Here is a 224274-nt window from a genome sequence, read left to right on the forward strand (position 1 = left end):
ATGACGAGACTATTCGCGATCAGGGCTGAGCTGGTAACTCGTGACAGTTTCGTGACTGTTCCTGAAACCCGTGGTGAGGGCTCGGCGTTGTAGGTGAACTATCGTTCGTCCTTGGCAAGTGCCATGATCCGCGCCATCGGGAAGAAGATCACACCGGCAATTTCGGTGCCCTTTCTCAAGCAAAGTTCCGCCACGGCCATCCACGTCGAGCCGACCAAGGCGGACCGCATCATTGCGGACGTAGCTGCACGAACCACGGAGCCGTGGCTGCAAAAGCTCGCACGCGGCCTCGCGTGGGGTGCGGACGAGAAGGTGTGGTTGGCCCTGACATCGGTGGCTTGGCTGGTGACGCGCGGCCAAAGCAGCCGCGTTCGCGCGACGACCACTCATGCATTGCTGGTCACGGTTGCGGCTTCGGCTCTGCCGCATGCCTTGAAGGCGATCTTCGATCAGACCCGGCCGGATCGCACCACCTTGCGCGGCCATCTCAACGGCGTGGCGCCGTCCGGCCATGCACAGGACGCCTTTCCCTCGGGACATGCGCTGCACATGGGTGCGCTCTACTCCGCCGCCGGTCCGCTGCCGGCACGCGCAAGGATTGCGGTGAGGAGTGCTGCCGTCGGGCTCAGTGTCACGCGCGTGATGCTGCTTGCGCATTGGGCCAGCGACGTCGTTGTCGGATTCATGCTCGGCGCTGCCCTCGAGCGCAGCTTGCGCGCATGGACCGGCTACGAACAACCGGGAGCAAGCCGGACATGACCGAATCCGTCATCCGCTTCCTGATCGGCGGCGTCATCGTTTCGACATTCGCGATAATTGGCGATGTGTTGCGTCCGAAGAGCTTTGCCGGCCTGTTCGGAGCAGCGCCCTCGGTCGCGCTGGCGACGTTGGGCGTTGCGGTTGTCACGCATGATGCCGCCTATGCGGCGGTCCAGAGCCGTTCGATGATGTTCGGCGCAGCCGCGCTCTGTCTCTATAGCATGACCGTGTGCCGGCTGCTGATGCGGCGGCATATGCGCGCATTGAGCGCGAGCCTGCTCGCAACGGCCGTGTGGCTGGTCGCAGCGCTGGGACTGCAGGCGGTCTTCTCCGGAGGGGCGTGATGCTGATCCGCATCTCGCCCTCGGCGCTGAAGGACGGCAGGTGGCATGAATACGTCATCCGCTTTGCGCTGGGCGGCGCCGCCACAGTCGCGACCGGGCTCATTGCCAAAGCCTTCGGTCCTGCGATCGGCGGCCTCTTCCTGGCATTGCCGGCGATCTTCTGTGCCAGCGTCACCCTGATCGAGGCGCACGAGATCAGGCGCAAGCGCCGTCAGGGATTGTCCGGCGAGCGGCGCGGACGCGAAGCAGCCGCACTCGACACCGCAGGTGCAGTGCTCGGCAGCCTCGGCATGCTGGCGTTCGCGGCCGTATTCTCGACGCTGGTTCAGTCAAGCGTCGCGACCGCCTTCGTCGCCGCAACGACGGCATGGCTCGTTGTCTCGGTGACAGCGTGGGCCATCCGGCGCAAGCTGCGCGTTGCGGCAACGACCCGCAAAGTTGCGGGCCGTTGCGATACGTCTCGGCCGCAGCCTCCGCTGGTCAGCTGGCGGCGGCGTTGATCTCCTGCGATTCGCCTTCTTCCGCAGACTGGGTGAATGCCTGCAGCGCCTCCGCCATCTGCATGCGGCCGCCGACGCCGGTGATGACGACGTCGACCATCGTGAACGACGAGTGGAAGTGGCCGTGGGCCTTGAGCTGCCCGACCGGCACGCCGTTGGCGGCGAGCGCCTCCGCATAGGCGACGCCCTCGTCGCGCAGCGGATCGAACTCGCAGGTGACGATGTAGGCCGGCGGCAGGCCCTGCAGCTTGCCCCGCAACGGCGACGCGCGCGGATCGGTGCGATCCGCCGGCGAGCAGTAGATGTCCCAGAACCAGTACATCAGGCCGCGCGTCAGGAAATAGCCGGCCGCGTTGTCGGTGTAGGACGGCCGATCGAAGCTGCAATCGGTCACCGGGCAGACCAGCAACTGTCCGCCGATGAGAGGCCCGCCGCGATCCCGCGCGAGTTGGCAAGTGACCGCAGCGATGTTTGCGCCGGCGCTCCAGCCGGCCACCAGCACCGGTCCGTCGCGTCCGCCGAGCTCGGCGGCGTGCTCGGCCACCCAGCGCGTCGCCGCATAGCCGTCCTCGGCCGCCGCCGGGAAGCGGTGCTCGGGCGCGTGGCGATAGCCGACGCTGACGAAGATCATGTTGGAGCGGCGGCACATGTCGCGGCAGAATGGATCGTCCGATTGCTCGTCGCCGAGCACCCAGCCGCCGCCATGGAAGTAGACGACGATCGGATGCGGCCCAGGCGTCGCCGGCCGATACAGCCGATAGGGCAGGGGACCGTCGGCGCCCTGCAATGTGCCATCCTTGACTTCGCCGACGGGACGTCCAGGCGGCCTCGTCGCGTTGAACTGCGCAACGAATTCGCGGGCGCCAGCGGCGCCCATCGATTCGATCGGCGGCAAGTTCATCTCGGCCAGCATGTTCAGCACCAGCCTGACATCCGGCTGCAGCCGCACGATCTCGCCGTCATTGCATTGGGACGCGCCGTTCGGACCTGACAGCTTGAAGCCGAGCATGCCGCGGCTGACGATTTCGTTGCAGATGCCGCGATAGGGGCCGACGCCGCCAGTATAGGGCATCAGGGTCTGCGGCTTGCCCGGCACGTTGGCACCGGTGTACCAGGTGTTGGCGAGCCGATGCAGCGTCACGGTCGCGCAGTCCGCCATGTGGCGTGCCCAGCCGGCCTGCGCAGTCTCCGTGGCCTCGATGGTCGTGAACCCGGCTTCGCGCAGGGCGACGAGACGATCGACGACCCAGTCGACATGCTGCTCGATCGAGACCGCCATGTTCGACAGCACCGATGGGCTGCCGGGACCCGTGATCAGGAACAGATTGGGAAAGTCTGCGACCGTGAGCCCGAGATAGGTTTGCGGTCCGTTGGCCCAGACATCCTCCAGCGATTTGCCGCCGCGCCCGGTGATCGGATGCACGGCGCGGATCGCACCGGTCATGGCATCGAAGCCGGTCGCGAACACGATGACGTCGATGTCGAAGCTGCGCCTGTCGGTCTTGATGCCATCAGCGGTGATGGATGTGATCGGCTCCTGGCGCAGATTGACCAGCGTGACATTGGGCCGGTTGAACGTCTGATAGTAGTTGGTGTCCAGGCACGGGCGCTTGGCGCCGAACGGATGGTCGTGAGGCGTGAGCGCGGCGGCGGTCTCGGGATCCTTGACGATCTCGTGGATCTTCTCGCGGATGAGGTCGGCGAGCAGCGCATTGCCGTCGGGGTCGACACCCTGGTCGGCCCAGAGCTGCGTCAGCATGCCGACGAGGTCGCCCGACGCCCACAGCTTCTCGAAACGTTCGCGGCGCTCGGCCTCGCTCAACGCCCAGCTGAAGTCGGTGGCCGGCGGGATCGGCACGCCAGCCATCGACCAGCGCGCCTGCTCGCGCAGCCCGTTGCGATCCTCTGCGAGCTGCGCGGCGCGATCGGCCGGGAGCGGGCCGTTATGCGCCGGCAGTGCGAAGTTCGGTGTGCGCTGGAAAACCGTGAGCTGAGCTGCCTGCTCGGCGATGATCGGAATCGACTGGATGCCGGATGAGCCGGTGCCGATCACCGCGACGCGCTTGCCGCGGAGGTCGACACCGTCATGCGGCCAGCGGCTGGTGAAGTAGATCTCGCCCTTGAAGTCGTGCACGCCGTCGATCTCCGGCGGCTTCGGCTGCGACAGGCAGCCGGTCGCCATGATGTAGTGGCGGCAGGAGACGGCGGGGCCCTTGTCGGTCGTCAGCAGCCAGCGCTCCTTGGCGTCATCCCAGGAGGCGCCGAGCACGCGGGTGCCGAAGCGGATGTCGCGGCGCAGATCGTAGCGATCGGCGACGAAGCCGAGATAGCGCAGGATCTCCGGCTGGGTGGCGTATTTCTCCGACCATTGCCACGCCTTCTCGAGCTCGGGATCGAACGTGTAGCTGTAGTCGACGGTCTGGATGTCGCAGCGCGCGCCGGGATAGCGGTTCCAGTACCAGGTGCCGCCGACATCGTTGGCCGTATCCAGAGCCACGGTCGAGAAGCCCGCCTTGCGCAGGCGGTGCAGCAGGTAAAGTCCCGCAAATCCGGCACCCACGACGGCGACATCGACCGTCTGCGTTTCACCGCCCGACACCTCCGACGCGCGTGTCTCGACAACCCCGTCTGACATGCTGACCTCCCGATGATTTTGTGATTGGAAGAAAGGCTAGCTCTGCTCGCAGGGTTTGTCAGCAGCCAAAGCAGCGATCTGCGGTTGTTGCAGTGCGGGCCGTGCGGTGCGGCCGGTATGCCAGGCGCTGATTTTGCATCGCCGGTCAAAAGGCCGCGACGGAGTGGACAAGACCCTGAGAAAGCGACAGAAAGCGACCCTGCCGCGTCGCATTCACCAAGTTTCAACGCATCGCGACTGTAACAACCGCTACACTACGCCACATCCACGACTGAATCAGGCCAGGCCCATGCCGTTATCGCTTCCCAAGCAAAAGATCCGCGTTCTGCTCCTCGAGGGCGTGAACGACTCGGCCGTCCGCATGTTCGAGGCCAACGGCTATTCGGAAATCGAGCGGCTGCCGAAGGCGCTCGGTTCGGCGGAGTTGAAGCGTATGCTGTCGGGCGTGCACATGCTTGGCATTCGCTCGCGCACGCATCTCACCGCCGACGTGCTGCAGGCGGCCGACCGGCTGATGGTGGTCGGCTGCTTCTCCGTCGGCACCAACCAGGTCGATCTCGATGCCGCGAAGCGGCTCGGCATCCCCGTGTTCAATGCGCCCTATTCGAACACCCGCAGCGTCGCCGAGCTGACGATCGCCGAGGTCGTGATGCTGATGCGCCGCATCTTCCCGCGCTCGGTGTCGGCGCATGCCGGCGGCTGGGACAAGTCGGCCAATGGCAGCCGAGAGGTGCGCGGCAAGACGCTCGGCATCATCGGCTATGGCAACATCGGCTCGCAGCTGTCGAACCTCGCCGAGGCCATGGGCATGCGGGTGATCTTCTTCGATCTCACCGACAAGCTCCGTCACGGCAACACCGAGCCGGTCGAGAGCCTCGACGAGCTCCTGGCGATGAGCGACGTCGTGTCGCTGCATGTCCCGGAGACGCCGGCAACCGCCAACATGATCGGCGAGCGCCAGATCCGTCACATGAAGGACGGGGCCTATCTGATCAACAATTCGCGCGGCACGGTGGTCGACATCGATGCGCTGGCCAGCGCATTGCGCGAGGGCAAGCTCTCAGGTGCTGCCGTCGACGTGTTTCCGGTCGAACCGGCATCGAACGCCGATCCGTTCGTCTCGCCGCTGCAGGGCCTGCCCAACGTGATCCTGACCCCGCATGTCGGCGGCTCCACCGAGGAGGCGCAGGACCGCATCGGTGGCGAGGTTGCGCGCAAGCTGATCGACTATTCCGATGTCGGCTCGACCTTCGGCGCCGTGAACTTCCCGCAGGTGCAACTGCCGGCGCGCCCGACGGGCACGCGCTTCATCCACGTTCATCGCAACGTGCCCGGCGTGCTGCGCCAGGTCAACGAAGCGGTGTCGCGGCACAACATCAACATCCTCGCGCAATATCTGCAGACCGATCCCGAGGTCGGCTATGTCGTGCTCGAGACCGACGTGGTCGGCGGTGAGGGCGAGGCGCTGCTGTCGGAGCTGCGCGCGGTGGAGGGCACGATCCGCGTTCGCGTCCTGTACGATCACGACCGGCCCTGAGGCTGTGGAGGCTGCCGCGCGATGACCGGCTCGTCTGCATCGTCCTCAGCCTCGACCGTCGTTCTCAGCACGACGGTGCCTGCGCGCGTGCTGCGCCATGATCAGCAATATGGCATGTCGACGTTGTTCTTCGCCGACGGCGAGTTGCGCGTTCCGATGGTCGACGCCGCGATCGACGCCGGCGTCTCCGTGACCATCGAGGCCCGCGACGTGTCGATCGCGCTGTCGCGGCCGATGGATGTTTCGATCACCAACCGGCTGCCCGGCCGGATCGAGGAGATCCTGCCGCTCGATCCGCCCTATGTGCGCGTGACGTTCGATCTCGGTGCGACGAAGCTGCACGCCTTGGTCACGCTGGAGTCCGTCGAGCGGCTGGCGTTGGAGCCGGATCTGTCGGCCTGGGCGATGATCAAGAGCGTCGCGATCGGGCCCGGCGCGGTTCGGCCTTCGGAGCTGCCTCGGCCGCGCCGCTGGCCCGCTTCTGATAGCGGGGATCGGTAGCCTTCTGCAGCTCAGCGAGCGCCGCGGCGGTGGCCGTGCGGGTGCGCCGCTCCATCGAGCGATACAGCGCGATCAGCCGCTCGCCGAACGGCGTGATCTCGGCGCCGCCGCCCCGTCGCCCCGGATGAGTCTCGAACACGGGCGTCTCGAAGGTGCGGTTGAGCGCATCGACCATCAGCCAGCATTTGCGGTAGGAGATGCCGCTCGCGCGCGCGGCGCCGAGGATCGAGCGCTCCCGGCGGATGAAGTCGATCAGCAGCAGATCTTCGGGCGACAGACTTCCGCCGTTGCCGAAAGTGATGGTCAATGCGATCTGAGCTTCGCGCTTCATCCTATTCCGATCCGCTCGCGTTGTGAGCCGATCATGTCACGCGGGCTTCGCGCTGTCACCATGCGGCCGGACCACGCCTCGATCCAGCCGGGACGGCGCGCGACATCGACCGGGACGCATTCGGCGAACACGCCGGCGAAGCGCGTCCACGCCTCCATCATCGCGGGCGATACCGCCGTGATGATCGGAAGCCCGGCTGACATCGCCGAGCCGAAGGCGTCGGCGAGGCCTCCTCCCGCCGCCTCCTGCTTGCCGAACTTGCTGAGGATCACGACATCCGTGCCGCGCGCGATCGACTGCTGCACGGCGGCGCAGGCCAGCACCAATCCTTCGGGATCGAGATTGCAGGCCTGCGATCCCGGGCCGAGATCCTGCGAGATCGAGAACACGCGGTCGTCGTCGAGGCTGCGCAGCATCATGGCCTTGCACGGCCTGGTCTTGTCGGCGCTGCTCTCGATCACGCCGGAGACGCGCAGCCCGATGCCTGCGAGCCGTGTGGCGAGCTCATCGAGCAGCTCCTGGATGACGGTGGACGCAGCGCCCTGCAGCGCCACGATCTGACACGTCCCGACCTCCGCGACACCCATGGCAGTCCTCCTCACACGTTGGCGGAGACGCGGCCCGCCTTCCGACCGGTTTGCATGATCGCGTGGACCGCCGAGACAACGCTCGCGGCGATCGATCGCCCGCGGTCGTCCATGCCGGTCCATGCGGCGTGGCGGCCGCGCGGATCGATCTCCAGCAGCTTGACGTTGGCCGGCACGCGCAATCCGTCGCGGGCGATGCCGCGCAGTGCGCCATCGAGTGGCGCCAGCACAGGTGTGCCGCCGAGCGAGCCGAGCTGCAGTCCCTTGTAGACGCGGGTGCCGATGTCGAGCGGCGTATGCCAGACGGCGTCCTGATTGGAATAGACGAAGCGCTCGCGGCCGGCGCCGCCGAGCGCACGCGCCTTGCCGTCCGCGTCGCGCGTGGTGCCGTGCGCCACGATCGCGCCGGTCTCGCAAGGATGCGTCTCGATCGCGATGTCGCAATTGTGCCCGACCGCAAAGCGCGGTCCGATGCCGACGGCGATGCCGGCAACGCCGCGCAGATCCGGCGTGGCCAGATGCTTCTGCATCCGTGCGTCGACGATGACCGCGGGATAGCGGAACGCGATGATGTCGGTGAGATGCATCCCGGTGACGGCGACCTGGCTGGGCTCGCGATGAATGCGCACGACGTCCGCGATGCCCTCGGCCCGGCAGCCGACCACGCCGTCGATGTCGCAGGCCTCGCCATACAGGACGTCGTGAAAGGCCATGCCGCGTCGGATCACCGGCGGAAAGGCGTCGTGACAGAGGACGAGCGCGAAGCGCTCATGGTTGAGCTTGGCCGCGATCGCGGAGGCGATCTCGTTGGTGCCCAGCACCAGCGCGAGCGGCTTGGGCGCGTTCGGATGCCAGGTGACGGCGGCGGCTTTCATGCTGATGACCTCGTGTTGCGAGATCGAATGAGCAAGCCGCGGGCCAGATCGTTGCGCGCCGATCAACTTGTTCATTGCATTGAGGAAAAGCAGGCATGCCTCGGTTTGTCTGATCCAGAGCTATATTGTCTAGGATATAACATCGGATGCTATATTGTCGCTTATACAACATGTTGTGATGGTGCGGGGGAGGTCGGCGCGTGCCGATCAGGCGATGGGCTCTTCGCGGCGCACCAGCGCGACGCCCTTGACCTGGGCGTAGACGGCAAGCCCTGCCTGCAGGCCGAGCTCGTTCCACGAGCGTTGGGTGACCCGCGACAGCAATCGTGCACCCTGGCCGTCCTCGCCGAGGCCGAGCAGGGCGGTGACGCGGTGGTCCGATTGGCTGCGGATTTCCAGGATCTTCGCGCGTAGCACGTTGACGATGGTGCTGCGGCTCGGCGTTTCCAAGGCGAGGCTGACATCATCGGCCAGCACGCGCAGGCGGCGGCGTGTTCCCGGCGCAAGCGGCTCGGCCGGCAGCACGAAATGCCCGCCCGGCACCGCAAGCGTCACCATGCCGTCGATGGCGTCGTGCTTCAGAACGGTGGCGTCGAGACTGACCGCTGCATCGCGGGAGAGCGCGAGCGGCAGTGTCAGGTCGGCTTGGAGCACGGACAGCGGACCTGAAGCCAGGACGCTGCCATTGCGCATCAGCACCAGCTGATCGGCGAGCCGCTCGACCTCCGCGATATCGTGGCTGATGTAGAGGATCGGCAGGTCGAGCGCGGCATGCAGCCGCTCCAGATAGGGCAGGATCTCGTCCTTGGTGATCTGGTCGAGCGCCGACAGCGGCTCGTCCATCAGCAGCAGCTTCGGCTGGCTGAGCAGAGCGCGGCCGATCGCCACGCGCTGCCGCTCGCCGCCGGACAGATGGCGCGGCGAGCGCTCCAGCAGCTTGGCAATGCCGAGCAGCGACACCACCTCATCGAAGCCGATGGCGGTGGGGCCGGACGGGCCGGGATGCCCGTACATCAGGTTGCGGCGGACGGAGAGGTGCGGAAACAGATTGGCTTCCTGAAAGACGTAGCCGATCGGGCGCTGGTGCACTGGGCGGAAGGTCTTCTCGTCCTGCCAGACGTCGCCGGCGACGGAGCATCGTCCGTCCAGGCGGTTGAGGCCGGCGATGCTGCGCATGACGGCAGTCTTGCCGCAGCCGGACGGGCCGAAGATCGCGGTGACGCCGCGCGCCGGCACCTCGAACCGCGCGTTCAGCTCGAAGCGCCCGAGCGTACCGCGGAAATCGACCTTGACGGTGCTCATGACGCGCGTCGCGTCATCTTCTTCTCGATCAGCATCATCGTCAGAATGACGCCGAACGAGAACACGACCATGCCGAGCGCCAGCACGGAGGCTTCGGTCCATTGCGAGGTCTCGACGTAGTCGTAGATCGCGACCGACAGCACCTTTGTCCTGCCGGGAATGTTGCCGCCGATCATCAGCACGACGCCGAACTCGCCGACGGTGTGGGCAAAGCCGAGGATCGCGCCGGTGAGGAAGCCGGGGCTCGCCAGCGGCACGGCGATCGTCCAGAACGCGCGCCAGGGCGTGGCCCGCAGCGTGGCGGCTGCTTCCAGGGGTTTCTCGCCCATGGCCTCGAAGGCGTTGCGGATCGGCTGCACCACGAACGGCATCGAGAACAGCACCGAGCCGATCACGAGGCCTGGGAAAGTGAAGGCGAGGGTGCGTGCGCCCCACAAGGAAGCCAGCGCTCCGCCCGGACCGCTCGGGCCGAGCGCGACCAGCAGATAGAAGCCGAGCACGGTCGGCGGCAGCACCAGCGGAATCGCCACCAGGGCTGCGACCGCCTCCTTCCACCACGCCTGCGACCGCGCCAGCCACCATGCGATCGGTGTTCCCACGATCATCAGAATGATGGTCGTGATCGCTGCCAATTCGAGGGTCAGACTGACCGGTTGCCAGATATCGGCCGAGACGTGCAAGTTCATCCTTGGAAGTTCATCGACGTGAGCGCTCAGCTGCCGGACTTCGGGTCCAGAGCATAGCCGAACTTCTCGATGACCGCACGGGCTTCCGGAGTCTTGAGGAAGGTCAGGAACGCGGTCGCCGCCTCGTTGCCGGCGGATGCCTTCAGCAGCACGGCATCCTGACGGATCTCGCTGTAGAGGTTCTGCGGCACCAGCCAGCGCGAGCCGCCCGCATTCGGCATCAGCTGCGACAGTGCGACGAAGCCGACCTCGGCATTGCCGGTATCGACGAACTGGAACGCCTGCGAGATCGTGTTGCCCTGCACGATCTTGGGCTTGATCGTCTCATAGAGATTGAGCGCCTTCAGCGTCTCCACTGCAGCCGCGCCATAGGGCGCGGCGGCGGGATTGGCGATCGACAGCTTGTTGAACGCGTTCGCCTTCAGCGTTTCCTCGCCTCTCACCGCGTTCGGGTCCTTGCTCCACAGAACGAGCTTGCCGATCGCGTAGGTGAAACGGCTCCCGGCGACGCCGAGGCCCTCGTCGACCAGCTTCTTCGGCCGTTCGTCGTCGGCGGAGAGCAGGATCGCGAACGGCGCGTTCTCCTTGATCTGGGTGTAGAACTGTCCGGACGCGCCGAAGCTCAGCACCAATTCGTGTCCCGTCTTGGCCTTGAACAGACCGGCGATCTCCTTGGCCGGCTCGGTGAAGTTGGCGGCCACGGCGATGTTGGCGCTCCCGGCGAACGCATTTGCGCCAGTCAGGAGAGCGGCAGCCGCGCACAGGGCAGCGGCGACGAAGCGCATCGATCTCATCACAATTGTCCTCGTTCATATCGCAGAGACGGGTTCGCTTCGGTGAATTGCAAGTCCCGTTCCGGCGCAGCGCCCGTACCGATGCCGTGCTATATTCATTCGTATACATCAAAATAGACAGGTCGGCGACGTCCCGTCAACCCGAGGGGCCCCTCGGGCAAACGCGATGGGCGTCAGTGTACGACTTTCGACAATCGAGGCTGAAGCGATGTTGGAAACATGACGGCCCGAGAGCCGGGGTTCTCGGGCCGGCGCGAGACTAAGCCATCCGCTCCCAGAGCTGCCGCACCAGCATGCCCGCACGCTTCTCGATCGCCGCGGCGGCATCGAGCGCGAGATCCTCGCGATAGCGGCCGGCGATCAGCTGCACGCCGATCGGCTGGCCATTGTGAACCGCCACCGGCACCACCGCGCCGGGCAGCCCGAGCACGTTGATGGCCGAGATGAAGCGGATATCGTTGAAGAAGATTTCGCGCACGCGCTCCGGGCTTACCGTGTCCTCGCGCGGGCCCGGCGTCGGCTTGACCGTCGTCGGCGCCAGCACCACCGGATAATCCTCGAAGAACAGCTGCCAGGCGCGGATATGGGTGGAGCGCTGCGCCGTCGCGTTCATCCAGCCCGCGAGGTCGAGGATCTCGGCCTTGGCCCGCATCCCGCCCCACGCCTTGTGGAAGTCTTCCGAGGTGACGGCCAGCATCTTGGCCTCCTGCATCACGACCACCTCGGTGGTGATGACGTCGCACCAGGTCTGCCAGACGCCGGAGATGTCGGGGACCTCGACCTCGCTGACCCGGTAGCCGGAGCGTTCCAGATGATCGGCGGCCTGCCGCAGCGCGGCCTGCACCGAAGGATCGACGTCCATGTCATCGGGGATCTTGGCGAGCGCGACCTTGATCGGCCGCTTGGGCTTCTCGCCCTCGAGCGGGGCCGGCACCCACCAGGGATCGCGCGGATCGCGCCGGCTCATCACCTCCAGCGCCAGCCTGACGTCGGCGACGCTACGCGCCAGCGGGCCCTGCGACGACATCAGATGCGCCAGCATCGGCCGCTCGGCCGCGGCGCTTTCGTTGTAGGCCGGGATGCGCCCCTGCGTCGGCTTGATCGTGACAACGCCGTTGCAATGCGCCGGCCACCGCAGCGAGCCGCCGATGTCGTTGCCATGCGCGATGGTGCCGATACCGGCGGCGACCGCAGCTCCAGCGCCGCCCGACGAGCCGCCGCAGGTGATCTCGGGATCCCACGGGTTCAAGGTCAGTCCGTGCAGCGGGTTGTCGGTGAAGCCGCGGAATGAGAATTCCGGCGTGTTGGTGAGGCCGAGCACGATCGCGCCCGCGTTCTTGAGGTTGCGCACGACGGGCGCGTCCGACGGCGCGATGATTCCCATCTGCGCCGGAACGCCGTTGGGGTTTGGCCGTCCCTGGTAGTCGACGTTCTCCTTGATGGTGACGGGCACGCCATGCAGCAGGCCGTCCTTGTTGCGCGCCTTGTCCGCGGTGCGCGCAGCTTTCAATGCTTCTTCGGACAGATCGACGACGACCGCATTCAGCTTCGGATTGACCTCATGCATGCGCGCGATGTGCGCCTCGGTCACCTCGACCGAGGAGACCGCGCCCGAGCGGATCGCAGCGGCGGTGTCGAGCGCCGACCACTGCCAAACCGGTCCTCTCGGCAGCCGCGGCTTCGGCGCGGTGGCCCTCGCCTGTGGTCTGGCCTGCGGCTTCGCCTTTGCGGGCTTCCTGTTGGCCGTGGCGCGCGTGGCCACGCGCTTCGGAGCCGGCTTGGCGGTCTTTGCCGCCGGCTTCTTCCTTGTCGCTGTTTTCGCCATTGTGTTTCCCCCCCCAGTGTATCTCTCAAACGACCGACATGGTCAGCGGCGGCTCGACCTCGGCGGGCAGCGGGCTGACATAGGGCGTGCGCAGCGTCCGCTTCTTCAGGTCGGCCTTGGCGGCTGCGATCAGCGCCGGCTCATTGAGCGCCTTGATGCCGAGACCGGCCATCGCCTTGGCGGCCTGCACCATCGCCTTGTGCGCGGCCGGCGTCTTACCTTGCGCAACGACCTGCCAGGTGTGGAACGGCGTGCCGATCGCCACCGTCGGCGCGTGCACCTGCACCGTCGGCACCACCCAGCTGACGTCGCCGACATCGGTCGAGCCGATCTGCGGATTGCGCTTGGCGTTCAGCGGCACCAGGAAGTCGGCCAGCGGCTTGTCGGTCGGATCCATGCCGATGCTGTAGTAGACGGATTCGATGTCCTTGTCGGTCAGGGTCGCCTGGATCTGACCGGCGAAATCCTTGTCGCTCGCGTCGAAATGCGGCGGCCCCAGCTCCTCCATGATCCCGTGCAGCGCCTCTTCGAGCGGCGTGTTGGGCAGGATGTTGGAGACCGCCGAGATGATCTTCATCTCGACCTTGGTCTCGGTCATCATCGCGGCACCTTGCGCGATCTTGTGTACGCGCCCGACCAGCTCGTTCATGCCGGGCAGGTCGCGCGCGCGGATCGAGTAGCGGACGCGCGCATGCGCCTGCACGACGTTGGGCGCAATGCCGCCGGTGTCGAGCAGCGCGTAATGCACGCGGGCGTCGCTCGGCATGTGCTCGCGCATGTAGTTGACGCCGACATTCATCAGCTCCACCGCGTCGAGCGCGCTGCGGCCGAGATGCGGCGAGGCGGCCGCATGCGAGGTGCGTCCGGTGAAGATGAAGTCGGCGCGCGTGTTGGCGAGAGAGGGCGTCATCACCACTTCCCAGAAGCTCGACGGATGCCAGGTGATTGCGATGTCGGCATCCTCGAACGCGCCTGAGCGCACCATGAAGGCCTTTGCGGCGCCGCCTTCCTCGGCAGGGCAGCCGTAGTAGCGCACGCGTCCCGGAACCTTGTTGGCGGCGAGCCAGTCCTTCACGGCGGTTGCCGCGAGCAGCGCCGCCGAGCCCAGGAGATTGTGGCCGCAGCCATGGCCATGGCCGCCGGTCTCGATCGGACGATGTTCGGCGACGCCGGCCTCCTGGCTGAGGCCGGGCAGGGCGTCGTATTCGCCCATGAACGCGATGACCGGACCACCTTCGCCCCATTCGCCCATCAGCGCGGTCGGGATGCCCGCGACCTTTTCGATGATCCGAAAACCCTGGTGCTTCAACTCGGCGAGGTGTTCGGCGGACGAGCGGGCCTCGGTGTAGCAGATCTCGGGCATGCTCCACACCCGGTCGCTGAGCTCGATGAAACGGGTCTTGATCGCGTCGACGCCGCGCCAGATCTCGCTGCGGTTGTCCATCTCCGGTCCTTGTCCTCTGCTGCCGATAGGGAGCCGGTATGGTTATCAGCTAAGTTCCCCGACGCCTAGCGATCCGCCGCGAGAGCAGCCATGCGGCGCGCGGCAAGGCGCGGTGGAGCGCGCGTCATCCTTTGAGCAGATGATGCTGCGATTGGATGCAGCGCGATGCTTTCGGCGGCGCAGCGAGAAGGGTGGGACGCCGTCCTCAAATTTCGGAACTGCCGCCGTGCGCCGTTACCGCACCCGTCCAGGAACGATCGTGGTCGCGTCCTGTTCTCGTGTCAGGAGTGCGACCGCCATGCGTGCAGGACCCATCACTATCATCGTCGCATTGCTGCTGATTCTCGCGGCCGCCGTCGTCTTCGCCTATCAGGGCATGACCTTGCCCGGCGATCCGATGCCGACCGAGGGCTGGATCGCGCTCACGCTCGGCGTGGTGTTTTCGCTCATCGTGGGGATCGGGCTGATGGTGCTGTTGTTCTACAGCAGCCGCAAGGGCTACGACGAGCCATCACAGTTCGGGGCTGATGATCATCGCGACTGAGACCGCTCAAGCCGGATGCGGCGGATGCTGTGTCCGCGGATGCCGGTCGTGAAGCAGCTTGGCGAGTTCGTGCCTCAGATCGTCGTGACCGCGCATCGCCGTCTCGAACAGCGCTTCCTGGATGTCGCGCGGCATGTCGCCCCAGACGCCGATGGCGGCGTTGCCGAGCAGCTCTGCGAACCGGTTGTCGTCCATGCGGCACCTCCGGACGATCTGACGCCCGAGGACGGCAAAGGTTCCAGGCCAGGTTATTGCGTGGTGAACAGGACAACCGCAATCGCAACGGAGAGCGCGATCGCGGACACGGTCCCCGTGGTCGACAGTACGCCCATGCGCCGCAGCGCCGCTGCAAACACGATGATGATCGGGGTGGCGGTGACGAGGCCGAGCCGCGCTTCGGTCATGGACATGCTCCTGATGTCGATCCGGTAGCGCATCCAGGCGCCGTGCTGTTTGTGCGCCGACAAAGAGCATGTCTGCCGCCCCGATTAGCTTTGCCGACATCTGATCGGAGGTGGCGGTGTCGGCACTCACATACGAACCGGAACCAACGGAGCGCTGGGGCGTGCTCGACGGGTTGCCGGGCGACCCCATGATGTGGGTCCTGATCCTCAGCGAGCTTGTCGCTTTCGGCCTGCTGCTCGGCGCCTTCGTCGTGGCGCGCGCAGTCAATCCAGTCGTGTTCGCAGCCGGGCAGGCCATGCTGGACGGACCTCTCGCCGCATTGAACACGATCGTGCTTGTGACGAGCGGGTGGGCTGCGGCGCGCGGGGCGGCGGCGGCGAGAGGCGGATCGCCGGCCACAGCACGGCGTTGGATCATGCTGGCGATCCTGCTCGGCACGGCCTTCATTGCCGTCAAGCTGACCGAGTATGGCAGGGAGATTGCCGCCGGCGCAGGCCTGGAGACGTCGCCGTTCTTCACGCTCTATTTTCTGCTCACGGGCTTCCATCTGCTTCACGTCGTACTCGGGATGGTCATCCTCGGAATCGTCGGTCGTCATGCCGCGCCCACCAGCGTCGAGACCGGGACGGCGTTCTGGCACATGGTCGATCTGGTCTGGATCGTGATGTTCCCGATCCTCTATCTGGTGGGATGAGTCATGGTCCGCGATCGCCTCACGCTCGCCTGGCTTCAATTGCTGAGCTTCGCCGTTGCCACGCTCGCGGCCTCGCTGCTGCTGCCGAATCGCTGGCTCGCCGATGCCCTCGTGCTCGCGCTCGCATTGGCAAAGGGCAGGGTGATCGTGCTGGATTTTCTCGGCCTGCGCCATGCGCCCGCGCTGTGGCGCGGCCTGCTCGCATCGTGGCTCCTAGGCCTGGTTGCGCTCGCCGGGCTGGCGGTGGCGCTCCGCGCGCTGGTCTGACGGGCCATCGCCGTGCTGCTTGCGCCGCGACAAAGAGACTCCCGGCAGTGCCGGTAGATTGCCTTCACCATCGACCTTCACCAAAACGGAAAGGACGTGTCATGGCGGAACGCCTGACCAAGTCGGCCGCACGGAACGTCTTCTACGGCGGTTCGGCCTTCTTCTTTGCGATCTTCCTCGGGCTCACAGCGCACAGCCACTACTACATGGTCACGACCTCGACCAATGCGTCGACGCTGTCCGACGGAGTCGCTCGCGGCAAGCACGTCTGGGAGAGAAACTCCTGCATCAACTGCCATACCCTGCTCGGCGAGGGCGCCTATTTCGCGCCAGAGGTCGGCAATGTCTGGGACCGTTGGGGCGGCAGGCAGGACCCGGCCGCCGCGCGCGAGATGCTGAAATCCTGGATGCAGTCGCAACCCTCCGGTGCGCCCGGCCGCAGGCAGATGCCGCAGTTCAATCTGTCCGACCAGGAGCTCAACGACCTCGCCGACTTCCTGCAATGGACCGACACGATCAAGCGCCAGGACTGGCCGCCGAACAAGGCCGGCTGAGCCGGCATCCCGTCCCCGTCATGAGAGAGATCCGCGATGAGATATGAGACCCAGAAGGTCGCGATGCTGTATTTCTACGGCGCGCTGACGCTCTTCCTCGCCCAGGTCATCTTCGGCCTGCTCGCCGGCACCATCTACGTGCTGCCGAACACGCTGTCGGTCCTGCTTCCCTTCAACATCGTCCGCATGATCCACACCAACGCGCTGATCGTGTGGTCGCTGATCGGCTTCATGGGCGCCACCTACTTCCTGCTGCCCGAGGAGACCGAGACCGAGCTCTACAGCCCGCTGCTCGCCAAGATCCAGTTCTGGATGTTCTTCGGCGCCGCGGGTGCGGCCGTCGTCGGCTATCTCTTCCACTACCATGAGGGCCGTGAGTTCCTCGAGCAGCCCTTCATCATCAAGGTCGGCATCGTCGTCGTCTGCCTGATGTTCCTGTTCAACGTCACGATGACCGCCCTGAAGGGTCGCAAGACGACGGTGACCAACATCCTGCTGTTCGGTCTGTGGGGCGTCGCGATCTTCTTCCTGTTCGCGTTCTACAATCCGGCAAATCTCGCCGTCGACAAGATGTACTGGTGGTACATCGTCCATCTCTGGGTGGAGGGCGTCTGGGAGTTGATCATGGCCTCGATCCTGGCCTTCCTGATGATCAAGCTCAACGGCATCGACCGCGAGGTGGTGGAGAAGTGGCTCTACGTCATCATTGGCCTGGCGCTGTTCTCTGGCATCCTCGGCACCGGCCATCATTTCTACTGGATCGGCGCGCCCGGCTATTGGCAGTGGATCGGCTCGCTGTTCTCAACGCTCGAGGTCGCGCCGTTCTTCACCATGGTGATCTTCACGGTGCAGATGACGCTCAAGGCGGGACGCAAGCATCCGAATCGCGCCGCGCTGCTGTGGTCGGTCGGCTGCTCCGTCATGGCGTTCCTCGGCGCCGGCGTGTGGGGCTTCCTGCACACGCTGTCCAGCGTGAACTACTACACCCACGGCACCCAGGTGACCGCCGCGCACGGCCATCTCGCCTTCTTCGGCGCCTATGTGATGCTCAACCTCGCGGTCATGGCCTATGCGGTGCCGCAGCTGCGCCAGCGTGCGCCGTATAATCAGTGGCTCTCGATGGCGAGCTTCTGGATCATGTGCACGGCGATGATGACGATGACCTTTGCGCTGACCTTCGCCGGCATCATCCAGGTGCATCTGCAGCGCGTGCTCGGCCAGAGCTACATGGACGTGCAGGACCAGCTCGCGATGTTCTACTGGGTTCGGCTCGGCTCCGGTGTGTTCGTGGCGATCGCGGCGCTGATGTTCGTCTGGGCCGTGCTGGTGCCCGGCCGCGCCAAGCAGGCGATCATCCCCGGCGCCCTGCAGCCGGCGGAGTAAAACCCCGCAGGCGGCGGCTTCGATGCCGCCGCCTGCATCCCCCGATTCGGAGAGTGATCATGAAGCCCGCGCTGCACGCGATCGATACCGTCCTGTCGTTCCCCTCGTACACGCCGACCGGCAATGAATGCGCGCTGTTCGAGCATGCGTTCCGACATCGCCTACCGGTGCTGCTGAAGGGGCCGACCGGCTGCGGCAAGACCCGCTTCGTCGCGCACATGGCGGCGCGACTGGGCCTGCCGCTGCACACGGTCGCCTGTCACGACGACCTCACCGCCGCCGACCTCACCGGGCGATATCTGCTCAAGGGCGGTGACACCGTGTGGACCGACGGCCCGCTGACCCGCGCGGTGCGCGAGGGCGGCATCTGCTATCTCGACGAGGTCGTCGAGGCGCGGAAGGATGTGACCGTCGTGCTGCATCCTCTCACCGACGACCGCCGCATTCTTCCGCTGGAGCGCACCGGCGAGGAGCTGCTCGCGCCCGACGGCTTCATGCTGGTGGTGTCCTACAATCCGGGTTATCAGTCGCTGCACAAGGCGCTGAAGCCATCGACACGGCAGCGCTTCATCGCCATCGAATTCGGCTTCCTGCCCGCCGAGCAGGAGATCGCGGTGGTTGCCGCCGAGAGCGGGCTGGCGCCGGAGCGCGTTCGGCCGCTGGTGGCGCTCGCGCATCGGCTGCGCGCGCTGCAAGGCCATGACTTGGAGGAGGGCGTCTCGACGCGGCTCCTGGTCTATTGCGCGACGCTCGTCGCTGCCGGAGCATCCATCGCGGACGCCGTGCTCGCCGCGATGATCGAGCCGCTCACCGACGACGCCGACGTCAAGGCCGCGTTGCGCGAGGTCGCGCATGCCGTGATCGGGTGAGCCATGCTCGACTTCCTCGAACTGGAGGAGACCGTCGGCCGCGCCTGGCATCGCCTGGTCGGCACGACCTCGAGCTATCCGGTCCATCCGGATCAGGCCGTCGCCCTGAACGAGATCAGCGGCCGCATCGCCGTGATGTTCCGCGCGCTGGGCGGCGAGAGCGGCGTGCAGGTCGCCGGAGCCAAGGCGCGCAAATCGGGCCATCGGCTCGGCTGGCGCCAGCGCATTGGCCTCGGGGACGAATGCCTCGATCAGGCCGGGCGCGATGGCGCCACCGTGTTCCTGCCGGAGACCATCGCGCTGCTGCCGGGGCGCGCGCTCAATGCGCAGCTCTATCACTGGCTCGCGGCGTGGTTCGCGACCATGGCGGTCGAGCCGATCACGGAGCGCGATCCGCTGCGGCATGATCTGCTGGCGCTGCGCCGGGCCTGTGAGACGACCTCGCTGGTGCTGGCGCGCTTCCCTGGACTGGCGTGTCCGCATGCGCAACTCGCCGAAGCGCTGGCTGCGGCGCGGCCGCGGCGGCCGCTGCCTCGGCTCGAGCAGCAGGTCGAGCACATCGTCATGGCCCTGCTCGGCGCCGGCGCGCCGCCCAAGGGCGCGCTGTGGAATGCGGTCATCGCTGGCGGCGCGTTGCCGGAGGCCGCCCCGCCCGGCTATCGGCCGATGCTGCCGTGTCCGCTGTGGGGCGATTGCTGGAGCCGCGATGCCGTTGCCGCGGCGCGCGAGGACGACGAGACGCAGACGCCCGCAGAGCAGGAGGGGGCACCCGACACCCGCAAGCGCTTCGCACGGCGCGAGCGCGACGACACGGCCAAGCGCGATCCATTCATCCTCAACCGCTTCGAGAAGATCCTGGCGATGGCGGAGATGGTCAATGTCGATCGTCCGTCCGACGATACCGACGATGACGACGCCCGCAAGGCTGCCGACGATCTTGATGAGCTCGCGATCGCCAGGCGCAAGGGGCGTCCGGCGAGCAAGCTGAAGTTCGATCTCGACCTGCCGCCCGAGGCGGTGGACACGGCCCGGCTCGACAGCGGCCGGCTGTATCCCGAGTGGAATTATCGCAGCGGCGCCTATCTGCCGGACCATTGTCGCGTCGTGACCGGCGATGCCGCCGAGGCGGGCGAGGCGTGGTCTCCGGACGATGCGATGCGCCGGCGCATCCGCAGCGTGCGGCGCAGGTTCGAGACCTTGCGGCCGCGTCATGAGGTGATGCGCGCGCAGGCCGACGGCCACGACCTCGACATCGACGCGCTGGTGCGCGCGCGCAGCGATCTCAATGCCGGCCATGGCGGACTTGATCGCGTGCATCTGGCGATGCGCCCGCTCGCGCATGATCTCGCGGTGACTCTCCTGGTCGACGTGTCCCTATCGACCGATGCGTGGATCGACGGCGTGCGCGTTCTCGACGTCGAGAAGGAGGCGCTGCTGGTGCTGGCGCATGGGCTGTCGGCCTGCGGCGACAGCCACAGCATTCTCACCTTCACCTCGCGGCGCAACTCATGGGTCCGCCTGGAGACCGTGAAGGCATTCGACGAGCCGATGAGCGGGCGGGTCGAGCGCCGCATCGGCGCGCTCAGGCCCGGCTACTATACGCGTATCGGCACGGCGGTGCGTCATGCCGCCAGCCAGCTCGCCGAGCGATCCGAGCGCAAGCGCCTGCTGCTGGTGCTGACCGACGGCAAGCCGAACGACGTCGATCACTATGAGGGACGGTTCGCGATCGAGGACACGCGCAAGGCGGTGCAGGAAGCGCGGCGCGGCGGCGTCGCGGTGTTCGGCGTGACCATCGATGCGTCGGCGCAGTCGTATTTTCCCACCCTGTTCGGCCGCGGCGGCTACGCCATCGTCGGCAACATCAGGCGACTGCCCGCCGCGCTGCCGGCGCTGTACCGGCAGCTCGCGCATTGAAGGCGAGAGGCGCACTGCCGCCGTACCGACGACCGATACCGGTCAGCTGATCGAAGGGGTCCGGCCCTCAGGTCGCCGGCTCGCGCAGATTGCGCAGCGGCACCGGCAGGTGGCCCATCAGCTTGTCGAACTCGCCGGGATCGAGCTTCTCCCAGAGAATTTCGAAGATGCCGCGCGCAGCCGTGAGCGGATCGACCGGGAATTGCGGCGGCAGTTGGCGGAAGATGTCATCGACGAAATATTCGAGATGGCGGTCCTTGGTCGGGGTTGCCGCGTGGTGCCAGCCCTCGTAGTAGATCCCGCGAATGAGCATCGGCAACTGGGCGCCGAAATTCACGGCGACGGCCATCGGCATACGGTCGCGCAGCACATGCAGCACGGCACGCAGTGCATTGTAGGCCTGCTGCCGGCTCGCCAGCGCGAGGCGTTGCTCGATGGCCTTCAGCCAGATGTTGGTTTCCTGGACGGTGTGATCCAGGGCGGTCACGCCGGTCTCGCTCATGTGGTTCTCCATGATGACAAGTGCACAGGACCGTTCGAGGGACGCCGAACAAGGTAACGGCAAGGCCTGATTCGCTTGAACGCCTTGTCAGTAGGTGGTGCGTTCGGGTCGGTCATGTTGACCTGCATCAAATCACGATGTCGTGGTTGGACCGTGAGGTAAATGGCGGGTCAACGTCCCGCGCAGTCGTTTACGATCCCTTGCTGCCGCAGCGGCACCAGCGGTCGGCAAGCCCATCCGTCATCTTACGGGGATCGTCGTGGTCCCGTGCGCGGCACGTGACAATGGTCAGCAGTTCACTCTGACAAACAGCCATCGACAAACAGAACGTCTACAAATCAGCACGTCGCGATCTCGCGGCGCCTATCGCGCCCGAGTCTTGCTTGACGGAGCCCTCTTCAAGTGAGAGGGCGCAGGGAAGGCCGGGAGCTCGCCGCCCCCATGGCCCCCGTGCGGAAAGAATGCACGGGGCAGGAACCACAGGTTCGGCTGAGACATCCCGGCCTTCCCTGCGCGATAGTGTTACGGCTTATACGCATTCTCCCCGGTGAACGGGCTGTCTTGCCACCGTCACCCGCGCGAGGCTGAAACCTCGTCACGAGCTTGACGCCAGCGTCGCGGCGCCAGGACCATGCGACTTCGCCGTCCGCGCCTTGCCGTTCGTCCGCAGGCATGACACCCGCTGCGACACGTCGCGTCCATCGCATCCCGCACTCCACGTCTCGTGACGTTCGCGACACGCCCCTCTTCATGAGGCGGGATGCGCGGAAATGTCGTCCTGATTTGCCCGACGGGGCAAGCTGTTTATCTGCGGCAGACTGGCACGACGGGCAATTCGCGCATGGCGGTCATGCTGATTCGTTCGTCCGATGGCCTCGGGATTTTGCGTCTACCCGTGCTCAGTCGCAGAGCGCATCCAAGTTGGGATCGGGCTGCTGCCTTGGGGGGCGGCGCGAGGTGGGCGCTGCGGGCGCTGAGAGACGCGCGACCACGGCGCTCCTCGTTCGCGGTGGCGCGCATGATGGCGAGCGACCGGAACGTTCGCGTTGCAAGTCCGGAACTTGCGCGACTCGTTCGCGCTGAACATCCCGAGATCATCGCGGGCCGGCGCTGCGCCGTCAGGTTGAACCCGTAATCGCCCTGCTTGTGAAGAACACGTCTTCGCTTGCTCGTCGCGACAGACTCACCTTACATCGGAGTCGTCCGAGGCGGAGAGATCGCGCGCTCGACACCCCTTTCAACTCACGAATCGACGTCGGCTCGCAATGCTCAAGTCTGCCCAAGAGAAGTCTGTTCACAACAAGCCTGCTCAAGACAAATCCGGCAACGACCTTCCGCTGACCGGCTATGCCGTCGTGGTCGATGGTCAGATCAAGACCGAATTCAAGACCAAGGATGGCGCACACAACGGCGCGCATGACCTCAAGCGCCGGTTTCCGATGTTGCAGATCAGGGTGTACGACGCGGAGACGAAGCAGACCCACGACATCGAACTGACGCGGGCGTGAGACCGGCCTGCCGCGCGGGGGCCGTGGTGCCGTGAGAACGCACGGCCGTTGCACCTCGTCGAGGCCGCAATCGCTGTCGATGTTTGAGTGCATGGAGAGCATGCTCCTGATGTAGCGGAGGGTGCGGTGTCGGTCGCCGCGTCCTCGCCCCTGTGGGAGAGGGCGCAGTATCGCGCAGGGGCGTGCGGTCTGAGGTGCACGCAGGCGACTGTCGGCCTGCGCGCCCGATACGCCGGGATGGGCTGTTGCGGTGGCTGCGTGATATGAGCCAATCTGCCTCATCTCCGACCATGCGAGCAGCCATCATGACCGAAACCGCCTGGAACAGACTTTCCGCCGCAGCGCTTCGCGCGCTCGCGGCCCGAGACGCGATCGTGCTGTTGCCGGTGGCCTCGACCGAGCAGCACGGCCCGCATCTGCCGACGGGAGTTGACGACTTCCTGTGCAGTGAGGTCTGCCGTCGCACCGCGCTGGAGCTGACTCCAGACCATCCCATCGTGGTCGCGCCGACCGTTTGGTGCGGGCTCGCCGACCATCACGTTCCGTTCGGTGGCACCTTCACCCTCGGTCTCTCCACCTACCACGCCGTGCTCAGAGACCTGTGCCGCTCGATTCTGAATGCCGGCTTCCGCCGCATCGTGATCGTCAACGGCCATGGCGGCAACATCCAGGCGCTGGCCACCCTCACCGGCGAACTGACGCGCGAGCTCAACGCGCCGATCGCGACGACGACCTATTTCATGGAAGGGCGGGAGACCATGGCCAAGGTCCTCGAGGATCAGGCGGGCGTGATGCATGCCTGCGAAGCCGAGACCTCGATGATGATGGCGGCTCATCCCGGCCTCGTCGACGCGGCGGGGCTCGACGCTGCCTTTGGGCCGAGCTTCGACATCATGGGCTCGCTGGTCCCGTCGCTGAAAATGTTCAGATCGTTCGCCGACATCACCACCTCCGGCGTCGCAGGCGATGCGCGCAAGGCATCTGCTGCAAAGGGCGAGAAGCTGCTCGCCGGCTGCGCGGCGGCGCTGGCGGCGCGATTGCGGGCGGGCGAGCCATGGTCCACTGCACCAATTCCGCCGCCAGCCGCAAGACGACAGTGACGCGGAGCATCATCCCGAGAAGCCCGTCGCAGGCGGGCGTTTCGGATGATGGGCCGCAAACGATACGTCCACGGGGTTGATGGACGCATGCCGATCGGCAAGCTCAGCCGCGCTGCGCGGAAGCGGCGAGGCTCGGAGCTCCGATCGCGTCGAGGCCGTCCGCAAGACTGCGGCTCGCGTTTCGCACCTCGCTGCGAAACGTCTTCGCCAGGTTCGACAGCGGCCGTGCCTCCGACCACAGCACATAGGCCGAGACTTTGGTGCTCGGCGTGAACGGCCGTACCACGAGATCATGCCCGCCCTGGCGCGGCGAGAATGGATCGACCACGGCGACGCCGACGCCGGTCGAAGCCAGCACGCAGGCCGTGTTGCAGTAACGCACTTCGACGGTCGGCTGGAAGTCGGCATCGGCTTGCCGGAAGCTCTCGCGCACCGCTTCGCCGAGGCGCGTGCCGCGTTCAAGGCCGATCAGCGGGAAGCCGGCGAGATCCCGCGCTGAAATCACGTCGCATTCGGCAAGCGGATGCCGGGCCGGCATCACGCACACCATCTCCCCGGTATGCACGACCTCATGGGCGATCCCGGGATGATCGGACAGTCCGAGCGCGAAGCCGAGCTCGGCGACGTTGCCGAGCACGCCCTCGATGATGCCTTCGTAGCGGCGCACGTCGAAGAACATCCGCGTCTGCGGCCGGCGCCGCAGGAAGCCTGGCAAGGTCGGCGGGATGATGCTGTAGGCGAGCGGCGGCGTGGCGACGATCGACAGATGACCCGTCTTCTGCTCGCGCAGGTCACGCACGCGGTTTTCCAGCCGGGCGTGCAGGGTGAAGATCGCCTCGCTCTCCTCATAGAGCGTCATCGCCTCGGGTGTCGGGAACAGCCGGTTGTTGACGCGCTCGAACAGCGTGAAGCCGGCCTGCGCCTCCATCGCCTTCAGCGCATTGCTGATCGCAGGCTGCGACAGCGCGAGCTCCTCGGCGGCAGCGACCGTGGTGTGGTGGCGGATGACCGCCCGCAGGATCTCCAACTGGCGCAGGTTCATGGCATGGTCGCCCTATTAGCCCGGGTGATGGTCTCGGCCAAAATATCATAGACCGAGGTCGTCCCGACTGGTTGCAATTCCTGCGCCGGTTTCGCTTCATTGATGCTTCTCTTGCGCGTCGCAGAGGGCGGTGATGCCGCCTGCTGGAAAGGCATGACGCACAGATCGGAGGCAGAGTTTTGAGCCGTATCTTCCGCGCGGCCGCCGCCCAGATGGGGCCGACCCAGCGCGCCGACAGCCGCGGGCACACGCTGTCGCGCATGATCGGGCTCCTGGAACAGGCGGCCGCCCAGGGCGCCAAGCTGGTGGTGTTTCCGGAACTCGCATTCACGACCTTCTTCCCGCGTTGGATCCTCGAAGGCGATGAGCTCGACAGCTATTTCGAGCGCGCGATGCCGAACCCGTCCGTTGCCGCGCTGTTCGACCGGGCGCGGGCGCTTCGCGTCGGCTTCTATGTCGGCTATGCCGAGCTGACACCGGACGGACGCCGCTTCAACAGCTCCATCCTTGTCGATCCCGACGGCGAGATCATCAGCAAATATCGCAAGGTGCATCTGCCCGGCTCCGTCGAGCCGCGCCCGAGTGCCAAGTATCAGCAGCTGGAGAAGCGCTATTTCGGCTATGGCGATCTCGGCTTTCCGGCCGTGCGCGCCGGCCGCGAGTGGGGCGGCGCCATCATGGGCATGATGATCTGCAACGACCGGCGCTGGCCGGAATCGTGGCGGGTGCTCGGGCTGCAGGGCGTCGAGCTGGTCTGCGTCGGCTACAATTCCGCAGCCTACGATCCGAATGGCGGCAACACCGAGGATGCCTCGCTGCGTACCTTCCATTCGACCCTGGTGGCGCAGGCCAACGCCTATATGAATGCGACGTGGGCGATCGCGGTCGCAAAGGCGGGCGACGAGGACGGCAGCGGGCTGATCGGCGGCTCCTGCATCGTCGATCCCAATGGCTGCATCGTGGCGCGGGCGAAGACGCTCGCTGACGAGGTCGTCGTCGCCGACATCGACCTCGATCTGTGCCGCCAGGGCAAGGACAAGATGTTCAACTTCGCGGCGCATCGCCGGCCGGATCAGTACAGGCTCATCACCGAGCGCGCCGGCGCCGTCGAGCCGGTCGTGGTCGATTAGCCGTTCACGTGGGGAGTTGCAGGATGCGCCGTTCGTTGTTCGCAGGTTTCGTCATCCTCGCCTCGCTTGCTCCGGCGGGGGCCGCGGAGCTGCCCGCTGAGATCAAGCAGGCTGGCGTGCTCAAGCTCACGGTCAACTCGACCTACGCGCCGATGGAATATCACGACCCCGCCACCAACGAGCTGAAGGGGCTCGACATCGATCTCGCCAACGAACTGGCGAAGCGGTTCGGCGTCAAGATCGTGTGGAGCGAGACGCCGTTCGCCGAACTCATTCCCTCGCTGCAGACCCGGCGCGCCGACTTCATCATCTCGGGCATCTCCGACCGTGCCTCGCGGCGCGAGACCGCCGACTTCGTCGACTATCTCGTCACCGGCCCGCAGTTCTTCGTGCTGGCGGAGAGCGATGCCAAGGTCGCGACCGATCTGTGCGGCCGGAAGATCGGCACCACGCGCTCGACGAGCTTCCCGCAGGAGATCGAGAAATGGAGCAAGGCCAATTGTGAGGCCGCAGGCAAGCCTGCCGCGCAATATGTGCCGGGGGAGAACTCGATCGATGTCCGCAATCAGCTCAAGCAGAGCCGCATCGATGCCGCCGTGCAGGGCAGCGAGACCTTGCCCTATGCGCAGTCGCAGGAGGCCGGCAAGTATCGCATCGTCGGTGAGCCCATCGTCTTCGGCTACCAGGGCATCATGTTCCGCAAGGACGATGCAGGCTTTCGCGAGGTCGTGACCGAACAGCTCAAGGCGATGATCGCCGACGGCAGCTACAAGGCCATTCTCGACAAATGGGGTCTCGGCGCCAATGCGGTGCGCGAGCCGATGCTCAACGCGGCGCCGCAATGAGCCGCGCCGACGTACTGGCCGATGGCTTTCCCGACCTGTCGGCGCACAGGATCGCGCGCAAGGCGCATTGGGGCCGCTGGCTTACGGCTGCCGTCATTGCCGTGATCCTGCTGGCGATCGGCCGCGCCTTCGCCAGAGGCCAGATCGAATGGTCTTACGTCGAACGCTTCCTGACCGCGCCGGTGATCCTGCGCGGCATCGTCAACACCATGGTCATGGCGGTCGCGGCGATGGCGCTGGGCATCGCGCTCGGCGTGGTCGTCGCGATCATGCGGCTGTCGCCCAATCCGGTGCTGCGGTCGGTCGCCGCCGGCTACACTTGGCTGTTTCGCGGTACGCCGCTGATCCTCCAGTTGTTGTTGTGGTTCAACCTCGCGCTGGTGTTTCCGACCATCGGCATTCCCGGCCTGTGGAGCGCGCGCGCCGTCGACGTGATGACGCCGTTCCTGGCCGCGCTGCTCGGGCTCGGCATCAACCAGGGCGCCTACACCTCGGAGGTGATGCGAGCCGGGCTGCTGTCGGTCGACATCGGGCAATACGAGGCGGCGCAGGCGATCGGCATGGGACGGCTGCAGGCGCTGCGCCGGATCATCCTGCCGCAGGCGATGCGGGTGGTGATCCCGCCGCTCGGCAACGAGTTCATTGGCCTGGTCAAGGCGACCTCGCTCGCCAGCGTGATCCAGTATCCGGAGGTGCTGCACTCGGCCGAGAACATCTACTACGCCAATTCGCGCGTCATCGAGCTCCTGATCGTCGCCGGCCTCTGGTATCTGCTCGTGGTCTCGGTGCTGACGCCGCTGCAGATGCTGCTCGAACACCGTTTTGCCCGTGGCATCGCGCGGGGTCGCTGATGACGCCGCTCGTCGCCATCCGTCAGGTCAGCAAGCGCTTCGGCGAATTCCAGGCGCTCAAGCAGGTCTCGCTCGATGTCTTCGAGGGCGAAGTGGTGTGCCTGATCGGGCAATCCGGCTCCGGCAAGACCACACTGCTCCGTTGCGTCAACCAGCTGGCCACGGCGGACAGCGGCGGCATCTGGCTCGACGGCGCACTGCTCGGCTTCCGCGAGACGGCCGGCCGGCTGCATCGGCTGTCGGAGCGCGAGATCGCGCGGCAACGCCTCGCCTGCGGCATGGTGTTTCAGCGCTTCAACCTGTTCCCGCACATGACGGCGCTGGAGAACGTGATCGAGGGGCCGGTGCAGGTGCAGAGGCGCAGGCTTGCCGAGGCGAAGGACGAGGCCTTGTCGCTGCTGCGCCGGGTCGGCCTCGCCGACAAGGCGCAGTCCTATCCGGCGCAACTGTCCGGCGGTCAGCAGCAGCGCGTGGCGATCGCACGCGCGCTCGCAATGAAGCCGCGGCTGGTGCTGTTCGACGAGCCGACCTCGGCGCTCGACCCGGAGCTGGTCGGCGAGGTGCTCGGTGTGATGAAGGAGCTGGCGAGGTCCGGCATGACCATGCTGGTCGTCACGCATGAGCTCGGCTTCGCGCGCGAGGTCGCCGACCGGGTTGTCTATATGGACCAGGGCGTGATCGTGGAGAGTGGTCCGGCCGGCGAGGTGCTGCGTGCGCCGCGCGAGGCGAGGACCAAGGCATTTCTGGCAGCTGAAGTGGGGTGAGGTGATGGAATTGAAGTCGATCGTGTTGGCTGGGCTCATGAGCGCGGCCGTGGCGGGCGCGGCTCTCGCCGCCGAGCTGCCGGCCGATATCAAGCAGAACGGCCTGCGCATCGCGGTGGTGCCGAACTATCCGCCGATGGAGTTCAAGGATCCGGCCACCGCGACCCTGACCGGCTTCGACGTCGAGCTCGGCGAGGCGCTGGCCAAGAAGCTCGGCGTCAACGCGGTGTGGCAGGAGACCAGCTTCGACCAGCTGATGCCGGGCCTCGCCACGCAGCGTTTCGACATCATCCTGACCGGCATGACCGACTACAAGAGCCGGCAGGATACCGCGACCTTCATCGACTACCTGCGCAGCGGTCCGCGATTCTTCGTGCAGGCTTCGCGCGCCAGCGAGTTCAAGGAGCCGACGGCGCTGTGCGGCAAGAAGGTCGGCGCCTCCAGGCGCACGATGTTCCCGAAGGACATCGCCGCCTGGAGCGAGAAGAACTGCGGCGCGAGCGGAATCGAGTTCGTCGGCACCGAGGGCTCGGCCGACGCCCGCACGCAGCTCAAGCAGGGCCGCATCGACGCCGCCGTGCAGGGCAACGAGACCTTGCCCTACATCATGGATCTCGAGCCGAACACTTACGTGCCGGTCGGCACGCCCATCGCGTACCAATATACGGGGCTGGCGACGCCGGTGAAGGCGGACGAACTGCGCGAGGCGCTGCGCGCCGCGCTGGAGGGCCTGATTGCCGACGGCAGCTACAAGGCGCTGCTGGCGAAGTGGAAGCTGAGCGACAATGGAATCGAGAAGGTGCTGATCAATGCTGGACAGTAGGGCGCTCGCGGGAATCCCGGTCGTTCCCGCCAACACCGCGCCGCCGGCGCCGGACTATCCATGGCCTGCGCCGCACAGAGCGGCGATGTTCCTGTCGTTCGACATCGACGCCGAGAGCGCCTGGACCTCGAAGGATCCCGCGCATGCGGCGCGTCTGGTCACGATGAGCTTCGGCGGTTTCGAGGCGCGCGTCGGCACGCCGAAGCTGCTCGAGCTGCTCGCCGAGCTCGATCTCAAGGCGACGTTCTTCATCACGGGATGGGCGGTCGATGCGCATCCGGCGATGGCGGAAGCGGTGCTGAAGGCGGGCCACGAGATCGGCCATCACGGCTATCACCATCTGCTGCCGGATCCCGGCGATCCCTTCATCGTCGAGGAGATCGAGCGCGGCTTCGAGGCGATCCAGCGCCGGCTCGGAATCCGGCCGATCGGCTACCGCGCGCCGTTCGGCGAGTTCTGCGAGGAGCTGCTGACAGCGCTGGTGCGCCAGGGGATCGTCTACACCTCCTCGTTCCGCGATGACGTCAGGCCCTATCGCCATCGCTTGGCCTCCGGCTCGCCGGGCACGATCGAAATCCCGGTGACCGCGAGCTATGACGACTGGATGCACGGCCTGTCGGCGCGGTTCTCGCCGCGCTCGATCTTTCCGAAAGAGCACGTGCTGTCGATGTGGAAGGATGAGCTGGACGAAGTCCGCGATTGGGGCGCGATGGTGACGACCGTGCTGCATCCGCAGGTCTCGGGCCGGCCGATGCGCTTCCGGCTGCTGCGCGAGTTCCTGACCTACGCCAAATCGTGCCGGGACGTGTGGATCACGACCGGAGCCGAGATCGCGGCGAACTACCAGCGCCATGAGGCGGCGGAAGCGAAGGACGCATGAGTACGACGGCGATCTTCGGCAGCTACGTGCTGACGCGCAAGGACGGCGCGCAGGACGTCCTGCGCGATCACTGGGTGCTGGTCGAGGGCAGGCGCATCGCGGCCGTGACGCGTGATCGGCCGGCGGCGGACGAGGTGTTCGATCGTCCGGGTCGCTTCGTGCTGCCGGGCCTGTTGAACCTGCACAACCACATCTTCAGCGAGGCGATCGCACGCACGCTCACCGAGGACGGCAACGGCCGGCGCAACAACAAGAGCATCGTCTACACCGTGCTTCTGCCGCTGTCCAAGCGCGGGGCCGAGATCCTTTCGGTGGAGGAGCGGCTGGCGATCGGCCGCATGGGGGTGTTGCAGCTCCTGAAGGGCGGCGCCACCACGGTGATGGAGCCGTTCCGCAACACGATCCCGGAGCTGTTCGATGCGGCTCTCGAGATGGGCCTGCGCTTCTATGGCGCGCCCTATCTGTTCTCGACATCAGATGCCAAGGCGGATGCCTCCGGCGTCGTGACTTACGCCGGCGATGACGGCGAGGCCGACATGGCGGTCTGGAATGCGCTCTATCAGCGCTGGCACGGCCAGGGCGACGGCCGCATTCGCCTCGCGATGAGCCCGCACGCGACCGATACCTGCGGACCGGATCTGCTGCGCGCGGCTGCCAGCCGGGCGCGCGAGCTCGGCGTTCCCATCACCACGCACATGGCGCAGAGCGCGGGCGAGGTCGCGACGATCGCGCAGCGCCATGGCGGCCGCACCCCGGCCGAATATCTCGACTGGCTCGGCCTGCTTGGCCCCGATCTGCTGGCGGCGCATTGCCACGCATCGACCGATGCGGACCTTGCGCTGATGGCGGCGCGTGGTGCCGGCGTGCTGAACTGCCCGCGCGTGTTCGCGCGCGCCGGGGTCACCGCCGCCTTCGGCCGCTTCGCCGCGCATGGCGTCCGCACCGCGGTCGGCACCGACGGCTACAACATGGATCTGCTCGGCGAGCTCAACGCGGCGTCGATGATCTCGAAGATCGCGCTGGGAAGCGCCGAGACGGCGAGCGCGCCGGAACTGATCGACGCCGTCACCACGACGGCCGCCGCCATGATCAAGCGCGACGATCTCGGCGTCATCGCGCCCGGCGCGACCGCCGACCTCACCGTCGTCGACATGACGCATCCACATCTTCAGCCGCTACACGACCCGCGCCGCGGCCTGATCGCGCTCGCGAACCGCGCCAACATCGACCAGGTGATGATCGACGGCCGGCTGCTGATCCACGACGGCCGCTATCTCCACGGTGACGAGGCTGCCATCACCGCCGCAGGGACTGCCGCGATCGAGAGGATCTGGGCGCTGCCGGAGGCAGAGGCCGCATTCGCCGGCTGAATGCTGCTACCGCGTGCCGTAGGCGCGGTCGCCGGCGTCGCCGAGGCCGGGAACGATGAAGGCGTCGTCGTCGAGGCCGTCGTCGATCGCGGCGGTCCACAGTGCGACATCGGGATGCAGGCCGCGGACGCGCTCGACGCCCTCGGGCGCCGCGATCATGCAGACCATGCGGATATCCTTGGCGCCGCGCTCCTTGAGCCGGTCGACCGCGGCGACTGCGCTGTTGCCGGTCGCGAGCACCGGCGTGACGACGACGGCCAGGCGCTCCTGCAGGTCGGACGGCGCCTTGAAGAAGTACTCGACCGCGGTGAAGGTCTGCGGCTCGCGGTACAGGCCGATATGGGCGACGCGCGCGGTCGGCACCAGATCGAGCATGCCGTCGACGAAGGTGACGCCGGCGCGTAGCACCGGCACGAACACCAGCTTCTTGCCGGCGATCTTGGCCGACTGCATTCGCGCCAGCGGCGTCTCGATCTCGACCTCCGTGAGCGGCAGGTCGCGCGTGACCTCGTAGCACAGGAGCATGCCGATCTCCTTGAGGAGCTCGCGGAACGACTTGGTCGAGATCGACTTGTCGCGGATCAAGGTCAGCTTGTGCTGCACCAGCGGATGATCGACGACCGTGACGCCTTCCATGGCTTTCATCTCCAAAGCGTAGGGTGGGCAAAGGCGCGAAGCGCCGTGTCCACCTGATACTAGCTCAGCTTGGAATGGTGGGCACGCTGCGCCTTGCCCACCCTACGCGCAACTTATGAATCGCATCATTGCGAGGCGCGAAGCGACGAAGCAATCCAGACTTTCTTCCGGGCCCTGGATTGCTTCCGCCGTCGCCCTTCGGGCTATGGCGGACAAGTCGCTTCGCTCGCAATGACGTCGGCTGTTATGAAGCAAGGCTACCAAACACCTCTTAAAACACCGTGCCGTCGCTGAGGATGGTCAGCGGCGGCGAGCCGTCGGGACGGCGTTCGAAGGCGAGCTTGCGGCCGGCGGCCCAGCTGCCGCCTTCGAGGATGCGCGCCAAGGGCAGCTGTTCCGCCGTCTGGCCGGTGCGCTGGCGGATCAGCGCGGCCAGGCGATCGAGCAGGGCGACGGTCAGCGCGCGCCATTCCACCACCAGCGGGGAATCAACGGCATGCGCCCGCGCGGCATCGGCGGGATCGCGCAGCACCAGCACGCCGCCGTCGACGAACAGGCCGCCATTGCGGTATTCGGCGAGTCCCGTAAGGCCGTCGATGTTCTCGACCACGAGGCCGGCGCGCTGCAGCGGTTCGATCAGCGAATAGCTCAGCCATTGCGACAGCTTGTGCAATGGGACGAGACCGCTGGTCGCGTCATCGGTGACCAGGGAAGCATGGCGCCAGCAGTCGCCGAGCGCGATGCCTTGCAGCGTCAGCCGCGACGGCCAGATCGGGCCGAGCTGCAGCAGCACTTGCTGCAGAATGTCAGCGGCCTGGAGGTGGCCGCCGGTCGCACCGGCGGCGAGCTGATCGAACAGACCGCCGGGACGTGGGGTATCTTTCCGACCGAAGATATCCGGCTTTGCAGCCGTGACCTCGCCTAGCCGGCGCAGCAGCGCAACGCGGCCTTCGAGTCCGACCAGCGGATTGTCGGCGCTCACCTGGAAGCCGCGTTCGAGATCGGCGACGATGATGTGCTGCAGCTTCGCGGCGTCGGCCCGCAGCGGATGGCTTGCATCGGCCGAAAACGCACCGCGTGCGAACATGTCGAGGCTCGCCAGTGCCAGCCCTTCGGAGCGGCCGATGCGCGCGCCGGTCACGGCATCCTGATAGCGCCACGCCGCGCCGGCGCCGGCGTCGAGCAGCACGCTGGTGATGGCGAGATCGAACTCGGCGCGCGCCCGTGAAGCCGCATCCGGCCAATTCACATTGTCGGCGATCGCGGCCCAGCGATCGACACCGCCGACCACGAAATGCCGCCAGCGCGAGTGGAACGGCACCTCGCCACCGGGATAGGCCCTGCGGGTCACGTCGAGCACGAGGTCGGCAATCGCATCGAGCTTTGCGAGGTCGATGCGGAAGTGCGGCAGCTTGTCGGCGAGACCGAGCGCAAGCAGCTGATGCGCCCGCTCGCGCACTGCGCGGGCGGACAGGAGATATGAAACGTCGGTCATGATCAGCCGCTGCGCTAGTACTTTTCGAGCGGTCGGCCGACGGTGTCGCCGAGCGCCTCGGGCTTCTGCGGCTCCAGCGAGAAATAGCCGGCGGCCTTCTTGGCCGCGATCTCGACATGGGCATCCGCCGGGATCAGCTCGTCGGGGATCGGCACGCGCTCGACGATGTCGACACCCTGGCCCACCAGCGCGTCATGCTTCATGTCGCTCATCGAGATGAAGCGGTCGATGCGTTTGACGCCGAGCCAGTGGATGACGTCGGGCATCAACTGCTGGAAGCGCGCATCCTGCACGCCGGCGACGCATTCGGTGCGCTCGAAATAGGCCGCCGCGGCGTCGCCGTCCTCCTGGCGCTTGCGCGCATTGTAGACCAGGAACTTCGTCACTTCGCCGAGCGCGCGGCCTTCCTTGCGGTTGTAGACGATGATGCCGAGGCCGCCGTTCTGCCCGGCCGCAACGCATTCTTCGATACCGTGGATCAGATACGGGCGACAGGTGCAGATGTCGGAGCCGAACACGTCGGAGCCGTTGCACTCGTCATGCACGCGACATGTGATCTTCGTCCGGCTGTCATTGAGCTTGTCGACGTCGCCGAACAGATAGACCGTGGTGCCGCCGATCGGCGGCAGGAATACCTGCAGGTCGGGCCGGGTCACCAGCTCCGGATACATGCCGCCGGTCTGCTCGAACAGGCCGCGGCGTAGACTGGTCTCGCTGGTGCCGAAGCGCGCGGCCACGCCGGGCAGGTACCACACCGGGTCGATCGCGATCTTCACCACGGAGACGCTGCCATTGGCATGCACGACGTCGCCGTCATGAACGAGGCGCTTGGCCGCGAGCGCCGCATGCAACTCAGGAAGCTCGATCCGCGCCTTGGTCACGGCGATCGTCGGCCGGATATCGATTCCTTCCGCGATCTCGCCGCCGAAATTCTCGGCCACCAGATGACCCCAGGGATCGAGTGCGACGATCTTCGCCGGCTCTCGCCACTGCGCGAACGGGCCGATCGTGGCGGCGGGATGGGTGTTGGTGAGATCGGGGCGGCGGATCGGGTCGAGCGCACCAGATGATACCGCGAGCGCGCGGTAGACCGTGTAGGAACCGCCATGGCTGCCGATCACGTTGCGGTCCTGCGGACGTGATACCGTGCCGATCACGGGTCCGCGCTCGCGTGCGCTTTCGGCGCCCCAGTGGAGCGGGAAATTATGCTTGGCGCCTGGCACCGGGTGCGAGGTCAGGCGGATGTGATCCGTACGGTTGGAGCGAGTCATCGGACAGCCACCCCCAAAACGGCAACGGCCCGCCTTGACGACGGGCCTGAGCAGAACGCGTTCACGTTTTCCATGCACCAATATAGCAGTTTTTCCCCGCCAAACAAGTGGTCCCGGGTGGCCGGTTATTTGTAAACGAATGGTTTCGGATCCCGGTCGGCGGTCCCGCGGCGTCAGGCCCTGGCATGGCGCTTGCCTTTTGCAGGCGGCGCCGCCAGCTTGGCGCGCATCTGGAATTCTCGACGGCAACGGCGGCATGGACCTGATCATTCGCAATGCGGTGCTGGCGCAGCACAGTGAGCTGCGCCGGGCCGATATCGGAATTTCCGACGGCACCATCGTGGCGATCGCGCCGTCATTGCAGGCCGACGGCGAACAGCGCGATGCCGAGAACTGCCTCGTCGTGCCCGGCTTCATCGAGACGCACATCCATCTCGACAAGACCTGCATCCTCGACCGCTGCACGATCAGGGAAGGGACCGTGGCAGAGGCGGTGCGCGAGACTGCGGCCGCCAAGCGCAACTTCACGGCCGACGATGTCTATGACAGGGCGAAGCGGACCGTTGAACGCTGCGTCAGCCACGGCACGATGCGGATGCGCACCCATGTCGAGCTCGATCCCGGCATCGGCTTCATCGGCTTCGAGGCGATCCAGCAGCTCGCGCGCGACTATGCCTGGGCGCTCGACCTCGAGATCTGCGTGTTTCCGCAGGAAGGGCTCACCAACTATCCGGGCACCGAGGAGCTCTTGATCGAGGGCCTGCGCCGCGGCGCACGCACCATCGGCGCCGCCCCGTATTTCGACACCGACCCGCCGGCGCAGATCGACCGCATCTTCGCGATCGCGCGTGACCGCGACGTCGACATCGACATGCATCTCGATCTTGCCGAGACGCTCGATCACATGCAGATCGAATATGTCTGCCGCAAGACGGAGGAATACGGCTGGGGCGGACGCGTCGCGGTCGGCCACGTCACGCAGCTGTCGCTGCTGCCGCCGGAGCGTTTCGACGCGATCGCAACGCAGCTCGCCAATGCCGGCGTCGCAGTCACCGTGCTGCCCTCGACCGACCTGCATCTGATGGGACGCCGCCACGATCATGCGATTCCGCGCGGCGTGGTCCCGCTGGAGCCGCTGCGCGCTGCGGGGGTGACCTGCTCGCTCTCGACCAACAACGTGCTGAACCCGTTCACGCCGTATGGCGACGGCTCGCTGATCCGGATGGCGAACCTCTACGCCAACGTCTGCCACGTCTCGCGGCCGGATCATCTTGCGGGGTGTCTCGACATGGTCACGCACGACGCGGCGCGGCTGATGCGGCTCGATGACTACGGCATCGAGGTCGGCGCGCCGGCCGATCTCGTCTGCATCGATGCGGCGACGCCGACCGAGGCCGTGGCGACCCTGGCGCAGCCGCTCTGGGGCCTCAAGCGCGGCCGGCCGTCGTTCTCGCGGACGCGGCCGGTGCTGTACCGGCCGGGGTGAAACGATGAGGGGTGTTGCATGACGCTGTCGCCACATTCGTCATTGCGAGGAGCGAAGCGACGAGGCAATCCAGAGTCCTCGTGTAGCCCTGGATTGCTTCGCTTCGCTCGCAATGACGTCGGAGTCCGGATAGGAGTTCTGCAATGCGCGTGATCAACGTCGCCGCCGCCCAGATGGGACCGATTCAGCGCGCTGACAGCCACGAGGCGGTCGTCGCGCGCATGATCGCACTGATGGACGAGGCCAAGCGCAAGGACGCCGACCTGATCGTCTACCCGGAGCTGGCGCTGACCACGTTTTTTCCACGCTGGTACATGGAGGATCAGGCCGAAGTCGACAGCTGGTTCGAGCGCGAGATGCCCAATGCGGCCGTGCAGCCGCTGTTCGATCGCGCCGCGCAGCATCAGATGGCCATGTATCTCGGCTATGCCGAGCTGACACCGGACGGGCACCACTACAACACGGCAGTTCTCACCGACCGCGCCGGCAACGTCGTCGGCAAGTATCGCAAGGTGCATCTGCCCGGCCACGAGGAGTTCGAGCCGGAGCGCAGCCACCAGCATCTGGAGAAGCGCTATTTTGAGCCGGGCGATCTCGGCTTTCCCGTCTGGCGCAGTCTCGATGGCATTATCGGCATGGCGATCTGCAACGATCGCCGTTGGCCGGAGACCTATCGCGTCATGGGGCTGCAGGACGTCGAGCTGGTGCTGATCGGCTATAACACGCCGTCGGTGAACTCATTGAAATCGGCCGAGGGACTGCAGCAGCGCCTGTTCCACAACCGGCTCTCCGCGCAGGCCGGCGCCTATCACAACTCGTGTTGGGTCGTCGCGGTCGCGAAGGCCGGCGTCGAGGACGGTCATCACCTGATCGGTGGCAGCCTGATCGTCAATCCCGACGGCGAGATCGTCGCGGAGGCGGTGACGGAAGGCGACGAGGTGCTGGTCGCACCCTGCGATCTCGATGCGACGCGGTTCGGCAAGCAGACGATCTTCGATTTCGCAAGGCATCGGCGGATCGAGCATTACGGGCTGATCACCAGCCGCACGGGCGCGGTGCCGCCGGAGTGAGGCAGGAGAGAGAGTGGGCCTGACCACGCTGATCAGCAGTTGCATTGTCAGGCACCAGCGCCGCTACACAAACAGTGTCGTCCCGGCGAACGCCGGGACCCATACCGCGGAAGCTATCGAGGAACGGAGCTGACAGTTGCCTGCCTCACGTCGGCCGGCGGCTATGGGTCCCGGCTCAAGGCCGGGACGACAGCGGAGTGTGAGATGGCCGGCCGGGCAGGTCCGTGCAGGGGCAAACGACGGATGTGCGAACCACTCACCCCGCAAACGCCACCGCGCCGAGCGCCATGGTCACTGCGGCCTGGGTCGGATCGATCACCGGAATTCCCAGCGCGTCCTCCAGGTTCTTGCGATGCCGTGCCATGCCGGCGCAGCCCATGACGATGGCACCGGCGCCGTCCTCCTCCTTCAGCGCGCGGCCGACAGCAATCATCTTCGCCAAAGTACCTTCGCCTGACGCCGTCTCCGCCACGGTCATGTCCAGCGGGCGCTCCGCGGCCAACCGATCCATCAAGCCCATCTGGCGGAGATAGCGGATGTGGCGGCGGATCGAGCGCTGCGCGATGGCGAGCACGCCGAACGTATCGGCGCGAGTCAGTGCAGTGAGCACGCCGCATTCGGCGATGCCGAGCACCGGCCGTGCCGTGGCCTCGCGGCAGACGTGCAGGCCAGGGTCGCTGTAGCAGGCGATCACGAACGCGCTGGATGCGTTGTCGCCCTCGACGAAACGCCGCAGCGGCAGGGTGACGCTGTCGGCATCCTTCTGGCTCTCGATGCCGTAGGGACCTTCCTTCAAGGTCTCGCAGACGATCTCCGGTCCGTCGGCGAACATCAGCGGCTTGAGCGCCGCCGCCAAGCCGTCGGTGACCACCTGGTTGGAGTTCGGATTGATCACGGTGATGCGCGGGCGGGACATGGGAGCTACCTGCTTCTTCAGTGTTGACGGCGCGTGACAGGCAACCACTATGCCACGGCTGACGCAATGGGGCCGATGCGGTCACCTCGCGTCCACGGCGTTCCATCTGGCAGAACTAGGAGATCGCGATGACCGAGCTGGCCTATGACCTGATCATCCGAGGCGGGCGCGTCGCCACCACCACCGATACGTTCGAGGCCGATGTCGCCATCACAGGCGAGACCATCGCGGCGATCGGCCGCGGCCTCGGCCCGGCGAAGCGCGAGATCTACGCGCGCGGCAAATATGTGCTGCCCGGCGGCGTCGACAGCCATTGCCATATCGAGCAGCTCTCGGCGGCAGGGATCGTCAACGCCGACACGTTCGAGAGCGCCACCAGGTCGGCCGCGTTCGGTGGCACCACGTCCGTGATCTCCTTCGCGGCCCAGCATGTCGGCATGCAGTTGCCGCAGGTGGTCGAGGACTATCACGCGCTGGCGCGCAAGGGTGCCGTGATCGACTACGCGTTCCACATGATCGTCGCCGATCCGACCAGGGAGACGCTGGAGCGCGACCTGCCGGCGCTGATCCGCCAGGGCCACGGCTCGATCAAGATCTTCATGACCTACGACCGGCTCAAGATCGACGACGAGCCGCTGCTCGACATTCTCGTCGCCGCGCGCGAGGGCGGCGCCATGCTGTGCGCGCACGCCGAGAACCATGGCATCATCTCCTGGATGGTGAAGCGGTTGCTGTCGCGCGGCTACACCGCGCCGAAATACCACGCCATCAGCCACGCGCGGTTCTCCGAGGCCGAGGCGTTCAACCGCCTGATCGGCATGGCCGCCCTCGTCGATCAGCCGATCATGATCTTCCACGTCTCGACCGCGGAAGGCGCCAAGGTGATCCGCGATGCGCGCGGGCAGGGGCTGAAGGTGTTCGCGGAGACCTGTCCGCAATACCTGTTCATGACGGCCGAGGATCTCGACAAGCCCGGCATCGAGGGCGCGAAGTGGATGTGCAGCCCGCCGCCGCGCCGCGCGCCCGACCAGGAGGCGCTGTGGCAGGCGCTGTCGCTCGGCGATTTGCAGACCATCTCCTCCGATCACGCGCCGTATCGCTTCGACGAGACCGGCAAGCTGCGCGCCGGCTCCAACCCCAACTTCAAGCAGATCGCCAACGGCCTGCCGGGCCTGGAGCTGCGGCTGCCGCTGCTGTTCGATGCGATGGTGTCAAAGGGCCGGCTCGGCCTCAACAAGTTCGTCGAGCTCACGGCGACGGCGCCGGCCAAGATCTACAATCTGCATCCGAGGAAGGGCGCGATCGCGATCGGCGCCGATGCCGACATCGCGCTGTGGGATCCGGACAAGCACGTCACGATCAGCGATGCCGCCATGCACGACCTCGCCGGCTACACGCCGTTTGCGGGGCGCAGCGTGCAGGGCTGGCCGGTGACCGTGCTGTCGCGCGGCCGCGTCATCATTGACAACGGCAGACTGTCGGCCGCGCCCGGCTCCGGCCAGTTCCTCGCCCGCAGCGGCGGCGAGGCTGCGAAGCCGACGGGGCGCCTGGTCGCGGATATGGACCCGGAGCAGAATTTTGGGGCGAAGCTGCTCTAGACGCGAAGAGCTGTTGGAGTAGCTGATCATGTTGACGCGGTCGCTCCGCTCTCCGCCGTCATGCCCGGGCTCGAGCCGGGCATCCACGTGCTTCCCGGGATGCCGCCGGACGTGGATGGCCGGGACGGCGCCAGGCCATGACGTGGGGCGAGAGCTGAATGCCCCTCGTCGATCGCTGTCCATGCGAGGACCTCCTTGATGCATGTCCTGATCTTCGGCGGCGCCGGCTTCGTCGGGCTCAACATCGCGCAAGGCCTGCTGGAGCGCGGCCATGCCGCGACGGTCTTCGATGCAGCGGCTCTGCCGAACGCGGCGGAGCGCGCCTTTGCGCCGTATTGCGAGCGTCTGCACCTCGTGCAGGGCGACGTCACCGATGCGAGCGCTGTTGCGGCCGCGATCGCCAGCGGCTGCGATGCCGTTGTCATGGGCGCCGCGATCACCGCCGGTCCGGAGCGTGACGCATCCGACCCCGAGCGCATCCTCGCGGTCAATCTGCTGGCGCAGGTGCCGATCCTGCAGGCGGCGCGGCGCAGCGGCATCCGCCGCGTCATCAACCTGTCCTCGGCGGCGTCCTACGGCGCCAGCGGTCAGCGCTTTGCCGTGCTGGAGGAGAGCACGCCGTGCGAGCCGGTGTCGCTCTATGCGATCAGCAAGTTCGCCTCTGAGCGCGTCGCGGCGCGGCTGTCGGACCTGTGGCAAACCGACGTGATCAGCGTGCGTCTGTCGGCCGTGTTCGGCCCGTTCGAGCGCGGCGGCGGCGTGCGCGACACGCCATCGCCGCAGGCGCTGATCGCGGCCTGTTGCGCGCGCAATGCGCCGGCGCTGCTGAACGAGCCGGGCGACAAGGACTGGGTCTATGCGGTCGACGTCGCCGACGCCGTCTACCGGTTGCTGGAAGCCGAGAGGCCGCAGCACACGCTCTACAACATCTCCAGCGTAGCCACGTTTACAGCCGAGGCCTGGGGCCGCGCCTTCGCGCAAGGCCGCCCCTGCTTCGTCTGCCGGCTCGCGGAGCAGGGCGAGACGCCCACGGTGCCTGTGTTCGCGCCGAGCCGCGGCCGGCTGTCGACGACGCGACTGGCCGAGGAGTTCGGCTGGCGCGCGCGCTTCGACAGCGCGGCATCGGCCGAGCATTTCGGCCGCTGGTTCGATCAGTACGGGAGAGACTGAGATGAGGCTCAAGGCGAAGGTCGCGGTCATCACCGGCGGCGGCTCCGGCATCGGCCGCGCCAGCGCCGTCATGTTCGCGCGCGAGGGCGCTTATGTTGCGCTGGTCGACCGCGACGCGGCAGGCGCGGAGGAAACCCTGTTGCTCCTGGCCAAGGCCGGAGGCCAGGGCCGCGTGTATGTCGGCGATGTCGGTGATGCGGATTTTGCAAAGGCGACGGTCGAGAGCGTGGCAGCCGCGCGCGGCCGGCTGGATGTGCTGATGACCGCTGCCGGCTTCTCCTGCGGCGGCACCGTGGTCACGACCGATCCCATGGATTGGGACGCGGTGTTCCGCGCCAATGTCGGCGGCACCTGGCTGTGGGCCAAGGTCGCGGTGCCGATCATGCAGAAGCAGAAGGTCGGGTCGATCATCACCGTGGCATCGCAGCTTGCGGTCGCCGGCGGCAAGGGCAACAGCGCCTATATCGCCGCCAAGGGCGCGATCATCAGCCTGACCCGCACCATGGCGGTCGACTTCGCCACCGACGGCATCCGCGTCAATGCGCTGGCGCCGGGCGCGATCGACACGCCGCTGCTGCGCCGGAGCTTTGCGCGCCACGTCGATCCGGAGCCGGTGCGCGAGGCCTCGCGCCAGCGCCACGCGATGAAGCGCTTTGGCGCGGCCGACGAGGTCGCCGCCGCCGCGCTGTTCCTGGCCAGCGACGAGGCGTCGTTCACGACCGGCATCGTGCTGCCGGTGGATGGCGGCTGGCTCGCGGCGTAGCTCAACGCCTGGCCGTGCCGGACTTCCGATCGCGCCCGCGCAAAATGTCCGCAAGCGCGGCCGCGTTGCGAGACAGCGGCTCGAAGCGAGGCGTCAGGAGATACGCGCGCATCGGAATCTTCGGTGCGAGTGGCCGTGCCGCGAGGTCGGGCCAGGCGCGGCCGCGCAGCACGAATTGGTCGACCACGGCAAGGCCCGCGCCGGCGCGGGCCATGGCGCAGGCGTCGGGCGTGTAGCGCACGATCGTGGTCGGCTCCGGGCCGCCGGCCAGGGCCGACGTGACGATGTGACCATAAGGCGTCTGCGGGCCGAAGCCGACCAGCGGATAGGGCAGCATGTCCTTCGGCCTGATGCTGCGCAGCCTCGTCAGGGCATGGTCGGCCGGCATGATCACGTGCAGCGCGCCCTCCGCGATCGTCTCGACCGCGACTGTCGGCTCGTCGACCGGCAGCACAGTGATGCCGAGATCGGCGCGGGCTGTGCCGACGCGGCTGACGATCTCCAGCAGGGTCAACGATTCGAACTCGACGCGCAGATCTGGAAAGCGGCCGCGCAGCCGCGCCAGCGCCTCCGGCACCATGCTGTGGGCCGCGCTCGGGCTCGCCACCACGCGGATGGTGCCCGTGCCGCCGGCGCGCAGCTCGTCGGCGAGGTCGTTGATGCGCGCGACGCCGCGATGGACGTGCTCGACCTCGGCGAACAACCGCTTGGCCTCCGGCGTCGGCTGCACCCGGCCGCTGATGCGCTCGAACAGCTTGAGCTTGAGGCCATCCTCGGTATAGGCCAGCAGCCGGCTGATCGCGGGCTGCGACACCGAGAGCAGCCGCACAGCGCCGCTGATCGAGCCTGTCATCATAATCGCGCGGAACACCTCGATCTGGCGCAGATTGAGCGGCATGCGACCTCTTGTCCCGCTGTGGATGGCTGTCGACTCTAGCCGCCGCTGCCGCCCCATAACAAGCTGTTATGGGCGGCGGACAAATCGGTATGGTCGGTGCCGGACCTGCTTTGCTAAGCTTCGCGTGCCGGGTGACATGACTGATGGAGAGAGCGTGAGCGACAGCGAGCGTTTCGATCGCGATTGCGCGTGTCAATTCCGGTTCCCGGCATGAGCGATGGCCTCGCCGCGCTGACGGCCCTGGTCCGTGGCGATCTTGCCAGGATCGCCCATCCCAGCATGCCATGGCTGACGCCCGTCGTCGGTCCCGATGGCCGGCCTGCGCGCGATGTGCTGATCGTCGGCGGCGGCCAGTCGGGTCTTGCCACCGCCTTCGCGCTGCTGCGCTCGCGCGTCAGCAACATTCTCGTGCTCGACAAAGCCGAGGCAGGCCGCGAAGGACCGTGGCTCAGCTATGCGCGCATGCCGACCCTGCGCAGCCCGAAGGACTTCACCGGACCCGATCTCGACATCCCCTGTCTGACCTATCAGGCGTGGCACGAGGCGAAGTTTGGCGGCGAGAGCTGGCGCAATCTTGATCTGATTCCGCGCGAATATTGGGCAGATTATCTCGCCTGGTATCGCGAGGTGCTCGACCTTCCCGTGCGCAACGGCTGCGAAGTCGTCGATATCGCACCGGCCACTGACGGACTGCTGCAGGCGACAGTGCGCAGCAAGGATGGTGAGACGACGATCTATGCCCGCAAGATCGTGCTGGCGACCGGGCAGGAGGGGATGGGCGATTGGAGCATTCCGGAGCCGCTGCGCCATTTGCCCGCAACGCGCTGCGCCCATTCCGGCGCCGAGATCGATTTCGACAGCTTGCGCGGCCGCCGCGTCGCCGTGATCGGGGCCGGTGCCTCGGCGTTCGACAATGCGGCGGCTGCGCTCGAAGCCGGTGCGAACAGCGTCGATCTGCTATGCCGCCGCACGGAAATCCAACTGATCCAACCCTATCGCTGGCTGACGTTCCGTGGTTTCCTGCGGCATTTCTCCGAACTCGACGACGTCTGGCGCTGGCGTTTCATACGTGCGGTCCTCGAGTTGCGCGAGGGCTTTCCGCAGCACACCTATGATCGCTGCGCCCGTCATGCTGCGTTCCACCTGCATGAGGGCGCGCCTGTGCTGATCGCGTGCGAAACGTCAGAGGGAGTCGTGCTGCGGACACCGCAAGGCGAAGTCACAGTCGATTTCGTGGTCAGCGCGACGGGCATCTCGATGGACTTCGCAAAGCGTCCGGAGCTGCAGCGCTTTGCCGCCAACATCGCGCGTTGGTGCGATCGCTACACGCCCGATGCCGGCGAGCGCAACGACCGGCTTGGCGCCTTTCCCTATCTCGCCGACGACTATGCGCTGTGCGAGCGTGTGGCTGGCCGGACGCCGTGGATCCGCGACGTCCATGTGTTTGCCATTGCCTCGACGATGAGCTTCGGCGCGTCGGGATCTTCCATCAATGCAATGACCACGGCGGTGCCGAAGCTCGTGCATGGGCTGACGCGCGGGCTGTTCAAGGCCGACATCGACAAGCATTGGGCCAACTTCCAGGCCTACGATGTGAAGCAGGCCGAGGTGCGCCGTGGCACGTGATTTGCTGCTGAACTCCCATCTGATGCGCTCCCATCTGATGCGCTTCCATCTGATGTGCTTGCGTCGCCGGTGACCGCTGGCAGGGTATTTCAGTCCCGGATTTTGAGACCAATGAGGGAACAAGGGCGATGAGTTTCGAGATGTCCAAACGTTCGTTGTTCGCTGTGACCGCCTTGCTCGCGGTGATGCTGGCTGCGCCATCGGCGCATGCGCAGAGCCGCGCCGAGACTCTGCGCTATGTCACCGGTGCCACCGTCAACACGCTCGATCCGAACATTCCGGGCTCGACGCGCGAGGCCTTCGCGCTGTCGATGTCGACCTACGACCGGCTGGTGTCGTTCGGTCGCAAGCAGCTCAATGGTAAGTGGGTGTTCGATCTCGACACGATCACCGGCGAGCTCGCTGAATCCTATCAGGTCAGCTCTGACGGTTTGAAGATCACCTTCAAGCTGCGCCCCGACGCCAAGTTCCAGGACGGCTCGCCGGTGACGGCCGAGGACGTCAAATGGTCGCTCGACCGCTGCGTCACCGCGCCAATCCTCGGCAAGGCGCAACTGCTGACGGGCTCGCTGACGTCGGCCGATCAGTTCAAGGTCATTGATCCCCTGACGTTCGAAGTGACCTTGCCGAAGCCGGACAAGCTGGCGCTGCCGAATCTCGCGACCGTCTATCCGATCATCATCAACTCCAAGCTCGCCAAGGCGCATGCGACGGCCGAAGACCCATGGGCGCTGAACTGGACCAAGGAGAACGCGGCCGGCAGCGGCGCCTACATCGTCGAGACCTTCAAGCCCGGCGAGCAGGTGATCGCCAAGCGCAACGAGGCCTGGAATCGCGGCACGCCGGACAAGCCGGCGGCGTTCAAGCGCCTGATCATCCAGTCGGTGCCTGAACCGGCGACGCGCGCCAACCTCGTGGAGCGCGGCGACGCCGACCTCGTCATCGACCTGCAGGCGAGCGACGTGCAGTCGCTCGAAGGCAAGGGCAAGCTGAAGGTGATCTCGACGCCGCAATACAACGCGGTGACCTTCATCTCGATGAACAACGCCATCCCGCCGTTCGACAACGTCAATGTGCGCCGCGCCATCGCTTACGCGCTGCCCTATGACGACATGTTCAAGGCGGCCTTGTTCGGCCGCGGCGCGCCGCTCTACGGCGCGACGTGGGCCGAAGGCAAGCCGCCGAGCGGCGGCTATCCGATCCCGCAGCCGATCAAGCTCGATCTGGAGAAGGCGAGGGCCTATCTGAAGGACGCCGGCATGGCGGACGGCTTCTCCACCACCTTCAGCTTCAATGTCGGCCAGGCGGCGACCGCCGAGCCGATGGCCGCGCTGGTCAAGGAATCGCTCGCCAAGATCGGCATCAAGGTGGACATCCAGAAGCTGCCGGATGCGCAGATGTCGACCGCGATCAACGAGAAGAAGCTGCCGTTCTTCACCGAAGGCATCGTCGCCTGGCTGCCCTCGACCGACTATTTCTATCGCAACTTCTACACGGGCAAGCAGCGCTGGAATTATTCCTCGACTGACAATGCCGAGCTGGAGAAGATCGCGCAGGAGGCGCGCTTTGAGGCCGACAAGGCGAAATATGAGGAGCAGGGCAAGGCGCTCAACGCCATCCATTTCGACCAGATGTTCCAGATCCCGATCTGGCAGGCGGCGCAGGACGCGGTGATGCAGCCGACGGTGGACGGCTACGTCTACCAGTTCACGCGGCAGGTCGATTATCGTAACCTGAGTCGCAAGTAACGGGGACGGCTGATAACCATGGGCACGATCGGCGCAACCTTGGCTCGGGCGGGACGACGCTTCGTCTCGTCGCTGCCGGCGCTGTTCGGGGTCCTGGTCTTCACCTTCCTGCTGATGCGCGTGCTGCCGGGGGATCCGGCCGTGTTCTTTGCCTCCGGCCCCAATGCCGGCCAGGAGGAGATCGAGGTCATCCGCCGGCAGCTCGGGCTCGACAAGCCGCTGCCGAACCAGCTCGCGATCTATCTCTACGACGTCGGCCGCGGCAATCTCGGCCGCTCGATGATGACCGGGCAGGCGGTCGCCAAGGATCTCAAGGAGCGGCTGCCGGCCTCGCTCGAATTGACCCTGACGGCGCTGCTGATCGCGCTGGTGTCGGCGGTGCCGCTCGGCGTGCTGGCTGCGCTGCGGCCGGGCTCGCTGGTCGATCACGGCGTGCGGCTGTTCTGCTCGCTCGGCGTCTGCGTTCCGACCTTCGTCTCCGGTCTGCTGCTGATCTACGTGTTCTATTATCTGCTCGGCCTGGCGCCGGACCCCACGGGCCGCATCGATATCTTCGCCACACTGCCGCCGTCGCGGACCGGCTTCCTGATCATCGACTTCCTGCTCGCCGGCGATGTCGAGGGCTGGTGGGCGGCGGCCCGGCAGCTGATGCTGCCGGCACTGACCATGGCGCTGTTCGTGATCGCGCCGCTGGCGCGCATCACCCGCGCCTCGATGCTGGTGTCGCTCGGCAGCGACTTCGTGCGCACGGCGCGCTCGGTCGGGCTGTCGTGGTGGCGCATCGTCGTGACCTATGCGCTGAGGAACGCGATCCTGCCGGTCATCACCATCGCCGGGATCGTGTTCTCGACCATGCTCGGCGCCAATGTGCTGGTGGAGAAGGTGTTCTCCTGGCCCGGCGTCGCCTCCTACGCGCTCGATGCGCTGCTGGTCTCCGACTACGCGCCGGTGCAGGGCTTCGTGCTGCTGATGGCGACGATCTTCGTGATCGTCAATCTGCTGGTCGATGTACTCTATGGCATCGCCGATCCCAGGGCGACGGTGGCGTGAGCATGAGCACGATCGAGGCCTCGTCGACCCTGCGCCACACTGCCTTCGTGCTGCGCGGCAATCCGGTCACCGCTGTCGCGGCTGGCGGTGCGCTGCTGCTGGCGCTGATCGCGATCTTTGCGCCGTGGCTCGCGCCCTATGATCCGGTCGTCTCCGACGTACCGCAGGCGCTGCAGCCGCCGAGCGCGGCGCACTGGTTCGGCACCGACCAGCTCGGTCGCGATGTGCTCAGCCGCCTGATCGTCGCGAGCCGGCTCGACCTCACGATCGCGGTGACGGCGGTTGCTGTGTCCTTCGCGCTCGGCTCGGTGATCGGTGCACTCTGCGGCTATGCCGGCGGCCGGCTCGACAAGGCGGTCGGCCGCTTCGTCGACGTGCTGATGGCGTTCCCGCTGTTCGTGCTGGCGATGGCGATGGTCGCCGCGCTCGGCAACCGCGTCGAGAACATCGTGATCGCGACCGCGATCATCAACCTGCCGTTCTACATCCGCTTCGCCCGCGCCGAGGTGAACATCCGCCGCAATCTCGGCTGGGTCGAGGCCGCGCGCGCCTGCGGCGAGAGCCATGTCGCTGTCGTGCTGCGCTTCCTGTTGCCGAACGTGCTGCCGGCGATGGCGGTGCAGATGTCGCTCAATCTCGGCTGGGCGATCCTCAATGCCGCGGGCCTCTCCTTCATCGGCCTCGGCGTCAAGCCGCCGACGCCGGAATGGGGCATCATGGTCGCCGAGGGCGCCCGCTTCATCTCCACGGGGCGCTGGTGGCTGGTGGCGTTTCCCGGACTTGCGCTGATGAGCGCGGTGCTGTGCTTCAATCTGCTCGGCGACGGCCTGCGCGATATCCTCGATCCCCGGATGCGCACATGACGGGCGAATTGAAGATGATCAGCGTGGCGCATCCGAGGATGAGAACGTGAGCGCACCGCAGCTCGAGGTCGAGAACCTCAAGGTCTCCTTCTCCACCCGTCGTGGTATCGTCGAGGCCGTGCGCGGCGTGTCTCTGTTGCTGGCACCGGGTGAGATGCTTGGCCTCGTCGGCGAGAGCGGCTCCGGCAAGTCGGTGACCGGCTTTGCCATCACCCATCTGCTCGACAAGGCCGGCCGCATCACCGGCGGCCGGATCCGCTTCAAGGGCCAGGACATCACCCGCGCCGGCGGCGCCGATCTGCGCAGCCTGCATGGTGCTGCGATGGCGATGATCTTCCAGAACCCGCGCGCGGCCCTCAATCCTATCCGTACCGTCGGCCAGCAGATTGCGGATGCGATCCTCGCGCATAGACGGCTGTCGCGGCAGGAGGCGCAGGCCGAGGCGCTGCAACTCTTGAAGGCCGTGCAGATCCGCGATCCCGAGCGGCGCATGAGCGCCTATCCGCATGAGCTCTCCGGCGGCATGTGCCAGCGGGTGATGATCGCGATCGCGATCTCCTGCAGCCCGCAGCTGCTGATCGCGGACGAGCCGACCACCGGCCTCGACGTCACCACGCAGAAGGTGGTGATGGACCTGCTCGCTCATATCGCCGCCGACCGCGGCATGGCGACGATCCTGATCACGCATGATCTCGGGCTGGCCGCGCGCTACTGCGCGCGCGTCGTGGTGATGGAGCAGGGCAGGCTGGTCGAGGAGGCCGAGCCGCTCACGCTGTTCCATCGGCCGCAGCACCCCTACACCAAACGGCTGGTCGCGGCGTCGCCGACGGCGACCTCGCGCATTGAGGATCTGGTGCCGGACGGCGAGCGCATTCCGTTGGTCGCGGTGACGGAGCTGCCGCCTCCGCCGCACGGCGCGCCGCTGCTGCTCGACGTCAGGACTGTCAGCAAGCGTTTCGACGACGGCACCGTGGGCGTCGCGGACTTCTCGATGACCATGCGCGGCGGCGAGAGCGTCGGCCTGGTCGGCGAGAGTGGTTCCGGCAAGAGCACGACGTCGCGCATGATCTGCCGGCTGATCGATGCCAGCGCCGGCGAGATCCTGTTCGACGGCCAGTCGATCGGCCAGATCCCGGCGCGCGACTTCCACCGTTCCGAGCTGCGCAAGGACATCCAGATCGTCTTCCAGGATCCGAACGACAGCCTCAATCCGCGCTACACGGCGTTCGACTGCATCGCCCATCCGCTGCTGCGACTGATGAACATGCGCTCAGGCGACAGACTGCGCCGGCGGGTCGAGGAATGCGCCGAGCGTGTCGGCCTGCCGCGCGAGCTGCTGTCGCGCTTTCCGCATCAGCTCTCTGGCGGGCAGAAGGCGCGCGTCGGCATTGCCCGCGCCATTGCCTGCAAGCCGCGGCTGCTGGTGCTGGACGAGCCGACCGCGGCGCTCGACGTCTCTGTTCAGGCCGTGGTGCTGCAGCTCCTGAACAGGCTTCGGCGCGAGGATAACCTCGCCTTTCTGTTCGTCAGCCACGATCTCAATGTCGTGCGCATGATGTGCGACCGCACCATCGTGCTGCGCACAGGCCTCATCATCGAGCAGGGCGAGAGCCGGGCGCTGTTCGCCAATCCGCAGACCGACTACACGCGCGAGCTGGTCGATGCCGTTCCGCATATCGACCCGCCGATGGCGCTGGCACCGGCCTGATCCTCACCCATAACAATCGATTATGGATGGCGGACAACTTGGTATTGGGGCCGCGATCGGCGGAGCTGTTAGTTTGTGCGCATCGCCATCTCAGGTCATCAAAGGGTTGGATCGCGCGTCATGACGGTGCTGATCGAAAGGCTGCAGAGCGCCGTCGGCGCAGCGCATGTTCTCGTCGCAGCCGAAGATCAGGCGCCGTATCTGCGCGACTGGCTGGGCAAGTATCGTGGCGCTGCCATCGCCGTCGTGCGTCCTGCGTCGACGGCAGAGGTCGCCGCGGTCATGGCGGCCTGCGCCGAGGCCCGCGTCGCCGTGGTGCCGCAGGGCGGCCACACGAGCCTGTCCGGCGGCGCGACACCCGATGCGAGCGGCGGAGCGATCGTGCTGTCGCTGGCGCGGATGAACCGCGTCCGCGCGCTCGATCCCATCGGCCAGACCATGGTGGTCGATGCCGGCGTCGTGCTGGCGAAGGTGCAGGAGGCCGCCGGCGCGGCCGGCCTGCTGTTTCCACTCAGCCTCGGGTCCGAGGGGAGCTGCACCGTCGGCGGCAATCTCGCGGCCAACGCCGGCGGCGTCGCCGTGTTGAGGTATGGCGTCATGCGCGAGCTGACTCTCGGGCTGGAAGTGGTGCTGCCGGATGGCCGCATCTGGGACGGGCTGCGCAGCCTTCGCAAGGACAACACCGGCTATGCGCTGCGCGATCTCTTCATCGGCTCGGAAGGCACGATCGGCATCATCACCGGCGCCGTGCTCAAGCTGTTCCCGCAGCCGACGGCGCGCGCGACGGCGTTCGTCGCAGTCCCCGATGCGGCCGCCGCGCTGAAGCTTCTTCAGTTGTCGCGCGCTCATTGCGGCGATCGTCTCACTGCATTCGAATTCCTGACCTCGGCGACGCTCGACATGATCCTGCGCCAGATCCCGGATGCGCGGCTGCCGTTCACGGCGCTGCCCGACGCAGCGGTGCTGATCGAGCTCAGCGACATCAGCGACGAGCCTGCGCTGACGGCGCGTCTCGAAACCGCGCTGGCTCAGGCGATGGCGGAAGGACTTGCCTCCGACGCCGTCGTGGCCCAGGACGGCATCCAGGCCAAGGCGTTCTGGCGCGTACGCGAGAGCGTGTCCGAGGCGCTGGTGCGCGAAGGCAAGGCGCTGAAGCACGACGTCGCGGTGCCCGTGGCCGAGATCGCCGATTTCGTCGGTGTCATGAATGCGGCGGTCGACGCCGCGCTGCCCGGCATCCGTCCCATGGTGTTCGGCCATCTCGGCGACGGCAATCTGCACTACAATCTGATGCGGCCGCTCGACATCAGCGAGGACGAGTTTGACGGGCACGGTCCGCGGATCACTCGCCTCGTCCATGACGAGATCACCCGTCGCCGCGGCTCGATCAGCGCCGAGCATGGCATCGGCCAGCTCCGCACCGCGGAGATGCCGCTGTGCAAGCCAGCGCTCGAGCTCGAGCTGATGCGTCAGCTCAAGCGCGCGCTCGATCCGCATGGTCTGATGAACCCGGGCAAGCTGCTGCCGAATGTGTAGTCGGTGCTGACGTCGCGTTCGTCCAGCCAGGACCGGTGTGACGTCAGCCTGGGTTCTGTCGGGTCTGCGCGACAGTTGCACGGGTTCCCTTCAGGAAGAGGCCGTCGAGTGCTGTCTCAACCGCGCGCGTGAAGCGAGGATCGTTCGGCAGCTCGGTGCCGAACACCGATGTGACCGACAACAATGCGGGCGCAAGCCGGCCCGCAACCGGGCCGGCGTCATCCGCCAGGGCCCGCAGTCTGTCCGCCAGCGGGTCGCGCAGCGCGATCGGCTGGCGGTGTTCGTCGGTGCCGCTGACGTAGCGCATCCACCCGGCGACGGCGAGCGCGAGGCGGGTGATCGGCTGGCCGCGGGCGAGCCGGTCGCTGATGGTGCCGAGCAGGCGCTGCGGCAGCTTCTGCGAGCCGTCCATCGCGATCTGCGCTGTCAGATGCTTCAGCGCCGGATTGCGGAAGCGTTGCAGCAGTGCGGCGCGATAGGCTGTCACGTCGAAGCCGCCGAGCGCGGGCAGAGTCGGCGTGACCTCGTCGCACATCATGTCCTCGACGAGGCCGGCGAGGTCGGGCTCGGCCATGGCCGCGGCCACCGTCTCGCAGCCCATGAGATAGCCGAGATAGGCGATCGTCGAGTGCGCGCCGTTGAGCAGCCGCAGCTTCATCAGCTCGAACGGCGCGACGTCGCGGACGCACTGCGCGCCGCTGATGTCCCACGCCGGGCGATCGCCGCCGAAGTCATCCTCGATGACCCATTGGCTGAACGGCTCGGTGACGACGGGCCATGCATCGTCGAGGCCGAGCGCGGCGCCGATCTCAGCGCGGTCGGCATCGGTGGTCGCCGGCACGATGCGGTCGACCATGGTCGAGGGAAAGCGGACCTTGTCCGCGATCCATGCCGCGAGATCGCGGTCGATCAGTTCGGCGAAGGCGATGACGAGGCCGCGCAAGGTATGGCCGTTGGCCGGAAGGTTGTCGCAGGCGAGCACGGCGAAGGGCGGCAGCCCCTGTTGCCGTCGCAGCTGCAAGCCGCCTGTGATGACGCCGAGCGTGCTGCGGGGGTGGCCGACATTGAGGCTGTCGTGACGGATGTCGGGATCGTCGGCGCGCAGCGCGCCGGTCGCCGGATCGTGGCTGTAGCCCTTCTCGGTCACGGTGGTGGAGACGATGCGCACGCGGGGATCGGCGAGGCGCGCGAGCAGGCCCGCGGGATCTTCCGGCGCCACGGCGAGGCCGGTGAGCGCGCCGATCACGCGCCGCTGATGTCCGGCACCGTCGCTCGCCGTCACGCTGTAGAGCCCGCCTTGCGGCGCGAGCGCGTCGCGCGTGTCGGGCGAGCGCAGGGAGACGCCGAGGATGCCCCAGCGCGGATCGTCCTTGAGCAGCGCATCCGTGTAGACCGCCTGGTGGCCGCGATGGAAGGCGCCGAGGCCGAGATGGACGATGCCGGTCGCGACCGCCGTGCGATCGTAGTCCGGCTTGAGGATGCCGGCAGGCAGGCGGTGGAGCGTGGCGGGGCTGAGGCGGTCCATATCGGGACCTTAAAAGATCAGCTGCACTTTGCAGCATTCGGTCTGGTTATGCTCGAATGTGTCGAACGCAGTGGCGTAGGCGTCGAGCCCGTAGCGATGGGTGATCAGGCGCTCCGGCTGCAAGATGCCGCGCGCGAACCAGTCGATCACCTTGGCGAACTTGCCGCTGTTGAGCCTGCTAGCGTGGATGGCGAGCTCCTTGGCCGTGACCTTCTGCTGCACGATGGTCGAGGGCTCCGCCGAAAAGCCGAGCAGGCCGATGCGTGCGGCGGGCGAGGCGATCTCGATCGCTTCGGCGAGAATGGCGGGATGGCACGCGGCATCGATGATCAGTGTTGGCCTCACGCCGGCATCCGCGAGCGCTGCGGGCAGGGCGGTGTTTGCCGTGTTGATGACGCGGTCGGCGCCGTTGCGCTGGGCGGCTTCGAGCCGCGAATCGATGCGGTCGGTGACGATCAGCTGCTTCACGCCGTAGACGTGCTTGAGCACCTGGATCACGGTCAGCCCGATCGGCCCGGCGCCATAGACCAGCGCGACGTCGGAAGCGAACACGCGCGTATGATCGGTGATGTTGGCGGCGATCGAGAACGGCTCGACCAGCGGCGCCTTGTCGTCGTCGACGCTGCCCGGCAGCAGATGCGCGTTTGCGGCCGGTACGCAGGCATATTCCGAAAAGCCGCCGTCGCGGTGGACGCCGAGCACGGCGAGTTCAGCGCAGACATTGGGGCGGCCGACCGAGCAGGGATAGCAATGGCCGCAGGCGACGACGGGGTCGACCACCGCGCGGGCGCCAAGCTTGGCGTCGACGCCGTCGCCGAGCTTGTCGATGCGGCCAAAGAATTCGTGGCCGATCACGCGCGGATAGCGCGCGAACGGGTTGCTGCCGTGCAGGATATGGATGTCGGAGCCGCAGATGCCGGCCCGCTCGACCTTGAGGCGGAGCTCGCCCGCGGCGGGCTCAGGGACAGGGCGCGTTTCGATCGACAGGCGGCCGGGCCGCTCCACCACGAGGCTCTTCACGCGTCCCTCCATCCCCTTCAGTGCTCATCTCGATCGCGAGCCGGCGTCGTATAGCAACCTCACAACTTGGATACAAGTTATCTATTGAAACCTATTTTGGTATCCCTTATAGGCTTAGGTTACAGGAATGACATACAGAAGGCCCCACAGCGGGCCGGCAGGGGAGGTTTGCCAATGTCTTCAGCCACATCCATGTCCCGTCGAAGTTTCGTCGGCACCGCGCTCGCGGGGGCCTCAGCCCTGGCGTTTGGACCGGCCCACGCCCAATCCGCGAAGTATCGCCTGCGTTACGGCACGGCGTTTCCCGCCACCCATCCCGGCGTCGTCCGGATCATCGAGGCGTCGGAGGTCATCAAGAAGCAGACCAATGGTCTGGTCGACCTGCAGGTCTATCCGAACAGCCAGCTCGGCAGCGAGCCCGACATGTTCTCGCAGGTGCGCAGCGGCGCGCTCGACTTCATGTCGACGTCAGGTGTGAACCAGACGGTGGTGCCGATCGGCGGGATCAATGCGGTGGCGTTCGCGTTCGAGAGTTACGACCAGGTGTGGTCGGCGATGGACGGCGATCTCGGCAACCATGTGCGCGGCGAGTTCGCCAAGGTCGGCCTGCACGTGCTCCCGAAATGCCTCGACAATGGCTATCGCAACATCACCTCCGGCGCCAAGCCGATCGCCTCGCCCGACGATCTCAAGGGCTTCAAGATCCGCGTGCCCGGCAATCCGTTGTGGGTGACGCTGTTCAAGACGCTCGGCGCGGCGCCGACGCCGATCAATTTCGGCGAGCTCTATGCGGCCCTGCAGACCCGCATCGTCGACGGCCAGGAGAATCCGCTGGCGCTGATCCAGAGCGCCAAGCTCTACGAGGTGCAGAAGTACATCGCGCTATCAGGCCATATCTGGGACGGCCACTACATCTTCGCCAATGCAGCGCGCTGGAATGTCATGCCTGCCGACGTCCGCGACGCCATCACCGCGGCGCTGTCGGAGGCCGCCGTCAAGGAGCGCCAGGACATCCAGAGCTTCAACGAGAAGGCGCAGGCGGACATGCAGGCGGCCGGCGTGACCTTCAACAAGGTCGACACCAAGCCGTTCCGCGACGCGCTGCGCACCGCCGGCTTCTACACCGAGTGGAAGACCAAGTTCGGCGCCGAGGCGTGGGGCCTGCTGGAGAAATCGGTCGGCCAGCTCTGAGCGAGCTGCCGTTGCATCCCTGATGCATGTCCGCATGCGCGGACATCAGCAGGATCTTGCGGGGAGGGTGGAATGGCCGTTGACCTGACCGCGACGACCTCGGTGCCGTCGCATGGCGCCTTTGCGCGTTTCGATCATCTGCTAGGCCGCGCCGTCGAGGCGCTGGCCGCCGCGATCGTGGTCGCCGAATTGGTCCTGCTCGGTGCGGCCACGGCCGCGCGCTACGTGTTCAATGCTCCGCTGATCTGGTCCGACGAACTCGCCACCGTGCTGTTCGTGTGGCTGGCGATGCTCGGCGCCGTCGTCGCATTGCGACGCGCCGAGCACATGCGGCTCACCGCCTTCGTCCGCAATCTGTCGCCGGCGTGGCGGGCGCGCACCGACGCGCTCGGCCTGATGCTGGTCTGCACCGTGCTGGTCGTGCTGGTGATGCCGTCCTGGCACCACCTCGAAAGCCACCTGATCAGCCAGATGCCCGTGCTCGAGATCAGCGAAGGCTATCGCGAGGCCGCGATGCTGGTCGGCGTGCTGCTGATGCTGCTCACCGCGGTCGACCGGCTGATCCAGCAGGCGAGCCTCATGCAGGTCGTCGGCGCTCTGGCCCTGGTGCTCGCCGGTGCGGGGGCGCTCTATGCGGCCGCACCTGTGCTGGAGGATCTCGGCAACTACAATCTGTTCATCTTCTTCTTTGTGCTCGTCGCCAGCGCCATGGTGATCGGCACGCCGATCGCCTTCACCTTCCTGCTCGCCACCGTGGCCTATCTACATTTCAGCACGACCGTGCCGGTCCTGATCGTTCCCGGCCGGGTCAGCGAGGGCATGTCGCACATGGTGCTGCTGGCGGTGCCGATGTTCGTGCTGCTGGGTGCGCTGATCGAGATCGCCGGGCTGGCGCGGGCGATGATCCTGTTCCTGGTTTCGCTCATCGGCCATCTGCGCGGTGGCCTGCAATATGTGCTGCTCGGCGCGATGTACCTGGTCTCCGGCATCTCCGGCGCCAAGGCGGCCGACATGGCAGCGGTTGCGCCGGCGCTGTTTCCCGAGATGAAGCAGCGCGGCAGCTCGGAAGGCGACCTGGTGTCGCTGCTGTCGGCCTCGGCCGTTATGTCGGAAACGATCCCGCCCTCGATCGTGCTGATCACGGTCGGATCGGTGACGGGCGTGTCGATCGCGGCGCTGTTCACCGGCGGGCTGCTGCCGGCGGTGGTCGGCCTGATCGCACTCTCCGTCGTCGTCTTCCTGCAGACGCGCAAGGAGGACATGAGCGGCGCGCAGCGTTTCGATGCCAAGACGCGGCTGCGGCTGTTTGCGATCTCTATTCCCGGTCTCGGTCTGCCGATCGTGATCCGTTCGGCTGTGGTCGAGGGCGTCGCCACCGCGACCGAGGTCGCGGCGATCGGCGTCATCTACACCGTGCTGGTCGGCATCTTCGTCTATCGCCAGTTCGACTGGAAGCGGGTGTATCCCATCCTGGTCGATACGGCGTCGCTGTCCGGCGCGATCCTGCTGGTGGTGGGGGCTGCGACCGGCATGGCCTGGGCGCTGACCCAGTCCGGCTTCTCGCAGCAGCTCGTGGACCTCATGGTGGCTGTGCCCGGCGGCCGCTGGGGCTTCCTGCTGATTTCGGCGCTCGCCTTCGTCGTGCTCGGCAGCGTGCTCGAGGGCGTGCCGGCGGTGGTGCTGTTCGGGCCGCTGCTGTTCCCGATCGCGCGCATGATGGGCGTGCACGAGGTGCACTACGCCATCATCGCGGTGTTCGCGATGGGTCTCGGCCTGTTCACGCCGCCTTTCGGCGTCGGCTTCTATCTCGCCTGCGCCATCGGCCGCGCCTCGCCGGACGAGGTCATCCGCCACGTCTGGCCGCATCTCGCCGCACTCGTCGTTGCGCTGCTCTTGATCGTGTTCCTGCCATGGATCTCGATCGGCTTCCTGTGAATCGGGTAGACTGCCGTCATGGATGACGATCTGACACCGCTGACACGACGGGACGGCAAGGCCGGCCGGCGGCTCGCCGACCAGGTCTACGAGCGGCTGCTCGAGGACATCGTCTCCGGCGCGCTGCCGCCGGGCACGCCGATGGCCGAACTCGATCTGTGCGAGCGGCTCGGCGTCAGCCGCACGCCGGTGCGCGAGGCGCTGATCAAGCTCGCCGATGTCGACCTCGTGCGCATCTATCCGCAAAGCGGCAGCGTGGTGGCGCCGGTGTCGCGCGAGGCGTTCGGCGAGGCGCAGTTCATCCGCGAGCATCTCGAATGTGCGCTGGTTGCCGAGGCCGTCCGCTACATCGATGCGACGGCGCTGCGCGAGCTGACCGAGCTGATCGACAAGCAGAAGGCGGCGGCGACGCCGGCGGAGTTCTACGTCCATGACGAGGCGTTCCATCAGACGATCGCCCGCACCAGCCGGCATCCCCATGTCTGGCAGGTGATCCGTCAGACCAAGATCCATTTCGACCGCGTTCGCCATCTGACCTTGATCGAGGACGCCGGCCATATTCCGCTCCTGATCGCGCAGCATCAGGAGATCCTGGACGGGCTGGCCGCCTGCAACGAGGCCCAGGCGGTCGCGGCGATGCGCCGGCATCTGCGCGAGGTGTTTCGCCGCGCTGACGGCATCTTTGCCCGGCAGGAGGAGATGTCGCAGGCCGAACCGCGCACGCGGGCACGGCGGCGGCGCTGATCGCGCGCTTGATTCATTCTGGAAGGTGACGACATGGAACAGACGTGGCGCTGGTTCGGACCCGATGATCCCATCACCTTGCCGCAGGTTCGCCAGACCGGCGCGACCGGCATCGTGACGGCGCTGCATCACATTCCCTACGGCGTGGTGTGGAGCACCGATGAGATCATCAGGCGCATCGGCTTGATCGAAGGCGATTCATCGCTGCGGCTGCGCTGGAGCGTGGTCGAGAGCCTGCCGGTCTCCGAGGCCATCAAGCTGGGCGAGGGCGATCTGACGTCCTTGTTCGACAACTACCGCCAGTCACTGCGCAACCTCGCCGCCTGCGGCGTCACCACCGTCTGCTACAATTTCATGGCGGTGCTGGACTGGACCCGCACCGAGCTCGCCTTCCGCCTGCCGGGCGGCGCCACCGCGCTCCGCTTCGACATGGATCGCCTGGCGGCGTTCGACTGCTACATCCTGCAGCGGCCCGGCGCCGAGGCGGAATTCTCCTCCGACGTGCTCGACCGCGCCAGGGCCTGGGTGGCGCAGGCCTCCGAAGCCGACAAGGACCGGCTGCTCGCGACCATCATGGCCGGGTTGCCCGGCGCCTATGACCGCTATGACGTGCCCGGCCTGCGCCGCATGCTGGAGAAATATCGCGGCATCGGCCATGCCGAGCTGCGTGCCAACTACGCGCGCTTCCTGCGCGAGGTGGTGCCGGTGGCGGAGGAGTGCGGTGTCAGCCTGTGCGTCCATCCCGACGATCCGCCGCGCGACCTGTTCGGCCTGCCGCGCGTGGTGTCGTCAGCCGAGGATCTGCAGTTCATCGTCGAGGCCGCCCCGTCGAAGGCCAATGGCATCACGTTCTGCACCGGCGCGCTCGGCGCCGGCGGCCACAACAACGTGCCGCGGCTTGCCGAGCGGTTCGCCCCGCACATCCGCTTCGTCCATCTGCGCAACGTCACCAAGATGCTCGACGGCTCGTTCATGGAGGCCGAGCATCTGCGCGGCGATGTCGACATGGTTGCGATCGTGACGACGCTGCTCAAGGAGCAGGCGCGCCGCAAGGCCGAGGGCGATCCGGACTGGCGGATCCCGTTCCGCCCCGATCACGGTCATGAGCTGGTCGACGACATCGGCCGCGGCACGCATCCCGGCTATCCGCTGGTTGGCCGGCTCAAGGGCCTCGCCGAGATCCGCGGGGTGATGACCGCCGTCGCGGCCATTAACCGTCTCCCGGTTTGATCGGCAGGGCCGGATAACGCGCTTGTCAGCGCGCTGTCCGTCAACGAGGATGCCAGCCGGAACGTCGTCCACGAGTTGAACAGATGTCGACCTCGCTCTTCGATCTCTCCGGCAAGACCGCGCTGGTGACCGGCTCCTCCCGCGGCCTCGGCCGCGCTATTGCCGAAGGCTTTGCCAAGGCCGGGGCGCGGCTGGTCATCAACGGCACCGACCCGGCGCGCACGCTGGCGGCGGCGGAAGAATTCCGCGCCGCGGGCCATCAGGCCGAGGCCTGCCCGTTCGACGTGACCGATGAGCAGGCCGTGGTCAGCGCCTTCGCGCGTTTCGATGACCAGGGGATCGCGATCGACATCCTCGTCAACAATGCCGGCATCCAGCACCGCAAGCCGCTGGTCGAGTTCACCACCGACGAGTGGCGCCGCGTCATCGAGACCAACCTCACCAGCGCGTTCGTGATCGGGCGCGAGGCCGCCAAGCGGATGATTCCGCGCAACAGCGGCAAGATCATCAACATCGGCTCGCTCGGCAGCGAGCTGGCAAGGCCGACGATCGGGCCCTACACCACGGCCAAGGGCGGCATCCGCAACCTGACCCGCGCGATGGCCGTCGAATGGGCCGCGCACGGCATCCAGGCCAATGCGATCGGTCCCGGCTACATGCTGACCGACATGAACCAGGCGCTGATGAGCAACCCCGACTTCAACAACTGGCTGATGTCGCGCGTCCCGGCGAAGCGCTGGGGTCGTCCCGACGAACTGGTCGGCACCGCGATCTTCCTGGCCTCCGACGCGTCGACCTATGTCAACGGCCAGACCATCTATGTCGATGGCGGCATGCTGGCGGCGATGTAGGATCGCGGAAGACACGAGACAGGGAGGCCGGCCATGCGTGCGGTCGTCATTCACGCGCCGAAAGATCTGCGCATCGACAGCTTTCCCGATCCGGCGCCGGGACCCGGCGAGGTCCGGGTCAAGATCGAGGCCGGCGGCATCTGCGGCTCGGATCTGCATTACTACCATCACGGCGGCTTCGGCACGGTCCGCATCAAGCAGCCGATGGCGCTGGGTCATGAGATCGCAGGCCACGTCGCCGCGGTCGGTGCCGGCGTGACCGGCCTCGCCGAGGGCACGCGCGTCGCCGTCAATCCGAGCCTGCCGTGCGGCAAATGCGCCTATTGCCGCGAGGGGCGGCGCAACCAGTGCCTGGACATGCGCTTCATGGGCAGCGCGATGCGCGATCCCCACGTGCAGGGCGGCTTCCGCGAGTTCGTCACCGTGGATGCCTCGCAGGCGGTGCCGATCGCGCCGTCGTTGTCGCTGGGAGAGGCCGCGATGGCCGAGCCGCTGTCGGTCTGCCTGCATGCCGCGCACCAGGCCGGTTCGCTGCTCGGCAAGCGCGTTCTGGTGACCGGCTGCGGCCCGATCGGAGCGCTGTCGATCCTGGTCGCGCGTTACGGCGGCGCAGCCGAGATCGTGGCGACCGACGTCGCCGACGCGCCGCTTGCGATGGCGCGCACGCTCGGCGCCAGCCATGCGTTCAATGTCGGGGCGGAGCCGTCGGCGCTCGATCCGTGGCGGAGCGGGAAGGGCACGTTCGACGGGCTGTTCGAGGCCTCCGGCAACCAGGCCGCCCTGCGGGCGGCGCTCGACGTCATGAGGCCCGGCGGCGTCATCGTCCAGCTTGGGCTCGGCGGCGAGATGACCTTGCCGGTCAACACGCTGGTCACGAAGGAGCTGCAATTGCGCGGCACGTTCCGGTTCGACCGCGAATTCGAGCTGGCGCTGCGGCTGATGGGCGAGGGGCTGCTGGACGTCAAGCCGCTGATCTCGGCTGCGCTGCCATTCGAGCAGGCGGTCGCCGCCTTCGAGCTCGCCAGCGATCGAAGCCGGTCGATGAAGGTTCATTTGACGTTTTGATGGATGGATTGACGCCGATGAAAGTCGCCTGCATCGGAGAGTGCATGGTGGAGTTTGCGCAGGAGGACGGCTCGCTGTTCCGGCGCGGCTTCGGCGGCGACACGCTCAACACGGCGCTCTATCTGGCCCGGCTCGGCGTGCCCACCTCCTACGTCACGGCGCTCGGCGATGATCCCTTGAGCGCCATGATGCTGGCGGCCTGGCAGGCCGAGGGCATCGACACCTCGGAGGTGCTGCAGGTCGAGGGCCGCGTGCCCGGCCTGTACATGATCGAGCGCGATGCCCGGGGCGAGCGCAGCTTCCTCTATTGGCGCGACCGCGCGCCGGCGCGCGAGCTGTTCGATCGCGCCGACCGCGACATGCTCGATAGGCTCTCCCGCTTCGACTGGATCTATCTCTCCGGCATCAGCCTCTCGCTCTATGGCGAGACCGGCAAGGCCAAGCTGCGTGAGCTGTTGACGGTGGCGCGCAAGCGCGGCGCGCGTGTGGTCTTCGACGGCAACTACCGACCGCGCGGCTGGGCCAGCCGCGAGGTGGCGCAGCGCGCGTTCCGCGCGATCCTGCCGCTGGTCGACGTTGCGCTGCCGACGCTCGAGGATGAGCAGATGCTGTTCGGCGATGCCGACGCCTCCGTCAGCCTGCGCCGCTTCAAGGAAGCCGGGGTCGGCGAGGTCGTCGTCAAGCGAGGCGCACGCGGCTGCCTGATCCATGCCGATGGTGTGCTGGTCGACATCGCGCCGCCTGCGGTGCTCAAGCCGATCGACACCACGGCGGCCGGCGATTCCTTCAATGCGGGTTATCTCGCCGCGCGCATCAAGGGCGCGCCGCCCCGCAAGGCGGCGTTGGCCGGCCACCGGCTTGCCGGCGCCGTGATCATGGCGCCGGGAGCCGTGATCCCGGCCACCGCGATGCCGCGGGACATTCTGACGATGAGCGAGGCATGATGAACAATTTGGACAAGCGCACGAAGCTCGATGCGGTGTTCGCTCTGGCGCCGGTGATTCCGGTGATCACGATCGAGGACGCCGCGCATGCCGTGCCGCTTGCGCGCGCGCTCGTTAGCGGCGGTCTCCGCGTCATCGAGATCACCTTGCGGACGCAGGCGGGGCTCGATGCCGCACGCGCGATCATCGATGAGGTGCCGGACGCCGTTGTCGGCATCGGCACGGTGCTGACGCCGGCGGACTACGAGCGCGCCGCCGGGCTCGGTGCAGCCTTCGCGATCAGCCCGGGCCTGTCGATCGGCCTGCTCGATGCCGCGAATGCGGGCGAAATGCCGTTCGCGCCGGGCATTCAGACCGCCTCTGATCTCATCGCCTGCGTGACGCGCGGCTATGAGCTGGTGAAGTTCTTTCCTGCGGTGCCGGCCGGTGGGCTCGCCGCGCTGGATGCGCTGGCCGGGCCGTTCCCCAACGTACGGTTCTGCCCGACGGGCGGCATCAATGCCGGCAACGCTGCGCAATGGCTGGCGCATAAGAAGGTCGTTGCGATCGGCGGCTCCTGGGTCGCCCCCGCGGCCGACATCAGGGCCGGGGCCTGGGCTGCGATCGAGCAGCGCGCCCGCGACGCGACGAAGCTGCGCTGATCTGGCCTATCCACAACTTAAAATTTTGTTTGTGTCCGACGCTCATCTTCGGCAGCGTGGGCCTCCGTCGGCGCCTGTCCTTCTCAAAAAGTATTACAGTCAAATAATATGACTAGTCATCCCAAGTGTTCCGTGGAATAACGGACGTCACCGGCCGTCGAGGCGGGTGAATAGGTGCGTCGGCACCGCTGTTTGCGGCGGCGCATCAAAAAACAGTACCTTTTTGGGAGAGAACGTCTGATGACCCTGAAAGCCCTCTTTGCGGCCTCGGCAACGGCCGCCTTGTTGCTTGCCACGTCTGCTGGCGCCGCTGAGCTGACCGTCGGCTTCTCGCAGATCGGATCGGAGTCCGGTTGGCGCGCCGCCGAGACCTCGGTCTCGAAATCTGAAGCCGCCAAGCGCAAGATCAACCTGAAGATCGCCGACGCCCAGCAGAAGCAGGAGAACCAGATCAAGGCGATCCGCTCCTTCATCGCCCAGGGCGTGGACGCGATCTTCCTCGCACCGGTCGTGGCCTCCGGCTGGGACGCGGTGCTGAAGGAAGCCAAGGAAGCCAAGATCCCGGTCGTGCTGCTCGACCGCGACATCGATCCCTCCGGCAAGGACCTCTATCTGACCGCCGTCACCTCCGACAGCGTGCACGAGGGCGAGGTGGCAGGCGAGTGGCTCGCCAAGACGGTCGGCGGCAAGGCCTGCAACGTCGTCGAGCTGCAGGGCACGGTCGGCGCCAGCGTCGCCACCAACCGCAAGAAGGGCTTTGACGCCGTCGTCGCCAAGAACGCCAACCTGAAGGTCGTTCGCAGCCAGACCGGCGACTTCACCCGTGCCAAGGGCAAGGAGGTGATGGAAAGCTTCATCAAGGCCGAGAACGGCGGCAAGTCGATCTGCGCGGTCTATGCCCACAACGACGACATGATGGTCGGCGCCATCCAGGCGATGAAGGAAGCCGGGCTCAAGCCGGGCAAGGACATTCTGACCGTCTCGATCGACGCCGTGCCGGACATCTTCAAGGCGATCGCCGCCGGCGAAGCCAACGCCACCGTCGAGCTGACGCCGAACATGGCGGGCCCGGCGTTCGACGCAATCGTGGCCTTCAAGGAGAAGGGCACCGTTCCGCCGAAGTGGATCCAGACGGAATCGAAGCTCTACACCGCGACTGACGATCCGCAGAAGGTCTACGACAGCAAGAAGGGGCTCGGCTACTGAGCCGAAGATCTCGCCGTCGTCCTGGCTGTTGCCGGGACGACGGAAATCGATCGTGGCGCCCGCATCGCGTGCGGGCGTCGACTTTCCGGTCTTGCCCAAGTAGTTCGTCATGTCTGATCCTTCAGCTCCGCCGGCGATGCGTCCGTCTCTTCTGGAGATCCGCGGCCTCACCAAGAGCTTCGGTGCGCTCAAGGCGCTGCAGGATGTCGACTTCATGCTGGGTGAGGGCGAGATCCACGCGCTGCTCGGCGAGAATGGCGCCGGCAAGTCGACGCTGATCAAGGTCGTCACCGGCGTTTTCGCGCGGGACGCCGGCACCGTGCGGCTGGCCGATCGGGAGATCGCGCCGCGCTCGGCCAAGGACGCGGTCGATGCCGGCATCGCCACCGTCTATCAGGAAGTCAATCTGCTGCCGAACCTCTCGGTGGCGCAAAATCTGTATCTCGGCCGGCAGCCGACGCGGTTCGGCGTCGTGCGCGAGGCCGAGATGCGGCGGCGCGCGCATGCGCTGCTGCTGGATTATGGGCTGGACATCGACGTCGGCGCACCGCTTTCGAGCTACTCGGTCGCGGTCCAGCATATCACGGCGATCGCGCGCGCCGTCGATCTGTCGGCGCGCGTCCTCATTCTCGACGAGCCCACGGCGAGCCTCGACCGCCACGAGGTCGAGATCCTGTTCAAGGTGATGCGAAAGCTCGCGGCTGATGGCATCGGCATCATCTTCGTCAGCCACTTCCTCGATCAGGTCTATGAGATCTGCGACCGCGTCACGGTGCTGCGCAACGGCCGGCTGATCGGCACGCGCGAGATTGCCGATCTGCCGCGGCTCGACCTGATCCGCATGATGCTCGGGCGGGAGCTGGCCGAGACCACCCACGAACGCGCAGCGAGCCAGCCGGACAAGGCGCGCGAGGTCTGCATCAGTTTCAAGGGCTATGGCAAGCAGGGCTACCTTGCGCCGTTCGATCTCGAGCTGCGCCGCGGCGAGGTGGTCGGGCTCGCCGGCCTGCTCGGCTCCGGACGCACCGAAACGGCACGGCTCGTGTTCGGCGCCGAGCGCGCCGACAGCGGCGCGGCCACCGTCAACGGTGAGACCGTCCGGCTGAATTCGCCGCGCGATGCCGCCGGGCTCGGCTTCGGCTATTGTCCGGAAGAGCGCAAGACGGAGGGCATCGTTGCCGACCTCACCGTGCGCGAGAACATCGTGCTGGCGCTACAGGCGCGGCGCGGCCTGCACCGGCCACTGTCGCGGCGCGAGCAGGACGAGATCGCGATGCGTTACATCCGCATGCTCGACATCCGGCCGCCGGATCCGGAACGTCCGATCGGGCTGCTGTCGGGCGGCAACCAGCAGAAGGCGCTGCTGGCGCGCTGGCTCGCCACGTCGCCGAAGCTCCTCGTTCTGGACGAGCCGACGCGCGGCATCGACGTCGGGGCCCATGCCGAGATCATCCGGCTGGTACGCGAGCTGTGCGAGCAGGGGCTGGCGCTGCTTGTGATCTCCTCCGAGCTCGACGAGATCGTGACCTATTCGAACCGCGTCATCGTGCTGCGCGACCGCGCCCATGTCGAGGAGCTGAAGGGCGACGCCGTCGAGGTCTCCAGCATTCTTGCGGCGATCGCTGCGGATACCGAGTCCGTGCGCGAGGCCGCATCATGACGCTTCGCATTCCCCGCCGTGGCCTGGCACAAGCGCTCGCACTGATCTTGATCCTGATCATCGATCGCGCGGTGTCGCCGCAGTTCTTCAATCTCCATCTGCAGGACGGCCGGCTGTTCGGCAGCGTCATCGACGTCCTGAACCGCGGCACGCCGGTGGCGCTGCTGTCGCTGGGCATGGTGCTCGTCATCGCGACCGGAGGCATCGACCTTTCGGTCGGTGCCGTGATGGCGATCGCGGGCGCCACCGCGGCGAGCCTCGCCGATACGCATTCGCTGCCGGTGGTCATCGGCTCCGCGCTCGCTGTCGGTCTGGTGTGCGGGCTCTGGAACGGCATCCTCGTTGCCTTCTTGCGTATCCAGCCGATCGTCGCAACGCTCATCCTGATGGTCGCAGGACGCGGCATCGCGCAGCTCATCACCGAGGGGCGCATCGTCACGTTCACGTCGCCCGATCTGGTCTGGATGGGCAACGGCGCCGTGCTCGGCCTGCCGACGCCGGTCGTGATCGCGATCGGCATGCTGCTGGTGACGGGGGCGGTCGTGCGCGGCACCGCGCTCGGGCTCTTGATCGAGGCGACCGGCGGCAACGCGCGCGCCAGCGAGCTGTCGGGCGTCGGCACCCGCGCCATGATCCTGTCGGTCTATGTCTGGTGCGGACTGTGCGCCGCGCTCGCGGGCGTCATTGCGGCCGCCGACATCATGGGGGCGGATGCCAACAATGCCGGGCTGTGGCTCGAGCTCGATGCGATCCTCGCCGTCGTGATCGGCGGCACCTCGCTGTTTGGCGGCCGCTTCAGCCTGGTGCTGGCGGTGGCCGGCGCGCTGATCATCCAGGCCATGAACACCGGCATTTTGCTGTCGGGCTATCCGCCGGAGCTCAATCTGCTGGTCAAGGCCGTCGTCGTACTTGCCGTGCTGCTGGCGCAATCGCCGCGGCTCGGCGATCTCTCGCGCTTCACCGCGCGCTGGCGGAGGACCAAGCCATGAAGGCCTCGACCTCGGTTGCGATCACGGCGTTCGTGCTGGTCGCCGGCTTCGCGTTGTGCGCGCTGCAGTTCCCGAACATCGCCTCGACCCGCGTCGTCGCTAATCTGCTCACCGACAACGCCTTCCTCGGCATCGTCGCGGCCGGCATGACCTTCGTCATCATCTCCGGCGGCATCGATCTGTCGGTCGGCTCGGTGATCGGCTTCACGACGGTGTTCGTGGCTCTGGCGGTCGAGCGCTGGGGCATTCCGCCGTTTGCCGCGTTCGCAATGGTGCTCGTGCTGTGCGCGCTGTTCGGCGCCGCGATGGGGGCGGTCATTCACGTATTTGAGCTGCCGCCCTTCATCGTGACGCTCGCGGGCATGTTCCTGGCGCGCGGCGTCAGCTTCCTGCTGTCGACCGAGTCGATTCCGATCACCGCTCCGATCTACAGTGCCGTCTCCGACTTTGCGATCCGGCTGCCAGGCGGCGGACGGCTCACCGCGATCGCGATGGCGATGCTCGTGATCCTGGTGCTCTGCGCGTTGCTGCTGCATTTGACCCGGTTTGGCGCCAACGTCTACGCGCTCGGCGGCAGCCGTGTGGCGACAGCCCTGATGGGCATTCCGGTCGGGCCGATGACGATCCGCATTTATATGCTGTCGAGCGTGCTTGCGGGCCTCGCCGGCATCGTCTTCTCGTTCTACACCGCGGCCGGCTACTCGCTCTCGGCCGTTGGCGTCGAGCTCGATACAATCGCGGCCGTGGTGATCGGCGGAACCTTGTTGACGGGCGGACAAGGCTCGGTCATCGGCACCTTCCTTGGCGTCCTGATCCAGGGCATGATCCAGACCTACATCAACTTCGACGGCACGCTGTCGAGCTGGTGGACCAAGATCGCCACGGGGGTTCTGTTGTTCGTCTTCATTGCGTTGCAACAAGGTCTGATGGCGCTCGCGCGCCGCTCATCCGTCAAGCCCGCAGGGGCCAAGCCGATGGGGGCGCCGACATGACGACGTCGCACATCGTCTCGATTCCGACCCGGCGCGCGCATTCCAACCATGCCGAGGTCGCTCGCAGCATCGGCATCGACATCATCTCCGGCCGATTGGCCGAGGGGGCGCGGCTGCCGGGTGATGCCGAACTGACCGCGACCTTCGGCGTCTCACGGCCGGTGCTGCGCGAGAGCGTGAAGACCCTCGTTGCAAAAGGTCTGCTGTCGACCAAGGCCCGCGTCGGCACCGTGGTGCGCGGACGCTCGGACTGGAACATGTTCGATCCCGACGTGCTCGCCTGGCACCTCGACGCGGGCATCGACAAGCGCTTCCTCGCCGACCTCGCCGAGATCCGGTTGGCGATCGAGCCGCGCGCCGCGGCGCTCGCGGCGGAACGCCGTACGGATGACGACGTCGCGGCGATGCGCAAGGCGATGGCGCAGATGGAGCGCGAGCCATCGACATCGGTCGCTTTCGCCGAGGCTGACCTTGCGCTGCACATCGCGGTCGCCAACGCCTCGGGCAATCCCTTCATGCGCTCGATCGGCGCTGTCATCGAGGCCGCGTTGCGCGCCTCGTTCGTCCTGAGCGCCCCGATCGAGACCGCCGATCGCGACACCGTGCTGGTCTGGCACCAGCGCATCATCGACGCGATCGCGGATGGAGACGCCGACGGCGCCTCCGAGGCCATGATCGAAGTCATCTACAACGGCCGGCGGCGCCATGCCCAGTCGGCTGCACGAACGGACCGGGAATGAGCAACGACAACGAGAAGAAGACGCTGCGGAGCCAGGCGTGGTTCGGCCGCCAGGACAAGATGGGCTTCTATTATCGCTCGTTCCTGAAGAACAGCGGCACGCCGCAGGATCGCTTCGAGGGCCGTCCGGTCATCGGCATCTGCAACACCTGGTCGGAGCTGACACCCTGCAACGCGCATTTCCGCGTCATCGCCGAGCATGTCCGCCAGGGCGTGCTCGATGCCGGCGGCTATCCGCTGGAGTTTCCGGTCTCCTCGCTCGGCGAGGTGACGATGCGCCCCACCGCGATGCTGTTCCGTAACCTCGCTTCGATGGATGTCGAGGAGGCGATCCGCGCCCACCCGCTCGACGGCGTCGTGCTGCTGATGGGCTGTGACAAGACCACGCCGGCGCTCTTGATGGGCGCCGCCTCGGCCAACCTGCCTGCGATCGGTGTTTCAGGCGGGCCACAACTGCGCGGCGTCTATCGTGGCCAGATCATCGGCTCCGGTACCAACATCATCTCGATGAGCGAGCAGCTGCGTGCCGGCGAGATCACGCTGAAGGAATTCCACGAGGCCGAGGCCGGCATGAACCGCTCCGCCGGCAGCTGCATGACCATGGGCACGGCCTCGACGATGGCCTCGATGGTCGAGGCGCTCGGCATCGGCTTGCCGGAAAATGCGGCGATTCCGGCTGCGGATGCGCGGCGCAACCTGCTGGCCCGCATGGCCGGACGGCGCATCGTCCAGATGGTCGGCGAGGATCTCAAGCCGTCGGATATCCTGACGCGCCAGGCGTTCGAGAACGCGATCCGCACGCTGGCCGCGATCGGCGGCTCGACCAATGCCGTCGTGCATCTGCTCGCGATCGCCGGCCGTGTCGGCGTCGAGCTGACGCTCGATGATTTCGATCGGCTCTGCCGCGACGTGCATTGCCTGGTCGACCTGATGCCGTCGGGCCGCTTCCTGATGGAGGACTTCTATTACGCCGGCGGCCTGCCGGCGGTGCTGCGTGCGCTCGGCGAGCGCGGCCTGCTGCACAAGGACGCGCGCACCGTCAACGGCAAGACGTTGTGGGACAATGTCGCCGAGGCTCCGAACTGGAACGCCGAGGTCATCACACCGTTCGAGACCCCGTTCAAGACGGAAGCCGGCATCGCCATTCTCACCGGCAATCTCGCCCCCAACGGCGCTGTCATCAAGCCGTCGGCGGCCTCGCCGGAACTGATGAACCATACGGGACGCGCGGTCGTGTTCGAGAGCGTCGAGGAGATGCATGACGCGGTCGACGACGACAATCTCGACATCGATGCGTCCTGCATCATGGTGCTGAAGAACTGCGGGCCGAAGGGCTATCCGGGCATGGCCGAGGTCGGCAACATGCCGCTGCCTGCGAAAGTGCTGCGTCAGGGCGTGCGCGACATGATCCGCATCTCCGATGCGCGCATGTCCGGCACGGCCTACGGCACGGTGGTGCTGCATGTCGCGCCGGAGGCTACCGTCGGCGGACCGCTGGCGCTGGTGAAGAACGGCGACATGATCACGCTCGACGTCGCCGCGCGCCGGCTGCATCTGCATGTCAGCGACGAGGAACTGGCCGCACGCCGCGCCGCCTGGACGCCGCCGAAGCCGCATGCGGCCCGCGGCTATCAGAAGCTCTACATCGATCACGTGCTGCAGGCCGATCGCGGCGTCGATTTCGATTTCCTCGTCGGCCGCACCGGCTCGCCCGTGCCGCGCGACAATCACTGAGAGGGGCCCATGACCGCTTCCGCCAAAAAGCTCTACAAGGGAGTCTTCCCGGTGGCGCCGACCGTGTTCGACGCCGACGGCCGTCTCGACCTCGAAGGCCAGAAGCGAGCGATCGACTTCATGATCGATGCCGGCTCGCACGGCATCTGCATCCTCGCCAATTTCTCCGAGCAGTTCGTGCTGACCGATGACGAGCGCGATCTGGTGATGACCACGGTGCTGGAGCATGTTGCCGGCCGCGTGCCGATCATCGTCACCACGACGCATTTCTCGACCTTTGTCTGCGCCGAGCGTTCGCGCCGGGCGCAGGAGAAGGGCGCTGCCATGGTCATGGTGATGCCGCCCTATCACGGCGCGACCTTCCGCGTGCCGGACACCTCGATCTATGAATTCTATCGCGGCGTCTCCGACGCGATCTCGATCCCGATCATGGTGCAGGACGCGCCGGTCGCCGGCACGCCGCTATCGGTGCCGTTCTTGGCGCGCATGGCCAAGGAGATCGAGAACCTCGCTTATTTCAAGATCGAAGTGCCGCGTGCGGCCGACAAGTTGCGCGCGCTGATCGAGGCAGGCGGCCCGGCGATCGAAGGTCCGTGGGACGGCGAGGAGGCAATCACCCTGATGGCCGATCTCGACGCGGGCGCCACCGGCGCGATGACCGGCGGCGGCTATCCCGACGGCATTCGCAAGGTCATCGATCCGTATTTCGCGGGCGACCGCGAGGCCGCGGCGGCGGCCTATGAGCGCTGGCTGCCGCTGATCAACTACGAGAACCGGCAGTGCGGGCTTGCCACCTGCAAGATCCTGATGAAGGCGGGCGGCGTGATCCGCCACGACACGCTGCGCGCGCCGCAGCCGCCAATTCATCCGGCGACCCAGAAGGGACTGATCGAGATTGCGCGCCGGCTCGACCCAGTCGTGCTGCGCTGGGGACGCTAGAGATGAGTGAGCTTCGTGTCGCCATCGTCGGCTTTGGTAAGATCGCCAGGGATCAGCACGTGCCGGCGATCGCCGCCACCGAGGGCGTGACCCTGACGGCGGTGGCGAGCCGCAACGCCTCTCTGCCAGGCCTGCCGCATTTCGGCACCATCGAGGAGCTGCTGCGCGACGGGCCGGAGATCGACGCCGTCTCGCTATGCACGCCGCCGCAGGTGCGCCGCGCGCAGGCGCAGGCCGCGCTCGAGGCCGGCAAGCACGTGATGCTGGAGAAGCCGCCGGGTGCGGCGGTCAGCGAGCTCGATCCACTGATCGCGCTCGCGGCTGCCAAGCAGCGCACGCTGTTCGCGACCTGGCATTCGCGCTATGCGCCGGCCGTCGAGCCGGCGCGCGCGTGGCTGTCGTCGCGTCAGATCCGCAGCGTGCGCATCGACTGGAAGGAGGACGTGCGCGTCTGGCATCCCGGACAGGCCTGGATCTGGGAGCCGGGCGGGCTCGGCGTGTTCGATCCGGGGATCAACGCGCTGTCGATCCTGACCCGCATCCTGCCCGAGCCGGTGTTCCTGACCGAGGCCGAACTGTCGTTTCCGTCCAACCGCCAGGCGCCGATCGCGGCCAACCTGTCACTGTCGACAGCCAGCGACCTGCCGATCGCGGCCGAGTTCGACTTCCGCCAGACCGGGCCGCAGAGCTGGGACATCCGGATCGAGACCGACGCCGGGCAGTTGAAGCTGTCGCTCGGCGGCGCGCGGATGACCGCGGACGATCAGCCGATGGTCGACGAGAAGGAACGCGAATATCCCGGCCTCTATCGTCGCTTCGTCGAGCTGACGAAGACCGGCGCTGGTGACGTCGATCTTGCGCCGCTGCGGCTGGTGGCCGATGCGTTCCTGCTCGGCCGCCGGCAATTCGTCGAGCCGTTCGAGGACTAGAGCGATGGCAGAAGCGCGGATCACCAGGGATGTGTTTGGCAGCCTGCCGGACGGCCGCGAGGTCGAGCGCGTCACCTTGCGTGGCGCTCACGGTTTCGAGGCGCGGATCATCACCTACGGCGCGGCGCTGCAGACGCTGCTGGTGCCGGATGCGCAGGGGCTTGTCGATGACGTGGTGCTCGGTCATGACGACTTGCTGAGCTACGTCAAGCTCCGAAAGTTCTTCGGTGCGACGGTCGGGCGCTACGCCAACCGCATCGCCAAGGCGCGCTTTTCGCTCGACGGTCAGGATCTGCGCCTCGACGCCAACAATGGTGCACATGCATTGCATGGCGGTCCCGACGGCTTCGACCGCAAGCTCTGGCAGATCGTCGCGACCGAAGACGGCGCCCAGCCCTCGGTCACGATGCTCTATGTCAGTCCCGACGGCGAGGCCAATTATCCGGGGCGGCTCGACGTTCGTGTCACCTATCAGTTGACCGGGCCGATGGAGCTGGCTGTCAGCTTCAGCGCCCGGACCACCCGGACGACGGTGGTCAACCTGACCAACCACAGCTTCTTCAATCTCGATGGCCTGGCCGCCGGCAGCGACATCCTTGATCATCGTCTGACCGTCGAAGCCGACCATTATCTTGCGATCGACGAGACCGCGATCCCGCTGGAAGGGCCGCCGCACGCTGTCGCCGGCACGCCGTTCGATTTCCGCGAGCCGCATGCGGTCGGTGCCCGCATCCGCGCTGACGACCCGCAGATCAAATGCGGTCGCGGCTACGATCATAATTTCTGCCTTCGACAGCAGGCGGGGGTGCGCTTGGCCGCCCGGCTGGCGTCCCCGCGTTCGGGGCGCGTCATGGAGTTGCTCACCGATCAGCCCGGCCTGCAGGTCTATTCCGGAAACTATCTTGACGGGACCGTGACCGGCAAGGGGCGTGTCTATCGTCAGTCCGACGCGCTCTGCCTGGAGCCGCAGGTCTGGCCGGACAGTCCGAACCGCCCGGATTTTCCCAGCGCGCGTCTTGCGCCCGACGACGTCTACAAGCACGAGACGGTGTATCGCTTCTCGACCGCGGGAGCGTCCGCATGATGGAGCAGGTGCCGACCACGATCCTCTGCGACGAGCGCTGCCATCTCGGCGAGGGGCCGACCTACGATCCCCACACCGACACCGCCTGGTGGTTCGACATTCGTGAAGGCCTGCTGTTCGAGGCCAAGATCGGCAGCGGCGAACTCCGCCGGCATGGCCTCGGCAGGATGGCGAGCGCGCTCGGCCGTATCGATGCCAACAGGCAGTTGATCGTGGCCGAGGACGGGCTCTACATCCGCAGCATCGCCGACGGTGCGCTATCCCTGTATCTGCCGCTCGAAGCCGACAATCCGGCGACGCGGTCGAACGACTCCCGGGTTCATCCCTCCGGGACGTTCTGGATCGGCACCATGGGCCGCAACGCCGAATGCGGCCTGGGCTCGATCTACGCGCTGCATCGCGGCGAGATCATCCGCCTGTTCCCCAACGTCACCATTCCCAACGCGATCTGCTTCTCGCCGGATGGCACGATCGGCTATTTCGCCGACACCGACGAGAACGTCCTCTATCGTGTCGCACTCGACCCGGAGACGGGCCTGCCGCGCGGTGAGCCGGAGGTCCTGCTGCGCCATGCCGGCGTCGGGGGGCTGGATGGCGCCGTCGTCGATGCCGAGGGGCGCATCTGGAACGCACGCTGGGGCGGCGGTTGCGTCGATGTCTACAGCCCGCAGGGCGAGCATCTCCGCAGCATCGCGGTTCCGGCCAGCCAGGCGAGCTGCCCGGCGTTCGTCGGCCCCGGTCTGTCGCGCCTGCTGGTCACGTCGGCCTGGCAGGACATGGACGCGGCGGCCAAGGCGGCCGACCCCGGCCATGGCCAGACTTTCCTTCTCGAGGTCGGCGCTCACGGTCGCGCCGAGCCTGACGTCAAGCTGTCGATCTGAGAGGAGGAACAATCGAGTCGAGCGTCGTTCAGCCTAACAGCCATCTGGTATCAAGATACGCAATCGCGTATTCCTAGTTCAAATCTGAAAATCTTAGAGGGAGTGAAGCATGCTGAATTTCAAGACCATCATGGCCGCCGCGCTGGCCGGCCTCGGCGCCGTGGCCCTGTCCGGCGCTGCAATGGCCCAGAGCAAGCCGACGATCGGCATCGCGATGCCGACCAAGTCGTCGGCGCGCTGGATCGACGACGGCAACAACATGGTCAAGGTGCTGAAGGAGCGCGGCTACAACACCGACCTGCAATATGCCGAGGACGACATCCCGAACCAGCTCTCGCAGGTCGAGAACATGGTCACCAAGGGCGCCAAGGTGCTGGTCATCGCGGCGATCGACGGCACCACGCTGTCCGACGCGCTGAAGCAGGCCAAGGAGAAGGGCGTCACCGTGATCGCCTATGACCGCCTGATCCGCGACACGCCGAATGTCGACTACTACGCGACCTTCGACAATTTTCAGGTCGGTGTGCTGCAGGCGCAGTCGATCGTCGACAAGCTCGGCCTGAAGGACGGCAAGGGCCCGTTCAACATCGAGCTGTTCGGCGGCTCTCCGGACGACAACAACGCCTACTTCTTCTACAACGGCGCGATGTCGGTGCTGCAGCCCTATCTCGACTCCGGCAAGCTCGTGGTGGCGTCCGGTCAGAAGGGCATGGACAAGGTCGCGACCCTGCGCTGGGACGGCGCCACCGCCCAGGCCCGCATGGACAACCTGCTCAGCGCCTATTACGGCAACAAGCGTGTCGACGCGGTGCTGTCGCCCTATGACGGCCTCTCGATCGGCATCATCTCCTCCTTGAAGGGCGTCGGCTATGGCAGCGGCAACCAGCCGATGCCGGTCATCTCCGGCCAGGACGCCGAAGTGCCGTCCGTCAAGGCGATCCTGCGCGGCGATCAGTACTCGACCATCTTCAAGGACACCCGCGACCTCGCCAAGGTGACCGCCGACATGGTCGATGCTGCGCTGAGCGGCAAGCAGGTGCAGGTCAACGACACCAAGACCTACAACAACGGCGTCAAGGTCGTCCCGGCCTATCTGCTCAAGCCGGTCGTCGTCGACAAGAGCAACTGGGAGAAGGTTCTGATCGGCAGCGGCTATTACAAGAAGTCGCAGGTCGAGTGATCTCAACCGGCCGGCGAGCGCGGCCATGCGCTCGCCGGCTACTCTCGTTTAGGGCGGCTCAAGTGTTGCGGGAAACAGGGCGATGACGGCAATCCTCGAGATGCGCGGCGTCAGCAAGAGCTTCGTGGGCGTGCAGGCGCTCCGCGACGTCAGCTTCACGGTCGAGGCGGGCGAGATCCACGCCCTGGTCGGCGAGAATGGCGCCGGCAAGTCGACCTTGATGAAGGTGCTGAGCGGCGTCTATCCCTATGGCCGCTATGAGGGCCAGATCATCTTCGAGGGCGAGGAGCGGCGCTTCCGCGACATCAACGATTCCGAGGCGCTCGGCATCATCATCATCCACCAGGAGCTCGCGCTGATCCCGCTGATGTCGATCGCCGAGAACATCTTCCTGTCGCATGCGCCGCAACGCTTCGGCGTCATCGATCGCGACGAGGTCTACCGGCGCACCCAGCAACTGCTGGCCCAGGTCGGCCTGAAGGAATCGCCGGATACGCTGATCACCGATCTCGGCGTCGGCAAGCAGCAATTGGTCGAGATCGCCAAGGCGCTGTCCAAGCGCGTCAAGCTCTTGATTCTCGACGAGCCGACCGCGAGCCTGAACGAGGCCGACAGCCAGGCGCTGCTCGACCGCCTCGTCACCTTCCGCGAGCAGGGCATCTCCTCGATCCTGATCACGCACAAGCTGAACGAGGTCGCCCGCGTCGCCGATCGCATCACGGTGCTCCGCGACGGCCGCAGCGTCGACAGCATCGACTGCCGCGCCGAGCCGGTCCTGGAGGACCGCATCATCAAGAGCATGGTCAATCGCGACATGGCGCACCGCTTCCCCGAGCGGCAGCCCAAGATCGGCGAGCCCGTGTTCACGGTCGAGAACTGGTCGGTCTACCACCCGCAGCATTCCGACCGCCAAGTGATCAAGAACGTCAACTTCCAGGTGCGCCGCGGCGAGATCGTCGGCATCGCCGGCCTGATGGGCGCGGGACGCACCGAATTCGCCATGAGCCTGTTCGGCCGCTCGTGGGGCGTCAACATCACGGGCCGCGCCCGCCTCGAAGGCCACGACGTCAATCTCAACAGCGTACCGGCGGCCATCGATGCCGGCCTCGCCTATGTCACCGAGGACCGCAAGCAGCTCGGCCTGATCCTGGCCGACGACGTGCGCAAGAACATCACCCTGGCGAGCCTATCCCAGGTCGCGCCGAACGGCGTGATCGACGACATCGCCGAGCTCAAGGCGGCGTCCGGCTACCGCGGCCGGATGCGCATCCGCTGCTCCGACGTCTATCAGGAGGCCGGCCAGCTCTCCGGCGGCAACCAGCAGAAGGTCGTGCTGTCGAAATGGCTGATGACCGATCCCAAGGTCTTGATCCTTGACGAGCCGACGCGGGGCATCGACGTTGGCGCAAAGTATGAGATTTACTGTATCATCCAGGAGCTCGCCGATGCCGGCCGGGGTGTTGTCGTGATCTCATCGGAGATGCCGGAGCTGCTCGGAATCTGTGACCGCATCTGCGTGATGAATGACGGCGCCTTCGTCGGCGAGTTCGCCGGGCCGGAGGCGACGCAGGAAAAGATCATGCGCGCCATCATGCGTAACGAAACCATCAAGAACCAGGAGACGGCCGCGTAAGCGGTCGGGAGGACGCCAGCAATGACCGACAAGACGGTTTCGCTCCCGGAAGAGAAGTCGCATAGCGGCTTCCTGAAGAACAATCTGCGCAGCTACGGCATGCTGCTGTCGCTGTTCGTGATCATGCTGTTCTTCCAGTTCATGACCGACGGCACCCTGCTGCAGCCGCTCAACCTCACCAACCTGGTGCTGCAGAACAGCTATATCGTCATCATGGCGCTGGGCATGCTGCTGGTGATCGTGACCGGGCACATCGATTTGTCGGTCGGCTCGGTTGCGGGCTTCGTCGGCGCGGTCGCCGCCGTGCTGATGGTGCGCTATCACATCGACTTCCCGCTCGCGATCATCGCCTGCCTGATCGTCGGCGCCGCGATCGGCGCCGCGCAGGGCTATTGGGTGGCCTATTTCGGCATTCCCTCCTTCATCGTCACCTTGGCCGGCATGCTCGTGTTCAAGGGTCTGGCGCTGGCGCTGCTGCAGGGGCAGTCGGTCGGGCCGTTCCCGGGCACGTTCCAGAAGCTGTCGTCCGGCTTCATCCCTGAGTTCATGCCGAGCGCGGCGCACCTTTATCCCACGTCGCTCGCGATCGGCGCGGTGCTGACGCTCATTCTGGTCTATGCCAGCGTCAAGGGCCGCGCGCGCGAAGTGGAGCACGGCATCGAGGTCGAGCCGTTCGGCTTCTTCGCCGCCAAGAACGTCGTGCTGGCCGGCGCATTGATGTATTTCACCTATCTGATCGCCTCGCATCGCGGCCTGCCCAACGTGCTGGTCATCATGACCGCGCTGATCGCGCTGTACGGCTTCATGACGCGCCGCACGGTGATCGGCCGGCAGATCTATGCGGTCGGCGGCAACGCCAAGGCGGCCAAGCTGTCGGGTATCAAGACCGAGCGGCTGGTGTTCATGACCTTCGTCAACATGGGCGTGCTGGCCGCGCTGGCCGGCCTGATCTTCGCCGCCCGGCTCAACACCGCGACGCCGAAGGCCGGCCTCGGCTTCGAGCTCGACGTCATCGCGGCGTGCTTCATCGGCGGCGCCTCGGCCTATGGCGGCGTCGGACGGGTCGGCGGCGCTGTCATCGGCGCCATGATCATGGGCGTGATGAACAACGGCATGTCCATCCTCGGCATCGGCATCGACTATCAGCAGGTCATCAAGGGCCTGGTGCTGCTCGGTGCCGTCTGCATCGACGTCTACAACCAGCGCCGCTGAGCGCTATACGCCGCACATTCTCTGACAGGGCGTCTTAGCCGGGGCTCTTCGGCATCCGCCCCCGTCATTCCGGGGCGCGCGTCGCGCGAGCCCGGAATCCATCTGTCCTCACGCTCCCCAGTGAAATGGATTCCGGGCTCGCCTTGCGGGCGCCCCGGAATGACGAGGTCGAGTCCGTCGCCGACCTATACCACGTGGAAATTCGACACGCTGTCGTTGGCGAGCTGGGCGACGAGCTGCAGCTCCCAGTCGATATAGGCCTGCATCGCTTCGGCGGCGTTGTCGGTGCCCTCATAGGGACGCTTGTAGACGTCGTCGGCAGGCGAGATCCATGAGGACCGATCGCTCTCCAGCACATGGCCGGCAGCCGTCCAGGCGCGCGTACCGCCGGTGAGCGCGCGGAGCTCACGCGTCGTTGCGGCACGTGCATCCGCAAGCGCAAAGGCCGCCTCGGCGCCGTCGTCACTTGTCAGCACGATCGGACCGTCGCCTGGCAGCTTGACGAGATCCGATGAAAAGCGCGACGCCAGCACGAAGTGTGCGCCCGGAATGTGTCCGGCCTTGTAGCTCGGACTGCGCGTGAGATCGACGATGGTCCACGCCGCCGCATCGGCCGCGAGTTGCTCGGCGCTGATCGCCGCGTCGCCAAGCTGCGGCAGCGGCGGTCGGCGTGCGGCGCGGATTTCGGTTTCGGTCGTTCCAACGACATCCGGTCCCACGACCGCCACGTCCCAGCCCATCTGCTTCAGCCATGACGCCGTCATGCGCGCGCGCACGCCGTCATCGTCGAACAGCACCAGGCGGGCGCCGCGCACGCCGACCCACTCGTCGGTCGCCTGCACCAGCTGGCCGCCCGGCGCCGACGCGAAGCCAGCCGGATGGCCGGCGGCGTAGTCCTCGGGCGTGCGAACGTCGAGGCAATACAGCGTGCGCGTCCCAGCCTCGGCCTGATAGCGCGCGAAGGTCACGGCATCGAGCACGCCGACCCCGACGCGCTCGGACCAGGCCTTGGCATCCGCCAGCGCGGTCGCGTAGCTCGCCTCTGGCCGCTCCAGCATGCGCGCGGTCCTGCCGCGTTCGACCTGATGGCCGGCAAGGGTCCAGCCGATGGTGCCGTTGCGCAACGCATAGATCTTGTTCGGCAGCCCGGCATTGATCAACGACTGCGTGCCGATGATCGAGCGCGTGCGTCCGGCGCAGTTGACGATGATCGTGGTGTCGGGCGACGGCGCGAGCTCGCGCGCCCGAAACGCCAGCTCGCCGCCGGGGACACTGACCCCGCGCGGGATGCTCATGGTGCGATATTCCTCGAAGCGGCGGGCGTCGAGCACGACCAGATTCGACTCGCGCTCGATCAGCGCCTTGGCTTCGTCGGCCGACAGAGACGGCGTGTGCCGGATGGCCTCGACCAATTCGCCGAACGCCTTGCTCGGCACGTTGACGTCCCGGAACACCTCGCCATGGCGCGCATAGCCCGACAGCCCGCCAGCGAGCATCGCGACGTCGGTGTAGCCCAGTGCATGAATGCGCGGCACCGCGCGGGCGGCATAGCCTTCGCCGTCATCATAAACGACGACGGGTACATTCAGACGCGGCACGAGATCGAGGATGCGCAGCTCGATCTGCGACAGTGGCAGCGACACCGCGAAGAACGGGTGCGACAGCGAGTAGGGGCCCTCCTCGCGGACATCGAGCAGCGCCACCTCCTCGCCGGCACGCCAGCGCCGCCGCAGCTCGGTCGGGGTCGTCTGGCGCGGCTGATCGGATGCATTTCGGGGCAGGTGAGAGGGCGTCGGCGATGTCATTCGGGAGTCCGCAGGTGAGGTCCGCCGCGGTCCCCGGCATCGTTCATGCGTCCGTGGAGCAGACCTGCGGCATGGACCCACAATCACGGTGCGCGGCCCGGGGCCGGGGCGCATGGAATCGCCCTTGTGTGGCGGCAGGACGACCGTTTGTCCAGCCCGCCGCCCCCGATTGCGCTCGGCGGCAGCGCCGGTCAGACGTGCGGCCCAAGCATGGCGATGTAGAACAAATCCTCGCTCGAGAGCCCGGCGGACCGCCGCGGAAGAACGGCCGCGTTTCGTCCGGTCGTCCTCTGCTCCGCCATGCGCTCGGAACGGAAGGTGCCGAGCCAGCCTCCAAACCACGAGACGTAGCGCATGAGATCCTCCGCAGCTGCTGTGGCCACTCGACTATCACGCGGCAGAATTGCGCGGACAAGGTCCGGTCATGCTGTCGCGCGACTTTGGCAAATCATGCTCGCTGCAACGCGTCGTCGGCAAATTCCTTTCCCGCCGCGTCCCGCTCGCACGCATCGGTTTCTCCACCGGGTGCGTCAACGTCGCCATTCCGGCCCATCAGGTCGTCATGCCAATGGGTACGGAACGCCATCCAAGAGGCGTGATCCTGGAAGGCAACCTCGGCGAACCACTCGACCGTGACGGCGCCGCTCGGCCAGTAGCGTTCCTGGTCATGCCAGCACACGACAGGCCAGCGCGGATTGCGGTAGGAGCGGCCGGTCTCATCATGCAGCGATGGCCGGCCGAGATGATTGATCAGCCATGACATCACCTCGGGCAGGAACGTGGCGGCAAACGACACGCCATGGCGGCCGAGCCGCTGCGGCATGCGCATGACGCGCTGATCGATGATGGCGAAGGCCGGCGGCACGGCGCCGACGTTGAACTGCCTGATCATCAGCAGACGGAAGCCGCAGTCGCAGAGCTCGGCGGGAACGGCATGGATCGCCGTCGGCTGCAGCGGAGCCGTTATGTTCATACCAGTACTCCCTTCGCCTGTCCGAGCGCGAGGTCGATGGCCTGCTGCAACGCTGTGCGCGTCGGCACATCGCTGCGTTTCAGATAGGCGGTCAGAGCGCGTGCCATCCCTGTCTCCCGTCGGCATCTGCACGTTGCTGGTCGCAGCCTGCGCAGATCGCCTTGCGTGGAGACGGACATCCGGTCCAAATCCGACGCGACGAAAATCAACAATCCCCGACATTGCTGCCGGTCAGGGAGGACACATCAAGTTTCGTGCCAGATGCGGCGGTCAGTGGAGGCGATGGCCGTCGGCGTCGTCTTCCGGTGTCGCGAGCTGCGCGATCGGGCTGGATTGGTGGTGGATCATCCGCCAGGCGCCGTCGATGCGCGCGAAGTGATTGGCCGCGGCGAGCGCCGCGCCGTCCACCAGCTCGATGCAGAGCACGTGACCATGATCGCCGTCGACGATCGCGTGCGGATCCGCGCAGACGATGTTCGGCCGACCCGGGTTGGCGAGGATGTCGCGCCAGCTGCCGATCACGGCGGCGCGGCCGACGATCGCCGGCCAGCCGGGATGAATGCAGGAGATGCCGTCGCGATCGGCCCAGAGGGCGACGAGCGCCGCGAAATCACCGTCCGTGAAGGCGGCATAGAAGGCCGCATTGGCGGCCAGGATCTCGCGGTCATCGCTCATCGTGATGGCGTGAGCCAAGCCGGTGCGAAAATCAAGCAATGTTTGGAAACGCACATCCGCGCGCCTGCGAAAACTTGCAAGCTTTTTGCAGGACGCGGTCGAGACGCGATCGCAACGCATCAGCCGAGGTCCTGCCATGCTCGAAACGGCCATTGTCGGAGGTGGATTGTGCGGAATGGCACTTGCGCGCAGCCTGCAGCAGCGCGGCAGCACGTTCGCTTTGTTCGAAGCCCGACATCGCCTGGGCGGACGGGTGCTGTCGGCCAGGAGCAAGGCGGGGCTTGCGCTTGACCTCGGCCCGACCTGGTTCTGGCCGGACACCCAGCCGCTGCTGGCCAGCCTGGTCGCGGAGCTCGGCCTGTCCGACTTTGCCCAGCACGATGACGGCACGGTCCTTCATCTGGAAGAGGCGGACAAGCCGGCCGAGCAGATCAGCGGGCCGCCGGTCCACCAGGGCGCGCGTCGGCTCTCCGGCGGCATGACGAAATTGATCGAGGCGCTGGCGCGCGATCTGCCGCAGCCCTTCATCCATCTCGGCCATGAGCTGATGCGTATCGTCGATTGCGGCACGCATGTGCGGCTGATCTTCGCCACAGCAACGGAATCGGTCGCGATCGAGGCCAGGCGCGCCGTGCTCGCGCTGCCGCCGCGGCTGCTGATCGACCACGTCGGCTTCTTTCCCGCGTTGGACGACGCGACCTTCGAGGCGATGCGTGGCGCCGAGACCTGGATGGCTGCGCAGGCCAAGGTCGTGATCGCCTACGACCAGGCGCATTGGCGCGACCAGGGCCGGTCCGGCAATGCATTCGTCAGCCACGAGCAGGCCGTGATCGGCGAGATCTTCGATGCCTGCGATGCCGGCGGCGACCGCGCTGCGCTCGGCGGCTTCCTCGCGTTCCCGCCCGATCTGCGCGCGACCTTCAGCGTCGGGCTGCCGTTGCTGATGGACAGCCAGATGGTGCAACTGTTCGGCTCCGCGCTGGAAGGCGGTGAGCAGCACTATCAGGACTGGGCGGCCGAGCGCTTCACCTGCAGCGCACTGGATCGCACCACGCCGCGCGGCGAGCACAGCGAGATCGCCAATCCGATGCTGCGGCGGGCGCTATGGGACGGGCGGTTGCATCTCGGTGGCGCCGAAACCGCAAGCCACGCGGCCGGCTATCTCGAAGGTGCCCTGAACGCCGCCAGGCGCATCGAGCGCGCGATGGCCCGGGTGATCAGCGAGACCGCCGGGCCGCGCCCGGCCGCGGCGATCGGCGACGGGCTGTCGGGCAACGCAGCGAGTCTCGCCTGGTTCGGCGCCTGGGTCGCCGCGCAGCGCGATGCCGCGTTCGACGATTATCGGCAGCGGCTCAACCGCGGCCTCGCCGCGCAGCAGCGCGAGCAGCTGACCCAGCTCGCTCTTCTCGGGGCCACCGAGCAGGTGTTCGCTGCGGCGCTGCAGGTGCTGGACGCACTGACCTTCGACATGCGCGACGTCGCCGTCGAACGCGGTCGCTCCGCCCTGATGCCCGAGATCCAGAAGCCGTTTCGCGACGTCATGCAGTCGCTGCTCGACGACGCCGTCGCGTTCAACCGCACCTCCTGCGCGCTGTCGAACTTTCCGTTCGAGCACAAGCCGTCGAAGGATTATCTGCAGACGATCCTGCGCGACATCGCCGCCGCCTGGCAGGAGTTCTCGCTCGCCGCGAACCGTCTGCTGCTGGCCAAGGCGGAAGCGGCGATGCGCCCGCCGACGAGAGTGTCGTCGTGAGTCGGACGGCATCGAGGTGCGAGCCATGAGGCTGCAGATCGAACGCCCCACCATCGAGACGATGGCGGCGGCCTTTCCGCACCTCGCTCCGCTCATGGAGCAGTTGCGCTTCGGCGACAAGGTCGAGGTCAACCTCGCGCAGCTCGCGGGCGCCGAGCTCGACCTCCTGCGCGACAGCTACCGTGGAGCGGTGACCGATGTCCGGCGCGCGCCGTCGGCTATATCAGCCCCAGATGTGGTGCAGTGCGTGGTGGTGATGATCGACGACGGTCGAAGAATGCGCCGCTGCCGTGGTGTGGGTGGAGGTCGAGTTGTGGGCGGCGGCCGTCGTGTTGTTGTGGTGATGGTGCGAAGAGCCTTGAGTGGTCGTCTTGGTGGTCGTCGATGTCGTATTGCCGGTGGCGTTGGTCGCGGTCGTCGTCCCGGCCTTGGTCGTGGTTCCGCCGCTCGATGTCGCGGCCGTGGACGTGCTGGTACCGCCGGTGCCGTTTGCGATGTTCGGCGTGGCCGTGACCTTCGTCGTCCCCTGGGCGAGGCCGGCGACCGATGTCGCCTTGGAGACCGTCGTTGCCGATCCGACATAGGTCGCGCCGCCGATCGCGATGTTGTTGCCGCTGACGTCGTTCGCGTCGGCGACGAAGCCCTCACCGGCAGCCGTCAGCATCGCGAGGTCCGAAGTGAGCGCCGCGCCGGTATCCCCGTTCAGGATGCCCTGCAGTCCCTTGATGGCGGTGGCGGAGTCCGCCTGCAGCGTGCCATTGTTGAGCTCGTTGTCGAAACGGCCCTGGAACACGGCGCCCTGGGCGGCATCGAAGCTGGCACCGAAATTGTTGTAGTTCTCGATCTGCGTGATCAGCGCCTGGCTGGCCGTACCGCTGCCGTTCACGATCGCCATCAGTTGCGCGTTGATCGTGTTCGCCTCGGCGACGAAGGTGGCCCAGAAATTGGTTTGCGCCTGATTGTCTTGGAACCGCGTGACCGTGCCGGTGAGGCCGCCCGGATCCTCGGCGAAGCCGCCGGTGTGGCCCGGATTGCCGTTACCGCCGGCCGCGACGTTCAAAGCGGCGTCGTTCTGGACGATGTCGATGATGTCGAGCAGATTGTCCGCCGTGCCCCGCAGCGCGGTGGTGTTTCCGGTCGCGGCGGCGGCATCGTATTTCTCGAGCTGCAGTGTGACCTGATTCAGCACCGTCTGGAGGTGAAGCGTCGTGGCGGCTGCCGCGTTGGTGGTTTCTCCGGCTTCGATGTGCGCGAGCAGGGTCGCGTTGGCGAGGATGGCCGTGAGGCCCGATTGCACCGCCGTCAGGTCGTTGGTCACTTGGGTCAGATTGGTCGCGTTGATGCCGCCGGAGATGACGCTCACTGCGGCATTGAAGACCTCGCCGACCACCTTCAGGCTGGTGCCCGCCGTCGCGGCCGCGAGCGTGGTCGGATCGTCTGCGCCTGCCGGCAGGTTCTGGAACGCAACGTCGGTCGCGCCGGTATTGGCGGTGAAGGTGACGTTGTTGAGTGCCGCCGACAGATGCGCGTCGTTGTTGATCTCCGACAGGATCTCGGTCTGCAACGCGTGGATGGTCTGCGACGCCGCCGACAATGTCGTCGCATTCGTGGTCTGCGCGGCCGCGGTCAGCAGCGTGCCGAGCTGGGTCTGGACGTTGGTCAGCGCGGCGATGTCTGTGGAGTTCAGCGCAAACGTTTCGCCACCGATCGTCACGTCGTTCGGGTTGGCCAGGATGGCCGCGATATCGTTCTGCACCGCATGGATGTCAGTGGTGTAGTTCGACAGGAAGGTGTTCGAATTGCCGCTGCCTTGACTGCCGGAATAGAGGCCGAGCGAGATGCGAACGGCGTCGTCGAAGACGACGCCGGCTTGAACCAGATCGGTCGACAGATTGAGCGCACTCGCTCGCGTGAGCAGGTTGGACGTGCCGTTGGCGAGCGCAGTCGCATTGAAGTTGGTGGCCATTCGATCGTCTCCTCACACTTTACTGCTGTCGCGGCATGACAATCCTGGTCGGCAATGCATCTGCGTTCGCCTGTATCGCTTCGATGCAGGTCGTCGGGATGGTGCATGTCGTGACGTGAGGAGCTTTGTAGTTACACAATCGGGCCGTCGGCCGCTGCAAAGTCGTCATCGAACGGGCAGCGGGCCGGCTTTCCAGTCTGTTTGTTTCTGTCTGGCGGAGGAGAAATATTCGTTGGGCGCGTGCGACGTTCTGCCGCATGCCTGATTGGGCGCTGCATCCTGCTCGTCGGTGAATAGAATCATTTGCAACTAACAGCGCCGCGCTTCGTGATGATGCGCGGCTGAAAGAATATAGCGTTGGCGTGCCCCGCCGCTGATGCCTCGTGACATGCCTGCGCTGAAGAGTGGCGCGCGACGGCTTGCAATATCTGCAGTTCGGATGTATGAGCGTCGCCCGTTTCAATACTCAAAGCGTTCAACGCGAGAGGCCATCAGCCATGTCAAGTCCACTGTGCGCGACACGATCCGTGCCGACGCCCGCAGTGCGTTCGGCTGACAGTCACTCCATCATGTTGAACGACCATGGCACAGTCATTGATGGCGCGCCGGCGGGAGGCCGAGCGCGCGCGGGTTGAAGCCTATCAGCTGACGCTGCGCCGCGCGGTGCGGCCGACGCGTTCGCCGCCGGATCTGCACAATGCGATCCGCGAGGCGCGGCGCGGCTTCGAGGCTGACATCATTCGCGATCCAGAAGGCTGGAAGCCCCAGTTGAAGACGCGCGACGCCGCGCGGCTGCGGCTGGCGGCTGCGCGTCATCTGTTTGGCCGCTATTCGCTGGCCCAGCACCTGGAGCTGATCTGGATCGATGACGGCGGGCTCGGCCGCGACGAGACGATCCTGCGCAAGCGCTGGTACATCGCGGTCGCCGGCGGCGGCTCGCTGTACAAGGCAGGCGCCTCGGCTTGGCTGTCGCGCAAGGAGGTTCACGCATTTCTCCATCCGCTCGGGCAGGTCGGCTTCGACGAGGCGATATGGCAGGCGATCGCGCGGTCCTACACGAGCGATCCGGCGATCGTGTTGCGGATTGCCCGGTCCAGGATTGCGCGGACGCCGCGCGGCGAGATCGCGTTCTGGCGCGAGGCGGCGCAGTTCTTCTGCGCACATCCGACGACGGGCGAGGAGATCGACGATCTCTGCGACTACATCGCGCATCGTCGCCGGCGCGAGCGCCAGTTCAGCCTCAAGGGCCGCTCGCTGGCCGCGCTGCGCCGGCTGATGAACGCATGGCATCGTGATCTCGCGGTGATCGCGCGCATCGAGGCGGCGCGCCGGCGGGCCGAGATCGCCCGTGGCCGCATGGCGGCACGGACCGCGGAGCCAGCGCATTGGCCGGGGGCCGCGCTGACGGACTGGTCATGGAGCCCGTCGAAGGGCTCGGCCACGCGCGACGCGTATGTCATCATGCAGTTGCGGACCGCCGAGGATCTCGTCGCGGAGTCCAGGGCGATGCATCACTGTGTCGCGAGCTACGCGGACAAGTGCATTGCCGGCCACGCCTCGATCTGGTCGCTGCGCTATCGTCACGCCGGCAAGACGCAGCGGCTGCTGACGATCGAGCTCAACCCGCGGCACCGCGCGGTTCAGATCCGCGGCTTCGCCAACCGCGTCGCTAACGCGGACGAGCGCAAGGTCCTGGAGCGCTGGGCCAAGGCGCGCGGGATCGAGCTGCCGCAGACATGAGCTGCGTCGCCCCTGCCGGGCGACGCAGCTCGTACGTCGGTATCAATGTCCGTCGATCGCGGCCGCCTTGGCGCCGCCGGCGACGGAGTAGCGCATCGGGACCTTGCGGGTCTTCAAAAAGGCTTCCAGCGTCTCGCCGCGGAAGGCTGCGTAGACCTCCGGGTTGGAGACGCCGATCACCGCCGCCATCTTCTCCAGCACGAAGAAGCTGACCCCCCGCCTGATCATCTCGATCCAGCGGCGGTTGCGGATCAGGTCGCGCTCCTCGTCCGTGAGACCGTGCTCGTCCGCCAGCGCGTCGAATTCCGCAACGAATCTCGCGCGATGCGCGGGGATGACGAGCCGGTGCAGGAAGTCGTTGATGCGGAAATTGGCCTGGCTGCGGCCATGGGTGAACGGATAGGTACCAGCCAGCGTCTCGGCGCCCGCGAGCTCATGTCCGATATGCGCGCGATAGGCCGCGACCTCCCGTGGGTCGGGCGCGCCGCCGAGATCCTCGAACACGAGGGTAGCGATGTTGGTCACCGACGGTGCGTAGGTCTGCCTGTGCACGAGCTTCACGTTCTCGGACAGCGCGCCGCGCATGATCAGCCACATGATCACCTCGGCGCCTTCCATGCCGCCCTTGATTGCATAGTCGGCGATCCGCATCGCAGTGAGCCGCTCCGGGTCCTTTTCCAGCAGATCGAGGAATTCGTTGTCCCAGTCCTCGTTGAGAAAGCCGGCGCGCTCGCCGTGAACCTGGTGCGACAGCCCGCCGGTGGCGAAGATTGCCACTTTCAGGTCTTCCGGATAGCTCTCGATCGCCTTGCGCAGGGTCTTGCCGAGCTTCCACATCCGCTTCGCATTGGGAATCGGCAGCTGCAGCACGCCGACCTGCAGCGGCACCACCATGCCCGGCCACGGGCCGCTGGCATCGCCCATCATCGACAGCGGCGACAGCAGGCCGTGATCGACCGGCTTGCCCTGGAAGAACGACATGTCGAACTCGTCCGCCATCATCGCCATCGCGATGTGCTGCGACAGGCCGAGGTGGCCCTTCGCCGGCGGCACGTCGCGCGGTCCGCCGCCTTCGTCGGCGGCGACATAGCGGTCGTCAATGCCGAGCGCGAAGGCGGAGTAGTGATCGAAGAAGAACGAGGTGATGTGATCATTGTAGATCATGAACAGGACATCGATGTCCTTCTGCTTCACCCAGTCGCGCACGACCGCGAAGCCGTCGAAGATCGGCTTCCAGGCCGGGTCGTTCTGCTTGTTGGTGTCGCGTGCGAAGCCGATGGTGGGCGAGTGCGATGCGCCGATGCCGCCGATGATCCGGGCCATGTGTCCCTCCGCGAATGGGCCGCCGCTGACTGTCACCCCCGGCCGCGCCGGGACGGACCATACGAAGTTTCCCCTGCTAGACAATCATGCTAACGTGCACGGATCGTTTCTCTCGATGAACGAGCGGCTCTCGGATGAAATGGCGGATCGAGGACATTCCTGTGTTCCATGCGGTGGTGGCGACCGGCGGCATGACCGGCGCCTCGCGGTCGCTGGGCATGCCGAAATCCTCGGTCAGCAAATCGGTCGCCCGGCTCGAGCAGGATCTCGGCATCCGGCTGTTCGACCGCAACTCGCGGCGCGTCCGGGTGACCCGCGAGGGCGAGCTGTTCTTCCAGCAATGTCAGAAGATCCTGGATCAGGTCTCGGAAGCCGACGCGGTCATGACCGGGCTGGTCGGCGTGCCCAGCGGCCGGCTGTCGGTGGCGCTGCCGCCGGCGTTCTGCGAGGAGATCCTGGCGCCGCAGCTCGCCGAATTCCACCGCCGCTATCCGCGCATCGAGCTCGATGTCGAGGCGACCACGCGCGCGATCGACATGCTGGCCGACCGCTTCGACATCGCGGTCGTGGTCGGCGTGCAGGAGAATTCCGAGCTGGCGCAGAAAGTGCTGATCGGCGGCCGCCTGATCTGGGTGACCAGCCCCGCCTATCTCGCCGCGCACGACATCGGCGAGGACGTCCGCGCGCTGGAGCGCCATCTCATGATCTGCGAGCGGCGCTATGGCGATCGCACCCTGATGATCAAGCAGCACGGCCATCTCGTCCGCTTCGACGTCGGTGCGCATGTCGCCCGCATCAACAATCCGCTGGCGGTGCGCCGCGCCGTCGCCCACGGCGCCGGCATTTCCTTTCTGCCGGAGCACTATTGCGTCGAGTTGCTCGGCGAGGGCCGGCTGGTCGAGATCGGCAGGGGGGTCGTGTTCGACACTCGCGCCGCCCAGCTGACCGCGATCTTTCCGAGCCGCAAGCTGATCTCCTCGCGCGCCCGCGTCTTCCTCGACTTCCTCGAGGAGATCTGTGCCGCGTCCGCGCACACCCTGATCGGTCAGACCTGAGGTGCGCCGTCCGTCTGTCTCACGCAAGCCGATGGAATGACGGCGGCAATGGCTCTCGCACCAGTTCGCTCAAATTGAGCGTTTCACCGCTGTCGGCGATATCCGAGAACAGCACCTCGATGAAGGGATGCTGCCGGTTGGATGCGGCGCCGCGCCGATATTTCCTGCTCACGATCCGCTCGATCGCAGCAAGGTTCAATTGTCCCAGCGCATTGTATTGGACACGAAACAGGCTCTGCCGGCTGCCCGTGTGCTCGATCGACTCGGCCCAGATGTCCATCACCTTGCGGCTGACGAAGGCCTCGACGCCGACGGCGCCATCTTGGGCGAGCAGGCGCAATCCGTCCATCGTATGCGGCTGCTCATCGACGCGAAATTGGCTCAGCGACATCGGAGATCCCTTTCTGTTGCGTGCATCGGCGGTCTCACGGGAGAGTCGAGAACGGCGATCGGCGCATCGAACGTGTAGGAGAGCCCTGACGGCGCATAGGTCAACTGAACCTCGCCGCCGAGCTGCACGCCGAGCGTTTCGATCAGCCGGGTTCCGAAGCTTCGGCTGGCGGGCTGTTGAACGACCGGGCCGTGTCTTTCGGTCCAGGCGAAGCGGACCCGGCGTTGGTCGACGGTCCAAAGCAGATCGACGCGTCCTTCCGGCACGGACAGCGCGCCGAACTTCAGGGCGTTCGTGCATAGCTCGTTGAGCGTCATCGCGAGGGCGATGACGGCATCCGGCGTCACCAGCACGTCGGGTCCGGTGATCGCAAAGCGTGAGTCGTCGGGCGTGTCGAAGGCCTGGACGGACGTACGAATCACCGTGCGGAGATCGCCGCTGGACAATTTCGCTTGCAGGAGGAGATCGTGTGCCCGTCCGAGGGCCAGGAGCCGCCCGGAGATGGCATGCTGTGCATCCTTGGTCGCCGGCACGTTGCGGAGGCTCTGGGAGACGATGGCGGTGACCGTCGCGAGCGTATTCTTGATGCGATGGTGCAGCTCCTCGAGAATGAGCTTTTGCAGCCTGCTCGCCGTCTCGCGTTCTCTCGCCTCGATTTCGGCCTGCTCGGACCGGGTCTTGGCATTGCTCTCGGCCTCGGCGAGCAGGCGCTTCAGCCCGATGATTTCCGTCAGCAGAAAGTCGGGATCCACGACCGTGCCGTGAGGAGGCTCTGTGGTGAGGTTGATCTCGAGCATTGGCTGACATGTCCTTGCACCGGATGCCGCCCTCGGCGGGCACGATGGTACGCAGGAGCAGGCCGCCCCAGCGTCACTTCGTTCGCGAACGGACACTTCCGTTGAAATGCCCGAGTATCTCGGCGGCGTTTGCGAGGATGGTCGCCTTCCTGATCGCGGCAGCGCGCTCGCCGCCTTGCTGCATCAGGCCCGCCGTCTCCAGCGCATTCTCCGCCCTGGTGGCGAGCGTCGCGTGCAGCGATGACCGCTCTCGCTTGGCCGGCTCGGACGGCTTGTCGGGGTGACCTGGCGCAAGCGCCCCGCTGCGAACGGCGGCCACCGGATCAGAATCGCGGCGACGATCGGCAGCCCAAAGAATGGCGGCGCCAGGAGCGGTCGCACCAACCACGCGCGCACTGGACGTGGTGGTGTTCGAAGAGGTGTTCGAAGTTTTCGACATGCTGTCCGCCTTCTGGTCGCGGCGGGAGCGCATGGCTCTCAGTCACCGATGGCAGCCGGGGGACGCGCGGTGATCATCAACATATGGTGTGTGCGCGCGCAATAGCGAGGTCCAGCCGAAATTATTTGCCGTGAGGATCCGGTCGCCGCCATCGCCTGAAGCGAGAGCGAGTCTGGCCCTGCGGCTCATCCGACGTTCGTAGCATCGTTGCATCGACATGCGAACGTCGGACGCTTGGCTCATTTGTAGATCATGTGCAGTCCTGATCACGATGCCTTGGCATGAGTCAGACGTCGGACGTGTTATCGGCCGATTCCGACGCTCACGCCGGGCGCGTGGATGCCGATGCCGCCACGATCTTCATAGTCACGTCCTTCATAGCCACGCCGCTCGTGCCGGCCATAGCCGTAGGCGCCGCGGTCTTCGCGGATGATGACACGGCGTTCGCGGCCTTGGCGCCAGCAGCGGCCGTTCTCGTTGCAGACCATGCGAACCTGCTGGATGCTGCTCTCCGGGAGGATCGATATTCCGGCCGTGAGCGGGGCAGCGGAGGCGGCTGCGGCCATCAATGTGCTCGCGGCGGCTGCGAGCGTGATCGTAAGAATCTTCATGGTCATGACATGACTCCGGGTGCGGGGATTGCGTCATGGAACCAATCTGCTGGCCATCCCATGGTTCCCCGGCGGTGGCATTTGTTTTGGCGTCGAACGGCTGCCTGTGCGGCGCTGTGGCGACATCGGACAGGACGCTGTTGGTCTCGAGCGGCACACGGACGGGCATGCCCGTCAGGTAACGACCCGCGCCGCTGATGACTTGGGCGAGGAAGCAGTTTAAGAAGCGCGGCTCTTGAATCCGCAGGGTCGGGCGAGGAGGCCGCGATGAATTTGCGCGAGCAGTGGGAAGCAGAGGCCGGCCGGTGGCTCGCCTGGGCGAGAGCGCCGGGTCACGACAGCTTCTGGCGCCACCATCGCGAGCAATTCAGCCGCTTGCTGCCGCCGCCCGGTGCGCTCACGCTCGACATCGGCTGCGGCGAGGGCAGGCTGTCGCGACATCTCGCCTCCGAAGGGCACAGAGTGGTCGGCGTCGATGCATCGCCGTCGTTGATCGCCGCGGCCCGGGCGGCCGATCCCACGATCGGCGTCGTGCGTGCGGACGCGGCCGCGCTGCCGCTGGCCGATGCATGCGCGGATCTCGCGATCGCCTTCATGTCGCTGCAGGACGTTGACGCGATGCCGGCCGCGGTGCGCGAGCTTGCGCGGGTTCTCAGGCGCGGCGGCCGCTTCTGCATGGCGATCGTCCACCCGCTCAACTCGGCCGGGCGGTTCGCGAGCCTGGCATCGGATGCGCCCTTCGTCATCCAGGGCAGCTATCTGGACTCCTACACCTTCAGCGACGCAATCGAGCGCGACGGGCTCAGCATGACCTTCCACAGCGCGCATCGCCCGCTGCAGAGCTATTTCGAAGCGCTGGAAGCGGAGGGATTCCTGATCGAGGCGCTGCGCGAGCCGTCCATTCCCGAAGCGATTATCACCCGCGACAGCAGCCGGCGCTGGCTGCGCGTGCCGCTATTCCTGCATCTGCGGTGCCTGCGCCCGTGACGCCGGAGCGCGGCGATGCTGCGCTCCGGCTGGCGAGGGTCATCCCCGCCGCGCTGCCTCGATGGCGGCGACGTCGATCTTCTTCATCGTCATCATCGCGGCAAACACGCGCTTGGCCTCGGCTCCGCCGGCTGCCATCGCGTCGGTGAGCGCGCGCGGCGTGATCTGCCAGGAGATGCCCCATTTGTCCTTGCACCAGCCGCATTGGCTTTCCTGGCCGCCATTGCCGACAATGGCACTCCAATAGCGGTCCGTCTCCGCTTGATCGTCGGTGGCGATCTGGAACGAGAAGGATTCGTTGTGGGTGAACGCAGGTCCGCCATTGAGGCCGAGACAGGGGATGCCACACACCGTGAATTGCACCGTCAGCACGTCGCCGGCCTTGCCGGACGGATAGTCGCCCGGCGCGCGGTGCACGGAGGCCACGTGACTGTCGGGAAACACCTCGGCATAGAACCGCGCGGCCGCCTCGGCGTCCTTGTCGAACCACAGGCAGATCGTGTTTTTGTGCTGTGCCATTGCAGGGCTCCCTTGCGTTCAGAGTACAGGCCGCGCTTCATCGCCTGATGGGCGGCCGTTTTGGACATGCTCGAGCCAGCCGATCTCGATCTGGCTGATCCAAGGACGGTCCGGAACGTCGCAATCCGACACCTCGATCGGAGATTCCATCAAGTTTTTTCGCGGGTGGTCCATCACCGTTTAGGGGGGAGTTTCACGTTGCCGCATCAGTGAGGTCGATGCGGCGTAGTTGCTGAGCGCGGCGGCGCGGTCCGGTGTGCCGATACGCGGCGACAAGGATGCCGGTGAGGTCGTCTGTCGGACACCTTGGTCCCGAGGCGAAAAGATTTCACTTGCTGTTTTTCAGAAATCATGTTTATCTCCACCCATCCCGCCTCGAGCAGAGGGACGTACGCGTCGTCACGAACGTGGAGGCGGGCTGCGATGGACGTGACGGCTGCGCCTGACGAGCGCGGGCGTTACGGACGGCGAAGTCGTGTGGTCCTGGCCTCTCGACGCTGAGGTCTGCGCAACGCGCCAAAGGCGCGTTGTCGCAAAATGGGGGCAAGAGAGCCGATCCCCAGGGAGAGCACGAAGGACACCGTTAAAACCGTTGCGCGGGGAAGGCCGGGTCTGTCCGGCTGTACCTGTGGTACCTGCCGCCTGCATTCTTTTGAGCAGGCGGGCCACGGGCCTCAGCCGAGGTCCGGCCTTCCTCGCGCCCTCTCGTTGTTCAGAGGGACACGAATGCTGCATCACCCGGGCACGACGTGCCGCGGGATGAAAGATGCTTATCAGTTCGCCTCCGTGATGAGGTCGAAGGTGTCGACATCTACTCAACTGTCGTCCCGGACAAGCGCGCGACGCGCGCGCCGATCCGGGATCCATAACCCCAGGGAGATGTGCGAGGCACGATGGTCGACCATTCTCGCCCAGCCACATCCGCCGCGGCGTATGGATCCCGGGTCGGCGTCCGCCAACGCTCCGCGTTGTCGGACTTGCCCGGGACGACATCGAATGCTTGGCGCGTTTTGGACTTCATCACCAGCAATGTGAGTTTTGCAGCGCTGCTCCGATCCATGTATTCAGCAGCCGCGCAACACGGAGGAAATGCACATGACCAAGACCGCCACCGAGATCGAGGACGACCGTCAGATCCGCGAACTGTTGCAGAACTGGGCGATCTGGCGCGATGCCGGTGATTGGGAGCGTTTCCGCACGGTGTGGCATCCGGATGGGCGGATGATGGCGACGTGGACGCAGGGCACCGGTGACGAGTTCATCGAGATCAGCAAGGCGGCCTGGGCCAAGGGTGTCAACATCCTGCACTTTCTCGGCGGCATCTCGGTCGATCTCGCCGGCCATCGCGCGATCTCCCAGACCAAGATGACGATCTCACAGCGGGCCGAGGTCGAAGGCGTCGTGTGCGACGTGCTCTGCACCGGCCGCTTCTACGACTTCCTCGAGAAGCGCGCGGGCAAATGGGGCATCGTGCTGCGCCAGCCGATCTACGAGAAGGATCGCATGGACCCGGTGACGCCGGGCGCGGTGCCGGCGCTGGATCGCGCGCTGCTGGAGCAATTTCCCGTGGGGTATCGGCATCTCGCCTATCTGCAGACGCGCATCGGCTACACGGTGAAGCGCGACATGCCCGGGCTGAAGGGGCCGGAGGTCGAAGCGCTCTATGCGCGCGGCGCCGCGTGGCTGCGGGGCGAGGGGCTGTGATCATCGGCCCCTGCGTCGCCGGTGCCGCGCTCCGAACGGAACAGCTCTCGCCGAGGGGGCTGATCCGGCGGATCTCTGGGGCCGTTACCGAGCGGGTGAGTCTTTTCGGAGTGCCTAGCGGAATCAGCGCAAGTGCTTGAATCAGAAGGGATTGTCTGTCAGCCTTGTTCCTTGGAGCGGAACCGTCGTGCGGCTATTGTATACAGGATTGGCGGTTTTCCGCCGGGAGAAGGCGGAACTTGCGCCTCCTCCCTCGTTTGATGTATACAATGACCAGCTAGAAGTATACCGCCACGAGGACACGCCATGGCCGCTTCTTTTCCGATGAATGCCTGGTACGCCGCGGCCTGGGACGCCGAGGTCAAGCAGGCCCTGCTGCCGCGGACGATCTGCGGCAAGCACGTCGTGATGTTCCGCAAGGCCGACGGCACCATCGCCGCGCTCGAAGATGCCTGCTGGCACCGGCTGGTGCCGCTGTCCAAGGGCCGGCTGGAAGGCGACACCGTCGTTTGCGGCTATCACGGCTTGAAATTCAGCCCGCAGGGCCGCTGCACCTTCATGCCGTCGCAGGAGACCATCAACCCCTCGGCCTGCGTACGTGCCTATCCGGCGGTCGAGCGGCATCGGTTCATCTGGCTGTGGATGGGCGATCCGGCGCTGGCCGATCCGGCTGCCATTCCCGACATGCACTGGAATCACGATCCGGCCTGGGCCGGCGATGGCAAGACCATCCACGTCAAATGCGACTACCGGCTGGTGGTCGACAATCTGATGGACCTCACGCACGAGACCTTCGTGCACGGCTCGTCGATCGGCAACGACGCGGTGGCGGAAGCGCCGTTCGACGTCACCCATGGCGAGCGCACCGCGACCGTGACGCGCTGGATGCGCGGCATCGAGCCGCCGCCGTTCTGGGCGAAGCAGCTCGGCAAGCCCGGTCTGGTGGACCGCTGGCAGATCATCCGCTTCGAAGCGCCGTGCACGGTGACGATCGACGTCGGCGTCGCACCGGCCGGCACGGGCGCGCCGGAGGGCGACCGCTCGCAGGGCGTCAACGGCATGGTGCTCAACACCATCACGCCGGAGACCGACAAGACCTGCCACTATTTCTGGGCGTTCGCCCGCAACTACCAGCTCCCCGAGCAGCGGCTGACGACGGAGATCCGCGAGGGCGTGTCGGGCATCTTCCGCGAAGACGAGCTGATCCTGGAAGCGCAGCAGCGCGCGATGGACGAGAATCCGGGACGCGTGTTCTACAACCTCAACATCGATGCAGGCGCAATGTGGGCACGGCGGATCATCGATCGGATGATCGCGCGCGAAACGCCGCTGCGTGAAGCCGCGGAGTAGAATGGAATGGCCGAGCGTGACAGCGAGCGTTCGATCTCGCAGACCGTACGTGCGCAGCTCACCTTGCGCGACCTGATCCTCACCGGCGGCTTGCGCCCCGGCGAGCGCATCTCCGAGCTGCAGGCGGTGGAGGCCGCCGGCGTCTCGCGCACGCCGGTGCGCATGGCGTTGGTGCGGCTCGAGGAGGAGGGGCTGCTGGAGGCCATTCCGTCCGGCGGCTTCATGGTGAAATCGTTCTCCGAGCGCGACGTGCTCGACTCCATCGAGGTGCGCGGCACGATGGAAGGACTGGCGGCGCGGCTCGCCGCCGAGCGCGGCGTGTCCGTGCGCGACACCGAGCCGATGCGCGAGTGCCTCGCCCAGATCGACGAGCTGATCGCGCCGGCCGAGCTCTCGTTCGACGCGTTCTCGGCCTATGTGGCGCTGAACGCGCGCTTTCATGCCCTGCTGGCCGAACTGTCGCGCAGCCCGCCGGTGATCCGCCAGGTCGACCGCGCCAGCGCGCTGCCGTTCGCCTCGCCGAGCGGCTTCGTGATGGCGCAATCGGCGCTGCCGGAGGCGCGTCACATCCTGGTGGTCGCGCAGGAGCATCACCGCATCGTCATCGATGCGATCGAGAACCGCGAGGGCGCCCGCGCCGAGAGCATCATGCGCGAGCATGCCCGGCTGGCGGCCCGCAACCTGCGGCTCGCCGTGAAGGCGCGTGGTCCGATGGACCTGGTGCCCGCGGCGGTGCTGATCAAGACGCAGATCAACGGCTGAGGAGGCGATCATGCGTTTCCAGGACAATTGGTCGCCTGCGACCCTGGTCTCGACACGCGACCTTGCGCCGGGCATCCGCGAATTCATCCTGCGGCCCGACGGCTACGTCTGCGCGCCCTATCCGGTCGGCAGCCACATCAAGGTCGGCGTCCTCGCCGCCGGCCAGCCCGATGTCCGCTCCTATTCGCTGGTCGGCGAGGCGGACCCGCGTGGCTACCGGATCGCCGTGCGCTTCGCCGAGGATTCCCGCGGCGGGTCGCGCTATCTGTGGTCGCTGCAGCCCGGCGCCCGGCTGGATGTGGCGAGCCCGACCTCGCTGCTGCAGGTCGATTGGCAGCGTCCGCATTATTGTCTGGTCGCCGGCGGCATCGGCATCACGCCGCTGGTCGGAGCAGCGCACGCGCTGCTGCGCAAGACGCCGAACGTCTCGCTGCACTATGCGGTGCGATCGCGCGGTGATGCGGCCTATGTCGATGAGCTCGCGGCGCTGCTCGGCGACCGTCTCACGGTGTATGCCGCGGACCAGTCGCAGCGGCTTGACCTGTCCGATCTTTTTTCGAGTCTGCCGTCCGGAGCAGCCGTGCTGTTCTGCGGACCGATGCGGATGCTGGATGCCGCGCGCAGCGCGTGGGCGGCGTGCGGCCGCGTGCCGGCCGATCTCAGCTATGAAACGTTCGGATCGAGCGGCCGGCTGTCGACCGAGCCGTTCAAGGTCCGGCTGCGCGACAGCGGCGAGGAGATCGTTGTGCCGCGCGACCGCTCGATGCTCGACGTGCTGAATGCCGCCGGCCACGAGGTCATGGCGGATTGCCGGCGCGGCGAGTGCGGCGTCTGCGCGGTCGACGTGGTCGAAGTCGAGGGCGAGATCGATCATCGCGACGTGTTCTTCAGCGCCGAGCAGAAGCACGACAGCCGCAAGCTCTGCGCCTGCGTTTCCCGCGCCCACGGCGTGGTCACGATCGACACGCTGGAACGGGCCGACGCGCTGTGAGTGCGCTGCCGGCTACTTGTCGGCGAGGCTGACCGGCGTCGCCGACGGCGGCTTGCCTGAGGACTTCCGGCCGCTCTGCTGCGCTGCGACGGCGGCGCGTGCGGCCTTCAGACGTGCATCGGTCTCCTTGTCGGCCAACAGCGCGTCGGTGAGGTTCGCTTCGGCGGTGTACGCCGCCTCGGCCGCGGCCTTGGCCGCCGCGATGTTGGCTGCGGTGGGATTGGCCTTCGCCAGCGCCTCCGCCACGTCGCGGTCGGAAATGGCCTTCTCGTTGGCCGCCAGCGCCGCATCGAGATTGGCGTCGGCGACCGTCTCGGCAGCATCGGCAGCCGCCAACGTCGCCGCGGCGGGACTGAGCGGCGGTCGGGGGCGCAATGGTTTCGCTACCGCCTGCGGCTTGACGGCCTGAGCCTGGGGCGGGAGCGCGGGCCGAGAGGATGGTGGCAGTGCCGTTGGCTGCTGGATGGGAGGCGGCTGGAGCGATGGCATGGTCGGTACGAGCCCGATCGGCACCATCCGCGCAAACGAGCTGCGCGCGTCGCGCATCAGGCCGCCCATGATGTCGTCGAGCGGGTCGGCCATCGCGGTCCCGCTCGCCGCTGCGCCAGCAAGCATGCCGATCGCGGCGGCGACGTTCCTCGACGTGATGCAGACGGCCATCGGAGCCTCCCTCGCGACGAAATCGGGCCAGCCGACCCCCGGCGCTCACCGCCTGCCTTATTCCGGAAATGGGTTTGCAGGGTGGCGCCATCGTGGAGCGGTCGCGCCTGACATGCGCCGCATCTGCCACATTGGGCTTTCAGGCGAGCTCCTCGCGCACCCGCGCCGCCGCCGCGCACATCGCCTTCAATTTCCCGAAAGCGGTCGCACGCGGCAGATATTTCATGCCACAGTCCGGCGCCACGACCAGCCGCTCCGGCGCCACCACTTTGAGGCCGTTGCGGATGCGCTCGGCGACGACCGCGACCGGCTCGACCTCGGGATTGCCGAGATCGAGGACGCCTAGCACGATGGTCTTGGTCGAGAGATCCCTGAGAACGCCGAGGTCGAGCCGCGGCTGCGCCGCCTCGATAGCGATCTGCGCGGCGTGGCAATCGGCAAGCTCGGCCAGGAACGCATATCCGCTCGGTTTGCTGGAGCCCGGCACGATGGCGGCATAACCGAAGCAGACGTGAACGATGGTGGGCACCGTAATATGATCCAGAGCCCGGTTGATCGCTTTGACGGCATAGCGCCGCGCCGCCTGCGGATTGTTGCGGACCCAGGGCTCGTCGAGCTGGATGACGTCGGCGCCGGCGCGTTGCAGGTCGCGGGCCTCGGCATTGACGACCTCGGCGAAAGCCATGGCGAGTGCCTCGTCGTCGCCGTAGAAATCGTCCTGGGCCTGCTGGCTCAATGTGAACGGCCCGGGCAGCGTGATCTTGGCGGCACGCTTGGTGTTACGGCGGAGGAACTCCATGTCGCGCAGCTCGACCGGGTGCGTCCGCGTGATCGGACCGGCGACGCGCGGCACTGGCGTCTTGATCCCGGACGGCGAGATGATGATGGCGGGATTGTCGGCATCGACGCCGTCGAGCGCGGTCGCGAACCGATTGGAGTAGCTTTCGCGCCGGATCTCGCCATCCGATACGATGTCGATCCCCGCCTGTTCCATGTCGTGGATCGCGACGATGGTCGCATCGTCCTGAGCGTCGTCGAGCAGCGGCCGGGGAATGCGCCACATGCCCTGCATGCGAATGCGGGGAACGGACTTCGAGAGCATTGCGCGATCAACCAGCCAATCCGGCTGCGGGTAGCTTCCGACCACGGTGGTCGGCAGGAGATGTCGAGGCATATTCACGCAGTGGCCCTCCCGCGGGTCCGACGGTCATCTCGGCGCCAGAATACAACCTAGCGTTTTGTTCGTCTTCGGATCGTCATGGAAATAATTCGTATTTTCTGCAGTTTATCAGTTCATCATTCGTCACGAGGCGGCATCACCGATGCAACACATCCTGATCCTCAACTCCGGCTCATCCTCGATCAAGTTCGCCTTGTTCGAGGAAGATGCCGACCTTGTGGAGACCGTGTATGGCCAGATCGAAGGGCTTGGCAGTGCCGCGCCGCATCTCGAAGCGAAGCTGAGGGGCGCTCCGCTGGCCGATGAACGCCTCGATGCAGCGAGCGCCACCGATCACGAGGCGGCTCTCGGCGTCGTGCTCGAGGTACTGCAGCGCGCCATCGGGCGCACCGAAGTCGACGCCGTCGGTCATCGCGTCGTTCATGGCGGGCTCGCTTTCACGCAGCCGATCGTCGTCAATGACGATGTTCTGAATGACCTGCAGAAGCTCATTCCGCTGGCGCCGTTGCACCAGCCTCACAATCTCTCCGGTGTCCGCGCCGCCCATCGCGCCTTTCCTGGCGCCGTGCAGGTCGCATGTTTCGACACGGCGTTCCATCGTTCGCACCCCTGGGTCAATGATACCTACGCCTTGCCGCGTGAGTTCTACGACCAAGGCATCCGCCGCTACGGCTTTCACGGCCTATCCTATGAATACGTCGTTTCGCGATTGAAGGAGATCGCTCCGCTCGACGAGAAGGGCCGGGTGGTCGTGATGCATCTCGGCAACGGTGCCTCGATGTGTGCGATCCGGGATGGGCAGAGCATCGGTTCGTCGATGGGCTTCACGGCACTCGACGGCCTGCCGATGGGCACGCGCTGCGGTCAGCTCGACCCTGGCGTCGTTCTCTATCTGCTTCAGGAGAAGCGCATGACGGCTGAAGCGGTCACCGATCTCCTCTACAATCATTCGGGCCTGAAGGGATTGTCGGGATTGTCGCAGGACATGCGCGAATTGGAGGCCGCCGGCACGCCGGAGGCGCGGCAGGCGATCGACTACTTCGTCGACCGCATCAGGCGCGAGCTCGGCGCCATGACCGCGGTCCTCTCGGGCATCGACGCGGTCGTGTTCTGCGGCGGTATCGGCGAGCACGCATGGCACATTCGCCAGCGCGTCTGCCAAGGCTTCGAATGGCTCGGGATCGTGCTGGACGAGGACCGCAATCGTGCGAACCATTCCTTGATATCTTCGGATCGATCGCGGGTGCGCGTGCGCGTGGTCCACACCAATGAGGAAATGATGATCGCGCGGCACGCCGCGCGCCTGCTGAGGCCGCAATGACTGAGATGGCCGACCAGACCTGCTGATTTGCCGCTTGCATGTCCTTGCTTTTTGGTATCATCGAGGATGAAAGAACAACAAGGCCGGTGGGGAAGCGATGGAAGGCAGCGTGGTGTTGCGTGAGGCGGACATCGAGTTCGACTACGTCGTGGTCGGTGCCGGCTCGGCCGGCTGCGTTCTCGCCAACAGGCTCAGCAGCGACGGCAAGCACACGGTGCTGCTGCTCGAGGCGGGTCCAAAGGACACCAACATCTGGATCCACGTCCCGCTCGGCTACGGCAAGCTATTCAAGGAAAAGACCGTCAACTGGATGTACCAGACCGAGCCGGAGCCCGGACTCGACGGCCGCTCCGTGTTCCAGCCGCGCGGCAAGGTGCTCGGTGGCTCCAGCTCGATCAACGGCCTGCTCTACGTGCGCGGCCAGCACGAGGATTACGACCGCTGGCGCCAGCGCGGCAATGTCGGCTGGGGCTATGACGACGTGCTGCCCTATTTCAAGCGGGCGGAAAATCAGTCCCGCGGCGCCAATGACTACCACGGCGTCGACGGCCCGCTGCCGGTGTCCGACTGGCGGCACGAGGACCCCTTGTCTGAAGCCTTCGTGAAAGCGGCGGTCGAGGCCGGGTTGCCCTTCAATGGCGACTTCAATGGTGCGAGCCAGGAGGGGGCGGGGTTCTTCCAGACGACGACCCGTCGCGGCCGCCGCGCCAGCAGCGCGGCCTCCTACCTGCGGCCGGCGCTCGGCCGCAGCAACCTCCACGTCGAGACCGACGCGCTGGCCCAGCGGATTTTGTTCGAGGGGCGCCGGGCCCGCGGCGTCACGTTCAGCCAGCGCGGCCGAATGCGGACGGCCCGCGCTCGCAAAGAGATCCTGGTGTCGAGCGGTGCCTATAACTCGCCGCAACTGCTGCAGTTGTCCGGGGTCGGTCCGGGCGAGCTGCTGAAGCAGCACGGCCTCGACGTGGTTCTCGATGCGCCCGGTGTCGGGAGTGACCTGCAGGACCATCTGCAGGTCCGCATCGTGATGCGCTGCAGCCAGCGCATCACGCTCAACGACATCGTCAACAACCCCGTGCGCAAGGTGCTGGCCGGCGCACGCTATGCGGCCTTCCGCAACGGTCCGCTGACGATCGCGGCGGGTACGGCCGGCGCGTTCTTCAAGACCGATCCGCGGCTTGCGAGCCCTGACATCCAGATCCACTTCATCCCGTTCTCGACCGACAAGATGGGCGAAAAGCTGCACACCTTCTCCGGCTTCACCGCCTCGGTCTGCCAGCTCAGGCCCGAAAGCCGCGGTTCGCTGCGGATCAGGAGCGCGGATCCGACGGTGCCGCCGGAAATCCGCATCAATTATCTCGCCAGTGAAACCGACCGGCGGGCCAACATCGAGGGCCTCCGGATCCTGCGGAAAATCCTGGCGGCACCGGCGCTGAAGCCGTATGTCTCGGATGAAGCCTATCCCGGGTCCAAGATCGTGAGCGATGACGACATCCTGGCCTACTGCCGGCAGACCGGCAGCACGATCTACCATCCGACCTCGACCTGCCGGATGGGGACCGATGCTGCCGCCGTGGTCGATCAACGCCTGCGGGTGCGCGGCGTCGACGGCCTGCGCGTGGTCGATGCCTCGATCATGCCGGATCTGGTTTCGGGCAACACCAACGCGCCGGTCATCATGATCGCGGAGAAGGCCTCCGACATGATCTTGCAGGACGCGCGCTGACGCAGGAATGAGTTCGTGACACGTTTCCGGATCGGCACCCGCAAGAGCACGATGGCCTTGGCGCAGACGGAGGAGATCGCCCGTCGGCTGCAGGCGGCGATTCCGTCGCTCGACATCGAGATCGTCAAGTTCGAGACGACGGGCGATTCCGACCAGACCAGCAAGCTGCTCACCCACGGCGGCAAGGGTGGCGCGTTCGTGGCCGAGATCCGCCGTGCCATGCTGGACGGCCGGCTGCATGCAGCGATGCACTCGCTGAAGGACATGCCGGGCAATGAGGAGACGCCCGGTCTGGTGGTTGCCGCGCTGCTGTCGCGCGATCCGCCGGGCGACGTGCTGGTGCTGCGGCGCGGGCTGTCGCTGGACCAATTCCGCAACGATGGCGGCCGGGGCTTCAAGATCGGCACCAACGCCGTGCGCCGGGCCGCCTATGCGCGGCGGCTGTTTCCGCACGCCGAGCTGATCCATTTCCGCGGCGCGGCCGACACCCGCATCCGCAAGCTCGACAATGGCGAGCTGCAGCGGCTGCCGGATGGCGGCGCCGTGGGACCGGCCGATGCGCTGATCATGGCGCGCTCCGGGCTGGAGCGGGTCGGTCTTTCTGATCGCGCCTCGTACGACTTCCCCGTCGCCGACATGCTGCCGGCGGTCGGGCAGGGCATCGTCGCCGTCGAGTGCCCTGCCTCCGATTGGGAGACGCGGCGCATCCTGGCGACGATCGACGATGCAGCGGCGCGGACCTGCGCCGACGCCGAGCGCGAGGTGCTGTGGGTGCTCAACGGCCACTGCAACTCGCCGATCGCAGGATTTTCGACCATCGACGGCGGACAGCTGACGCTGACCGCCTCGGTGCTCGACGAGGACGGCGGCCGCTTCATTGAAGCACAGCGCTCGGCGCCGGCGGATCGTCCGCGCGAGCTCGGCCGCGCGGTCGGGCTCGAGCTTCTCGCCAACGGCGCGGCCGAGCTGATCGAGCGCAGTCGGCCGCGCTAGCAAGTCATCCCTTGTAGGCGCGCACCCGCGCCAGCATCTGCTCCACATGGGCGATCGGCGTCTCCGGCAGGATGCCGTGGCCGAGGTTGAAGATGTGCCTTCCACCGGAATAGCTCGCCAGCACGTCATCGACCGCCTGGTCGAGCGCCGCGCCCCCAGTGAGCAGCGCCAGCGGATCGAGATTGCCCTGCACCGCGACCTTGCTCTGCACCCGCTCGCGCACGAGGCCCGGCTCCGCCGTCCAGTCGATGCTGACGGCATCGATTCCGGTCTCGGCGACGTAGCCCGGCAGCAATGCACCGGCGCCGCGCGGAAAGCCGATGATCTTCGCATCCGGCCGCGCCTTGCGCACGCCCTCGACGATGCGTCGCGTCGGCGCGACGGACCAGCGCGCGAACTCGCGCGGCGACAGTACCCCGGCCCAGGTGTCGAAGATCTGCAGCGCGTCGGCTCCGGCCTCCAGCTGCTTCAAGAGATAGCCGATCGAGCTGTCGACCAGCGCGTCGATGATCGTGCCGAACGCCTCGGGATGGCGATAGGCCAGCAGCCGCGCCGGTGCCTGGTCGGGCGTGCCTTGGCCCGCGACCATGTAGGTCGCGACCGTCCACGGGGCGCCGCAAAAGCCGATCAGGGCGGTGCTCGGTGGCAGCTCGGCCCGCACCCGGCGCAGCGCCTCGAACACCGCTTGCAGCTTCGACAAATCTGCCTTCGCCGACAGCGTCGCGATCTTCTCCGGCGTATCGAGCGGGTCGAGCCGCGGGCCCTCGCCGACCTCGAAGCGGACGCCGCGGCCGAGCGCATGCGGGATCACCAGAATGTCGGAAAAGATGATCGCCGCATCGAAGCCGAAGCGCCGGATCGGCTGCAGCGTCACTTCGGCCGCGAGCTCGGGATTGAAGCAGAGGTCGAGAAAGCCGCCGGCCTTGGCGCGGACCTCGCGGTACTCCGGCAAATAGCGGCCGGCCTGCCGCATCATCCAGACCGGAGGCACGCTCTGGCGCCGACCGGCCAGCACGTCGATGAAAGGCTTGTTCACGGCAGTCTCACTCACGCTCGGGCTCCGCAACCTTCGGGAACAGTTTACCGTCCGTGATACATGCCCACGCGGTTCCGGCCAAGGTCATATCGGCTCGGGAGTCGCCGGAGATGCGATCGTCCCCACAGTTGCGGGACGTCACATCGAGGGGAACACGTCCGTCGCCCCTGCGTTGTCGTTCCACAGGGAGATCGATCATGGCTGAGAAATTCAATCCCGCGCCGCACGACAAGCACGCGGTTGATCCGCGCGAAGCTGCGCGTCTCGACCGTGCGACTGCAACGCAGCTCGACAAGGGACTGATGGACACGTTTCCGGCATCGGATCCGGTGAGCCTGCAGCAGCCCTCGACGACCCGCGTGAAGGGCGATGACGTTGACCTGGACCATTCGCCATCGCTTTGGGAAAAGGTGCGATCGGTGTTCGTTCGCTGAACTAACAGGCTAAACGCCCGCCTCGAGCGTGGCGCCGCCGTTGTTTGTCCGTAGTAGTACGGGAGCGGCCGTAGTCTTACGGGTCGGTGCGGACGCCCTCGGACCAATCGCATTTCAGAGTTAAATAAGATGTCCATGGGACTCTCGCGGCGTCCGGAGAGTCCCGCGGAATGGACATTGGTGCGACCAGAGTTGATCGAAGCCGCCTGCCAATGTGGGCGGCTGGCGTGCTTGCGCTCGTGTCGGTCACGATTCTCGCTTACAGCGTATGGGGCGAATGGACTTCCCGACAGGCGGAGGTACGCAATGCCGAAACCGATCTCGGCAACCTCGCTCACTCGCTCACCCAGCACGTCGAGGATACCTTCGAGCTTGCGGATTCGCTGTTGCGCGGCGTCGTCGCCGCGCTCGAGACCGATGACGGCAAGCCCGGTGCGATCGCCCGACTGCAGACGATTCTGAAGACGAGGAAGGCCAATCTCGGCCGCATCCGGGGCATCTTCGCCTATGGCGAAAACGGCGACTGGCTTGCCACCACCGAGGACGTCACGCTCACCAACTACAACAATGCCGATCGCGACTACTTCGCACACCACAGGATTTCGGCCGATCGCTCCCTGCTGATCGGTCGTCCGGTGCAGAGCAGGGCCGGCGGTCAATGGGTCATCACCCTGTCGCGGCGCTGGAATCACGCGGATGGCCGGTTCGGCGGCGTCGTGCTGGCAACCATCGACGTTGCCTATTTTGCTCAGTTCTACCGTCAGTTTGCCGTCGGTCGTCAGGGCACGATCAGCCTGATGAGCCGTGACGGAGCCGTCCTCGCCGACAATGCGGAACCGGACCCGCGGACACTTGGGCGCCCCATACCTGAAGCGATACCCTATCATCCGGCGTCGGGGCCATTGCATTTCCGGCGGCTCGGCGAACCGTCCGAACGCATCGGGTTCTATCAGCACGCGCAGCGCTATCCGTTCCTCATTCTCGTGACGCGCACCGAGGCGGAGGTCCTGGCGGAATGGACGCGTGACGCGCTGGTCCGGCTGACGGTGCTGGTCTGTCTGGTTGCGCTGGTCATCGCGATCGGCATCTTCCTCGCGAAGCAGTTGCTGCAGCGGCAGCAGCTCGCCGCGGCGCTGGCGGCAAAGGAGGAGAACTTCAGGTTGCTCGCCGAAGGCTCCAGCGACATCGTGACGCGGATCGAGCTGGACGACTGCATCGGCTACGTTTCGCCGTCGACCATGCGCGTGCTGGGCTGGCACCCGTCGCAGCTCCTGGGCAAGCGCGCGCTGTCCGGTGTGCATCCGCTCGATCGCCCGCAACTGCAGGAGATCCTCGATCAGCTCAGGAGGGGCGCTGTCGACGAGGCGCGCGCCACCTATCGCATGCGTCGCCGCGACAAATCTGAGATCTGGGTCGAGACCACGATCCGCGCCACCCGTCAGCCGGATGGCGCGCTCGACGGCTTCGTCGCCGTCACCCGCGACGTGACGCAGCAGAAGACGCTGCAGGGCCGGCTCGAGACGCTGGCCATCGAGGACGGCCTCACCGGGCTCGCCAACCGCCGCCGGTTCGACGAGCGGCTGCTGGAGGAGTGGGGCAGGGCCTACCGCGACAAGACTTCGCTGGCGCTGCTGATGATCGACATCGACCACTTCAAGGCCTTCAACGACGCCTATGGCCACCCGGCCGGCGACGAATGCCTGCACACCGTGGCCGGCATTCTGGCCGACGAGGCGCAGCGCAGCTCGGATCTGGCGGCCCGCTACGGCGGCGAGGAGTTCGCCGTCCTGCTGCCGAACACCGATGCCGGGGGCTGCGCCAGGCTCGGCGAGCGGATCAGGCGGGCACTGCACGAGGCCCGCATCGTCCACGATCACAACCCGGCGGGCATCGTCACCGCGAGCATCGGCGGCGCGGTGTGCCGGCCCGGCTTCGAGCGCTCCGCCGGCCCGGCCTCGCTGATCGAGGCGGCCGACCGCGCGCTCTATGCCGCCAAGGACGCCGGCCGCGACCGCCTGATCATGGCCGGCGAGGTGATCGATCTGCCCGCCGGCAAGGCGCCGGCGACCGTCCCGGCCTGAGATCGCCGCCCGCTCAGTAGTGCGGCGGAGGCTCATTGCGCGGCCCCTCGGCGTTGCCTTGCGCGTCCTCGAGCCGCTCGACCAGCAGGGCGATCCGCCGCTTCAGCGCGTCGATCTCGCGCCACTGCGCAGTGATGGTCTGGTTCAGCGTCTCGATCGTGTCGTCCTGGAAGGTGAGGCGCATCTCCAGCGTGTCGATCCGCTCGCCGAGCTCCGCGTTGGATGGCTCAGAACTGCTCATCGCGTGCGCCCTCCGGAGCGGCCTTGATGGTGGCCTCGCTGTGCTCCCGCAGCCCGTGACCGAGCGCCACCCGTTCGTCGAACACGAAACAGCCGCCGCGCCAGCGGCTCTCGGATTCCGGGATCTCCTCGAGATACTTCAGGATGCCCCCCTTGAGGTGGTAGACCTCGGAAAAGCCGCGCGCCAGCAGCAGCGCGCTCGCCTTCTCGCAGCGGATGCCGCCGGTGCAGAACATCGCGATCCGCTTGTGCCTGGCAGGATCGAGTGCGTGTTCTGCAAAATCCTTGAACTGCCCGAAGCTCTGCAGGCCTGGATCGACCGCGCCTTCGAACGTCCCCATCGCCACCTCGAACGCATTCCGGGTGTCGAGCACGACGGTATCCGGCGCGGTGATCAGCGCGTTCCAATCGGCGGGACTGACATAGGTCCCGACCTGCCGGGTCGGATCGGCGGCGGGATCGCCGAGCGTCACGATCTCCCGCTTCAGCCGCACCTTGAGGCGCCGGAACGGCATGGCCGTGGCGCGCGAGTATTTCAGCTCCAGATTGTCCAGCCGGCCGTCGAACAGCGTTCCGTCGCGAAACGCGCCTACCAGGGCGGCAATTGCCGGCTCGGTCCCGGCCACGGTGCCGTTGATGCCCTCCTCGGCCAGCAGGACGCTGCCCCTGATGCCGCGCTCGGCGCAAAAGGCGTGGAGCGGCGCGCGCAGGTCGCGAAAATCCGGCAGGGCGACGAACTGATAGAAGGCGGCGACGGCGAGGGGCATGCGGCCGTTTACCAGCAGAGCTGACCATAGAAAAGCTGGTATCCCCGGGCATTGCCGAGCCTGGAAGGAATGTGCGATGTAGCCGGCCAGCACTGGTATTCCAACCACCACACGATCACGCAGCGAGCAACGATGAGAAGCTTCCACTTCCCAGGCAGGTCGACGGTCCACGCCCAGAACGGAATGATCGCGACATCGCACCCGCAGGCGGCGCTGGCCGGGATCGAGGTGCTGCGGGCCGGGGGCACCGCGGCCGACGCCGCGGTGGCAGCCTGCGCCCTGCTCGGCGTGATCGAGCCGCAATCGACCGGCATCGGCGGCGACTGCTTCGCCTTGGTACAGCCCAGGGGCGAAAGCCGGATCATGGCCTATAACGGCTCGGGTCGGGCGCCCGCCGCCGCGACCGTGGACTGGTACCTCGAGCGCAAGATCCATTCGGTCCCCCTGACCTCGGCCCATGCGGTGTCCGTCCCCGGCGCGATCGATGCCTGGGACCGCATCCTGCGCGACCACGGCCGGCTCGGGCTCGACCGGCTGCTGCAGCCCGCGATCCGCGCCGCGGAGGACGGCTATGTGGTGGCGCCGCGTGTCGCGTTCGACTGGAACAACCAGTTCGAGAAGCTCAAGAACGGCACCAACACCGCGCGCTACTTTCTGCCGCATGGCAAGGCGGCAGCGGTCGGTGACGTGATCCGCCAGCCGGAGCTGGCGCAGACCCTGCGCGTCATCGCCAAGGAGGGGGCGAAGGGCTTCTACACCGGCGCCGTCGCCGAGGACATGGTGCAGACCCTGCGCGGCATCGGCGGCCTGCACACCTTGGAGGATTTCGCCAACCACCAGACCGAGGTGACCTCGCCGATCGGCACCACCTACAAGGATTACGACGTCTGGCAGTGCCCGCCCAACGGTCCGGGCATCACCATGCTGGTGATGCTCAACATCCTCTCGCGCTTCGACCTCACGCGCATCGATCCGCTCAGCGTCGAGCGCTTCCACCTCGAGGCCGAGGCCGCCCGTATCGCCTACATGATGCGCGAGCAGCACATCGGCGATCCCGCGCACATGACGACCGAGGTCGCGAGCATCCTCGCCAAGGAGTTCGCCGACGAGTACATCTCGCAGATCAGCCTCGACAAGCTGCTCGACCTGCCGAACGTCGCGCCGCCGATGAATCCGGAGACCGTCTACATCACGGTCGTCGACCGCGACCGCAACGTCTGCTCCTTCATCAACTCGATCGCGCATTCGTTCGGCTCGGCGATCGTCTCCAACGAGACCGGCGTGCTGCTGCAGAACCGCGCCGGCGGCTTCCGCATCCAGCCGGGCCATCCGAACTGCATCGGCCCGGGCAAGCGTCCGCTGCACACGATCATTCCGGCGCTCGCCACCAAGGCGGGCCGCGCCCAGATGTCGTTCGGCGTCATGGGCGGCCAGTATCAGCCGGTCGGCCAGACCCACGTTCTGACCAACATCCTCGACTACGGCTGCGACGTGCAGGAAGCGATCGATATGGCCAGGGGTCTGCATTACGAGGGCGTCTATCAGCTCGAGGACGGCGTGCCGGCCGAGGTGGTCGAGGGCTTGCAGAAGATCGGCCACAAGACCACCAAGGTGGTGTCGCCGCTCGGCGGCGGTCAGGCGATCTGGATCGACTGGGACAAGGGCACGCTCACCGGCGGCTCCGACCCGCGCAAGGACGGCTGCGCGCTGGGGTATTGAGGCGGCGCCATTCGTCATCGCGAGCGCAGCGACGCGATCCAGAGCCGTGGCTGTCACTCTGGATTGCTTCGTCGCTTCGCTCCTCGCAATGACGATGGTGGCTACGCAAGCTGCATCCACACACACCACTGTCGTCCCGGCCTTGCGCCGGGACCCATGACCCCAGGCAGTGGTTTGAGGCAGGCCAGCCGTTAGTTCTTCGCACGTCACGTCCGCCGCGGCGTATGGGTCCGGATCGGCGCCGCGACACGCGGCGCGCGTCACGGCTTGTCCGGGACGACGGCGGTGGACGGGGGCGGATACACGGCTCAAACAACGATCGACACATGGTCTCGTTCTCGCGGCACGGACGCCCGAGGTCTGCGATCAGTTCGTCCCTCTCGAAAGGCAGAGGGCGCAGGGAATGCCGGGTGAAGGCCTCACCCATGGCCCGCCTGCGAAAAAAATGCAGGCGGCAGGTACCACAGGCAAAGCCGATTCAACCGGCATTCCCTGCGCGACGGTCTTCACGCTTATACGCAGTCTCCCTGGTGCGCCGGGCTTGTTGGCCACCATTGCGACAATGCGCTTGCGCGCACTGCGCGTGATACCAGCATCGGGGTATCAGGACGCTGCGACTTCACGTCCGCGAGCTGCCGTTCGTCCGCGCATCCGAAAATGCGCTGCGGCTTCATCGCGGCCATCGCTCCCCGCCTCGCGTGTCGTGACGATCGCGCGCAACGCCCCTCCGCAATGAGGCGGGATGCGCGGAGATAATCATGATTTCCGATTATTGGCAAGAGGATTATTTTTTTCGGAAACAGGTGCCGGGCTGGTCAGCCGCTCCCGCATGAGCTAAACCGCGGCTCCCGTGAACGAGCAGAGGCGGTCTGGAGCATGCGGCGTCCGATGAACAGAAGAGTTGCGCTGATGGCGGCGGCATCGGCCGCGGCCGGTGTCTTGCTGGGCTCCCGCGCGGTCTCGGCACAGACCAGTTCCGCCAAACCCACAGGAAAGACCATGACCACTCCCTCCGGACTGCAGATCATCGACACCAAGGAAGGCACCGGCGCCACGCCGACGCGCGGTCAGACCTGCGTGATGCATTATACGGGCTGGCTCTATGAGAACGGCCAGAAGGGCAAGAAATTCGACTCGTCGGTGGATCGCAACGAGCCGTTCGAATTCCCGATCGGCATGAAGCGCGTGATCGCCGGCTGGGACGAGGGCGTCGCCACCATGAAGGTCGGCGGCAAGCGTACCCTGATCATTCCGCCCGAGCTGGGCTACGGCGCCCGCGGCGCCGGCGGCGTGATTCCGCCGAACGCGACGCTGATGTTCGACGTCGAACTGCTCGGCGTGAAGTAGAGACGCTGCCTTCGCCCGCTCTCATCACGAGCCGAGTTGATGCAAAGGCTCTCACCGCCGTCATTGCGAGGAGCCGCAGGCGACGAAGCAATCCAGTGTCCGGTCGGGGACTCTGGATCGCGTCGCTTCGCTTGCGATGACGGACGTAAGCATGAGCTATTTCTCGGACGTGATATAAAACGAAAGGATCGGCCCACGAGGAGCCGATCCTTTTAGTTTCTATTGAGCTTCATCGCGCTACCTCAGCGGTCGCGCCGATCCTGCTCAGAGGTTCTTGTTGGCGGCGCCGGCGGCAGTGTTCACCGCGTCCTTGGTCGCCTGCTTGGCATCGCCCAGCGCCTGCTGGCCCTTGCCCTTGATCTCCTGCACGGCACCCTCGCCCTGCAGGCGCTCGGAGCCGGTGGCTTCGCCGATGCCCTGCTTGGCCTTGCCGATGGTCTCGTTGGCGACGCCCTTGATCTTGTCGGTGGTGGCACCCATGATTTCGTCCTCCGTTGTTCGTGTGAACTCCACCGATCCAACGCACGCAATGCAGAAAGGTTCGCGCGGAACTGCGAATAGCTTCGCTGCGGCATTTCGGCTAAGAACGGTTGGTTCCCTCGAACCGACGAAATCCCGAGAAGAAATCATGTCAGGCTCTCACGATCACGCGCACGGCCATTCCCACGATCACGGCGACGAGCGCTGGAAGCACGACGGCGTCCGCGTCATTCCGGGCAATCAGCTCGATTCCAACGTGCCGTCGACGCCGGGCATGGACCGCAAGGCGGCGATCAACTTCGCGCGCGTCGGAGCGCAGAAATTGTGGGCGGGCACGGTCACGATCAGGCCTGACGCCAAGACCGGGGCGCATCATCACGGCCATCTCGAGAGCGTGATCTACGTCGTGAAAGGCAAGGCGCGGATGCGCTGGGGCGATCGGCTGCAGTTCACCGCGGAGGCCGGTCCCGGCGATTTCATCTTCGTGCCGCCCTATGTGCCGCACCAGGAGATCAATGCGAGCCCGGACGAAGTGCTCGAATGCGTGCTGGTGCGCAGCGACGGCGAGGCGGTCGCGATCAACATCGACATCGAGCCGGTCGAGAAGCCCGAGACGGTGCTGTGGATCGACCCGGTGCACCGCGATCCTGCCGAATCGAAGTCGTAGCCATCAAGGAAATGGCGGAGCCGTCTCGCGACGGCTCCGCCGGGCAGGGAGCGGCTATACCGCCTTCCCTCTCACACGCGAAGCAGGGGCGACTGTCGCGCGTGTGTCTCGCTGGTCGTTGCACCCGAGCCGTTGTTCGGATGAATGCTGATCAGGCCGCCTCGTTGGCGCGGCGCCAGCTTCCGAGCCTGGCGGTTGTTCAGGATGTGGCTGACCAAAGTGGTCTTCCCAGCCCCGAGGAAGCCGGACAAGACCGTGACGGGGAGTTTGCGCATCGAGATCGAACAGCCTCTTCAGGGGAAAGGGTCGGTGCCGGCGGGCGGGCATGCGGCCTCTTTATGCAATGTTATAACGTAACATCATCTGAAACGGGAGAGGGTGTCAAGGGGAGAGAGTGGCGACGAAGGCGTGAGTGGGCGGGCTCGCGGCCGCTTGGGGAGTCGGCAGAGGCGGCGGCCGAGACGCAGGGCTCGAGCGGCTCTGGTGAGCTGGTGAAGCCCTTGCAGTGCTGAAACGACGCTGCAGCCGCCAGCGACACCGCGTTCCCTCTGCCGTGAAGAACGCGGAGAGGGAAGCAGTATCGGTGGCGGGATGCAGCTCCGTTTCATCTCCTAAAAGAGGAGCTGATATCTTTTCGTGTAGCCGGGTCGTCAGTCCCTGCGACAAGCTACTGAAACAGCACTCACGAGAATTGGCTCAGCTATGGCACCTACCTCGACAGGAACGCCGTGCCGGCCGGACCACTGGCCGCCGACATCGACAGTGCGCCGGGCGCGATCGCCCAGTTGGTCTGGTTCAGGATCAGCGTGTTGAACACCATCGTGACGCTGTTGCTGCTCATGGTCGAGACCGAGTTGATGGTGACGTTGCGGCTCGGCAGATACATCAGGCCGGTGTAGGACGAGCTGCTGGTGCCGTTGATCGGCAGGTTCGTCGTCGACAGGCCGCTCGGCTCGTACATCAGGATATTGGCGTAGGTGCCGCTGGTCGGCGCCGACAGCGTCGCATTGACGTTGCCGTTGAAGGTGAGCGTCGCGTTCTGGTCGACGAGGTAGAAGGTGACGCCGCTGCCGGTGACCGTCCACCCCGAGTTGAAGGTCATCGCGCCGCCCTTGATGATGTAGAGGCCCGGATTGAGCGTCAGCGTGCCGGAGCCGTTGAAATTGGTCGCGCCGCAATAGACGCCGGGATTGAGGGTGACCGAGCCGGGATCATAGACTTTGTTGTTGGTGGTGCACGCGCCCACCGTGACGGCGGGCAGCTTGCCGGCAAATGGGTCGGAGATCGCCGCGCAGCCAGTCTCGGCCGGCGGAGTGACGCCGCCGTTCTTGGTGATGTTGGTGCCCTTGATGCAGATGCGCTTGACGTTGAGCGTGGCGTTGAACATCGCGGCCGGGCTCTGCGTCGACAGCACGTGGATCTCGCAGCTCGGCGCATTGAGCTGGGCCCCGGAATTCACCAGCAATGATTGCGCGTTGATGGTGCTGACCAGCAGGATGCAGACGGGCGACGTGGTCTGCGCGCCGGCCTTGGCCGTTGCGGACGCCGTCACGCCGAGCGACGTCGTGCCCATCACGTTGAGGAACGAGGTCTTCACCGAGGTCGTCGCAGTGCCCGACAGCGAGCCGTCGCTGTTGGGCGTGAAGGTCGCCGTTGTGCCGGTGCCGAACCGGCCTCTGAAGCTGCCCGAGAACACCGCGCTCGCGGTCGACACCTGCTGCGCGCTCGCCTGGGTCACGCCGGCGAGGACCGCGGCGTCGACCGACTTCTGCAACTGCGCCCTGGTGTCGCTCGACTTGGCGAAATCGACCGCGGCGCCGACCGACACCAGGATCGGGATGATGGTGATGGCGAAGATCATGCTGATCTGGCCGTCCTTCGCGCGGCCAAATCTCCATGCCAGATCGCGAAGAGTCTTCGACGAAATCGATGCGGTCATGTGCGACGCTTCCTGCTGATGGCTGTCCGAGGCTCGATGCCGGCGGATGCGAGCCCCTGCTGCAAAGGAAGTGGCGGTCAGACGTTACCGCATGCTGAATCCGGTTCCGTAAAGGAAACCGGCAGCGGAGTAGCGGAAGCGGAAGGTTATCAGGCCGTTTGCCGGATCATCGACAGGTGCCCGTTCGCACCACTCATTGGTAGCAGTCGCGCGAATTGCCTGTATTTGGCGGTGACGGCTTGTGAGTTGCAAGCGGTCGGATTGCGCCCGCCGGTGGATGTCGCGCTAACGAGGCGAACGCCAGATCCGGGGCGAGAGAACGCGGCTGCACACCAATGCGTAGAGCGCGGTCACCAGGATGACGGTGAGATTGACCATGACCGCGTTGAGCGCGCTCGGCAGCCCGACTCGCAGGATGTCGGCGAACAGCCGGCCCTGGTGCACCCGCCAGGGGCCAGCGCCAGCCGCTAATAATGGACGCGCAGGCCGATGCCGCCGTGGATGGTGTTGCCGACCGGCTGCGGGCCGAGCGTGCCGTTGACGAACAGATCGGCGATCCAGCCCTGCGGCAGGCGGAAGCCGAGCCGGCCGCCATATTCGAACCAGCCCTGGTTGCCCATGGTCGGCGTCACCGTGCCGTTGCCGGTGACGGTGGCGACGATGCCGGAGCTGGTCGCGAACGACTGGACGTAGCCGCCATTGATGTTGGCCTCGATGCTCGTGCCGAACAGGTGGGTCCACTGGCCACCGACCTTGACCAGGCTGGTGCGGTCGGTGCCGCCGGCGATCGTCGCATCGAACGGGTTGAAGGCCACCGCGGGATCGCGATAGCCGGCGACGTGCTGCCACAACTGCCACAGCTCGACCGATGCCGCGAGCTCGTCGCGCGGCGAGAGCCGGCTGATCCAGCCGGCGCGGCCGTAGACCGCGTAGTTCGATGCCGTGGTGGTGCCGTCCACCGTGACGTTGCCGAGGCTCGTTGCATAGCTCCGGCCGTAGCGCACGCGCTCATAGGGCGTCAGGATCGTGCCGACGTCGAAGAACGGCCGCGACGAGCCCCAGTCGACGAAGTCGTAGCGCAGTGCGAAGGCGCCGATCGGCGCCGACGTCACGTGGTAGCCGTTCTCGTCGTAGTGCGTGTAGGCGAGGCCCGCGAGCAGCGCCAGATTGTTTGTGAGCTGCTTGCGGCCATGGATGCCGGCCGAGAACGAGCCGGCCGAGCCGAATGCGCTAATGCAGTCGTTGCAGTTGACCTGCTCGTTGACGCCGAGCAGCACCAGCCCGAGCACGCGGTTGGTGATCATCTGGTTGAAGCGCTGGTCGGCGAGGCCGTTGATCGCGTTCGCGCTGTTTCCCGCGCCGGTGGGCGACGGCGACGGGGTCGGCGAGATCGAGGGAGAGGGCGTCGGTGTCGGACTTGAGGTCGATGTCGGCGTGGCCGACGGCGTCGGCGTCGCGGTGGGCGAGGAGGTCGGCGACGGCGACGGGCTGGGGCACGGCGCCGCCGCGAAATTGTCCACCCCGCAACTGCTCTGCGCGGCGGCCGGCGCGGCTTGCAGCGCAAGCGCGAGCAGCCCGCCGGCGATGGCGGTCATCAGGAGAGCAAGCTGACCGCGGTGCGTTCTCATCGTCATCGCCCGCACAGGATGCCGGTGAAGTCCTGCGGCGGCGCATTGCTGGCGAGATCGGTGACCGTGCAAAGGCCGGATGTCGACGCGCAGGTCGCGGCAAAACTCCAGGACGGATTGCTGGTCTTCTTGATCGCGCTTCGGCCGTTGCCGGTCGCGGTGATGATCGCGGTGTCGCCCGGCTGCGTCAGCTCGAGGCATTGGAAGGTGAGGGTGCAGACCCGCGAAGCGCCTTCCTGCAGCACGACCATGGTCTGGCCGCGCTGCGAGCGGATGTCGAGGATGGTGCCGCGCACGCCGATGGTCGCGAGCGGCGTGTTGATCTTGTAGGCGGTTTTCTCGGAATGGCCGGTGACGAAGCGGAACGCGCCGGTGCCGAGCCGGATCGCGATATCGCGATAGCTGGTCTCGTCGTTGAAGACGGTGCGGTCGAGCGTCAGGGTGGCGTTGGCGCCGAGCGAGAGATTGGTGCTGTCGATCATGACGAGCCGCGCGGCGCTGTCATTGCCGGTGCGCACCGTCTCGTTGCGCACGACGCCGTCGCCGACATTGATCGGACTGCTCGACGCGCCTGCCACGCGCAGCACGTCCTTCTGCACCAGCACGGCCTCGCCGATGCGGCCGTCGGCGCTTGCCCCGCCCGCCAAGCCCAGCAGGGCGGCGGCCGAGATTGCAGCGACACAGGCTCGGCGACGCTGATTCATATCCACACCGAAGATTGTTCCTTGCCCAATCTAGCCGAAGACGGCGCGCGGGGTTGTTGTAAAATAGGCACAAGTTTGCCTCGATGACCGTTCGGTGGTTAGTTGCCGCCACCGTGAGATCAGTTCAACGCGGAGGCCCATGAAGGTATCTGCTGCTCGCCGCGATGACGACGAAGAGGACGGCGAGGTTGCGCAGGATGGCGCTCTGTCGGTCCGCCGCTGTGTGATGACGGCATTGCTGATCTTCGCGATCGCGCACGTCGTGCTGATGATCGGGCTCGCCTCGCCGCCGAAATTCGTCTTCGACGAGGTGCATTACGTGCCGGCGGCGCGGCAGATGCTGGGACTGGCGCCGGCGACGCCGCAGCTCAACCCGATGCATCCGCCGCTCGCCAAGGAGCTGATTGCGCTGTCGATCAGGACGTTCGGCGATAACGCCTTCGCATGGCGCTATCCCGGTACCGTGCTCGGCGGGCTCGCCGTGGCCGCGATCTATCTATGCGGCCTGGCGCTGTTCGCGGCGCAATGGCCTGCCATTGCGGCGGCGCTGCTCGCGGCCTTCAACCAGATGCTGTTCGTGCAGGCGCGCATCGCGATGCTCGACATCGGCGCGCTCGCCTTCAGCCTGCTCGGGATCGCGGCCTTTCTGTTTTCGTTCCGGCAGCGCCGGCCGCAGGTCGTGTTCGCGCTGGCGGGCGCGCTGTTCGGCCTTGCGATCGCCTGCAAATGGAGCGGGCTGTTTCCGCTGCTGACGGCGCTTCTCATCGTCGGTCTCATCAAGCTGTTGCAGCATTGGCAGACCTCGTTCGGTGATGGCGAGCCGACCGACTGGTATCGGCCCGAGCAATGGCCGCAACTGAGCTGGCCGCAGATCGTGCTGTGCCTCGTCGCGATGCCCACCGTCTGCTATCTCGCGACCTTCGTCCCGCTGCACGGCCTGTCCGTCGTGGGCATCTTCGAGGCGCAGCGGCGCATCTTTGACGACAGCGTCACCACGGCGATCGCCGGCCACACCTATATGAGCGCGTGGCCGACCTGGCCGCTGCTGGTCCGTCCGGTCTGGTTCCTGTTCGACAAGACGAGCGACACCGACATCGCCGCGGTGGTGCTGCTCGGCAATCCGCTGGTGCTGTGGCCGGCGCTTGCGGCGATCGCGATCTGCGTCCGGGATTTCATCGCGACGCGCAGCGCGACGGCGTTCCTGATCCTGGCGTTCTATCTCGGCTGCTATCTGCCATGGGCGCTGCTGCCGCGCGCGCTGAGCTTCATCTACTACTACCTGCCGTCGGCGACGCTGGCGAGCCTCGCGCTCGTCCATGTGCTGACCCGCTGGCCGCGCTGGGTGCTGTTGAGCTATGTCGCCGTCGCGATCCTGGGCTTCGTCGCGATGCTGCCGGTCAGCGCCGCCTTCATCGGCACGACGATGCAGACCTTCACCCGGTTGATGCTGTTCCAGAGCTGGATCTGAAGCCGGACAAAAAGCGCCCCGCCCGCCAGGGACCGTGGGCAGGCGGGGCGATGCGCGGCGGAGCGCTCACTTCGCCGCGGTTTTGGTGTCCATGTTGACGACCTGGACCCGCCGGTTGAGCGGATCGGCCGGGTTGGCCGCGTCCTTGAGCTTGGTCTTGCCATAGCCGACCGTGACGAGGTCCTGGCCGGGGAGGGCGAACTTCTCGACCAGATAGCGCTTGATGGTGTCGGCACGGCGCTCGGAGAGATCCTGGTTGAAGCCGTCGCTGCCGATGCCGTCGGTATGGCCGGCGACCACGAAGGTCGAGCCCTTCAGGTTCGGATCGGACAGCGCCTTGCCGAGCTCCTGCACGGCCGGCATCGAGGCCTTGCTGATCTCGGCCGAGTTGTAGTCGAACTGGATCTCGAGATCGATCTTGGGCTTGGTGGCCGCGATCTCGGCAATCTGCTCGCGCTCGCCGAGCGACAGCGAGCGGGTCTTGCGGTTGCGCATGCTGTCGATGAAGGCCGCTTGCTTCGCCTGCGCTGCCGCGTCGGCCTGCGGAGTCGCCTGCGGTCCGACCGAAATGCCGCGCGTCACGGCCTTCGGCTTCAGCGCGTTGAGGATCTTGTCGGCCGATACGGCCTCGCCGGCGAGCGCGGTGCCTGCACCGATCGCCAGCATGGCGGAGAACGCCGCCGCCTGAACTGCAAAGCGTCCAAAATATGGGGTCATCGTCGTTATCCTCGGGTCGTCATGCCCTATGGCCATTGGATGCGTGAACGATAGAACGGGTTCAAAGCATCAAATGTGATCGACGTCACGTTGCCGGACCGGGCGGCGCTTGAGGGGCGAAGCGAGTGGTCCGCGGGATGCGCCGCGCGCTGCCGCAAAGCGATCGGCAGGTGGCCGGTCCGCGAACAACAAATCGGCCAGATGCGGTTCTACCGGATAGCGCTCGCCGGGAAAAAATCGCAAACCTGAGGGACGCGAACGGCGAGTGGATTCGTAGTCAAAGAAACGCGAACAGAAAAGCAAAGCCGTGTTCAACCCATCGCACAGGCGCGACTATCAGTCCCATCGGGCAAGCAGTCAGGATCAGACGGGATCAGTGGGTTCCATGTCGACGCTGATCGGAGCTGGCATCATAGCGGCATCGATCCTGCTGTCGACGCTGATCACTGCGGTCGGCAACCGCTATGTCGGCCTGGAAAGTCCCTCCGAGGATACGGCCTGGCTGGTCGACCGCCTGACCGGCCGCATCTACAAGTGCCGTGCGCCGGATCCCGGCCGCGCCAGCTGCAAGGCCGAGATCGCCACCGGCAGCATTCCGGACAAGTCCAAGCCTTGAGGTTCCGCTAGGGGATCTCGCCGGCCTGATTTGCCGTTGCGGGAGCGGGCGCGAATCTCGCACCATTGCGCGGCATGCCCGCCGTTTCCACGCCCATCCCGCTCCCCAAGCCGCAGGCGCGCCGCATCTGGCTGCGCGCGCAGCGGCTCGATGCCGAGGCGCCGTTCGGCGCGGGCCCCGAGGCGGTCGCCGCCGCCATAGCCCATCTCGGCTATGTGCAGATCGACACCATCAACGTCATCGAGCGCTGCCATCACCACATCCTGTTCAGCCGCATTCCCGCCTATCGCCGCGCCGATCTCAGGCAGGCGCAGAGCACCGACAAGACCGTCTTCGAATATTGGGCCCACGCGCTGTCCTATATTCCGGTGCAGGACTTCCGCTACTTCGTCCCGGCGATGCGCCGCCACCGCCGCGAGGGCCATCGCTGGCTCACGACCGTGAAGCCTGAGGATACGCGCAAGGTCATGCGGCTGATCCGCCAAGGCGGCGCGCTGACGATCCGCGACATCGACGACGACGTTCTGCGCGAGAAGGACCACGCCTGGGCCAGCCGCAAGCCGTCGAAGCGCGCGCTGCAGCTCGGCTTCTACGAGGGCGTGCTGACGGTGTCGGGCCGCGACGGCATGCTCAAGACCTACGACCTCACCACCCGGCATTTCGGCTGGGAACGGCTGCCGAAGGGCGCCAATGATCGCGAGATCGCAACCTATCTGCTCGACCGCGGCCTGCGCGCCCAAGGCGTCGTCAGCCTCGATTCGCTCTGCCATCTCAATGCGCCAAGCAAGGCCGCGGTGCGCCGGGTCATCGATGCCAGGGTCCGGCGCGGCGAGCTGCTGCCGGTGACGGCGGAGGGCGCCGGCAAGCAGGAGCACTGGATCACGCCTGCTGCATTGGCAGCGCCGATCGAGATCGATCCGGCGCGCGTGCACATTCTGTCGCCGTTCGATCCGCTGATCATCCAGCGCAAGCGGACGCAGGCGATCTTCGACTACGATCATCGCTTCGAGGCCTATGTCCCGAAGGACAAGCGCCTGTTCGGCTATTTCGCGCTGCCCGTCCTGGTCGGCGACGAGATCGTCGCCGCGCTCGACCTCAAGACCGACCGCCAGAACGGCAAGCTCCTGATGCAGAAATGGAGCTGGGTCGGCCAGGGCAAGGCCGCGCGTGGCGAGCGGCGCAAGGCGCTGAAGCGGGTGATCGAGGATGAGCTGCACCGGTTCCAGAAGTTTCAGCTTGGAGATTGAGGCCGGGAGCAACGGGTCCGTTTTCGCTTGAATTGGGAATGATTGTTTCCTATTATCCGGCCATGATGAAGTCTCCGAAGGATGCCGTCGAGCGCCGTGGGCCTGGCCGGCCGCGCGAGTTTGACATGGATACCGCCTTGAGCAGGGCGCTGGTGGTCTTCAGCGAGCGCGGCTACCACGCGGCATCGCTGGCCGAGCTACGCGTCGCGATGAAGCTCGCGACGGGAAGTCTCTACAAGGCGTTCCAGGACAAGCGCGCGATCTTCCTCGCGACACTCGATTACTACATCGCGCGGCGTGACCGACAGGTGCGCGAACGTCTCGATGCGCAGCACAGCGGCCGCGACAAGCTGCGGGCCTTGCTGCAGTTCTATGCCGAGTCCGCCAGTGACAGCGAGGGCCGGCGCGGTTGCATGGTCGTCACCAGCGCGGCGGAGCTCGCCACCTTGGATGCGGAGGCCGCCGCCAAGGTCCGCGGGGCGATGCGCCGGGTTGAGAGCCTGGTGTGCGATCTGATCAAGCTCGGACAATCCGACGGATCGATCCGGCCGAATCTCGACGCGGAAGCCGTGGCTGGCGCTCTTTTCTGTGTAATCCAGGGGCTGCGGGTGGTCGGCAAGACGGGGCGTGCCAAGAGCGAGATGATGAGCGTCGCAAATCAAGCCGCGACCTTGTTCGCGTGACATCGTGCCAAATTAGGAAACATTTGTTCTATAATAAGGAGAATGATCGTGCCCGAGTTGATGAACGCCATCTCTGCCCAAAGTCCGTCGCGCCTGGTCGCGGCTGGGCCGTTCTGTCGCGCCGAGCCCTCGTTGCCGGGATTCACCCACCGCTTCGAGACAGTCGAGGGTGTCAGGCTGCACTATGTCAGCGGTGGCCCGCCGGATGGCGAGGTGGTGGTGCTGCTCGCAGGCTTCCCCGAAAGCTGGTTTGCCTGGCGCAAGGTCATGCCGCTGCTCGGGTCGCGCTATCGGGTCATCGCGCCGGATCTCCCGGGGCAGGGCGACTCGGACCGGCCAGCGGAAGGCTACGACACGCAGGCCCTGGCCACGGCGGTGCATCGCCTGCTGCAGCAGCTCGGCGTCACCAGCTATCATCTGGTGGCCCATGATATCGGCGCGTGGGTGGCCTATCCCTATGCGGCCCTGTTCGAAGCCGAGGTGCGCAGTCTGGCCCTGCTCGATGCAGGAATTCCGGGCGTCACCTTGCCCGAGGCGCTGCCGTTCGCGCCCGACCGCGCGTGGCGCACCTGGCACTTCGCGTTCCACGCCGTCGCGGATCTCCCGGAGATGCTGATCCATGGCCGCGAACGCGACTATCTCGCGTGGTTCCTGCGCCGCAAAGGGGCCGATCCCCAGGCGTTCTCCGAAAGCGATCTCGACGAATACGCCCGCGTGCTGACCAAGGCCGGCGGCTTGCGCGCCGGGCTCGCTTATTATCGTGCCGCCGCACTGTCCGCGCTTCAGAACCGCGAGCTGAAACAAAGGGGCACGCTGAAGCCGCCGGTGCTGGCCGTCGGTGCCGACCAGGGATCGATCGTGGACATGGCCGCGCCGCTCAGGGAGGTCGCCGATCACGTCGAGGGCATCATCATCTCCGGGTGCGGTCACTACATTCCGGAAGAACAGCCTGCCATCCTGGCGGAGGAGCTGAAGGCCTTCTTCGGCCGCGCCGGCGCGGGGCCGATCTGAGCTGTCGGTTGATATCGCGGCCTGCCGTGGACAGGCCTATGCCGCAGCAGGCCGCGTCGCGCATCGGTCGATCCAGATGCCGATGACGACGCCGACGACATAGGCCGCGATGTTCCACAGCGAGAAGATCCGTCCGAGCAGCAGCGCGCCGGCCAAGGTCAAGCGGAAGCTGTCGAGCCAGGGCGTGTGGATCAGCCTGGAGGCTTCGACGATGGCGGCGATTGCGATCGCGAGCCCGCCAATCAGCCGCCACGACATCAGCGGGAGCAGTGCGACGAGCAGCAGATGGACCATCGTCGCCCAGAGCACCGAGCCGCCATACTTGACGATGAAGGCGGGAAGGCCGAGGCCGAGACCATGGAAGCGCAGGCCGAGCCCGAGCGCGATCATGATCAGTGCCGTCGCAAACGCCATCGCGGCGCGGCGGCGCTTGCCGGCGCGCGGCGGCCGCCAGGAGGATAGCGGCGTCATGCGCGTGCCGCGCCCCCGCGATGCGCCGACGGGCTGTGGGATGTCAGGTTTTCCGATTGACTTGCCACGACCGATGCTCAACACCGCCTTCAACTATCAATGTCCAGAAAGCTCCCGGGAGGAGATCGATGAGTCCGTCCGCCACCACTCCGGCCGCACCTGGCCGCTCCGACATCGAGGCCGCGACCATCCGCGCCATCTCCTGGCGGCTGATTCCCTTTCTGGTGCTGGCCTATTTCTTCTCCTATCTGGATCGCGTCAATCTCGGCTTCGCCGCGCTGACCATGAATGCGGAGCTGAAATTCTCGCCGCTGGTGTTCGCCTGGGGCGCGGGCATCTTCTTCATCGGCTATTTCATCTTCGAGGTGCCGAGCAATCTGGCGCTGGAGAGGTTCGGCGCCAGCCGCTGGATCGCGCGCATCATGGTGACCTGGGGGATCATCTCGGCGCTGATGGCCGTGGTCTCGGGCCCCTGGAGCTTCTACACGCTGCGCTTCCTGCTCGGCGTCGCCGAGGCCGGATTCTTTCCCGGCATCATCCTCTATCTCACTTACTGGTATCCCGCGCAGTATCGCGCGCGCTTCCTCGCCGCCTTCGCGGTTGCCGTGCCGATTTCGACCGTGATCGGCGCGCCCGTCTCCGGCCTGCTGCTCGGCATGCACGGCCTGATGGGGCTCCAGGGCTGGCAGTGGCTGTTCATCATCGAGGGAATTCCGTCCATCATCCTCGGCGTCGTCACCTGGTTCTATTTGACCGACCGGCCGGAGCACGCGACCTGGCTGTCGGCGGAGCAGAAGGCCTGGCTCGCGGCAAGGCTCGAGGCCGAAACGGCGGCGAAGCAGGCCGCCGGACACATGACGCTCGGTGAGGCGCTGTCGTCGCCCAAGGTGATCGTGCTCAGCCTGATCTATTTCGGCTTCGTCGGCGCGCTCTACGGCATGCAGTTCTGGCTGCCGCAGATCGTCAAGGCGTTCGGACTGACCAATGTGCAGACCGGCTTCGTCACCGCGATCCCCTATGCGTTCGGCACCGTCGCGATGATCCTGTGGGCGCGGCATTCCGATGCGACGCGCGAGCGCGTGATCCATGTCGGCGCGCCGCTGATCCTGATCGCTGTCGCGCTGGCCGCCTCGAGCGTGATCGGCGATCCCACGCTCACCATGGTCGCGCTGACGGTCGCCGCGATCGGCGTGTTCTGCGTCTTCGGCGTGTTCTGGACCTTGCCCACGGCGTGGCTGTCGGGCACGGCCGCGGCCGGCGCCATCGCGCTGATCAACTCGATCGGCAATCTCGCCGGCTTCGGCGGCCCCTATCTGGTCGGCTGGATCAAGGACACGACCGGCTCCACCACCCACGGCCTGCTCGCGCTGTCGGTGCTGCCGCTGATCGCCGGGCTGCTCGCGTTCTTCGGCGGCCATGAGAGCAAGGTCGAATTCGCCGGGCAGGCGCCCGCGGAGTGAAGCGCACGGTGCATGCCCTGATTGCGGGGCCGGGCTCGACCGCGGCGGCGGACGGCCCCGGAATCGGTGGCCGGGTGAGCGCACAGCGGAGTTCCGAGCCCGCCTGCCGCGCCAATGAGCACCTGCGGCAACATGTCCAGATGTTCACGAAGTCATGATCACTGACGAATATTGACAATCGTCACTCAACATTCGACACTCCCTCGCAACTGCAGCGAGGGTGCCCCATGTTGATCCGCCTGATTTTCGCGAGCTATTCCAAGCTGTTGACTGGTCTTGCGCTGGCCACCATGGCCGTCGCCCTGGCCGGGTGCAATGAAACCGTCGCCCAGAAGGCCGAACCGGTCCGTCCGGTCCTGGTCGCGCCCGTGCATTACGAGGCCGAGACGCCTGAACGCAGCTTCGTCGGCACCATCAGGCCGCGCATCGAGGCCGATATCGGCTTCCGCGTCGCCGGCAAGGTCGCCAAGCGCCTGGTCGAGGTCGGCCAGACCGTCGATGTCGGCCAGCCGCTCGCCACGCTCGACGAGGTCGACCTGAAGCTCCAGGCCGAGCAGGCCGAAGCCGAATTCCGCGCCGCCACCGGCGTGCTTGCGCAGGCGTCCGCCGCCGAGACCCGAGCCAAGGAGCTGCGGGCCAAGGGCTGGACCACGGATGCGCAGATGGACCAGGCCAGGGCCTCGGCCGACGAGGCGAGGGCGCGGCTCAATCGCGCCGAGCGCTCGGTCGAGCTGACACGCAACTCGCTGTCCTATGCGACGCTGGTTGCGGACGCGCGCGGCGTCGTCACCGCGAGCATGATCGAGCCAGGCGTGGTCGTTGCCGCCGGCCAGGCGGCGATCCGTGTCGCGCGTTTCGCAGAGAAGGAGGCGGTGGTCGCGATCCCGGAGACCCTGCTCGAACGCGCCAAGACCGGTAGCGCCTACGTCACGCTGTGGTCGGAAGCCGACAAGAAATATGCGGCGAAGCTGCGCGAGATCGCGCCCACCGCCGATTCCGCGACGCGCACCTATCTCGCCAAGTTCTCGCTGCCGGACGCCGGCGAAGCCGTCTCGCTCGGTATGACCGCGACCTTGACGCTCGCCGATCCCGCCACCACGCGCGTCGCGCGGCTGCCGCTGTCGGCGCTGTTCAGCGAGGGCCGCGATCCGTCGCTCTATGTCGTCAACGACAAGGGCGAGGTGACGCTGAAGCCGGTGAAGGTGAAGGCCTATGACAGCAAGGATGTGCTCGTCACGTCAGGCGTCGACGAGGGCGACAAGGTCGTGGCGCTCGGCGTGCAGAAGATCGATCCCGCCCAGAAGGTGCGGGTCGTGTCAGCGCTGACGTTCTAGTTCTCCTGTCGTTCCGGGCGCACGCAGTGCGAACCCGGAACCTCGAGATTCCGGGTTCGATGCTTCGCATCGCCCCGGAATGACGAAAGTAATGGTTGTCATTGCGAGGAGCGAAGCGACGAAGCAATCCAGACTGTTTCCACGGAAGGATTCCTGGATTGCTTCCACCGTCGCCCTTCGGGCTATGGCGGACAAGTCGCTTCGCTCGCAATGACGATCACTGAGAATGGCCTGGAATAGCGATATCGGATCATCGGAGAGCACCCATGAAGCGGTTCAACCTGTCGGCCTGGGCGGTCAATCATCCGCCGCTGGTGCTGTTCCTGATCATCGCGCTCGGCGTCGCCGGCTTCTTCTCCTATCAGAAGCTCGGCCGTGCCGAAGATCCGTTCTTCACCGTCAAGGTCGTCAACGTCTCGGTGATGTGGCCGGGCGCGACGGCGGCCGAGATGCAGAGCCAGGTCGCCGACCCCATCGAGAAGAAGCTGCAGGAGCTGCCTTACTTCGAGAAGGTGCAGACCTATTCGAAGCCGGCCTTCACCGCGATGCAGGTGACCTTCCGCGATTCGACGCCGCCGGCAGAGGTGCCGCATCTGTTCTACCTGATCCGCAAGAAGCTCGACGACGTGCAGTCGTCGCTGCCGTCGGGCATCGTCGGGCCGTTCGTCAATGACGAGTTCTCCGACGTCGATTCCATCTTGTTCATGATGACCGGCGACGGCGCCGATTATGCGCAATTGAAGAAGACCGCCGAAGGCCTGCGCCAGCGCCTGCTCAAGGTCACCGGCGTCACCAAGGTCAATCTCTACGGCACCCAGGACGAGCGCATCTATGTCGAGTTCAGCCATGCCAAGCTCGCCACGCTCGGCATCACACCGCAGGCCCTGTTCGATTCGTTGGCCAAGCAGAACAATGTGACCCCGGCCGGCACGGTCGAGACCTCGTCGCAGCGCGTGCCGCTGCGCGTCACCGGCGCGCTCGACGGCGCCAAGGCGGTGGCGGAGACGCCGGTCGAAAGCAACGGACGCGTGTTCCGGCTCGGCGACATCGCGACCGTCACCCACGGCTACGTCGATCCGCCGAGCTTCAAGGTGCGGCAGGAGGGCAAGCCCGCGCTCGGCATCGGCGTGGTCACGGCCAAGGAGGCCAACATCCTGGAGCTCGGCAAGGAGGTGCACGCCGCCGCCGCCGATTTCATGAAGGCCGTGCCGCAGGGCATCGAGATCGAGCAGATCGCAGACCAGCCCAAGGTGGTCGAGCACGCCGTCAGCGAGTTCGTGCACTCGTTCGTCGAGGCGCTGGTGATCGTGCTGTTCGTCTCGTTCCTGGCGCTGGGATGGCGCACCGGCATCGTGGTGGCGCTGTCGGTGCCGCTGGTGCTCGGACTCGTCTTCATCGTCATGAACATCATGGGGCTCAACCTGCACCGCATCTCGCTCGGCGCCCTGATCATCGCGCTTGGCCTCCTGGTCGACGATGCCATCATCGCGGTCGAGATGATGGTGGTGAAGATGGAGCAGGGCTGGGACCGGATGCGCGCCGCGTCGTTTGCCTGGGAATCCACCGCGTTCCCGATGCTGACCGGAACCCTGGTCACGGCCGCCGGCTTCCTGCCGATCGGCTTTGCCAATTCGGCGGTCGGCGAATATGCAGGCAGCATCTTCTGGATCGTCGCCATCGCGCTGGTCGCGTCGTGGTTCGTCGCGGTGATCTTCACGCCCTATATCGGCGTCAAGCTGCTGCCCGACATCAAGGTTCATCACGACCATGATGAGCACGCGATCTACGATACGCGCATGTATCGCGGCCTGCGCCGCGTGATCCGCTGGTGCGTCGATCACCGCATCACCACAGTCGCTGCGACGGTCGGCGTGTTCGCGGCATCGATCGTGGCCTTCGGCCACGTCCAGCAGCAGTTCTTCCCGCTGTCGGAACGCCCCGAGCTGTTCCTGCAGTTGCGGCTGCCGGAGGGCACCGCATTCGGTGTCACCGAGAAGGCTGCCAAATCAGCAGAGAAGCTGCTCAAGGACGACAAGGACATCGAGACCTACACCGCCTATGTCGGGCAGGGCTCGCCGCGGTTCTGGCTCGGCCTCAACCCGCAACTTCCGAACGAGGCCTTCGCCGAGATCGTGATCGTCGCCAAGGACGTCGCCGCGCGCGAGCGCATCAAGGCCAAGATCGAGACCGCGGCTGCGAATGGCGAGCTGAACGAAGCGCGCGTCCGCGTCGATCGCTTCAATTTCGGTCCGCCGGTCGGCTTCCCGGTCCAGTTCCGCGTCATTGGCCCGGATGCGGCGAAGGTGCGCGAGATCGCCCATCAGGTGCGTGACGTCATGCGCCAGAACCCGAATGTCAGGGATCCGCAGCTCGACTGGAACGAGCAGTCGCCCTACCTCAAGCTGGTCGTCGACCAGGATCGTGCCCGCGCGCTCGGCCTGACCCCGCAGGACGTGTCGCAGTCGCTGGCGATGCTGATCTCCGGCGTGCAGGTCACGACCATCCGTGACGGCATCGAGAAGGTCGGCGTCGTCGCCCGTGCGGCGCCGTCCGAACGGCTGGATCTCGCCCATGTCGGCGACCTCACCATCACCTCGAAGAACGGCGTGGCCGTGCCGCTGCAGCAGATCGCCAAGATCGAGTATTCCCACGAGGAGCCGATCCTGTGGCGGCGCAACCGCGACATGGCGATCACGGTGCGCGCCGACGTGGCGGATGGCGTCCAGGCGCCGGATGTCACCAACCAGATCTCGCCGAAGCTGCAGGATATCCGCAACCACCTCGCGCCCGCCTACCGGATCGAGGCCGGCGGCGCGTTCGAGGAATCCGCCAAGGGCAATGCCTCGATCTTCGTGCTGTTTCCGCTGATGGTCATCGTGATGCTGACCCTGCTGATGATCCAGCTGCAGAGCTTCTCACGGCTGATCCTGGTGTTCCTGACCGCGCCGCTCGGCATCGTCGGCGCCTCGCTCGGGCTCAATGTCGCCAACGCGCCGTTCGGCTTCGTGGCGCTGCTCGGCCTGATCGCGCTCGCCGGCATGATCATGCGCAACGCGGTGATCCTGGTCGATCAGATCGAGACCGACGTTGCCCATGGCCTGACCCGCAAGGAGGCGATCATCGAGGCCACGGTGCGCCGTGCCCGCCCCGTGGTGCTGACCGCGCTCGCCGCGATCCTCGCCATGATCCCGCTGTCGCGCTCGGCGTTCTGGGGCCCGATGGCGATCACCATCATGGGCGGGTTGTTCGTTGCAACCTTCCTGACGCTGCTGTACTTGCCTGGATTGTATGCCCTATGGTTCCGCAAGAGTCTCGACGAGCGCGGAGCGAAAGACGCGGATCATTCCGCAGCGCAGCACACTGACGTGCCGAGGCCCGCGCTTCCTCTGGCCGAGGCCGCCGAATGAAGGACCAACAAGATCGCAGGCATGATGACCCTGGTTTCCGACCATATCGAATCCGATACGCACGAGCGCATTCTCGTCGTTGCTGAGCGCCTGTTTCGACAGATCGGCTACCAGAAGACGACCGTCGCCGACATCGCCAAGGAGCTCCGTATGAGCCCGGCGAATGTCTACCGGTTCTTCGACTCCAAGAAGGCGATCCACCGGGGGGTCGCCCACACGCTGATGGCCCAGGTCGAGGCGGCCGCCATCATGATCGCGGAGCGGCCCGGCCCGGCGGCGCCGCGGCTGCGCGAGCTGCTCGGCACGATCCATCGCATGAACACCGAGCGCTATGTCGGCGACAGCAAGCTGCACGAGATGGTCGCGGTGGCGATGGAGGAGAGCTGGGACGTCTGCGAGGCGCACATGCTGCTGATCACCGAGATCATCGGCCGGGTGATCGGGCAGGGCGCGGCGTCCGGCGAATTCGCGGTCACCGATCTGCCGCTGGCGGCAAAATGTGCGACGACCGCGATGATGCGCTTCTTCCATCCGCAGATGATCGCGCAATGCGCGACCAAGCCGGGTCCGACGATCGACGAGATGATCGATTTCGTGCTGTCAGGCCTTGGTTCCAGGCGCGCTGCAAGCTAAGTTCGCCGTCATTCGAGCGAAGCTTCGTCGCTTGCGCTCCCCGCAATGACGGAAGGGACGACGGCGTGACCGAACGGGATCTGCATTTCTACGAACCGAAGAACGGCCACGGCCTGCGCCACGATCCCTTCAACGCCATCGTCGCGCCGCGTCCGATCGGCTGGATCTCGTCGCGTGATCCGGACGGTCACGTCAACCTTGCGCCGTACAGCTTTTTCAACGCCTTCAACTACACGCCGCCGATCATCGGCTTCTCCTCGACGCAGTGGAAGGACTCGGTCGCCAACATCCAGGACACCGGGGAGTTCGTCTGGAACCTGGTGACGCGCGGCCTGGCGACGCAGATGAATGCGACCGCCGCGCATGTCGCGCGCGAGGTCGACGAGTTCAAGCTTGCGGGCGTGACGCCGGTAGCTTGCAGGTTCGTCAACGTGCCGCGCGTCGGCGAAAGCCCTGTCGCGTTCGAGTGCAAGGTGACGCAGATCATCCAGCTGCAGGGCGCCGACGGTGCCAAGGCGCAGGCCTGGCTGACGCTCGGCGAGGTGGTCGGCGTGCATATCGACAAGACGCTGATCAAGGATGGCGTCTACCAGACGGCGCTGGCGCATCCGATCGTCCGTGCCGGGCGTCGCGGCGACTATTTCGAGATCATGCAGGAGGCGATGTTCGAAATGGCGAGGCCGGACTGACGGACTTGCGCCTCTTGAACGCTGCTGCAATTGGAGACCACCCGACGTGACCGAAGCGACCGTCCATGCCGCGCTGTCCGCGCCGACCGAGCCCCGCGGCGATCTCTGCATCCGCACCCTGGCGATGCCGGCCGACACCAATGCCAATGGCGACATCTTCGGCGGCTGGCTGCTCAGCCAGATGGACGTCGGCGGCGGCGTGTACGCCGCCAAGGTCGCGAAGTCGCGCACGGTGACGGTCGCGATCGAGGCGATGAACTTCCGCAAGGCGGTGTATGTCGGCGATCTCGTTTCGGTCTATGCGCATCTCGTCCGCGTCGGCCGCACCTCGATGACGGTGCGTCTCGAAGCCTGGGTGCTGCGCCGGAAGGAGGAGCAGCCGATCCTCGTCACCGACGGCAACTTCACCTACGTGTCGATCGACGACGATGGCCGGCCGCAGCCGATCCGGCGCGACGGCTCCGTCACAGCCTGATCACATTCGCGGTCTGTCGGCGCAAGTAACCTCTGTTAATCCGCCGCATATGTCGCTCGCTCGGCATAAGGAACCGCGATCTTGGGTCGGGCGGGACGGAGACGCGAAGGCCGAGCATGCGCGCTCGGCGTCTGCCGCGATCACTCTCGCGCGAGATGCGCCTTGTCCACAGGGCGAGCGTCTTTACGATAATTGCAAGTTCTGGTTGCTTGGCTGCGCGTTGCCGCGTCTCTGCCGTATTGCGTGCTTCGAGTGACACATTCGGACGAGCAGCGCTGACGGCAGTTCGTTTTCGATCCACAAGGCAAAAAATGCCAGCCGGAAAAAATTGCCGGCACAGAGGAAACGGCGGGGGCGTGTTGCGCGAACAGGGTGGGAGGAAGTCCATGTCGGACGTTGACGAGAAACTGACCTTGCAGGTCCTGAAGAAGCTGCAGCAGCGGCTTCTCCACGCCGAGCGCAGGATTTGCGTCTACGAGAATCAGCTCAGCGCGTTTCGTGAACATCACGTCGAGGTGTTGAGGGATCTGCGTACGATCTATCAGTTGCTCGGTCAGCATCAACACCGTCTCGGCGGAGCCGATGCGTCGCTGCGCAAGGTGACGCTCGTGCCGGATGATCCGCACTGATTCGACATGGGTCACGGCGTGAGTGCGTGCAGCGCAGCCAACATAACATCCACACAATTTCCTGTTGGCATTCACATCGGAATGGCCGGTGGCTCCCTGCACGGAACGTTCGTCATGGAGCTCGGTTATACGCCCCGGAATGAACGACGGGATTGCGCAATGTCCGACACCTACATCATCGAGGTCAGCTCCCAGGCGGCGGGGATCGTCGTCCGCGACCGCGGCGGCTTCCGCTTCTTCGCGGCGTCCCATCGCTTCAATGCCCTCGAGGGCCAGGTGTTTCGCAATGCCCGCGAAGCCGAACGCGCCGCGATTCGGCTCGTGACCGGCGAGCTGAGCGCAGCCGCCTGAGCAGACGGGCGCACGCGGCGGACGTCAGCCGGACCAGACCGCGCGCGACGTTTCAGGCGATTGCTGCGATGCGCCCAGTGCTTGCCGATTGACGCTTGACTCGATCAGCATCACCATGGTGCAGCTTGTCCCCGAAAGCTTGCCATGGCCGTCCTCTCTCAACGCCAGACCGACATCCTCAACATCGCGCGCGCCTCCGGCCGCGTCATGGTGGAGGATCTCGCGCGCCGCTTCGAAGTCTCGGCCCAGACCATCCGCAAGGACCTCAACGATCTGTGCGAGCAGCGCGCGCTGACGCGCATCCATGGCGGGGCCATCATCGCCTCCGGGGTCGAGAATCTCGCCTACGAAGCGCGGCGCTTCGTCGCTGCCGACGAGAAGAAGGCGATCGGTGCGGTCGCAGCCGCGCGGATTCCGAACGGCTCCTCGCTGTTCATCAATATCGGCACCACGACGGAGGAGGTGGCGAGCGCGCTGTCGTCGCACCAGGACCTGCTCGTCATCACCAACAATCTCAACGTCGCGATGCTGCTCTATCCGCATCCGCGCATCGAGGTGATCGTGGCCGGCGGCACGGTGCGGCGCTCAGACGGCGGCGTGATCGGATCGACCGCGACGCAGCTGATCGGCCAGTTCAAGGTCGACTATGCGATCATCGGCGCATCCGCGATCGACGAGGAAGGCGCGCTGCTCGACTTCGACTATCGCGAGGTCCAGGTGGCGCAGGCGATCATCGCCAATGCCCGCAGCGTGATGCTGGTGGCCGATTCCACCAAGCTCCACCGCAGCGCGCCGGTGCGCATCGCCCATCTCAGCCAGATCCAGACCTTCGTCACCGACCGGCCGCTGCCGGACGGACTGGCCAGCCTCTGCCATAGCCGCGGCATCGAGGTGGTCTCGGCGATGTCCGCCGACGAGGCCGACGACGCCGCAGAGGCAACCGAAACGGCGGGGTCCGCCGTGCTCCGCCGCGCCTGACTTTCCGCCACTCTCGCAGGCTCCTTGATCCCGGTTTGGGCAGGTTTTGCCCAACCGCGGCCCAACATGCGAATTTCGATTTGCTTTCACTTTCGTTTGTGTTTAACTCGAAACCGAAAGTGAAATCGCCGCAGTCAAGGCGATTGCCGGGGGATGCGTCTGTTGGAGCGGATCTACGACCTCGCCATTATCGGAGGCGGCGTGAACGGTTGCGGCATCGCGCGCGATGCCGCCGGACGCGGAAATTCCGTTTTCCTTTGTGAAATGAATGATCTGGCGAGCGGAACCTCGTCCTGGTCGACCAAGCTCGTGCATGGCGGCCTGCGCTATCTCGAATATTACGAGTTCCGGCTGGTCCGCGAGGCGCTGATCGAGCGCGAAGTCCTGTGGCAGATCGCGCCCCACATCATCCGTCCGCTGCGCTTCGTGCTGCCGCATCATTCGGGGCTGCGCCCGGCCTGGCTGCTGCGCCTCGGCCTGTTCCTGTATGACCATCTCGGCGGCCGCAAGCTGCTGCCGCCGACGCGGTCGGTGAACCTGCGCAGCGACGAGGTCGGCCGCCCCTTGATCCCCGGGCGCTACAGCAAGGGCTTCGAATATTCCGACTGCTTCGTCGACGATGCGCGTCTGGTCGTGCTGACCGCGCGGGATGCTGCCGATCGCGGCGCCGTCATCCGCACCCGCGCCCGTGCGACCGAGATCCGTCAGGATGGCAGCCATTGGCTGGTCACGACCGATAACACGCAGACCGGCGAGCGCGAGACCATCAAGGCGCGCGCGCTGGTCAATGCCGCCGGTCCCTGGGTCGAGCAGGTGCTGGCGACCGGCGCCGGCGTCAATGCCAAGGCCAAGGTGCGGCTGGTGCAGGGCTCGCACATCGTGGTGCGCAAGCTCTACGATCACGATCGCGCCTACATCTTCCAGAACGCCGACGGTCGTATCATCTTCGCCATTCCCTATCAGCAGGATTTCACGCTGATCGGCACCACCGATCGCGACTATCAGGGTGATCCGGCCAAGGTGAAGGCGACCGACGAGGAGATCGCCTATCTCTGCGCCGCGCTCGGGGAATATCTCGCCAAGCCGGTGACGCCGGCCGACGTTGTGTGGAGCTATTCCGGCGTGCGGCCACTCTATGACGACGGCGCCAGCGAGGCCAAGGCGGCGACCCGCGACTACGTGTTCGAGCTCGATACGCCCGGCGGCTTGCCGCTGCTGTCGATCTATGGCGGCAAGATCACCACCTACCGGCGCCTGTCGGAAGAGGCGCTGGAGCGTCTCGCGCCCTATGTGAAAGGGGGCAAGGCGGAGGAGGGATGGACCGGCAAGGCGTCGCTGCCCGGCGGCGACATGAAGGTTTCGGCCGTCGGGCCGTTGATTGCGGATCTCCGCAAGACCTATCCGTTCCTGTCGGATGCACATGCGAAGCGGATCGCCCATGCCTATGGCACGCGGGCTGCGGCCATGCTCGCCGGTGCGACATCTTTGGCCGATCTCGGTCAGGATTTCGGTGGCACCTTGACGGAGCGTGAAGTCAGGTACCTGATGACGAACGAGTGGGCGTTGACGGCCGAGGACATCGTGTGGCGGCGATCGAAGCTGGGGTTGCGGATGTCGGCGGCTGAGATCGCCGCGCTCGATGCGTGGATCACAGCCAATCGCGAGCGCTCCGCCGTGCCGGCGCGTGAGGCGGGAGGGCGCGCATGAGCGTCACGCTCGATCACGTCTCCCGAATTGTCGACGGCGTAACCACCATTCGCGACGTCTCGCTGACGTTGCAGCGCGGCACGCTGAGCGTGCTGCTCGGGCCGACGCTGTCCGGCAAGACCTCGATCATGCGGCTGCTCGCCGGCCTCGACCGGCCGACCACGGGGCGGGTGCTGGTCGACGGCAAGGACGTCACCGGCGCCGACGTGCGGCAGCGCTCGGTCGCGATGGTCTATCAGCAGTTCATCAACTATCCCTCGCTCTCGGTCTATGAGAACATCGCTTCGCCGTTGCGCGTGCAAGGCAAGTCGCGCCAGGAGATCGAGAAGCGCGTGGCGGAAGCAGCCCGGCTGCTCCGGCTCGAGCCCTATCTGAAGCGTACGCCGCTGCAGCTCTCCGGCGGCCAGCAGCAGCGCACCGCGATCGCGCGCGCCCTGGTGAAGGGTGCGGACCTCGTGCTGCTGGACGAGCCGCTCGCCAATCTCGACTACAAGCTGCGCGAGGAGCTGCGCACCGAGCTGCCGCGCATCTTCGAGGCATCCGGCGCAATCTTCGTCTACGCCACCACCGAGCCGTCGGAGGCGCTGCTGCTCGGCGGCCGCACCATCTGCATGTGGGAAGGGCAGGCGCTGCAGGCCGGCGATACTGCGGCCGTGTATCGCCGACCCGACACCTTGCGTGTCGGCCAGGTGTTCTCGGACCCGCCGATGAATACGGTCGAGATCCAGAAGCGCGGCGAGAGCGTGGAGTACGCCGGCGGGGTCAAGGCGCCGGCGGTAGGCCTCTATGCTGATCTGCCCGATGGCGCCTATCGCGTGGGCTTCCGCCCGCATCAGCTCGGGCTTGGCAAAGGCGATGGCAGCCACGGCCGCCATGCCTTTCCTGCGATCGTCTCGGTCACCGAGATCACGGGATCGGAGAGCTTCGTGCATCTGACGCGCGACGGCATGAACTGGGTCTCCGTGCTGCACGGCGTCCATGAATACGAGCCCGGCGAGATCCTCGACGCGGTGCTCGATCCGTCCAATGTGTTCGTGTTCGACGCTGGCGACCGCCTGGTCGCCGCGCCGGCGATCTGAGGGAGATGCCGCATGGCCCGCATTGACCTCGTCGATCTCGCCCACGCCTACAACGGCAACAGCGGCGATATCGAGAGCTACGCGCTGAAGCCGGTGACGATGACCTGGCGCCAGGGCGGCGCCTATGCGCTGCTCGGCCCGTCCGGCTGCGGCAAGACCACGCTGCTCAACTTGATCTCCGGCATTCTGACGCCTTCGCACGGCAAGATCCTGTTCGACGGCACCGACATCACCAAAGCCTCGACCCGCGAGCGCAACATCGCGCAGGTGTTCCAGTTTCCGGTGATCTACGACACCATGACGGTCGGCGAGAACCTCGCCTTTCCGCTCAAGAACCGCGGCGTGCCGAAAGCGGAGATCGACAAGCGCGTCGCCGAGATCGCGCGGCTCTTGGACCTGACGCCGGACCTCCATCGCAAGGCGACACGGCTCACCGCCGACGCCAAGCAGAAGATCTCGCTCGGCCGCGGCCTGGTGCGCTCCGACGTCGCCGCCGTGTTGTTCGACGAGCCGCTGACCGTGATCGATCCCGAGCTGAAATGGCAGCTCCGCTCGAAGCTGAAGGCGCTGCATCGCGAGCTCGACCTGACGATGATCTACGTCACCCACGACCAGACCGAGGCGCTGACCTTCGCCGACACCGTCGTCGTGATGCACGACGGCCGCGTGGTGCAGAGCGGCACGCCGGCGGAATTGTTCGACAAGCCCGCGCACACCTTCGTCGGCTACTTCATCGGCTCGCCCGGCATGAACATCCTCTCCGCCGAGGTGAAGGGCCGCGAGGCCCGCATCGATGGCCACACCCTGACGCTGTCGCGCAGCTACGACGCGCTGCCGGCCGGCGCCAAGATCGAGATCGGCGTCCGCCCGGAATTCGTCGATGTCGCTCAACCCGGACCGGGCCTGCTCGACGCCAATATCGAACGCGTCGACGATCTCGGCCGCATCCGTTTCGCCCGCGTTCGCGTCGGCGACGTCAAGTTCGCCGCGCGCCTGCCGGCCGGCTTCTCGCCGCAGGGCTCGGCGATCGGGCTGAAGTTCGATCCAGCCTATGTCCACGTCTATGCCGACAGCCGTCTCGTCGAGGGAGCCTGAGTGATGGACAAGACCATCAACAACAAGGCCTGGTTCCTGGTGCTGCCGGTGTTCCTGCTGGTGGCGTTCTCCGCTGTCCTGCCGCTGATGACGGTGGTGAACTATTCGATGCAGGACACGTTCGGCAACAACCAGTTCTTCTGGAATGGCGTCGGCTGGTTCAAGGAGCTGCTCGATCCCTCGACCGATCTCGGCGGCCGCTTCCTCGCCTCGCTCGGGCGCAACCTGATCTTCTCGCTCGCGATCCTGGCCATCGAGGTTCCGCTCGGAATCGTCGTGGCGCTGTCGATGCCGCGGGGCGGATGGACCGTGGCGTTCTGCCTCGTCGTGCTGGCGCTGCCGCTGCTGATTCCGTGGAACGTGGTCGGCACGATCTGGCAGATCTTCGGCCGCTCCGACATCGGCCTGCTCGGCTACACGCTCAACGCCATCGGCCTGGACTACAATTACGTCTCGAACGACGCCGACGCCTGGTTCACGGTCATCTTGATGGACGTCTGGCACTGGACCAGCCTGGTAGCGCTGCTGTGCTATGCCGGCCTGAAGTCGATCCCCGACGCCTATTACCAGGCTGCGCAGATCGACGGCGCCTCGCGCTGGGCGGTGTTCACCGCGATCCAGCTGCCCAAGATGCATCGCGTGCTGCTGATCGCCGTGCTGCTGCGCTTCATGGACAGCTTCATGATCTACACCGAGCCGTTCGTCGTCACAGGCGGCGGGCCGGGCAATTCGACGACCTTCATCTCGATCGAGCTCGTCAAGATCGCGCTCGGCCAGTTCGATCTCGGCAAGGCGGCTGCCCTGTCGCTGGTCTACAATCTGATCATCCTGATCGTCTGCTGGGTGTTCTACACCATCATGACCAATGCCGGCGCCGAGCGGCGGCCGGTGAAAGGGGGCGCGTGATGAACACCATTCCGGGCCGTCGGATCATCATCTCGCTGTTCCTGGTCTTCCTGCTGTTGCCGATCTACTGGCTCGTCAACATGAGCTTCAAGACCAACAACGAGATCGTCACCACGATGAACTTGTGGCCGCATCAGCCGACGCTGGCCAACTACATGCGCATCTTCACCGACGAGAGCTGGTATTCCGGCTACATCAACTCGCTGAAATACGTGATCATCAACACGGTGATCTCGATTGCCGTGGCGCTGCCGGCGGCCTATGCATTCTCGCGGTACCGCTTCCTTGGCGACAAGCACCTGTTCTTCTGGCTGCTGTCGAACCGCATGGCGCCGGCTGCGGTCTACGCGCTGCCGTTCTTCAATCTGTATTCGGCGATCGGCCTGTTCGATACGCCCTGGGCGGTGGCGCTGGCGCATTGCATCTTCAATATCCCGCTCGCGGTCTGGATCCTCGAAGGCTTCGTGTCGTCGGTGCCGCGCGAGATCGACGAGACGGCGTTCCTCGACGGCTACTCGTTTCCGCGCTTCTTCGTGAAGATCCTGGTGCCGCTGATCGCGAGCGGCATCGGCGTCGCCGCCTTCTTCTGCTTCATGTTCTCCTGGGTCGAACTGCTGCTCGCGCGCACGCTGACCTCCGTCGACGCCAAGCCGATCTCGGCGGTGATGACGCGCACGGTCTCGGCGTCCGGCATGGATTGGGGTCTGCTCGCGGCTGCCGGCGTGCTCACGATCATCCCCGGCGCGCTCGTCATCTGGTTCGTCCGCAACTACATCGCGCGCGGCTTCGCGCTGGGACGGGTGTGATGACGCACGCTTGTTGCCACGGCCTCCGTTCCGCCTCCTCCGCTTGCGGGGGAGGCCGTATCGCATCGTCAGATGCGATACGGGTGGGGGCATCTCTCCTCTCGGGCGCTCCGACGCGCGGCGCCCCCACCCCAACCCTCCCCCGCAAGCGGGGGAGGGGGCCCATTACCGCCTGGAGCCGATAGCCATGAACAGCATCGCATGGATGGCATGGACCTTGCCGACCGCGATCTTCTTTGCTGCGCTCGCATGCACGCTCGGCGTCATGATCGTGCTCGCCGCGCGCTACCCGGAGGCCGAGCGGGTCGGCGTGCTGCGCATCCCGACCACGCGCGGCGACCGGCTGTTCATCTCGCTGATCTCGGCCGCCGTCATTCATCTCGTATGGATCGGTCTGGTCGGCACCGACACGATTGCGACCTTGCCGATCGGCGAGGAAGGGTTTGAGGTTTCGAGCCTGTGGCTCGCGACCGCAATTTCGCTTGCATCAGCCGTTGCGATCTTCCGCACCGTCTGACGCAGGTGAAAAGGGGCAGATCCGGGGGCAACCCGGACCTGGATACGTCTGTCGCTCAAGGAGGAAAGCATGCGACACTTGAAACCTAGGAAGCATCACCTGACCAAGGCGAGCTATCTCGCGATGACCAGCGCTGCTGCGCTGTTCGCCGCCACTATGACGCTGTCCGTGCCGGCACGTGCGGACGACGCCACGATCCAGAAGTGGATCGACAGCGAATTCCAGCCTTCGACGCTGTCGAAGGAAGAGCAGAAGAAGGAGCTCGAGTGGTTCGCGAAGGCCGCCGAGCCCTTCAAGGGCATGGAGATCAACGTCGTCTCCGAGACCATCACGACTCACGAATACGAGTCGAAGACTCTCGCCAAGGCGTTCAGCGAAATCACCGGCATCAAGCTCAAGCACGACATTATCCAGGAAGGTGACGTCGTCGAGAAGCTGCAGACCCAGATGCAGTCCGGCAAGAACGTCTATGACGGCTGGATCAACGACTCCGACCTGATCGGCACCCACTTCCGTTACGGCCAGACGATCGCGCTGTCGGACTACATGAAGGGCGAAGGCAAGGACGTCACCGATCCGATGCTCGACGTCAACGACTTCATCGGCAAGTCGTTCACGACCGCGCCGGACGGCAAGCTCTATCAGCTGCCCGACCAGCAGTTCGCGAACCTGTATTGGTTCCGCTACGACTGGTTCACCAATCCGGACTACAAGGCCAAGTTCAAGGCCAAGTATGGCTACGACCTCGGCGTGCCCGTGAACTGGTCGGCCTATGAGGACATCGCCGAGTTCTTCACCAACGACATCAAGGAGATCAACGGCGTCAAGGTCTATGGCCATATGGACTATGGCAAGAAGGATCCCTCGCTCGGCTGGCGCTTCACCGACGCCTGGCTGTCGATGGCCGGCAACGGCGACAAGGGCATCCCGAACGGCCTGCCGGTCGACGAATGGGGTATCCGCATGGAAGGCTGCCGTCCGGTCGGCTCGTCGATCGAGCGCGGCGGTGACACCAACGGCCCGGCGGCCGTCTACTCGATCGCGAAGTATCTCGACTGGATGAAGAAGTATGCGCCGCCGCAGGCGCAGGGCATGACCTTCTCCGAGGCCGGTCCGGTCCCGGCGCAGGGCAACGTCGCTCAGCAGATCTTCTGGTACACCGCCTTCACCGCCGACATGGTGAAGCCCGGCCTGCCGGTCGTGAATGCGGACGGCACGCCGAAGTGGCGCATGGCCCCGTCGCCGCATGGCGCGTACTGGAAGGAGGGCATGAAGCTCGGCTACCAGGACGCCGGTTCTGCGACGCTCTTGAAGTCGACCCCGCCGGATCGCCGCAAGGCCGCCTGGCTGTACCTGCAGTTCATCGTCTCCAAGACGGTGTCGCTGAAGAAGAGCCATGTCGGCCTCACCTTCATCCGTGAATCCGACATCTGGGACAAGTCGTTCACCGAGCGTGCGCCGAAGCTCGGCGGCCTGATCGAGTTCTACCGCTCGCCCGCGCGCGTGCAGTGGACCCCGACCGGCAACAACGTGCCCGACTATCCGAAGCTGGCGCAGCTGTGGTGGCAGAACATCGGCGATGCGTCGTCCGGTGCGAAGACCCCGCAGCAGGCGATGGACGCGCTCGCGGCCGCTCAGGACTCCGTCCTCGAGCGTCTGGAGAAGTCCAAGGTCCAGGGCGAGTGCGGTCCGAAACTGAACAAGAAGGAATCGGCCGAGTTCTGGTTCAACAAGTCGGCCAAGGACGGCAACATCGCTCCGCAGCGCAAGCTCGCGAACGAGAAGCCGAAGGGCGAGACGATCGACTACGACACCCTGATCAAGTCGTGGCCGGCCACCCCGCCGAAGCGCGCCGAGGCGAAGTGAGCCAACGCTCTGAAGTCATCGCCCGGCTCGACCGGGCGATCCCATCACGAAGGCCGGGAGCAATCCCGGCCTTTTCTTTTGGCCCAGAGGCGAGGGGCTTCCCGTTCCATTCGGGAATTATTCCCGGGTCGCCTGGGACAACTTCCACGCAGCAAGTGCCTTGAAGCCGGTGAGGACAGGCGGCACTCTTTGACGATCGGGATTGTCGCGATCTTCGCCGTGACTTTGCCCCAACGACGCGAAACAACAAGGCCTCGACACGATCCGGCATGGCCTCATGCGATCCACGCCGGGATCGTGATCACCAACCACGGGGCCACCGAGGGAGTACGGCCATGGATCAGGCGCACATCGCCAATATCGCGAGCACGCTGCCGGAGGCGTTGTCGCCCTGGACCATGTTCATGCAGGCCGACATCGTCGTGAAGTCGGTGATGATCGGGCTGGCGCTGGCTTCAGTCGCAACCTGGACCGTTCTGGTGGTGAAGACGATCCAACTCCGCGCGGCGCTGCGCACCTCGCGCAGCGCGCTCGGCATCGCGATGACCGCGCGCGCGCTGTCGGATGCGACGGGGCGCATTTCCGCCGACGACGGTGTGGTCGGACGGCTGCTGGCCGTCGCCGATGACGAAATTGACAAGTCGCGTGGCCTCCCCACCGATGGCATCAAGGAGCGCGTCTCCTGGCAGTTCGAGCGGATCGAGGCCGCGGCGGTGGCGCGGATCGGCCGCGGCATCGGCATTCTCGCCACCGTCGGCGCCGTCGGGCCGTTCGTCGGCCTGTTCGGCACGGTCTGGGGCATCATGAACAGCTTCATCGGCATCTCGCATGCGCATACGACCAACCTCGCGGTGGTCGCGCCGGGCATTGCCGAGGCGCTGCTCGCCACCGCGTTCGGCCTCGCAGCCGCGATTCCCGCGGTCGTGATCTACAACTTGTTCGCGCGCGCCACCGGCGGCTATCGCGCCGTCATCGCCGATGCGTCGGTCGCGGTGATGCGGCTGCTCAGCCGTGATCTCGATCGTCAGCACGCCGGGCCCACGGAGGCGCGGCGCAGCGCCATCCGCGCGGTCGACGCGCCGCTGCTGTCGATCGCCAATCCGGCGGAGTGAGCCATGGCCGTCAAGCTAGCCCGGCGCACCGACGAGTTCGAGGAGACGCACGACATCAACGTGACGCCGTTCATCGATGTCATGCTGGTGCTGCTGATCATCTTCATGGTGGCGGCGCCGCTCGCCACCGTCGACATCCCCGTCAACCTGCCGGCGATATCGGCGGAGCCACAGCCGCGCGCGGAGACGCCGGTCTTCGTGACCTTCAAGGCCGACCGCTCGCTCGCCGTCGGCGACCAGAGCGTCGCCCAGTCCGACATCGCCGCCTCGCTCGATGCCGCCACCAAGTCCGATCGTGGCCAGCGCGTGCTGCTGCGCGCCGACCAGACGCTGCCCTATGGCGAGGTGATGGCGCTGATGAACACCCTGCGCCGCGCCGGCTACACCAAGGTGGCGCTTGTCGCGCTCGAAGACCGGAGTGCGCCGTGAGCGTGCTGACGCTCGAGCCGTTCGACAATGACGAGGCTCGCCGCGAGCGGACGCTGTGGACGATCGCTGCGATCGTGGTCGCGGCGCTGCATGTCGGGCTTGCCGCCGGCTATTGGCTGCTGCGCCCGGCGCCGCAGGGCCGCGCGCAGGCAGAAGCGTTCGACGTCGTGTTCACGCCGGCGGTCGTGAGCGAGCCTGCGCCGGCGATCCAGGAGGCGCCGCCGGCCGATCCGACGCCCGCGGAGCCGCCAAAGCCGGAGCCGGCCAAGGAGGAGGCCGTCGCGCGCGAAGCCGTGGCCGAGCCGGTGCCGCAGCCGCCCGAGCCGCAGGTGTTGGCGCAGCCCGAGCCGGTGCCCGAGGTGATCGCGAGTCCGGAGCCATTGCCGCAGGTCGCGCTGGCGCCCGAGCCGCCGCGCGCCGACGACATCGTGCTGCCGCCGCCGCCAGCGCCGAAGCCGATCGAGGCGAAGCCGCCGGAGGCGAAGCCAGCTCCCATTCCCGAGCGCGTCGAACGCAAGCCGGCCGAGAAGAAAGAGGCCAAGGAGATGGCCGAGCGGAAGCCCGCGCCGCCGAAGCCAGCGGCACCGGCCAGCCGACCGTCGCGCGTCGCGTTGGCGCCCAATGCAGGGGAGGACAGCCAAGGCGCGCGCGAGGGCCAGGCCGACTGGAACAGCCAGGTGCGCGCGAGCATCGCCCGCGCCGCGAGCTATCCATCCGACGGCAACGGCGCCAGTGGCACGGCGACCGTGACGGTCGTGATCGACCGTCACGGTCGACTTCTGTCACGGCGCCTTGTCGGCAGCTCCGGCTCGCCCGCGCTCGATCGCGCGGCGCTGTCGAGTGTGGAACGCGCCGCGCCGTTCCCGCGCTTTCCCCCCGTGATGCGGCAGGCGCAGGAAGCGCTCAACGTTCCGCTGCGTCTGCGACAGCGTTGAGCGCCGCGTCCTGCGCGCGTCGCCTATTTCGAGCACTCGGTCAGATCGGTATCGCGCACGACGAACTGCGCGCCTTCCTTGAGCTCGACGTTCTTGGCGATGCAGGTGCGGCCGCCTTGCTCGGACAGCTTGATGTCGTAGCGGCCTGACTTCACGCCGACCAAGGTCATGCGCTCGTTGTGGTCGACCATGCCCTCGTCGTCGTTCTTGCACTGGTCGGTGCCCCAGTTCTTGGTGCCGGCAGCGGCAAGATACATCTTCACGATCGTCTGGCCGGTGCGGTTGAGAAAGCGCGGGCCGTCGTCGGCGGATGCGGCAGAGCCGGCCAGCATGAGCAGCGTACAGGCAGAGACGAGGCGACGCATGACGAGTGTCCTTTTCTTATCATTGAGCATGGGATGGCGGGGGCTGCGGCTCAGAAATCCTTGCCGATGCTGGTCTTGATCGCGAGGCCGCGCGAGGCGTTGGTCAGGCCGTAGCCGACGCCGAAGCTGAGCTCGAAGCCCTTGAAGCGGGTGTCGGCGACGGCGTAGAGCGTCTGCATCTGCTGATTCCAGGGCAGGATGTAGCCGAACGGTCCGAGATTGGAGAAATGCTCGATGCCGACGGTCCAGCGGTCGCTCAATCGCTTGACGAAGCGCACCGATGGCTCGAAGGCCGAGCCGGCGCCGTCGATGCCGAACGTCATGTTGGCGTTGAAGATCAGCTGATAGTCGTTGGGCAGGTTGACGCCGATGATCGGCGTGAACATCTGCGCGACGCGCGGCGTCGCCTCCTGCACGAAGCGCGGTGCGCCGGGCTGGCCGGCGCCGGCCTTGTTGGCGACCCACAGGTCCGGGGTGAGCCCGCCCTGCGGAGCCAGGATGGTGCGCGAGACCAGGCCGACGAACACCGTGCGCTCGAGCCGGTCGCCCTGGATGAAGGTCTGGCGAATGGTGACGCCGCCGGACTGGAATGAATAGCCGGGCACGCCATTGTCCATCACGTTGCCCAGCGCCATCGGCACATTGGTGCGGGCAAAGGCGTAAGGCGAGGTCAACGCGATCTCGTACCATTCGGTTGGCGAGTAGCCGATCTCGGTCTCGCCGGTGACCGCACGCTGCGGCACGCGGCGTCCGCCGTTCTGTTGCGGATTGAAGGTTGTCAGATAGCCGAAGCGCTGTTCGACCTGGAAATGTCCGGGCGAGGCGGGGTCATTGCCCTGGATCTCCTCGGCCGCTGCACCGAACGGCGCGAGCACGAGAGCACCGGCAGCCATGTACAATCGCGATCGTCTTTTTGTACTCCTGGCGATGCCGTTCGGCTGCATGTCCCCGCGCTCCCTTCAACTAATGAGCTAACGAGTCGGCTGGGCGAAAGCATGCGGGCCTGTCGGCTGAAAGATGACGCGATCGGGAAACGATCAGTCGTCAAATGCCGCAATTGCTCCGGCCCTTGCTGTTTCGATGAGGAATAGGGATGTTTTGGCAAGTCGAACGGGACATTTTGACCGGGACAATATGGCGGCCGTTTCGCGAGTGAATCTCAACGCGGTGATGAATGTGGCGTGCTGCAAACACATTGAGGTCATAGAGCGAGGAAAACATGTGTTGCAGCATGCATTGCTGATCGCCGGATCAGCCAGAGAATGGACACGCCCGTGCTTCACACACCCGGTCATCGTCGCCGCTTGTCCGCTCGGCCGATGCGGCTCGGACTGGTGCTCACACTGCTTCTGTCCACGCTGCTGCCGGATGGACGCGCCTTCGCGGAGGAGCCGCTGCGGGACCAGCTGGAAGCCTGGTGGAATCAAACCCAGGCCGGCAAGAGAGGTCCGGTTGGGCAAGTCCGACAGGCGTCATCGGGGAGCGGTGCCAGAACCGCAAGGCATGTCGCCAAGCGCGGACGCCACGTCGCCAATGCCCGCGCCGAGGCAGGAGGAGGTGTCTTCGACCACGATAGCGGTCCGCGTCGTGACCGTCCGGGGAGATATTTTCTGCACGGACCGAGGTTCTAGTCCCGACGCTCTTGCGGGAATTTCCCGGGCGTCGCGTTCTTGCACTTGCGAAATGACAAGGCCTCCCATAGGTCAAAGCGATATGCGGCGCGTTGCCGGTGAAACCGCCGACGCTCGCATACGTCGTTTTCGTGCCCTTCATCGCCGCCCCTCGGACGGCGGAGACAAAGGATCAATTCGATGAATTGGAAACTGATGATGACGGCCGCTGCCGTCGGCATCGCCGCGATCGTCGGCACGTCGACGATCGCTGTCAGTGCACCGGCCCCTTCCAAGCTGCTGACCTCGATCGACCCCGACAAGGACGGCACCGCCGACATGAACGAGGTCCGCACCGCCGCCGGCGCGCTGTTCGATCGTCTCGATCGCGACCACGACGGCACGCTCGACGCCAAGGAACTGCGCGGCCGCGTTTCGGCCAAGGATCTCAAGGCCGCTGATCCCGACAATGACGGCACGCTGACCAAGGACGAGTATCTCGCGCTGGTGGAAGGCCGCTTCAAGGCGGCTGATCCGGACGGTGACGGCACGCTCGACTCGAAAGAGCTGAAGTCGGTGGCCAAGCTGCTGAAGTGAGACATCGGTCCGCACTGGACCGACGCGACATAGACATGGGCCCGAGGGCCTGTGACGGGAGACCGTCGCAGGCCCTCGTCTTTCAGGCGGATGCTCGTGGCGGGCCGGCAGGAAGGCGATTGGCCCTCACATGCTTGGGCGGGACATTTCCACCGCGAGACGAACCAGGTCAGGCAGGCTGCGGGCCCCGAGCTTCTGACGCAGCCGGTAGGTCAGGTTGATGACGGTCTTGTAGCTGATGCCGAGATGGTCGGCGATCGCCTGATAGGATTTCGCCTGGGCCAGCAGCGCAAGGGCTTGGCGCTCGCGCGGGGTCAGCGCAGGGGCCACCATGCCGTCCGGGTCGGCACGGAGCAGGGCGATGCGGGTGGCGAGCTGCGGATCGAGATAGGTGCCGCCGGCTCGAACCTGCTCCAACGCCTTGGGCAGCTCCTGCGGCGGCGCGTCCTTCAGCAGATAGCCGCTGGCGCCGGCGTCGATCGCCGAGCGGACGATGCGCGGCTCGGCATGCATGCTGAAGACCAGGATCCGGGCGCGGGGATCGTGCGACCGCATGCGTTCGATCAGACTGATGCCGCCGAGCTCCTGCCCGTGCAGGCGCAGATCGACGATCGCGACATCCGGCCGGTCACGGACATAGGCCTGGTACCCGCTGTCGGCATCGTGTGCCTCGGACAGCGCGCGGATCCCGGCTTCGTTCAGCAGCCAGCGGCAGGCCGTGATCACGACCGGGTGGTCATCGACGAGCAGAACGCGATACATCCGATGAAGGTCTTGCCCTTATGGCGCCGACGGCGCCGATGCTTTCTCTACCATGTGAGTTCCCTTGCAAACCAGGATCGGGTGCAACAGTACGGCCGAGGCTGGGAGATAGCTCGGCGAATCGATCGCCACTTTCCGGATCCGGGAAGATTGTCCCTAGGGGCCGAAGAATATTGCCCGTTGCGACGAACTGGAGGGCTGTTTACGAATGTTAACGTTCGTAGACGGGTAAATCGGCCAGTTCTGGTGCGGGTAAAGGCTCAGGGGCGTGGGCTGTTGCCGGAACCGGTCGACAAGAAACTGGGGGACGTCTTGACCAGACTGTCGGCGCTGAAGAGCGCGCTTCTCGCGACCTGTGCGTTGCTGCCTGCGGCTGCGTTCGCGCAGCAAACCCTGCAGACCATCGAGGTGGTCGGCGTCTCGCCCGTTCAGGGCAGCGAGATCGCGAAGGACAAGATTCCTTCTAATGTCGAAACCATCGGGGCGCGGGAGCTCGACCACAGCCGCGCGCCGACGCTGCTCGACAGCATCCTGCAGTCGGTGCCCGGGGTCTCCCTCAGCGACCAGACCGGGAACGCGTTCCAGCGCGACTTGAATTATCGCGGTCAGACTGCCTCGCCGGTGCTCGGGACGCCGCAGGGCATCGCCGTCTACCAGAACGGCACCCGCATCAATGAGGCCTTCGGCGACGTCGTGAACTGGGACCTGATCCCGGAAATGGCGATCGCACGCATGACCCTGATGCCGAACAATCCGCTGTTCGGCCTCAACGCCACCGGCGGTGCGCTGTCGATCGAGATGAAGAACGGCTTCAACTACCAGGGCGGGGAAGCGCAGTTGTTCGGCGGCTCGTTCGGCCGGATCCAGTCGGGCGCTCAATACGGCTGGAACAACGGCACCTACTCGGCCTATATCGCGGCGGAAGGCGCCTATGACCGCGGCTGGCGCGACTACTCGTCGGCCTCGCAGATCCGGCGCATGTATGCCGATTTCGGCGCGCGCGGCGACAACACCGAATTCCATCTCTCCTTCACCGGTGCCGACAACAAGCTCGGCTCGGTCGCCGCGACACCGATCGAGATGCTGAACCAGCGCTGGTCCAGCGTCTATACCTGGCCGCAGTCGCTGCATCTGCAGATGCAGATGGTGCAGGCGAGCGCAAAGTGGACGCCGACCGACACGCTGTCGATCCAGGCCAACGGCTATTACCGCAACTACAAATCCGCGCGCGTCGATGGCAATAGCACCGAGGTGCGGGACGGGGGCGGCGTGTTCGTCCTTGAGGACGCCGCGGGGACCCCGTGGGACATCAACCGCAACGGCCCAACCGCCAACACGCTGGCCGCCGATGCGGCGCTCGGCCAGATCGACCGCAATACCGTCAAGACCGACAGCTATGGCGGCTCGCTGCAGGCGACCTCAACGACGCAGCTCTTCGGCCATGACAACCATTTCGTCGTCGGCGCCAGCGTCGATCACGGCAATACCAACTTCCAGGCCACATCCGAGCTCGGCACCATCGACAACAACCTGTTCGTCACCGGCCTCGGCGTCTACATCGACCAGCCCAACGCGGGCCTTGCTCCCGTCAATCTGAATGCCAAGAACACCTATCTCGGCATCTATGCGACCAACACCTTCGACATCACCTCGCAGCTCGCCTTGACCGCCGGCGGCCGTTTCAACTGGGCGCAGATCAACCTGCGCGACCAGACCGGCTTCGCGCCGCTGCTGAACAGCAACAACAATTTCCAGCGCTTCAACCCGGTGGTCGGCCTGACCTACAAGATCACGCCTGACATGACCGCCTACGCGGGCTATTCAGAAGCCAACCGTGCGCCGACGCCGCTCGAGCTCGGCTGCTCCGATCCGGCCAATCCCTGCCTGATCGACAACTTCCTGATCGCCGATCCGCCGCTCAAGCAGGTGGTGTCCCGCACCGTCGAAGGCGGCCTGCGCGGCGAGATTTCCGGCGGCCGCTCGGCCTACGCTGCCGACCTGCCGGCCTACCGCAAGGCCCCGATCAAATCGGTGGCGGTCGATGATGGCTGGCGGCTGCGCTGGGGCCTCAGCCTGTTTCGCACCGAGAATTCCGACGACATCATCCAGGTGGTCGACCCGGCCAACCCGGTGCGCGGCTATTTCAAGAACGCCGGCACCACGCTGCGCCAGGGTGTCGAGGCCAAGGTCGACCTGGCCTGGAACCGGTGGACCGCCTACGCCAACTACACCTTCATCGACGCCACCTTCCGCAGCGCCTTCGACGTCAACGATCCGTTCCTGCGGGTGCCGGTCGGCGTCGTCTCCGGCAACCACATTCCCGGCATTCCGGCGCACCGCCTGAAGCTCGGCGCAGAATATGCCGTGACCGACGCCTGGAAGGTCGGGGCGAGCGTCAACTATGTCGGCAGCCAGTACCTGCTGCACGACGAGACCAACGTCTACCCGAAGGTCCCGGCCTACTGGGTCGTGAACGTCAACACATCTTATCAGGTGACCAAGAACGTCGAGGTGTTCGGCCTGATCCAGAACCTGTTCAATCAGCGCTATTACTCGGCAGGTACCGTGTTCGACCCCGCCGGCTTCAACACCGCCGGTGGCGGAACGGCGTTCGCGCTGAACGATCCGCGTAGCATGGTTCCGGGGATGCCGCTCGCGGCCTATGCCGGCATCCGGGCGAAGTTCTGAGCTTCGCATCCTGACGACCATAGGCGCATCCGCGCCGCGCCACGGCAGCCCCCACCGTGGCAGGAAGGCCGGGAGAAATCCCGGCCTTCTTCTTGCTTGACTAAAAGCGTGACGTGTCTCCGCTGCCGTAGGGTGGGCAAAGGCGCGCGTGCGATACTGCATGTCACGAGCTCAACTCCACCGCGCGCCGTGCCCACCATTCCTTCCGCTTGCGCGGATGCACGGCGGGCACGTGACCGCCCTGCGGGCGACTGCTTTGCCCACCCTACGCAGCCGGTATGAATCGTCGATGAGTCTGCTCACGATGGATTTTGGGCAATTATCCCGCTGACCTCGTGAACGAGATCGCTGCGCGCCTGTGGAATTTGCGAAGCATCGCGATTAGTTGCTGCCGGCCTTCGCCAACTACGAACTTCCGCCACAGAACCCGACCAGCTATTGCGCATCGTATCGAGCAGCGAGGTGGCGCATATGAGCCGTAGATCTTCAAGCCTTGTATCGATCATCGCGTCATCGATGGAGGCCGTTCACCGGCCCCACGTGCCTCCGTGGGTGCGAGCGACAATCTCTGTCGTGCTTCTCGCTGGCAGTCTGGGGGCGCATTCTCTGCTGCTTGGCGATGCGGCGGCGCGCGATCTCGATGGGCGTTACGCCAATTCTCCGCTCAAGGGCTGGTTCGAGAGTTTGCGTTCGGGCAAGGGGCCGTGCTGCTCGGATGCGGATGGCACCGCGCTCTCGGACACGGATTGGGACACGAAGGATGGCCGCTACCGTGTTCGCATTGAAGGCCAATGGTGGGTCGTTCCGGAAGAGGCCGTGGTGGCCGAGCCCAATCGCGCCGGCCGGACGATGGTATGGCCCGTGTATTATCGCGAGCTGAATACGGGCCTGCGCATCGATGTGCGGTGCTTCCTGCCCGGCAGCATGATGTAGGTGGGGATGGGCCGGATCGCAGAAGCGCAGGGTGGGCAAAGGCGCGAGGCCAGATGTCGCGACAGGCGCGGCCTCTCGTGCGCCGTGCCCACCCTACGTGATGGCGACTACTCCGCCGCTTGCGCCGCTTTCAGCGTCGGATAGTCGGTGTAGCCCTTCTCGCCGCCGCCATAGAGGGTGGCGCGGTCGAGCTCGTTGAGCGGCGCGCTGACCTTGAGCCGCTCGACCAGATCCGGGTTGGCGATGAACGGCCGGCCGAAGGCGATCAGGTCGGCCGCGTTGGCATCGAGCTGTTTGTTCGCGAGCGCGAGGTCATAGCCGTTGTTGGCGATGTAGGTGCCCTTGAAGCGCTTGCGCAGCGACGCGTAGTCGAACGGCGCAACGTCGCGCGGACCGCCGGTCGCCCCCTCGATCACGTGGATGTAGACCAGATTCAGCGCCGCGAGCTGGTCGACGATGTAGTCGAACAGCGCCTGCGGATTGGAATCCGAGATGTCGTTGGCCGGCGTCACCGGAGATAGCCGAATGCCGGTCCGGTCGGCGCCGATCGCCTCCGACACGGCCTTGGCAACCTCGAGCATCAGCTTTGCGCGGTTCTCGATCGACCCGCCATAGGCGTCGGTGCGCTTGTTGGCGCCGTCCTTGGCGAACTGGTCGAGCAGATAGCCGTTGGCGCCATGGATCTCGACGCCGTCGAAGCCGGCCTCGATCGCATTCAGCGCGGCCTGCTTGAACGCCGCGACGATGCCGGGAATTTCCGCGAGCTCGAGCGCACGTGGCGTCGAGACGTCGGTGAACGCGCCGCCGACGAAGGTCTTGGTCTTGGCCGCGATCGCCGAGGGCGCGACCGGCGCACCGCCATTCGGCTGCAGCGAGACATGGGAGATACGGCCGACATGCCAGAGCTGGATGAAGATGCGCCCGCCCTTGGCATGCACCGCGTCGGTCACCTTGCGCCAGCCGGCGATCTGCTCCTTGGAATAGATGCCAGGCGTGTCCTGGTAGCCCTGGCCCTGCTGCGAGACCTGGCTGGCCTCGGAGATCAGGAGGCCGGCGGAGGCGCGCTGGCTGTAATATTCGGCCGTCAGCGGACCCGGCGCGAGGCCGTCCACCGCGCGGTTGCGGGTCAACGGCGCCATCACGACGCGATTGGCGAGGGTGACCGGACCGAGCTGATATGGCGCGAACAGTTTGGATGCACTCATCGGGATCTTTCCAGGAGAGGGGAGGGGGGTCATGGTGAGTTGTGCATTGCCGCGAACAGCGCAATGCCGCGAGGTATCCGTCCGGCGCAGACGTGCCGCGCGATGGAGCGGCCGCAACAGGCCATCCGTTGGATAGCCTGTTGCAATAGACGAAAGGGATCAGGCGACGCCCAGGAAGTCCCGCTTGCCGATTTCGACGCCGTTGTGGCGGAGGATGCCGTGGGCGATCGCGGCGTGGAAATAGAAGTTCGGAAACGAGACGCGGTTGACGAAGTCCTGCCCCTTCAGGGTCAGCGTGGTGTTGGGCCCGCTTGGAAAGGTGACGTCGCGGCTATCGGCCCCTTCGAACTGCGCCGGCTGGAACGTCTTCAGGTAATCGATGGTTCTGGCAAGCCGCTGGCGAAGCTCGGCGAACGTCGTCTCGGTGTCGGGCGTGCTCGGGACCTCGCTATGGGAAAGCCGCGCGCAGCCCTTGGCGGCGAAGTCGCAGGCGAGCTGGATCTGCTTGGAGAGCGGCAGCATGTCCGGATACAGCCGTGCGCCGAGCAGCACCTCGGGGGCGATCTTTTTGGCTTCGCAATGGGCCTCGGCCTTGCTGAGCAGGCCGGACAGGCTTCCGAGGATCTGGAGGTAGGCCGGCACGGTCGAATCGTAAAAGGACATGATGCTCTCTTTTGGCAGGAGACGTCGCGACGAAAGCGCGCGCCCTCGGAGATGGGGCGGCGTCCAAGAGAATGCAACTGCATCTTTCTGGTTTTTGCGGTCGCCGTGCATTCCAGTCGTTCACGCTGAGGTCACGGCGATTGTGGACGCGTCCCCTGGAGGATTTCCCCAAGCCGTGGCCGAAATGCCGGATCGAGGTCGTGGAGAACGACGAGCCTGGGTGGCCGAACAGGGTCAGGATGAAGATCGGCGCTACAAGCCAAATCGGGCTTCAATTGCCCGTCTGCTCGCGCTTTTGTCCTGAGCGATCATCTGGCCGTCCAATTCCGAGGTGATAAATTGGAATAGCGAAGAGCGGACGACACGGTCGCATGAAGTCGGACAATAAGTCATCTGCAATTGAGAGACGAGGAGCGCCGCGCGATGATGTCGGCTCACCTACCGTGTCGCTGTCGCTGAAGCCGGCGCCGCCTGCGCCCGCGGCGTGCCGCGCATGCGTACGAGCAGTTCCGCCGTTGGCCAGGAATCGGCCGGCAGCCCGAGCCGCACCTGCATCGTTTTGACCGCGATGCGGCTCTGCTGCCCCAGCACGCCATCGACCTTGCCGACGTCGAAGCCGGCCTTTAACAGGAGTTGCTGCAGCTCCTTGATCTCGTTGAACGGCAGTTGCGCGACCGGGCCGCTGGCTTTGCGCATCGGCGCCGCGCCGGCGATGCGGGTGGCGAGATAGGCCGCGGTGGTCGAATAGATCAGCGAATTGTTCCACTCGGTGTAGGCGGCGAAATTGGCATAGGCCAGGAACGCCGGGCCGTTGCGGCCCATCGGCAGCAGCACCGAGGCTTCGAGCGCATCGTTCGGCAGCGGCCGGCCGTCGGCATAGGTCACGCCGAGGCCGGCCCATTTGCTGCGCGGCGCCTTGACGGTGAGATCGGCCTGCTCCCACGGAAACGCCTGGGGCACGCGGATCTCCTCCAGCCACGGCTCGCCGCGGCGCCATTTCAGTCCGGTCGCGATGTAGTTCGCGGTCGAGCCGATCACGTCGGGCGCGCTGCGCAGGAGGTCGCGGCGGCCATCGCCGTCATAGTCGACGGCATAGGTGACGTAGTGGGTCGGCAGGAACTGCGTCTGACCGAGCTCGCCGGCCCAGGAGCCGATCATCTCCTCCGGCGCGAGATCGCCGCGGTCGATGACCTTCAGCGCGGCGATGGTCTCATTCTGGAAGCGCTCGCTGCGGCGGCAATCATAGGCCAGCGACACCAGCGACGGCAGCACCGGCAAATTGCCCATGTTGGCGCCGAAATCGCTCTCCAGGCCCCAGAACGCGGCGATGACCGCCGGGGGCACGCCATACTCCTTCTCAGCGCGCGCGAACGCTGCCGCATGCATCCGGATGTGCTGCTGGCCGTTCTGCATCCGGTAGGGCGCGGCCATCCGGCCGGCGAACTCGGTGAACAGTTGACCGAACACGCGCTGGCCGCGGTCGCGATTGACGATGCCCTGGTTGTAGGTGAGGTACGGCGAGGCGGCCGCGATCGCGCGCTGCGACACGCCTTCGGCAATGGCGCGTTGCTTCAGCTCGGCGAGAAACCGGTCGAAGCTCTGGCCGTTATGGCAGGCCGCGGCGCGCATCGATGGCGCCGGCTTCGGACGTGGTGCGGCCGCCTCCGGCGCCATTTGCGCCGCGGCGCTGACAACCAGCATGAACGAGGTTGCGAGCGCGCTGAAGGTGACGCGCAAGGCAGTCGAAGAGCTTCGCATCCGGTCTCACCGATGGCTGTCAGGTCGTTGTCCAGCCATCGATATCCGATGCGGGGGGCGGGAGGGAAGGGGGCAGGGGCGAATAGCGAATGGCGAATGGGAAACGGCGAGAACCCTATTCGCTACGCCCTATTCGCTACTCGCCCTTTCATCCCACCTTCGCCAGCGCCGCCTGGGCCTCGCTCTGGATCCGCTTGAGATGCTCGGCGTCGCGAAAACTCTCGGCATAGAGCTTGTTGACGTCCTCGGTGCCGGAGGGACGCGCCGCGAACCAGCCGTAGTCGGTCTCGACCTTGATGCCGCCGAACGACTGGCCGTTGCCCGGCGCCTTCGTATGCACCATGCGGACGGGATCGCCGGCGAGCTCCTTCAGGTTCAGCATTTCCGGCGTCAGCGCCTTCAGCGCCGCCTTTGCCGGCGGGCTCGCCGGCACGTCGATGCGCTCATAGACCGGCGCGCCGAGCTCGGCCGTCAGCTCCTTGTAGAGCTCGCTCGGGTCACGGCCGCGCCTGGCCATGATCTCGGCCGCGAGCAGCCCGAGGATCAGGCCGTCCTTGTCGGTGGTCCACACCGTGCCGTCGCGCTTCAGGAACGAGGCGCCTGCGCTCTCCTCGCCGGCGAAGCCGAAGCTGCCGGAGCCGAGGCCCTCGACGAACCATTTGAAGCCGACGGGGGTTTCGACGAGCTTGCGGCCGAGCTTGCGCGCGACGCGGTCGATCATCGAGCTCGACACGATGGTCTTGCCGATCGCGGCATCGCTTCGCCAACCGGGCCGGTGAGCGAACAGGTAGGAGATCGCCGTCGCCAGATAGTGGTTGGGATTCATCAGCCCGCCCGAGCGGGTGACGATACCATGGCGGTCGGCGTCGGTGTCGTTGGCAAACGCGACGTCGAAGCGCTCGCGCATGCCGATCAGGCTCGCCATCGCGTAGGGCGAGGAGCAGTCCATGCGGATCTTGCCGTCCCAGTCCGCGGTCATGAAGCGGAAGGTGGGATCGACGACGTCGTTGACGATTTCAGCATTGAGGCCGTAGCGCTCGATGATCGGCGCCCAATAGGCTATCGCCGCGCCGCCGAGCGGATCGATGCCGATCTTGATGCCCGCGGACTTGACGGCCTCGAGATCGACGGTGTTGGCGAGGTCGGCGACATAGGGCGTGATGTAGTCGTAGGCGTGCAACGAGCCGCGCTGCTTGGCCTGGCTGTAGCTGATGCGCGATACGCCATCGAGGTCGTTGGCCAGATACACATTGGCCTGCCGCTCGATCTCGGCCGTCGCGTCCGTGTCGGCGGGGCCGCCATGCGGCGGGTTGTATTTGTAGCCGCCATCCTCCGGCGGATTGTGCGACGGCGTGATGACGACGCCGTCGGCGAGATGCGCCGTGCGGCCCTTGTTGTAGGAGATGATGGCGTGCGAGATCACCGGCGTCGGCGTGTAGCCGCCGTCCTTGTCGACCATCACCTCGACGCCATTGGCGCCGAACACTTCGAGCGCGCTGGCAAGCGCCGGCTCGGCCAGAGCGTGGGTGTCGATGCCGACGAAGAGGGGGCCGTCGAGGCCCTGCTGGCGGCGGTAGTCGCAGAGCGCCTGGCTGGTGGCGAGAATGTGGTTCTCGTTGAAGCCGGTCTTCAACGATGAGCCGCGATGGCCCGACGTGCCGAACGCGACGCGCTGGGTCGGTTCGTGCGGGTCGGGCTTCAGCGCATAATAGGCCGTGATCAGCCGCGGAATGTTGGCGAGCGCGGCATTGGCGATCGGCTTGCCGGCTGCGGGGTCTGTCTTGGCCATGGAGCATCCTTCGCAAGTTCGAGAAACATCTGCGGCGGCGCTTCGTTCCGCCGCGGCGGGCGCAGGGAACGCGGGGCGTCGCGACGAACCTGCCGCAACATGGCGGCGCGCGGTGATCCGATCAACGGAATTCGTGCACGCCCCCGCGGCGGCGTGAAGCCTACTTGATATCCGCTGAGGGAATGCCGGGGTCTCGCGGTCGAGGCCGGCCAATGTCGCCGCCTTGTGCGCGCGACATTAACCACGCCGCACTGAGTCCGCGTGCCGGGACCGGCGCTTAAGCCTGAGTTTAACGGATGGCCGTTGAAATAGCAGGCCGGAGCAGAGGCGCGTCTCGTGCGCGGGAGAGTCGTCAGGAGCGGAAAAGTGAGAGCGCTTTGTCTCGGCGCGTTGGCCGTCGTTTCAACCTTGGCCCTGGCCGGCTGCAGCCACCAGGTGACGCCGCAGGTGGCCTCGTCTTGCGTCGATCTGAGCGGAAGGCCCTGCGTGGACGGTCCGGTCGCCGACCAGTCGCCGCAATCATTGGAGCCTGCCGACACGATCCATAAGCCTGCAGCCGCGGTCGCGCGCCGCGCGACTCTGCAGCGCAAGCACGCCCGCGCCGTAAAGCGCCGGGTCAAGTCGCCAATCGTCACCGCCAAGACGATTGAAAAGCCGATTGAAAAGGCGATTGACAAACCGATCGAAAAGCCGCTCGCGGCACCGGCGCGAACGCCGCGGCCCGATCCGGTCGCGCCGGCTGACGGCGCGCCCGCGCCGGTGATCAAGACCCCCTCCGTCACGACGGATATGCCGAATCCGGCCAAGGTCCAGAGCGACGTCATGGTGGCTGCGGTGACGGTGGCGGCCGAGCTGGCCGAGCGGATGACCGCGCTGCGTGTCCCAGAGGGGCCCGCCGACAGTCATCTCGTCGCGGTGCTGCTGGCGCGTCCCACCGTGCGCGGATTGGGTGATCTCAGCGGCAAGGTGATCGCGATCGACGAGCGCTACGCCAAGTCCAACGCGAAGATCACCGCGGCCATGAATGCGGCCGGTGCGACGGAGGTGCTGCTGCTGGAAGGGCAGGCCACCGCGATCACCCGGTTGAACAATGGCGAGGTGAGCGCGGCCGTGGTGGCCCTGGTCTCGCCGGAGGCCGCGGAGGCGTTTCCGAAGGTCGCGGGCTTTCGCCTGTTCTCTGTCGTCCTGAAGCCGTAGCTTCAGGACGCTTTGTCACAGGCCGGCTAGGTCGCGGCGGTGCTGCGCGACGGCCGCGGCAGCGCCGCGCCCTTCACGGCCGCGATGCCCCTGGGAAAGCCGCTGCGGTCGCTATAGAGGCGCTTGCGGCCGCGTCGCGGATCGTGCTGCCTCTTGACGTCCTGGGCGCACATGTAGTCCAGCGCCGTGATGCCTCCGACCATGACCAGCGCCGCCAGCACGCTGCCCGCGCGCGGATTGCTCGGCCTGAGCTCACCGGCCAGCGTCAGCATGTCCAGCCCGTCGCCGGCGACGCGGCTCAGCAGGCCGGCCCGCTTCTCCACCGACAGCGTGAGCACGCCGGCGAACAGCTCGCGCACGCCATAGGCCCGCACCAGTCCCTCGCGGCCCTCCATGCCGAGCGCATGCGTGACGCGGTGCGGCGCCAGCAGCTCCAGCGTGCCGAGCACGATGCTGAACCAGCCGAGCCCGCGGGCCAGACGATCGGCCGGCGTCAGCGAGCTGGGGCCGGTCGAGATGATCTTGGGGTCGCCCTTCGATCTCACGAGATTCGAGAAATGAAACATGCGATGCGATCCCTTATGGCTTCAGCACGACCTTGACGCAGCTGTCCTGCTTGTCGCGGAAGGCGCGGTACATCTCAGGTCCCTGCGCGAGCGGCACGGTGTGGGTGATGACGAAGGACGGGTCGATCTGGCCGTCCTCGATGCGCTGCACGAGGTCGTCCGTCCAGCGGTTGACGTGGGTCTGGCCGGTGCGGATCGTCAGGCCCTTGTTCATCAGCGCGCCCATTGGCACCATGTCGGACAGCCCGCTGTAGACGCCGGGGATCGAGACGATGCCGCCGGGACGGCAGACATAGATGATCTCGCGCAGCACGTGCGGCCGGTCGTTCTCGAGCATGAACATCTGCTTGGCGCGATCAATCACGCTGTCGGGCTGCGCAAGGGTGACGTGGCTCTCGAAGCCGACGCAATCGATGCACTTCTCAGGGCCCTTGTTGTCGGTCAGCTCGTTCAGCCGCCCGACCACGCTCTCCTTGTCGAAATTGATGGGGATGGCGCCGCCGGCCTCGGCCATCGCCAGCCGCTCCGGAATGCGGTCGATCGCAATCACCTGGGAGGCGCCGAGCAGGATGGCGCTGCGGATCGCCATCTGTCCCACCGGGCCGCAGCCCCACACAGCGACCGTATCGTCCGGCTCGATGTCGCATTGCGCGGCCGCCTGCCATCCGGTCGGGAAGATGTCGCTGAGAAACAGCGCCTGCTCGTCCGTCATGGCGTCGGGAACCTTGATGTGCGTGGCGTCGGCGAACGGCACGCGCAGGTATTCGGCCTGGCCTCCCGGATAGCCGCCGGTGAGATGCGTGTAGCCGAACAGGCCCGCGGTGGTGTGTCCGAACACCTTCTCGGCAAGATGTTTGTTGCGGTTGGTGGTCTCACAAACCGAGAAATTGCCGCGCCGGCACTGCTCGCATTCGCCGCAGATGATGGTGAAGGGCACGACGATGCGGTCGCCCTTCTTGAGCTTGCCGTTGACGCCGGAACCGACCTCGACGACCTCGCCCATGGTCTCGTGGCCCATGATATCGCCGGGCATCATCGCCGGGATGTAGTTGTGGAACAGATGCAGGTCGGAGCCGCAGATCGCGCAGCTCGTCACCTTGATGATGGCATCCCTGTCATGCTCGATCTCGGGATCGCTGACGGTGTCGCAGCGAATGTCCTCTTTGCCATGCCAAACCAGCGCCTTCATACGGTCCTCCGGACAGAATGTTGCGGAGGCAAGTCGAAGGGCGCGGCGATGGTTGCTATCGAGCGCGGAATTTTCCGGAGTGGCGCGGCGTCCCGCGCTCGATGGCCGGCTCAGGCCTTCCGGGCGGCCTTCTTCGGCGCGGGCCTCGCAGGATCCCTCCTGGCAGCCTTGCCAGCCTGTTTGCCGCCTTGCGGCTTGGCCGCCGCACCGTCGGCCTTCTTCTCCGGCTGCTTGGTCTCCGGCTTCCTGGGCAGCTCCGCGGCGGCGGCCTGGCGCATCGCGCGGGCGTAGCTGTCGGCGACGTTGTCGGCGGAGATCAGGAGCCGTCGGGCGGCGGCATTGGCCTGCTCGACCGCCTCGCGGGCGAGCAGCTTGAAGCGCTCCTTGGCGTCCTTGTCCTTGGCCTTGACGGCCATGCCGTTGAAGCGGTCCTTGCGCTTCTTCGCCGCTGCCAGAATGGCCTTGTTCTGCTGCTTGGCCAGTTGCCGGATCACGGCATCAAGATCGGCATCCGCCATCGTCGTCCCCAACTCCCCCAGAGAATCAGCGCGCCCCGGCGCTGCAAACCGCGCGGACTATGCAATCGGTGCCGCCGCTTTGCAATCGGGGTACCAGAGGAGGGGTGCCGCGCCGATCAGGGGCGGCGGGCCGATGAGATCCGTCCGGCATTCGATGCCGGGGACGGCAAAAAAAGCGTCCGCATGGCGGTCATGTCGCTCCGAGTGGTGCAACGGCACCGCAGGAAGGCCGCTTACGACAATCGGAAACGCAACGTAACCAATTCTCGGCAATTCCATCAATTCCAATGCAACGCTTGATCCGCAACATTCCCGGCAACATCACCGTGTTCGTTGGAGTGTGGCCGTGCTGGCCGGAAATAGATACCTCAGGCTGCTGTCGCGGTTCCGTCGCGACCAGAGCGGCAACATCGCGATCATCTTCGCGCTTGCTTTGCTCCCGATCCTCGCCTTCGTCGGCTCGGCGATCGACTATTCGATGGCCGTGCGCGCCAAGGCGAAGCTGTCGGCTTCGATGGACGCCGCGATGCTGGCCGCGACCGGCTACACCGCCATGCGCGGCGCCGCGTCGGACGCCAAGACGGCGGCGACCAACATGTTCAACGGCCAGATGTCGGCGCACAATCTGGCGGCGGACTCGCTGAACATCGATATCAGCGATAGCGTCAGCGCGCGGACCGTGACCGGCAGCGCCACGGTGGTGGTCAAGACGGCCTTCATGCACATGTTCGGCTACCCGACCATGACGGTCTCGGCCTCGTCGTCGGCTTCGGCCTCGTTCCCGACCTACATGGACTTTTACGTTCTGCTCGACAACTCGCCGTCGCAGGGTCTCGGCGCGACCACGGCCGACATGACGACGCTGCAGAATGCGACGTCCGACAAGTGCGCCTTCGCCTGCCACGACACCTATACGTCCAGCTCGAAGAAGACGCTGCAGACCAACAGCTATTATTCCATCGCCAAGAAGAAGGGCGTGACGATGCGCATCGACGTCGTCCGGAGCGCGACGCAGTCGCTCACGGACACGGCGACCGCCAGCCAGGTCGTCAGCAACCAGTACCGCATGGCGGTCTACAGCCTGGGCAGCGACTGCGGCTCGCTCGGCCTCACGACCATCGCCAGCCTGTCCTCGAGCATGTCCTCGGTGAAATCGTCGGTCGGTTCGCTCGACCTGATGACGATCCCCTACAGCGGCTACAACAACGACATGTGCAGCGATTTCGACGGCGCGATGTCCGCGATGAACGGCGTCATCCCGACCCAGGGCGATGGCTCGTCGACCAGCCCGCAGAAATGGCTGTTCTTCGTCTCCGACGGCGTCGCCGACTATTCCTATCCGACCACCTGCAGCAAGACAGTTCTCTCGGGCGGCCGCTGTCAGGAGCCGCTGAACACGACGACCTGCGATGCGTTGAAGGCTCGTGGCATCAAGATCGCCGTGCTCTACACCACCTATCTCGCGATCACCAACAACAGCTGGTACACGACCTATATCGCGCCATGGCGGGATTCGATCAGCGGCATCATGAAATCGTGCGCCAGCCCGGGCTACTACTACGAGGTCGATTCGAGTGGCAGCATCGGCGCAGCGCTTACCGCGCTGTTCCAGCAGGCGATCGCATCGGCGCATCTGACCAAATAGGGCAGGTCGTCCAGGCCCTCATGCGGGAAGTGCGACGAGCTGCTCCAGCGTCGCGCCATCCCTGAGCACGGCCAGGATCTCACGGCGCGACAGGAAGCGGATCGCCTGCGTGAACGAGCCGGCCCCCGCGATCCGCGCTTTGGCCGTGGCGAGGTCGACGTCGATGTCGCCCGGCTCGCGACGCCGAGGCGGCGGCAGGGACGCAACGTGCTGGCGGCAGAGACCGGCGTTCTGGCGCAGTTCGACCAGCGCCGCCCGGCGATCCGGCCGCAGATTCTCCGCGAGCTGCTTGGCGCGGAACAGCACCGGCGGCTGAGCGCGATCCTCGGGCGTCGTGAACAGGCGCGCGCCGGTGCTGCGGCCGCCCGTGAGCAGACCGATCGGAATCGACAGCACGAGGCCGGCGATGACCGGCGACATCCAGGCCAGCAGGGGGACGGAGACGGCATAGGCGCTCGCCGCCATGACCAGGCCGCATACCGTCGGCAGCGCGAATTTGCGAAGGATCTCCTGCCGGCTCACACCGCCGTCGCTGCGGCGCTGCACCTGCCAGCCGGCGTCACGCCCCATCAGGATTTCGATCACGGCGATCGACTGGAAGATCATCATCGAAGGCGCGATCAGGGCCGCGAGCAGCGTTTCCGCCAGCACGGCGACGCAGAGGCGCAACCCGCCGCCAAAGCCTCGGCGTCGCGTCGGCGTGAACAACGTGACGAGGCAGGCGAGCAGCTTCGGCACCATGAGCAGGCCGAGCGTCGCCGCGAAGACCTGGGCGGCGAGCACCGGGTCCTGGGCCGGCCAGGTCGGAAACAGCGCAAAGCCCTTGGGGAAATATTCGGGCCTGACGAAGTTGGCCTGCAGCGAGATGAGGATGCCGAGCACGAGAAAGGCAAACCACAACGGCGCGGTGACATAGGCGCCGATGCCGATCAGCAGATGCAGCCGCGACACCCAGTGCAGGCCGCGCGCCGGCAGCACGGCGAGATGCTGCAGATTGCCCTGGCACCAGCGCCGGTCGCGCGCGGCATGATCGATCAGGGACGGCGGCACCTCCTCGAAGCTGCCGTCGAGATCGACCGTCATGTAGATTCCCCAGCCGGCGCGGCGCATCAGGGCGGCCTCGATGAAATCGTGGCTCAGGATATGTCCGCCGAACGGCTTGCGCCCGGGGAGCTCGGGCAGCGCCGCGTCTTGCGCGAAGGCCGCGACCCGGATGATCGCATTGTGGCCCCAGTAATTACCTTCCGCGCCATACCACCACGCATTGCCGGCCGCGATCATCGGGCCGTACAGCCGGCTCGCGAACTGCTGCAGCCGCGCGAACAGGCTGGTGCCGTTGACGATCACGGGCAGGGTCTGGATCAGCGCCGCCTGCGGCGCGTTCTCCATGGCATGGGCCAGCCGGACCACGGTCGCGCCGCTCATCAGGCTGTCGGCATCGAGAATGATCATATGGTCGTAGGCCGCGCCGAAGCGCTGCACCCAGTCGGCGATGTTGCCGGACTTGCGGGCGACATTGTCGGCCCGGTGGCGGTAGAACACCCGATCTGTGCCGCAGGATTGGCGCAGATCGACGAACGCAGCCTCTTCGCCGATCCAGATGTCGGGATCGGTGGTGTCGCTGAGCAGAAACCAGTCGAAGCGCTCGGCCTGTCCCGTCCCGGCGACCGATTCGATCATGGCGCGCAGCCGCACCATCACCGCGTCCGGATCCTCATTGTAGGTCGGCAGCAGCATGGCCGTGCGGCCGGACAAAGAGGGCAGGGGACCGTCGATGTCGATCGCGATCGTATCGCGCCGCCGCCCCAGCAGGGCGCAGAAGCCGGCCAGCGCGCAAACGAAGGCAAAGGCGATCCACGCGAGCAGGATCGAGAACAGCACGAGTACCATGCCTTCCAGCACGGTCACGCCACCGACCTCGACGACCTCGTACATCTTGTAGCAGCCCGCCAGCGTCAGAGCCGCGGTGCCGGCGAAGATGAGAGCGCGCCGGAACGCGATGCGGCCGCCGCTCGTGATGGCACGTCGGCCGGGCGCGGCATGATTGAGTGGCGACGGCGCCATCGCGAGCGGCGCCTCGGCCGGGAGAAAGCTCGCGTCGCTAGCCTCATAGGTCGGACGCGGCTGCGTTGCGGTCATGGCGTCCATCGATAGACCCAGGTTTCGGATACGGGCTTGTCGTTGGCAACCAGTTCGGCCCTGAGCTCGACCGGCGCATCGCCGACCGCGCATTGGAAGCTGAGCCGCCAACCTTGCGTCTCCGGGTTCGGCTGCGCGACGATGTTCGTCACCTCGGATTTCGCCGCGCTGACCACGCCCTTGATGATGTTCGGATCGAGGCTCTTCAAGGCGTCGCCTTGGAGCTCGAGAACGAACAGCCGGCCTTCGCCGCGGGTGGCCACGCCAGTGCGCGTGAAGCGCGCCAGCGTATTCGGCTTCGGCACGTCGGGCCCCCAATGCAGGCGATAGGTCATGTTGTGCTCGCCCTTGGCCGCGAGCGGCGTCTTCGGCCGCCAGAAGGCGGCGATGTTGTCGTGGATTTCCTGGTTGGTGGGAATCTCAAACAGCACCACGGCGCCGTCACCCCAGTCGCCGATCGGCTCGATCCACAGGCTCGGCCGCCGTTCGAAATGCGATTCGAGATCCTGATAGGCGGTGTATGTCCGTTCCCGCTGCATCAGGCCGAAGCCGCGCGGATTGAGGTCGTTGAACACGCTGACCTGCAGGTCGCGCGGATTGCTGAGGGGGCGCCACAACTGCTCGCCCTTGCCGTTGAACATCGCAAGCCCGTCGGAATCGTGCACGGCGGGGCGGAAATCGTCGACGTCGTTGCGGTCGTTGGGTCCGAAGAAGAACATGCTGGTCATCGGCGCCAGTCCGGCGTGAGCGATCTCGACGCGCGGATACAGCGATGCCTCGACGTCGAATACGGTGGTCTCGCCAGGGCGGATCGTGAACCGGTAGGAGCCCGTCGCGCTCTTGCTGTCGAGCAGCGCATGCACCACCATCGCCGTGGCACCCGGCGTCGGCTTCTCCAGCCAGAACGCCTTGAAGACGGGAAACTCCTCGCCCTTGGCCTCGCCGGTGTCGATCGAGAGCCCGCGCGCCGACAGTCCGTAAATCTCGCCCTTGGCGACGGCGCGAAAATAGCTCGCGCCGAGAAACACGCAGACCTCGTCGTAGTAGTCCGGCCGGTTCATCGGCGCGTGGACGCGGAAGCCGGCAAAGCCGAGATCGGCCGCCGGGAAGGCCGGGACTTGCTGACCGAATGCAAAGTCCTCGGGTCGGTAGGCCACGGGGCTGGCTTTGCCGTCCGCAACCTCATAGATCTCGACCCGGTCCTTGTAGATCGAGCCGCGATGGAAGAACTGCGCCTGGAACGGCAGGTTCTCACTGCGCCACAGCGCATGGTCCGGCAAGAACCGAATCGAGCGGTAGGCGTCGTAGTTCAGCTTCGCCAGCGCGTCCGGCAGCTTGTCATCCGGCGCAGCGTAGGGCTTGGCGGCGAGATTGCGCGCGAGGTCGCGCACATAGGCCGCATTGAACGGCTGCGCCGCAGGCGGCGCGGCTGATGCGCTCCGCGTCAAGGATGCGGCGACCGGGATCGCAGCCGCAGATTGAATGAACTGACGGCGATTCAACTTATTCTCGCTTTGCTGCATGGAACTGCGGAGCAACATTTCTGAAGGCGTCGGGTTCCATCGGGAAGCGCCGACATTTCAGCCCGCACAATCGATCGTCGTGTCCGAACGGCACATGAACGACGATCATGACGCCGCTAACCGGTCGTTGCTCGCATGGCTCCATATTGGCAAATGCGAGGGGGCGGGGGAGGCTTCAACGTCGGACGAGTCCGATCCGACCTGGTCGACGGTCGGTCGGCAAGGCGTCAGCCGATCTGGAACGCAACCATACGCGCAAGCCCGTCACTTCCGGACACTCCGCCGTCCCTTCAGGTGCGATGAGCCAGTCTCCCAAGCCGCTGCTCCCTTCGATCCTGTCGCAGCGATAGCCGGGATGGTTGCTAAGGCCACGGCCGATCAACACGTCGACCTTCCCTTCGACCAACTCTTGCAAGCCGGCCGGCTGCAAGACCCGCAATCCGATGTCGGGATGTGTGCCGCGGAAATGCTCCAGCGCGAGGCGACGCAAATCGAAGCCGTCGTGGACGCCCAGTTGCAGCAGCACCGCGCATCGGGGTTTGAGCTGCGAGGTCGCATCTGCGATGCGGCGAAAGCCGTCGGAGATCCCGACCAGATAGGACTGTCCCTCCGCCGTCAGGACGAGTTGCTTGTGCAGCCGCTCGAACAGACGCACCCCGACGCGCAGTTCGAGGGCCTTCACGTGCTGCCCGATAGCGGCGGGCGTCACATGCAGCTCATGCGCAGCCAGCTTGAAGCTGAGATGTCGGGCCGCAGCTTCGAAGGCGCGGAGCGCGTTCAGGGGAGGGAGGCTGTAGGTCATCGTCAGGCACTCTGGCACGGCAGGCCCGAAGGCCTGCAATAGTTTTTCTTTCGCTGAGCCGCAGAAACTCTGCTTTGAGGCGCGCGGATGGTCGCGGGTAGGGTTGCTTGCTCAACGTGCTGGCCGGACAGCCCGGCAATGAAGGAGGTTCGATGTCCGATATCCATCTGTTCTACCAGACGCACATCGGCGCCATGCAGGACGCCATGCGCCAGCGCCTCGACCTTGCCGGGCCCTTCCTGAGCAAGCGGGCTGAGCTGTCTGACATCGATGCAATCAGGGCCGACGTCATGAAGGAGTTCGACGTCGTGCTCCACCAGCTTCCATATGTCGGAGGCGCCGCAAGCCGCATGACCGCGTTTTTCATGCAGCTCATCGGCTTCATGGCCATGAGCCGTGTGCTCCGGCGACACGGCTTGCCATCCGCCGTGATCGGCGACATCGAACGAGAGGTCCACAAGGCGCAGCTGCTCACGGAGCCCGAAGCGCAGCGTCTCGAAGCGGGCCGTCGATTCATGTCGCCCGAGAACCGGAGCTTCTTGCGTCAACAGGCGGCGTTGAGTACGTCGGAAAGCCATCGGCGCGAATTTCCTGACGACTTCGTCTACGATGTCGTCGAGCCCGGCCCGAATGACACCTTCGAATTCGGCATCGACTACAAGGCTTGCGGCTTCTGCAAATTCGCCGCTCGTCATGGTGACAAGGACATCCTGCCGAACATCTGCGGGCTGGACGTCGACGCCTATGCGACGCGCGGCGTCCGGCTCGAGCGGACGCAGACGCTGGCCGGTGGCGCAAGCCACTGCAACTTCCGCTTCTCGCGGCTGGCCTCGGATTAGGTCGGTTCATTCTTTGGCAACGCGAGGTCCTTCCAACGAAAGCTCTCTTAGCGATTGCAGTTCGTAGGGTGGGCAAAGGTGCGCATGCGGCGCTGCCTGCATCGGGCGCTGCTCTCTGCGCGCCCCGGAATGACGGAGGAGAGAGCCGTGGTCTCAAAGCTCCCTTGCATTGCTGAACGCGAACGAGCTGACGCGCCGCGTCGTCTCATCCAGGATCAGCGTGCGCGTGATCGGCGGCTCGGCGCGCTGGGCGCAGTTTTCGCGTTCGCAGAGCCGGCAGTTGACGCCGATCGGAGTACCCTCGGCTTTCTCCAGATCCATGCCGACGGCGTAGACGAGGCGCGACGCATGCCTGATCTCGCAGCCGAGCCCGATCGCGAAGCGTGGCTGTGGCAGCGGATGCGGCGCGACCGGGCGGCGGACCATCTGGGCGATCGAGAAATAGCGCGAACCGTCGGGCAGCTCGATGATCTGCTTCAGGAGGCGGTCCGGCGTGTCGAAGGTCGAATGCACGTTCCACAGCGGGCAGGTGCCGCCGAACTTGGAGAACGGGAAGGTGCCCGACGAGAAGCGCTTGGAGACGTTGCCGGCATTGTCGACGCGCAGCATGAAGAACGGGATGCCGCGGGCGTTCGGGCGCGACAGGGTCGTGAGGCGGTGGCAGACCTGTTCGAAGCCGGTGCTGAATCGCTGCGCCAGCACGTTGATGTCGTAGTTGAGCGCTTCGGCCGCGGCGAGGAACGGGGCGTAGGGCATCATCACGGCGGCGGCGAAGTAGCTCGCGAGCGTCATGCGGTAGAGCCGGCGCGCGGTGTCGTCGATAGCACCGGCGCGGCCGATGATGAGCTCGAACTGCGGCAGGCATTCGGCCATGCCGAGCTGCACGGCGAGCTGGAAGGTGCGTCCGGGCCCGTCGACCAGTTCGGAGATCAGGAGCTGGCGGCGATGGCGGTCGTAACGGCGCAAGGTCTCGCGCATGACGTCGACCGGCATGACCCGCGTCTGCACCGAATGCTTTTCGCGCAGACGGGCGGCGAGCGCCGCATAGAGCCCTTCGGCCGGCACGTCGAGCGCGTCGCGCAGGCTTTCGGCCTGCTGCTCGAGCTCGGCGAAATAGTTGCGGTTGGCTTCGATCAGGTCGCGCACCCGCTCGATCGGGTTGGCCTCGAAACGGGCGCCCTCGTTGCGGTCGGCCATCTGCGCCGCCACCAGCGTCTCGCCGCGGCGCGCCTCGGTGTAGGCCGCGTACAGCCGCTGCAGCGCGTGGGTGACGCCGGGGCAGAGCTCGGCGAGATCGCGCAGCTCCTGCTTGGGCAGCTCGATCTGGCGGAAAAGCGGATCGGAGAAGATCTCGTTGAGCTCGGCGAAGAAGCGGTCCTCGTCGGCGCTGGCGAGGTCGCGCAGGTCGAGGTCGTAGGTTTCGGCCAGCCGCAGCAGGATCTGGGCAGAGACCGGGCGCTGGTTGCGCTCGATCAGGTTGACATAGCTCGGCGAGATGCCGAGGCCCTCGGCGAGCTGGGTCTGCGACAGCCCCAATTGCTGGCGGATGCGCCGGAAGCGCGGGCCGACGAACAGCTTCTTTCCGGATTCGCCGGGCATCTTGATCTCCTTGGGGGTAGCCAGCCCTGGATTGTGACAAATTTTACAAAATGACATTTATGACAAGTGATGATGTTACATGACATCACCATTCGAAAACAAGGGCTCTATACGAAACAGCCGGATTCGCGTTTATCTCCTGTCACGCAATTCGCAATGCACTGTCAAAGTTGTGACGGTTCAAGGAGAGTCTCATGAGCAGCAATTTCTGGGTGATCGGCGGCGAGTTCGGCTCGATGAATTTCCACAAGCTGGTGGAAGGCTCGGCCCAGGTGAAGGGTCCGTTCAAGTCGCGCAAGGAAGCCGAGGACTGCTGGCGCGAGGTGTCCGAGGAGAACCGCCACAAGGCTGGCGTCCGCTTCTCGATCGTCGAGGAGCCGCAGCGCGCTCCGGCGGCCTGACCGCCGATAAGGAATGCATTGCCGGGTATTTGAATAAGCTCGAGGAAGAGCCCAAGGACGGGGCGGTCTCAGCCGGGTCATTCCGGAGGGGGCCGCCCACGTCCGTTTGTGGTTACGACGGCGTGCTTATAACCCATTGAAGATGAAAGGGGATTGCAGAATACTGGGTTACTGCTAGGTTAACACGGTGGGAACCTGGCGAAACCAGGGCCGAACCGTGAAAGCGTGAGCGATGTCCGAGGCCGCCGATAGCAGCACAGACTCTCGCCCCGTGCGCCTGCGCGAAGCGCTGCGCCAGGCCCGGATCGAGGCCGCAGACCGAACAGGCGTGGTGGTCGACCTGCGCGACGCCGAGGTGGCTCGGCTGGAGATCCTCAACGATGCGCTCGACCCGCTGTTCGCGGAGATCCCGAGTCAGCTCGATCTGTTCGATCGCGGCATCAGCCAGGGTGAGACGCCGCGGCTGTGGATCGACGTCGTCGCCCATGTCGTGATGGGACGCGACAAGCGGCAGTACCGCTTTGTGCAGGACACCCGCAACGGCCGCATCGTGCTCGCCGAGTCGCACGACATCGCTGCGATCGTGAAAGCCGTCACCGACTACGTCGCCCGCCGCATGGTCGAGCGCGAGCGCGCCTTCAGCGTCGCGCGGGCTCAGGCGAGGACGATCGCCGAGGCGCCGCGCCGGCGCGGTGGGATCTGGCCGTTCGTGCTCGGCTTCGTGCTCGGCGCGCTGTCGCTGTTCGGGGTCGCATTCTATGCGAGCCTGCAGCAGATCTGACGGCCTGGCCGCGACTCAAAGCAGGCGGACCTCGCGGATCTCGCGCACGCGCAGCGCCTCGTTGACCGCGCGCACGGTCATGTCGCAGCGCCAGTGATTGCCGTCGCTGCTGATGGCAAACATGTTGTAGGCCGCGGCCGGATAGTGGCCATGCGCGATCGAGGAGGCCGAGGGCACGCCGACGACCGGGATCTTGCGCTCCGGGCCGTCGATCCAGAGCGTCGAATGCACGTGGTCGTGGCCGTGCAGGATCAGCTCGACGCCGTGGCGCGCGAGCAGCGCGATCAGCTTCTTCGCGTCGGTCAGCCGCTTCATCCGGTGGGTCGAGCGCAGCGGATGATGCACCAGCAGCACGCGGAACAGCTGCTCGTGCGCCAGCGATTCGAGCATCTGCTCCAGCGCAGCGAGCTGTGCGCTGCCGAGCCGTCCCGTCGCCATGAACGGCGCCGAAGGCACGGCAGAGGACAGGCTGATCAGCGCGAGCGGCCCGCGTCGGCGCAGCGACGGAAACGTGGCCGGTCCCTCGGCATCGCCGCCGAAATAGTCGGCAAAGCTCTCGGCGAAGCGCAGCCGGGTCGAGCGCACATAGGCGTCGTGATTGCCGGGAATCGCGGTGACCCTGTCCGGCGGCCCCACCGTCCGGAGCCAGGCCTGGGCGATGGGGAATTCGGATTCCAGCGCGAAATTGACCAGATCGCCGGTGACGGCGATCTGGTCCGGCATCTGCGTGTGCAGGTCGGAGATCAGCAGATCGAGGATGTCGCGGCGATGGTACTTGTAGCGATTGCGCGTCCAGTTGAGATAGCCGAGCGCGCGCTTGCCGGCGAGCTCCGACAGGCGCGGCTTGTGCTGTGGCGCGAGATGCGGGTCGGACAGATGGGCGAGCGTGAAGGCAGCCATTATGCCCCTCGGTGCCGATGGCGGATGCAAGCGCGCCCAGATGTCATCTCGTGCTATCCCTCGTGGTGCCCGGCTCTCATGACAAGCCCTGCCAGCGAGCGCAAGAACAACCAGGACGACGACAGCGATGACGACATATCTGAGCCGGCTGCGGATCCGGCTCGAGCCCGCGCTCCGGCGCGGCTTCCACCTCTATTGGCGCTTCGCCCGCGGCATGACGCTCGGCGTCCGCGGCGTGGTTCTGGATGCCGAGAACCGCGTGTTCCTGGTCCGGCACGGCTATGTCTCGGGTTGGCACCTGCCGGGCGGCGGCGTCGAGGTCGGCGAGACGTTCATCGAGGCGCTGACGCGGGAGCTGTTCGAGGAGGGCCGGATCGCGCTGGAAGGCGAGCCAGAGCTGCACGGCATCTTCCTCAACGGTCACGTCTCGCCGCGCGACCACGTCGCCGTCTTCGTTATCAAAAGGTTCACGCAGGACCGGCCGCCGGAGCCGAACCTCGAGATCGTGGAGACCGGCTTCTTCGCCCGCGACGCGCTGCCGGAGGGAACCACGCTCGGCACGCTGTCCCGCCTGCGCGAGGTGCTAGACGGCGTTAAGATCATTCCCACCTGGCGGCCGGAACAGCACGTTGCCGCCGGATCATTATGAATTTCTGCACCGAATGAGGGCAGTCTCCCGTCCCGTGGGAGAGGGGTCGATGATATCACCTTCGATGCGGATCGCCGTGCTGGTGCCCTGCTACAATGAGGAGGCCGCGGTCGCCACCGTGGTCCGCGATTTCAAGCAGGCGCTGCCGACGGCCACCGTCTACGTCTATGACAACAATTCCAAGGACCGCACCATCGAGGTCGCGCGCGCGGCCGGCGCCGAGGTGCGCTCTGAGCGGCGGCAGGGCAAGGGTCACGTCGTCCGGCGCATGTTCGCCGATGTCGATGCTGACATCTACGTGCTGGTCGATGGTGACGCGACCTATGACGCGCCGAGCGCGCCCGGCATGGTTGCGCGTCTCGTGAGCGAGCGGCTCGACATGGTGGTGGGTCTGCGCGTCGACCAGGAGCAGGCCGCCTACCGCATGGGCCATCGCACCGGCAACTGGATGCTGACGAGCTTCCTCGCCGAGGTGTTCGGCCAGGCCTTCAAGGACATCCTGTCCGGCTACCGCGTATTCTCGCGCCGTTTCGTCAAATCCTTCCCGGTGCTCTCCGACGGCTTCGAGATCGAGACCGAGCTGACCGTGCATGCGCTGGAGCTGGCGCTGCCGGTCGCCGAGCTCGCGACGCCATACTACGCGCGGCCCGAAGGGTCCGTCTCCAAGCTCAACACCTGGCGCGACGGCTTCCGCATCCTCGGCACGATCCTGAAGCTCTATCGTTCGGAAAAGCCGCTGCGCTTCTTCAGCGCGATCGGCATCTTCCTCGCGCTGGTCTCGATCGGCTTCGCGATTCCCATCTTCGTCACCTATATCGAGACTGGACTGGTGCCGAGGCTGCCGACCGCCGTGTTGTCGATGGGCCTGATGATCATGGCGTTGCTTTCGGCCTCGTCGGGCCTGGTGCTCGACACCGTCACCCGCGGCCGCCGCGAGATGAAGCTGCTGGCCTACCTGTCACACGCCCCGATCGAGGGCTGATGCAGGCGGAAGCTTGTGTCCGTCCGCCGTTCCGGTCATGGTTCGGGCGTCAATGTCCTGAACGAGAACACCGCCTCCATGCCCATCCTCAACAGCATCGCCGCGCTCGCCGACGACATGGCCGCCTGGCGCCATGATTTCCATGAACATCCGGAGTTGATGTACGAGGTGCACCGCACCGCCGGCATCGTCGCCGAGCGCTTGCGCGAATTCGGTTGTGACGAGGTGGTGACGGGCATCGGGCGCACCGGCGTGGTCGGTGTCATCCGCGGCCGTCGGACCAGTTCAGGTCGCACCATCGGCCTGCGCGCCGACATGGACGCGCTGCCGATCGAGGAAGCCTCGGGCGTGCCCTATGCGTCGAAGACGCCGGGCCTGATGCATGCCTGCGGCCATGACGGCCATACCGCGATGCTGCTGGGTGCCGCCAAGCATCTCGCCGACACGCGCAATTTCGACGGCACCGCGATCGTGATCTTCCAGCCCGCCGAGGAGGGCGGCGCCGGCGGCAAGGCGATGGTCGACGATGGATTGATGACCCGCTGGGGCATCCAGGAGGTCTACGGTCTGCACAATGCGCCGGGCGTGCCCGAAGGCGTGTTCGCGCTGCGGCCGGGTCCGATGCTGGCATCATCGGACCAGCTCGAGATCACCGTCCGCGGCAAGGGCGGTCATGCCGGCGCCGGCGTTCACAAGGCGGTCGACAGCGTGCTGATCGCCGCGCACATCATCACGGCGCTGCAGTCGATCGTGTCGCGCAACGTCGATCCGATCAAGTCGGCGGTCATCTCGATCTGCGTCGTCGAGGCCGGCAAGGCGATGAACGTCATTCCGGAGACCGTCGAATTGAAGGGCACCGTGCGCACGCTCGATCCCGAGGTGCAGGACCTGGTGGAGCGCCGCATTGCCGAGGTCGCCGACGGCATCGCCCGCACCTATGGCGGTGAGGCGACGACGAAATACACGCGGCTCTACCCGATCACGATGAACCATGCGCGCGAGACCGGCGTCGCCGCTGACGTCGCTCGCGACGTTGTCGGCGCGGAGCGGGTGGTCGACAATGCGCCGCCGCTGATGGGGGCCGAGGATTTCGCCTTCATGCTGCAGGCCCGTCCCGGCGCCTTCGTCTTCCTCGGCATGGGCGACGGCAAGGATTGCCACCACCCGGCCTATCGCTTCAACGACAACATTCTCGGCCACGGCGCGTCCTATTGGGTGCGGCTGGTCGAGAAGACGATGCCGGCCGATTGATGCCGGCGGCGTGGCGCTAGCTGCGAGCGGTCGCCTGCAATGACCGTTGGCGCCACTGCCGCGGGCTGCAGCCGCTCCAGCGCGAGAACGCACGGGAGAATGCGGACGCCTCGGAATAGCCGAGCAGGAAGGCGACGTCGCCGAGCGGCAGATGCGCTTGGCGCAGATAGTGGCGGGCGAGGTCGAGCCGCGTCACCTCGACGAGGTCGGAGAAGGTGGCGCCGAACTCGGCAAGCCGGCGCTGCAACGTCCACGACGTGGTCGACAGCGCCTCGGCGACCTCCTCGAGATGAAGCGCGCCGGCCGACAACCGCCGCCGGATTTCGCCACGGACCAGATCGAGGAACGCGGGCGTGCCGCAGGAGCCGGCGACACCGGCAAGATCTGTCGTCAGCCGCTGCAGGCGAGACAGATTGGCCTGGGGCATGGCGCGGTCCAGGCCGCGGTCGCGAAACACCAGCGCATTCGTGCCTTGTGACCAGCCGACGTCGGCATCGAAGGCTGCCTCATGATCGCGCCAGGCAGCCGGCCGGGCATGTTCGAACAGCACCATGTCGGGCGCCCAGCCCGATGGCAGGCAGGCGCGGAAGACGTTCGCGAACATGCCCATGGTCAATTCGGCGTCCTGCCGGCGATCGACGATCGAGCCGTCGAGAATGCGATATTCCAGCCGGAGCAAACCGTCATGGCGCGTGAGACGGGTTTCGGTCGCCTGCTGATGCCAGGGAAACCACAGCGCAAGATGCTCGATCGCAGAGCCCAGCGTCGGCGCCGCGAGTGCGATCTCGCCGATCAGGCCGAGCATCTGCGGCTGGTAGCGCTGGCCGAACCACAGTCCGAAATTGTCGTTACCGGTCTCCTGCGCGGCATCTTCCATCATCGCGACGTAGTCGGCGAGGTCGAGCGCGCGGCGGGTCTGGCCGAGGCATTCGGCATCGATGCCCACCCGTTCGAACACCGCCTCGGGGCGGCCTCCCGTCAGGGCGATGAAATCGGCGACACCGGTCGCAGCAGCGGCCAGAATGTTCCGGCTGCGGTCGCGCGGATGCTGGTGTTCGGCTGCGGGAGGCTGTGCCATGAAATCCTCGCCTTTGAGGACGTACGCCGTCGGTTGACACCTCGTAGTTATGCAAGTCACGTGCCTGCCGAAGCGGGCTATCGATAGAGCCCCCCGCGCAGGGACGCGGAGGGCTTGCCTTGATCCTGGATCTCGCGAGTCCTCGCGGATCAGTCGGCCATGGCGCGGGCCTCGGTCAAGGCGATGTCGAGCAGGTTGTCACTCGCCGCGTTGCCGCGCTTGCCGGCCGTCAGACGATAGAGCAGCAGACCGACGGCGAACAGCACCACGAAGGCCGCGAACACCTGCAGGTTGAACCAAATCATCGTGAGCAGCGAGAGCGTCGCACACACCAGCGCCACGGCCGGAAGCACGGGATAGAGCGGCGCCTTGAACGGCCTGATGAGGTTGGGCTCGGTGGCGCGCAGGCGGAACAGCGCGGCCATGCTCATGATGTACATCACGAGCGCGCCGAACACGCTCATGGTGACGATGTTCGCCGTCAGCGTCTGCCCGGCGAACTGGATGAGCTCGTCGGAGTAGATCGCGGCGATCCCGATCACGCCGCCGGCCAAGATCGCCCAATGCGGCGTGCGGCAGGTCGGGTGCAGCGCGGCGAGCTTGGCCGGCAGGAAGCCGGCGCGCGACAGCGCGAAGATCTGCCGCGAGTAGCCCATGATGATGCCGTGGAACGAGGCGATCAGTCCGAACAGGCCGATCCACACCAGCATGTGCAGCCAGCCGGAGTTTTCGCCGACCACGATCTTCATCGCCTGCGGCAGCGGATCGTTGATGTTGGCGAGCTTCGACCAGTCGCCGACGCCGCCGGCCATGATCATGGTGCCGAAGGCGAGCACGACGAGCGTCAGAATCCCGGCGATGTAGGCGAGCGGAATCGTCTTGGTCGGATTCTTGGTCTCCTCCGCGGCCATGGCCGCACCTTCGATCGCCAGGAAGAACCAGATTGCGAACGGGATCGCCGCGACGATGCCGCCGATGCTCGTCAGCGAGAACGAATTCTCACCGGCCCAGCCGTTGGCGGCGAAGTTGGCGAAGGAGAAACCGGGCGACACGACGCCCATGAACACCAGGAGTTCGGCAATCGCCAGGACCGTGACGAACAGCTCGAACGTCGCGGCGATCGATACGCCGGCGATGTTGAGGGCCATGAACACCAGATAGGCGCCGAGCGCGGCGGTCTTGGGCGACAGCGCCGGAAACTGGACGTTGAGATAGGCGCCGATGGCGAGCGCGATGGCAGGCGGAGCGAACACGAACTCGATCAGCGTCGCGAAGCCGGCGACGAAGCCGCCGAGCGGGCCGAAGGCACGGTAGGAATAGGCGAAAGGACCTCCGGCATGCGGGATCGCGGTGGTGAGCTCGGTGAAGGAGAAGATGAAGGTCGTATACATCACCGCGATGAAGATCGTGGTGACGAGGAAGCCGAGCGTGCCGGCCTTGTCCCAGCCATAGCTCCAGCCGAAATATTCGCCGGAGATCACCAGCCCGACCGCGATGCCCCACAGATGGAGTCCGGTCAGGCTCTTCGAAAGGGTCGGTTTGGCCTCGTCACTCATGTCCAGTCGCTCCTGTCTGCTTGTGATGGGTGATTTGGGATGACGATGTGGTCGTCTCGATCGCGGCATCCGGCGCCGCCTCCTTGAGGCCGATGCCGGTGACGCCGATCCGCAGCGCCTCGCGCACCAGCCAGGCCAGCTTGTCGGCGGCGCGCTCGGCCGAGAGCCCGTGGTCGTGAATGTTGGAAATGCAGTTGCGGGCGCTGTCGCGCAGGCCCGGGGCCGGGTGCAGCGTCAGATACACTCCGAGGGAGTCTGCGGCCGACAGACCCGGACGCTCGCCGATCAGGACCGCCACCAGCCGTGCGCGCATCGCGGCGCCGACATCGTCACCCAGCGCCACGCGCGCCTGCGAAGCCAGCACGATCGGGCCGATGGACAGGCCCGTCAGACGCGCCTCGGTGGCGATCACGACAGCGGCGGCATGGCTTTCGACGGCATCCGCCGACAGCCCGTCGGCAATGATGAAGACGAGATCGTACGGACCGGATGTCAGCCTGGCGGCTTCCTTCGCGGCGAGGCGGCGCCCGAGGTCGGGCCGGCGCAGATAGCTGGCGCGGTCCGGTGCTGCACTCGCGACCTTGATCACCTCCCGCGGCGCGAGCGCGTCGGCGATGCCGTCGAAATTGACCTTGCCCCATACGGCATCGCGCGCGAGCGCATGTGCCATCTGGAATTCCAGCTTCGCGGCCGTCGGAAGCCCATCGCCGGAGCGGCCGAGTGCGACGCGGGCGCGCGTCATCCGGCGCAGCAGGTCGAACGGATCGTCCCTCATGCCCGCGCTCCCTGGCCGATCAGCCGGACTACGGAAGGCGCGCTGCCCGGCAATGGCGGCACGCGGCCGCTTTGGTCGAGCAGGCCCATCCGCGCCAGCCAGGCCTCGAACTCCGGCGCCGGACGGCGGCCGAGCAGATGCCGCAGCCGCATCACGTCGTGATGCGACAGGCTCTGATAGTTGAGCATGATGTCGTCGGCGCCCGGCACGGCGATCAGGAAGTTGACGTTGGCCGCCGCGAGCAGCAGCGCCAGATCGTCCATGTCGTCCTGATCGGCCTCGGCGTGGTTGGTGTAGCAGACATCGCAGCCCATGGGCACGCCGAGCAGCTTGGCGCAGAAATGATCCTCCAGCCCGGCGCGGATGATCTCCTTCGCGTCGTAGAGATATTCGGGACCGATGAAGCCGACCACGGTGTTGACCAGCAGCGGTGAAAACACGCGCGCGACGGCATAGGCGCGGGCCTCGACGGTCTGCTGATCGAGGCCGTGATGGGCGTCGGCCGACAGCGCCGCGCCCTGGCCGGTCTCGAAATACATCACGTTGTTGCCGACCGTGCCGCGCTTCAGCGACAAGGCTGCGTCCTGCGCCTCGGCGAGCAGCTTCAGGGTCACGCCGAAGCCGCCATTGGCAGCCTCGGTGCCGGCGATCGACTGGAAGACGAGATCGAGCGGCGCGCCTTTCTCGATCGCCCGGATCGAGGTCGTGACGTGGCTCAGCACGCAGGACTGCGTCGGCACCTCGAATTTGAGCCTGAGATCATCGAGCATCGTGAGCAGGCGGATGCAGGCCTCGACATTGTCGGTCGCGGGATTGATGCCGATCACCGCATCGCCCATGCCGAACAGCAAGCCATCGAGCGTGCCTGCGGCGATCGCCTGGGGATCGTCGGTCGGATCATTCGGCTGCAGCCGCGACGACAGCCGCCCCTCCAGGCCGATGGTGGAGCGGAAGCGGGTCACGACCCGGCATTTGGCGGCGACGGCGACGAGATCGCCATTGCCGCAGAGCTTGGAGACCGCGGCCACCATCTCCGGCGTCAGGCCCGGCGCGAGGGCGGCCAGCCGGTTGGCATCCGCCTCCCAGGACATCAGCCATTCGCGCAATTCTCCGACGGTCAGCGACGCGACGGGCGCGAATGCGGCGGCATCGTGGCTGTCGAGGATGAGGCGCGTGACCTCGTCGCTCTCGTAGGGAATCAGCGGCTCGTCGAGGAAACGCCGCAGCGGCACGTCGGCGAGCGCCATCCGCGCCGCCACCCGCCGCGCGGCGCTGTCGGCTGCTATGCCAGCCAGCTCATCGCCAGAGCGGCGCGGCGAGGCGCAGGCCAGCAGCGTCTTGAGATCGTCGAACACATGAGTTTCGCCGCGATGGCGCGACCGGAACGCACCCGTCATCTTCGACCTGCCGCTCGTGCTGCGTCAGAGCGGTCCAAGCGGCCGCGATGGCGACCACAACGCTCATGAGCTGGGGCAGGTTAAGCGAGGGCGGCTCCGGAAACTTGACATCTTAGCACAATCTTCGGTCACGCCGCGCGAATGCTCAGAAAACTGGCATCGGTGACCCTCGGGGGCGGGCGAATGCTGTCAACACGTGGACGGCCCGCCATGGACCGCGCCGCTCCAGAATGCTATCTCGCCACCCCACATGAGTGACCTGTCCATTACGATCTCCGCCGAAAAGCCGGGCGACGCGCAGGCGATCGAGCGGCTGCATGAGCGCACCTTCGGCCCCGGCCGCTTCGTGCTGAGCGCCTACCGCTTGCGCGAGCATGTCGATCATCTGCTCGCGCTGTCGTTCACCGCCCATATCGGCACTTTGCTGGTCGGCTCGGTGCGGCAACTGCCGATCTGCGTCGGCGACACCAAGGCGCTGATGCTCGGGCCGCTGACGGTCGAGCCGCCGTTCCGCAAGCACGGCATCGGCCGCATGCTGATGGAGCGCTCGGTCGTGGACGCGCGGGCGCAGGGCCACCGCTTGATACTGCTGGTGGGTGACGCGGCCTACTACGCGCGCGTCGGCTTCAAGCCGGTGCCGAAGGGCAGGGCGATCATGCCGGGACCGGTGGATTACAACCGGCTGCTGGTGAACGAACTGATCGAGGGCGCGTTCGAGGGCGTCGAGGGTGCGATCCGGCCCGATTGGGATTACGCGAAGTAATCTCGGTCTCTCCGTCATTGCGAGCGAAGCGAAGCAATCCAGAGTTCCGCCCACGTCTCTGGATTGCTTCGTCGCTTCGCTCCTCGCAATGACGAAGGAGGGGGCGCAGATTGGTCGCGTTCTGCGCCCTCCTCGAATCAGAATTTGAGGTTGGCAAAGATCCGCACGCCGATGCCGGGCAGCAGCACCTCGTCCTTGGTGTAGGACACGGAATTACGGATCTTCTCGTTGAGCAGATTGTTGCCGACGAGGCCGACCAGCATCTCGCGCGCGCCGAACATGTTCGCATCGAGTTTGGTCCGGTAGCTGACCTCCGCCTTGAGCAGGTTGTAGCCCGGCGTCGGAGTCTCCGCGATCGGCGCGATGTCGTTCTGCGCGAAGGCGTGCAGCAGGTTGATGCGGGTCAGCCAGTTGGCATCGCGCCAGAACAGGCCGCCGCCGACGCGCATCGGCGGAATCCGCGGCACGTTGGTGCCGTCCGCGAAGGTGGCGCGGGCGACGTCGAACTGGTTCTCGATGCCCCAGATGCCGCTGCCGAGCGGAGCAACATCGAATTGGCTCTGGAACTCGAAGCCGCGGAACAGCGCGTTGCGCTGCGAGTAGACCGCCTGATTCAGCTCGGTGCCGGTGGTGCCGCAGGAGGCAAAATCGTCGCCGCACATCACGCCGGTCAGCCGGCGATAGATGAAGTTGCTGAACTGCGTGTAGTAGGCCGTGGCTTCGAAGCGGAACGGGCCGGTGGCCTTGCGCAGCCCGGCCTCGACGGTCTTGGCGGTTTCGATGGTCAGGTTCGGATTGCCGATGTCGAAGGTTGCGGTCGCATCATGGCCGCCGCGCGAGAACAGCTCGGCTGGCTTCGGCGCGCGCTCGACATATTGCGCGGTCACGCTCGCCACCAGATCGCCCGGCAGGTTCTGCAACAGGCCGACGCTCGCGCTCTTCGGCGTGTATGACGGATTTCGGGCGATGTTGGCCTGCGGCGTGCCGTCCGGCAGATAGTCGACCGGGAAGTTCGGCGTGGAGCCGTTCAGCGCGATGTGCTCGATCCGGCCGGCGACCTGCGCCTTGGTCGAGGGCGAGAAGGCGAACTCGTTGAAGACATAGCCGGCGACGCGGTTGTTGGTGTTGGGGCCGAACAGGCCGTTGAACACCGAGCCGGGATTGTCGGGGCTCGGCGCATTCAGCTCCTGGTGCCCGGCCTGCACGCCATAGGCGGTCGTCAGGGTGGCGAAGCGCAGATTGACGGGCATCATCTGCATCTCGACGCGCGCTTCCTGCTCGCGATTGGTGAAGGTCTGGCGCACGCCATCGGTGGTCGGGTCGGTGACGGCTGCAAGGCCGAGCTCATTGTGCCGATAGTCTGTCGCGCCGGCCCAGAACCGGATCGCGTCGATTGCCGCGGAGTCCGGGCGATACTCGCCCTTCGCGGTGATCTTGGTCTGGTGCGCATCGATCCGGGTCCGGCTGTCGGCGCCGCCAATGCCGGGGATGTGGTAGAGCGCATCGGTCTGCGTGATCGCGGCGCCGACGAAGCCGCCTGAGAAGAAGTAGCTGCCGCCGATCGAGGCGCCATCGTTCTGCGCGGCGGAGTTCGGTTGTCGGCCGTTCACCGGGCGGGTCTGGTCGAACAGATAGGGATAGCCGGGAATGGAGTAGTCGCCGGTCTTGCGGCCGTAGGCATCGGCATGAAGCGCGAAATTGCCGCCGCCGGCATCGAGCAGCACGCCGCCCTCGACGCCGCGGTCGACCGAGCTGAACGAGCTGCGCGTTTCCGCGGTAACGCAGGGCGCGCTGCCCGCGGCCGGAGCGCTCGCCGGCAGGCCATAGGTCTGGAACGGCGCGGTCGAACAGGTCGGCAGGGCCTGCGGAATGCGGTTGTTGGTGGCGCTGACGACGCCGCCGATCGAGGTCGAGCCGTAGCGTAGCGCCGCGGGGCCGCGGACCACCTCGATCTGGTCGCTGGTGAGCGGATCGATCGGCACGAAATGGTCCTCGCCGAGATCCGAGGCGCCGCCGCCGCCGAGCCCGTTCTCGACGATGCCGACGCGGTTGACGTCGAGGCCGCGAATGATCGGCCGGCTCGATGCGCCCGGCGCGAAGCTCGATCCGGTGATGCCGGGTTTCGAATTGAGAAGGTCGCCGAGCGTGGCGGCGCCGGAGCGGCGCAGTTCCTCGTTCGGCACCACGGTGACGGTCGCGAACTGGTCGGTGACGACAGGCAGCACGCCCTGTTGCGGCGGGGGCGGCGCGGTCTGTGCCTCGCGCGCGGGCGCCGGCGTGTGTGGGCCGCTCCGGGCCACGCGCGGGGCGGGATTGGGCCGCGGCACCACCGGCTTGCGGGCACGGATCGGGCTCGGTGCGGTCACTGTGACCTCGGGCAGTTCGGCCGCCGGCTTCGCAGGATCGTCAGCGCGCGCGGGCGCACCCAAAGCGCACAACATGGCTGCGGCGCTGCAGCCCGACATCAAGGCTCTCGACAACATCTTTCACTTCCTGATCCTGATCAGGCGTCCCACGTCTTTCGTTGCCGGCGGGATGCGCCTGCCGTCGTCGTGCGACGGACCATTCCTTCACGCGGCCGCCGTGCGCTCGCGCGCAGGGCAGCGTTTCGAGCAGCTCAGATCAGGCGGTGGGAGGAGCGCGCGGCTGGAAGGCGGTGTCGACGACGACAGCCGCGACAGTGGCGGTGATCGCATCGGGCAGACGGAATGCGACCGCTTCAGGAGGCGTCAGAACTGGCGCCGGTGACAGCAGGATCGACTGCGCCATCGCCGTGACGGCGCAGATGGCACAGCCATCCGGCGACGGCTGTTGATCGGGATCTTGGTCAGCGGGAGAGGGACCAGTGTGCCGCTCGGCGATGGAGATGCCGCCGCCGTCCCGGGCTTGTCCGGCGAGCCAATGCACATGGCCGAAGGCGAGCGCGAATTGCAGCACCAGCGCCAGCAGCGCGAGCCGCGAGACATCCTTGATGTTCGCGCGAAACCAGCTCATCGCCAGCTCTGGCTCATATGAATAGGCCACCCCGTTCGGCTGAGAGGCTCAGCCTTTGTTACAATATAACATCGCAAGGGAGCTTCACAGCTGTCAATCAGTGCACTGCAACGGTGGTCGGAATCCCCGTCGCTGTGCCCTTCGCGCCACGTGGCGCGCCGCGGTGGTGCGTGCTTGTGTCTTCGTGTCAGCGTCCCTCGCGCACCCAGGTCGCGGCGAGCGCGCCGAGCAGCAGCAAGAGGCCGATCACGCCGGCGAACATCGGCAGCACGCCGACGCCCTTGACCACGCTGGCATCGCGCATGCGCACGCCCATCCAGCCGTCGCCGCTGAACAAGGTCGATGACCTCACCGGGACGATGCGCGGCATGTCGATGCCCGAGCCGTCGCCGATGCGGCGGGCATCGCCGCCCGTCGCCTGTGCCAGCGGCTTCAGGGTTTCGGTGGTCGAGGTGACCTCGGAGAATTCCTTGGGATTGGTCGGGCCGACATTGATCAGCGCCTTCAAGGTGCCGTCGGTCGCCTGCCACAGGCCGAGCTCGTTGGCGGGAAGGGTCGCGCGCCATTCGCCGGGATCGCCCTGGCTCAGAGTGAGCTCACGCGTCTGGCCCGACGGCGAGGTCACGGTCACCGGCGGGACGCTGTCGCCCATCGTCTGCCGGATGACGGCGAGATCCTTGCCTTGAATCTGCAGCCGCAGCGCTTCCTCGTCGAGATCCGGCTGCTGCATCAGCCAGTGCGACATGCGCCGGAGCAGGTCGAGATGCGGTCCGCCGCCCTCGTAGCCGCGTGCCCACAGCCAGATGTGGTCGGACAGCAGCAGCGCGACGCGGCCGGCGCCGAAGCGCGACAGCAGCAGCAGCGGCTTGCCGTCGGCGCCGGTCATGACCGGCGGACTGACCGCATTGCGCGTCTCCACGGTGCGGAAGAAGCGGCTCCAGCGCGGCGGCTCGGAGCCCGAGCCTTCGAGGCCGCGCGTCACCGGATGGCGTTTTCCGGCGTCAGACAGATGCGCATAGAACGGCTTCTCGGTGACGCCGACCGGCTCGGCGGGCAGCACCGAGTCGAGCGGTGTGCGCCAGATGCTGGTGTTGGAGGCGTAGTCCGGGCCGGCCGAGACCAGCACCGCGCCGCCATTGCGGACGTAGCGCGCGATGTTGTCGAAATAGGCGATCGGCAACACGCCCTGGCGGGCGTAGCGGTCGAAGATGATCAGCTGGAATTCGTTGATCTTCTGCTGGAACAGCTCACGGGTCGGAAACGCGATCAGCGACAGCTCGTTGATCGGGGTGCCGTCCTGCTTCTCCGGCGGCCGCAGGATCGTGAAGTGGACGAGATCGATGCTGGCGTCCGACTTCAAAAGGTTGCGCCAGGTGCGCTCGCCCGAATGCGGCTCGCCCGACACCAGGAGCACGCGCAGCTTGTCGCGGACGCCATCGATCGAGACCACCGCGCGGTTGTTGACGAGGGTCAGCTCGTTGTCGAGCGGCGAGGCCTCGATCTCGACGATGTTCTGGCCTTCGTGCTTGACGTCGACGTCGACATTGGCGGCCTGGCCGCTGGTCAAGGTGCGCTCGCTGATGACCTCGCCGTCGCGGCGTATCACGACCTTCGCGCTGGCGCCGCTGACGCCCTGGTCGTCGAGCCGGAAGCTGATGGTCTGCGGCTGGCCGACGATGCCGAAGCGCGGCGCGGCGGTGATCGCAATGCGGCGGTCGCGCTCGGCCTTCTGGCCCGTGATCAGGGCCTGCAGCGGAGCCTGGAAGCCGAGTGCGGCCACGTTGCCGGGAATGTCGTGAACGCGGCCGTCGGTGATCATGAAGGCGCCCGCGACCCGATCGACGGGGACGTCCGACAGCGCCGAGGTCAGCGCGCTGAACAGATGCGTGCCGTCGGTCTCGCCGTCGGCCTGGCCGGCATCGACGACGCGGACCTCGAGACCCTTGATCTTCTTCAAGCTGTCGACCAGCGACTCCTGGGCCGCCTGGGTCTGCTTGTTGCGGTCACCGAAATTCTGGCTCGGGCTCTTGTCGACCACGACGGCGGCGACCGAGCTCAGCGGCTCGCGGTCCTCGCGCGTGAACTGCGGATTGGCCAGCGCGAGTGCGATCAAGGCCAGCGCGGTGACGCGGATCCAGGCCGAACGCGAGCGGCCGAGCAACAGGAGCGCGGCGATGACGACGATCGCGCCGATCGCAAGCCACAGCACGATCGGCGGAACCAGAGGTGTGAACGCGATGCCGTAGTTCATGAGGCAAACTCGCAGTTGTCGTCATGCCCGGGCTCGTGCCGGGCATCCACGTCGCGCAGCCAGCGTCGCTGCTCGTGGATTGCCGGGTCAAGCCCGGCCATGACAACCATTGTTGTTGCGATATCGAGGCCGACGACGCGCATTGTCACTGCCCGAGCCGTTCGATCAGCGCGGGCGCGTGCACCTGGTCGGCCTTGTAGTTGCCGGTCAGCGTGTACATCACGATGTTGACGCCGGCGCGGAAGGCGAATTCGCGCTGCCGTGGCTCGCCCGGAACCATCGGCAGCATGGCCTGGCCGTCGGGGCGGATGGCCCAGGCGCCGGCGAGATCGTTGGAGGTGATGATGATCGGTGAGACACCGTCGCCGCCACGCGCCGGACGGGAGGCGCTGTCCTCGTCCTCATCTTTCGGCAGCGCCTCGACCCAGGTCTGGCCCGCGGTGAAGCGGCCGGGGAAGTCGCGCAGCAGGTAGAACGTCTTGGTCAGCACGTGCTCGCGCGGCACCGGCTCGAGCTCGGGCACATCGAGCGACGACAGGATCTCGCGCAGCGACTGCATGCCCGGGGTCTGCTGCGCGCCGTTCTCGCCCGGAGGAGCCTCGACGGCGTCGCGGGTATCGAAGATCACCGTGCCGCCCTGCTTCATGTAGGCGTCGATCTTGTTGATCGCGTCCTGCGGCGGCTTCGGCACGCCCGGCACGATCGGCCAGTAGATCAGCGGGAAGAAGGCAAGCTCGTCATGCGCGGGATCGACGCCGACGGGATCGCCGGCTTCAAGCGCGGTCCGCTGCGCCAGGAACAAGGTCAGCCCGGTCAGCCCGGCCTTGACGATGGAATCGACGTCGGCATTGCCGGTCACGACATAGGCAAGCCGCGTCTGTGACACTGCGCGCATCGCGAAATCATCGCTGGCGGCGTCGGCGCGTGCGGGCGCCGGCATCGCGACCGCGAGCAGGGCGCCGGTTGCCAGCACCGCAAGCGCGATGGCCGCGGGGGCCGCACGCCGTCGTCTTGCCAACGCGGCCAGCACGCCGCCGAGCAGGGCGACAATGACGGCGTCGATCAGGAACAGCAGCAGTGCGGTCGACAGCAGGATGCCCCGGAGATCGCGCGGCTCGGCGGTGGTGTAGCTGGCGCGGTTGGCGCGCAGCGCTGCCGTGTCGAGCTGCAGAATGCGATCGGCGGGGCTGAGCGTGTTCACTGCGGTAGGTCCCTCGGCTGGGCCATAGAATCCGGGCGGATGATCCAGCGAAGCCCGGTCGTTGAAATCAGCCGGTAGCGGCTTGGCGGTCGAAGGCGGCGGTCCGAAGGCGCCGAAGCCGTCGAGGATGTGCAGCGGCGCCAGCGTGGCCTTGGCGGTCTCACCCGCGGGACCAGGGCCCGGCGTCGAGGTGTAGCCGGACATGTCGACGATGCGGCGGAGCATCTCGACCATGGCGCCGGACATCGGCAGATCGGACCAGCGCATGTCGGCGCTGACGTGGAACAGCGCGATCAGGCCTTTGCCGCGATGCTCACCGGTGACGAGCGGCGTGCCGTCCTCAAGAGACGCCCAGCTCTTGGTCGCCAGCACGGCGTCGGGCTCGGCGAGAACCTGGCGGTTGACGGTGACGTCCTTCGGGACAGTGATGCCGGCGAACGGGCCGTCGGCGGCGAACGCGGCCAGGTGCTGCGGCTTCTCCCAGGTCAGGCTGCCGCCCAGGGTGCGGCCGCCGCGGCGCAGCTTCACCGGCACGAGGTCGTCGTCGCCCTGCGCCAGGCGCGGGCCGGCGAAGCGCACCAACACGCCGCCATTCTCGATCCAGCCGTTGAGACGGTCGCGCAGCTCCGGCGACAGCGTGCCGACGTCGGCCATCACGATCATCGGCACCTTCTGGTCGAGGAACTGCGTGATGACCTGCTGCGGGGCGCCGCGATCGCCGAGCCTGAGATCGGCGAACGGCGACAGCGCGCGGGTGAGATAGAAGGTCGGTGCGAGCAGCGGCTGCGCGGTGTCGCTGGTTGCGCCGGAGACGATGCCGACGGCGCGGCGGCGCCAGCGCTTGTCGAGCAACTGCACGGCGCCGGCCGAGCGCTCGCCCGCAATCTCGAGCCGGGTGATGTCGTTGCGCAGCTCGACCGGCAGGTCGAAGCTCGCCTCGGCGTCGTGCGCGCCGGCGGCAAAGCTGAACTGTGCCTCGCCGAGCGGCGAGCCCTTGGCATCGAGCGCCCGCACGATGCCGCCCGGAACGGAGAGATCCGCCCGCAGCACCTTCACCGTCATCTTGGCGGCCGCGTTCTCGGCGCCAGCGAGCGCCAGCGGCGAGGGCGTGCCGCCTTCGAACACGGTCAGGCTGCGGTCGCCGATCGTCTTGGCGAGACCCCCCACGAACTCGCTGCCGCGGCCGGGATCGACACCGTCGGAGAACCACATGATCTCGGCATCGCCGGTCGCTTTCAGGAAGCGATCGAGCTGCGGCAGCGCGTCGGCGCGCTCGGTCGTGTAGGCCTTGGGCGCGATCTGGCGCAGCGCGACGCGCGCAGCACCGGCCGGCATCAAGGTGAGGTCACGCGCGGGCTCCGACAGCGGCAGCAGCGCGACGCCGCGGCGGTCGGCATCGGCGTTGGCGATGATCTCGTCGGCGGCCCTGATGCGCGTGTCCCAGCTTGCGGCCGCGCTCCAACTGTCGTCGAGCAGCAGCACCAGCGGCGCCTTGCTGCCGACGGCGTCGGTGCGCGGATTCCAGATCGGGCCGGCTGCGGCGAAGATCACCAGCGCCGCCGCCACCAGCCGCAGCAGGGTGAGCCACCAGGGCGAGCGCGACGGCGTCTCTTCCTTGGGCGTGATGTCGAACAACAGCCGGGTCGGCGGAAACTCGATGCGGCGCGGCCGCGGCGGCATCACCCGCAGCAGCCACCACAGCACCGGCAGGCTGACGAGACCGGTCAGCAGCAGCGGTTCGGCGAACGACAGCGGCAGGCCCATCATGCGCCGAGCCCTCCGGGGCCAGCGCCCACTTTGACGCCGCCGCGCGCGCTACCTTTGGCCGTGGTCATGCCGGCATGCAGGAACAGCAGCAGCTCGGCGGCCGAGCGGCTGGTGGTGTGGGTTGTGAACAGCCAGTCGAGCCTGCCGGTCTCGGCGCGGATCTGGTCGCGATGCAGCGCCACGCGAGCGACGTAGTCCTGCGCCCAGCTCTCGGCGCGGCCGGCCGTGATCACCTCGCCGCCTTCCGGCTCGACGAACTCGACGCGGCCCGAATAGGGGAAGGTCTCCTCGGCGGGATCCACCACCTGCACCATCGTGCCGTGTGCACCGGACGCGGACAGGCCCGCCAGCATGGTGCTGATCTCGGAGATCGGCGACCAGAAATCCGACAGCACGACGATCTCGGCGAGCGCCGAGGGGACGAAGGACGGCGGCAGGCTCGGCCTGACAGCTTCGTCATGCAGCATCGCCTGCGCGATTCGGTCGATCACGTTGCGGCTTCCGGTCGGATTGATCAGGCCGGGAATGCCGACGCGTTCGCCGCCGGCGACCAGCAGTTCGGCCAGGGCGAAGGTCACGATCAGGGCGCGCTCGAGCTTGCTGTCGCGCGCGCCCTTCGACGCGAAGGCCATCGACGGCGAGCGGTCCGGCCAGATCCACACCGTGTGCGCGGCCTCCCATTCCTGCTCGCGGACATAGAGATGGTCATCGCGCGCGGAGCGGCGCCAGTCGACGCGCTGCGACGGCTCACCGGACACGAAGCGGCGGTACTGCCAGAAGCTTTCGCCTGAGCCCGCGCGGCGCCTTCCATGCAGGCCATGAATGACGTTGGCGGCAATCTGCCGGGCTTCCAGCACCAGCCGCGGCAGCGACGATGCCAGCGTCCGGCTTTCGCCATCGGCACGCCGTATCGCGAGAATCTCCTTGTCGGCGTGCCCTGTCGCTGCGGCCATCAGCCAATCCGGCTCTTCAATTGCCGGATCACGTCCGGAATGGTGCGTCCCTCGGCGCGCGCCGGGAAGGTCAGCGCCATGCGGTGCTTGAGCACGGGCTCGGCGAGATCGAGCACGTCGTCGATCGAGGGCGCGAGCCGGCCGTCGAGCAGCGCGCGGGCGCGCACCGCGAGCATCAGCGACTGGCTGGCGCGGGGACCGGGGCCCCAGGCGATCAGCTTGCCGGCCTCTCCGGCCTCGGGACCGGGACGCGCCGAGCGCACCAGCGACAGGATCGCCTCGACCACGGAATCGCCGACCGGCAGCCGCCGCACCAGGCGCTGGGCCGCGATCAACGCATCGGCCGTCATCGCGCCCTTGGCGGCACTCTCCTCGGCGCCGGTGGTCTCGAACAGGATGCGGCGCTCGGCATCGCGATCCGGATAGTCGACGTCGATCTCCATCAGGAAGCGGTCGAGCTGAGCCTCGGGAAGCGGATAGGTTCCTTCCTGCTCCAGCGGATTCTGGGTCGCGAGCACGTGGAAGGGCTTCGGCAGGTCATGGCGGGCGCCTGCAACCGTGATGTGCTGCTCCTGCATGGCTTGCAGCAGCGCCGACTGCGTGCGCGGGCTGGCGCGGTTGATCTCGTCGGCCATCAGGAGTTGCGCAAACACCGGGCCGGCGATGAAGCGGAACGAGCGCTTGCCGCCGGCGCTTTCGTCCAGCACCTCAGCGCCCAGAATGTCCGACGGCATCAGGTCCGGCGTGAACTGGATGCGCTTCGCATCGAGGCCGAGCGTCACGCCCAAGGTCTCGACCAGCTTGGTCTTGGCGAGGCCGGGGACGCCGATCAGCAGCGCGTGGCCGCCGGACAGGATGGTCACCAGCGTGTTTTCCACCACCCGGTCCTGGCCGAAGATGACGCCGGAGATCGCATCCTTTGCCGCTCGGATCTGGCCGGAGACCTGTTCGGCCGACCGGACGATCGCATCCTCGAGCTTCTCGGCACTCTCAGCCATTTCCGTCGCTCCTTCTGCCCCGCATCTTGAACTTTCGGACGGACGTTCCGCTCCAGTTTGCCGGGAAGCGGATGCCAACCTATGCGAAGGCGCTGTATTCGTTGAGTTAAACTATCCCCATATTATCGGCATTACGGGGTATTGACGGCATCACGTTATGGCGACCTTACATGACCTGCAGGGCCGCCAGGAACTTTTGCACAGACGACGGCGATGGAATCTTGCACCAATCGTGCCAAGGTGGACGCAAACTCAAGGCAAACCATGGCGAAGCAAGGGCAGACCACCGACAACGGACTCGATCGGCTGACGTCGGCGGCAACGCAGGCTGGCACATCCGCAAAGGGACTGCCGCCGGTGCATTTGTGGAATCCGCCATTCTGCGGCGATCTCGACATGCGAATCGCCGGTGATGGTAGCTGGTACTACATGGGCACGCCAATCGGGCGGCCGGCGCTGGTGCGGCTGTTCTCAACGATCCTCAAGCGCGAGGGTGACCGCTATTTTCTGGTCACGCCGGTGGAGAAGGTCGGCATCCGCGTCGATGATGCCCCCTTCACGGCCGTAGAAATGCGGACGGAGAGCGATGCGGGCGGGCCGCTGCTGCATTTCCGCACCAATGTCGACGACTGGGTCGCGTGCGATGCCGAGCACCGGCTGCGCTTCGAGCCCGGCGAGAGCGGCGGCCTGACGCCCTATCTGCATGTGCGAGCCGATCTCTGGGCCAAGGTGACGCGGGCGCTGTACTACGAGCTTGTTGACATGGGTGAGGAGCGGATGATCGATGGTCGTGTGATGTTCGGCGTGGGGTCGGGCGGCGCGTTCTTCCCCATGGCCGACGCAGAAGAGGTGAGGGCGGCGCTTTGAACCAGCCCATGGTGAGGAACAGGACCGCTGAACTCAGTTCGGCCGATTTCTTCGCGCGGGGCCGCGCGCGGCTGCGCTTCGATGTTCCGCAGGCCCTGCTGGATCCGGACGTCATTCCGGCCAGTGGAGATTCCGGCACCGACCGCATGCTCGAGATCATCTCCCGCGAGCAGCCGATCCGCCCCGCGGCGGTGCTGATCCCGGTGGTCGACCACCCCGAGCCGACCGTCCTCCTGACCCAGCGCTCGCCGAACCTCTCGAGCCATGCCGGACAGATCGCCTTTCCCGGCGGCAAGATCGACGTCACCGATGCCTCTCCGCTCGATGCCGCTCTGCGCGAAGCCGAAGAGGAGATCGGGCTCGACCGCAGCTTCGTCGACCCGATCGGCTATCTCGACGTCTACGGCACCGCCTTCGGCTTCCGCATCCTGCCCACGGTGGCGCGGGTGCGGCCGGGATTCACGCTCAAGATCAACGAGGGCGAGGTCGACGACGCCTTCGAGGTGCCGCTGGCCTTCCTGATGGACCCCGCCAATCACCAGCTGCATTCCAAGGAGTTTCGCGGCATGGAGCGTTCGTATTACGCGATGCCGTTCGCCGAGCGCTACATATGGGGCGCGACAGCGGGCATCCTTCGGGTGTTGTACGAGCGGATCGGTCGGCCATGATCCGTGGCGTGTTGACGGAAATCGGAATTTTCCTCATTCCTTTTGCGGTTTATGTGTTGTTCTTGCTCGCGACCAAATCGGGGCTGTTGGTGCCGGCCAACTGGCCCTTTCATCTGACCACAAAATTGACGGTGGCGGCCCTGGTGTTGGTGATTGCAAGTCTGGTCCTGATCGCCGAGTTCTCCGGCGCGCCGCCGCGTTCGACCTACGTCCCCGCTCATGTCGAGAACGGCAGGCTCGTTCCAGGGGTCGAGAAATGATCGACGCGCGGGTGCTGCACGCGCCCTGGCTCTCGTCCGGTCCCGCCGCGCGCGTGCTCGCGCTGCTCAATTGCGATGGCGAGGAAGCACGGGTGGTCGGCGGCGCCGTGCGCAATGCGCTGCTCGGCATCGCCATCGGCGACATCGACATCGCGACCACGGCGCTGCCGGCGGAGGTGCTCCGGCGTGCCAAGGCGGCGTCGATCAAGAGCGTGCCGACCGGCATCGACCACGGTACCGTGACGCTAGTGCTGGACGGCCATCCGTTCGAGATCACGACCCTGCGCGAGGACACCGAGACCTTCGGCCGCAAGGCCAAGGTCGAGTTCGGCCGCGACTGGGTCGGCGACGCGCACCGGCGCGACTTCACCATCAACGCGCTCTCCGTCGGGCCGGACGGCGTGGTGCATGATCACGTCGGCGGCCTCGCCGACATCGCCCAGCGCCGCGTGCGCTTCATCGGCGACCCCGCCCAGCGCATCGCCGAGGACTATCTGCGCATCCTGCGCTTCTTCCGCATCCATTCGGCGTTCGGTCACGGCGCCCCCGATTGCGAGGGCTATCTGGCCTGCATCGCCGGCCGTGCCGGGCTCGCCACGCTGTCAGCCGAGCGCGTGCGCATGGAGATGCTGAAGCTGCTCGTCACCGACGGCGCTGTCGGCGCGGTCACGGCGATGGCGGATGGCGGGTTGCTGACGGCGATCCTCGGCGGCGTCGCCTATCTCGGTCCGTTCGCCGCGATGATCGGCATCGAGCGCGAGCTGGAGCTTTCGCCGAGCCCGGTCCGCCGTCTCGCGGCGCTCGCGGTCGCCGTGACCGAGGATGCGCGCCGTCTCGGCGTCAGGCTGAAGCTCTCCAACGCCGAGACCAAGGCGCTCGACGGCATGGGCCATCGCTGGTGGCGGTTCGCTTCCGCCGACGAGGCGCGAGTCCGGCGTCTGCTGTATCGTCTCGGCGAGACCGTCTATCGCGACCGCCTGATGCTCGGCTGGGCGCGGGCGCGCGATCGCGACGACCGGCGCTGGCGCGAGCGTGCGCTGTTGCCGCAGCGCTTCACGCCGCCGAAATTGCCGTTGAAGGCGGCCGATTTCATCGCGCGCGGGGTTGCGGAGGGGCCGCTTCTCGGTCATGTGCTTACCCTCGCAGAGGATGCTTGGTTAGCCGCGGACTTCCCGCTCGACGAGGCATCGCTGAACGCGATCGCCGATCAGGCGGCGGCGCGTGTCAACCGCGACGGACGTTCATGAATTTTCTGGCAGGTTTTGCCGACATCTCGCTGCTGCAACTCCTGCTCGTCGCTGCCGTCGCTCTGTTCGCTTCCATCATCGGTGGTCTTGCCGGCTACGGCACCGGCGCTCTCATGCCGCTCGTGCTGGTGCCGATGGTCGGGGCCGAGCCGGTCGTGCCGATCATCGCGATCTCGGCGATCCTCACCAATCTCAGCCGTGTCGTCGCCTATATCAGCCATGCCGACCGTACGCGCGCCGGAATCGTCATCGCGGCAGCCGCGCTCACGACCGCGCTCGGCGCCTACGGCTACACGCGACTGACCAATGCCGGCGCGGCGTTCGTGATCGGCACGATGCTCATCATGAGCGTTCCGCTGCGGCGGATCCTGCGCAAGCGCGAGGTCAGGATCGGCAATGGCGGGCTTGCTGCCGGAGCGGTCGGCTATGGCGTGCTGGTCGGCGGCACCTCCGGCTCCGGCGTGATCCTGCTGTCGCTGCTGATGGCCGCCGGACTCGAAGGCGCCGCGGTCATCGCCACCGACGCGATGATCTCGGTGGCGACGGGCGTCATCAAGATCTCGGTGTTTGGTTTGGCCGGCGTGGTCACCGTGCAGGTGCTGGCGTTCGCGCTCCTGATCGGCGCGGTCGCGGTGCCCGGCGCGTTCCTCGCCAAGGCCTTCGTCGCCCGCATGCCGGTGCACATCCACGCCGCCATCCTCGACGCCGCCGTCATCACCGGCGGCGGCGTGATGATCGCATCGGCGCTGCGGCATCTGCTGCCGGCGGCGTAGCCTTCCGGCGTCAAGCCACCTGCTGGTCCGTGTCCCGATCGGATGGCGTGATGGTGCCGGTCTCGGCGCGTGCCACGATGGCATCGAGCGCGGCGACGGCCCGGTTCGTCACCTCGTCGAGCGGCGGCACCATGCCGCCGGAGGCGAGCTCGACCCGGTTGCGGCCCTTGTGCTTGGCGCGGTACAGCGCGCCGTCGGCGACGCGCAGGATCTCCGTCAGATCGAGGCCGGCCTCGGGATAGGCGGCGACGCCGACCGAGATCGTCACCCGCGGCAGCATGCCCACGCCATAGCTGATGTTGAGCGCCTCGACGCGGGCGCGCAGCTCCTCCGCGCGCATCGACGCGCTGCTCGACCTCGTCGAGAGCCGCCTGATCAAATGGCGTCCCAACGTCGCCGAGCGCCCGGCCTGAGGCACGACGCGGCCATCCACGAAAGGCCGAAGCGCCGGTCCTGACGGGCCGGCGCTTCTGTCATGTCAGCCTGATGTGGCCGCGGCCTGCATCAGCCCCACTTCATCTCGCCCTTCGCCACCTTGGCGCCGATGTCGAGGGCCACGCCCATGCCGAGGCCGGGGAACTTCGCCTCCATTGCGGCCTTCAGGGCTGCGGCGTCCTTGGCCTTGGCGAGCTCCTCCTCGAACGCGATGAGATAGGACTTGGTGTGCCGAACACCCGACAGGTCGGTGGCGGCGTCCGCCACGGCATGGCCGGCGACCACCACCGTCGGAGCGCGTGCAGCGATCTTGTCGAGGGTCGCGATCCAGGCTGCGCGCTGCTCCTTGCTCTGGGTGTCGGCCGTCCAGACATGGACACCCGAGAAGATCATGACGCCGCCGAATACGGCTGCGAGCGAGGGCACCCAGAGATAGCGCCGATTGGCCAGCCCCTCGGCGGCGACGATCTCGATCGTCTCGCCATCGACCGACAGCGACGGGCCATCGAACGGTTCGGGCAGAACGATGTCGGCCATCGTCTGCGGGCCGTTCTCCTTCAGCTGCGGGCCCCAGACGGCGAGCTTCTTCTCGACATTGCCCTTGATCGCCTCGATGGTCGCCGTGGCGGCGATCACCTTCACGCCGGGAAAGGCCTCGCGGATCGGCTTGAGGCTGAAGTAGTAGTCCGGGTCCGACTGGCTGATGTAGATGGCCGTCAGCGTCTTGCCGCTCGCCTTGATTGCGGCCGCCACCGCGCGGCCGTCCGGATAGTTGAAGCCGCCGTCGATCAGCAGTGCTTCGGTGGGGCCCCTCAGCAGCACGGGCGCGCGGAAGAAGCCGTTCGGGCCGGCGGGAAAGTGTGTCCAGACCAGCTTGCTGCCAGCGGCACGGCCGCTGTCCGATGCACCGAGAATGGCTGCGGCGGTCCCTGCAATCGCTGTCGTCATGATCTGTCTCCGTGTCGGCATGTCAGTCTCTTTCTTGGAGTGATAAAACGATGAGGCCGGGCAGCAGGCGGCGCTCCGGCCGTGTGCGACGGCTGGGTGGATTGTGCCAGGCATCGAGTACGGAGCGGCTCAGGCTGCTCCGAGTTGTGCGAGCAGGCCGTCGAGCGGTTCGTACAAGGCGTTGCCCGGCAGCGGCCTCTGCCGCTCGCCGTCACCCGCCAGCAGGGCCGGGACACCGGACAAGCCGTAGCGTCGCATCAAGCTATGCGCGGTCTGGAGCCGGCGGCCATAGGCCTCGACCAGCGCGTGATCCCGGGCCAGCATCCGCTCGGCGGCGCTCGCAAGGCCCAGCGCTCGAAGGACTTCGCCGACGCCCGCGACGCTCACGATGTCCTGCCCGTGTACGTAGCGCGCAAGCTGCAGCTCCTTGAGGACCGTGAGCTCACGGCCGGGGTCGGTGACGTGGACCGCCGTCAGGCCGAGCGATGCGGCTGTCGAATCGAAGGCGCCGCCCGCGCCGAGAATGCGGGTGCGGTACGCGTCGGTGAAACGCTGGCCGGTCTGCTTGGCGATGCGCTGGTCGTTGCTCCAGGCATATTCGGAGAATTGCGCATCCATCCTGCCGGCGCCACGGCCGGCGAACAGGCCAGTGGGCAGCAGCTCGAGCGTGATGGCGTCGTGGGCGGCGAGCGTCTCGACCGCCGGGCCGGCGCCGTAGCACCATCCGCAGAGCGGGTCGAACAGATAGGTCAGTCGCATTTCCGGAACCCTGTCTTGGAGCGGCATGGCGCCGAGATAGCGGGTTCTCGTTTGTCCATAAATACAGCATAATGAGACAGACTGTATGCTGTTAATGGACAATAGAAGGAGCCGCAGGCATGGAGGCGATCAATCTCAACCGCCTCGTCTATTTCGCGGCCGTGGTGGACGCAGCGTCCTTTACCCGCGCGGCCGATCGGCTCGGGATCACCAAAGCCGTGGTCAGCCAGCAGGTCGCCCAGCTCGAGCGCGAGCTCAGAACCGACCTGCTGGTGCGGACCACGCGCAGGGTCGAGCCGACGGAAGCCGGTCGCCTGCTGCATGCCCGCTGTGCTGCCATCCTGCGCGAGGCCGAGAGCGCATTGGCCGAGCTGGCGCAGAGCAACGCCGAGCCGATGGGACTGTTGCGCATCGCCGCGCCGAACGACTACGGCACCTGCACGCTCGCCGCGATCGCAACCGAGTTCTCGCGGACCTATCCGGCCTGCCGGGTCGAGCTGATCCTCGCCGACAGCAAGATCGACCTCGTCGCCAGCCAGATCGATCTCTCGATCCGCGTGGGATGGCTCGACGATTCCACCCTGCAGACCCGCCGGGTCGGCAGCTTCCGGCAGCTGCTGGTGGCCGCGCCGAACGTGGTCAGGCGCGTCGCGCATCCGCGCGACCTCGCCGCGTTGCCGTTCATTGCGAATGCCGCGCTGAGGGAGCCGCTCACCTGGCAGTTCATGAAAGGCGACGTCGAGCGCGAGAGCGTCGAGATGAGCCAGACGCTTACCATCAACACCACGCCGGCGGTGCTCGCCGCGACGCTGGCCGGCGGCGGCCTGGCGGTGCTGCCCGATTTCCTGATCAGGGACGATCTCGCGGCCGGCCGCCTCGTGGCCATCCTGCCGTCCTGGACACTGCCGTCCGGAGGCATCCACGCCGTGTTCCCAGCGGCGCGCTTTCGCCCGCCGAAGGTGACGGCCTTCGTGGCGATGCTGATGGAGGCGCACAAGCGCGCAGTCGCCGGAGGTCCGCGGCGCGCGAAGTGACGCCGGCGCCGCGCGGGCCTAGCCCGCCGGCACCAGCTCGGTCAGCGAGCGGATGATGCGGTCGGGCTTGACGTCGGTGCCTTCCGGCAGGCCGTCGCCATGGACGTCGATCCAGATCGAATAGATGCCGAGCCGCTGCGGCGCGACGATCTCCCATTCGAGATTGTCGCCGATCATCCAGGTGTCTTCCGGGCCGACGCCGAGCCGCTCCATCGCGTGCCAATAGGCGCGCTCCTCGGGCTTGCCGAAGCCGTGCTCGCCCTCGATCTGGATGTGGTCGAAGCGGTGCGCCAGCGCGAAGCGCTCGATCTTGGCGCGCTGCTGGCCGGCCTCGCCGTTGGTGACGAGCGCCAGCCTGACGCCGCGCGCCTTGAATGCGTCGATCGCCTCATGCGCCCCGGGGAAGACGAACATCTGCTCGTCGCGATAGCCGGTGAAGCGATCGGCGATGCGGATCGCGAGCTCGGTCGGTAGAGCAGGACCGTGGCCGGCGAGCGCCGCGAAGCCGTCCTTCACCACCTCCTGCCGCGCCTGGATCAGCTTCATCCGCCATTCGGCGCCGGCGACCGACCAGAAGCTGCGTGCCGAGGCCAGGATCGCGGCGGCCACCGCCTGCGGCGTATGCGGCGCGAGTTCGTCGGCAAACTCGGTGGCGACGATATTCCAGGCGATCTCGGGACGGCCATAGGCCGACAGGATGGTGTCGTCCATGTCGATCAGCATGGCGCGGGGCAGGGCGGCGGTCATGATCAATCTACGCGGTTCAACAAATCGAGTTTCAGGGCCATTTCACCTCGGGCGGCATCGAGGACAGAATGCTGTCGACATTGCCGCCGGTTTTAAGCCCAAATGTGGTGCCGCGGTCGTAAAGCAGGTTGAATTCGACGTAGCGGCCGCGGCGGATGAGCTGCTCCTCGCGGTCGGCGGCGGTCCAGGGGCTGCTGAAATTGCTCCGGACAAGCTCGGGATAGACCTTCAGGAAGGCGCGGCCAACATCCTGGGTGAAGGCGAGGTCGGCCTCCCAGTCGCCGGAATCGTGATGGTCGTAGAAGATGCCGCCGATGCCGCGCGGCTCCTTGCGGTGCGGCAGATAGAAGTACTCGTCGCACCAGCGCTTGTACTTGTCGTACGAGGCCACCGCGGCATGGGCGTCGCAGGCGCCCTTCATGGCGGCGTGGAAGGCCAGCGTATCCGCGTCCTCCTGGGTGCGGCGGCGGTCCAGCACCGGCGTCAGGTCGGCGCCGCCGCCGAACCAGGCTTTCGTCGTGACGACGAAGCGCGTGTTCATGTGCACCGCCGGCACGTGCGGCGACCACAGATGCGCGATCAGCGAGATGCCCGAGGCCCAGAACCGCGGGTCTTCCGAGGCGCCGGGAATCTGGCTGCGGAATTCCGGGGCGAACTCGCCATGCACGGTCGAGCAGTGCACGCCGACCTTCTCGAACAGCCGGCCGTGCATCATGCTCATGACGCCGCCGCCGCCCGGGCCGCCGGCATGGTCGGTGCGCTCCCACGGCGTTCGGACGAACCGGCTCGGTGTGCGCGGATAAAGGTCAGCCGGCGCCTCGTCCTCGAGCCGCTCGAACGCCGCGCAGATCTGGTCGCGCAGGCTCTCGAACCAGGCGCGGGCGCGGGCCTTGCGATCCTCGATGGCGGCGGTGGTCATGGACGTTCCCCTGGCACATTGGCGCTCACCCTGCCGTCAAGCGTCCATGACAGCCGGAGGTGACAGCGCTGTTGTCGCTACGGTTCGGTCCTACCACAATCGATCAGCCCTGCGGACCGAAATAGGTGCAGGTCTCGCGGCAGCTGTCGCGGTGGACGCTGACCTTGGTGACATGGCCGATCGAGCGGACGCGCTCATAGATGAAGCGCGACAGGTTCTCGAGCGTCGGCAGCCCGATCGCCTCGATCTTGTTCAGGAACTTGTGGTCGAGCATGGCCTGGATCTCGCTCAGCCGCTGCGTCAGCACGCCGAAATCCACCACCATGCCGGTCTCGGGATGGGTCGCATCGCCGCGCACCGTCACCTCGGCGCGGAAGGAGTGGCCATGGATCTCCTGGCTGGCTTCGCCGAGCGTCGTGATCGGCAGCGTATGCGCGGCCTCGAAGGTGAACGACTTGGTCAATTCCCACATCGTGTCAGTCACAATCCCTACCTGATGCCGATCATCTTGTGCGTCTGCAGACTGAGCCGCCATTCCGGATGATGCTGGCAGTAATCAATGGCGCGCGCCGTGTTCGCGGCCGCTTCGGGCCCGTCCATCGGCTGCAGCGAGAAGCGCTCGAAGGCAAGCCCCGCGAACGTCTCCGGCTCGGCCCCGTGTTGCGGGTAGACCAGCTTCAGCTCGTGGCCCTGCCGCAGCTTCAGCTCGGCGCCGGCCTTCGGGCTGACGCAGATCCAGTCGATCCCGTCGGGCGGAATGAGCGTGCCGTTGGTTTCGACCCCGACCGCGAAGCCGCGGGCGTGGAGCGCCTCGATCAGGTCGGCATCGACCTGCAGCAGCGGCTCCCCGCCGGTGAGGATCGTATAGCGGTCGGCGGCCCCGCCTGTCCATTGCCCGCCGATGGCCTCGGCCAGCGCTGCGGCGGTCTCATAACGGCCGCCCAGCGTGCCGTCGGTGCCGACGAAGTCGGTGTCACAGAACCGGCACGTCGCGGTTGCGCGATCGGCCTCGCGGCCGCTCCACAGGTTGCAGCCAGCGAAGCGGCAGAACACGGCAGCGCGGCCCGCCTGGGCGCCTTCGCCCTGCAGGGTCATGAAGATTTCCTTCACCGCGTAGCTCACCCTCCGGCTCCTTGTGCGGATTGCAATTGGACGAATTGTCCGGTCTGGCGCAGCGCCTCGCCGGCGGCCATCGCCGCGGCCATCGCCACGTTCAGCGAGCGCAGCCCCGGCTGCAGCGGAATCCGCAGCCGCGCATCGGCGACCGCCGCCACGCCGTCCGGCACGCCGGCGCTCTCGCGCCCGAGCAGCAGGATGTCGTCCGCGCCGTAACTGAAGTCGAGATAGCAGGTCGCGGCCCTGGTCGTCAGCAGCAGCAGGCGATGGCCCTCTGCGGACCGCCAGGCCTCGAACGCGCTCCAGGAATCGTGCCGCCGCCAATTCAGTTGGTCCAGATAGTCCATGCCGGCGCGGCGGAACTGCCGGTCAGACACAGGAAAGCCCGCCGGTTCGATGATGTGGGCCGCGAGCCCGAGGCAGGCGCACAGGCGCAGAATCGTTCCGGTGTTCTGCGGAATGTCGGGCTGATAGAGCGCGATCTGCATGCGAATTGGTCTTAGGACTGAGGCGGAAAGTCCGCTTCCGAAGCGGGAATTGGTGCATGGCGTGCTGCAGGGCCGATAGCGGGCTTGCGCTCGTATCGCAAGGGTGCCAATAGAACGATTCTGGACGGCTTGTTCCCCAGGGGCGGTGGAGCGAGCCGTTTTCTGCCGCCGCGGGGGACGCGGGCGCCGGCAGGATCTCCCGGTCACGTGATCTCCAAGGTCGAGATCGTAAGACGTCGAGCGGGGCGGTTCCACCGGCTGCAACGAAGAAAGGGTTGGAATCGTGACAGCGTCTACTGCGGATCATCCGACACGCCGGGATTTTCTTTTCGTCGCCACGGGCGCGACCGCAGCGGTCGGTGCTGTGGCCGCCCTGTGGCCCTTCATCTCCCAGATGAATCCCGATGCCTCGACCATCGCGGCCGGTGCGCCGATCGAGGTCGATCTCGCGCCCGTCGCCGAAGGACAGGACATCAAGGTGTTCTGGCGCGGCAAGCCGATCTACATCTCCCACCGCACCAAGAAGCAGGTCGAGGAGGTCCGCGCGGTGCCGGTGTCGAGCCTGCCGGATCCGGCGACCGACCAGTCCCGCACCAAGGACGGCCACGAGCAGTGGCTGGTCGTGATCGGCATCTGCACCCATCTGGGTTGCATCCCGATCGCCCACGAAGGCAATTACGACGGCTTCTTCTGCCCGTGCCACGGTTCGCAGTACGACGCCTCCGGTCGCGTCCGCCAGGGGCCGGCGCCGCTCAATCTTCCCGTCCCGCCCTATCAGTTCGTTTCCGACACCAAGATCCAGATCGGCTGAGCAGACGTTCGTCTTGAGCTCACGCTCGATCGTGCAAGATAATTTCTTCAGGAACGCATCATGAGTGGACCTTCTGACTACCAGCCGAGCCACCCCGCCTTGAAGTGGCTCGAGCAACGACTTCCGATCATCGGCCTGGTCCACTCGTCCTTCATTGCCTACCCGACGCCGCGGAACCTGAACTATTGGTGGACGTTCGGCGCCATCCTCTCGATGATGCTCGGCATCCAGATCGTGACCGGCGTCGTCCTGGCGATGCACTACACGCCGCATGCCGACCTCGCCTTCAAGTCGGTCGAACTGATCGTCCGCGACGTGAACTACGGCTGGCTGCTGCGCAACATGCATGCCTGCGGCGCGTCGATGTTCTTCCTCGCCGTCTACATCCACATGTTCCGCGGCCTGTATTACGGGTCATACAAGGCGCCGCGCGAGGTGCTCTGGATCCTCGGCGTCATCATCTACCTCCTGATGATGGCGACGGGCTTCATGGGCTACGTGCTGCCGTGGGGCCAGATGAGCTTCTGGGGCGCGACCGTCATCACCAATTTGTTCTCGGCCGTGCCGTATTTCGGCGAGAGCATCGTGACCCTGCTGTGGGGCGGCTACTCCGTCGGTAATCCCACGCTGAACCGCTTCTTCGCGCTCCATTATTTGCTGCCGTTCCTGATCGCCGGCGTGGTCGTGCTGCACGTCTGGGCGCTTCACGTCACTGGCCAGAACAACCCGGCCGGCGTCGAGCCGAAGACCGAGAAGGACATGGTGCCGTTCACGCCCTACGCGACGATCAAGGACTTCTTCGGCGTCGCCTGCTTCCTGATCTTCTATTCCTGGTTCATCTTCTACATGCCGAACTATCTCGGCGAGGCCGACAACTACATCCCGGCCAACCCGGCGGTGACGCCGGCGCACATCGTGCCCGAATGGTACTACCTGCCATTCTACGCGATCCTGCGCTCGATCCCGAACAAGCTCGCCGGCGTGATCGCGATGTTCGCGGCCATCATCGTGCTGGTGTTCCTGCCCTGGCTCGACTCGGCCAAGACCCGCTCCAACAAGTACCGTCCGCTCGGCAAGCAGTTCTTCTGGATCTTCGTCGTCGTCTGCATCGGCCTCGGCTATCTCGGCGCGCAGCCGCCGGAGGGTGTCTATGTCGTGCTCGGCCGCATCCTGACGGTGCTGTACTTCGCCTACTTCCTGATCGTGCTGCCGCTGCTCGCGCGCATCGAGCGGCCGCGCCCGCTGCCGAACTCGATCGCTGACGACGTGCTGGCCAGGTCCGGCCGCAAGGCGGCGCCGATGGTCTCGACCGTGATCGCGCTGGTCGCCGCGGTGTCGCTGCTCGCCGGCAGCATGGGCGACGCCCGTGCCAGCGAAGGCCAGGAGAACCCGCCTTCGGCGAAGTGGTCGTTTGCCGGTCCGTTCGGCACCTTCGATCGCGGCGCCGTGCAGCGCGGCCTCAAGGTCTACAAGGAAGTCTGCTCGAACTGCCATTCGCTGCAATATGTGGCGTTCCGCAATCTCGCCGAGCCCGGCGGCCCGGGCTACTCGCCGGCGCAGGCGGCCGCCTTCGCGGCCGAGTACAAGATCAAGGACGGTCCCAACGACGCCGGCGAGATGTTCGAGCGTCCGGGCCGGCCGGCCGACTACTTCCCGTCGCCGTTCCCGAACGAGCAGGCCGCACGGGCCGCCAATGGCGGTGCGGCCCCGCCGGACCTGTCGCTGATGGCCAAGGCGCGCTCCTACAAGCGCGGCTTCCCCTGGTTCCTGATCGACTTCTTCACCCAGTTCCAGGAGCAGGGCCCGAACTACATCAACGCGCTGCTGCAGGGCTATGAAGAAACCCCGCCGCACGGCGTCACCATTCCGGACGGCTCGTACTACAACAAGTACTTCCCCGGGCATGCGATCAAGATGCCGCCGCCGCTGTCCGACGGCCAGGTGACGTTCGACGACGGCTCGCCGGCCACCGTGAAGCAGTATGCCCACGACGTCGCGACCTTCCTGATGTGGACCGCCGAGCCGCACATGGAAGCGCGCAAGCGCCTCGGCTATCAGGTGTTCATCTTCCTGATCATCTTCGCCGGCCTGATGTACTTCACCAAGAAGCGGGTCTGGGCCGCCGCGCATTGAGCGGTGATCGGAAACGTCTGATGAAAACGAAAAGCCCCTCCGGGGGCTTTTTTGTTGTCCCTGTGTTAGTTGGGCTCGGGCCAGGGGAGGCCTTGTCCGCGGCGCAGCCGGGAAAACGGAGTTCGCCCATGCCGTCACTTCTCGCCTTCGCCGGCGCCGCCGTGCTGGAGATCGGCGGCTGCTTCGCGTTCTGGGCTTGGCTGCGGCTCGGGCAGTCGCCGCTATGGCTGTTGCCCGGCATGGTCGCGCTCGCCGGCTTCGCGACGCTTCTCACCGTGGCCGACAGCCCGCTCGCCGGCCGCGCCTACGCCGCCTATGGCGGCATCTATATCACCGCGGCGCTGCTATGGGGCTGGCTGGTCGAGGGCCATCGCCCCGATCCGTGGGACGCCGCCGGCGCCCTGATCTGCCTCGCCGGCATGGCCGTGATCCTGTTCGCGCCGCGCGCGATGCCGGTCTAGCGCCCGTAGCCCGGATGAGCGCAGCGACATCCTGGATCGCAACAGTGCCGGCGAGGACCCCGGATGTCGCTGCGCTCATCCGGGCTACGAATCCTCTCACGTTGCAGCGAACCCGATCGCCTCCCGTCGCGCCGGACGCGCATTTGCGGTAAACCCCGCTCCTCAGCTTCCAACAAAACCTGTGGAGGAACACATGGGCACACTGATCAGCTTCAAGCGCCCCGATGGCCAGGAGGCCAAGGGCTATCTCGCCAAGGCCGCGCAGGCCGATGCGCCGGGCGTCGTCGTCATCCAGGAATGGTGGGGCCTGCAGGACCAGATCAAGGGGATGTGCGATCGTTTCGCGCTCGCCGGCTTCAACGCGCTGGCGCCCGATCTGTACAAGGGCACGGTGGTGCCCTATCACGATACGGATGCGGCGGGCCGGGAGATGAACTCGCTCGACTTCATGGACGCGACCACGCAGACCGTGCGCGGGGCCGCGCAATATCTGGCGCGCAACGGCGCCAAGGTCGGCCTCACCGGCTTCTGCCTCGGCGGCGCGGTGACGATCATCGGCGCGACCAAGATCGACGAGCTCGCCGCCGGCGTCGTGTTCTACGGCATTCCGCCTGAGCAGGCGGCGAAGCCGGCCGACGTCAAGATCCCGCTGCAGGCCCACTTTGCCAACAAGGATGATTGGTGCACGCCGGCGCTGGTGGACGGCTTCGAGAAGGCGATGAAGGCCGCCGGCAAGTCGCTCGAGCTCTATCGCTACGATGCCGAGCATGCCTTCGTGAACGAGCAGCGCATGACCGTGCACGATCGCAGGGCCGCCGAGCTCGCCTGGGGCCGCGCCACGGCGTTTTTCCACAAGCACCTCGGCTGAGCTGAGGGCCGGCGCGTCGGTTCCAAACCGCGCCGTGCGGACTCAAACCGCGCGGGCGGCCTTGGTTTCGGCCGAGGGCGCTTCGGCCTCACCAAGAGTCGGAGCGTCGTCTGAAGGAGCCAAGGGGTCGGCGCTGGTCACTGCGTCGGCGGAGCGCCGTCGACGCTTCGTCCGCTTTGCCTGCGCTTCGAGGAAGCAATCGAGCAGCGTCGGCTGCTTCGGGAGCGCATGCGACACTGAGGGCTGTTTGCCGCGGGCCATGTTAACCAAGGTAATTCAATATGGTTAACCAATCATTGCCATACTATTGCAGATTGACAACAGTGTTGCCCTCGCGCACAGGCAAGTTATGTAACTTTTTTGGGTTGCGACAATCATGGGTCGATACCCGAGGCGGCGTGCACGCGCGCAACATGAGGTTGTGAGGCACCACACAGCCGCCGGCTGCAGCTTTTCGTCGCTTGGCGCCGTCACGTTTCGGCGAATCACCGGGATCCCGCGGAGATCTGAGCATTGATCATGTTCGAAGCGCGTCGCTTCGTTCGATGTTCGAATTCGCCGCATCTCGCCGTCGGTTGCGTCGCCGAAACAATCTGAGGTAGCGTTCTCCGGTCCCTCTGCTGATGGAGAAAGCCGTGCGAGTGGCCTTTGCGCTGGCCGGGCTGGGCGGCTTGAACGCCCATGGCGCCGGCTTCCTCGACACTGCCCGCGCCTGGGGCGTGACGCCGGATCTCGTCACCGCGACGTCCGGCCAGATCCTGGTGCTGTCGGCGTGGCTTCAGGGTCTCGATCTGCGCAACGAGCTGATGTCCTCCGACCGCCACCGGGATCCGGCGTCGCAGTTGCGCACGGTGATGTTCGGCTATCCCGGGGTGTTTCGTCCCGCCTATGCCGAGGCGCTTGCGCGCTTCGTCTCCTGGCCGGATTGGCGTGACGGCCCGTTCAACGCCCTCGCCGACCGGCTGTGGCCGGCGCAGCAATATGTCCCGGTGCGGAGCGAGGCCGACTTCGCGCACGCGGCGGAGACGCTCAACGCCACGTCGGTCGGCGTCGTGTTCAACACCTATGATCCCGAGACCGGCACCGGCTATCTCTACGGCAACGAGGCGGCGCGGGCGCTGCTGCCGGCGGAGAAGTCGGTTCCCAACGCCCATGCCGTCAAGGCGCGGCAATCGGCGGCCAAGCGCGACCTGCGCTACGCCTCCGAGGTGCTGGCCGAGCGCGCCATCCGCCCGATCACGCCGGAGGCGGTCAAGGCCGCGCTGTGGCTGTCGCTCTACGGCTTCACCAAGCTGCCCCAGGGACAGATGGACGGCGCTTATCACCGCGCCAGCATCATCTCCGAGCTGCACGGTTTCGACCGCGTCTTTGCCGTCCGCCCGCTCGCCGAGGGGTGGCAGGGCCAGGCGCCCGCCAACTGGTTCGAGGTGCAGGACTGGACCACGGAGATGTGGTTCTCGGTCGGCTACAAGGCCGAGGTCGACGCGCTCAAGCGCATCAACGACCTGATCGCGAACGGCGTGATCACCGATCCGAAATACAAGACCGTGGAGCTGGTCGAGATCCAGCCGGAGACGCCGGCCGGCTACTTCAACTACTTCGTCGAGCGCGGCGAGGTGTATGAGAACGCGGTGGTGGCGACGGAGATGAAGTTCGCCGAGCTGGGGCTGGTGAAGCCGGGGACGTGAGCGGTCGGCATTCATCACGGCCGCCGCCGCCCAATGCGGTAGCGGCCGTGATGACCGTGGTCAGCCTGCGGTGATGGCCCCCACGAGCGCGTCGTTGGTCATCGGCCTGCCGTCCAGATTCCAGGTGCCGTCGACGGCGTGGACGCCGTTGGACCAGATCCGGTCCCTGGCAAGCGCCCCGCCGGAGAGGTCATGCAGAATGTCGGTGGCTTCGCCGAAGAACGCCGTCTGGACCTCGTGACTGGCGAGCGCGAATGACGGCGTCTTGGTCTCGATCCAGGCGCCATCGACCGGCGTGCCGCCGGCGAAGGTATGGCCCTTCGGCAGGATGTTCAGATGGGCCGTGACGTTCGCCCCCATGATCCTGTTGCCCGCCAGACCATGGTGTCTCAGGAACGATTCCGTGATCCGCGCAACGGCGATCGGCGCCTGGTCGGCAGCGATGACGCCTTCGGTGAGTGTGAGACTGATCGGCATGACTCCTCCTGTGCTCGCCCTAGGGCGGTTGTCCCGGGGAACGGCGGTCATTATATAACGACCGTGATCCACAAATAGAATAACGATCGTTATCAGTCAAGCATGAAATAACGATCGCTATGGAAGGCGCCAGATGCGGTACCACGCCGAGCATAAGCAGGAAGCAAAGACGAAGTTGTTGGAGGCCGCGGGGCGCGGCTTTCGCCGGCTTGGCTATGGCGGCATCGGCGTCGACGGCCTCGCCAAGGAAGCCGGGGTCACGTCCGGCGCGTTCTACGGTCACTTCAAGTCGAAGGACGCCGCGTTCGAAGCCGCCGCGTTGGCCGGGCTGGACGATCTCAGGACGGGCATTGCGAGTCTTCAGCAGCAGATGGGAGCGCGCTGGGCCGAGGCGTTCATCGCATTCTATCTCGGAGAACGTCTCCATTGCATCCTGGACTCGAGCTGCGGACTGCAGAGCCTGACGCCGGACGTGACGCGCGCCAGCGAGGAAACGAAGGCCGCCTATGGCACCGCGCTCGAAAGGGTCGCGCAGCAGATCGCAAAGGGGTTGCAGGGGAGCACCGATGAAGCTCGGCTGCAAAAGGCCTGGTCGCTGATGGCGATCCTCTCGGGAGGGGTGACGATGGCGCGCAGCGTCGGCTCACGCGAAGCCCGCGATGCCATCGCCGCCCACCTCAAACAAGCCGCGCTGGCGCTGCTGTAGAGCCGCTGCCGCGCGAGCGCTCGGCTTCGCAAGTTGTGAGGTGCCGCTCGCCCCAACGCCAGTGAGCTCCCCTGTCCGCAAGGGGGAGGGGAGCGCACCGCCAGTTTGGCGGCATGTCGAATCCAACGACGTTTCGATATCTGCTAGCATGGCCTATCAGATGATCCTGGATCCCGCATGAGCACCGAGCCGATCACGTTCGTCGACAAGTCGTCCGGCGACGACGCATGCGTGCTGGTTCGCGTCGTCGGCAGCAGCGTTGGATTGTCGCTGTCGTTGAGGACGGACGGCGACATCGAGGTCTTCATGGCGGCCGAAGAGCTCGATCGAGTCATCGGTGCGCTTCAGCAAGCTCGCGCGGCGATGGGGCGCGAGGGAAGCGTCATCGTGACTCGCCCCACGTGAACGCACGTCTGGCAAGGGAGATAACAATTCCCCACGCGATCCTTCATGTCGTCTTCAACATGTCCGCTGCAGGCACGTTGCGCGCTGCGCTCCAGCAGGCTGGGCGCAGCGACCGCGTGATTGGCTTTGCCGACAGCCTGAGCTTTGGTCCGATCAATCCACCCGACCCGGAGCTGCGAACCGCCTGGATGGACCAGGAATTGCAAGTGTCAGGCTGGGAAGAGGTGGGCGGCCAGGCAACATCGTTCTGGGACGAGGCACTCTCGAGCAACAACCGACGGATCGCCTGGTTCACGCGGCGATCGACCCAGGAATATGCCGGCTTCCTCGAACTCCTGTGGCGGCTCGGCGATGAGCCGATCGAGATCGTCGATCTCACCGACACAGTCGTGCGGGCAGGGGAGACAGGGCCGAAGGCGCCACGGCTGGCCGTCAGCCTGGGTTTAGTGTCGCCGGAGACAATTCGCGACAATGCACTGTGGGATCTGCGGACCGTTCTGTCGCCAAGCCGGCGTGATGCCTGCCGAGAACGTTGGGCGCGCCTCAAAGCGGAGAACGCGCCGTTGCGCGTCATTCGCGACGGCGAATTGCTGTCAGCGCCGATCTCGTTCTTCGATTCGGTGCTGCTGTCATTTGCCACGGCCGACTGGCAGAAGGCGGCGAGCATTATCGGGGAGGCGCTTTGCGAAACCGGGACGATTGTGCTGCAGACGGGCGATATCGAGTTGTTCGCGCGCGCCCGTGCGCTCGTAGCAGCAGGTTGCCTCGAGTCTCGTGGCGACCTGTTCGATATGCATCGCAGTGAGTTGCGGTTAGCGGGCGGCTGCGCATGACGCGTCAGGAATAGCCGGGTTGGCCGGACCCAGCGCCGCGTCCGCATCAGCCGCGGACCCGTCTAACGTTCCGGGGCCGGCATTGCAGCCCCGCGGCTCTTCTTCAGCTCGCGAACCGCATCCCGGTTGCCTTGAGCCTCGGAGAAATCCGGCGCCAGGGCGATGGCCGCGTCGAAGTCGGCGATCGCGCGATCGTAGTCTGCCTTCTCCTTGTAGGCGAGGCCGCGATTGTTGTAGGCATCGGCATAGCTCGGATCGAGCCTGATGGCCTGATCGAAGTCGACGATGGCCCGGTCGTGATCCCCTTTGTCGTCGTAGGCGATACCGCGACGGTTGAAGGCCTCTGCAAGCTTGCCATTAAGCCTCAGAGCCTCGTCAAAATCGGCGATGGCGCGGTCATGATCGCCTTTCTTGTCGTAGGCCGCGCCGCGGTTCATGTATGCTTTCGCGTGTTGCGGCTCGAGCTTGATCGCCACGCCGAAATCTATGATGGCACGGTCGTGATCGCCCTTATCGTCATATGCTATGCCGCGATTGACATGGGCAAGAACGTGACCCGGATCGCGCCTGATCGTTTCGTCGAAATCGGCGATGGCGTGATCGATGTCACCTGTTTCGAAATACGCGATCCCTCGGTTGAAATGGGCGTTAAGGGCTTTCGCGGGCGTCAGGCCGAATTTGATTGCAGCGCTGTAGTCGGCGATGGCGCGGTCGAACTGCTTCTTGTGTTTATGCACGGCGGCGCGAAGGGTGTATGCGGTGGCGTCAGTCGGGTCGCGTCGGATCGCCTCGTCTATATCTGCGAGACCGCGATCGAAGTCGTTCCTCAGAACATGGACTGCGCCGCGATCAACGTAGGGCTTGGCTTGCTCGGGGTCCAGCGCCAACGTTCGATTGAAGTCCGTGAGCGCCCGATCATAATTTTCTTTCGAGAAGTAGGCCAAGCCGCGATTGTAGTAGTAGAGCGGCTTCTTCGAATCGAGCTTGATCGCCTCGTCATAATCTGCAATCGCCCGATCGTAGTCGCCTTTGCCTGCGTAGGCGAACCCACGATTGTTGCGGGCCGCCGGGTAGGAGGGATCGAGCCTGATCGCTTCGGTGAAATCGGCTATGGCGCGGTCGTACTCCTGTTTCTCATAGTACGCATTGCCACGATTGAAATAGCCGTGGATCTGATCTTGTCCGGACCATCGATCGGACTGCAATGCGAAGGTGCAGCTCTCGATCCGCTGGTCGGCCGGGAAACGGCGGTCCAGGCACCAGGCCAGTGGCGGCTCGCCCTGCGCAACAACGTCGGGCGCCGTCGCCGCGGCAAAGAGGAGCATGGCGGGCAAGGCCAGGGGATGGCGTCGCAAAGGACGAATGCCTTCAGCAAGGGAGACGATGCAGCATAGACCGGGCACTGCATGCCCGGCAATTCGGATATTCGCTCTGCCGATGATCTCCGTGCCGGGCTGGTCGATCATGCGCCGCCCCGCGAAATTCATCAGCCGCCTCAAGCTGATTTGCCCTGTCCAGTCCTTCGCCAAAAAACATTCTTGTTTCTATTTTTCGGAATTCGTGCTCTGATATCTCCGTCCCACCCCGGCACGAGGGGCGTATCGCGATCGTCACGACACGCGGGGTGGAGATGCGGTGGGCGTGTCACGTCGCAGCATGGCGGACGTCGTGCGGACGAACGGCGGGCGCGCACGGTGAAGTCGCATGGTCCTGGCCTCCCGACGCTGAGGCCGCGCCGGTGGTGATGATGATCCGCCGGTCACGGGGGCAAGACAGCCCGGTCCCCGGGGAGAGTGCGTATAAGCCGTCAGACCATCGCGCAGGGAAGGCCGGTCGTCCGGCTGACCTGTGGTGACTGCCGCCTGCTTTTTTTGCTGCAGGCGGGCCACGGGCATCAGCCGATGCCCGGCCTTTCCTGCGCCCTCGACTTGGAGGGCGGAATTGATGATCATCACTCGGGCATCATGTGTCGCGAGAATGCTGCTGCATGTTCCTTTGTCATTCTCGTCGGCGCCAGTGCCTTCGGCTCGCCGGTGCGTATTATTGCGCCCTCGCCCCTTACGGGAGAGGGCATGTAGGACAGAGCGGCATGCTCGGTTGGGTGAGGGGTATGCCTCTGCAAGCGCCGCTGCGGAGAGAGACCCCTCACCCAGCCGCGTTAGCGGATGGGCCGCACATGCCCTCTCCCACAAGGGGACCCACAAGGGGCGAGGGCGCTGTATCGGGCAGCCGGCCCGCGGCGCCTCTGTTGATCGGCTGAGGCATCACCCCCATTTGTGGCCCCGCCGCCCTTGACCCCGGCTGCCCGCCGTGGTCAGTTCCGCGGCATGAGCACCCTTGTCCGCCCAGCCCGTCTCTGGTGGCGCACCTTGTAAAAGGTGGCCGGTGCGATTTGTTTGACATTCGATCGCAGAGGGGCCGCCACGCAGCGGCGGCTTCCGGTTGGTCCTGTGTGGCGTTTCCTCGGCAAATTCCGTAAGAGGACGCCCAAGAGGACCCCATGAACAGGACCGTTTTCGCCCTTCCGGCCCGCAGCGACTACCGCACCTCCAGCGGGCTCGCGATCACGCGCGCCGTCGAGCAGTTTTCCGGTGGCGCCAGCCGGCTCGATGACCTGATCAACCTGCTCGACCACCGCCGTGGCGTGGTGCTGTCCTCGGGCACGACCGTGCCCGGCCGCTACGAGAGTTTCGACCTCGGCTTCGCCGATCCGCCGCTGGTGCTGGAGACCAAGGGCACTGACTTCACCCTGCAGGCGCTGAACCGCCGCGGCGAGGTGCTGATCGCGTTCCTGAAGGACACGCTGCGCGAGCCCTGTGTGGTCATCACCGAAGCTTCGCCGGCGCGGCTCGCCGGACACATCGTCCGCGGCCCGGCCCCGGTCGAGGAGGACCAGCGCACGCGGCGCGCCAGCGTGATGTCGCTGGTGCGGGCGATGATCGCGGCGCTCTCGGCCAATGACGACCCGCTGCTCGGCCTGTTCGGCGCCTTCGCCTACGACCTCGTGTTCCAGATCGAGGACCTCCAGCAGAAGCGGCCGCGCGAGAAGGACCAGCGCGACATCGTGCTCTACGTGCCGGATCGCCTCTTGGCCTACGACCGCGCCACCGGCCGCGGCGTCGTGCTGTCTTATGATTTTTCCTGGAACGGACAGTCGACGGAAGGCCTGTCGCGCGACACCGACGCCAGCATCTATCTCAAGGAGCCGCGCCAGGGGTTTGCCGATCACGCGCCCGGCGAGTACCAGGCGACGGTCGAGAAGGCCCGCGCCGCGTTTGCCCGCGGCGACCTGTTCGAGGCGGTGCCCGGCCAACTCTTTGCCGAGCCGTGCGAGCGCTCGCCGGCGGAAGTGTTCCAGCGGCTCTGCCGGATCAATCCGTCGCCCTATGGCGCGCTGATGAATCTCGGCGACGGCGAGTTCCTGGTCTCGGCCTCACCCGAGATGTTCGTCCGCTCCGACGGCCGTCGCGTCGAGACCTGTCCGATCTCCGGCACCATCGCCCGCGGCCGCGACGCCATCGGCGATGCCGAGCAGATCCGCCAGCTCCTGAACTCGGAGAAGGACGAGTTCGAGCTCAACATGTGCACCGACGTCGACCGCAACGACAAGGCGCGCATCTGCGTGCCCGGCACCATCAAGGTGCTGGCGCGCCGGCAGATCGAGACCTACTCGAAACTGTTCCACACGGTGGATCACGTCGAGGGCATGCTGCGGCCGGGCTTCGACGCGCTCGATGCCTTCCTGACCCACGCCTGGGCCGTGACCGTGACCGGCGCGCCAAAACTGTGGGCGATGCAGTTCGTCGAGGACAATGAACGCTCGCCGCGGCGCTGGTATGCCGGCGCCATCGGCGCGGTGAATTTCGACGGCTCGATCAACACCGGCCTGACGATCCGCACCATCCGCATGAAGGACGGGCTCGCCGAGGTCCGTGTCGGCGCCACCTGTTTGTTCGATTCCGATCCCGCGGCCGAGGATCGCGAGTGCCAGGTCAAGGCGGCGGCGCTGTTCCAGGCGCTGCGCGGCGATCCGCCGAAGCCGCTGTCGTCGACCGCGCCGGATGCCACCGGCTCCGGCAAGAACGTGCTGCTGATCGATCACGACGACAGCTTCGTTCACATGCTGGCCGACTATTTCCGCCAGGTCGGCGCCAACGTCACCGTGGTGCGTTATGTCCACGCGCTGAAGATGCTTGCCGAACGAAGCTGGGATCTGATCGTGCTGTCGCCGGGGCCAGGCCGCCCCGAGGACTTCAATATCTCGACGACGATCGACGCTGCGCTCGCGAAGAAGCTGCCGATCTTCGGCGTGTGCCTCGGCGTGCAGGCGATGGGCGAGTATTTCGGCGGCCAGCTCGGCCAGCTTGCCCAGCCGGCGCATGGAAGGCCCTCGCGGGTCCAGGTGCGCGGCGGCCGCCTGATGCAGGGCCTGCCGAACGAGATCGTCATCGGCCGCTATCATTCGCTGTTCGTCGAGCGCGACAGCATGCCGGAGGTGCTGACCGTCACGGCGGCAACCGAGGACGGCGTGGCGATGGCGATCGAGCACAAGACGCTGCCGGTCGGCGGCGTGCAGTTCCATCCGGAATCGCTGATGTCACTCGGCGATGCCGTGGGTTTGAGGATCGTGGAGAATGCGTTCCGGCTCAATCAGCCGGGGTGAGAGGTGGTTGCCGTCATCGCGAGGAGCGTGAGCGACGAAGCGATCCAGAGTTGTTTTCGCGGCCCTGGATTGCTTCGCTTCGCTCGCAATGATGAATTCCTCGCGGTCACGGCCAAACGAGGCAATGAGAGCACGATGACGTTCGATCTGGACATCAAGAACACCGTCCGCACCATTCCGGACTATCCGAAGCCGGGCATCCTGTTCCGGGACATCACGACCCTGCTGGCGGACGCGCGCGCGTTCCGCCGCGCGGTCGACGAATTGGTGCATCCCTGGGCCGGCTCCAAGATCGACAAGGTCGCGGGCATCGAGGCCCGCGGCTTCATCCTCGGAGGCGCAGTGGCGCATCAGGTGTCGGCCGGGTTCGTGCCGATCCGCAAGAAAGGCAAGCTGCCGCACAAGACGGTCAGCATGTCCTATGCGCTGGAATACGGCACCGACGAGATGGAGATGCATGTCGACGCGGTGCAGCCCGGCGAGCGCGTGATCCTGGTCGACGACCTCATCGCCACCGGCGGCACGGCCGAGGGCGCGGTGAAGCTGTTGCGCCAGATCGGCGCGACCGTGGTGGCGGCCTGCTTCATCATCGACCTGCCGGATCTCGGCGGCGCCGCCAAGCTGCGCGCGCTCGACGTGCCCGTGCGCACGCTGATCTCCTTCGAAGGGCACTGAGAAGCGCGCGGCGGCGTCAGGACCGCTGCATCAGAAGCTCGTTCTCGATCTCGCGCAGCGCATAGTAGTTGCGCCGGATCCATTGATAGAGCTCGGTGGAGGGGTCCTTCTCCTGGCGCAGGTAGCCGGTGAAGGAGAACGAAAAACGTTCGATATAGGTTCTGAGGAACGCGGGCAGGGCGGCAATGTGCAGATGCTTGCTGCGGCTGTAGAGGTCGGGGAGCTCCTCGCGAAGGACGTGGTCGTTTTCGACCACGATCAGCTGGGGCTTCGGGATCTGGCGCCGCAGGGCATCGTAGGCGCGCATCGAGACCCGGTCGCCTTCGGCGCAGAACAGAATGATCGGGACCACGTTCCGCCGCGCGGCCTCCTTCAAAAAGCCGATCTGTTCGGACATCTTGAAGAACTCGTCGAACGAGTAGTAGCCGAGGTCGATCACCTTGGGGATGCCGTCGTTGAGGATCACCCGGTCCATCAGCTGGATCTTGCCGTAGGTGTCCTCGATCGTCGCGGTCTCCGTGATCTGCGGCAGGAAGTCGAGCAGCGACGGCTCGCGCAAGGTGACGTCGAAGGCGAGCACTTGGCCGTTCTTCAGCAGTAGGAACTCGCTCAGCACCCGCGCAAGCAGCGTCTTCCCGGATTGCGGCCGGGGCGAGCAGACGATGTAGACAGGCGTCGCGGGCATCCGACCTATATCAGGTCAAATGCGGTTGCGATAAAGTCCCATCCTTCACGGAGCTGCTATTTTTCCCCGGCCGGCCGCGGCGCCGCCGCCTTGGTCGAGCCGACGATGTCGGTCAGCTTGATGCGGTCGTACTCGCTCCAGACGTTGGCGAGCCAATGCCGGACATAGCCGCGCAGCACGAAGGAGTAGTTGGCGGCCTCGTCGCGGGGACCCTTGTTGGCGACGAATTTGAGGAACGGCACCGAGGCGACCTCGACCTGCTCGAACGCCATTTCGTTGAGCTTCGGGATGGTCAGCTCGGTCGCGTCCTTGATGCGGTGGAAGTAGGAATTGTAGGTCGACTGGTCCCACTCGAAGAAGCTGGTGTTGTTGATGAAGTTCTTCACCAGGAAATATTTCGCGCCGATCATGTAGCTCGCCGTCTCGGCGATCTCGTCGAGCGAGGCGATCGACGAGCCCAGGATGTGGAACACCGCGAAGGTGATCTGGCCGGAGCGGGCGGCGTCGAGGAATCCGATGTCGCGCAGCGCGGCGAGCGTCGGCGACATCAGGCCGGCGCGGACGTCGATCACGGTCACCGACGGCGCCACCGCGCTCAGGGTGTCGAAGATCTTCATCTGGTCCGGCGTCGAATTCATGTCGACGATCTCGGTGATCTCCGGGTGGAAGCGCTTCAAGGTGCCGCGCGGATGCTCGGTGTCGAACGCCCGGGTGGGGACGTTGTTGGCGCTGAAATAATCGAGCAACGTCCGCGACACCGTGGTCTTGCCGACCCCGCCCTTGTCCGCACCCACCACAACCACTGCCGGTTTCGCCATGGAAAGTCCTTCAGCCCTGAGGCCGGCCAGGGGGCCGGCGCATTGCATTCTGCTTTGGGCGCGAACATGGCAGAAACGCTGGAGAATTCAAATTCATTGCAGCACGGGACCGGGGAAATTTGCGCCTTCGCCGCAACAGGCTGGAGCAATCGGAGGCATTCCGGCCCGCGCGTTCGAGCCGGCGAGGAAGCACTTGCAAGCGAATGGCAGGACAATTGCCCGTCGCACGGGATTGGCGGCTGAATTCCGCGGCGAAGGCGGCGACTAGTGCCGGCCCCAGGGACCGGTCGCGGGGGTGGTCCACGGTCCCTGGGGAGCGGCTTGACCCTGGCCAGATGGCGGGGCCGGGCCATCGGCCTGGCCCCAGGGACCACCGGACGGCAACGGTGGCGGAGCGTCGCCGTCTGGAGCATCGGCTCCGGTATCGTCGGGCTGTGCCTCGTCCGTGGGCAGCGCCAGCGGGCCCGGATCATGGCCGCCGGCGAACCTGATCAGCGCCTGGACCCGGGCATCGATCGAGGGATGGGTGGCGAACAGGTCGGCAAAGCCCTCGCGCGGATTGTCGACGCACAATTCCATGACGGCGGAGGTGGCGCCCGGCAGTTCGCCGCGCCCTTCGATCTTGCGCAGGGCGGTGATCATGGCGTCCGGATTCTTGGTCAGCTCGACCGACCCGGCATCGGCAAGGTATTCACGGGTGCGCGACAGGGCCAGCTTGACCACCTGGGACAGCAGCCAGGCCACCACGATCAGCACCACCGCGATGATCACGACGATGATGGCCCCGCCGCCGGAGCCCTTGCGGTCGGAGTCGGACGAGGAGGAGGACGACGACGAGCGACCCCAGCCGCCGCCCCAGCTCATGTTGGTGAACAGGCGGAAGAACAGTTCACCGAAGAAGCCGACCACGCCGGCGATGATGACGGCCACGACCATCAGTTGGACGTCGCCGTTGCGGATATGGGTCAGCTCGTGGCCGAGCACCGCCTCGATCTCCTGGTCATCGAGCGCGTCGAGCAGGCCGGTCGTGACGGTGACCGCGTATTGCCGCGGGTTCAGGCCGGTCGCGAAGGCGTTCAGCGCCGGGCTGTCCATGATCTTCAGCTGCGGCATGGTGATGCCGCGCGAGATGCAGAGATTTTCGAGCAGATTGTAAAGCCGCGGCTGCTCCTGACGCGTCACCGCGGTCCCGCCGGTGACCGCGTCGATCATCTTCTGATGGAAGAAATAGGCGATCACGATCCAGGCCGCCGCGCCCAGCGTGGCCCAGGGCAGCGCCCTGATCAGGTCGCGGGTGGCCGCGTTCATGTAATAGGCGACACTGCCATTGCCGTTGATCATGACCTCCGCGATCAGCGCGCCGGCGAACACCAGCACGTAGATCAGCAGGAACAGGCCGCCGAGCAGCAGCACCGAACGAGTCTTGTTCGATGCGATGTGGGTGTAGAGACCGTAGGCGGCCATGGCGTCGGACCCTTCAGCGCGGAGGGCGCGGGATCAGAACTTGACGCTCGGCGCGGCCTCGACTTCGGTCCGGCTGGCGCCGAGATCGAAGAACTCCTTGCGTGTGAAGCCGAAGGTCCCGGCGAACAGTGCGGCGGGCATCTGCTGGATGCCGGTATTATACTCTTGGACCGCGTTGTTGAAGAAGCGGCGGCTGGCGGCGATCTTGTTCTCGATGTCGGAGAGCTCGCCGGCGAGCTGCTGGAAGTTGGCGTTGGCCTTGAGGTCCGGATAGGCCTCGGACAGCGCGATCAGGCGACCGAGTGCGCCGGAAAGTTGGCCTTCGGCGGCCGAGACCTGGGCCGGGCCCTGCGCCGACATCGCCGCATTGCGAGCCTTGATGACCTCGTCGAGGGTGCCGCGCTCATGCGCAGCGTAGCCCTTCACGGTCTCGACCAGATTCGGAATCAGGTCGTGGCGCAACTTGAGCTGGACGTCGATGTCGGCAAAGGCCTGGCCGACCCGCTGGCTGAGGGCGACCAGCCGGTTGTAGGCGCCAAGGGCGAACAGCACGAGAATGACGATGATGCCGAGGACGATCCAGCCGGACATGACGGGCTCCGAGGGAGAGGGCGGGAGAACGAGGCGGCCGACACGCGACGGCGCCGCCGGTCCGCAGGTGGACCGGCGTGCATTGGTCGCATCAGGGGGGATGCCCGTTCAAGTCGCTTGAGCCTGGCCGGTCCGTTCGATGGGCGCCCAGGCGACCGAATTGGCGTCGGAGGCAACGATGCGCAGGGCTCAATAGGGACGGGCGACCCGCCATTGCTGCGTGGGGTCGTTGCCCTTGATATCGCCGGGGACGCTGTCGAGCTGCGAGGTGTAGAGCGGCCGGTAGCGGTAGGCCCACATCTTCTTGCCGTCGCTGCGGGTGATGACGGTGAAGTCGCCGCTGGCGGTTGCGTTGTCGGGGGCGATCAGCGGCGGCCGCTTCTCGGCACAGGCACCGTCGCAGGTCGACTTGTTCCCGGTGTTGTCGCGTTCGGTATAGTAGAGTGTCATTCCTTTTGGGTCGACCAGGACGGGACCGTTCTTGCCGACGATGGCCTTGGCCGGCGGGCCCTCCTGTTTCGGTGGGGGCGGTGCCGAGGATCCACCACCGTGGCCGTTTGCCAGGGCCGTTCCTGCCGAAGCCAGCAGCGCGGCGGTGATCATCATCGTCCTGAACATCGAAACGCGTTCCCGTGTGAGCAGCGCATCCAGCGCCTGTTGCAGCTCACCGTAGCAAGCAGCGATTTCTCTCGGGTTTCGCGAAATCGCGAAAATGAGAGACAAACACGACCTGTCGTTAACCATCTGCGGCCGCGACGGTATCTACGGCCGTGACGGCGGCTCCACGCCGTCGCCCCAGTCCCACCGGCGGGCGGCGGCAAAGGCGGGCTTGTCGCGGCGGGGAACGCTGATGACGCCGGCGGCGCCGTCCGCCTGACACAGCTTCGCGGTTGTCGCGACCTTGGTGACCGACGGCGGCGCGAGCACGCGTGCGGCGGGCCGATGCGTTGCTGGCTTGCGGGTGAGGGCAACGAAGCTGAACTTCTCGTCCTCGAACGGGACGTCAGCCCCTTTCAGTTCGCGATGTGCCCGCGACCGCGCCAGCCGCTGCGCGAAGTGGCACCAGTCCGGTGCCACGAGGGGACACGGCGCTGCGTGCGGGCAGGGCGCCGCGACATGAGCCCCGGCTGCGATCAGGCGGTCACGGGCCGCCATGATGCGTTGATAGCCGGCGGGCGTGCCGGGTTCGACGATCAGCAGCGTATCGCCGGTCCGGGCCCACAGCGCATCGACGGTCGCAGAGCGTTCGGCCTCCGTCAGCTCGCCGATCATGTAGCTCGCGATGACGAGATCGGCCCTTCCGGCACGATCGAGCAGCGCTCGCGCCGGTCCCAGCGCATAAGAGAGGTCGCGGAGGCGCATCGTGTCGTCAGCGAGCGTCAGCGCCAGCCCGCGCAACGCTGGATTGGAATCGACGGCGTTGAACGAGGTCAGCAGCGGAAACGCTTCCGCCGCAGCGAAGCTCGCGGTCGCTGGTCCGGCACCGACATCCAGCAGCGAGGCCGGAGCGAAGTCCGGGCTCGCCTGCATCACGGCATTGAGGCTGGCAACGACCGCCGCGTAGGTCGCCGGCATTCGCACCGTGGCATAGGCAATGGCGTCGGCGTCGCTCGTGATCGTTCCGGAATTGCCGCCGCTGCGGTAGGCGGCCGAGATGCGGGCCGCCCGGGCGGCTGCATCCTGCCGCGACTGCCCGTGCAGCATGGCTTCGAGGGACGCCTTCAGCGCGGCGGGCAGATCAGGAGAGATCATCGGTCCTCTCCACGCGTCAGTCCGGCCGCCGCGCAGGCGGCAATCCGGAATGACGCAGCAAGATCACGCCACCTGCTGGTCGAGGATCTTCACGGCCTCGTCGAGCGCGACCGAGACGAGCTGCGACACGCCGCGCTCGGCCATGGTGACGCCGAACAGCCGGTTCATGCGCGCCATGGTGATCGGGTTGTGGGTGATGATGATGAAGCGGGTCTCCGTCGAGCCCTTCATCTCGTGCAGCAGGTTGCAGAAGCGTTCGACGTTGTGGTCGTCGAGCGGCGCGTCGACCTCGTCCAGCACGCAGATCGGCGAGGGGTTGGTAAGGAACACCGCGAAGATCAGCGCCATCGCCGTCAGCGCCTGCTCGCCGCCCGACAGCAGCGACAGCGTCTGCGGCTTCTTGCCCGGCGGCTTGGCGATGATCTCGAGGCCGGCCTCGAGCGGATCGTCGCTCTCGATCAGATGCAGCGCCGCTTCGCCGCCGCCGAACAGCTCGGTGAACAGCCGCTTGAAGTGGTCGTTGACGGTCTCGAACGAGGATTGCAGACGCTCGCGCGCCTCCTTGTTGAGGCTCTGGATGCCCTGGCGCAGCCGCTTGATGGCCTCGACGAGGTCGTCGCGCTCGGTGGTCAGCGCGGTATGCGAGCCCTCGACCTCGGTGAGTTCTTCCTCGGCGCGGAGGTTGACGGCGCCGAGCCGCTCGCGGTCGCGGCGCAGCTTCTCCAAGGTCTCTTCGATCTCGTGCAGCGGCGGCAGTTGCGTGTCCGGACCGATCTCGGCCATCGCCGCGACCGCCTGCGGCTCGCATTCGAGCATGTCGTGGATCTCGCGCTCGACGTCGCCGACGCGGCGCTTGGCGCTCTCCAGCCGCTCCTCGGCGCGGGCGGCTGCTTCGCGCGACTTGGACAGCGCTTCCAGCGACGCTTTCGCAGCGCGGTCGGTGTCGCCCATCGCAGTCTCGGCCTCGGCGAGCGCGTCGGCCGCGACCTGGCGCTCCTCCTCGGCGATGGCGAGCTCGTCGATCAGCGCGCTGCGCTTCTCGGCGAAGATCTCCGGCGCGTTGTCGAGCTCGGCGCGCTCGTCCTTCACCTCGGCGATGCGCGCCTCGATGGTGGCGATCTGCGAGCCGGCGCCGCGGATGCGGTTGAACCAGTCGTTGCGCTCGCTGATGATCGCCTGCACGCGGCGGTCGGCGAGCTCGGCCTCGCGGGCCAGCGCCTGGGCCTCGGCGCGCACCTGGGCCGCGGCGCGGCGCTTGGCCTCGATCTCGGCGCGCACGGCCGCCAGCCGGCCATCGGCTTCGGTGGTCGCCGGCAGCTCCTCGATCGCCTCCAGCGCATTCTGGTGCAGCTCGGCGATCTCGGCGCGGTCATGGGCGAGGCGGGTCGAGGCCTCGACCAGCGCCGATTTGCGAGCCGAATGGCGATTGATCTCGCGCTCGGCATTGGCGTGGCGCTCGCGCGCCGAGTTCACCTCGCGCTGCGCGGCGCGCCAGGCTTCGCGCGCGGCGCTCTCGGCGGCGGTCGCGGCCCTCACCTCGGCCTCGGCGCTCTCCAGCGCCTGGCGCTTGTTGGCGGCATCGATGCGCGCCTGCTCGAGCTCGGCCTCGATATCGATCAGGCGGGCACGCTCGGCCAAGCGCCGGGCCGCGCCGGTCGGCGCATGCGCGGCGGCGATGAAGCCGTCCCAGCGCCAGACGTCGCCTTCCGGCGACACCAGCCGCTGGCCGGTCCTGAGTTGAGAAACGAGTTGAGCACCGCGGTCGCGCGACACCACGCCGATCTGGGCCAGGCGGCGCGACAGCTCCGGCGGCGCCTGCACATAGGCCGCGAGCGGCTCGACGCCGTCGGGCAGCGCGGGATCGGTGACCTCGGCGCCGGCGACGGTCCAGTGCATCGGCGCGGAGGCATCGACCGGCGCATCGAGGTCGTCGCCGAGCACGGCGCCGAGCGCCTTCTCATAGCCCTTGGCGACGGTGACGCCGTCGATGATCGGCGGCCACAGATTCTTGGTCTCGCTGTTCACCATCTTGGAGATGGTGCGCGCCTCGGTCTCCAGCCGCTGCACCCGCTTCTCGGCCTCGGCGAGCGGGGCGCGCGAGGCTTCGAGCTTCTGCCGCGCATTGGCCTGCGCCGACTCGTTGGTCTGCACCGCGGCCTCGGCCTGCGCCTCGGATTCCTCGGCCGCTTCGAGCGAGGCGGCGAGCGTGTCGAGATCACCGAGATGCGCGGTCTCCTGCGCCAGTCGCTCCTCGTCGGCGCGGACATTGGCGATGTCCTGGTCGAGGCGGGCGAGACGCTCGCGATGGCTGCGGACGTTGGCTTCGAGCTGGTTGCGGCGCGCGGTGAGGTCGGCAAGCTGTGTCGTCAGCTCGGTGAACTGGCGCTCGGTCTCGGCCAGATCAGCCTCGGCCTCGGCGACACGCTCGTCGACGCCGCTGCGCATCTCGACGCGCGCCTTGATCTCTTCCTTCAGCTCCGCGTCTTCGGTCTCCAAGCGCTGCAGCGCGACCTGCGCGTCCTGGTTCTGCTGCTGCTCGCGCGCGACGTCGGCGGTGAGCTGCATCAGGCGGCGATCGAGCTCGCTAACGCGCTCCTTGGCGCGCACCTCCTCGCGGTCGAGCAGATCGCGGGCATTCTTCAGCCGCTGCATCGTCGCGGCGGCGCGGGCTTCCGCCTCGCGCAGCGCCGGCAGATGCGACGAACGGATCGCCTGAATGCGGGCCGATTCGGCCTGCTCGCGGGTCCGCTCCGCCATCTCGCGCACGGCGACATCGTGCACATGCGCGGCGTCGTTGAGGTCGGCATGCGCGCCCATCCAGCGCAGGTGATAGAGCGTGGCTTCGGCCTTGCGCACCTTGGCGGCGACCTCGCGATAGCGGATCGCCTGCCGCGCCTGCTTACGCAGGCCTTCCATCTGGCCGGAGAGCTGGCCGATGACGTCCTCGACACGCAGCAAATTGGTCTCTGCCGCCTTCAGCCGCAGCTCGGCCTCGTGGCGGCGCGCATGCAGGCCGGCAACGCCGGCGGCGTCTTCGAGCACGCGGCGGCGCTGCTCGGGCTTGGCCTGGATGATCTCGCCGATCTTGCCCTGGTGGACCAGCGCGGGCGAGCGCGCGCCGGTGGCGGCATCGGCGAACAGGATCTGCACGTCGCGGGCGCGCACGTCGCGACCGTTGATGCGATAGACCGAGCCGGCCTCGCGCTCGATGCGACGCGAGATCTCGAGAATGTCGCGATCGTTCACGGCGGCCGGCGCGGTGCGATCGCTGTTGTCGATCGTCATCACCACTTCGGCGTGGTTGCGCGATGGACGCGTGTTCGAGCCGGAGAAGATCACCGCGTCCATGTCGGCGGCGCGCAGCGATTTGTGCGAGGTCTCACCCATCGCCCAGCGCAGCGCTTCGACCAGATTCGACTTGCCGCAGCCGTTCGGACCGACGACGCCGGTGAGGCCGGGTTCGATCACGAAGTCAGTCGGTTCGACGAACGTCTTGAAACCGTGAAGACGAAGACGCGTGAGTTTCATGCACAGATTCTCTGTTGGCGGGAGACGAATCTCCCAGCCCCGACAATACCATGGAAGGCAATGTCAATGTGGACTGAGTCGCCCTGGCGCCTCATTCTGAGGGCGGGACAATGGCGAGGGCTGGTCCCCAGGGCAACCCGCCGGGCCTGCTTTTCCAAGGCTTTCTCGTGGCGAACGGCCCACGAAACAGAAGCGGCCCCATTGAGGGGCCGCGCTGTGTCTTTGATGACTCAGTGATTCGAATCAGCTCTTCAGAAGCGGGTTGATCTTCTTCTGAAACTCCTCGATCGAAGCCTCGCCCTTGATCTTCTCGCCGTTGATGAAAAAGGTCGGCGTCGAATCGACTTTAAGAATGTCGCTCGCATATTTCTGGTCGGCGGCGATCTTGTCGAGCAACGCCTGGTCCTTGAGGCAGGCCTCGACCTGCTGCTGGCTGAGACCGGCCTGCTTGCCGATCCGCGTCAGCGTCTCCGTCGTGTTCTTCACCACCCAGTCGTTCTGCGAGCGGAACAGCATGTCGGTGACCGCGAAATACTTCTGCGCGTCGTCCTTGGCGATGCAGCGCGTCAGCATCGAGCCCGCGGCGGCTTTGATGTCGAGCGGGAACTCGCGGAAGATGTAGCGGATCTTGCCGGTATCGATGTATTCGGCCTTCAGCTTCGGGAACACGGTGGCGTTGAACGCCGCGCAGTGCGGGCAGGTCATGGAGGCATATTCGGTGATGGTCACCGCAGCGTCCGCCGGTCCGATCGCCATGTCGGGCAACGACTGAGGCTTGGCGACATCGGCGGCGCTCTGCGCCATCGCGTCCGAGATCAGCCGCAGCGGGGAGAAGCCGGCCAGCGCGGCGAGGCCGGTCAGCGACAGGGCAGCGGTGAAGGCGCGGCGGGTGATGATCAAGGCTCTGCTCCGAAATGGGCGCATCTCGCGCCTGAAACGCTCGTAACTCGGCTTTTCGCTAGCTTGAAACCCACCCGGAGGCAATGCCGGGCCGCAAATGGGGATCAAAGCGTCAGCGTCAATTTCGCTTGATGGCGGCGCCCAGGCGGGCCAGCGCGTCGCGCAGGGCGTCGTCCTCGATCGCGGTCAGGGTCTGCGCGACCTTCGCGACCGTCTTCGGATCGGGCGGCACCGGGCGGCGCTTCACCGGGGGGCGCAACAGCGGCCCCTGTCGCAGCGCCAGCTTGCCCACCGCGTGCCAGCCGAAGAAGCGGTTGACCCGCTCCAGGATCACGTCCGACGAATGCTGGATCTCCAGCGCCATCGGCCCCTCGACGCGCAGGATCAAGGTCGCCGGCTCCTGCGGCTGGCCCTCGACCGGCCGCGGCCATTGCATCTTCAGCGGCTGGGCGTGCTCGGCGATCTCGCGCCCCGCGATCTCCGGCCAGCGCGTCACCAGCTCGCGCGCGGCAAAGCCCTGCTTGGCATAGGCGGCCGTCAGCACGTCGCCCATCATGAGCGACAGCGGTTTTGCGGTGAGGCGGCCGGGCTTTGCCATCGATGCAGGCTTCTCGTGGTCTGCCGCCCGTCCGAGCCGCCGGGGCTCGAAGAAAGCCGTGGATGCCGCAGACGAGACGGCGGTCCAGCGGGCGACGATGGCTCCTGACGTACTAGATTAAGCCAATGGTGTCATCAGCCCTTCCTTCCAAGCGCAAGAGCCGACCAGAGAATCGCGGCTCCGCCGAGCGCCCCGCACAACTGCTCGCCTGGTACGACCGCCACCGCCGGCGGCTGCCGTGGCGCGCGCCGGCCGGGCAGCGCTCCGATCCCTATCGCGTCTGGCTGTCGGAGATCATGCTGCAGCAGACCACGGTGAAGGCGGTCGGGCCGTATTTCGAGAAGTTTTTGGCGCGCTGGCCGGATGTCTCCGCGCTCGGCAGCGCCGAGCTCGACGACGTGCTCCGGATGTGGGCCGGCCTCGGCTATTATTCGCGGGCGCGCAACCTGCATGCCTGTGCCGTCACCGTGCTGCGCGAGCATGGCGGCGTGTTCCCGGACACCGAGGAGGGGCTGCGCGCGCTGCCCGGCATCGGTCCGTACACCGCGGCGGCCATTGCCGCGATCGCGTTCGATCGGCTGACCATGCCGGTCGACGGCAACATCGAGCGCGTCGTCTCGCGGCTGTTCGTGGTGGAGGAGGCGTTGCCGCAGGCCAAGCCGCAGATCCAGGCGCTGGCAGCGACGCTGCTCGGGCCGTCGCGCGCCGGCGACAGCGCGCAGGCGCTGATGGATCTCGGCGCCACCATCTGCACGCCGAAGAAGCCGGCCTGCGCGCTGTGTCCCTTGAGCGAGGACTGCGCCGCACGCGAGCGCGGCGACCAGGAGACGTTCCCGCGCAAGGCCGCCAAGAAGACCGGCACGCTCAGGCGCGGCGCCGCCTTCGTCGTCATCCGAGGCGACGAGCTGCTGGTGCGCTCCCGCCCCGCAAAGGGCCTGCTCGGCGGCATGACCGAGGTTCCCGGCTCGGAATGGCTCGCTGGCCAGGACGATGCCGACGCGCTCGCCCAAGCGCCGGAGCTGGCCGGCGTGAAACGCTGGCACCGCAGGCTCGGCGTCGTCACCCACGTCTTCACGCATTTCCCGCTGGAGCTCGTGGTCTATACCGCGCGGGTCCCGGCGCGGACACGCGCCCCGGAGGGCATGCGCTGGGTCCCGATCGCGACGCTGGACGGCGAGGCGCTGCCCAACGTGATGCGCAAGGTCGTCGCGCACGGGCTTGGGGATTGAAGCTACGCGTGTGATGGAGGCTGAAGGCCCTCCGTGAGCTGTGTGGCGTAAGGCGGGCAAAGGCGCGCCCTACGCCACACAGCTCATGCAGAGCTGTCGTGCGGGCCCCCTAGCCTCCACACCCTAGCCTCCAATTTCCTCACGATCGTAAAGCTCGAAATGCGATCTTTCCTGATAGCCCACTTTCAAAAGCGCGAAGAGGCCCGAAGAGCCTATCGGCTCGATCGAAAAAAGCGCCTACCGCGTCCGCCGACCGCGTTGTTGTGGTGATGCGTGTGCGACTTCGAAGATGGATTTCGGACCACCTTTGGAAAGCGTCTATCGCGGCGCCAACGACCGATTGCCGTTCGAGACCGCGATACCGATTTCCTGGGCTTGGTGCGAGAGCAACGCGACGTTGGCGCCTCCGGGCTTGAACGCGGGCCCGAATGTGATCAGAAGATCATGGGTCCGCGTACGGTTCAGAGATCCGAGCGTGGACCCGTCGCCGGCGGAAAACCGGACGAGTTTCCAGACCGGGTTGATCGTGCCGGAAGA

The 224274-nt window shown here is 66.3% G+C and carries 213 protein-coding genes and 1 pseudogene (2 of these 214 cut by a window edge); 124 read left to right on the forward strand and 90 right to left on the reverse strand.

Annotated elements, in window-relative coordinates:
- From ACQR03_RS11230 to ACQR03_RS11245, 4 genes are all read left to right on the forward strand, one after another.
- A protein-coding gene (locus ACQR03_RS11230; RefSeq protein ID WP_315750281.1) for a 2-dehydro-3-deoxy-6-phosphogalactonate aldolase crosses the window boundary here: on the forward strand, window positions 1–29 show its end. The gene continues 613 nt to the left of window position 1, outside the view; only the last 29 of its 642 coding nucleotides appear in the window; the start codon falls outside the window, past its left edge; it ends in the stop codon at window positions 27–29.
- 94 nt (window positions 30–123) lie between these two features.
- Entirely contained in the window at window positions 124–759 is a 636-nt protein-coding gene (locus tag ACQR03_RS11235; RefSeq protein WP_315750282.1) for a phosphatase PAP2 family protein, read from the forward strand.
- Window positions 756–1103, forward strand: a complete 348-nt coding sequence (locus tag ACQR03_RS11240; RefSeq protein WP_316194348.1) for a DUF3147 family protein — start codon at window positions 756–758, stop codon at window positions 1101–1103. Before ACQR03_RS11235 ends, ACQR03_RS11240 begins: the two co-directional genes overlap by 4 nt.
- Complete coding sequence (locus ACQR03_RS11245; RefSeq protein WP_315717778.1) at window positions 1103–1603, forward strand: DUF3147 family protein; 501 nt, start codon at window positions 1103–1105, stop codon at window positions 1601–1603. The genes ACQR03_RS11240 and ACQR03_RS11245 overlap by 1 nt, the downstream gene beginning before the upstream one ends.
- Here the strand turns inward: ACQR03_RS11245 and ACQR03_RS11250 are convergent.
- On the reverse strand, window positions 1584–4238 hold the full coding sequence (locus ACQR03_RS11250; protein WP_315717777.1) for a flavin-containing monooxygenase: 2655 nt from the start codon (window positions 4236–4238) through the stop codon (window positions 1584–1586). The two genes, ACQR03_RS11245 and ACQR03_RS11250, sit on opposite strands and share 20 nt — an antisense overlap.
- Window positions 4239–4527: 289 nt before the next feature.
- Here ACQR03_RS11250 and serA point away from each other — a divergent pair, with 289 nt between their 5' ends.
- Window positions 4528–5775, forward strand: coding sequence for a phosphoglycerate dehydrogenase (gene serA / locus ACQR03_RS11255; protein WP_434841275.1), 1248 nt, complete (start codon window positions 4528–4530; stop codon window positions 5773–5775).
- A 21-nt stretch (window positions 5776–5796) separates the two neighbouring features.
- Window positions 5797–6276 carry a TOBE domain-containing protein gene (locus ACQR03_RS11260; protein WP_434841274.1) on the forward strand — a complete coding sequence of 160 codons (480 nt, stop codon included), beginning with the start codon at window positions 5797–5799 and terminating at the stop codon, window positions 6274–6276.
- On the opposite strand, the gene ACQR03_RS11265 is transcribed toward ACQR03_RS11260, so the two are convergent.
- The 8 genes from ACQR03_RS11265 to ACQR03_RS11300 form a co-directional block, all read right to left on the reverse strand.
- The gene (locus ACQR03_RS11265; RefSeq protein WP_315717774.1) at window positions 6185–6607 is read right to left on the reverse strand and encodes a winged helix-turn-helix domain-containing protein; all 423 of its coding nucleotides are present in this window, start codon (window positions 6605–6607) and stop codon (window positions 6185–6187) included. The genes ACQR03_RS11260 and ACQR03_RS11265 overlap by 92 nt on opposite strands.
- Window positions 6604–7194 carry a DUF2478 domain-containing protein gene (locus tag ACQR03_RS11270; RefSeq protein ID WP_315750289.1) on the reverse strand — a complete coding sequence of 197 codons (591 nt, stop codon included), beginning with the start codon at window positions 7192–7194 and terminating at the stop codon, window positions 6604–6606. The genes ACQR03_RS11265 and ACQR03_RS11270 overlap by 4 nt, the downstream gene beginning before the upstream one ends.
- 11 nt (window positions 7195–7205) lie before the next feature.
- Window positions 7206–8069, reverse strand: a complete 864-nt coding sequence (locus ACQR03_RS11275) for a xanthine dehydrogenase (protein ID WP_315717771.1) — start codon at window positions 8067–8069, stop codon at window positions 7206–7208.
- Between the two features lie 207 nt (window positions 8070–8276).
- Complete coding sequence (gene modC, locus ACQR03_RS11280) at window positions 8277–9371, reverse strand: molybdenum ABC transporter ATP-binding protein (protein ID WP_315717770.1); 1095 nt, start codon at window positions 9369–9371, stop codon at window positions 8277–8279.
- A complete protein-coding gene (gene modB / locus ACQR03_RS11285) occupies window positions 9368–10057 on the reverse strand; it encodes a molybdate ABC transporter permease subunit (protein WP_434841273.1) in 690 nt (229 codons plus the stop codon). The genes modC and modB overlap by 4 nt, the downstream gene beginning before the upstream one ends.
- Before the next feature lie 26 nt (window positions 10058–10083).
- Window positions 10084–10851: a molybdate ABC transporter substrate-binding protein gene (modA, locus tag ACQR03_RS11290; RefSeq protein WP_315827073.1), complete on the reverse strand. Its 768-nt coding sequence runs from the start codon at window positions 10849–10851 to the stop codon at window positions 10084–10086.
- A gap of 259 nt (window positions 10852–11110) precedes the next feature.
- Window positions 11111–12676, reverse strand: coding sequence for an amidase family protein (locus ACQR03_RS11295; protein ID WP_316201168.1), 1566 nt, complete (start codon window positions 12674–12676; stop codon window positions 11111–11113).
- A 25-nt stretch (window positions 12677–12701) separates the two neighbouring features.
- Window positions 12702–14120 carry a M20 family metallopeptidase gene (locus ACQR03_RS11300; RefSeq protein WP_316201167.1) on the reverse strand — a complete coding sequence of 473 codons (1419 nt, stop codon included), beginning with the start codon at window positions 14118–14120 and terminating at the stop codon, window positions 12702–12704.
- Window positions 14121–14418: 298 nt separating this feature from the next.
- Here ACQR03_RS11300 and ACQR03_RS11305 point away from each other — a divergent pair, with 298 nt between their 5' ends.
- Window positions 14419–14664, forward strand: a complete 246-nt coding sequence (locus ACQR03_RS11305) for a hypothetical protein (protein WP_315717765.1) — start codon at window positions 14419–14421, stop codon at window positions 14662–14664.
- A gap of 6 nt (window positions 14665–14670) precedes the next feature.
- On the opposite strand, the gene ACQR03_RS11310 is transcribed toward ACQR03_RS11305, so the two are convergent.
- Window positions 14671–14859 (reverse strand): hypothetical protein, encoded by a 189-nt coding sequence (locus ACQR03_RS11310; RefSeq protein ID WP_172112235.1) that lies wholly within the window; start codon window positions 14857–14859, stop codon window positions 14671–14673.
- A gap of 53 nt (window positions 14860–14912) precedes the next feature.
- Window positions 14913–15068 (reverse strand): hypothetical protein, encoded by a 156-nt coding sequence (locus ACQR03_RS11315; RefSeq protein ID WP_316201166.1) that lies wholly within the window; start codon window positions 15066–15068, stop codon window positions 14913–14915.
- A gap of 116 nt (window positions 15069–15184) precedes the next feature.
- On the opposite strand from ACQR03_RS11315, the gene ACQR03_RS11320 reads away from it, so the two are divergent.
- From ACQR03_RS11320 to ACQR03_RS11345, 6 genes are all read left to right on the forward strand, one after another.
- The gene (locus ACQR03_RS11320) at window positions 15185–15763 is read left to right on the forward strand and encodes a cytochrome c oxidase subunit 3 family protein (RefSeq protein WP_315750296.1); all 579 of its coding nucleotides are present in this window, start codon (window positions 15185–15187) and stop codon (window positions 15761–15763) included.
- 3 nt (window positions 15764–15766) lie between these two features.
- On the forward strand, window positions 15767–16030 hold the full coding sequence (locus tag ACQR03_RS11325) for a cytochrome C oxidase subunit IV family protein (protein ID WP_315717762.1): 264 nt from the start codon (window positions 15767–15769) through the stop codon (window positions 16028–16030).
- A 101-nt stretch (window positions 16031–16131) separates the two neighbouring features.
- Window positions 16132–16584 carry a c-type cytochrome gene (locus tag ACQR03_RS11330; RefSeq protein WP_315717761.1) on the forward strand — a complete coding sequence of 151 codons (453 nt, stop codon included), beginning with the start codon at window positions 16132–16134 and terminating at the stop codon, window positions 16582–16584.
- A gap of 36 nt (window positions 16585–16620) precedes the next feature.
- Window positions 16621–17967 carry a cbb3-type cytochrome c oxidase subunit I gene (locus tag ACQR03_RS11335; RefSeq protein WP_315717760.1) on the forward strand — a complete coding sequence of 449 codons (1347 nt, stop codon included), beginning with the start codon at window positions 16621–16623 and terminating at the stop codon, window positions 17965–17967.
- Window positions 17968–18026: 59 nt separating this feature from the next.
- Window positions 18027–18836 (forward strand): CbbQ/NirQ/NorQ/GpvN family protein, encoded by an 810-nt coding sequence (locus ACQR03_RS11340; RefSeq protein WP_315717759.1) that lies wholly within the window; start codon window positions 18027–18029, stop codon window positions 18834–18836.
- A gap of 3 nt (window positions 18837–18839) precedes the next feature.
- Window positions 18840–20753, forward strand: a complete 1914-nt coding sequence (locus ACQR03_RS11345; RefSeq protein WP_315750298.1) for a nitric oxide reductase activation protein NorD — start codon at window positions 18840–18842, stop codon at window positions 20751–20753.
- Window positions 20754–20820: 67 nt separating this feature from the next.
- On the opposite strand, the gene ACQR03_RS11350 is transcribed toward ACQR03_RS11345, so the two are convergent.
- Window positions 20821–21255 carry a DUF2267 domain-containing protein gene (locus tag ACQR03_RS11350; protein ID WP_315750299.1) on the reverse strand — a complete coding sequence of 145 codons (435 nt, stop codon included), beginning with the start codon at window positions 21253–21255 and terminating at the stop codon, window positions 20821–20823.
- Between the two features lie 1265 nt (window positions 21256–22520).
- Between ACQR03_RS11350 and ACQR03_RS11355 the strand changes: the two genes are divergently transcribed.
- Window positions 22521–22763 (forward strand): hypothetical protein, encoded by a 243-nt coding sequence (locus ACQR03_RS11355; RefSeq protein ID WP_315717756.1) that lies wholly within the window; start codon window positions 22521–22523, stop codon window positions 22761–22763.
- Between the two features lie 305 nt (window positions 22764–23068).
- Entirely contained in the window at window positions 23069–23863 is a 795-nt protein-coding gene (locus ACQR03_RS11360; RefSeq protein ID WP_316171724.1) for a creatininase family protein, read from the forward strand.
- Window positions 23864–23966: 103 nt separating this feature from the next.
- On the opposite strand, the gene ACQR03_RS11365 is transcribed toward ACQR03_RS11360, so the two are convergent.
- Complete coding sequence (locus tag ACQR03_RS11365) at window positions 23967–24905, reverse strand: LysR family transcriptional regulator (RefSeq protein ID WP_434841272.1); 939 nt, start codon at window positions 24903–24905, stop codon at window positions 23967–23969.
- Between the two features lie 179 nt (window positions 24906–25084).
- Between ACQR03_RS11365 and ACQR03_RS11370 the strand changes: the two genes are divergently transcribed.
- From ACQR03_RS11370 to ACQR03_RS11400, 7 genes are read left to right on the forward strand one after another with little or no spacing between them, the layout of a single operon-like run.
- Complete coding sequence (locus tag ACQR03_RS11370) at window positions 25085–26035, forward strand: N-carbamoyl-D-amino-acid hydrolase (RefSeq protein WP_315717753.1); 951 nt, start codon at window positions 25085–25087, stop codon at window positions 26033–26035.
- A 23-nt stretch (window positions 26036–26058) separates the two neighbouring features.
- Window positions 26059–26880, forward strand: coding sequence for an ABC transporter substrate-binding protein (locus tag ACQR03_RS11375; protein WP_434841271.1), 822 nt, complete (start codon window positions 26059–26061; stop codon window positions 26878–26880).
- A complete protein-coding gene (locus tag ACQR03_RS11380) occupies window positions 26877–27731 on the forward strand; it encodes an amino acid ABC transporter permease (RefSeq protein WP_434841270.1) in 855 nt (284 codons plus the stop codon). Before ACQR03_RS11375 ends, ACQR03_RS11380 begins: the two co-directional genes overlap by 4 nt.
- The gene (locus ACQR03_RS11385) at window positions 27728–28495 is read left to right on the forward strand and encodes an amino acid ABC transporter ATP-binding protein (RefSeq protein ID WP_315750447.1); all 768 of its coding nucleotides are present in this window, start codon (window positions 27728–27730) and stop codon (window positions 28493–28495) included. Before ACQR03_RS11380 ends, ACQR03_RS11385 begins: the two co-directional genes overlap by 4 nt.
- A gap of 4 nt (window positions 28496–28499) precedes the next feature.
- The gene (locus ACQR03_RS11390; protein WP_434841269.1) at window positions 28500–29318 is read left to right on the forward strand and encodes an ABC transporter substrate-binding protein; all 819 of its coding nucleotides are present in this window, start codon (window positions 28500–28502) and stop codon (window positions 29316–29318) included.
- Window positions 29305–30198: a polysaccharide deacetylase family protein gene (locus ACQR03_RS11395; protein ID WP_434841268.1), complete on the forward strand. Its 894-nt coding sequence runs from the start codon at window positions 29305–29307 to the stop codon at window positions 30196–30198. Before ACQR03_RS11390 ends, ACQR03_RS11395 begins: the two co-directional genes overlap by 14 nt.
- Window positions 30195–31568, forward strand: a complete 1374-nt coding sequence (locus ACQR03_RS11400) for an amidohydrolase family protein (protein ID WP_434841267.1) — start codon at window positions 30195–30197, stop codon at window positions 31566–31568. The genes ACQR03_RS11395 and ACQR03_RS11400 overlap by 4 nt, the downstream gene beginning before the upstream one ends.
- Before the next feature lie 6 nt (window positions 31569–31574).
- Here ACQR03_RS11400 and upp read toward each other — a convergent pair whose 3' ends face one another.
- The 3 genes from upp to ACQR03_RS11415 form a co-directional block, all read right to left on the reverse strand.
- Window positions 31575–32204, reverse strand: a complete 630-nt coding sequence (gene upp / locus ACQR03_RS11405) for a uracil phosphoribosyltransferase (protein WP_315827065.1) — start codon at window positions 32202–32204, stop codon at window positions 31575–31577.
- 271 nt (window positions 32205–32475) lie between these two features.
- The gene (locus ACQR03_RS11410) at window positions 32476–33699 is read right to left on the reverse strand and encodes a URC4/urg3 family protein (RefSeq protein WP_434841266.1); all 1224 of its coding nucleotides are present in this window, start codon (window positions 33697–33699) and stop codon (window positions 32476–32478) included.
- A 14-nt stretch (window positions 33700–33713) separates the two neighbouring features.
- A complete protein-coding gene (locus tag ACQR03_RS11415) occupies window positions 33714–34970 on the reverse strand; it encodes a GTP cyclohydrolase II (RefSeq protein ID WP_315717746.1) in 1257 nt (418 codons plus the stop codon).
- Window positions 34971–35226: 256 nt separating this feature from the next.
- On the opposite strand from ACQR03_RS11415, the gene ACQR03_RS11420 reads away from it, so the two are divergent.
- Window positions 35227–36456 (forward strand): amidohydrolase family protein, encoded by a 1230-nt coding sequence (locus ACQR03_RS11420; RefSeq protein ID WP_434841265.1) that lies wholly within the window; start codon window positions 35227–35229, stop codon window positions 36454–36456.
- A gap of 143 nt (window positions 36457–36599) precedes the next feature.
- On the forward strand, window positions 36600–37526 hold the full coding sequence (locus tag ACQR03_RS11425; protein ID WP_434841264.1) for an N-carbamoyl-D-amino-acid hydrolase: 927 nt from the start codon (window positions 36600–36602) through the stop codon (window positions 37524–37526).
- A gap of 256 nt (window positions 37527–37782) precedes the next feature.
- On the opposite strand, the gene ACQR03_RS11430 is transcribed toward ACQR03_RS11425, so the two are convergent.
- Window positions 37783–38442: an aspartate/glutamate racemase family protein gene (locus ACQR03_RS11430; RefSeq protein WP_316193118.1), complete on the reverse strand. Its 660-nt coding sequence runs from the start codon at window positions 38440–38442 to the stop codon at window positions 37783–37785.
- Between the two features lie 128 nt (window positions 38443–38570).
- On the opposite strand from ACQR03_RS11430, the gene hydA reads away from it, so the two are divergent.
- The 3 genes from hydA (at window position 38571) to ACQR03_RS11445 (ending at window position 41973) form a co-directional block, all read left to right on the forward strand.
- Window positions 38571–40040, forward strand: a complete 1470-nt coding sequence (hydA, locus tag ACQR03_RS11435; RefSeq protein ID WP_434841263.1) for a dihydropyrimidinase — start codon at window positions 38571–38573, stop codon at window positions 40038–40040.
- 198 nt (window positions 40041–40238) lie between these two features.
- Window positions 40239–41210: an NAD-dependent epimerase/dehydratase family protein gene (locus ACQR03_RS11440; RefSeq protein WP_434841262.1), complete on the forward strand. Its 972-nt coding sequence runs from the start codon at window positions 40239–40241 to the stop codon at window positions 41208–41210.
- Between the two features lies 1 nt (window position 41211).
- Window positions 41212–41973: an SDR family oxidoreductase gene (locus ACQR03_RS11445; protein ID WP_434841261.1), complete on the forward strand. Its 762-nt coding sequence runs from the start codon at window positions 41212–41214 to the stop codon at window positions 41971–41973.
- A gap of 1 nt (window position 41974) precedes the next feature.
- Here the strand turns inward: ACQR03_RS11445 and ACQR03_RS11450 are convergent, their stop codons facing one another.
- The gene (locus ACQR03_RS11450; RefSeq protein ID WP_316226318.1) at window positions 41975–42871 is read right to left on the reverse strand and encodes a LysR substrate-binding domain-containing protein; all 897 of its coding nucleotides are present in this window, start codon (window positions 42869–42871) and stop codon (window positions 41975–41977) included.
- A gap of 210 nt (window positions 42872–43081) precedes the next feature.
- On the opposite strand from ACQR03_RS11450, the gene ACQR03_RS11455 reads away from it, so the two are divergent.
- From ACQR03_RS11455 to ACQR03_RS11480, 6 genes are all read left to right on the forward strand, one after another.
- Entirely contained in the window at window positions 43082–44497 is a 1416-nt protein-coding gene (locus ACQR03_RS11455) for an NAD(P)-binding domain-containing protein (protein WP_434841260.1), read from the forward strand.
- 128 nt (window positions 44498–44625) lie between these two features.
- The gene (locus tag ACQR03_RS11460) at window positions 44626–46245 is read left to right on the forward strand and encodes an ABC transporter substrate-binding protein (protein ID WP_316226320.1); all 1620 of its coding nucleotides are present in this window, start codon (window positions 44626–44628) and stop codon (window positions 46243–46245) included.
- Between the two features lie 18 nt (window positions 46246–46263).
- Window positions 46264–47295, forward strand: a complete 1032-nt coding sequence (locus ACQR03_RS11465; RefSeq protein WP_315718176.1) for an ABC transporter permease — start codon at window positions 46264–46266, stop codon at window positions 47293–47295.
- Window positions 47296–47297: 2 nt separating this feature from the next.
- Window positions 47298–48158, forward strand: coding sequence for an ABC transporter permease (locus ACQR03_RS11470; protein WP_316226321.1), 861 nt, complete (start codon window positions 47298–47300; stop codon window positions 48156–48158).
- A 46-nt stretch (window positions 48159–48204) separates the two neighbouring features.
- Window positions 48205–49866 (forward strand): ABC transporter ATP-binding protein, encoded by a 1662-nt coding sequence (locus ACQR03_RS11475; RefSeq protein WP_316226322.1) that lies wholly within the window; start codon window positions 48205–48207, stop codon window positions 49864–49866.
- Between the two features lie 120 nt (window positions 49867–49986).
- A complete protein-coding gene (locus ACQR03_RS11480) occupies window positions 49987–51402 on the forward strand; it encodes an FAD-binding oxidoreductase (RefSeq protein WP_434841259.1) in 1416 nt (471 codons plus the stop codon).
- Between the two features lie 43 nt (window positions 51403–51445).
- Here the strand turns inward: ACQR03_RS11480 and ACQR03_RS11485 are convergent, their stop codons facing one another.
- Both ACQR03_RS11485 and ACQR03_RS11490 read right to left on the reverse strand, forming a co-directional pair.
- On the reverse strand, window positions 51446–52927 hold the full coding sequence (locus ACQR03_RS11485; protein WP_434841258.1) for a mannitol dehydrogenase family protein: 1482 nt from the start codon (window positions 52925–52927) through the stop codon (window positions 51446–51448).
- Window positions 52928–52936: 9 nt separating this feature from the next.
- The gene (locus tag ACQR03_RS11490; RefSeq protein WP_434841257.1) at window positions 52937–53947 is read right to left on the reverse strand and encodes a Zn-dependent oxidoreductase; all 1011 of its coding nucleotides are present in this window, start codon (window positions 53945–53947) and stop codon (window positions 52937–52939) included.
- Window positions 53948–54121: 174 nt separating this feature from the next.
- On the opposite strand from ACQR03_RS11490, the gene ACQR03_RS11495 reads away from it, so the two are divergent.
- From ACQR03_RS11495 to mmsB, 21 genes are all read left to right on the forward strand, one after another.
- Window positions 54122–55138: a TRAP transporter substrate-binding protein gene (locus ACQR03_RS11495; RefSeq protein ID WP_434841256.1), complete on the forward strand. Its 1017-nt coding sequence runs from the start codon at window positions 54122–54124 to the stop codon at window positions 55136–55138.
- Between the two features lie 72 nt (window positions 55139–55210).
- Window positions 55211–57073, forward strand: coding sequence for a TRAP transporter large permease (locus ACQR03_RS11500; protein ID WP_434841255.1), 1863 nt, complete (start codon window positions 55211–55213; stop codon window positions 57071–57073).
- 18 nt (window positions 57074–57091) lie between these two features.
- Window positions 57092–57817: a GntR family transcriptional regulator gene (locus tag ACQR03_RS11505; RefSeq protein ID WP_434841254.1), complete on the forward strand. Its 726-nt coding sequence runs from the start codon at window positions 57092–57094 to the stop codon at window positions 57815–57817.
- Between the two features lie 33 nt (window positions 57818–57850).
- Window positions 57851–59047, forward strand: coding sequence for a mannonate dehydratase (uxuA, locus tag ACQR03_RS11510; protein ID WP_434841253.1), 1197 nt, complete (start codon window positions 57851–57853; stop codon window positions 59045–59047).
- A gap of 83 nt (window positions 59048–59130) precedes the next feature.
- Complete coding sequence (locus tag ACQR03_RS11515) at window positions 59131–59898, forward strand: glucose 1-dehydrogenase (protein WP_315750327.1); 768 nt, start codon at window positions 59131–59133, stop codon at window positions 59896–59898.
- A 33-nt stretch (window positions 59899–59931) separates the two neighbouring features.
- On the forward strand, window positions 59932–60963 hold the full coding sequence (locus tag ACQR03_RS11520) for an L-idonate 5-dehydrogenase (RefSeq protein ID WP_434841252.1): 1032 nt from the start codon (window positions 59932–59934) through the stop codon (window positions 60961–60963).
- A 47-nt stretch (window positions 60964–61010) separates the two neighbouring features.
- On the forward strand, window positions 61011–61907 hold the full coding sequence (locus tag ACQR03_RS11525; RefSeq protein WP_409977992.1) for a sugar kinase: 897 nt from the start codon (window positions 61011–61013) through the stop codon (window positions 61905–61907).
- Entirely contained in the window at window positions 61904–62548 is a 645-nt protein-coding gene (gene eda / locus ACQR03_RS11530) for a bifunctional 4-hydroxy-2-oxoglutarate aldolase/2-dehydro-3-deoxy-phosphogluconate aldolase (RefSeq protein ID WP_315827044.1), read from the forward strand. Before ACQR03_RS11525 ends, eda begins: the two co-directional genes overlap by 4 nt.
- Before the next feature lie 240 nt (window positions 62549–62788).
- Window positions 62789–63754 (forward strand): galactofuranose ABC transporter, galactofuranose-binding protein YtfQ, encoded by a 966-nt coding sequence (gene ytfQ, locus ACQR03_RS11535; RefSeq protein WP_315718196.1) that lies wholly within the window; start codon window positions 62789–62791, stop codon window positions 63752–63754.
- A gap of 109 nt (window positions 63755–63863) precedes the next feature.
- Window positions 63864–65414, forward strand: a complete 1551-nt coding sequence (locus ACQR03_RS11540) for a sugar ABC transporter ATP-binding protein (protein ID WP_316175846.1) — start codon at window positions 63864–63866, stop codon at window positions 65412–65414.
- Entirely contained in the window at window positions 65411–66403 is a 993-nt protein-coding gene (locus tag ACQR03_RS11545; RefSeq protein WP_315718199.1) for an ABC transporter permease, read from the forward strand. The genes ACQR03_RS11540 and ACQR03_RS11545 overlap by 4 nt, the downstream gene beginning before the upstream one ends.
- Complete coding sequence (yjfF, locus tag ACQR03_RS11550; RefSeq protein WP_315718200.1) at window positions 66400–67395, forward strand: galactofuranose ABC transporter, permease protein YjfF; 996 nt, start codon at window positions 66400–66402, stop codon at window positions 67393–67395. The genes ACQR03_RS11545 and yjfF overlap by 4 nt, the downstream gene beginning before the upstream one ends.
- Window positions 67392–68135: a FadR/GntR family transcriptional regulator gene (locus tag ACQR03_RS11555; RefSeq protein ID WP_315718201.1), complete on the forward strand. Its 744-nt coding sequence runs from the start codon at window positions 67392–67394 to the stop codon at window positions 68133–68135. The genes yjfF and ACQR03_RS11555 overlap by 4 nt, the downstream gene beginning before the upstream one ends.
- Window positions 68132–69868, forward strand: a complete 1737-nt coding sequence (locus tag ACQR03_RS11560; protein WP_315718202.1) for an IlvD/Edd family dehydratase — start codon at window positions 68132–68134, stop codon at window positions 69866–69868. The genes ACQR03_RS11555 and ACQR03_RS11560 overlap by 4 nt, the downstream gene beginning before the upstream one ends.
- A 9-nt stretch (window positions 69869–69877) precedes the next feature.
- Window positions 69878–70807: a dihydrodipicolinate synthase family protein gene (locus tag ACQR03_RS11565; protein ID WP_316201147.1), complete on the forward strand. Its 930-nt coding sequence runs from the start codon at window positions 69878–69880 to the stop codon at window positions 70805–70807.
- Window positions 70808–70809: 2 nt separating this feature from the next.
- Window positions 70810–71736 carry a Gfo/Idh/MocA family protein gene (locus ACQR03_RS11570; protein WP_316167678.1) on the forward strand — a complete coding sequence of 309 codons (927 nt, stop codon included), beginning with the start codon at window positions 70810–70812 and terminating at the stop codon, window positions 71734–71736.
- Between the two features lie 4 nt (window positions 71737–71740).
- Entirely contained in the window at window positions 71741–72820 is a 1080-nt protein-coding gene (locus ACQR03_RS11575; RefSeq protein WP_316167680.1) for an aldose epimerase family protein, read from the forward strand.
- A complete protein-coding gene (locus ACQR03_RS11580; RefSeq protein ID WP_315750448.1) occupies window positions 72820–73701 on the forward strand; it encodes an SMP-30/gluconolactonase/LRE family protein in 882 nt (293 codons plus the stop codon). Before ACQR03_RS11575 ends, ACQR03_RS11580 begins: the two co-directional genes overlap by 1 nt.
- Before the next feature lie 109 nt (window positions 73702–73810).
- Entirely contained in the window at window positions 73811–74881 is a 1071-nt protein-coding gene (gene chvE, locus ACQR03_RS11585; RefSeq protein ID WP_315750336.1) for a multiple monosaccharide ABC transporter substrate-binding protein, read from the forward strand.
- An 82-nt stretch (window positions 74882–74963) separates the two neighbouring features.
- Window positions 74964–76514: a multiple monosaccharide ABC transporter ATP-binding protein gene (mmsA, locus tag ACQR03_RS11590; RefSeq protein ID WP_315750337.1), complete on the forward strand. Its 1551-nt coding sequence runs from the start codon at window positions 74964–74966 to the stop codon at window positions 76512–76514.
- A gap of 21 nt (window positions 76515–76535) precedes the next feature.
- Window positions 76536–77726: a multiple monosaccharide ABC transporter permease gene (mmsB, locus tag ACQR03_RS11595; RefSeq protein WP_316167685.1), complete on the forward strand. Its 1191-nt coding sequence runs from the start codon at window positions 76536–76538 to the stop codon at window positions 77724–77726.
- A 185-nt stretch (window positions 77727–77911) separates the two neighbouring features.
- Here the strand turns inward: mmsB and ACQR03_RS11600 are convergent, their stop codons facing one another.
- From ACQR03_RS11600 to ACQR03_RS11615, 4 genes are all read right to left on the reverse strand, one after another.
- A complete protein-coding gene (locus tag ACQR03_RS11600; RefSeq protein WP_316201145.1) occupies window positions 77912–79531 on the reverse strand; it encodes a rhodanese-like domain-containing protein in 1620 nt (539 codons plus the stop codon).
- 191 nt (window positions 79532–79722) lie between these two features.
- Window positions 79723–79887: a hypothetical protein gene (locus ACQR03_RS11605; protein ID WP_315750340.1), complete on the reverse strand. Its 165-nt coding sequence runs from the start codon at window positions 79885–79887 to the stop codon at window positions 79723–79725.
- Between the two features lie 92 nt (window positions 79888–79979).
- Window positions 79980–80498, reverse strand: coding sequence for a hypothetical protein (locus ACQR03_RS11610; protein WP_316201584.1), 519 nt, complete (start codon window positions 80496–80498; stop codon window positions 79980–79982).
- Window positions 80499–80774: 276 nt separating this feature from the next.
- Window positions 80775–81179: a nuclear transport factor 2 family protein gene (locus ACQR03_RS11615; protein ID WP_315718215.1), complete on the reverse strand. Its 405-nt coding sequence runs from the start codon at window positions 81177–81179 to the stop codon at window positions 80775–80777.
- Between the two features lie 136 nt (window positions 81180–81315).
- Between ACQR03_RS11615 and ACQR03_RS11620 the strand changes: the two genes are divergently transcribed.
- On the forward strand, window positions 81316–82932 hold the full coding sequence (locus tag ACQR03_RS11620) for a flavin monoamine oxidase family protein (protein WP_316201144.1): 1617 nt from the start codon (window positions 81316–81318) through the stop codon (window positions 82930–82932).
- A gap of 223 nt (window positions 82933–83155) precedes the next feature.
- Here the strand turns inward: ACQR03_RS11620 and ACQR03_RS11625 are convergent, their stop codons facing one another.
- Window positions 83156–84898 (reverse strand): hypothetical protein, encoded by a 1743-nt coding sequence (locus ACQR03_RS11625; protein ID WP_316201143.1) that lies wholly within the window; start codon window positions 84896–84898, stop codon window positions 83156–83158.
- A gap of 582 nt (window positions 84899–85480) precedes the next feature.
- Between ACQR03_RS11625 and ACQR03_RS11630 the strand changes: the two genes are divergently transcribed.
- A complete protein-coding gene (locus tag ACQR03_RS11630) occupies window positions 85481–86638 on the forward strand; it encodes a PcfJ domain-containing protein (RefSeq protein ID WP_434841251.1) in 1158 nt (385 codons plus the stop codon).
- 42 nt (window positions 86639–86680) lie between these two features.
- Here the strand turns inward: ACQR03_RS11630 and ACQR03_RS11635 are convergent, their stop codons facing one another.
- The gene (locus ACQR03_RS11635) at window positions 86681–87961 is read right to left on the reverse strand and encodes a gallate dioxygenase (protein WP_316201141.1); all 1281 of its coding nucleotides are present in this window, start codon (window positions 87959–87961) and stop codon (window positions 86681–86683) included.
- A gap of 134 nt (window positions 87962–88095) precedes the next feature.
- Here ACQR03_RS11635 and ACQR03_RS11640 point away from each other — a divergent pair, with 134 nt between their 5' ends.
- Window positions 88096–89016 (forward strand): LysR family transcriptional regulator, encoded by a 921-nt coding sequence (locus ACQR03_RS11640; protein WP_316235195.1) that lies wholly within the window; start codon window positions 88096–88098, stop codon window positions 89014–89016.
- 19 nt (window positions 89017–89035) lie between these two features.
- On the opposite strand, the gene ACQR03_RS11645 is transcribed toward ACQR03_RS11640, so the two are convergent.
- From ACQR03_RS11645 to ACQR03_RS11660, 4 genes are all read right to left on the reverse strand, one after another.
- On the reverse strand, window positions 89036–89407 hold the full coding sequence (locus tag ACQR03_RS11645; RefSeq protein ID WP_316201139.1) for a signal transduction histidine kinase: 372 nt from the start codon (window positions 89405–89407) through the stop codon (window positions 89036–89038).
- Complete coding sequence (locus ACQR03_RS11650) at window positions 89398–90204, reverse strand: sensor histidine kinase (RefSeq protein WP_315718223.1); 807 nt, start codon at window positions 90202–90204, stop codon at window positions 89398–89400. The genes ACQR03_RS11645 and ACQR03_RS11650 overlap by 10 nt, the downstream gene beginning before the upstream one ends.
- A gap of 73 nt (window positions 90205–90277) precedes the next feature.
- Window positions 90278–90676 carry a hypothetical protein gene (locus ACQR03_RS11655; RefSeq protein WP_315750347.1) on the reverse strand — a complete coding sequence of 133 codons (399 nt, stop codon included), beginning with the start codon at window positions 90674–90676 and terminating at the stop codon, window positions 90278–90280.
- Window positions 90677–90945: 269 nt separating this feature from the next.
- Entirely contained in the window at window positions 90946–91254 is a 309-nt protein-coding gene (locus ACQR03_RS11660) for a hypothetical protein (RefSeq protein ID WP_315718257.1), read from the reverse strand.
- Window positions 91255–91521: 267 nt separating this feature from the next.
- Between ACQR03_RS11660 and ACQR03_RS11665 the strand changes: the two genes are divergently transcribed.
- Window positions 91522–92241, forward strand: a complete 720-nt coding sequence (locus ACQR03_RS11665) for a class I SAM-dependent methyltransferase (RefSeq protein WP_315718225.1) — start codon at window positions 91522–91524, stop codon at window positions 92239–92241.
- A 39-nt stretch (window positions 92242–92280) separates the two neighbouring features.
- Here ACQR03_RS11665 and ACQR03_RS11670 read toward each other — a convergent pair whose 3' ends face one another.
- Window positions 92281–92760: a VOC family protein gene (locus ACQR03_RS11670; protein WP_315750348.1), complete on the reverse strand. Its 480-nt coding sequence runs from the start codon at window positions 92758–92760 to the stop codon at window positions 92281–92283.
- A 1095-nt stretch (window positions 92761–93855) separates the two neighbouring features.
- On the opposite strand from ACQR03_RS11670, the gene ACQR03_RS11675 reads away from it, so the two are divergent.
- The 4 genes from ACQR03_RS11675 to ACQR03_RS11690 all read left to right on the forward strand — a co-directional run bounded on the left by ACQR03_RS11675 (window position 93856) and on the right by ACQR03_RS11690 (window position 97567).
- Window positions 93856–94464 (forward strand): nuclear transport factor 2 family protein, encoded by a 609-nt coding sequence (locus tag ACQR03_RS11675; protein ID WP_315750349.1) that lies wholly within the window; start codon window positions 93856–93858, stop codon window positions 94462–94464.
- A 306-nt stretch (window positions 94465–94770) separates the two neighbouring features.
- Entirely contained in the window at window positions 94771–95814 is a 1044-nt protein-coding gene (locus ACQR03_RS11680) for an aromatic ring-hydroxylating dioxygenase subunit alpha (RefSeq protein ID WP_315750350.1), read from the forward strand.
- 6 nt (window positions 95815–95820) lie between these two features.
- A complete protein-coding gene (locus tag ACQR03_RS11685) occupies window positions 95821–96576 on the forward strand; it encodes a GntR family transcriptional regulator (RefSeq protein WP_315718241.1) in 756 nt (251 codons plus the stop codon).
- 10 nt (window positions 96577–96586) lie between these two features.
- Window positions 96587–97567: a PDR/VanB family oxidoreductase gene (locus tag ACQR03_RS11690; protein ID WP_315718243.1), complete on the forward strand. Its 981-nt coding sequence runs from the start codon at window positions 96587–96589 to the stop codon at window positions 97565–97567.
- Window positions 97568–97579: 12 nt separating this feature from the next.
- On the opposite strand, the gene ACQR03_RS11695 is transcribed toward ACQR03_RS11690, so the two are convergent.
- Together ACQR03_RS11695 and ACQR03_RS11700 are read right to left on the reverse strand one after the other, a co-directional pair.
- Window positions 97580–98227: a hypothetical protein gene (locus ACQR03_RS11695; RefSeq protein ID WP_315750352.1), complete on the reverse strand. Its 648-nt coding sequence runs from the start codon at window positions 98225–98227 to the stop codon at window positions 97580–97582.
- A gap of 139 nt (window positions 98228–98366) precedes the next feature.
- A complete protein-coding gene (locus tag ACQR03_RS11700) occupies window positions 98367–99401 on the reverse strand; it encodes a cobalamin-independent methionine synthase II family protein (protein WP_316193225.1) in 1035 nt (344 codons plus the stop codon).
- A gap of 148 nt (window positions 99402–99549) precedes the next feature.
- Here ACQR03_RS11700 and ACQR03_RS11705 point away from each other — a divergent pair, with 148 nt between their 5' ends.
- From ACQR03_RS11705 to hemC, 3 genes are all read left to right on the forward strand, one after another.
- Window positions 99550–100728 carry an acetate/propionate family kinase gene (locus tag ACQR03_RS11705; RefSeq protein ID WP_316201138.1) on the forward strand — a complete coding sequence of 393 codons (1179 nt, stop codon included), beginning with the start codon at window positions 99550–99552 and terminating at the stop codon, window positions 100726–100728.
- Between the two features lie 97 nt (window positions 100729–100825).
- Entirely contained in the window at window positions 100826–102451 is a 1626-nt protein-coding gene (locus tag ACQR03_RS11710; protein ID WP_316201137.1) for a GMC family oxidoreductase, read from the forward strand.
- Window positions 102452–102466: 15 nt separating this feature from the next.
- Window positions 102467–103444, forward strand: coding sequence for a hydroxymethylbilane synthase (gene hemC / locus ACQR03_RS11715; RefSeq protein WP_315718248.1), 978 nt, complete (start codon window positions 102467–102469; stop codon window positions 103442–103444).
- Between the two features lie 4 nt (window positions 103445–103448).
- On the opposite strand, the gene hemE is transcribed toward hemC, so the two are convergent.
- A complete protein-coding gene (hemE, locus tag ACQR03_RS11720) occupies window positions 103449–104480 on the reverse strand; it encodes a uroporphyrinogen decarboxylase (RefSeq protein ID WP_410052180.1) in 1032 nt (343 codons plus the stop codon).
- A gap of 197 nt (window positions 104481–104677) precedes the next feature.
- Here hemE and ACQR03_RS11725 point away from each other — a divergent pair, with 197 nt between their 5' ends.
- On the forward strand, window positions 104678–104914 hold the full coding sequence (locus tag ACQR03_RS11725; protein ID WP_315718250.1) for a hypothetical protein: 237 nt from the start codon (window positions 104678–104680) through the stop codon (window positions 104912–104914).
- 170 nt (window positions 104915–105084) lie between these two features.
- Entirely contained in the window at window positions 105085–106995 is a 1911-nt protein-coding gene (locus tag ACQR03_RS11730; protein WP_434841250.1) for a diguanylate cyclase, read from the forward strand.
- Between the two features lie 13 nt (window positions 106996–107008).
- Here ACQR03_RS11730 and ACQR03_RS11735 read toward each other — a convergent pair whose 3' ends face one another.
- Window positions 107009–107236 (reverse strand): SlyX family protein, encoded by a 228-nt coding sequence (locus tag ACQR03_RS11735; protein WP_315718252.1) that lies wholly within the window; start codon window positions 107234–107236, stop codon window positions 107009–107011.
- On the reverse strand, window positions 107223–108002 hold the full coding sequence (locus ACQR03_RS11740; RefSeq protein ID WP_316201135.1) for a rhodanese-related sulfurtransferase: 780 nt from the start codon (window positions 108000–108002) through the stop codon (window positions 107223–107225). Before ACQR03_RS11740 ends, ACQR03_RS11735 begins: the two co-directional genes overlap by 14 nt.
- Before the next feature lie 132 nt (window positions 108003–108134).
- On the opposite strand from ACQR03_RS11740, the gene ggt reads away from it, so the two are divergent.
- Both ggt and ACQR03_RS11750 read left to right on the forward strand, forming a co-directional pair.
- On the forward strand, window positions 108135–109721 hold the full coding sequence (gene ggt, locus ACQR03_RS11745) for a gamma-glutamyltransferase (RefSeq protein WP_315718254.1): 1587 nt from the start codon (window positions 108135–108137) through the stop codon (window positions 109719–109721).
- A gap of 888 nt (window positions 109722–110609) precedes the next feature.
- A complete protein-coding gene (locus ACQR03_RS11750; protein ID WP_409998083.1) occupies window positions 110610–111068 on the forward strand; it encodes an FKBP-type peptidyl-prolyl cis-trans isomerase in 459 nt (152 codons plus the stop codon).
- A gap of 264 nt (window positions 111069–111332) precedes the next feature.
- On the opposite strand, the gene ACQR03_RS11755 is transcribed toward ACQR03_RS11750, so the two are convergent.
- Entirely contained in the window at window positions 111333–111548 is a 216-nt protein-coding gene (locus ACQR03_RS11755) for a CsbD family protein (protein WP_315750360.1), read from the reverse strand.
- Window positions 111549–111696: 148 nt separating this feature from the next.
- Between ACQR03_RS11755 and ACQR03_RS11760 the strand changes: the two genes are divergently transcribed.
- Window positions 111697–112215, forward strand: coding sequence for a cupin domain-containing protein (locus ACQR03_RS11760; protein WP_315717363.1), 519 nt, complete (start codon window positions 111697–111699; stop codon window positions 112213–112215).
- Window positions 112216–112388: 173 nt separating this feature from the next.
- Here the strand turns inward: ACQR03_RS11760 and ACQR03_RS11765 are convergent.
- The 5 genes and pseudogenes from ACQR03_RS11765 to ACQR03_RS11785 form a co-directional block, all read right to left on the reverse strand.
- Window positions 112389–112490: pseudogene (locus ACQR03_RS11765) on the reverse strand (GTP-binding protein); the annotation flags it as partial.
- A gap of 434 nt (window positions 112491–112924) precedes the next feature.
- Window positions 112925–114154, reverse strand: a complete 1230-nt coding sequence (locus tag ACQR03_RS11770; protein WP_315827018.1) for a TadE/TadG family type IV pilus assembly protein — start codon at window positions 114152–114154, stop codon at window positions 112925–112927.
- Between the two features lie 285 nt (window positions 114155–114439).
- Window positions 114440–114598, reverse strand: coding sequence for a hypothetical protein (locus ACQR03_RS11775; RefSeq protein WP_315750456.1), 159 nt, complete (start codon window positions 114596–114598; stop codon window positions 114440–114442).
- 23 nt (window positions 114599–114621) lie between these two features.
- On the reverse strand, window positions 114622–115788 hold the full coding sequence (locus ACQR03_RS11780; protein ID WP_316187210.1) for a hypothetical protein: 1167 nt from the start codon (window positions 115786–115788) through the stop codon (window positions 114622–114624).
- On the reverse strand, window positions 115785–116486 hold the full coding sequence (locus ACQR03_RS11785) for a FecR family protein (RefSeq protein WP_315717360.1): 702 nt from the start codon (window positions 116484–116486) through the stop codon (window positions 115785–115787). The genes ACQR03_RS11780 and ACQR03_RS11785 overlap by 4 nt, the downstream gene beginning before the upstream one ends.
- Before the next feature lie 139 nt (window positions 116487–116625).
- On the opposite strand from ACQR03_RS11785, the gene ACQR03_RS11790 reads away from it, so the two are divergent.
- On the forward strand, window positions 116626–117954 hold the full coding sequence (locus ACQR03_RS11790; protein WP_315827015.1) for a phospholipid carrier-dependent glycosyltransferase: 1329 nt from the start codon (window positions 116626–116628) through the stop codon (window positions 117952–117954).
- A gap of 66 nt (window positions 117955–118020) precedes the next feature.
- On the opposite strand, the gene ACQR03_RS11795 is transcribed toward ACQR03_RS11790, so the two are convergent.
- Complete coding sequence (locus ACQR03_RS11795; protein ID WP_315717358.1) at window positions 118021–118671, reverse strand: OmpA family protein; 651 nt, start codon at window positions 118669–118671, stop codon at window positions 118021–118023.
- A 75-nt stretch (window positions 118672–118746) separates the two neighbouring features.
- Between ACQR03_RS11795 and ACQR03_RS11800 the strand changes: the two genes are divergently transcribed.
- The 5 genes from ACQR03_RS11800 (at window position 118747) to ACQR03_RS11820 (ending at window position 122228) form a co-directional block, all read left to right on the forward strand.
- On the forward strand, window positions 118747–118920 hold the full coding sequence (locus tag ACQR03_RS11800; protein ID WP_315717356.1) for a hypothetical protein: 174 nt from the start codon (window positions 118747–118749) through the stop codon (window positions 118918–118920).
- Between the two features lie 136 nt (window positions 118921–119056).
- On the forward strand, window positions 119057–119287 hold the full coding sequence (locus tag ACQR03_RS11805) for a hypothetical protein (RefSeq protein ID WP_315717355.1): 231 nt from the start codon (window positions 119057–119059) through the stop codon (window positions 119285–119287).
- A 74-nt stretch (window positions 119288–119361) separates the two neighbouring features.
- The gene (locus ACQR03_RS11810) at window positions 119362–120534 is read left to right on the forward strand and encodes a winged helix-turn-helix domain-containing protein (protein WP_434841249.1); all 1173 of its coding nucleotides are present in this window, start codon (window positions 119362–119364) and stop codon (window positions 120532–120534) included.
- 125 nt (window positions 120535–120659) lie between these two features.
- Window positions 120660–121217, forward strand: a complete 558-nt coding sequence (locus ACQR03_RS11815) for a TetR/AcrR family transcriptional regulator (protein ID WP_315827013.1) — start codon at window positions 120660–120662, stop codon at window positions 121215–121217.
- Between the two features lie 48 nt (window positions 121218–121265).
- Window positions 121266–122228, forward strand: a complete 963-nt coding sequence (locus ACQR03_RS11820) for an alpha/beta fold hydrolase (RefSeq protein ID WP_434841248.1) — start codon at window positions 121266–121268, stop codon at window positions 122226–122228.
- A gap of 36 nt (window positions 122229–122264) precedes the next feature.
- Here the strand turns inward: ACQR03_RS11820 and ACQR03_RS11825 are convergent, their stop codons facing one another.
- Entirely contained in the window at window positions 122265–122699 is a 435-nt protein-coding gene (locus ACQR03_RS11825) for a DUF2809 domain-containing protein (protein ID WP_410051899.1), read from the reverse strand.
- Between the two features lie 128 nt (window positions 122700–122827).
- Between ACQR03_RS11825 and ACQR03_RS11830 the strand changes: the two genes are divergently transcribed.
- From ACQR03_RS11830 to ACQR03_RS11920, 19 genes are all read left to right on the forward strand, one after another.
- Entirely contained in the window at window positions 122828–124159 is a 1332-nt protein-coding gene (locus ACQR03_RS11830) for an MFS transporter (RefSeq protein ID WP_316171601.1), read from the forward strand.
- 227 nt (window positions 124160–124386) lie between these two features.
- Window positions 124387–125493: an efflux RND transporter periplasmic adaptor subunit gene (locus tag ACQR03_RS11835; RefSeq protein WP_316171602.1), complete on the forward strand. Its 1107-nt coding sequence runs from the start codon at window positions 124387–124389 to the stop codon at window positions 125491–125493.
- 266 nt (window positions 125494–125759) lie between these two features.
- Window positions 125760–128900: an efflux RND transporter permease subunit gene (locus ACQR03_RS11840; RefSeq protein ID WP_315827008.1), complete on the forward strand. Its 3141-nt coding sequence runs from the start codon at window positions 125760–125762 to the stop codon at window positions 128898–128900.
- Window positions 128901–128921: 21 nt separating this feature from the next.
- The gene (locus tag ACQR03_RS11845; RefSeq protein ID WP_315717347.1) at window positions 128922–129533 is read left to right on the forward strand and encodes a TetR/AcrR family transcriptional regulator; all 612 of its coding nucleotides are present in this window, start codon (window positions 128922–128924) and stop codon (window positions 129531–129533) included.
- Window positions 129534–129598: 65 nt separating this feature from the next.
- Window positions 129599–130222: a flavin reductase family protein gene (locus ACQR03_RS11850; RefSeq protein ID WP_434841247.1), complete on the forward strand. Its 624-nt coding sequence runs from the start codon at window positions 129599–129601 to the stop codon at window positions 130220–130222.
- A gap of 46 nt (window positions 130223–130268) precedes the next feature.
- Window positions 130269–130697, forward strand: coding sequence for an acyl-CoA thioesterase (locus tag ACQR03_RS11855; RefSeq protein WP_315717345.1), 429 nt, complete (start codon window positions 130269–130271; stop codon window positions 130695–130697).
- 386 nt (window positions 130698–131083) lie between these two features.
- Entirely contained in the window at window positions 131084–131326 is a 243-nt protein-coding gene (locus ACQR03_RS11860; RefSeq protein ID WP_315717344.1) for a hypothetical protein, read from the forward strand.
- Between the two features lie 159 nt (window positions 131327–131485).
- Window positions 131486–131677 (forward strand): hypothetical protein, encoded by a 192-nt coding sequence (locus ACQR03_RS11865; RefSeq protein ID WP_315717343.1) that lies wholly within the window; start codon window positions 131486–131488, stop codon window positions 131675–131677.
- A gap of 144 nt (window positions 131678–131821) precedes the next feature.
- A complete protein-coding gene (locus tag ACQR03_RS11870; protein WP_315750374.1) occupies window positions 131822–132655 on the forward strand; it encodes a DeoR/GlpR family DNA-binding transcription regulator in 834 nt (277 codons plus the stop codon).
- A gap of 153 nt (window positions 132656–132808) precedes the next feature.
- On the forward strand, window positions 132809–134362 hold the full coding sequence (glpD, locus tag ACQR03_RS11875) for a glycerol-3-phosphate dehydrogenase (RefSeq protein WP_434841246.1): 1554 nt from the start codon (window positions 132809–132811) through the stop codon (window positions 134360–134362).
- Window positions 134359–135441, forward strand: coding sequence for an ABC transporter ATP-binding protein (locus ACQR03_RS11880; protein ID WP_315717340.1), 1083 nt, complete (start codon window positions 134359–134361; stop codon window positions 135439–135441). Before glpD ends, ACQR03_RS11880 begins: the two co-directional genes overlap by 4 nt.
- A 12-nt stretch (window positions 135442–135453) precedes the next feature.
- The gene (locus ACQR03_RS11885; protein ID WP_315717339.1) at window positions 135454–136536 is read left to right on the forward strand and encodes an ABC transporter ATP-binding protein; all 1083 of its coding nucleotides are present in this window, start codon (window positions 135454–135456) and stop codon (window positions 136534–136536) included.
- A 3-nt stretch (window positions 136537–136539) separates the two neighbouring features.
- Window positions 136540–137442, forward strand: coding sequence for a carbohydrate ABC transporter permease (locus ACQR03_RS11890; RefSeq protein ID WP_315717338.1), 903 nt, complete (start codon window positions 136540–136542; stop codon window positions 137440–137442).
- A complete protein-coding gene (locus ACQR03_RS11895; protein ID WP_316193101.1) occupies window positions 137442–138248 on the forward strand; it encodes a carbohydrate ABC transporter permease in 807 nt (268 codons plus the stop codon). The genes ACQR03_RS11890 and ACQR03_RS11895 overlap by 1 nt, the downstream gene beginning before the upstream one ends.
- A 187-nt stretch (window positions 138249–138435) precedes the next feature.
- On the forward strand, window positions 138436–138765 hold the full coding sequence (locus tag ACQR03_RS11900; protein WP_315717336.1) for a DUF2160 domain-containing protein: 330 nt from the start codon (window positions 138436–138438) through the stop codon (window positions 138763–138765).
- 123 nt (window positions 138766–138888) lie between these two features.
- Complete coding sequence (locus tag ACQR03_RS11905) at window positions 138889–140631, forward strand: ABC transporter substrate-binding protein (RefSeq protein WP_315717375.1); 1743 nt, start codon at window positions 138889–138891, stop codon at window positions 140629–140631.
- A gap of 335 nt (window positions 140632–140966) precedes the next feature.
- Window positions 140967–141743, forward strand: coding sequence for a tonB-system energizer ExbB (gene exbB, locus ACQR03_RS11910; RefSeq protein ID WP_434841245.1), 777 nt, complete (start codon window positions 140967–140969; stop codon window positions 141741–141743).
- Window positions 141744–141746: 3 nt separating this feature from the next.
- The gene (gene exbD, locus ACQR03_RS11915) at window positions 141747–142172 is read left to right on the forward strand and encodes a TonB system transport protein ExbD (RefSeq protein ID WP_316187207.1); all 426 of its coding nucleotides are present in this window, start codon (window positions 141747–141749) and stop codon (window positions 142170–142172) included.
- Window positions 142169–143107, forward strand: a complete 939-nt coding sequence (locus ACQR03_RS11920) for a TonB family protein (RefSeq protein WP_434841244.1) — start codon at window positions 142169–142171, stop codon at window positions 143105–143107. Before exbD ends, ACQR03_RS11920 begins: the two co-directional genes overlap by 4 nt.
- A 23-nt stretch (window positions 143108–143130) precedes the next feature.
- Here the strand turns inward: ACQR03_RS11920 and ACQR03_RS11925 are convergent, their stop codons facing one another.
- Window positions 143131–143472, reverse strand: coding sequence for a hypothetical protein (locus ACQR03_RS11925; RefSeq protein WP_316171607.1), 342 nt, complete (start codon window positions 143470–143472; stop codon window positions 143131–143133).
- 50 nt (window positions 143473–143522) lie between these two features.
- Window positions 143523–144365, reverse strand: a complete 843-nt coding sequence (locus tag ACQR03_RS11930) for a hypothetical protein (protein WP_434841243.1) — start codon at window positions 144363–144365, stop codon at window positions 143523–143525.
- A 957-nt stretch (window positions 144366–145322) separates the two neighbouring features.
- On the opposite strand from ACQR03_RS11930, the gene ACQR03_RS11935 reads away from it, so the two are divergent.
- Window positions 145323–145679, forward strand: a complete 357-nt coding sequence (locus tag ACQR03_RS11935; protein ID WP_316201582.1) for an EF-hand domain-containing protein — start codon at window positions 145323–145325, stop codon at window positions 145677–145679.
- Between the two features lie 126 nt (window positions 145680–145805).
- Here ACQR03_RS11935 and ACQR03_RS11940 read toward each other — a convergent pair whose 3' ends face one another.
- Window positions 145806–146441, reverse strand: a complete 636-nt coding sequence (locus ACQR03_RS11940) for a response regulator transcription factor (RefSeq protein ID WP_315750378.1) — start codon at window positions 146439–146441, stop codon at window positions 145806–145808.
- A gap of 312 nt (window positions 146442–146753) precedes the next feature.
- Here ACQR03_RS11940 and ACQR03_RS11945 point away from each other — a divergent pair, with 312 nt between their 5' ends.
- Window positions 146754–149129 (forward strand): TonB-dependent receptor, encoded by a 2376-nt coding sequence (locus ACQR03_RS11945; protein WP_315750379.1) that lies wholly within the window; start codon window positions 146754–146756, stop codon window positions 149127–149129.
- 516 nt (window positions 149130–149645) lie between these two features.
- Window positions 149646–150062, forward strand: coding sequence for a hypothetical protein (locus tag ACQR03_RS11950; protein WP_409998626.1), 417 nt, complete (start codon window positions 149646–149648; stop codon window positions 150060–150062).
- A gap of 107 nt (window positions 150063–150169) precedes the next feature.
- Here ACQR03_RS11950 and ACQR03_RS11955 read toward each other — a convergent pair whose 3' ends face one another.
- The 4 genes from ACQR03_RS11955 to pgm all read right to left on the reverse strand — a co-directional run bounded on the left by ACQR03_RS11955 (window position 150170) and on the right by pgm (window position 155477).
- On the reverse strand, window positions 150170–151267 hold the full coding sequence (locus ACQR03_RS11955) for an alkene reductase (RefSeq protein ID WP_315717327.1): 1098 nt from the start codon (window positions 151265–151267) through the stop codon (window positions 150170–150172).
- 159 nt (window positions 151268–151426) lie between these two features.
- Complete coding sequence (locus tag ACQR03_RS11960) at window positions 151427–151930, reverse strand: DUF1993 domain-containing protein (protein WP_315717326.1); 504 nt, start codon at window positions 151928–151930, stop codon at window positions 151427–151429.
- 438 nt (window positions 151931–152368) lie between these two features.
- Window positions 152369–153604 carry a lytic murein transglycosylase gene (locus ACQR03_RS11965; RefSeq protein ID WP_434841391.1) on the reverse strand — a complete coding sequence of 412 codons (1236 nt, stop codon included), beginning with the start codon at window positions 153602–153604 and terminating at the stop codon, window positions 152369–152371.
- A gap of 232 nt (window positions 153605–153836) precedes the next feature.
- Complete coding sequence (pgm, locus tag ACQR03_RS11970; protein WP_434841242.1) at window positions 153837–155477, reverse strand: phosphoglucomutase (alpha-D-glucose-1,6-bisphosphate-dependent); 1641 nt, start codon at window positions 155475–155477, stop codon at window positions 153837–153839.
- A 366-nt stretch (window positions 155478–155843) separates the two neighbouring features.
- On the opposite strand from pgm, the gene ACQR03_RS11975 reads away from it, so the two are divergent.
- Entirely contained in the window at window positions 155844–156674 is an 831-nt protein-coding gene (locus ACQR03_RS11975) for a hypothetical protein (RefSeq protein ID WP_434841241.1), read from the forward strand.
- Window positions 156675–156700: 26 nt separating this feature from the next.
- Here ACQR03_RS11975 and ACQR03_RS11980 read toward each other — a convergent pair whose 3' ends face one another.
- The 3 genes from ACQR03_RS11980 to ACQR03_RS11990 all read right to left on the reverse strand — a co-directional run bounded on the left by ACQR03_RS11980 (window position 156701) and on the right by ACQR03_RS11990 (window position 158947).
- Complete coding sequence (locus ACQR03_RS11980) at window positions 156701–157240, reverse strand: hypothetical protein (RefSeq protein WP_315717323.1); 540 nt, start codon at window positions 157238–157240, stop codon at window positions 156701–156703.
- A gap of 13 nt (window positions 157241–157253) precedes the next feature.
- Window positions 157254–158429: a zinc-dependent alcohol dehydrogenase gene (locus ACQR03_RS11985; protein ID WP_434841240.1), complete on the reverse strand. Its 1176-nt coding sequence runs from the start codon at window positions 158427–158429 to the stop codon at window positions 157254–157256.
- 110 nt (window positions 158430–158539) lie between these two features.
- Entirely contained in the window at window positions 158540–158947 is a 408-nt protein-coding gene (locus ACQR03_RS11990; RefSeq protein ID WP_315717321.1) for a hypothetical protein, read from the reverse strand.
- A gap of 346 nt (window positions 158948–159293) precedes the next feature.
- On the opposite strand from ACQR03_RS11990, the gene ACQR03_RS11995 reads away from it, so the two are divergent.
- On the forward strand, window positions 159294–160592 hold the full coding sequence (locus tag ACQR03_RS11995; protein ID WP_434841239.1) for a TadE/TadG family type IV pilus assembly protein: 1299 nt from the start codon (window positions 159294–159296) through the stop codon (window positions 160590–160592).
- An 18-nt stretch (window positions 160593–160610) separates the two neighbouring features.
- Here the strand turns inward: ACQR03_RS11995 and mdoH are convergent, their stop codons facing one another.
- From mdoH to ACQR03_RS12010, 3 genes are all read right to left on the reverse strand, one after another.
- Entirely contained in the window at window positions 160611–162740 is a 2130-nt protein-coding gene (gene mdoH, locus ACQR03_RS12000; RefSeq protein ID WP_434841238.1) for a glucans biosynthesis glucosyltransferase MdoH, read from the reverse strand.
- Window positions 162728–164233 (reverse strand): glucan biosynthesis protein G, encoded by a 1506-nt coding sequence (locus tag ACQR03_RS12005; RefSeq protein WP_434841237.1) that lies wholly within the window; start codon window positions 164231–164233, stop codon window positions 162728–162730. The genes mdoH and ACQR03_RS12005 overlap by 13 nt, the downstream gene beginning before the upstream one ends.
- Window positions 164234–164429: 196 nt before the next feature.
- Window positions 164430–165056 (reverse strand): LysR family transcriptional regulator, encoded by a 627-nt coding sequence (locus ACQR03_RS12010; protein ID WP_434841236.1) that lies wholly within the window; start codon window positions 165054–165056, stop codon window positions 164430–164432.
- A 152-nt stretch (window positions 165057–165208) separates the two neighbouring features.
- Between ACQR03_RS12010 and ACQR03_RS12015 the strand changes: the two genes are divergently transcribed.
- Window positions 165209–165895 (forward strand): L-2-amino-thiazoline-4-carboxylic acid hydrolase, encoded by a 687-nt coding sequence (locus tag ACQR03_RS12015; RefSeq protein ID WP_434841235.1) that lies wholly within the window; start codon window positions 165209–165211, stop codon window positions 165893–165895.
- Window positions 165896–166048: 153 nt separating this feature from the next.
- Here the strand turns inward: ACQR03_RS12015 and ACQR03_RS12020 are convergent, their stop codons facing one another.
- Complete coding sequence (locus tag ACQR03_RS12020; RefSeq protein ID WP_434841234.1) at window positions 166049–167494, reverse strand: helix-turn-helix domain-containing protein; 1446 nt, start codon at window positions 167492–167494, stop codon at window positions 166049–166051.
- A 194-nt stretch (window positions 167495–167688) separates the two neighbouring features.
- Here ACQR03_RS12020 and ACQR03_RS12025 point away from each other — a divergent pair, with 194 nt between their 5' ends.
- A complete protein-coding gene (locus ACQR03_RS12025; protein ID WP_315717315.1) occupies window positions 167689–167895 on the forward strand; it encodes a DUF4170 domain-containing protein in 207 nt (68 codons plus the stop codon).
- 232 nt (window positions 167896–168127) lie between these two features.
- Window positions 168128–168676 (forward strand): hypothetical protein, encoded by a 549-nt coding sequence (locus ACQR03_RS12030; RefSeq protein WP_315717314.1) that lies wholly within the window; start codon window positions 168128–168130, stop codon window positions 168674–168676.
- Window positions 168677–168691: 15 nt separating this feature from the next.
- On the opposite strand, the gene ACQR03_RS12035 is transcribed toward ACQR03_RS12030, so the two are convergent.
- Window positions 168692–169576 (reverse strand): metallophosphoesterase family protein, encoded by an 885-nt coding sequence (locus ACQR03_RS12035; protein WP_316171615.1) that lies wholly within the window; start codon window positions 169574–169576, stop codon window positions 168692–168694.
- A gap of 127 nt (window positions 169577–169703) precedes the next feature.
- Between ACQR03_RS12035 and ACQR03_RS12040 the strand changes: the two genes are divergently transcribed.
- The 3 genes from ACQR03_RS12040 (at window position 169704) to ACQR03_RS12050 (ending at window position 172458) form a co-directional block, all read left to right on the forward strand.
- Complete coding sequence (locus ACQR03_RS12040) at window positions 169704–170225, forward strand: NUDIX domain-containing protein (protein ID WP_315717312.1); 522 nt, start codon at window positions 169704–169706, stop codon at window positions 170223–170225.
- 49 nt (window positions 170226–170274) lie between these two features.
- Window positions 170275–171207, forward strand: a complete 933-nt coding sequence (locus ACQR03_RS12045) for a glycosyltransferase family 2 protein (protein ID WP_315717311.1) — start codon at window positions 170275–170277, stop codon at window positions 171205–171207.
- 78 nt (window positions 171208–171285) lie between these two features.
- Window positions 171286–172458 carry a M20 aminoacylase family protein gene (locus ACQR03_RS12050; RefSeq protein ID WP_315717310.1) on the forward strand — a complete coding sequence of 391 codons (1173 nt, stop codon included), beginning with the start codon at window positions 171286–171288 and terminating at the stop codon, window positions 172456–172458.
- Window positions 172459–172474: 16 nt separating this feature from the next.
- Here ACQR03_RS12050 and qhpR read toward each other — a convergent pair whose 3' ends face one another.
- From qhpR to ACQR03_RS12070, 4 genes are all read right to left on the reverse strand, one after another.
- A complete protein-coding gene (gene qhpR / locus ACQR03_RS12055; protein ID WP_315717308.1) occupies window positions 172475–173536 on the reverse strand; it encodes an AraC-like transcriptional regulator QhpR in 1062 nt (353 codons plus the stop codon).
- 149 nt (window positions 173537–173685) lie between these two features.
- Window positions 173686–175092, reverse strand: coding sequence for an ethanolamine permease (eat, locus tag ACQR03_RS12060; protein ID WP_315717307.1), 1407 nt, complete (start codon window positions 175090–175092; stop codon window positions 173686–173688).
- Window positions 175085–175867: an ethanolamine ammonia-lyase subunit EutC gene (eutC, locus tag ACQR03_RS12065; protein WP_316172765.1), complete on the reverse strand. Its 783-nt coding sequence runs from the start codon at window positions 175865–175867 to the stop codon at window positions 175085–175087. Before eutC ends, eat begins: the two co-directional genes overlap by 8 nt.
- Complete coding sequence (locus ACQR03_RS12070) at window positions 175864–177264, reverse strand: ethanolamine ammonia-lyase subunit EutB (RefSeq protein ID WP_316172766.1); 1401 nt, start codon at window positions 177262–177264, stop codon at window positions 175864–175866. The genes eutC and ACQR03_RS12070 overlap by 4 nt, the downstream gene beginning before the upstream one ends.
- 250 nt (window positions 177265–177514) lie before the next feature.
- Here ACQR03_RS12070 and ACQR03_RS12075 point away from each other — a divergent pair, with 250 nt between their 5' ends.
- Window positions 177515–178027, forward strand: coding sequence for a GNAT family N-acetyltransferase (locus ACQR03_RS12075; protein ID WP_315717304.1), 513 nt, complete (start codon window positions 177515–177517; stop codon window positions 178025–178027).
- Window positions 178028–178164: 137 nt separating this feature from the next.
- Here ACQR03_RS12075 and ACQR03_RS12080 read toward each other — a convergent pair whose 3' ends face one another.
- The 7 genes from ACQR03_RS12080 to ACQR03_RS12110 form a co-directional block, all read right to left on the reverse strand.
- Entirely contained in the window at window positions 178165–180492 is a 2328-nt protein-coding gene (locus tag ACQR03_RS12080; RefSeq protein WP_434841390.1) for a TonB-dependent receptor domain-containing protein, read from the reverse strand.
- Between the two features lie 157 nt (window positions 180493–180649).
- Window positions 180650–181021 carry a DUF2946 family protein gene (locus ACQR03_RS12085; protein WP_316201122.1) on the reverse strand — a complete coding sequence of 124 codons (372 nt, stop codon included), beginning with the start codon at window positions 181019–181021 and terminating at the stop codon, window positions 180650–180652.
- A 187-nt stretch (window positions 181022–181208) separates the two neighbouring features.
- Window positions 181209–183272, reverse strand: a complete 2064-nt coding sequence (locus tag ACQR03_RS12090; protein ID WP_315750389.1) for a hypothetical protein — start codon at window positions 183270–183272, stop codon at window positions 181209–181211.
- Complete coding sequence (locus tag ACQR03_RS12095; RefSeq protein WP_315750390.1) at window positions 183269–183415, reverse strand: hypothetical protein; 147 nt, start codon at window positions 183413–183415, stop codon at window positions 183269–183271. Before ACQR03_RS12095 ends, ACQR03_RS12090 begins: the two co-directional genes overlap by 4 nt.
- 2 nt (window positions 183416–183417) lie before the next feature.
- Complete coding sequence (locus tag ACQR03_RS12100) at window positions 183418–186240, reverse strand: DUF4159 domain-containing protein (protein ID WP_434841233.1); 2823 nt, start codon at window positions 186238–186240, stop codon at window positions 183418–183420.
- A complete protein-coding gene (locus tag ACQR03_RS12105) occupies window positions 186237–187193 on the reverse strand; it encodes a DUF58 domain-containing protein (protein WP_315750392.1) in 957 nt (318 codons plus the stop codon). Before ACQR03_RS12105 ends, ACQR03_RS12100 begins: the two co-directional genes overlap by 4 nt.
- Complete coding sequence (locus ACQR03_RS12110) at window positions 187193–188191, reverse strand: AAA family ATPase (RefSeq protein ID WP_315717298.1); 999 nt, start codon at window positions 188189–188191, stop codon at window positions 187193–187195. The genes ACQR03_RS12105 and ACQR03_RS12110 overlap by 1 nt, the downstream gene beginning before the upstream one ends.
- A 264-nt stretch (window positions 188192–188455) precedes the next feature.
- On the opposite strand from ACQR03_RS12110, the gene ACQR03_RS12115 reads away from it, so the two are divergent.
- The 5 genes from ACQR03_RS12115 to ACQR03_RS12135 are packed head-to-tail and all read left to right on the forward strand — an operon-like array spanning window position 188456 to window position 192006.
- Window positions 188456–189058: a DUF1285 domain-containing protein gene (locus ACQR03_RS12115; protein WP_316192281.1), complete on the forward strand. Its 603-nt coding sequence runs from the start codon at window positions 188456–188458 to the stop codon at window positions 189056–189058.
- Window positions 189059–189066: 8 nt separating this feature from the next.
- Complete coding sequence (locus tag ACQR03_RS12120; RefSeq protein ID WP_409977949.1) at window positions 189067–189726, forward strand: CoA pyrophosphatase; 660 nt, start codon at window positions 189067–189069, stop codon at window positions 189724–189726.
- Complete coding sequence (locus ACQR03_RS12125; protein ID WP_315750395.1) at window positions 189723–189986, forward strand: DUF6111 family protein; 264 nt, start codon at window positions 189723–189725, stop codon at window positions 189984–189986. The genes ACQR03_RS12120 and ACQR03_RS12125 overlap by 4 nt, the downstream gene beginning before the upstream one ends.
- Window positions 189983–191233, forward strand: coding sequence for a CCA tRNA nucleotidyltransferase (locus ACQR03_RS12130; protein WP_315826989.1), 1251 nt, complete (start codon window positions 189983–189985; stop codon window positions 191231–191233). The genes ACQR03_RS12125 and ACQR03_RS12130 overlap by 4 nt, the downstream gene beginning before the upstream one ends.
- On the forward strand, window positions 191230–192006 hold the full coding sequence (locus tag ACQR03_RS12135) for a TSUP family transporter (protein WP_316167442.1): 777 nt from the start codon (window positions 191230–191232) through the stop codon (window positions 192004–192006). The genes ACQR03_RS12130 and ACQR03_RS12135 overlap by 4 nt, the downstream gene beginning before the upstream one ends.
- Before the next feature lie 10 nt (window positions 192007–192016).
- On the opposite strand, the gene ACQR03_RS12140 is transcribed toward ACQR03_RS12135, so the two are convergent.
- The 3 genes from ACQR03_RS12140 to ACQR03_RS12150 form a co-directional block, all read right to left on the reverse strand.
- Window positions 192017–192439, reverse strand: coding sequence for a diguanylate cyclase (locus ACQR03_RS12140; RefSeq protein WP_315799359.1), 423 nt, complete (start codon window positions 192437–192439; stop codon window positions 192017–192019).
- Window positions 192440–192510: 71 nt separating this feature from the next.
- A complete protein-coding gene (locus ACQR03_RS12145; RefSeq protein ID WP_315717291.1) occupies window positions 192511–193410 on the reverse strand; it encodes an MBL fold metallo-hydrolase in 900 nt (299 codons plus the stop codon).
- 108 nt (window positions 193411–193518) lie between these two features.
- Entirely contained in the window at window positions 193519–194148 is a 630-nt protein-coding gene (locus ACQR03_RS12150) for a DsbA family protein (RefSeq protein WP_315717290.1), read from the reverse strand.
- A 119-nt stretch (window positions 194149–194267) separates the two neighbouring features.
- Here ACQR03_RS12150 and ACQR03_RS12155 point away from each other — a divergent pair, with 119 nt between their 5' ends.
- A complete protein-coding gene (locus tag ACQR03_RS12155) occupies window positions 194268–195182 on the forward strand; it encodes a LysR family transcriptional regulator (RefSeq protein ID WP_316167446.1) in 915 nt (304 codons plus the stop codon).
- Between the two features lie 18 nt (window positions 195183–195200).
- Here the strand turns inward: ACQR03_RS12155 and ACQR03_RS12160 are convergent, their stop codons facing one another.
- From ACQR03_RS12160 to ACQR03_RS12180, 5 genes are all read right to left on the reverse strand, one after another.
- The gene (locus ACQR03_RS12160) at window positions 195201–195929 is read right to left on the reverse strand and encodes an HAD family hydrolase (RefSeq protein WP_315750400.1); all 729 of its coding nucleotides are present in this window, start codon (window positions 195927–195929) and stop codon (window positions 195201–195203) included.
- A gap of 31 nt (window positions 195930–195960) precedes the next feature.
- Window positions 195961–196848, reverse strand: coding sequence for an oxygen-dependent coproporphyrinogen oxidase (gene hemF, locus ACQR03_RS12165; protein WP_315717287.1), 888 nt, complete (start codon window positions 196846–196848; stop codon window positions 195961–195963).
- A gap of 103 nt (window positions 196849–196951) precedes the next feature.
- Window positions 196952–197320: a 6-pyruvoyl trahydropterin synthase family protein gene (locus ACQR03_RS12170; protein ID WP_315750453.1), complete on the reverse strand. Its 369-nt coding sequence runs from the start codon at window positions 197318–197320 to the stop codon at window positions 196952–196954.
- Between the two features lie 17 nt (window positions 197321–197337).
- Window positions 197338–197970 (reverse strand): 7-carboxy-7-deazaguanine synthase, encoded by a 633-nt coding sequence (gene queE, locus ACQR03_RS12175; protein ID WP_316193427.1) that lies wholly within the window; start codon window positions 197968–197970, stop codon window positions 197338–197340.
- The gene (locus ACQR03_RS12180; RefSeq protein ID WP_316183790.1) at window positions 197967–198452 is read right to left on the reverse strand and encodes a tRNA (cytidine(34)-2'-O)-methyltransferase; all 486 of its coding nucleotides are present in this window, start codon (window positions 198450–198452) and stop codon (window positions 197967–197969) included. Before ACQR03_RS12180 ends, queE begins: the two co-directional genes overlap by 4 nt.
- Before the next feature lie 280 nt (window positions 198453–198732).
- Here ACQR03_RS12180 and petA point away from each other — a divergent pair, with 280 nt between their 5' ends.
- The 5 genes from petA to ACQR03_RS12205 all read left to right on the forward strand — a co-directional run bounded on the left by petA (window position 198733) and on the right by ACQR03_RS12205 (window position 204413).
- On the forward strand, window positions 198733–199263 hold the full coding sequence (gene petA / locus ACQR03_RS12185; RefSeq protein WP_315717369.1) for a ubiquinol-cytochrome c reductase iron-sulfur subunit: 531 nt from the start codon (window positions 198733–198735) through the stop codon (window positions 199261–199263).
- Window positions 199264–199323: 60 nt separating this feature from the next.
- The gene (locus ACQR03_RS12190; protein ID WP_315717284.1) at window positions 199324–201396 is read left to right on the forward strand and encodes a cytochrome c1; all 2073 of its coding nucleotides are present in this window, start codon (window positions 199324–199326) and stop codon (window positions 201394–201396) included.
- Between the two features lie 128 nt (window positions 201397–201524).
- Complete coding sequence (locus ACQR03_RS12195; RefSeq protein WP_316193426.1) at window positions 201525–201857, forward strand: YnfA family protein; 333 nt, start codon at window positions 201525–201527, stop codon at window positions 201855–201857.
- A gap of 193 nt (window positions 201858–202050) precedes the next feature.
- Window positions 202051–202725: a dienelactone hydrolase family protein gene (locus tag ACQR03_RS12200; protein WP_315717281.1), complete on the forward strand. Its 675-nt coding sequence runs from the start codon at window positions 202051–202053 to the stop codon at window positions 202723–202725.
- A 635-nt stretch (window positions 202726–203360) separates the two neighbouring features.
- On the forward strand, window positions 203361–204413 hold the full coding sequence (locus tag ACQR03_RS12205) for a hypothetical protein (RefSeq protein WP_434841232.1): 1053 nt from the start codon (window positions 203361–203363) through the stop codon (window positions 204411–204413).
- A 60-nt stretch (window positions 204414–204473) separates the two neighbouring features.
- On the opposite strand, the gene ACQR03_RS12210 is transcribed toward ACQR03_RS12205, so the two are convergent.
- Entirely contained in the window at window positions 204474–204890 is a 417-nt protein-coding gene (locus ACQR03_RS12210; RefSeq protein WP_315717279.1) for a 4-oxalocrotonate tautomerase, read from the reverse strand.
- Between the two features lie 133 nt (window positions 204891–205023).
- Here ACQR03_RS12210 and ACQR03_RS12215 point away from each other — a divergent pair, with 133 nt between their 5' ends.
- The 3 genes from ACQR03_RS12215 to ACQR03_RS12225 all read left to right on the forward strand — a co-directional run bounded on the left by ACQR03_RS12215 (window position 205024) and on the right by ACQR03_RS12225 (window position 206834).
- Window positions 205024–205596, forward strand: coding sequence for a TetR/AcrR family transcriptional regulator (locus ACQR03_RS12215; protein ID WP_315717278.1), 573 nt, complete (start codon window positions 205024–205026; stop codon window positions 205594–205596).
- A gap of 177 nt (window positions 205597–205773) precedes the next feature.
- A complete protein-coding gene (locus ACQR03_RS12220) occupies window positions 205774–206001 on the forward strand; it encodes a hypothetical protein (protein WP_315750406.1) in 228 nt (75 codons plus the stop codon).
- Window positions 205998–206834, forward strand: a complete 837-nt coding sequence (locus ACQR03_RS12225) for a DUF3658 domain-containing protein (protein ID WP_434841231.1) — start codon at window positions 205998–206000, stop codon at window positions 206832–206834. The genes ACQR03_RS12220 and ACQR03_RS12225 overlap by 4 nt, the downstream gene beginning before the upstream one ends.
- A gap of 62 nt (window positions 206835–206896) precedes the next feature.
- Here ACQR03_RS12225 and ACQR03_RS12230 read toward each other — a convergent pair whose 3' ends face one another.
- On the reverse strand, window positions 206897–208321 hold the full coding sequence (locus ACQR03_RS12230) for a tetratricopeptide repeat protein (protein WP_434841230.1): 1425 nt from the start codon (window positions 208319–208321) through the stop codon (window positions 206897–206899).
- Window positions 208322–209334: 1013 nt separating this feature from the next.
- Between ACQR03_RS12230 and ACQR03_RS12235 the strand changes: the two genes are divergently transcribed.
- Both ACQR03_RS12235 and ACQR03_RS12240 read left to right on the forward strand, forming a co-directional pair.
- On the forward strand, window positions 209335–211497 hold the full coding sequence (locus tag ACQR03_RS12235) for an anthranilate synthase component I (RefSeq protein ID WP_434841229.1): 2163 nt from the start codon (window positions 209335–209337) through the stop codon (window positions 211495–211497).
- Window positions 211498–211632: 135 nt separating this feature from the next.
- The gene (locus ACQR03_RS12240) at window positions 211633–212172 is read left to right on the forward strand and encodes an adenine phosphoribosyltransferase (protein WP_172133418.1); all 540 of its coding nucleotides are present in this window, start codon (window positions 211633–211635) and stop codon (window positions 212170–212172) included.
- 16 nt (window positions 212173–212188) lie between these two features.
- On the opposite strand, the gene ACQR03_RS12245 is transcribed toward ACQR03_RS12240, so the two are convergent.
- From ACQR03_RS12245 to ACQR03_RS12285, 9 genes are all read right to left on the reverse strand, one after another.
- Complete coding sequence (locus ACQR03_RS12245) at window positions 212189–212857, reverse strand: hypothetical protein (protein ID WP_315717273.1); 669 nt, start codon at window positions 212855–212857, stop codon at window positions 212189–212191.
- Window positions 212858–212913: 56 nt separating this feature from the next.
- Window positions 212914–213675, reverse strand: a complete 762-nt coding sequence (locus ACQR03_RS12250; RefSeq protein ID WP_009025709.1) for a hypothetical protein — start codon at window positions 213673–213675, stop codon at window positions 212914–212916.
- A gap of 264 nt (window positions 213676–213939) precedes the next feature.
- Complete coding sequence (locus tag ACQR03_RS12255) at window positions 213940–215139, reverse strand: M48 family metallopeptidase (RefSeq protein WP_316171351.1); 1200 nt, start codon at window positions 215137–215139, stop codon at window positions 213940–213942.
- Between the two features lie 33 nt (window positions 215140–215172).
- Window positions 215173–215730, reverse strand: a complete 558-nt coding sequence (locus tag ACQR03_RS12260; RefSeq protein ID WP_315717271.1) for a LemA family protein — start codon at window positions 215728–215730, stop codon at window positions 215173–215175.
- A gap of 189 nt (window positions 215731–215919) precedes the next feature.
- Window positions 215920–216348: a COG4315 family predicted lipoprotein gene (locus ACQR03_RS12265; RefSeq protein ID WP_315750410.1), complete on the reverse strand. Its 429-nt coding sequence runs from the start codon at window positions 216346–216348 to the stop codon at window positions 215920–215922.
- A 144-nt stretch (window positions 216349–216492) separates the two neighbouring features.
- A complete protein-coding gene (locus ACQR03_RS12270; protein ID WP_315826977.1) occupies window positions 216493–217482 on the reverse strand; it encodes a small ribosomal subunit Rsm22 family protein in 990 nt (329 codons plus the stop codon).
- A gap of 63 nt (window positions 217483–217545) precedes the next feature.
- Window positions 217546–221010 carry a chromosome segregation protein SMC gene (gene smc, locus ACQR03_RS12275; protein WP_315826976.1) on the reverse strand — a complete coding sequence of 1155 codons (3465 nt, stop codon included), beginning with the start codon at window positions 221008–221010 and terminating at the stop codon, window positions 217546–217548.
- Window positions 221011–221253: 243 nt separating this feature from the next.
- Entirely contained in the window at window positions 221254–221910 is a 657-nt protein-coding gene (locus ACQR03_RS12280) for a DsbA family protein (protein WP_315717267.1), read from the reverse strand.
- Between the two features lie 118 nt (window positions 221911–222028).
- The gene (locus ACQR03_RS12285) at window positions 222029–222508 is read right to left on the reverse strand and encodes a DUF721 domain-containing protein (RefSeq protein WP_315717265.1); all 480 of its coding nucleotides are present in this window, start codon (window positions 222506–222508) and stop codon (window positions 222029–222031) included.
- A 125-nt stretch (window positions 222509–222633) separates the two neighbouring features.
- Here ACQR03_RS12285 and mutY point away from each other — a divergent pair, with 125 nt between their 5' ends.
- On the forward strand, window positions 222634–223737 hold the full coding sequence (gene mutY / locus ACQR03_RS12290) for an A/G-specific adenine glycosylase (protein WP_316171357.1): 1104 nt from the start codon (window positions 222634–222636) through the stop codon (window positions 223735–223737).
- A gap of 318 nt (window positions 223738–224055) precedes the next feature.
- Here the strand turns inward: mutY and ACQR03_RS12295 are convergent, their stop codons facing one another.
- A protein-coding gene (locus tag ACQR03_RS12295; RefSeq protein ID WP_316171358.1) for a hypothetical protein crosses the window boundary here: on the reverse strand, window positions 224056–224274 show its 3' end. It continues 603 nt past the right edge of the window; only the last 219 of its 822 coding nucleotides appear in the window; its start codon lies off the right edge, out of view — the gene reads right to left on this strand; it ends in the stop codon at window positions 224056–224058.

It is taken from the genome of Bradyrhizobium sp. HKCCYLS3070 (genome assembly GCF_051167575.1).
Taxonomy (GTDB): Bacteria; Pseudomonadota; Alphaproteobacteria; order Rhizobiales; family Xanthobacteraceae; genus Bradyrhizobium.

What these genes read in the sequence shown, in the direction of transcription:
- ACQR03_RS11795 (WP_315717358.1), bottom strand. Translation starts at nt 118,671, where the DNA reads ATGACCCCATATTTTGGACGCTTTGCAGTTCAGGCGGCGGCGTTCTCC.
- ACQR03_RS11480 (WP_434841259.1), top strand. Translation starts at nt 49,987, where the DNA reads ATGACGGTGCTGATCGAAAGGCTGCAGAGCGCCGTCGGCGCAGCGCAT.
- ACQR03_RS12265 (WP_315750410.1), bottom strand. Translation starts at nt 216,348, where the DNA reads ATGTTCAGGACGATGATGATCACCGCCGCGCTGCTGGCTTCGGCAGGA.
- ACQR03_RS12135 (WP_316167442.1), top strand. Translation starts at nt 191,230, where the DNA reads ATGAATTTTCTGGCAGGTTTTGCCGACATCTCGCTGCTGCAACTCCTG.
- ACQR03_RS11265 (WP_315717774.1), bottom strand. Translation starts at nt 6,607, where the DNA reads ATGAAGCGCGAAGCTCAGATCGCATTGACCATCACTTTCGGCAACGGC.
- hydA (WP_434841263.1), top strand. Translation starts at nt 38,571, where the DNA reads ATGACCGAGCTGGCCTATGACCTGATCATCCGAGGCGGGCGCGTCGCC.
- mmsB (WP_316167685.1), top strand. Translation starts at nt 76,536, where the DNA reads ATGACCGACAAGACGGTTTCGCTCCCGGAAGAGAAGTCGCATAGCGGC.
- ACQR03_RS11965 (WP_434841391.1), bottom strand. Translation starts at nt 153,604, where the DNA reads ATGGCGCCGGAGGCGGCCGCACCACGTCCGAAGCCGGCGCCATCGATG.
- ACQR03_RS11450 (WP_316226318.1), bottom strand. Translation starts at nt 42,871, where the DNA reads ATGCCGCTCAATCTGCGCCAGATCGAGGTGTTCCGCGCGATTATGATG.
- ACQR03_RS12240 (WP_172133418.1), top strand. Translation starts at nt 211,633, where the DNA reads ATGACGTTCGATCTGGACATCAAGAACACCGTCCGCACCATTCCGGAC.
- ACQR03_RS11545 (WP_315718199.1), top strand. Translation starts at nt 65,411, where the DNA reads ATGACGCTTCGCATTCCCCGCCGTGGCCTGGCACAAGCGCTCGCACTG.
- ACQR03_RS11465 (WP_315718176.1), top strand. Translation starts at nt 46,264, where the DNA reads ATGGGCACGATCGGCGCAACCTTGGCTCGGGCGGGACGACGCTTCGTC.
- ACQR03_RS11940 (WP_315750378.1), bottom strand. Translation starts at nt 146,441, where the DNA reads ATGTATCGCGTTCTGCTCGTCGATGACCACCCGGTCGTGATCACGGCC.
- ACQR03_RS11240 (WP_316194348.1), top strand. Translation starts at nt 756, where the DNA reads ATGACCGAATCCGTCATCCGCTTCCTGATCGGCGGCGTCATCGTTTCG.
- eat (WP_315717307.1), bottom strand. Translation starts at nt 175,092, where the DNA reads ATGAGTGACGAGGCCAAACCGACCCTTTCGAAGAGCCTGACCGGACTC.
- ACQR03_RS11735 (WP_315718252.1), bottom strand. Translation starts at nt 107,236, where the DNA reads ATGAGCAGTTCTGAGCCATCCAACGCGGAGCTCGGCGAGCGGATCGAC.
- ACQR03_RS12220 (WP_315750406.1), top strand. Translation starts at nt 205,774, where the DNA reads ATGAGCACCGAGCCGATCACGTTCGTCGACAAGTCGTCCGGCGACGAC.
- modA (WP_315827073.1), bottom strand. Translation starts at nt 10,851, where the DNA reads ATGAGATCGATGCGCTTCGTCGCCGCTGCCCTGTGCGCGGCTGCCGCT.
- ACQR03_RS11245 (WP_315717778.1), top strand. Translation starts at nt 1,103, where the DNA reads ATGCTGATCCGCATCTCGCCCTCGGCGCTGAAGGACGGCAGGTGGCAT.
- ACQR03_RS11785 (WP_315717360.1), bottom strand. Translation starts at nt 116,486, where the DNA reads ATGAATCAGCGTCGCCGAGCCTGTGTCGCTGCAATCTCGGCCGCCGCC.
- ACQR03_RS11980 (WP_315717323.1), bottom strand. Translation starts at nt 157,240, where the DNA reads ATGTTTCATTTCTCGAATCTCGTGAGATCGAAGGGCGACCCCAAGATC.
- ACQR03_RS11625 (WP_316201143.1), bottom strand. Translation starts at nt 84,898, where the DNA reads ATGGCCACCAACTTCAATGCGACTGCGCTCGCCAACGGCACGTCCAAC.
- ACQR03_RS11615 (WP_315718215.1), bottom strand. Translation starts at nt 81,179, where the DNA reads ATGAGCGATGACCGCGAGATCCTGGCCGCCAATGCGGCCTTCTATGCC.
- ACQR03_RS12215 (WP_315717278.1), top strand. Translation starts at nt 205,024, where the DNA reads ATGCGGTACCACGCCGAGCATAAGCAGGAAGCAAAGACGAAGTTGTTG.
- pgm (WP_434841242.1), bottom strand. Translation starts at nt 155,477, where the DNA reads ATGGCCAAGACAGACCCCGCAGCCGGCAAGCCGATCGCCAATGCCGCG.
- ACQR03_RS11365 (WP_434841272.1), bottom strand. Translation starts at nt 24,905, where the DNA reads ATGAACCTGCGCCAGTTGGAGATCCTGCGGGCGGTCATCCGCCACCAC.
- uxuA (WP_434841253.1), top strand. Translation starts at nt 57,851, where the DNA reads ATGGAACAGACGTGGCGCTGGTTCGGACCCGATGATCCCATCACCTTG.
- ACQR03_RS11685 (WP_315718241.1), top strand. Translation starts at nt 95,821, where the DNA reads ATGGCCGAGCGTGACAGCGAGCGTTCGATCTCGCAGACCGTACGTGCG.
- ACQR03_RS12190 (WP_315717284.1), top strand. Translation starts at nt 199,324, where the DNA reads ATGAGTGGACCTTCTGACTACCAGCCGAGCCACCCCGCCTTGAAGTGG.
- ACQR03_RS11845 (WP_315717347.1), top strand. Translation starts at nt 128,922, where the DNA reads ATGATGACCCTGGTTTCCGACCATATCGAATCCGATACGCACGAGCGC.
- ACQR03_RS11900 (WP_315717336.1), top strand. Translation starts at nt 138,436, where the DNA reads ATGAACAGCATCGCATGGATGGCATGGACCTTGCCGACCGCGATCTTC.
- ACQR03_RS11695 (WP_315750352.1), bottom strand. Translation starts at nt 98,227, where the DNA reads ATGGCCGTCTGCATCACGTCGAGGAACGTCGCCGCCGCGATCGGCATG.
- ACQR03_RS12180 (WP_316183790.1), bottom strand. Translation starts at nt 198,452, where the DNA reads ATGCAGATCGCGCTCTATCAGCCCGACATTCCGCAGAACACCGGAACG.
- ACQR03_RS11410 (WP_434841266.1), bottom strand. Translation starts at nt 33,699, where the DNA reads ATGACCGACGTTTCATATCTCCTGTCCGCCCGCGCAGTGCGCGAGCGG.
- ACQR03_RS11660 (WP_315718257.1), bottom strand. Translation starts at nt 91,254, where the DNA reads ATGAAGATTCTTACGATCACGCTCGCAGCCGCCGCGAGCACATTGATG.
- ACQR03_RS11315 (WP_316201166.1), bottom strand. Translation starts at nt 15,068, where the DNA reads ATGACCGAAGCGCGGCTCGGCCTCGTCACCGCCACCCCGATCATCATC.
- ACQR03_RS12010 (WP_434841236.1), bottom strand. Translation starts at nt 165,056, where the DNA reads ATGACCTACAGCCTCCCTCCCCTGAACGCGCTCCGCGCCTTCGAAGCT.
- ACQR03_RS11840 (WP_315827008.1), top strand. Translation starts at nt 125,760, where the DNA reads ATGAAGCGGTTCAACCTGTCGGCCTGGGCGGTCAATCATCCGCCGCTG.
- ACQR03_RS12035 (WP_316171615.1), bottom strand. Translation starts at nt 169,576, where the DNA reads ATGGCTGCCTTCACGCTCGCCCATCTGTCCGACCCGCATCTCGCGCCA.
- ACQR03_RS11885 (WP_315717339.1), top strand. Translation starts at nt 135,454, where the DNA reads ATGGCCCGCATTGACCTCGTCGATCTCGCCCACGCCTACAACGGCAAC.
- ACQR03_RS12230 (WP_434841230.1), bottom strand. Translation starts at nt 208,321, where the DNA reads ATGAATTTCGCGGGGCGGCGCATGATCGACCAGCCCGGCACGGAGATC.
- ACQR03_RS11835 (WP_316171602.1), top strand. Translation starts at nt 124,387, where the DNA reads ATGTTGATCCGCCTGATTTTCGCGAGCTATTCCAAGCTGTTGACTGGT.
- ACQR03_RS11630 (WP_434841251.1), top strand. Translation starts at nt 85,481, where the DNA reads ATGGCACAGTCATTGATGGCGCGCCGGCGGGAGGCCGAGCGCGCGCGG.
- ACQR03_RS11570 (WP_316167678.1), top strand. Translation starts at nt 70,810, where the DNA reads ATGAGTGAGCTTCGTGTCGCCATCGTCGGCTTTGGTAAGATCGCCAGG.
- ACQR03_RS11860 (WP_315717344.1), top strand. Translation starts at nt 131,084, where the DNA reads ATGTCGGACGTTGACGAGAAACTGACCTTGCAGGTCCTGAAGAAGCTG.
- ACQR03_RS12105 (WP_315750392.1), bottom strand. Translation starts at nt 187,193, where the DNA reads ATGGCCGCAGCGACAGGGCACGCCGACAAGGAGATTCTCGCGATACGG.
- ACQR03_RS11355 (WP_315717756.1), top strand. Translation starts at nt 22,521, where the DNA reads ATGCTCAAGTCTGCCCAAGAGAAGTCTGTTCACAACAAGCCTGCTCAA.
- ACQR03_RS11750 (WP_409998083.1), top strand. Translation starts at nt 110,610, where the DNA reads ATGAACAGAAGAGTTGCGCTGATGGCGGCGGCATCGGCCGCGGCCGGT.
- ACQR03_RS11425 (WP_434841264.1), top strand. Translation starts at nt 36,600, where the DNA reads ATGCGCGTGATCAACGTCGCCGCCGCCCAGATGGGACCGATTCAGCGC.
- ACQR03_RS11810 (WP_434841249.1), top strand. Translation starts at nt 119,362, where the DNA reads ATGCCCGCCGTTTCCACGCCCATCCCGCTCCCCAAGCCGCAGGCGCGC.
- ACQR03_RS11620 (WP_316201144.1), top strand. Translation starts at nt 81,316, where the DNA reads ATGCTCGAAACGGCCATTGTCGGAGGTGGATTGTGCGGAATGGCACTT.
- ACQR03_RS12070 (WP_316172766.1), bottom strand. Translation starts at nt 177,264, where the DNA reads ATGACGGGTGCGTTCCGGTCGCGCCATCGCGGCGAAACTCATGTGTTC.
- ACQR03_RS12040 (WP_315717312.1), top strand. Translation starts at nt 169,704, where the DNA reads ATGACGACATATCTGAGCCGGCTGCGGATCCGGCTCGAGCCCGCGCTC.
- ACQR03_RS11760 (WP_315717363.1), top strand. Translation starts at nt 111,697, where the DNA reads ATGTCAGGCTCTCACGATCACGCGCACGGCCATTCCCACGATCACGGC.
- ACQR03_RS11300 (WP_316201167.1), bottom strand. Translation starts at nt 14,120, where the DNA reads ATGGACAACCGCAGCGAGATCTGGCGCGGCGTCGACGCGATCAAGACC.
- ACQR03_RS11515 (WP_315750327.1), top strand. Translation starts at nt 59,131, where the DNA reads ATGTCGACCTCGCTCTTCGATCTCTCCGGCAAGACCGCGCTGGTGACC.
- ACQR03_RS12210 (WP_315717279.1), bottom strand. Translation starts at nt 204,890, where the DNA reads ATGCCGATCAGTCTCACACTCACCGAAGGCGTCATCGCTGCCGACCAG.
- ACQR03_RS11455 (WP_434841260.1), top strand. Translation starts at nt 43,082, where the DNA reads ATGAGCGATGGCCTCGCCGCGCTGACGGCCCTGGTCCGTGGCGATCTT.
- ACQR03_RS11420 (WP_434841265.1), top strand. Translation starts at nt 35,227, where the DNA reads ATGGACCTGATCATTCGCAATGCGGTGCTGGCGCAGCACAGTGAGCTG.
- yjfF (WP_315718200.1), top strand. Translation starts at nt 66,400, where the DNA reads ATGAAGGCCTCGACCTCGGTTGCGATCACGGCGTTCGTGCTGGTCGCC.
- smc (WP_315826976.1), bottom strand. Translation starts at nt 221,010, where the DNA reads ATGAAACTCACGCGTCTTCGTCTTCACGGTTTCAAGACGTTCGTCGAA.
- ACQR03_RS12095 (WP_315750390.1), bottom strand. Translation starts at nt 183,415, where the DNA reads ATGCGCGTCGTCGGCCTCGATATCGCAACAACAATGGTTGTCATGGCC.
- ACQR03_RS11565 (WP_316201147.1), top strand. Translation starts at nt 69,878, where the DNA reads ATGACCGCTTCCGCCAAAAAGCTCTACAAGGGAGTCTTCCCGGTGGCG.
- ACQR03_RS11705 (WP_316201138.1), top strand. Translation starts at nt 99,550, where the DNA reads ATGCAACACATCCTGATCCTCAACTCCGGCTCATCCTCGATCAAGTTC.
- qhpR (WP_315717308.1), bottom strand. Translation starts at nt 173,536, where the DNA reads ATGGCACAGCCTCCCGCAGCCGAACACCAGCATCCGCGCGACCGCAGC.
- ACQR03_RS12235 (WP_434841229.1), top strand. Translation starts at nt 209,335, where the DNA reads ATGAACAGGACCGTTTTCGCCCTTCCGGCCCGCAGCGACTACCGCACC.
- ACQR03_RS11520 (WP_434841252.1), top strand. Translation starts at nt 59,932, where the DNA reads ATGCGTGCGGTCGTCATTCACGCGCCGAAAGATCTGCGCATCGACAGC.
- ACQR03_RS12030 (WP_315717314.1), top strand. Translation starts at nt 168,128, where the DNA reads ATGTCCGAGGCCGCCGATAGCAGCACAGACTCTCGCCCCGTGCGCCTG.
- ACQR03_RS11540 (WP_316175846.1), top strand. Translation starts at nt 63,864, where the DNA reads ATGTCTGATCCTTCAGCTCCGCCGGCGATGCGTCCGTCTCTTCTGGAG.
- ACQR03_RS12150 (WP_315717290.1), bottom strand. Translation starts at nt 194,148, where the DNA reads ATGCGACTGACCTATCTGTTCGACCCGCTCTGCGGATGGTGCTACGGC.
- ACQR03_RS12050 (WP_315717310.1), top strand. Translation starts at nt 171,286, where the DNA reads ATGCCCATCCTCAACAGCATCGCCGCGCTCGCCGACGACATGGCCGCC.
- ACQR03_RS11555 (WP_315718201.1), top strand. Translation starts at nt 67,392, where the DNA reads ATGACGACGTCGCACATCGTCTCGATTCCGACCCGGCGCGCGCATTCC.
- ACQR03_RS11640 (WP_316235195.1), top strand. Translation starts at nt 88,096, where the DNA reads ATGAAATGGCGGATCGAGGACATTCCTGTGTTCCATGCGGTGGTGGCG.
- ACQR03_RS11770 (WP_315827018.1), bottom strand. Translation starts at nt 114,154, where the DNA reads ATGACCGCATCGATTTCGTCGAAGACTCTTCGCGATCTGGCATGGAGA.
- ACQR03_RS11865 (WP_315717343.1), top strand. Translation starts at nt 131,486, where the DNA reads ATGTCCGACACCTACATCATCGAGGTCAGCTCCCAGGCGGCGGGGATC.
- ACQR03_RS11445 (WP_434841261.1), top strand. Translation starts at nt 41,212, where the DNA reads ATGAGGCTCAAGGCGAAGGTCGCGGTCATCACCGGCGGCGGCTCCGGC.
- ACQR03_RS11895 (WP_316193101.1), top strand. Translation starts at nt 137,442, where the DNA reads ATGAACACCATTCCGGGCCGTCGGATCATCATCTCGCTGTTCCTGGTC.
- ACQR03_RS11905 (WP_315717375.1), top strand. Translation starts at nt 138,889, where the DNA reads ATGACCAGCGCTGCTGCGCTGTTCGCCGCCACTATGACGCTGTCCGTG.
- ACQR03_RS12255 (WP_316171351.1), bottom strand. Translation starts at nt 215,139, where the DNA reads ATGGCCGCCTACGGTCTCTACACCCACATCGCATCGAACAAGACTCGT.
- upp (WP_315827065.1), bottom strand. Translation starts at nt 32,204, where the DNA reads ATGGAAGGCGTCACGGTCGTCGATCATCCGCTGGTGCAGCACAAGCTG.
- modC (WP_315717770.1), bottom strand. Translation starts at nt 9,371, where the DNA reads ATGAGCACCGTCAAGGTCGATTTCCGCGGTACGCTCGGGCGCTTCGAG.
- ACQR03_RS12270 (WP_315826977.1), bottom strand. Translation starts at nt 217,482, where the DNA reads ATGATCTCTCCTGATCTGCCCGCCGCGCTGAAGGCGTCCCTCGAAGCC.
- ACQR03_RS11270 (WP_315750289.1), bottom strand. Translation starts at nt 7,194, where the DNA reads ATGGGTGTCGCGGAGGTCGGGACGTGTCAGATCGTGGCGCTGCAGGGC.
- exbB (WP_434841245.1), top strand. Translation starts at nt 140,967, where the DNA reads ATGGATCAGGCGCACATCGCCAATATCGCGAGCACGCTGCCGGAGGCG.
- ACQR03_RS11375 (WP_434841271.1), top strand. Translation starts at nt 26,059, where the DNA reads ATGCGCCGTTCGTTGTTCGCAGGTTTCGTCATCCTCGCCTCGCTTGCT.
- ACQR03_RS11440 (WP_434841262.1), top strand. Translation starts at nt 40,239, where the DNA reads ATGCATGTCCTGATCTTCGGCGGCGCCGGCTTCGTCGGGCTCAACATC.
- ACQR03_RS11485 (WP_434841258.1), bottom strand. Translation starts at nt 52,927, where the DNA reads ATGGACCGCCTCAGCCCCGCCACGCTCCACCGCCTGCCTGCCGGCATC.
- ACQR03_RS11990 (WP_315717321.1), bottom strand. Translation starts at nt 158,947, where the DNA reads ATGGCGGATGCCGATCTTGATGCCGTGATCCGGCAACTGGCCAAGCAG.
- ACQR03_RS12160 (WP_315750400.1), bottom strand. Translation starts at nt 195,929, where the DNA reads ATGACCGCCGCCCTGCCCCGCGCCATGCTGATCGACATGGACGACACC.
- hemF (WP_315717287.1), bottom strand. Translation starts at nt 196,848, where the DNA reads ATGACCACCGCCGCCATCGAGGATCGCAAGGCCCGCGCCCGCGCCTGG.
- modB (WP_434841273.1), bottom strand. Translation starts at nt 10,057, where the DNA reads ATGAACTTGCACGTCTCGGCCGATATCTGGCAACCGGTCAGTCTGACC.
- ACQR03_RS11710 (WP_316201137.1), top strand. Translation starts at nt 100,826, where the DNA reads ATGGAAGGCAGCGTGGTGTTGCGTGAGGCGGACATCGAGTTCGACTAC.
- ACQR03_RS11335 (WP_315717760.1), top strand. Translation starts at nt 16,621, where the DNA reads ATGAGATATGAGACCCAGAAGGTCGCGATGCTGTATTTCTACGGCGCG.
- ACQR03_RS11665 (WP_315718225.1), top strand. Translation starts at nt 91,522, where the DNA reads ATGAATTTGCGCGAGCAGTGGGAAGCAGAGGCCGGCCGGTGGCTCGCC.
- ACQR03_RS11780 (WP_316187210.1), bottom strand. Translation starts at nt 115,788, where the DNA reads ATGACGATGAGAACGCACCGCGGTCAGCTTGCTCTCCTGATGACCGCC.
- ACQR03_RS11395 (WP_434841268.1), top strand. Translation starts at nt 29,305, where the DNA reads ATGCTGGACAGTAGGGCGCTCGCGGGAATCCCGGTCGTTCCCGCCAAC.
- ACQR03_RS11725 (WP_315718250.1), top strand. Translation starts at nt 104,678, where the DNA reads ATGGCTGAGAAATTCAATCCCGCGCCGCACGACAAGCACGCGGTTGAT.
- ACQR03_RS11925 (WP_316171607.1), bottom strand. Translation starts at nt 143,472, where the DNA reads ATGCGTCGCCTCGTCTCTGCCTGTACGCTGCTCATGCTGGCCGGCTCT.
- ACQR03_RS12015 (WP_434841235.1), top strand. Translation starts at nt 165,209, where the DNA reads ATGTCCGATATCCATCTGTTCTACCAGACGCACATCGGCGCCATGCAG.
- ACQR03_RS12250 (WP_009025709.1), bottom strand. Translation starts at nt 213,675, where the DNA reads ATGGCGAAACCGGCAGTGGTTGTGGTGGGTGCGGACAAGGGCGGGGTC.
- ACQR03_RS12200 (WP_315717281.1), top strand. Translation starts at nt 202,051, where the DNA reads ATGGGCACACTGATCAGCTTCAAGCGCCCCGATGGCCAGGAGGCCAAG.
- ACQR03_RS11500 (WP_434841255.1), top strand. Translation starts at nt 55,211, where the DNA reads ATGGCCGTTGACCTGACCGCGACGACCTCGGTGCCGTCGCATGGCGCC.
- ACQR03_RS11310 (WP_172112235.1), bottom strand. Translation starts at nt 14,859, where the DNA reads ATGGACGACAACCGGTTCGCAGAGCTGCTCGGCAACGCCGCCATCGGC.
- ACQR03_RS11675 (WP_315750349.1), top strand. Translation starts at nt 93,856, where the DNA reads ATGACCAAGACCGCCACCGAGATCGAGGACGACCGTCAGATCCGCGAA.
- ACQR03_RS12195 (WP_316193426.1), top strand. Translation starts at nt 201,525, where the DNA reads ATGCCGTCACTTCTCGCCTTCGCCGGCGCCGCCGTGCTGGAGATCGGC.
- exbD (WP_316187207.1), top strand. Translation starts at nt 141,747, where the DNA reads ATGGCCGTCAAGCTAGCCCGGCGCACCGACGAGTTCGAGGAGACGCAC.
- serA (WP_434841275.1), top strand. Translation starts at nt 4,528, where the DNA reads ATGCCGTTATCGCTTCCCAAGCAAAAGATCCGCGTTCTGCTCCTCGAG.
- ACQR03_RS11390 (WP_434841269.1), top strand. Translation starts at nt 28,500, where the DNA reads ATGGAATTGAAGTCGATCGTGTTGGCTGGGCTCATGAGCGCGGCCGTG.
- ACQR03_RS11930 (WP_434841243.1), bottom strand. Translation starts at nt 144,365, where the DNA reads ATGGCTGCCGGTGCTCTCGTGCTCGCGCCGTTCGGTGCAGCGGCCGAG.
- ACQR03_RS11960 (WP_315717326.1), bottom strand. Translation starts at nt 151,930, where the DNA reads ATGTCCTTTTACGATTCGACCGTGCCGGCCTACCTCCAGATCCTCGGA.
- ACQR03_RS12285 (WP_315717265.1), bottom strand. Translation starts at nt 222,508, where the DNA reads ATGGCAAAGCCCGGCCGCCTCACCGCAAAACCGCTGTCGCTCATGATG.
- chvE (WP_315750336.1), top strand. Translation starts at nt 73,811, where the DNA reads ATGCTGAATTTCAAGACCATCATGGCCGCCGCGCTGGCCGGCCTCGGC.
- mmsA (WP_315750337.1), top strand. Translation starts at nt 74,964, where the DNA reads ATGACGGCAATCCTCGAGATGCGCGGCGTCAGCAAGAGCTTCGTGGGC.
- ACQR03_RS12045 (WP_315717311.1), top strand. Translation starts at nt 170,275, where the DNA reads ATGATATCACCTTCGATGCGGATCGCCGTGCTGGTGCCCTGCTACAAT.
- ACQR03_RS11470 (WP_316226321.1), top strand. Translation starts at nt 47,298, where the DNA reads ATGAGCACGATCGAGGCCTCGTCGACCCTGCGCCACACTGCCTTCGTG.
- ACQR03_RS11505 (WP_434841254.1), top strand. Translation starts at nt 57,092, where the DNA reads ATGGATGACGATCTGACACCGCTGACACGACGGGACGGCAAGGCCGGC.
- ACQR03_RS12110 (WP_315717298.1), bottom strand. Translation starts at nt 188,191, where the DNA reads ATGGCTGAGAGTGCCGAGAAGCTCGAGGATGCGATCGTCCGGTCGGCC.
- ACQR03_RS11740 (WP_316201135.1), bottom strand. Translation starts at nt 108,002, where the DNA reads ATGCCCCTCGCCGTCGCCGCCTTCTATCAGTTCGTCGCCCTGCCGGAT.
- ACQR03_RS11700 (WP_316193225.1), bottom strand. Translation starts at nt 99,401, where the DNA reads ATGCCTCGACATCTCCTGCCGACCACCGTGGTCGGAAGCTACCCGCAG.
- ACQR03_RS12085 (WP_316201122.1), bottom strand. Translation starts at nt 181,021, where the DNA reads ATGAGCTGGTTTCGCGCGAACATCAAGGATGTCTCGCGGCTCGCGCTG.
- ACQR03_RS11330 (WP_315717761.1), top strand. Translation starts at nt 16,132, where the DNA reads ATGGCGGAACGCCTGACCAAGTCGGCCGCACGGAACGTCTTCTACGGC.
- ACQR03_RS11600 (WP_316201145.1), bottom strand. Translation starts at nt 79,531, where the DNA reads ATGACATCGCCGACGCCCTCTCACCTGCCCCGAAATGCATCCGATCAG.
- ACQR03_RS11955 (WP_315717327.1), bottom strand. Translation starts at nt 151,267, where the DNA reads ATGAGTGCATCCAAACTGTTCGCGCCATATCAGCTCGGTCCGGTCACC.
- ACQR03_RS11575 (WP_316167680.1), top strand. Translation starts at nt 71,741, where the DNA reads ATGGCAGAAGCGCGGATCACCAGGGATGTGTTTGGCAGCCTGCCGGAC.
- ACQR03_RS11400 (WP_434841267.1), top strand. Translation starts at nt 30,195, where the DNA reads ATGAGTACGACGGCGATCTTCGGCAGCTACGTGCTGACGCGCAAGGAC.
- ACQR03_RS12020 (WP_434841234.1), bottom strand. Translation starts at nt 167,494, where the DNA reads ATGCCCGGCGAATCCGGAAAGAAGCTGTTCGTCGGCCCGCGCTTCCGG.
- ACQR03_RS11655 (WP_315750347.1), bottom strand. Translation starts at nt 90,676, where the DNA reads ATGCGCTCCCGCCGCGACCAGAAGGCGGACAGCATGTCGAAAACTTCG.
- mutY (WP_316171357.1), top strand. Translation starts at nt 222,634, where the DNA reads ATGGTGTCATCAGCCCTTCCTTCCAAGCGCAAGAGCCGACCAGAGAAT.
- ACQR03_RS11360 (WP_316171724.1), top strand. Translation starts at nt 23,069, where the DNA reads ATGACCGAAACCGCCTGGAACAGACTTTCCGCCGCAGCGCTTCGCGCG.
- ACQR03_RS12145 (WP_315717291.1), bottom strand. Translation starts at nt 193,410, where the DNA reads ATGCCGACACGGAGACAGATCATGACGACAGCGATTGCAGGGACCGCC.
- ACQR03_RS12075 (WP_315717304.1), top strand. Translation starts at nt 177,515, where the DNA reads ATGAGTGACCTGTCCATTACGATCTCCGCCGAAAAGCCGGGCGACGCG.
- ACQR03_RS11650 (WP_315718223.1), bottom strand. Translation starts at nt 90,204, where the DNA reads ATGCTCGAGATCAACCTCACCACAGAGCCTCCTCACGGCACGGTCGTG.
- ACQR03_RS11730 (WP_434841250.1), top strand. Translation starts at nt 105,085, where the DNA reads ATGGACATTGGTGCGACCAGAGTTGATCGAAGCCGCCTGCCAATGTGG.
- ACQR03_RS11495 (WP_434841256.1), top strand. Translation starts at nt 54,122, where the DNA reads ATGTCTTCAGCCACATCCATGTCCCGTCGAAGTTTCGTCGGCACCGCG.
- ACQR03_RS11605 (WP_315750340.1), bottom strand. Translation starts at nt 79,887, where the DNA reads ATGCGCTACGTCTCGTGGTTTGGAGGCTGGCTCGGCACCTTCCGTTCC.
- ACQR03_RS11235 (WP_315750282.1), top strand. Translation starts at nt 124, where the DNA reads ATGATCCGCGCCATCGGGAAGAAGATCACACCGGCAATTTCGGTGCCC.
- ACQR03_RS11815 (WP_315827013.1), top strand. Translation starts at nt 120,660, where the DNA reads ATGGATACCGCCTTGAGCAGGGCGCTGGTGGTCTTCAGCGAGCGCGGC.
- ACQR03_RS12090 (WP_315750389.1), bottom strand. Translation starts at nt 183,272, where the DNA reads ATGAACTACGGCATCGCGTTCACACCTCTGGTTCCGCCGATCGTGCTG.
- eutC (WP_316172765.1), bottom strand. Translation starts at nt 175,867, where the DNA reads ATGAGGGACGATCCGTTCGACCTGCTGCGCCGGATGACGCGCGCCCGC.
- ACQR03_RS11805 (WP_315717355.1), top strand. Translation starts at nt 119,057, where the DNA reads ATGTCGACGCTGATCGGAGCTGGCATCATAGCGGCATCGATCCTGCTG.
- ACQR03_RS12125 (WP_315750395.1), top strand. Translation starts at nt 189,723, where the DNA reads ATGATCCGTGGCGTGTTGACGGAAATCGGAATTTTCCTCATTCCTTTT.
- ACQR03_RS12260 (WP_315717271.1), bottom strand. Translation starts at nt 215,730, where the DNA reads ATGTCCGGCTGGATCGTCCTCGGCATCATCGTCATTCTCGTGCTGTTC.
- ACQR03_RS12120 (WP_409977949.1), top strand. Translation starts at nt 189,067, where the DNA reads ATGGTGAGGAACAGGACCGCTGAACTCAGTTCGGCCGATTTCTTCGCG.
- ACQR03_RS12155 (WP_316167446.1), top strand. Translation starts at nt 194,268, where the DNA reads ATGGAGGCGATCAATCTCAACCGCCTCGTCTATTTCGCGGCCGTGGTG.
- ACQR03_RS11340 (WP_315717759.1), top strand. Translation starts at nt 18,027, where the DNA reads ATGAAGCCCGCGCTGCACGCGATCGATACCGTCCTGTCGTTCCCCTCG.
- mdoH (WP_434841238.1), bottom strand. Translation starts at nt 162,740, where the DNA reads ATGGACGCCATGACCGCAACGCAGCCGCGTCCGACCTATGAGGCTAGC.
- ACQR03_RS11580 (WP_315750448.1), top strand. Translation starts at nt 72,820, where the DNA reads ATGGAGCAGGTGCCGACCACGATCCTCTGCGACGAGCGCTGCCATCTC.
- ACQR03_RS12100 (WP_434841233.1), bottom strand. Translation starts at nt 186,240, where the DNA reads ATGATGGGCCTGCCGCTGTCGTTCGCCGAACCGCTGCTGCTGACCGGT.
- ACQR03_RS11825 (WP_410051899.1), bottom strand. Translation starts at nt 122,699, where the DNA reads ATGACGCCGCTATCCTCCTGGCGGCCGCCGCGCGCCGGCAAGCGCCGC.
- ACQR03_RS11830 (WP_316171601.1), top strand. Translation starts at nt 122,828, where the DNA reads ATGAGTCCGTCCGCCACCACTCCGGCCGCACCTGGCCGCTCCGACATC.
- ACQR03_RS11415 (WP_315717746.1), bottom strand. Translation starts at nt 34,970, where the DNA reads ATGACTCGCTCCAACCGTACGGATCACATCCGCCTGACCTCGCACCCG.
- ACQR03_RS11755 (WP_315750360.1), bottom strand. Translation starts at nt 111,548, where the DNA reads ATGGGTGCCACCACCGACAAGATCAAGGGCGTCGCCAACGAGACCATC.
- ACQR03_RS11790 (WP_315827015.1), top strand. Translation starts at nt 116,626, where the DNA reads ATGAAGGTATCTGCTGCTCGCCGCGATGACGACGAAGAGGACGGCGAG.
- ACQR03_RS11645 (WP_316201139.1), bottom strand. Translation starts at nt 89,407, where the DNA reads ATGTCGCTGAGCCAATTTCGCGTCGATGAGCAGCCGCATACGATGGAC.
- ACQR03_RS12115 (WP_316192281.1), top strand. Translation starts at nt 188,456, where the DNA reads ATGGCGAAGCAAGGGCAGACCACCGACAACGGACTCGATCGGCTGACG.
- ACQR03_RS12170 (WP_315750453.1), bottom strand. Translation starts at nt 197,320, where the DNA reads ATGTGGGAATTGACCAAGTCGTTCACCTTCGAGGCCGCGCATACGCTG.
- ytfQ (WP_315718196.1), top strand. Translation starts at nt 62,789, where the DNA reads ATGACCCTGAAAGCCCTCTTTGCGGCCTCGGCAACGGCCGCCTTGTTG.
- ACQR03_RS12025 (WP_315717315.1), top strand. Translation starts at nt 167,689, where the DNA reads ATGAGCAGCAATTTCTGGGTGATCGGCGGCGAGTTCGGCTCGATGAAT.
- ACQR03_RS11350 (WP_315750299.1), bottom strand. Translation starts at nt 21,255, where the DNA reads ATGAGCGAGACCGGCGTGACCGCCCTGGATCACACCGTCCAGGAAACC.
- ACQR03_RS11635 (WP_316201141.1), bottom strand. Translation starts at nt 87,961, where the DNA reads ATGGCCCGGATCATCGGCGGCATCGGCGCATCGCACTCGCCCACCATC.
- ACQR03_RS11870 (WP_315750374.1), top strand. Translation starts at nt 131,822, where the DNA reads ATGGCCGTCCTCTCTCAACGCCAGACCGACATCCTCAACATCGCGCGC.
- ACQR03_RS11560 (WP_315718202.1), top strand. Translation starts at nt 68,132, where the DNA reads ATGAGCAACGACAACGAGAAGAAGACGCTGCGGAGCCAGGCGTGGTTC.
- ACQR03_RS12130 (WP_315826989.1), top strand. Translation starts at nt 189,983, where the DNA reads ATGATCGACGCGCGGGTGCTGCACGCGCCCTGGCTCTCGTCCGGTCCC.
- ACQR03_RS11345 (WP_315750298.1), top strand. Translation starts at nt 18,840, where the DNA reads ATGCTCGACTTCCTCGAACTGGAGGAGACCGTCGGCCGCGCCTGGCAT.
- eda (WP_315827044.1), top strand. Translation starts at nt 61,904, where the DNA reads ATGATGAACAATTTGGACAAGCGCACGAAGCTCGATGCGGTGTTCGCT.
- ACQR03_RS11305 (WP_315717765.1), top strand. Translation starts at nt 14,419, where the DNA reads ATGCGTGCAGGACCCATCACTATCATCGTCGCATTGCTGCTGATTCTC.
- ACQR03_RS11670 (WP_315750348.1), bottom strand. Translation starts at nt 92,760, where the DNA reads ATGGCACAGCACAAAAACACGATCTGCCTGTGGTTCGACAAGGACGCC.
- ggt (WP_315718254.1), top strand. Translation starts at nt 108,135, where the DNA reads ATGAGAAGCTTCCACTTCCCAGGCAGGTCGACGGTCCACGCCCAGAAC.
- ACQR03_RS11460 (WP_316226320.1), top strand. Translation starts at nt 44,626, where the DNA reads ATGAGTTTCGAGATGTCCAAACGTTCGTTGTTCGCTGTGACCGCCTTG.
- ACQR03_RS11680 (WP_315750350.1), top strand. Translation starts at nt 94,771, where the DNA reads ATGGCCGCTTCTTTTCCGATGAATGCCTGGTACGCCGCGGCCTGGGAC.
- ACQR03_RS11380 (WP_434841270.1), top strand. Translation starts at nt 26,877, where the DNA reads ATGAGCCGCGCCGACGTACTGGCCGATGGCTTTCCCGACCTGTCGGCG.
- ACQR03_RS11880 (WP_315717340.1), top strand. Translation starts at nt 134,359, where the DNA reads ATGAGCGTCACGCTCGATCACGTCTCCCGAATTGTCGACGGCGTAACC.
- ACQR03_RS11430 (WP_316193118.1), bottom strand. Translation starts at nt 38,442, where the DNA reads ATGTCCCGCCCGCGCATCACCGTGATCAATCCGAACTCCAACCAGGTG.
- ACQR03_RS12080 (WP_434841390.1), bottom strand. Translation starts at nt 180,492, where the DNA reads ATGTCGGGCTGCAGCGCCGCAGCCATGTTGTGCGCTTTGGGTGCGCCC.
- ACQR03_RS11950 (WP_409998626.1), top strand. Translation starts at nt 149,646, where the DNA reads ATGGAGGCCGTTCACCGGCCCCACGTGCCTCCGTGGGTGCGAGCGACA.
- ACQR03_RS11325 (WP_315717762.1), top strand. Translation starts at nt 15,767, where the DNA reads ATGGTCCGCGATCGCCTCACGCTCGCCTGGCTTCAATTGCTGAGCTTC.
- ACQR03_RS12245 (WP_315717273.1), bottom strand. Translation starts at nt 212,857, where the DNA reads ATGCCCGCGACGCCTGTCTACATCGTCTGCTCGCCCCGGCCGCAATCC.
- ACQR03_RS11890 (WP_315717338.1), top strand. Translation starts at nt 136,540, where the DNA reads ATGGACAAGACCATCAACAACAAGGCCTGGTTCCTGGTGCTGCCGGTG.
- glpD (WP_434841246.1), top strand. Translation starts at nt 132,809, where the DNA reads ATGCGTCTGTTGGAGCGGATCTACGACCTCGCCATTATCGGAGGCGGC.
- ACQR03_RS11690 (WP_315718243.1), top strand. Translation starts at nt 96,587, where the DNA reads ATGCGTTTCCAGGACAATTGGTCGCCTGCGACCCTGGTCTCGACACGC.
- ACQR03_RS11275 (WP_315717771.1), bottom strand. Translation starts at nt 8,069, where the DNA reads ATGAAAGCCGCCGCCGTCACCTGGCATCCGAACGCGCCCAAGCCGCTC.
- ACQR03_RS11260 (WP_434841274.1), top strand. Translation starts at nt 5,797, where the DNA reads ATGACCGGCTCGTCTGCATCGTCCTCAGCCTCGACCGTCGTTCTCAGC.
- ACQR03_RS11250 (WP_315717777.1), bottom strand. Translation starts at nt 4,238, where the DNA reads ATGTCAGACGGGGTTGTCGAGACACGCGCGTCGGAGGTGTCGGGCGGT.
- ACQR03_RS11985 (WP_434841240.1), bottom strand. Translation starts at nt 158,429, where the DNA reads ATGAAGGCGCTGGTTTGGCATGGCAAAGAGGACATTCGCTGCGACACC.
- ACQR03_RS11295 (WP_316201168.1), bottom strand. Translation starts at nt 12,676, where the DNA reads ATGGCGAAAACAGCGACAAGGAAGAAGCCGGCGGCAAAGACCGCCAAG.